This window comes from Chryseobacterium sp. CH25 (genome assembly GCF_004119455.1).
Taxonomy (GTDB): domain Bacteria; phylum Bacteroidota; class Bacteroidia; order Flavobacteriales; family Weeksellaceae; genus Chryseobacterium.
The window spans coordinates 1-172,891 of the sequence record NZ_NRQT01000010.1 but is presented as its reverse complement, the minus strand read 5'-3'; the positions used below and the strand labels follow the sequence as shown (position 1 = coordinate 172,891).

The window sequence follows — 172,891 nt, the reverse complement described above, 5'->3', positions numbered from 1 at the left end:
TTTCAATATTCCTATAGAGAAGCTGGGGGAATATGTTTAACCTGTCGTACAGAATATGCTTTTGAAGAGCAGGCTTACGGAAACATCAGTACTGCCTTTCCTGATCTGGGCGATCCCCCAACCTGGAAGCTTGATTTTGTACCCACTTCAGAAGGCTTTTACAGTTTCACAGAAAACCGTTATATTTACCAGTATAAAGATCACTTAGGAAATGCAAGAGTAAGCTTTTCTAAAGATAGCACAGGCGTTCTTGAAGTAACAGACACCAATAATTATTACCCATTTGGATTAAACCATATCAGTGAGTTTAAAGGTCTTTTGGGTGGGTATTTAAACTATAAGTATCAAGAACAAGAACTCCAGGAGACAGGATTCTATAGTTTTAAATGGAGAAATTACATGCCTGACGTGGGACGATTTTTAATATTGATCCGCTTGCTGAGAAATATTTATATAACTCTCCATATGCTTTTGCTGAGAATCGTGTAATTGATGGAAGGGAACTTGAAGGATTGGAATGGGTACCAAGTAGAAGCCCTGAAAATAAAACTGTTAATTTACATCTTACATACAAGCTTGTAAATAATACTGCCGGAGTTCTTTCTGATGCACAAATATCTGTTTTGGCAAGAGAGCGTGAGGCACAGACTGTATCCTCTTTTAATGGACCGGATAAAGAGGGAAATCAACTTAGTATTACGTTTAATCAAAGTGATAAAGCTACAATGATTTGGGAATATAATATTGGTTATGATAAGAATAATGTAGATGATTTTAAAGGGAAAAGTCAAGAGTTCTTTGATAATGCTACATATCGTACTGATGGAATGACTGATACCAATAATAATACACAAGTTAATAGAACTCAGATCAATATTTTTACTACAACAGGACTTAATGTAGATGAAAAAACAGGTCAATTAAATTTTGATAATAGAAATAGGTCTGCCGTAGCTAAAACTGGCACTCATGAAACAGGACATACATTAGGAATAAAACATAATGATAAAGCAACTTTAAAATCTCCTCCTGATGATTTAATGCGGGAAGGAAGTCCAGGGGTAAAAGTAACTCCAGAGCAAAGAACTAACGCTATAAATTTAGTAGAACAACAACAACCAAAAAAGAGATAATGAAGATATTTAGTATAATAATTTGTTTTTCCTTTGTTTTTATTGGCTGCTCCACAGTAAAGGTAACAGAGAAGTATGGCCTTGAAATGAAAATTGTAGAGAATGTTCGCTCGAAAGTTTTAATTAAAAAATTTAATGCAGAGGATAAAACAAAATCATTTTTAGATTTTACATCAGAATTTGACAATCTGATAACCGTTAAGAATGGAGATAGTATAGTTCTTAATGAAAAAAGTAAAACATTATCAATGTTAGGATATACAAATTCTTGTATCATTTTAAATAATAAAGATGTTACAATTATAATTGATAATAAGCAAACAATAAAATTAAATAAAGAAAAATTGCCTAGCTATAAGTTTATATATGTTGGAAAGAATAAAAATCATTATAAAATTGAATATACAAATAATGCAAAATCTTTTCTATAAAATAACTTCTTCCTTCGTTGGAGCGGCATGTCACTCGCACTATGAGTCGTCCTGATATTTTGAGATATTTGGCTATACCATTTGGTCATGGTTTTTTAATGGATAGAGGAAATATTAGTATTTCTAAAATTAGATAATAATAGAGGGTGCCGCAGTTAAGCACCCTCATTTTCGAAAGGATTATTTCACTTTTAAATTGAAATTAAATATTCCATTTTTAGAGCGGTAAATGGTCTTGCCATTTTTCTTCAATGATTTGGTAATGATTTTTGCAAGATTTTCACCATTTTTTTGAAAACTATCATTTTATAAGGAATTATAGGTTTAACAGAATAATGCTGCAAAATGAACCTGAACTAGTCATTTTATCAAGTTGGCGCCTACGGAGGATCCAAAAAGGCAGGAAATGGAAAATTATAGGAACTGATGTTGTAAATCCTATGGTCAGCGAAAAGATAGATGAAGCATTAGGTTTACCAAAGGGAGTTGGAGTTTTTATGGGTATATTAAATAGTCCAGGTAGCCCAGCAGGAACACCTGAAAATAAAGATAAAGGTTATATGGCTGCTCATAAAAAAGCCAATGAATTAGATCCGAGACATAAGGATCCTGGGAAGGAGTATAGTAGTGAACATATAAAGCAAAATATAAAAAATACTGATGGTAAAAAATTATATACTCAAGAGGAGCTTATTTACATCAATAATAAAACAAATGTAAGGACGTCTGTAGGACGTTTTAAAACCAATCCATAATGAAAAAAATAATTTTAATTTGTTTTTTGTCGTCTATTAATATATTTAGCCAGCAAGAAAATAAAATCAATATAATTGCAGAAGTTACTAAGATAGACTCTACTAAAGGTAGTTTTATAATTTATATAAATAGTAAATCAGGACAAGGTATATTTTCTATTCCTAAAGCTTGTAATAATCAAATTAACTACAAATTCAAAATAGAGAAAGACAAATCATATTCTTTTACATTAAAAAAGGAAATACATAAACATATGCCAGAAAACTTAACGAAAGAGTTGGTTGAAAAAGAATTAGTAGATGATAAAGTGGTTTGGACTAGTAAAATGAATAGTACCTTCTATGAAGATTGTACAAATATGTGTGGCTTATATATAGATAATGTGTATAAACATAAGCAAAGTAGAAATAGTAAAAAAGTGCATAAGAAAAAATATTAATAGTTTATAAACTCACTTGTCTAGCTTCTAGCTCGTTTGTTCACTATAAATAAAATAAAAACCATTGCTATTGCAGTGGTTTTATCATTTTTGCTGTAAGAAAACCATTATATTTACCAATATAAGGATCACTTAGGAAATATCAGGATAAGTTTTACCAAAAATAGCGTAGGCCTTCTTGAAGTAACAGATACCAATAATTATTACCCATTTGGATTAAACCACATTAGTGAGTTTAAAGGTCTTTTGGGTGGGTATTTAAATTACAAGTACAAAGGCAAAGAGTTGCAGGAGACGGGTATATATGATTATGGAGCGAGAATGTATATGCCGGATATTGGAAGATGGTCATCACCAGATCCTCTTTCGGAATTGGCTCCAAGCTGGGCTCCCTATAGATATGCTTATAATAATCCACTAAGATATATAGATCCTAAAGGTTTATTCGAGAGTAGAAAAGAAGCTAGACAGTATCGAAGAGAACATAATTTACACGGATCAATAAAGAGACAAAAAGATGGTAGCTATGCAATAAATGATAGGGATAATATGATATCTTATGCTAAGGGTAATGATTCTGATCTTACAGCTTCAGATACGCATGATAATGATGGGGTTGTTGAATCTGTTTTAGTTACTAAAGCTCCATATACTCAGAAAGATTCATTTGATCTTACGACAACAGACATCTCATTATTTGAAAATACTACATGGAAAGGGATGTCGACAGCTCAAAAAAGTAAAATTGTATGGGATGCTAAAAAATTTATTAAGACAACTACAGGGATAAAAATCCCTGGAAGTACGAGTAGTTGGTATAGAACAAAAATTCCAAAGGCAATGAAAGGAATCGGAGTTGCTGGAGGTGCTGTTGCAGGAGCTGTTATAATTTATGATGTGGTTGATAGTAAGCAAATAAAAGCGTCTAATATTTTAGATGCTGCTGTAACAGGGGTTAGTTTCGTTCCTGGATGGGGATGGGTTGTTGGAGGTGTTTTTTTGGTGCAGATATGATAACTAAAGGAGTTACAGGTCAATCAATAGGAGATCACTTGGACAATTATATTGAAGAAAATTATGATAAAGATGATGGAGCATTAATAGATTGGTCAAAGAAATGAGAAAGATAGAAGAAAATATTTTTTATAGAGTTTATATTGTTTATTTGAATAAAGATTATCCAGCTACATTTGTAAGTTGTTTATATCTCTCATTTATTTATATGTTTTTATTGGTGCCAATTTATGGTTTGTGTATTGATTTATTTAAAGGATTAGATAAAAATATTATAAAATTTTTATATATAATTTATATTGTAGCTTTTTTTGTTGTTATATTTAAAAAATATTATAATAAAGTAATATTAAATACTATATTAAATGGAAACAAGAATAATAAACAATATTTACCCACTTGGTGTTATTTTTTAATATTACCAGTAAGTATGATTTTTGGTATAGGTTTTTATATTTTAATATCTACACAGGTGGTACAGAGATTTAGTTTAGAAGGATATTTATATGATTTATTATAATTACCACTTGCCCCAGCTCCGCAAAGTCTCTTGACTTTGAGCAATCAAAAAATATAAAAAAATAAAAAAAGAACCTTTGCTCTTGCAAAGGTTCTTTTTTACACTCAACATATATTTAAAAACAAAATTTTATTCTTTAACTTTGTCTTTCTCAGTACTATGTCTTTCCTTAGTATTGAAATTCATACCCAACCAAAAAATAAAATCATGTCAATTACCAACGAAGATCAGTTAGCAGGAATGCAGAAAGTGAGTGAAGCGGTGGCTTATGCCCTGAAAGAGATGACGAAATATGCTCAGCCGGGAATGACTACAAAGGAACTCGATGAATATGGAGCTAAAATACTTGCCGATTTCGGAGCAAAGTCTGCCCCTTATCTTACTTATGGATTCCCCGGATGGACCTGCATAAGTGTAGACAATGAATTTTGCCATGGTATTCCTACCGATCATAGAGTTTTGAAAGAAGGCGATCTCATTAATATTGATGTTTCCGCTGAACTCAACGGATATTGGGCTGATAATGGCGGATCCTTTGTGATTGGGAAAGACATCAATCAACACCAGAAGCTGGTAAATGCATCCAAAGATATTCTTCAGAAAGCTATTGATAATATAAAAGGTGGTGTAAGAATATCAGACATTGGTTTTCTGATGGAAACTGAAGCAAAGAAAAGAGGTTTTAAAGTCATTAAGAATCTCGGGGGGCATGGAGTAGGAAGAAGTTTACATGAAGAACCGGATGAATTATTGAATTATAAAAACCGTTTTGATACCAGACGTTTTAAGAAAAACTCTGTAGTAGCTATTGAAACATTTATTTCCACTTCCTCAAATCTTGCTGTAGAATTAAAAGACGGCTGGACAATGGTAGGAAACAAAGGTGGTTATATGGCACAACACGAACATACCATTTTAATCACAGATGGAAAACCTGTTATTTTAACCCAAATGAATGAGATCTTGAATTAATAGATCATCATTTCCAAATGAATCTCAGCCATTAAATTTATTCAAACATGGTCAGTGAAAAGAACCTAAAGATCATCGAAAATTTCATTCATTTATTTGACAGCCAAATCTATCGGAAAAAAGAGGTGTTGATGGATATTGATCAGGTTCACCGTGACTTATTTTATATCAAAAAAGGAGTGGCCAGAATCTTTTACTATGATGAAAAAGCTCAGGATCATACCCATTGGATTAGTGCTGACCATAGCTTTATTGCGCTTTTTTCAAGCGTATTATCTGGAAAGGCCGTTCCATTTGGAATTGAAGTCATTGAAGACAAAAGTGAAATATTCAAATTACCTTACCGTCAGCTCCTTGAATTAAAATCAAGCAACCCAGAAATACAACAGTTCATGGAAGACTTGTTTGCAGAAAGTTTAATAACCATGGGCAGCCGACTGATGGACCTTCAGATTAAAACCACAGACCAGCGTTATGATGATTTTGTAGCTTCCCATCCGGATTGGCTTCAGAGAATCAATCTTGGATATATTGCAGGATATCTGGGAATGACACAGCAGCAACTGAGCAAAGTAAGAGCGCTGCAGAAATAATCCTTTTTTAATCCAGGTGAAAAGAAAAGCTAAACTTTAAGACTACTTTCGAACAAGTTTAGCGAATAAGGTATTGCTGTTAAACAAAATACGGCATACCATTTTTTTCACCAAAATAGAAACATAATGAAAAAAGGAACGTATCAATTACATGATGAAGCCAACTTTAATTTTCAACTGAACAGAACCTTAATGTGGGGGAATGGAGACCTGGAAGAAATCAAAACAATAGCATCCAGAATCAATACCACGGAAGATTGGGTAAGGGAAATGAGTATTCTGGCTAAAGAAGCAGAAGCCAACAGTCAGATTCCTAAAGCTATTGGATATTACAGAATGGCAGAATTTTTTGAAGCAGATGGAACCTCTGAAAAATCAAGACTGTATAACCAGTCAAAAACGCTATTTTATGATTACCACAAAACTATTTTTGAACAGGAGATCAAAAGGGATGAGGTAGAATATGAAAATAGTAAGTTACCCGTCTGGATCTGTCTTCCCAAAGAAGAAATAAAAGACACGGTTATTATTCATGGTGGAAATGATTCTTATATGGAAGAATTCTTACCTGTTGTTCAGCGTCTGGTATCCGAAGGAATTGCAGTGTACATTTTTGATGGCCCGGGGCAGGGTGGAGCTTTAAGAGAATTCGGTATTTATTATACTTATGAATGGGAAAAGCCTGTTACAGCTATTTTAGATGCATATCAGTTGGAAAATGTAACTCTCATTGGATTGTCTTTAGGCGGAATGCTGGCACCCAGAGCAGCAGCATTTGAAAATCGTATTCAGAGGGTAGTGGCATGGGGAATTATGCCCAGCTTTTACGATGTCATATTGACTAAAGTTCCCAATGAACTGAGAATATTGATGGATGCTGAAGACAAAGAAAAGGTAAATGAACTTGTTCAAAAGAAAATGGCGGTTGATCCTTTGGTAAAATGGGCTATGCAGCACGGAATGTTCAGTATGAATGTAGAAACTCCTTATGATTATATCAGGAAAGCTCAAAATTTCGAAATGGAAAGTATCGGGCCAAAAATTACCCAGGATTTTTTACTTCTAGGTTCCAATGAAGATCATTTTATTCCTGTTGAACTTTACAAAAGAGTGATTGATGCTTTACCCAATGTAAAGTCTCTTACCTATAAACTGTATACAAAGTATGATATGGCCGAGAATCATTGTAATCTGGGAAATACAGAACTTGTGTTGAATGATATCATTCACTGGATACTTCAGGCTAGAAATAGGTAATCGTTATCAAGACAGATAAAAGGAAGCCAGAAGCTGGAAACAGAAAGGTATTGAGTTCCGGACAATAGTTAAAAATCAGTAATAATCATCTAGATTTGTATTGATTAACGGTTCAATAATAACTTCTATCCTCCATCTTCTGGCTTCCTTTCTTTTTTGCTATATTTATAGAACCAAACTCATTCACAAAATTACCTGTCATGAAAAAAGTTCTTTTAGCCCTTCTGGGAATTCTTGTTATTCTTGCTGCTATTGTATTGATAAAAACGTATACATATCCTTTTAAGAAAAGCACCTCAGGAGCTGGAGAAGGATGGAAGCCTGTAAAAAATGATTCCGCAGTAGCAAGATTTTCCGGTGGAATAAAGATCCCTACCGTTTCTACAGGAAGTTTAGGAGAATTTAACTATACACCGTTTGAACAGTTTAAAGAATATCTGAAAACAACATATCCGTTAGTCTATCAAAACACAGAGAATGTTGAGGTAAATAAATACGGACTAGTATTCAGGCTGAAAGGAAGCAACCCAAAACTGGAACCTGTTTTATTTCTTTCTCATATGGATGTAGTTCCGCCCGGAGATGCTGATGTGAAAAATACCACAGAGAATATTTTCAGACCGGATGATAAACTGGCAGAACCAGTTGTAAAAGTTGCTGAGGACTGGGATTTTGCTCCTTTTTCAGGAACAGTAGCCAATGGAAGGATTTATGGTAGAGGAGCTATAGACATGAAAGGTATGCTTTTCTCTTTGATGGAAGCCATGAATAACCTGATTAAAACAAAACAGATTCCCCAACGTGATATCTATCTGGCTTTTGGTTTTGATGAAGAGGTAGGCGGACAGAAAGGAGCTATTCAGATTGCAGATTATTTTAAGAAAAAAGGACTGAAATTCGATGCCGTTTATGATGAAGGCGGACTGATTATGCGAAAAGGAAATGTAGCAGGAGTAGATGCCGATGTAGCAGTAGTAGGATGTGCTGAAAAAGGTTTCCTTTCAGCAAAAATAAAAGTAAAGGGACTTGGTGGGCATTCCTCAATGCCGCCTATGGAAAGTGCGATAGGAAAAGCTGCAGTGATCATGCAAAGGCTGGAAGATGATCAGATGAAGCCAGTGATAACTCCTTTAATCAAAGAGTTTTTTGATAACATTGGTGGTACTATGCCTTTTACAACCAGAATGGCTCTTGCTAATCAATGGCTTTTAAAACCAATTCTGATCTCACAGCTTACCAAAAATAATACAACCAATGCATTGGTACGTACTACAACTGCCTTAACCATGATGAAAGGAAGTGACGGGACTAATGTGCTTTCTCCGGAAGTTGAATTTGTAGTCAATTTCAGGCTCCTTCCCGGAAATACAGTGAAAGATGTTCGCGACCATATTGCAAAAGCTACAAAAGGGTTTGATGTAGAAGTAGAAGAAATAGATAATACAAGAGAAGCATCTGCCATCTCACCATCCAATACCAAAGCCTTTAAATTGATCGAGGCAGGAGTAAAAGAAATCTATCCCGAAGCCATTGTCTCGCCTTATCTTACGATGGCCGGAACTGATGCCGGTAAATATGAGATTGTAAGTAAAAACGTTTACAGATTTATGCCTATCAGAATCAACAGTGCAGAACAGCAAAGTATTCACAGTACAAACGAGTATCTCAGTATAGAAAATTACCTGAAGATGATCCATTATTTTGAGTTTATGATGAAGAACTATGATAAATAGTGATGTGGTTTGGGGTTCGTAGAGAATAGAAAAATCAATGGTGAATGGTCAATTCGCTTCGCTTGTTAATTTTGAAAGCAATAGCAATTCACTATTCACTTGCGAAGCAAAATTCACAATTGATATTTAACAGTCTCACATCTATTGTCAATTTTTTCTCTTGTCTGTTTAAAAAATATAATACGTCAAGTTTTGTCGCATTACGGTAATAGCTTTGTCATATCAAAATTACAGAGCTATGGAATTGCCACTTTACTTAAACTTTAATGACTTTGAAAACCATTATTACGATCACCTTGAAAAATGGTTTGAAGAATATCATAATGCCAGTGAAGCAGATTATCTGAAAGCGTTAGCCAATATGTACAGCCCTTATCTCTATTATAATTTTGCAGATGACAGTTTGCAGGCAGATGCAACCATTGAAATTAAAGACTGTTTCTTTCCTTATCATGAAAAGATTGGGATTTCTTTCTGTACAGGTTGCGAGAATGGAACATCACCTGGAAAAGGTATGAATCACGTTTTTGAATGGAAAACCATTTCTATGATGGAATATGCTCAACATATTCTGGATAAAATCAACCGTTACTGCTCAAAGAATAAAGAAGCCCTGAGTGGAAGCAAAAACATTCTGGATTATATTAATGATTATGAGATTGTAACTTCCAGAGAAGGTGCAGGATATTGTGTGAGCTATAACAGGCATCAGATGACTATTCCTTTTCTTAAAGCGTATCTTCCGTATTATGGACAGACTGTAGATATGGCGTTGTACAGGGATTTTATCTTTTCTATTGTACAGATTGCAGAATGTATTGATCAGAAATTAAAAACAATCCAGGCTTTTGAACATACCATCTATGCTCAGTCCAGAGCCGAAGCAAAATTCAGGGTGCAGATGAGCCGTCAGTTTCTGACGCTGTGCAACTAAAATTTTACACCACATTCATACTTAATTATATTGCGGAGAATTTTATATTTTCCAACAGAAATCCCAGCCATTTCCGGCTGGGATTTTTCATCTGTAGAAGGTTAATCAAGATGATCCTGATCTGTTGTTTCTTCCTTTTTATAAGGAATATTCCAGATGAGGTCAGCTGCAATATAATGAACTCCACCATGTTGAATACTTTTACTGTCTCTGATAAGATCATTCATATAACCAATATCTACAGTAAAAGGAGAATTGGGAATATTGAACATATAATAAGCGGCAAGACGTAATTCTCGATATCCAAAAGAATTCCAGTGCTGGTCATGTTCATTGAGATGACTGATCGAAAACAGGGCTTCAGCACTTAATGCCAGTTTCTGATTGTTCTTTGGAGATAAATTATAAGTTAATTGGCTTTTGATTCGGGTTCTCAACTGAAAATCTTCATCCACTTTATGAAAATCAGCATCAAAAAACTTTCTGAACTCCTGACGAACCGTATTTTTAAGCTTCATATTTTTTCCAAGATCAAAAGTATAGGCGTATCGTCCATAAATTCTGAATTCCTGTTCTATGCCTTCTTTATTATAAGGAGCTTCTTTTTCATATTCAGGCTGGCGTCGGAAGCTGATTGCATAACTGTATTGCTGATGAGGAGCAAAAGAATGATAAAACTCGTGATTCAATACAAAAATGGCCTGCTTAGCGAATAGATTATCATTATCAGGAGTGCTTTTACGCCCAATAGCAATATAGCTCATAGTTTGCTTCTTGCCCAAAGAATCCAGATTACGTTTCACTCCAAAAGCTGACCAGAATGCGGTATTGGCATCCCCTAACCCGGGTGGACTGATCTGTGCTTTTACCAGGTTTCCCAAACAACCTGTTATACTTAATATGATAAGGATTTTTTTGATACCAAACATCATGAAAACAGCTTTACTATTAATGTTAATCTCTGCGAAATCATAAGATTAGAAAAAGATATCAATGATACGCAGAGGATATATTTTGTCAAAACAAATGTATAAGGCTTTATGAACAGATTGTTTATTCAAAAATCTTAAATACTGTTTAAAAACATGACAAAATAAAGGCTTGATTTAGGAAAGATTTGGGAATGAAAATATTTATTGAGAAAGGGCTTAAACTTTATTCAATCCCAATCTTTTTCTCCGGACAGTCAATATAAATTTTATGATTCAAAAATATCTTATTCCCCAGCATTCCAGACATTCCAGAAAATTTCATCAGCATATATTGAGTTGAGGAAAACCCTTCTACATAGGTGACTTCACTCAGTGGAATGTTTTTATTTTTAAAACCGATGATATGCTGGGTTTTAGTGGTATAAGTCGTTAAAATAATAGGCCTTGACTGAGCTTTTTCTATCACCACTTTTGATTGCGGTAGCCTTAAATTTTCCCAGTTCTCTTTATTGGTCAGAAGTTCGTAAGCACTGGTGCCGGAATCATACAGAAATTTCTCATCTTTTCCCTCTAGACTGCCATGAATAATGATTTTTCTCTTTTTGAATTGAAAATCAATAAGGTTATTATTAAATTCATCCGGTGCTTTGGATAGATTAAAGACAATATAATTATCCTTGAAATTAATCAGTGTTTTTCTGGCTTCAAGAATATCAGCACCAAGAGTGCCAATGAGCTTTACAGGATTGTTTCCCGTTGAAGTTTCTCCTCTATTAGATACTTTAACCAGATTAGAAGTGATTTTAGTTTTTCCGATATAAAAAGACGTGGTCGCCCTTTCATTTTTGACAGAAATCCCTTTTAACTTTTGTATTGCTTTACTGTAAAGTTCCGTATAAACTGCTCCTGTGTCAAATTGGAGATAATAAGTGACGGTATCTTGAGGAAAGTGGATTGGGACAAGTAATGCATTTCTATCTTTTCCTGTCCATTTTATAGGAACAGTTCCGCTTTCATGATTTACTGTTAAATAGTTCTTTTCAGGCGTAAATTTACGGTCAAAATAAATGTATCCGCCAAGTCCTGTAATAATGAGTAAAATTAAAAAAGTCAGGATTATTCTCTTTATTATTTTCATGTTTATTTTTTGTGCAAGGTTCGGTAATCCTGTACAATTTTTACATAAAAACAATGCGACAATTTTACGACAGTTTTGTGTATTGGTTTATATGAAGTTGGTTTTCAGTTTGATACTTAAATTAGAGGTTTTATTCAAACTGATTCCATTTTTAATGATGATAAATAGTTTCAGACCTAAAAATGTGATTAAAGGAATGATGAAAAATGGAAATTTCAGAGATAATAACTTTTGAATGAACGGACTTATAATCATTAATATCGAAAAAATAACTGAAATAATAATCTGAATACAGATAATACTTTTTCCCAGTTCTCTGTTCTTCAGATCCTTTGTTTGATAGGTTAAAACAGCTGGAAAAATAATGCCGCCATAAGGAATAATAAGTCCAGCCAAAGCAGATAAATTGATCTTTTTTGCTCTTTGGATATCAGTCTCTTGTTTCGGAGTAATAATAAGATCTTCCGGCTGAATATTCAATGCCTGAGCAAGAGCTTTTAAGGTAAAACCCTTAAGGATATTTCCAGCTTCAACCCTCTGAACAGTCCGAAGAGAAAGCCCGGATCTTTCAGCAAGTTCATTTTGAGTCATATTCATTTTTTCCCTCAAAATTTTAACCTGATTTTCCATGATCTGATCTTTATAAGTGCATGCTAATTTAAAAAAAAGATAGTTCCTTCAATAAAAATATATTGAGGAAACAAACTTCAATCTTACAGTAGGATTAGATTGTGGATAACTTGCTAGTAAAATGTGGAAAAGTGATGTTGTTCAAATTCAAACAAAAAAAACTTAATACTGTTATAATATAAAAAACTGCGGTATTGAAAAACACCACAGTTAACTTGATTATAATGATTGATTTTGTAAGTAGCTTATTCTTATGCTCCTGTTCTGCACATAGCATCCCATGTAGTCCAGAAGTGGGCATTAATAGCTCCAATAGGTGGATTGGTACTGTCTGCAACAATTCCTACCATTGAAGCACAGTTGGAATTACAGCCTATTTCATTGTGGCTTCCTGCCTGAGGCGGAATCTGTCTCCATGTACCGGTTGAACCACTTAATAATTCCACTTTAATCTCGAAAATACCTGAAAGGTTAGGGGTTTGGATTTGCTTTGTTGGATTGTCACTTGAAATAGAATCGCTCCAGTTTCCCTGTGAAAATGTTACACGCCATTTGGTAATCATTTTAGAAGTATCATGTTGAGGGGAAAGATACACCCAGAACTGTGCTCCACCACCCAGTTGTAACTGGCCGGATGAATTTGCATTTACGCTTGTTGATGTCATAGTAAAATTGGTTTTTGTGATTGTTTTATAAACCAAAGTAACGAAGAACAAGGCAGATGCTATAGAGTATAAATAACCAATTATATAGTTGAGTAGAAATACTTAGATGAATGAGAGTGTTTAGAATTAATAAAAAAATGAGAATGTAGGGTGAGGTAGTGATATTTTTAAATGCAAAGCTTTACTATCATATTCTACAGATTTAGGGAGGGAGATGGAATCAACGTTGTAGATTCTTTCGTAATCCCAGCATCTTTGTCAAAAACGAAGTCGACTCTCTTCGCTTCTTTGAAAACATAAGGTCTTCACCATAAAACTTTGCGTCAAATTAATTCGCAGATTCATGATAATCAACTTTTTAAAAGCTGTAAAAACAAAAAAGTCTTAAGCATAAAACTTAAGACTTTTCTTTGCAGAAAGGAAGGGATTCGAACCCTCGATACAGTTACCCGTATACTACCTTTCCAGGGTAGCTCCTTCAACCACTCGGACACCTTTCTTTTTGAGATTGCAAAAATAGGATATTTTCTTTAATTACCAAATTTTTAATGCAATTTTTCAGCAGTAATTTCCCCGCAAAGGCTTTGGGTAAAGTTATCCGCGAAACTTCCTTGGTAATTTGGATTGTCAATTAAGTGCATAGCTTTGGTAATAGCTGTTTCTGCAGTCATATCTCTACCGCTGATCGCTCCGATTCTTGAGAAAATATTACTGTTCTCATATTTTCCGAACGAAATGCCGCCGGAAATACACTGGCTTACCACTACGATCTCTGTTCCGTTATTTCTGATCTCCTGAAGCGTTTCCTGAGTTTTTTCACTGCTGAAAATAGTTCCGGAACCGAAAACCTGAAGGATGAGTACCTTCATTTTAGGAATTTCCCTGAAGTGGCTTAGGTGCATTCCCGGAAAAATTCTCCAGAACAGCACATCTTCAGAAATATATTCGTCAACATGAAACTCCACACCTGGGTCACAACGGAAAAGATTGTCTTTGATAATATTTAAATGAACACCAGATTGCCCAAGAATAGGGTAGTTCGGACTTGCATAAGCATCAAAATACTCTGCAGAATACTTCAGTGTTCTGTTTCCTCTTAATAATTTATATTCAAAATAGATGGCTACTTCCTGAATAACGGCTTCATCATTTTCATACAGGCTTGCATAGTACAGACTCGTCAGAAGGTTTTCCTTGGCATCAGTTCTAAGATCTCCAATAGGCAACTGAGAACCGGTCATGATTACAGGTTTTCTTAAGCCTTTTAACATGAAACTTAGTGCTGAAGCAGTGTAAGACATGGTATCTGTTCCGTGAAGAATCAGAAATCCGTCATAATCATTGTAGTTCTCATGAATGTAATTGGCAATTACTCTCCATTCCGTAGGTCCCATGTCCGAAGAGTCCAGTGGTTTGGCAAAAGGATGTACGAAAACTTCACATTCCATAAGCCTCATTTCGGGCATCTTTTCGAAGATATTACCAAAATCAAAAGCACGCAGACTTCCGGTTTCATAATCTTTTTCCATACCGATAGTTCCGCCGGTATAGATGAGTAGGACTTTTCGCTTCATGTATTATTTTTAATTAAGAATTGAATCCGGTTAAGGATCATAGCCCAAAATTACGTTAATTTGCAAAGATTTGAAAATGAATGAAACGCTTATCGTAAAATTCTATCAGAGTAAGATGAATTCTAGGCGTTACATAAGGCTATTGAAAAAAATAACTAGATGCAGATGAAAGATTTAGCACAAACGTATGAATATTTAAAACAGTTTTTAACGGACGAAAGATTATCAAAAATTGAACACTTTTCTCAGGAAAGTTCAGATTTTGTGCTTCCTGTAGTAGAAGATATCTATCAGTTCAGGAATGCAGCAGCCATTGTACGTTCTGTAGAAGCCTGTGGTTTTCATAAAGTAGTGGCCTTGCAGGAAGAATATAGTTTTGAACCCAATCTTAGAGTAACCAAAGGAGCAGATACCTGGGTAGAAGTTGAAAAGCTTCCCCGAAATATGCAATCCTTTCAGGAAATTAAAGACAGAGGTTATAAAATTGTAGTAGTTTCACTGGAAAACAATGCTAAAATGCTGCCTGAATACGAAATTACAGAACCTATTGCTTTGGTATTTGGAACAGAAATGGAAGGGGTTTCTCAGGAAATTCTGGATTTTGCAGATGAAACGCTGGCGATTCCTATGTATGGCTTTACAAGAAGTTTTAATGTTTCTGTGGCTGCTTCTATCTGTATGTATGAGCTGAAGCAGAAGCTGATAAAATCAGGGATAGATTATAAATTAGATGAAGAAAAGCTATTAAGAATGAAAATTCTCTGGACGGTAAATTCCATAAGAAGCGGACAGCAGATCTTTGAGAAATATCTGAAAGAAAATAATATTGACTGGAAATAATCAATGAAGCATAGAAAAAGGAGGTCGTAAAAACCTCCTTTATTTTTTATAGATAGACTAAAAATTAATCAGTTATATCATATTGTAGTAATTCCATGCTGCTACAAATACACCTGCTGTTTCAGTTCTTAATCTCTGATTTCCTAATGAAACGGCTTTGATCTTCTGTTCAGCCAGAAATGCAATTTCCTTTTCAGAAAAATCTCCTTCAGGGCCAATTAAAAAAGTAATTTCTTCCATTGCAGGAATACTCTTAAGCTCCATTCTTTCTAAGTTTTCATGACAGTGTGCCACAAAAGTATTCTCAGAATTAATGTCTTTCAGAAAGTCAGAAAGTTTAATGGTGTCATTGATCACCGGAAAATGAAATCTTAAACTTTGTTTGGAAGCAGCAATAGCCTGTTTTCTAATCTTATCAATATTGATATTTTTACGTTCAGTTTTTTCTGTAGCAATAATACTTATCTCAGAGATGCCCATTTCTACCGCTTTTTCTACAAAAAATTCAATTCTGTCAATATTCTTTGTAGGAGCAATGGCAATGTGAAGTTTTGGAGTAAAGCCTGGAAGATCATTTTTAATTTCTGAAACTTCAATACCTGCTTTTTTTCCTTCTATAACCAGTTTTCCTGAAGCCAAAGCTCCTTTTCCATCAGTTACATGAATATCTTCACCTGCTTTCATTCGAAGAACCTTTACAATATGCTGCTGTTCCTCGTCGTTGATGATGACTGTATTGCCTGTTATTTCTCCGTAAAATAATTTCATATATCCTGAGTTAAGAATGCTACTCCCGTTTTAATGGTTGTGTAAATATCTGTATCACATTCACGGTAGCTGCACATATATATTTCTTCAATCCACTTATCATTAAGAAAGATTAGATTTAAATATTCCTGCTTTCTTAAGTTGTTTTTAATGGATAAATAATCTCCTTCTTTTGGAGTATAAGGAAAGCTGAAAACATTTTCTGAATTGATTGTTTCAAGAATTTCTTCTTTTACATCCTGAATATATCCTGTTTCAGAACTTATTGGAAAATCATCCATAGAGTCTTCCGGATTTTCAATTTTTCCGGTAATCGTTTCTAAAACCCAGTAATATTTTGAGTTCTTTTTGGAATGGGTTCCCAGTATTTTTTCTTCTAAGAGTATTTTCATAAATCGTATTTTGCGGTAGCAGAAGTTCTCAGATCAGTAAATTCCCCTCTCTCGAATTTCAGTTGTGCTACCATGGCAATCATAGCCGCATTATCGGTAGTATATTCAAATTTTGGAATGTAAATATTCCATCCTAATTTTTCTCTGTTGTTTTCCATGGCCTTTCTTAAAGCAGAATTGGCAGAAACTCCACCGGCAATAGCTAAATCTTTTACATTAAGATCCTTAGCAGCTTTTTCAAGCTTATTCATTAAGATTTCAATGATGCACTTCTGTACAGAAGCACAAAGATCATTTAGATTCTCTTTAATGAAGTCCGGATTTTTTCTGACTTCTTTCTGAATGAAATATAAAACAGAGGTTTTAATCCCGCTGAAAGAGTAGTCGTAGTTTTCCAGCTTCGGTTTATTGAATGTAAAAGCATCAGGATTCCCTTCTTTGGCAAGCCTGTCAATGATAGGCCCGGCAGGATAATCCAGATCGAAAATTTTTCCGATTTTATCAAACGCTTCTCCGGCGGCATCATCCGTAGTTTTCCCGATGATCTCCATATCAAAATAGTCTTTTACCAGTACAATCATGGTATGACCACCACTTACGGTAAGACATAAGAAAGGGAAAGTAGGCGGCACAGGATTTGCATCCTCGATGAAATGGGCCAGAATGTGAGCTTGAAGGTGGTTTACTTCAATTAACGGAACATTAAGACTCATAGCCAGAGATTTAGCAAATGATGTTCCCACAAGAAGTGATCCCAAAAGTCCGGGGCCGCGTGTAAATCCTATAGCAGAGATTGCATTTTGTTGTATATTTGCTTTGGTAAAAGATTTTTCAACAACGGGGATTATATTTTGTTGATGGGCTCGCGAAGCCAATTCAGGAACTACGCCTCCATATTCTTTATGGATAGCCTGGTTCGCAGCAATATTTGAAAGAATAGAATTCCCCTTGATGATAGCTGCTGAGGTGTCGTCGCAAGACGATTCAATACCTAAAATTATAGAGTCGCTCATAATAATGGCAAAGTTAGAGAATAATAACGAGAATGAGAATAAAAAATCAGTAGCTGAAAACCTAGGGGATCAGGTACAGAAGACTGTTGAAAATGTAGAAGGAAAGGTACGTGAAACAGTAAAAGAAGCATCTGAACTAGCTTCAGACGCTATTAATCATCCTGTAGAAACTGCTGAAGAGTTTGGTAAGCAGGCGATAAAAGATGTCACTAGTTACAGCTGGTGGGCAAAGCTTCTTCTTATTCTTTTTTGGTTAGGTATTGTTCTTATCGGAGGTGTCCTTATTACCATTAACTTGCCGGTTACTAAGCAATGGGCCGCAGATCAGGCTCTGAAGCTCGTAAATAACGACTTTAAATCCGGATTTTCTACGGAAAGTGTAGATGTGAACTATTTCGGAGATGTTACCATAAAAGGTTTAAAAGTAAAAGATTACAAAGGGCTGGATTTTATTCAGGCCCGTGAATTCCGTGCGGATTCAGACTGGATATCTCTTGCTGTGAATGCCATTTCAGGAAAAAGCAATTCTTTAAGCTTCAATTCTCTTACTCTGGTTAATGCAGACGTAAAGGTGATTACTTATAAAGGTGACAGTATTTCCAATTTTGTCCGGTTTACAGAACTGTTTGATGACGGAAAGAAAAGAGATCCTAAAAAACCTCCTTTTCAGCTTAATTCAAGAGTGCAGATTATCGATTCTAAAGTATCTATCGTTAACCAAAACTCTGAAGGAGATCACGGGAAGTGGCTTACCGCAACAAAATTTAATTTAAAAGCTCCTAATGTTAAGGTTGTAGGTCCTAATATTACAGCGCTTATTAATAATATGTCTTTTGTAACCTCCAGATGGGGGAAATCTCATATTGTAGATACCTTTTCAACCGAGCTGTCTTTAACCAAGCAGTTTCTTTCATTAAAAGACCTTACCTTAAATACAGATCACACTTTGCTTCAGGGAGATATTAAATTCAATCTTCATGATGGCTCATGGGCAGATTTTGCAGATAAGGTTCGCTGGGATATGAATATTAATCAGGGAAGCCAGGTCAGTGGATATGATATCAGCTATTTTGTAACCAACTGGGATAATATTAAACCGTTCAACCTTTCGGGGAAAATGACGGGACCTTTAAATAAATTCCATTTAGAGAACTTTCTGATCAGAAATCCAGATGTGAATATTGCCACCAAAACGATGAAGGTGGATAATCTGCTGAAAGGGCATTTCTCTATTGAAACCAAAGATCTTTCCACGGATTTTACTTATAAGGATCTGAAGGCGATGATGCCAACATTCATCTCCAGCAAGATGAAGAATTTTGCGGATGATTTCGGAAAACTGAAATATAATGGAACCGCTAAAGTAAATCCTGACCAAATCTATGTAGAGAATGGAAATCTAATGACGGGAATAGGACAGGCAAAAATTTCCAAACTTTCTTTAACGGGTTACAGTACGGCTATGCCAAAGTATTCAGGCCATCTTGATGTAAAAGATCTTAATACTTCTGTAATCACTAAGAATAAGTCAGTTGGCTTGATTTCCGGTAATTTTGACCTTAACGGGCAGAGTTTCGATGTGAATACCATGCGTCTTACGACCAAATCTCAGATTACCAGCATTGAAATTATGGATAAGGTCATCAATAATCTCTATTTAGACGGATTATTGGATCATAAAAAATATAACGGACTGATTACTGTAAATGATGAACAGGCTAAAGCAACTGTTAAAGGGTTAATAGATTTCAGTACTTCTAAAATTATGATGGATGTAAATGCTGATGTCACCCAGCTGAACATGAATTACTTTACCAATAAGCCCGGCAGCCAGATAGTAAGCGGCCAGGTAGAAGGTAAAATGTCTATGTCATCTATTAATGATCTTACCTTGGATGTTAATGCCAATAATATTTACTTTGCTACTGCTACACAGAAATACAATATTTCAGCAGCTAAATTAAAAACCTTTATTGAAGCGGGTGGGCGTGTTATTGATGTGGATGCACCCGGAGCAGCTACCGGGAAAATATCAGGTAAATATAACTTGGAGGACCTTGTAGGAATGGTTGAAAACGGAGTAGGAAGAATTCTTGTAGGGCCACCACCAAGAAAATTATACAGAGGTCAGAACTTTGCTATGAAATTTGATGTTCAGCAAGGTCTTGTTAACTATTTCCTGCCGGATCTGAAATTACCTAACGGAGCTGCAGTGGAAGGAGAATATGATGGAGATTCCAATAATCTTATTCTGAACCTTGATGCTACTGCTCTGAAGTATATAATGACCAAAGAAGAGGAAATTACTGATGCTGATAAGGCATTGGCCAGCTCCAATCCGGATTATCAGGTCAACAGCAGAAAGAATCTCAGCAAAGACAGTGCTATGGTAGACAGTGTTAAAGTAAGGATTAATACTGCAAACCTTGCTCAGCAGCTGTACGCAAGAATCAATAGGTTAGAGTATAATAAAAATATCATTAAAGATTTCGAACTTAAAGGGAATAACGAAAACGGAAATACCCTTCATCTTGCTACTGTTTTCAAGCATGGAAGCCCGGATGACGAGATCAATGAGAAGCTTAAAGAATATGCGATTAATGTAGATCAGTCTACCGATGCAGCCGGTGATTATGTTTTCAGATTTGAGCCTACTGAAGTTAAATTCAACGAAGTTTCCTGGGCAATTGACACCAGTCTGGAGCTTAATCATTCTATTACTTACAGGAAGGAGACCGGAGATTTTGATATCAGGAACTTAAGGGTTTATTCTGATAAGAGTGCTTTGTTTATTAAAGAAGCGCAGTTCAAATCAATCAAAGATTTTTATTTAGATGCAGATATCAGTGATTTCGCGATAGAAAAATTGCTGGAAATGCAGTCTGGTGGTAATGGTATGGATATAAAAGGTCTGGCTAACGGAAGTGTAAAGATCAAGATGGATAAAAGCACTTTACAGCCATTGGTAGATCTCAATATAGATGAAATTAAAATGAATGGGAATGATATGGGAGATATTTCCATTTCAGCAACCAATGGATTCTCACTGAATGTTTATGATATTGATGTAAAGGTTCATTCTGCAGGTGTATTAGGAAATAACAGCTTAAATCTTACCGGTACGGTTAATAACAATACAGCCTCTCCGGATATTGATCTGACGGCGGAAATGCGTGATTTTGATCTGTCATTTACCCAGCAGTTCGTTCAGACTATTTTTGGAAACCTCAGAGGTAAAGCAACAGGAGATCTTAAGATCAACGGGAAGCTTAATAACCTTGATTACAGTGGAGATATTGCTTTAAAGGATTTTGGACTGAAACTTCTGTTTACAGGGGTAGATTATTCATTTGATGATAATGTGATCCAGTTAAGTAAAGGACTTGCCATTCTCAACAATATTGAAGTACATGACGGAAGAACCAATTCTAAAGGAAATATTTCCGGAGCGATCAGGTTTGAAACCCTTTCTTCAATGGGTATTGATCTCATCATGAGAGCAGATAATCTTTTGGTATTAAATTCTACCCAGAAAGATTCAGATTTATTTTGGGGAAGAGTTTATGGGCAAGGGGATTTATACGTTTCTGGTCCTGTATCCGGTTTAAGTATAACTACTCCTAATATGAGGGCGTTGAATGGAAGTACATTTACTTTTAATTCAAGTTCCACTTCAAATGTTGAAGAATTTAAGATGCTGAGGTTCCTGAAAGAAGGAAAAGACGGATTGGTAACCCTGGAAGAAAAGAAAAAAACAGGAGCCAATATGAATATAGATTTCAATTTGGCAGTAGATAAAGGAACCACAGTAAATGTACTTATTGGAGATGATGTAGGGAGTATTACTGTAAAAGGAACGGCAGACCCACTGAGATTCCAGATGAACCGACAGGGAAATATTGCGATGAACGGAACTTACAAGGTAGATAACGGAACATTCGTTTCTAAAGCAATTCTTAATAAGACTTTCCAGATTCAGAAAAACAGCAGTATCAGATGGGATGGTGATGCTATGAAGCCGGCACTGGATATTACAGCCCATTATGTAAGAATGGTTTCCAATGCAGGGGAATACCTAAGTATGGGAAAACTTCAGCCTATAAGTATCCTGTTACAGGCCAATATTACTGAGTCTCTGATAGATCCTAAGGTAGAACTGAATGTGACGGCAATGGATGTTTCCAGCCAGGTGAGGGAAACATTAGCAGCCAAAATGAGCCAGGAAGGAGAAAAGGTTCTCCAGTTTGGTTCCGTTCTTTTGTTGAGTACCTTTAATGTATCCAATAGTGGTGGAGTAGAAGTGAACATGGGTAACGTTGCGGAATCACAAGGATATAATATGCTTCTGAAACAGCTTGGATCTGTTCTTAATACCATGAGTAATGAATTCCAGATTGACCTGAATTATGTGAAAGGTGATCAGAATTCAAATACAGCAGACAGAGCGAATGCAGGAGTTAGCGTGGCCCTTTCACCAAGGGTGAATATCAAGACTGGATTGGGTATTCCATTGTCCAAAACAGAAGCAAATGCTACCGGTGCACAGAACAATTATCTTTCGGGAGAAGGGTCTATAGAGTATGATTTATCTAAAAAGAATGATGGTACTCTGGTGGTAAGAGGGTATTCTAAACCTACGAACATCGGGATGATCAGTACAAACGGAACTGCTAATCAAGCCTATGGAGTAGGGGTTATGTGGAGTAAAAGCTTCAATTCTTTGTTTAAAAAGAAGAAAAAAGATAAAAAAGCATCTCCTGAGAAAACGGAAATAAAAACAGATTCTATAAAATCGAATGCTAAATAATTGGAATATTTTAATGATTTTTATCATCCGTGTTAATTATTGTTAATATTTGATATATATTTTTTAGTTAAATTATTTTTCGTAAATTTGCAAAAAATACATAGATTTTTTAAAGAAATTGTAATTTAACTAATATGAACTATCAACTGGACGAAATAGACAAGAAGATTCTTGATTTCTTAGTAGAAAACACAAGAATGCCTTTTACAGAAATTGCTAAGCAGATGGATGTTTCTGCTGGAACAATTCACGTAAGAGTGAAAAAGATGGAAGATGCAGGTATTATTTTGGGATCATCTCTAAGCATCGATTATGGTAAGCTGGATTATCACTTTACAGCTTTCATCGGAATCCTTCTGACAAAATCAAACCGTACTCAGGAAGTATTGAAAGAATTGTCAGTTATTCCTAACGTAATTGAAGCTAGCGTTATTTCTGGAAAATATAATATTTTCTGTAAAGTAAGAGCTAAGAATACGGATGATGCTAAAAGAATTATCTATCAAATTGACGACATTCAGGACGTAATGAGAACTGAAAGTATGATCTCTATGGAAGAATTCCTAAGCGATAAAAATAGATTGATTAACGCAATCTCTATTTAATTCAAATTTTAAGCGAATAACTATAAAAGAACTTATGAAATCTCTCATAAGTTCTTTATTTTTGTACCTATGGAAGAATACAGCTATTTTGACGAGGATCCGAAGAAAGGATGGGGATTTGTACTGGCATTTGCTGCCTTAATGTTGTTTACCGTAATGGGGCTGGGAATAGATGTTGATGAATATCTTCAGCATGAATACCTGGATATCCCGAGATGGTATTTTTATGTTATCTTTTCAATTGATGCATTAATGATGATAGGTCTGGTGCTGATGTTCTTTTATAAAAAAGTAGGCATTATTATGTTCCCAACTTTATTGGTGCTGCATTTCTTTATGCACAACTACTATCTGTCTACCTTTCTGTATACCGATGTTACCAATCTTTTCCTGTTTACAGGTTTTGGAATGCTGGCCATTATTCCTAAGTGGAAGTTTTTTAAATAAGGGTTTCTTGTATCTCTTATTTCTGCATAAAAATAGCTTTTAAACAGTGTTTAAAAGCTATTTTAGTTTCTGTAGTTCATATTGTTTGATTGCTTTCTGTTTTAAAGGATTTTTGCTCCATTCTTTCCATTCATTGGTATAAGGATCATAGCCACACTTTAAAGGTTTTGATATATCCAGGTTTTCCGGAGTATAATGGGACCGTTCTGTATAAGCCCTGCAATCTGTACAGATATACCTGAATTCGCAGTCTTTGCAGCCTTCTATGCTGTCTTTAGTAAGATTCCAGTATTTATTGAATCCAGGTTGGTTTAAAGCTTCCTCAAGGCTTATGTTCTGAATATTCCCAAAGCTCTCAGTCATTAAAGGACAGTTTTTAATATTTCCTTCAATATCTATACTGATCTTTTTATGAAGACAGGAATTATAGTTGAGGGCTTCCAGTACTTTAGGAAGATTGGTATTAAAGTACTTCATGTCTACCTTTCCGCAGGATGAAATTTTAATAGACTCTTTTACAAAGCTCAGACTGAATTTCAATTCATCTTTTGATTTGAAGGGTTTGTGAGGACATTCATAGAAAATAAGACTGTAAATTCTTTCTGTTACATCGTTCAGATTCTGGATGAATGACTGATCTATTTCTTTATGAAAAGGAGAAATGATTTCTATTCCTGAAAGAACCGATGAGGTAAAGATATGATCTATGCTGATGAGTTCCTCTAAGGTTAACAGGTTTTTGCTGTAGATTACCAGGTGTCTGATCTCAAGATCCTCTACAGCGTTTTTAAGCCTCTTTAAAAGGCTGATGTCTGCAATTTCGATAAAGAGGTTGTTAATTCTGTTAGGCTCACTATATTTATAGGATAAAGCCGGAAAATTCCGGTCCCAGTCATTCTCTGTAATAAATCCATATTCATACTCTAAAAGAATCTCTAAATATTCCTGAACAATGTTCTGAGATTCCTGATCATACATTTCCAGAATTTCTTCAATGGAATTTTTCTTCAGTTCTTCAATCAGGTCATAAAATTCTAAAGGAAAGAGTTCAGATGTATTTCTCTGAAGATCTGAAACCAGGATTCTGTGAGCTCCTTTTGTGATGAGAATAGTACTGAATAGATTAAAATATCTCATAGCAATCTTACCAGGAATTTATAAGGTTTTGATTTTGCATAGAAGTCAGTCTGATACTTTTCACTTGCTATGCCGGAATTTAAATTAGACTTCTCTCTTTCTCTGTTTTTCACAATCTCCATATAATTGTAGATAAGTGGAAGAGGATGTTGTTCTTTTGGAGTAAAATTCTTTTTCATAAATAATTGGCAATTTCTTTTTCCAATGAATAGTTGCAGATCACCGAATGTCCTAGAAATTGGCCTATCGCATTCACCTCTAAAAAATAAAATGTATCCTTACTCTTGATAAGGTCCAGTGAACCACAATTGAGATCCAGAGACAGCATCAGCAAATGAATTTTTTCTTCAATACTTTTAGGAAGCTGATAGGGTACATTTCTGTTAGGCCTTTTATGGTTGTACTTTCTGAAATCAACTTTGGTCTGCTCATCATTTTGCGAAAAAATAGCCGTAGACCAAACTTTTCCATTCAGATAAAAGCTCCTGATTTCGAAATCTTTTTCAATTTTTTCCTGAAAGAATGTGATAAAGAAATTCCCTTTCTGAGGTTCTTTCACTATGGAAGTATACATCATTCCCGTAGTGTCTTTGAAAATATTTTCTGCTCTGGGATTTCCACCAATAGTTTTGATGATGGTTTTATTGAACTCTACTTCGTCCGTATTATCAGCCAGAAAATAATCAGGAACATCTAAACCTACCTTTTTTGCCTGTTCCAATACCAGAAGTTTATTTAGGTCGCTATTGCTTTCTTTATTGATATGTTTTTTCGATTCTAAAGTTTTTCTCACATAATCTTCCAGCCAGTGCTGATATTCATTCATGTTGAGGTTAATAGATTCATTTTTGTAGTGCAGCCTTCTGAAATTTAAGCCGCCGTTTCTGTACCATATACTGTTTATTTCATCAAGGTAGAACCTGTTTCTATGGCTTACAAGAAAAAGTCTTTTTTGATCTGTCTTAATTTCAAAAACTTCATCTTCATGGACGCGAATGAATTTTTTGTTCATGGCCAGAAGATATTTAATGACTTCATTGGTTGTATTTTCTTTATTTTCAGAGATAATAAGGATCATTTTTGTTGCTTTTTAAGCTTATTGAAAAAATCTTTTGCAATCTTCATAGAGGTTTTCATTCTAGGAAATCCTATGGCTGCACGGTTTCTATCTATCCTTGCAGAATCGGCTGCATTTAAATTGGCCTCATCAAAACGCATGAATATTCCGTACATTGTAACACCATTATTGGCATATTGGTACTTATCTACCATTTCAATATAATCCCTTGGAGTACATTCTCCGGATTTTACATATTGCAGTAGTTCCGTTTTGAAATAATCATAGTACTTTGTATAAGCCATGTGGTTGAGCATAGTTCCCATAGACATCAACTGACTTTCTCTTCCCAGATGTCCTATTTTTTGCAGAGATGGATACCCATAATTTTTTAAGGTCCATATTAAAAGTTCTGCATTTTTTTTGTCATTCATTTCAACCGTTTCTTTGATATTCCTGTTGTGCTGGTCTCTGATAAAAGCAATACTGAAAGAATCCACCAAAACCTGATTAAGTCCTTTTCGCCACTGCTTAAATTTTTGGTCTACTTGTGCACGATTTATTCCATGTCTTTGATACAGTTCATAAAAATCGGGTTCAGGTTGCCAGTAGGGTCCAGTTAGGGCTAAAAGTTTATCCAGACTTTTTACACCACCAAAATTTTTATGGTATTTGTCGGCCATTTTGATATAGACTTCATATTCTGTAATTCTCTCATTCTGAACCGGTGGATATCGTCTGAATAATTTCCTGTATTGTTTTATAGTTGCCAGGGTATCTTTATGGATCCTGTGAATACTGTCTATCGTGTAAACTTTATTATAATAATCAATATAATTTAGTTCTCTGTTTTTACAGGAAAAGAAAAGAAAAATAAAAGTTAGCAATGAATATAAAAATAAGATGTAATTATGATGTTTCATGGTTGAACCGAGTGTTATTGTAAGCTAGTCAAAAGCGGAGTTCTATCAGTTTTATTGAAAAAAATAGAGGGTTAAACCCTCTATAATATTACAATCCTCCACAGTTATCACCTATATATAGTGTGTTTATTAGTACGCACTTATCATTATAAGTTTTTTTATCATAGCACGTTGCATTTTCTGAAATGTCGTAACTATTAGCTCCTTGAACTGCTTTTAAATCATTTCTGTTGATCTTTTTGTTTTCTAGAGAAGAGAAGTTTCTCTTCATTCCGACTAATTTTTTCATTTTTGATATTTTTTATTTATTAAATAATATAATCTGCCATACAATCCCTGGCATCGGGTGTTTCATTCTTATGCTTAATTTGTACTGTACACATACAATTTAAATACAGAATTTCATCAACGTTGATGCTTCAAAACTAAAAATAATCACATCACTTAATGGTGATAAAAGTTGTAATTTATTTGTAGATTTTATTACATATTTCTGTAATATGTATAGGGGTGTATGTTGATTTTATCCTGTTGAATTTTAGGGAGTTTTAATGAAAGTAAGGAAACTTTAAAATGATATAAATTATCATGTAAGAAGAAATGGAAAAAAAATAAATTGATGAAAATAGAAAGCAGTATTATTTTCTATTGTACATAAATGATGCACAAAATTAAATTTGTATGCACGCTCTTAAACGATGCAAAATTAAATGATTACAGAAGTAGTATTAATACATGAATAAACAAAAAATCATATTCTAAAGAGCTATGTGTGTAGTCTAAAAATACTATTAGATTGCCCACTTAGAATATTGAAGAATATTACAGCTTATTCAGAAAATACTCCCTGAAAGAATGTATCCAGAGCCATATTTTCGTCCAGTCCGAATTTCTTTTTCAGGCGGTATTTGGTCATTCTTACACTTTTAGGTTCTACATTCAACAGGTTGGCAATTTGTTTGGTATCCATTCCAAGGTAGATATAAGCACAGTATTTAAGATCCAGCGGGGTAAGCTTCTGTTTGGCTTTTTCATTAATATTTTTAAAGAAATCTGGATGTAATTCCTGGATAGTAAACCTGATCTTTTCAAAATCATTGTCTACGCGACTTTGTTCTTTTACAACCTGATTGATATTAATATCTGTATCAGAAAGTTGGGTCTGCAGTTGCTGAAGCACTTCATTTTTATGCTGAATATGAAGCTGGCTGGCCAAAACCTCGCTTTGAAGCTTCTGTTGCTGTAAAGTAAGAAGTTCCTGTTCCGCTTTTAATCTGGCCTGTTCTTCTTCCTGAAGTTTTACCAGCATTTCGGCTTCATGTTTTTCGGTATTCAGTTTCTTTTCTCTTTCTATAGAGTAACGCAGTTTATAATGATAGGAACGGAACATGAAAAATGCTCCCGTTAATCCTATAATTCCCAGTCCGATATACAGAAATTTTTCTTTTTTCAGGCTTAATGTTTTTTCTGTCAGCACTTTTAATTCAGCTTCTTTTTTCTGAGACTGAAACTGGGCTTCCAGTCTTTTTGCGGTTTCTGCCTGTCCTTCGTTATACAGAAGATTGCTGTATTCTGTTACTTTAGTCTGATAATCATAAGCCTTCTGGTAGTTCTTCTGCTTTACATACAGTTTGGAAAGATCAGTGACTACATTAATCATAACATGATAGTAAATAGGGTTCTGAGTCAGCAAAATCTGTTCTGCTTTTAAAAGATATTGCTCAGATAAGGCATCATTCTGGTCACGTGTGGCAAGACTGCTGAGAATTCCGAGTGCACCTGCCTGAACTCCCTGATTTAAGCTGGTATGTTGGGTAAGAGTAAGAATTTCATTGGCATTATTCTGAATTTCTTTACGAATTTCAGGGGTAATTACCGGGTAGCTAAGATAATAGTTAGCAAGATTTAATAAAGCTAAAGCATGGGCATGTGCTGAAACCTGTCCCGGAAACTGCTGATAAAGAGCAACAGCCTTTTTACACATCTCTATAACACTTTGTAAATCCTTTAAATTTTCGGTTTTTTCATAAGTGAAATAATAACAGACTGCCATCGCAGAATAAGCCGAGCTCAACATATTTTTATTTCCTGATTTCTGAGTCAGTTTCACCGCTTTCTGAGCATATAATGTAGAGTTTTTGGCATCATTCCATTCGGTGTGGATTCCGTAGAGAAGATAATTGAGTTTTGCATTCAGCAGAACTTCTGAGGGAAGTTTTTCAACTTGTGGAAGAGTCTTCTGAATAAGTTTTATAGTATTTTCGTATTCTCCCAGAGTATTGTTATAGTAGATATTCAGATAAGCGGCATATAATAAAGCTGTTTTATCATTTGTTTTCTGTGCCGCAGCATTAGCCGCATCTATAAGCCGTGGTACTTTTTCATATTGAGATTGATTCAGTTTTATAATTCCACTCTGAACCAGAGCCTTTACTTCTTCCGTATAATTTTGTTCACTTTTGGCCAGTTTTAATTGTTCCTGAACATATTTTTCAGCAGTAGGGTACTGATCACTTACTCTGTAATATTCTGTAAGTTCATTATAAACTTTAAACTTTTCCTCAGTAGAACTGTTGCTCTTCAATTGATTGGTAAGACCGTCAATGAATGTATTTTGAGCCGGACAAAGAATACAGATAAAGAATATAAAGTATAAAAAAGAGAACTGCAGTTTCATGAGGTGAAAGTACAAAAATTGCAGACAATCATCAATGATTCGTGTAAAAAAATGAAATTATAGAATGTTTTTAATGTGTTGTTATTTAGTTTGTTATGTGGTTTTGTAGACGTTTTGTAGTCATTCGTTTTTTGAGTTGAAGTTGTTTTGTAGTAACCCCAAAAATTGGAGTTATGTTTTTCTGTTGCAATTTTGAACCAGTAAAAAAATCAAAAATATTAATTAAAAAAAATTATCATGGACAACAAAACATTATCTATCGTATCATACATTACGATTTTCGGATGGTTAATTTCATTTATTGTAGGAAAGGAAAAAGCAGACCGCCTTTTAAGATATCATCTTAGGCAGTCTTTAGGATTGATTATTTTCTCCATTATTCTGTCAATTATTTTAAGGATTTTAATTTCAGTAACTCACATGGGTATCTTAAATATACTTGGAATTTTACCGCTGGTATTGATCATTATTGGAGCTATTAATGCTGCCAATGAAGTTGAAAAACCTTTACCTCTGATCGGAAAAATGGTTGAAGATAAATTCTCATTTATCGGCTAAAACTTTAAATGCTTACAGGTATGGAAGGCTTTAAACACGTAAAAAGAGAAGGAACAGAATATCAGGTAAAGCAGTATCTGTCATTACAGCACATCATAGTGATTGCATGGCTTCTGATTTCAATTGCTGTAATTATCAGCACCAGTTATCTGAAAACGGGAATTATTATGCTGATTTTTTCACTTTTACTGACAATTGTTTCCTTTATGCCACCCAAGGTTTGTTTCGATCCTGTATCAAAATGTCTTACGATTCTTAACAGAGGTTTAAACCGTCGGAAGTTTACTTATGACCTTAATGATTTTGAAGGATTTGAACTGCAAACTATGTATATAGGTTTTATTCCTTTAGGATGTTATTTATACGGAAGTTTTAAGAATGTAACCCATTTTAAGCGTCCAGTAATATCCCAATCCTTCAGTAAGAAAACGATGCAGGAAGTGGTTAATGAACTGGAAGATCTTAATGTAAAGCCCAATGCAACACCTATTTAAATTTTACTATCAGATTATGAAAAAAACATTGCTCATTGCAGGAATACTTGGTTTTAGCCTTACCCTGTCTTCCTGCGATAAACTGGAAAAGATTAAAGAAAAACTTTCTCAGAGTGGAAATAGTACACAGGTAAATCCTTTCAGTGTTAATTCAGGAGATGAAAACAGAGATATTGTTTCCTTTAATAATAAAGTGGTGAAAATGGATGAAGCTCAGGCAGAGTTCATTAAAAACTTTCAGGAATCATTGACTCAAATGGATGAATATGTGAAAAATGTATCCGCAAATCCACAATATTCAGGGATGTCTCCCATATTTACCCCTACTATTATGATGTGGGTTAACCAGGAGATTAAAGCTCCGGATGTACTGGGAAAAGAATATCAGATTCTTGTGGATAAAATGAAAGAGACAGCTACCAAGCTGCAGGCTCTGAAGAAAGATCTTGAAACTTATAAAACCGCAGAAGACTGGAAGGATGATAAAGGAAAGAAAATTACTGAAATCTCTGAAAAAGCTAATCAACTGATCCAGGAAAACCGGAAAGCTGCTAATGATCTGTTTTCCAAACTCTCTCCAAAAGCAGATAAGGCCGAAATGGAAGTTTTGAAAGGACATCCGTTGAAAGATCATATCATTCAGTCTAAGGAAGCCATGGAGTTTACTCAAAAGATTGTTGATGATTCTTATGATATTACAGATCTGGATGCTTACAAACAAAAATTCGCTCAGCAATATCAGCAGATGGAAAAACTGTACACAAGGAATGTTGATGAGACAATCCCATCCTCAGAAAAGCAGAAAGAAAGCAGTTATACAGCTCTTAATAATGCTTTAAATGATTTCCTCGGTAAAATGAGAATTGTTCAGAGGAGCCTGAATGAAAATAACAGTGATCTGAATCGTGATCTTGATGATCTTGAAAGTGAAGCCAATACTGTTCTTAGCCGCTACAATAATTTTGTAGACTGATGAATAAATAACAATCACAATATAATACTATGAAAAAAATAGCAGGTATCATCATGATCATCATAGGTTTCTGCCTGACAGTTATTGTAAAAATAGGTCCATCTAAAGAAACATCGTGGCTGTTCAGGTATGGTGAGTTGGTTCCATTACTTGTAGCTATAGCAATTATAATTCCCGGCTGGATCATGTATAATAAAAACAGGTAATCTGAAAATGATAAAATAGACTGGTCATAATCGTGAATATGGCTGGACTATTAATCAATATAAGCATTTGATGTAACAGGATAAGGGTAATTTTACCGCCCATTTTAAAAAGTGAAACGAAGTATGGATTTTAAGAAGTTGAAAGAACAGATAGAGACAGCTGCAAAGAATGCTTTTTTAGAAATGTATGAAAAGCATGGCACTGAAAATATTTACAGTTTTGCACTGTACAGTGATGAGGGAGCAATGACTGTTTGCCCTTCTTCCAATACACTGGAAACACTTAAGGGCATAGATAAAGATGATGAAGTGTACTATAAGTTTGAACCTGCTGAATGGACGTATGAAATGGAAGGAGCAGATCTGGAGTTTAATGAGATCTGTACTATTCTGAGAGCAGAACTTGCCAGACATGAAGATAAAAGTGAAGATGAATATGATAAATGGTTCATAGAATTTCAGGCTGAACTTTATACTATCTGTATCGAAGTGCTGGAAAAGCTTAAAAATGAGAACTTTTTTAAAAATATCATAGGGAAAGATATATTCTTGATTTTCACGGTTTCAGATTATGAATTTGAGAAGCAGGATCTGAAAAATATCATTGTCAGACTTAATGATAATGAATATAAAAGTGAATATCTGGATTGGATGGAAACCTGGGGCAATTAAATTAAGGATGAAGAATAAAAAACACATTTCATTATATAAAAATGAAGCGGAACAAAATAATTGTCTCAGACACATCCAATCATAACTTTTAAACAGAATCAGGTGATGGAAAATCTTAAAAAACTCAATATTGAATTTAAAAAATACCTGGAAGAAACCAGTGCTCAGCTTATAGAAGATCTGATTCATTTGTTGGACGGGGAAAACATCAGCTATGTTGATAATAAAGGGAAATCTGATGTTAAAGCATTCTATTTTGAGTATGAATATGAATATCTGGATATTGTATTCTGGGGCGTAGATCAAAAAGGTAAAATAATTACCAATACCATTTTTCTACCTACCAAAAAGAAGAGCAGTGCTGAAGAAAGTGGAGACTGGGATGCGCTGATTCCTGAAAAAATATGGAATATGGTTTCAGATTTTCAGGATCATTATGAAGGTGAGGATTTTGATGAGGTACTGGATGAATATGATGATGAAAAATATAAACTTTTTGAACAATGGTTTTTTGACTGCTGGAAGAAAGCGTCCGAATACACCAAGGTAAAAATGGATGCTTATTTTTCTATTCATGATACCTATTTCAGAACAGATTTAAATACCCTGAAAACCATCAATGAAGATGAAATTGCACAACGTTACCAACTATAAAGAGATTAATTTTTAATAACACCTCAATCTATTCTACAAACAACCTATTATGAATTCTTATAAATTTTACAAACAGGAAGGAAACCAGTACATTTTTAAAAACCAACCGGTGTTTATCACCATATTATGTCTCATCTTTTTAGTGATAGCAGGGTTGATTTTTAACAATGCAAGAACCGTAAGCCTCATTATGATTGCTGTAGTAGTACTTATCATCATTAATTTCTTTACCAAGAAGTTTATTATTGATATGGATCGGAAAACCATTACCGGAAAGCATACCATTTTTGTTCCGGCCAAAACTTATGAGATTAAGGATTTTACCAATTTTCATGTACTGGCAACAAAATATCTGGGCTTTATAACCACGAATGTAATTCTGTCTGTCTACTTTGAAGTGGACGGAAAAGAAAAGCATCTGACCATTGGACAGGCTCTAACACAAAGAGGAATCCAAAAGATGGTGAACGAAACAGAAGATATCATGAAAATTAATAATCCAGGTAATGACCATAACAGACCGCTATAAATTTGAAGAGAATGGAAGCGAAATAAGCCTGATGCCCAATTACAGCTTCCTACGTACTTTAACCTGGTGGTTGGCATTAGGAGTTATTGCTCTTGTAGCTATTATCTACTATTTTATGGATAAGATGTCTGGAGATCAGTTTAAAGTGGCCCTGATGATATGGGGAATTTATATGATTTATTTTCTCTTCGATCTGATTTTCAGGATTCCTGTAAAGTATATTTTTGATAAATCTGAGAAGTGTATTTACAAGAAATGGATTCTCTCCAAAAAGATCATGACCTTTGATGAAATGACTTATTTTATCAATGATGAATGGGGTGGATATTACTATTCCATTGGGAAGAAGAGAAATCAGTTTGTGAAAAACTATAGGATCAGCAACTATTTTTCTGGTTCAAAGAAATCCATGGAGAGGGAAGATGATTATATAAAAGAAATACTATGTCCCATTCTGATTGCTGTAGGAGCTCCGTTCAATGAACGGGAATAACAAAAACGATAAGTAGGGTAGAAGCTACAACCATGACAACTATATATGAAAACTCCAACATTGAATCACTCATTCAATAAAATACTGCGCGGGCTGTTTCGAAGAAACAGCCCGCGCAGTATTTTATTCTTTTTAAGTGGGTATTTGGTTCACACTAATTATATATCATTTGAAGTATAGCTAGATTATTGCTTTTTTACAACCTTTTGTGTATCAGAAGTGCCATCTTCAAAATAAAGCGTAATAAAATAAACACCTGAAGGATATTCTAACATATTAATTTGGGCTTCCTGCTTTTTTGCAAGAATTCGTCCTTCGGTATTGGACAAAATTATATTCTTTATTTTTTTCTCTGAGCTAATGAAAACTTTTTCTGATGTTGGATTAGGATACAATTTTACAAAATTTACACGGGCTTTAATATCGTGAGTTGCCAGGCTAGCAATGCAATCAGGATCATAGGTGTCTCCTGCAATAAGCCAGTTTTTTGTGGTAACAAGTAGGTTTCTATATGGTTGTGCTTCTGTACTATAGCTTGAACTAACATATCCCAAATTTTTACCACTAGGTGTTGTTGGATTGCTTGCCCAACCTTTTAATGTTTTACTGTAGTTTTCACAATTTAAACCAGCACTGTTAAATATTGTTCCTAAATTTACAGAGGGGTTTAGAACCCAGTTTTCAAGATTTTGATTGAAATTTGTTGCCTGATAAAACATACCCTCCATTGTGGTAACATTTGCGGTATTCCAACTTCCTATATTTCCATTAAAATGTGGCGCATATTGGAACATATTACCCATGTTGATGACATTAGATGTATCCCAGCTTCCTATATTTTGATTGAAATTGGTAGCACTAGAAAACATACAAGACATATTGATGACATTAGAAACATTCCAGTTTCCTATATTTTGATTAAAGGCATTTGCTGAGCAAAACATATAACTCATATTGGTAACACTTCCAGTATTCCAACTTCCAATGTTTCCATTAAATTTTTCTGCGTACAAAAACATCTCGCTCATATCAGTTACTTTCCCTGTATTCCAGTTTCCAATATTTTGGTTGAAATTTGTAGCGTAATAGAACATACTTTTCATAGTGGTTACATTAACAGTATTCCAGTTTCCAATATTTTGGTTGAAATTTTTAGCATTATAGAACATATAACTCATGTCTGCTACATTACCAGTATCCCACGTTGCCATGCTGGGAACATTTGTTAACCCATAGCATGCAAAAAACATTTGAAACATCTTGGTGACATTACTGAAATCCGGGGTATCGGTTGCTGTTATTGTTAAATTCTGACAATCGTGAAAAGAATCTGATAAATCAGACTTCCAGTTTACGTTTCCCCATTGAGTAATATCTAATATTTTTTTTGCATTATTACTTGATACCCCATTGAAATAAAACTTGAATGATGATGTTGGGGTAATGGTTACAGTATATATTCCTGCACTAGGAAATGTGACTGTTGTATTGCCTGAAATACCGCTTCCACTACCTGTTAATGATGGATTGGTAACACCCTGATAAGTATAAGTATATGTTCCATCCGTTGGAATGATAATTTGTTTTGAATTATCAAAATGAATATTGGTATTCCATTTTGTGATGATGGGTTGTGCGGAAATTAAACTTCCTATAAAAAGGAAGAATAATAGGATTTGAGTTTTCATAAATTTGGGTTTCTTAGTAATTTTTTTTAATTGTTCTAAAAACGCGGGCTGTTTCAAAGAAACAGCCCGCAGTTATTATGATGTGCTAATCATTAGTTAGCTAAAATTCTCTTTACAGCTTCTTTCACTGCTGCAGCATCAATTTTATACTTCTTCATTAATTCAGCAGGCGTTGCAGATTCTCCGAAAGTATCGTTTACCGCTACAAATTCCTGTCTTGTAGGTCTTCTTCTTGCAAGCATTCCCGCAACAGATTCACCTAAACCACCAAGGTAGTTGTGCTCTTCAGCCGTTACAATTTTACCTGTTTTTTCAACAGATTTTAAGATGATTTCTTCATCAAGAGGCTTAATCGTGTGGATGTTGATTACCTCACAAGAAATACCTTCTTTCTCAAGCTCGTCAGCAGCTACAAGAGATTCCCATACAAGGTGTCCTGTTGCAACAATAGTTACATCAGTACCTTCCTGAAGCATAATTCCTTTTCCGATTTCGAAAGGCATATCTTCAGGGATAAATACAGGAACAGTTGGTCTACCGAATCTTAAATATACAGGACCTTCGTGGTCAGCAATAGCAAGAGTAGCCGCTTTTGTCTGGTTGTAGTCACAAGGGTTGATTACAGTCATTCCAGGAAGCATTTTCATCATCCCGATATCTTCCAATACCTGGTGAGTAGCTCCATCCTCTCCTAATGTAAGACCTGCGTGAGATGCACAGATTTTTACATTCTTATTAGAGTAAGCAATAGACTGACGGATCTGATCATATACTCTTGAAGTAGAGAAGTTAGCAAAAGTTCCAGTGAAAGGAATTTTTCCAGTGATGCTAAGACCTGCAGCAAGCCCCATCATGTTTGCTTCTGCAATACCCACCTGGATGAATCTTTCAGGAGCTTTTTCAATGAATTTCTCCATTTTCAAAGATCCGATAAGGTCAGCACAAAGTGCTACTACATTAGGGTTTTTGTCAGCAAGCTCAGCTAATCCAGCTCCGAATCCTGAACGTGTGTCCTTTTTTTCTGTATATGTATATTTCATTTTTATTTTTATTAATCGAGATGTTAACAGATGGTTAGATATTAGTAGTCAGCAGGAGCTTCTAAATACAATTGTTTGAATGCAGTTTCCAATTGCTCATCATTAGGAGCTTTACCATGCCAAGCGTGAGATCCCATCATGAAATCTACTCCAGCACCCATTTCTGTGTGTAGGATAATCGCTACAGGTTTTCCTTTTCCAGTTTCAGCTTTTGCTCTTTCAAGGATACCAATTACAGCTTCAAGATCGTTACCGTTCTTTTCTTCTAAAACAATCCATCCGAAAGCTTCAAGTTTAGCATGAAGATTTCCAAGGCTTAATACATCATCTGTATCACCGTCAATTTGACGTCCGTTATAGTCAATAGTAGAAATAATGTTATCTACTTTTTTAGCAGCAGCAAACATCAGCGCTTCCCAGATCTGACCTTCCTGAAGTTCACCATCTCCGTGAAGAGAGTAAACTAGAGACTGATCTCCGTCCATTTTTTTACCTAAAGCAGCTCCTAACGCTACAGAAAGACCTTGTCCTAAAGAACCTGAAGCAATTCTGATTCCTGGAAGACCTTCGTGAGTAGTAGGGTGTCCCTGTAATCTTGAATCAAGCTTTCTGAAAGTACTTAGCTCATGTACTGGGAAGAAGTCGAATCTTGCCAAAGTAGAGTAGTACACAGGAGAAATGTGCCCGTTTGATAAATAAAAATGATCTTCATTTTTGCCTTCCATCGTAAAAGGAAGATGATAGTTCATCACCTTTCCGTAAAGTGCTGTAAAGTACTCTGTACAGCCTAAGCTTCCTCCCGGGTGTCCTGAATTTACAGCGTGAACCATTCTTAAAATGTCTCTTCTGATCTGTGTAGTAAGAGATTTTAACTCTTCGATACTTTTACTCATTATATCTGATTTATTTGCACGCGAATTTACAATTTTTTACCGGCTTATGGAAATGCAAAAATCCGGATATAAAAACCCGGATTTTGATTGATTTGAATATTTTCTCGCTTTTAACAGCCTTCGTTGATGTAAACAGTAATTTCTGTGACAATATTATTAACAAATTTAAATGTTAACTGGGTTCCGGCATCATAGTCCTCAATATTAAAATATCCTGCATCTTTAATACGCTTCCCGTTATCATCTACTTCCGGACGAACACTGAATATAGGATAATTTCTGTACGTATTAATCAGCTCATCTCTGGTACTTCCAACACCCATTCCGCTTTTGGTTCTGAATTTTTTACTGGTAGTTGTCATTCCTGCAATCGTAACAGCATCTGGTTTTGCTTCACCACCATACCCCTGGAAAACTTCAATATTGATAATCTCTCCATTGTATTTTACACTATTCTTTTGCTGTCCGTCAGAAATTTTGATTTTTGTCCCTGCTATTTTTTCTGCTTCACTTTTTTCCATGAAGATCTTGTAAGGCCCGATTCTTAAAGTAGACACTTCAAAATTTTCCTGTGCTGCCAAAGAACCAAACGTTAATACAAAGATGAAAAGTGAAATAATTTTTTTCATGGTTTTTTTATTTAATATAATATTGTTTTGTTTATAATTTTGATATTCCTTCTGATCTGTCAGAAGATGTTTGGAATTAAGATGAAAATAAAACTATTGTGTAAACTTATTCTCAATCAATTCACATCAATAGAAACGGGCTTCAGCTCGTTTAAAAATAAAAAATCTTATTCCAATGGCTTTAGCCAAAATCTAATTTTTTGTAGAATTAAACAACTCTCAAATATTGTTTATCCTTCACCATCCATAAACCAATGAAGGTCAGTAGCCCATTAAGAACAATCAGTTCCACACCAATCCTGTAATCCGTATAAGAAGTCACTGCAAAATTGATTAAATAAGTAAAGATAGGGGCTAGAATGGTTACCATAAGAATAGAGTACTTTTTGGAAATCTTGAACTTAGTGAAGATTCCGAAAGCAAACAGTCCTAATAGTGGGCCATACGTATATCCGGCAATTTCCATAATCAGGTAGACAATAGATTTGTCATTCAAAGCTTTGAATACCATAATTAGGATGAAAAATACCACAGTGAATGTTAAATGCACTTTCATACGAAGGCTTTTCTTCTCTTTTTCAGTTTTGGTTTTATCTTCGTTCAGGTTTAATAAATCTACGCAATATGAACTTGTTACCGCAGTTAAAGCCCCATCCGCAGAAGGGAATAATGCAGAGATCAATCCGATAATAAAAATCACGGAAATCATCATTGGGAAATGCCCATTAAGAGATAAAGCAGGGAAAAGATCATCACCCATTACATTCTTAATGTTTCCTGCAGCATCTTTGAACCCGAAAATATTGGTAATAGGATCTGTCCCTGTTGTTCCGTATTCCGCTCCATGCTGCAAAGCAAAAAGATAAAGTAATCCACCTAAGAATAAGAAAGCAAGATTAACCAATAACAGGGTTCCTGCAAAAGTCAACATGTTTTTCTTTGAATTTTTAAGGTTGTCTACAGAGATATTTTTCTGCATCATTTCCTGATCCAGTCCGGTCATGGCAATGGTAATGAAGATTCCCCCCAGAATGGTTTTAAGGAAAAACGTTTTGGAATTAGGATCAAAATTGATGAAATGAGTATAATTTTTCTGTTCTAAAATCGTATACGCTTCACCAAAAGAAAGGTTCAGATTGGATAAAATGTAGACAATACAAGCCACTAAACTGATAATCATAAAAGAAGTCTGTAATGTATCCGTAATCACAATGGTTTTTACCCCACCTTCAAAAGTATAGAGAAGAACCATCAGTAAAAGAACCATAGAAGTTACCCAAAACGGAACTCCTAGTCCTTCAAGAAGGAAGATTTGTAATACATTTACCACAAGATATAATCTGGCTGTAGCACCAATAGCTCTTGAAATAATAAAGAATATGGACCCGATTTTATGCGCTTCCACATTGAATCTTTTTCCCAAATAGGTATAAATGGAAGTAAGATTCATTTTATAATACAATGGTAAAAGGATGGCTGCCACAATAAAATACCCGATGAAGAAACCAATCACCATCATATAATATTCAAAACCACCATAAATATATTCGGAGCCGGTCATTTTTCCGACTGTTCCCGGAACTGAAATAAAGGTAACTCCACTTAAACTGGTGCCTATCATGCCAAATGCAACGAGCCACCATTTACTTTTTTATTACCGATAAAGAAGGACTGGTTGTCGGAATTTCGGCTGGTGAAATAAGAGATCACCAAAAGGCCGATGAAGTAGATAAAGACAAACAGCAGAAGTACAGTTCCTGGATTCATGCTTAGATTTTAAATTTTAGCAAATATATAAAAAAGAACCATCGTGAATCGTGAATTTTGTTTAGAGGCAATTTTTATGTAATTACTTTAGAAAAGTGACCTAAGCTTGGGGTGAAACTTATATTTTTAGAAAGGTTTGAAGCTGGGAGCGGGAAGCAGGAAATTATGAAGCTCATACAGACAATTATTCTCTATATTTTCATCATTTTAAACTTTTTAAATGATAACGAGCGGCAGAAAGCTTCATCAAATCGATTGAAAATCGATTCACTCTTAGCTCCCTTAAAAATATATCATCAAGCTAATGAAAACTTTGCGTTAAAAAAGCATCAGGTAATAAAAATAAAAACTTCTGTATAAAAAAACCTTCCAGATCTACTCTGAAAGGTTTGTATTGTAAGGGTGGAAGCAGTGATTAGTTCACCAAAACATCCTGCAATTCCTCACTCTTCTGGAAACTGGCTTTAGCAAAAGGACAAAGCGGAATAATTTTCTTTCCGTTCTTTCTTGCAAAATCTACAGCAGCCAAAAGCATTTCTTTACCTACTCCTTTTCCGTTGTAAGCTTCTTCCACCTCCGTGTGGTCTATAATAAATCTTTCTTCTCCTGCCCAGGTGTACGTCATCATTCCTGCGCGTCTTCCATCTATGAAAGCTTCAAAACTTCCGTGTTTGTCGTCGTTGTTTTGTTTTACTTCGATCATGTTTTATGAGAATTTAGTTAGTATTTCTATATCGTTGGTTAATATTTTATGTACAGGGCAGGCATCAGCAATCGTATGCAGTCTTTTTAACTGTTCATCATCCAGAACCCCTTCAAAACTGATCTCTCTTTGGAATACTGCTCTTTTGGTTAATGGATAGTTTTCAAGTTCTACTTCCACATGAATGTTTTCTACATCCCATTCTTTTCTTTCTATGTACATTCTTAGGGTTGCTGCTGTACAGCTTGCTAAAGAAGTAGCCAGAATTTCCATGGGATTGAAACCTTTATTCTGTCCGCCTTTATCTATAGGTTCATCGGTAATAATTTTATTTTCTCCCGCTGTTACCTCCGTGTAATATTTTGTTTTTCCTAAACTTGCTTTTACCGTTACTGCCATTATTTTCCAGTGTTGAATTTATAACTTAATGCACCTGATGGGCAATGATCTATCTGATTTTTTAATTCTTCAGGAGTTGCATTTTCTGCTTTTATCCAGGGTCTCTCTTTCGGATTATAGACCTTGGGAAGCATTTTTACACATACAGCCGAGTGGATACACTTCTGAGGCTGCCAGATGACAGTAATGTCGCCGTTAGGATATTCGTGTGTTTCCATATTAATTGTCTTTTAATGATTTTTCGATTCTTCTGTCCGGAATCAGCCATATAAGAGCCACTATATAATAAAAACCTATGGCAATATAAGGATAAAAAAATGAAGTAGCGATTCCCAGAATATAAAATATAATTGATATATTCTCTTTGTACTTTGAATGTATAGCCTCTTTCAGTGTTGAATTTTCACCTTCACACCGGATAATAACATTTTCCAGAATGCTGTAGGCGATCGCGCATAATACGAGGATAATTCCATAGGTTGCGACCGGATTTTCTGCAAAACCTGTATTGCCGATCCATTCGGTAGCAATAGGCATCATAGAGAGCCAGAATAACAGATGAAGGTTAGCCCAAAGAATACTTCCGTTTACCTTTTTTACTGCCTGAAACATATGATGATGGTTATTCCAGTAAATTCCTACATAAATGAAACTGAAAATATAGGCTAAAAATTTAGGCAGAAGAGGTTTGAGACTAGCCCAGCTGCTTCCTTCAGGTACTTTAAGTTCAAGAACCATGATCGTAATGATAATCGCCAGAACTCCATCACTGAAGGCTTCAAGTCTTCCTTTAGTCATTGGTTTTAATTATATTTTTAAAATTTTCAATCTTCGTTTTCAACTCACTCAGCATATCAGGATTAATAACTCCGCTTTCAAGATCAAAATTCTCATAGAACTTGGATAATGAAAACGTTTCTTTGATATCTGCAGCAAATTGAGGAAAGAATGTTTTAGCGGTATTCATTACATTTCCGCCACCATAGCCTCCCGGAGAAGTACTCATCAGAAGCATAGGCTTGTTCTGAAATACCTTCACATTAATCCTTGATGCCCAATCGAAAACGTTTTTGAATGCAGCACTGTAAGATCTGTTGTGTTCTGCAAGAGAACAGATGATCACATCACATTCTTCAATGAGCTTTAAAAAATGATGGGCTTCATCCGGAAATCCTTTCTTTTCAAGGTCTACAGAGAAAACAGGCATGGTGAAGTCATTCAAATCAATAAGATTGATCTCTTCATTTTGAAAATCTTTTAAAACAAACTTTACCAGTTCCCTGTTAATAGAAGTTGAAGAATTACTTCCTGCAAATGCTAATATTTTCATGGTTTCTTTATCTGATGAAATTATTTTCTGTTTAAAATTGCCTTCGGTAGGTGAACATATTCCTGGTCATCACCCGGAACCAAAGGGAATGCCTCATGATTCTGATCATTCCAGTTTATTTTGGCCTGATCGATCATTTCCTTGTCTGAATTCACGAAGTTCCAGAAAATAAAACGTTCCTCATCAAAAGGTTCGCCACCGAAAAGATATACTGTGCCGTTTTCACTCATATCAAACTCACAAAGCTTGGTATCTTTTGCGATCATAAGCTGTTTGGAGCCATATGAGTTACCATCTGTAGTCACTGTTCCATCCAGAACATACATCGCAGCTTCTCCATAAAGATCTTTTCCAATGCTGATTTTCTTAGCCTCTTTGGTTTTGATCTCGATGAAAAATAATTTACTGTGTACCGGAACAGGAGAGGTTTTACCAAATGCTTCTCCGGCAATTAATTTATACTGAATTCCATCTTCCTCCCAAACCGGAATTTCATCTGCTTCAATATGATGAAAAGTAGGTTCAGACTGTTCAAGATGTTTAGGAAGACCTACCCAGATCTGGAATCCGTGAAGTCTTTTATCGCTGTGTCTTAAATATTCCGGAGTTCTTTCAGAATGTACTACACCTTTTCCGGCAGTCATCCAGTTAACAGCTCCCGGTTTGATCTCAAGAGCGCTTCCGATACTGTCTCTGTGGAAAATAGAGCCTTCAAGCAGATAAGTCAACGTAGATAATCCGATATGCGGATGGGGTGGAACATCAAGGTTTTGATAATCCTTTAATTCCGAAGGTCCCATGTGGTCTATAAAAACGAAAGGCCCCACAGCTCTTTTTTCACGGAACGGCAGAAGTCTTCCTACCAGAAAATTTCCGATATCTGCTGATTTTTCCTCGATGATAAGTCCAATATTTGACATAATGATGTAATGCTTTTAATGTTTGTTTAAATAAATAGTGATGAAAATTTACAGTTTATCGTACCCGTCAAATTTTTCATCCACAATACGTTTCCACTCAGGATGCTTTTTGATATAAGCAAAAACATACGGACAGAACGGAAGAAGTTTTTTGCCGCTTTCTTCAATATAGTTCAGTGTTTTTTCCACTACCGCAGTGGCTGCTCCTGTTCCTCCAAGTTCAGGATCCGCTTCTGTGTGTATCAAAGCGATTTGGTGAGTCGTTTCGCGATAGTCAATGAAGGCATGATGTCCGTTCACTTCTATTTCAAATCTTTTGTCAGTTTTTACAAGAGGTATGTTTTCAAATTCCGGTTTCATAATTTTTTGTATTAAAAGTTTATTAAAGATCTCGGTTGGAAGAGATTAATATTCTTTGCTTTATAAAAGAAATGCAGTTGAGAAAACAAACCTTATAAGCTTCCAGAACCTATAAGGTTTATATCCTCAAACATTACTTAACTTAACATTAATCTTTAGACTCCAACCCGATATAATGATATATAAAGTTAGTAAAAAAGAGATGATTTAAGATTAAGGAAAATTTAATTCTATCCTTTTAATCTTCAAGATACCCGAATTTTCCGGTATTGAAATCCTCAAATGCCTGCATGATTTCCTCTCTGGTATTCATTACAAAAGGACCATGAGGGAAGATAGGCTCGTTAATTGGTTCTCCACTGATGATTAAAACAACTGAGTCTTCCTGTGCTTCGATAGTGAAGCTTTCTCCTTCGTTTTTAAACAGAGCAAAATGATCTGCTTTCACATGTTCTTCTTCATTGATGGTAATACTTCCTTCAATCACCAAAGCTGCTGTATTAAAGTGAGCAGGAAAATTAAATTCTGCTTTTCCACCTGCTTTAAGCTTGGCATTCATCATGTGAATAGGAGTGAAGGTAAATGCAGGACCTTTGTGCCCGTCAAATTCTCCGGCGATAACTTCTACATGTCCATTTTCTCCAAGGTCTGCTTTTTCCATTTTAGAATTTTCAATGGCCTGGTATTTTGGATTACTCATTTTATCTTTTGCAGGAAGGTTTACCCAAAGTTGTACCATCTGGAAAATTCCACCTTCTTTAGCCCATTCTGTTTCGTGATATTCTTTGTGTAGAACTCCTTTAGCAGCTGTCATCCACTGTACATCACCTTCTCCAATGATACCTCCGCCGCCTGCGCTGTCGTGATGTTCTACTTTTCCGTTATAGGCTATGGTTACTGTTTCAAAACCTCTGTGTGGATGAACTCCCACACCTCTTGGTCTTTCAGAACCATTGAAATGAAATTTTGAGTTATAATCAAGCATAATGAACGGATCCATTCTTTTCATATCCAAGCCATGTACGCCCGGAATAAAATTATGCACTCTAAAACCGTCACCTACAAAGTGTGCAGGTCTTGGAGATGCTACCATTTCTACTTTTTTAGTTGCCATAATATTGTTGATTTTATGTAAACAAAATTACCATACTTATAAGGCAGATGCATTGATCTGTGATAAGTTCGTATTGGAGTAGAAGGGTAGTGTGTAAAAATGAGAAGAAAATAGACGGAGCTTTAATTATTCTTCTTTGGACTTCATATTCTTTCCATCTGAAATGTGCAGCCTTCTAAACACGAATCCTGATAAGATCGTTAATATTCCTACTGTAAGGAAAGTATACCGGAAAGCATTATGCGTTTCGCCCTGGATGAGGTCTGAGTTTTCAAATATTTTTAAAACAATTAATCCAAAAGCAATCCCAAAACCGATGGCGAGCTGTTGGTTAACGGATATTAATGAATTACCACTGCTGGTCTGGAAATTCCGAAGATCCGCAATGGAAATCGTATTCATAGAAGTAAACTGAATAGAGTTGAAAAATCCCAATACCGCAATAATAGGAACAAACCAATATAATGAAGTGTGGATATCAGGAATCGCAAGCATACAGATCAAAGTTCCGATAATAAAAGTATTGACCATTAATGTTTGTCGATACCCATATTTATCCAGAATTTTAATAACGGATGATTTCCCGAATATTGCAGTTAGGGCCATGGGAGCAATAATCCATCCTGAAGTTACGGCAGACTGTTTATAAGCAATCTGGATCATCAGCGGAAGAAGTAAAGGAACAGAGCTGATCCCAAGTCTCGTGGCTAAGTTTCCTACAATTCCCACACGGAAAGTTCTTACCTGAAACAAGTTTAAAGGGAAAATAGGGTGTCCTTCTTTTTTAGCGTGTTTATAGTAATAGTACAGAAACAGAAATCCCATAATAAATACAATGAGAACTGGTGTTATATTCTGCATGTTTCCAAAAAGTTCTAAAGAAATAGAAAGTAGGAGAGATGCTGCGGCAAAGATTAAAAATCCTTTAAAGTCAAAATCTACATCATCAGATTTATAGTCGGGCATGAACTTTAATCCTAAAATAATTCCTAAGAAACCGATAGGAATATTAATCAGAAATATCCAGTGCCAGGAAAGATAATCTACCATATAACCTCCTACCAACGGCCCTAGAACAGGTCCGATGAGTGCAGGGATAATGGCAAAGTTCATCGCTTTCAGCAATTCATTTTTATCGAAGGTTTTAATGAGTGCTAATTTCCCAACGGGAGTCATCAAACTTCCGCCAACGCCCTGAATAACCCTTGAAATAACAAGATGGGTAAGGTTTTGGGATAATGAACAGAACAAAGAACCCAAACTGAATAATATCAACGAGAAAATAAATACTTTCTTGGTTCCGAAACGGTCTGCCAAAAATCCACTTGCAGGCATAAAAACGGCTAATGTCAATACATAGCTGATGATGGCATTCTGCATATTCAATGGAGATTCATGAAGATCCTTGGCAATAGATGGGAGAGAAGTATTCAGAATAGTTGAATCCAGCATTTGCATAAAAATAGCAGTAGCCAGAATCAAGGGGAGAATTTTCTTTATGGATGTCTGTTGAGGGCTTGTTTCTGTCATTTTGTATAGGCTGGAATATTCAAAAACATCCAGACTTATTTTATTTGAAGAAAAGTGCTTGCTTTAAGCAGTTTGATTCTTAGATGAAGAAATCCATATAAAATTAAAAAAGTCCTGCGATATATCACAGGACTTTTTAATTTATTTTTTAGTCTTTTCTACTCCTTTCCATTCGTCACCTGCTTTTCTATACTGGCTTAATGTGAAATTTTTGAAATCCTTTGTTTTGTATTCAATATTATCTGTATTCTGCTCGAAAGGCATGATGTAATAATATTCTATATCCGTTTTATCTGTTTTGTTTCCTTTTTTTACAGTAGGAACATATTTTGAAAACTTATAGCTTGGAAGATACTGTCTTAATCTTGTGTAGAATGATTTGTCATCTTTTTCACTAGGAATAATGTCTACAATATTAAGATCGTCCTTTTTCTTATCAACCCAAAGATAATAGGTCTTTTCTTCACCTAAATTTCTGTTGAAAGAGTTGAAGGCAAACAATTCTTTAGGAACCAGTTCTTTAATTTTTTCGGGATCAACCTTAGTGTAAAACTGTCCTTTTGACGGATCTACATATGTTTCAAGGTTGTACATTAATACAGAATTGTTCTCGAAATTTTTGTTTTTGAAGTATTGATTTAAAGATAGTTCTGCAGTAGCTCTAAGCTCTTTATCTCTTTTATCCAGTTTTTTTGTAGGATTCTGAGGGTTTACGTATTTTACAAATTCATACAGTACTACAGGCTTTATATCCTTAAGGTGAGGATAAGTCTTAAGTTGCTCAGCTTTTACCAGCCAGTAAAACTGTTGGTAATAATCATCCTTATCAGCATCTTTCACGCTTTTATAAGCTAAAGCAAGCTTTTTTGAGTTCAGATATTTGCCATATTTTCCCTGTCCAAAAGCAAAACTGATGGATAATAAGGCAAATAAAACAGTAAGGTTTCTTCTCATTTTTTATAATTGATATTTTCGTTTTCCAAATATAATTATTTATTAGATATTATTTTTGATTGTCAGTTAAATTATGCCATATTGTTGTTGTTAATTCAAAAAATAATCCCGTATTGCTACAGGATTAATAAATTATTACGAAAAAAGGGTATAAAGGGTATAATTTAATGATGATAACTGTCAGTAGTCAATTTTGCTTCGCCAGTGAATCGTGAATAAATTAAGTATTACGATAACTTTAAACCATGAACTTTAAACTTTGAACATTTAAATTAATCATTCACATTCACTCTACCGTTCAGTTTTCATCCCGCACCTCGTACCTCTAATATGATGTCTCATGCACCTTCACCGCTCTTCCACTTGGGTCGTTCATTTTTTTGAAAGCTTCGTCCCATTCTAGGGCGATAGGGGTGGAGCAGGCAACAGATGGAACAGATGGAACCGTTGCAGCTGCAGTTTCACTTGGGAAGTGCTCTTCAAAAATTGTTCTGTATCTGTATTCCTCTTTGTTTTGTGGAGTGTTTAACGGGAATCTGAATCTTGCGTTAGTCATCATCTCATCTGTAACTTCTTTCTCAGCTACTTCTTTTAAAGTATCAATCCATGAATATCCCACACCATCTGAGAACTGTTCTTTTTGTCTCCATGCAATAGAAGCAGGAAGAATATCTTCAAAAGCTTTTCTTAATACCCATTTTTCAATTTTCCCTTCAGATACGTTAATCATTTTATCTTGTGGGTTAAGGGTCATCGCGATATCCATAAACTCTTTGTCAAGGAAAGGAACTCTTCCTTCTATTCCCCAGCTCATTAATGCTTTGTTCGCTCTTAAACAGTCATACAGGTGAAGTTTTCCAAGTTTTCTTACCGTTTCATCGTGGAATTCTTTAGCATTTGGAGCTTTATGGAAATACAGGTAGCCACCGAACAGTTCATCAGAACCTTCTCCGGATAGAACCATTTTAATCCCCATGGATTTGATCACTCTTGCTAAAAGATACATTGGGGTGGAAGCTCTGATCGTTGTTACATCATAAGTTTCCAGGTGATAAATTACATCACGTATAGCATCCAGCCCTTCCTGAACTGTAAAGTTAACTTCATGATGAACAGATCCGATATGTTCTGCTGCTTTTTGTGCTGCCGCTAAGTCCGGAGATCCTACAAGACCTACAGCAAAACTGTGTAATCTTGGGTACCATGCTTCCTGAGTGTCTCCACTTTCAATTCTCTGTCTTGCAAATTTTGCTGTAATGGCTGAAATAACAGACGAGTCTAAACCACCGGAAAGTAATACGCCGTAAGGTACATCGCTCATCAGCTGTCTGTGAACAGCATCTTCTAGACCTTTTCTTAGCTTATCAATATCTGTTTTGTTGTCTTTTACATGGTCAAAACTTTCCCATTCTCTGCTATACCATTGCTGAAGATCACTTCCATCTTTGCTGTATACCAAATGTCCGGGTAAGAACGTTTCAATCTTTTTGCATATCCCTTCTAAGGCTTTTAATTCAGAGGCTACATAATAGTTTCCGTTTTTATCCCATCCCTGATACAGAGGGCAGATTCCCATATGGTCACGGGCAATCAGGTAGACTTCATTTTCAGTGTCGTATAATGCAAATGCGAAAATACCATTCAGTTTTTCCACAAAGTCTTTTCCATATTTTCTGTAAAGAGCCAGAATCACCTCACAATCAGATTGAGTCTGAAACTCATAATCAGGAAATTCTTCTTTTAATTCTCTGTGGTTGTAGATTTCACCGTTTACGGCTAATACTACTTTTCCGTCTTTTGTAAATAGAGGCTGCTTTCCGGAAGTTGGATCTACAATGGCAAGTCTTTCATGAGAGAAAACTACTTTTTCATCCTGAAACACTCCACTCCAATCCGGTCCTCTGTGACGGATCTTTTTTGACATTTCCAAAACCTGAGGTCTTAATAGCTCAGTTTTTTGCTTGGCATCGAATAAACATACAATTCCACACATAATTTTATTATTTATGAGACAAAAGTAAAAGGGATGTTTATAAATAACAATGAAAAATTAGTATAAGTTAATAATTTTAATTAAATAATTTATTTAAAAGAAAAATATTAACTATTTAGAAGGATTAATATGTTTTTGATTAATTTTTTTCGTTGGGCTCAAATTAGTGTATCCTCTATACAAAATAAAAATGACATATTTCTTAATATATGATAATTTATTATGCGAATTTTAGCCCTTACTTTGTGGCTCGAAATAATTTTTTTTCATCATTTGTGTTTTTACCTTCTTGCAATTCTCATGCAAGAAGGTTTTGTTTTTATAGGGTTCCAAGTAATGTTCCAGAAACATTCCATGAGCTGAAACTTGTTCCTTCTGTAGGTCCTTGCGGAATTTTTATCTGTATGGTGTGTTTTCCGGCTTTCAAATCTCCAAGAGGAATGAAATTAGGATTGGTAACTGTTCCCGGGCACCAGTTTGATCTGCTGAGGTCTGAGGATGAAAGCCCGTCCTGGAAGTTTCCTGAAGCCGGATTGTATAAACGATAGGAACCACAGTCTGTTCTCCAAGGCACAAATGAAAATGTAGAATTTCCATCTACAAAAATAGAATTGGCTTTCGGAACAAACTCATCTCCGTTTTCCCAACCACCGTGTCCTGTTGTGGTATATCTTAGCTGTGCGTTTTTCAGATCTTTATCTAAATTGAAAGTAACAAGAAGTCCTTTGTCCTGGTTGAACATTGTAGAATAGTCCTGTCCCGCCATTTCCATGATGTTTAAAGTATTGAATAAAGGAATAGCTGTATTGTTTTTATTTACTGTCTGGTCGCTTTTATGAATAGTAATATCAAGGCTTACTTTATGTCCGCCTTTATCATAGTTGCCAATAAAGGTACCTATCCAAAGCTCTTTTCCCGATAAGGAAGGTTTCAGTTCTGTAATGTCCTGTCGATAAGGAGTAACGGTCTGCCAGGTTTTTCCTTTAAGCTGAATATGATTGAATTTCTGTGTGCCAAAAGCGGTAAAGAATCTCATCATTTCCACGGCAGGGCTGTACTGTTCGGTAGCGGTTATTCCATAATACTGTTTTCCGTTTCCATTTTCGTAGAGTGGAAGTGTTTTAGCTCCTTTTTCCAATCCGTCGAAAAAAGACTTTTCTTTATCCTGTGGAATAAAAAAAACGGTTCCGGTTCTGTCATAGGCATCTCCATTGGACTGTTGTTTCAGTTCTACGAAAATATTTTCCCCTTCTGTGATATTGGGGAACTTTACTTTTTTAAGAATGATGGTTCCGTTGGCGTATCTTTTTATCTGATCGTCAGATTTTGAAGCATCAGAAAAGTTGATGATTTCGTTTTCAAAAACATTCAAAGTAGTAAATCTGCTTCTCCAAAGTAAATCTTTGTATCCCAGTTGATCTGTTGTCTGTATGTTTCCTTTTAAAATGTTTTCAATTCCGGTATTCTTTATCTTTTTAATGGATCCGGCTGTTATTAAAGAATTTTTATTTCTTTCCACTTCCAGAACTAACCCTAAATTTTGTCCCAAAGCAGATGGCCCGCCTTTTAAGCTCAGATCATTGGTGTACCAGATTTCAATGGTATTTGAATTGACTTTTGTAATTGCTTTTTTACAGGTATATCCTAAGATTTTTTTGTTTCATTGGTGAGTTCAAAATCCTGTTTTCCTACAGATTCAGTATCGGATGATGAAATAATTGAGCCCGGTTTTAAAAAAGCGTAAGAAACAATAGTATTGGATGGTCTTTCTACTTTAGTGATCTCATAAGGATAGCTGCTCCTCTGTTCTTTGATGGTGTTATTGAGGATGAAATTTTCTTTTTCATTGACCCAAACGATGGTAGAAGGCTGATCAGTTATTTTTTTTCCGTTATAAGAGCTGATGTATTGAATCTCATATGTCTGTGCAGAAAACAAACAGTATAAAAAAATCGCCAGAAAATTGAAAACAATTCTTTTTTGCATAAATAAATGAATTTGCTGTAAAGTTATTGTAAACTTTTTACAGCATCAAAACGGTTTAATCTATACAGTTAGTAGACAATATGTTTGAAATGTTACAAAAATTGTTACATTTTTTCAGAAAAGGGAAAATAAAAAAAAACTACTCCGGAAAATAGAGTAGTTTTTTATTTATTGATGTATTGTAGAGTGAATTAAGAAACTCTTTCAATCAATGCCATATAGAATCCGTCGTATCCCTCGCTAGGCATTACCTTTTCATCCTTAATCATTTTGAATCCAGGGTTGTTTTTAATGAATTCATCTACCTGAAGGTTGTTTTCAGAAGGTAGTATAGAACATGTAGCATACACCATTTTTCCTCCTTTTTTAAGCATTTTAGAATAATCCTGAAGAATCTGCTGTTGTTCTTTTTTGATTCTGTCAATGAAGTCCTGATCGATTTTCCACTTGCTGTCCGGGTTTCTTTTCAAAACTCCAAGACCTGAACATGGAGCGTCAATCAATAGCCTGTCTACTTTATCATGAAGACGCTTGATCACCTTGTTGTCAGAGATCATACGGGTTTCAATATTGTGAGCTCCGGCTCTTTTAGCACGACGCTTTAATTCTGCCAGTTTCCATTCGAAAATATCTAAAGCTACAATCTGACCTTTGTTTTGCATTAATGCTGCCAGGTGAAGTGTTTTTCCTCCAGCACCAGCACATGCGTCTACTACTCTCTGTCCTTCTTTTACATCAAGGAAATATCCGATCTTCTGAGAAGAAGCATCCTGAACTTCAAATAATCCTTCTTTAAAAGCTGTAGTAAGGAAAACATTCTTTTTCTCTTCCAACTGCACTGCATCAGGATAGTTTTTGATAGGAAAGGATACAACACCTTCGTCTGAAAGGTCAGAAATAAGTTCCTTTGTGGTAGTTTTTAAGGTGTTTGTTCTTAAAACAGTAGGAGCTTGCTCATTTAGTGCCAGCATTTCTCTTTCCCATTTAGCTCCCAATTCTTTTTCTAACGTTTCTGCTAACCAGTCCGGAATAGAATATTCTATTGCTTTTGTAGGAACGGTATTCTTTTTAAGCTTGGTAAGAATGTCGGCAATTTTGATTCCGTCAAACTCCTCAAACTTTTTATAATTGGTCTTACTCCAAAGAAGGTAAGCAATGATAAGTTTATAAATATTATTAGGTTTCACCCCTTCGCCCATATAATACTCAAGGCGTTTTTTCCAACGGATGATATTGTAGAAAATCTCAGAAACAACGGCTCTGTCCTGGCTTCCCCATTTTCTGTTTGCCTTTAAAAGTCTTTCAATAACTTTATCGGCATATTTGTTTTTTCAAAAAATGTCTCCTGTAAGGCATCGTGAATTCCGATCGCCAAGTTTCTGTGAATAAGTTCCATAAGTTTGCTTCGCTGTTTGAATCTGCAAAAATACGAATTAAAGTTGAGAGTTGAAGATTGTGTTGGAGAGTTTGGCTATTAGAGGGTTTTAGGGTTGGAGTGAATGGTGAATAGTCAATTTGCTGCGTTTGTTAATTTTTTAATGATAGAAATAAGTTTTAATACTGAATTTGTAAAGACTTATCTTAATATTCACATTTTTTAGTTGGTTAAGATACCTTTTTATTTAGTGACGAATGAGCCCTTGTTTTTGCTTAAATGAAAAATCTTTACAAATAAAATATCTATGTTTATCAATATCTTTCATTTTCTTTACATTTAGCTTAATTAATTTTATTTAATTCACTTGTTGGTGTAAAAACTAAGTCAGCTTATTATCTGCTATACTGGGTTTTACCTCTTGACTTCAACCTTGAAAAAGCCCTACCTTTGCAAAAAATTAAAATATGAGTGATACAGTACTTTGTCCGAAATGCAGCTCCGAGTTTACTTACCCGAGTGATAACATGATGGTATGTTCTCAGTGTTTCTACGAATGGAATCCTGAAGAAGCAGCTTCTGAAGCAGCAAACGAAGGGAAAATATTGGACTCTAACGGAAATGAACTTCAGGATGGAGATTCTGTAGTAGTAGTAAAAGATCTTCCTGTAAAAGGAGCACCAAAACCGGTAAAAGCTGGAACTAAAGTGAAAAATATCCGTTTAAGACCGGGAAGTGATCACAATATCGATTGTAAGATTGATGGTTTCGGAGCAATGGCTTTAAAGTCGGAATTTGTGAAGAAAGCATAATTACAATTCACTTTTGATATGGACCGAAGCCCATAAAAAAGGAAAAAATTGGACAGTGTAATCTTTCAAAGACTTAATTGCAAGATTGCTAATGTCCGTCTAAAAGGCAGAAAGAGAAATAACCAATAATTTCCTTATGCTGTGGAAATACAAATGTAAGAAAAAGTTTAATACCTGATTCTTATGTTTGTATTTTTTTTATTGATAAGTGTAAGGAAACGTATAAGTTATGTGTTTTTTATCGATGGCTTATGAAGGCTATGGAAGTTGGGATGATTAGGGCTGAAACATTAGGTGTTTTGCTGTTTCAGTTCTCTTCAATTTAAATGAATGAGATATTAACTGAATCATGTAGTTTATCATCAGTATACATCACCAGTTCCTTATTTCTTGTTTTAATTTTATTCCAGTAATAATTTCCTGCAAATCTACTTTCCAGAACTTCTGCTTCGATTCCGTTTTCAGATACTTTTATTCCCTTTGGATAATAGAAGAATTTTGAAAGCTGGAAGTCTGCCGCTTCGGCTTCACTGAAGATATTCACTTCACCAAATAATTTGGCAACATAAGAGTTGTAAGGATTTTTGTAGGTTTCTTCCGGACTGTCATTTTGAATGAGTCTTCCATTCTGCAGAATCACAATCTGATCCAGCCATGGCATGATATCCTGAAGTTCGTGGGTAGAAATAACCAGAGAAATCTGATGTTCCTTTACATATCGGAAAAGTCTTTCTCTAAGCTCAATCTTCCTTGGAAAATCAAGGTTACTGAATGGCTCATCAAGGACCAGTAGCTTAGGCATTACAGAAAGAGCTCTTGCAATAGCTACTCTTTGCTGCTGTCCGCCACTTAGATATTTAGGAAGTATATCAGCAAATTCCTGAAGTCCCACCACTTCAAGAAGTTCCATAACAGTTTCTCTTTTCTTTTTTAAATTAATATTAGAAATAAATTTACCTACATTTTCAGCCACAGTAGCATAAGGCATCAGGTCAAAATTCTGTGCTACAAACTTCATTTCAGCTTCACCCGGAACAAGGTTTCCTTTGGGACCTAACAGTTTGGTTCCGTTAAAAAGGATATCTCCGCTTTCCCAATCAAGAAGTCCATATACCAGGCTTAAAAGAGTAGATTTTCCGCAACCGCTTTCTCCAGCCAGAGCAATAATTTTATTAGCCTCAAATCTTAAATTAAGGTTTTGAAACAGCGGTTTTTCTTTAGTGTGAGAGAAGAATAAATTGTTTATTTCTAATAGCATATTACAAATGTAAGGTTTTTATGAAAACATAATTTTTTTTATTATATTAGCGGGAGTAATAAAAATAAATCAAAAATGAGAAAAAAACTGTTTTCGTTAGCTATTCCTGCTTTATTTGTTACTGCTGTAGTGGTTTCTTGTAAAAAAGATAAACCGCTTACCAGTGAAAGTAATGAAGTGACTACAACCAAGGATGGTAACCAGTACACTTTGGATACGCTAAACAGTAAGGTTGAATGGAAAGGATACAAAGTATTTAAATCTGAGAATACGAGCCACTTTGGAACGATTAAGTTTGAAAGTGGAGATGTAACAGTGAAGGATGGAAAACTGGAAAGCGGTAAATTTGTTGCTGATATGAATTCCCTGACTTCTGTAGACTTGAAAGACAGTCCGGATGATATGGGTAAATTAAACGGTCACCTGAAAAGTGGTGATTTCTTTGAAGTAGAAAAATTCCCAACAGCTTCTTATGAAATTACAAAGGTTACTCCTGCTACAGAAGGTGATTATAATACTCTTTTGGATGGTAATTTAACGATTAAAGGAATTACAAAGCCAGTTCAGTTTAAAGCTAACGTTTCTGTGAAAGACGGAGAGGTAAGTGTAGCTACTGAGCCTAAGGATATCAAAAGAGAAGAGTTTGGCGTGAAGTTCCAGGCTCCTGCTGAAAACGGTGTGATTAAAGATGAGGTAACCCTTCAGATCAACGTTAAAGCTTTGGAAAAGAAATAATTTTTTTATTTAAGTGAAATAAGTGATTGAAGTCTGCCTCCCGAAAAAGAGGCAGATTTTTTTATGATGGACTTATTATTCAACTTAAAAGTCGTATTTTTGCAAAACATTTTGAAAGGGTAAAATAATGATAGAAAAGATAGAAGAACTACTGATCGAAGTAAACGGCTTCAATGCTACCTCTAAGGAAGATATAGAAAGCTTCCGAATCAAGTACAACGGTAAAAAAGGGGTTCTGAATGATTTTTTTGAAAAATTTAAAGAAGTTCCTAACGACCAGAAGAAAGAATTCGGACAAAAGATCAATACTTTAAAACAGGCAGTTGCAGTTAAACTGGAGGATTTAAAAAATGCTTCTGCATCATCTGTTGTGCTAGAAAAAGAAGATCTTACGAGACCTGCTTTTCCTTTGGAATTGGGCTCCAGACACCCGATCAACCTGGTTAAAAACAGAATTATTGAAATCTTTAAATCTATTGGATTTGCTGTAGCAGACGGTCCTGAGATTGAAGATGACTGGCATAACTTTACCGCATTGAACCTTCCGGAATATCACCCGGCAAGAGATATGCAGGATACTTTCTTTATTGAGCAGAATCCGGATATTCTTTTGAGAACGCATACTTCTTCTGTACAGACCCGTTTTATGGAAGAAAACCAGCCGCCAATCAGAATTTTATCTCCGGGAAGAGTATTCAGAAATGAGGCTATTTCTTCACGTTCTCACTGTATCTTCCACCAGATTGAAGGATTATATATTGATGAGAATGTAAGCTTTGCAGATTTAAAGCAGACAATCCAGTTCTTTACAACTGAGCTTTTCGGAAAATCTAAAATCAGAATGAGACCTTCTTATTTCCCATTCACTGAGCCAAGTGCTGAGATTGATGTATATTGGGGATTAAACTCAGAAACTGACTACAGAATTACAAAAGGAACAGGTTGGTTAGAAATTATGGGTTGTGGTATGGTAGACCCTGCCGTATTAAAGAATGTAAATATTGATTCTGAGAAATATTCAGGATATGCATTCGGAATGGGTATTGAAAGAATTACAATGCTTCTTTACCAAATGAGCGATATCAGAATGTTCTTTGAAAATGATATAAGAACCTTGGAGCAATTCAAGTCATTATAATAAACAAACCTCCGGAGCTCCGGAGGTTTTTGTTTTTAATTACTGACCTAAGAAACAAAACGTAATTAAAAACAGATTTTATTGAAAAATTTACACGTGTCTTGTTTCTTATGCCCATACTTCAGATACGAAAAAATGAATGAAGTATTGACCTGACAGCCTCATTGCTGCTTCTATAATAAAGACAACCGGTATTCAATATATATTACATGAGTAAATAAAAAAGCCTGTAAAATTTACAGACTTGATATTTAAAAACGAGATGATCGTTATTTGCTAAACTTTAAAGGGTATTTTACGTTTTTATAATCGTCAATACTTGCTTTAAGTGAACCTACTGCTAATTCAGCTTTCAGAAGCATCGGTAAGTGGTTGGCATCATTGGAAACCCACATTGTTACTCCTTCTTTCTCCTTAAATACTCTTCCACTCTTTACAGATGGAATAATTTTTAAACAATTAATCGTACCGAATTTTGTTTTTAAGTTCTCAGTACCTGTCACTTTAAGCTGAAAAGGAAACATTTCATCATCAATCCATACATTCATGTTGATAACGGTTCCTACTTTTAATTCCTCAGGGTTTTTGCTTCTTAAATAATAAAAACACGAAAGCATATCCTGTACGCCTTTTACTGACTTAATTACTTTTGAACCATTGGCTGGTGTTTTCTTATCCGTTAAAATTAAAGTATTATTATCATGATTGAAAGCGGTTTCAAAATGTTGACGATAGCTTCCTTCACGTACGTTTCGAACATAGTAGCTCGGTAATCCGCTGGCGCTGTCAATAAAACTTTCATAGAGGTCTTCTACTTTGAAGAAAGCCTTTACAGCACCTGTAGTTTGCCCTGTACCTTTTACATACAGATGAGGAGCTCCTTTGTAGGTCGTCTTTTTAGTGGTAAGGTTAGCGGTTCCGGCATTTAGAAAGCCATAATGGATTCTAAGAGTGATGGATTCACCGTCTGCTATATTGTCTATTTGAGCAGAGCCTAAAAAGAATATAAATACTGCAAAAAGGTTTAAAATTTTCTTCATAATATGACATTTACAAAAACGTTGCCAAATTTAATATCTTAAATAATAGATATTTGACAAATCTCAGCTTTTTATTTAGAATCAATTAAATATGCTTCGCATTAAAATTAGTAAATTTGCAGTTACATGTATAATTAAATTATCTTAAATTATGATAACCACTGATATATTGATCATAGGTGCAGGGCCTACAGGGCTTTTCGCAGTTTTTGAAGCTGGTCTTTTAAAAATGAAGTGCCATATTATTGATGCACTTCCACAACCGGGAGGGCAATTGGCAGAACTTTACCCTAAGAAACCTATTTTTGATATCCCAGGGTATCCTTCAGTGAATGCTGGAGAATTAGTGGATAATTTGATGGAGCAGATCAAGCAGTTCCAACCTGGATTCACTTTAGGTGAAACCGCTGTTTCTTATACAAAGGTTGATGATGAGTGGTTTGAGGTGGTTACCAACAAAGGTACAGTTCACAGATGTAAAGCGATTGCTATTGCAGGTGGATTGGGAACTTTTGAGCCTAGAAAACCTACGTTCGAAAATGTAGCTGAGTATGAGGAAAAAGGTCTTGAATATTTTGTTAAAGAACCTGAGCACTTCAGAAATAAAAAAGTAGTAATTGCCGGAGGTGGAGATTCTGCCCTTGACTGGAGTATCTTCCTTTCTAATGTAGCAAGTGAAGTTACTTTGATCCACAGAAGAAATGAGTTCAGAGGAGCGTTGGATTCTGTAGAGAAAGTTCAGGATCTGAAAAACGAAGGGAAAATTAAATTAATTACTCCTGCTGAAGTTACCGGGATCAGAGGTGATGGAAAAGTAGAAGCTATCACTGTACAGAAAGATGGTGAAGATGCTTTTGAAATTGAAACAGATTACTTCATTCCATTATTCGGATTAACTCCAAAATTAGGAGAGATCGGAAACTGGGGATTAAATATTGAGAAGAATGCGATTGTGGTAAACAATGCTCTTGATTATCAGACGAACATCGACGGTATTTATGCAATCGGAGATATCAATACCTATCCTGGTAAATTAAAGCTGATTCTTTGTGGTTTCCACGAGGCTACTTTAATGTGTCAGAGTGTTTATAACAGACTGAATCCTGGTAAAAAATTCGTATTAAAATATACAACCGTAAGTGGTGTAGACGGATTTGACGGAAGTCGTAAAGAAGCAGAGAAGGCTGTTGTGAAAAAAATTGACTAATTTTGCAGAATTATGTCAGATATTAATATTAAAATCACCGACAGAGAAGGTGTAACCCACGATGTTATTGCTCCAACGGATATGTCCATGAACTTAATGGAAATTATCCGTTCTTATGAATTGGCTGAAGAAGGTACTATTGGTGTATGCGGCGGAATGGCAATGTGTGCATCATGCCAGGTTTATGTAATCAATGATCCTGGTCTGGAACCAATGGGAGATGAAGAAGATGCAATGCTTGCTGAAGCTTTCCATGTGAAAGACAACAGCCGATTGGGCTGCCAGCTGCATATTGCAGATGCTATGGAAGGCCTTGAAGTGGAAATTGCTCCTTATCCTTAGAAAATATTTTTTAATCTTAATAAGAAACCCGTTCGAGTTTTTCGAACGGGTTTTGTTTTTATGAGTTCTTGACTTTTACTTCTTAGCCGGCTGAAATTTCGGGTGTCCCACCTGCCATAATGCAAAAGCAAAAATATCTGAATATTCTTTGAAGACTACATCCAGGTCACTTGTGAAATGTCCGTTTTCGTAATTAACATACAATAAAACGGGTTTCTCAGAGGCTGTACTGTTTTGTAATACTGCTGCAAATTTTGCCGGTTCCCAAGGAGTAATTCTGGAATCATTCATTCCGGTACGGACAATCACTGCCGGATATTTTACTCCCTTTTTAACCTTGCTTTGTGCATCCATTTCGATCAGACTTTTAATATCCTCAGCTTTTTTTATACTTCCTATTTCCGGAATCTGATTATCTCCATTGGCTGAGTTTTGAGAACGAAGAGCATTAGTCATCCCCACTTCCGCGATAGCCACTGCAAATAGATCCGGCCTTTCCGTAATAGCTCTTCCGATAAGAACTCCTCCCATACTGACTCCGTTACCAATTAATTTTGAAGGAGAAGTGTATTTTTGGTCAACAAGATATTCTGAACAGGCAATGAAATCTTTCCATGTATTGGGTTTTTTAGCTTTCATTCCGTCTTTATGCCAGTTTTCACCTTTTTCTCCACCTCCTCTCACATGGGCAATAGCAACTACTACACCTTGCTCAAGCAGTACAGACAGCCTGTTAGAAAAACGTGGAGTAGAAGAGATTCCGTAGCCGCCATATCCGGTGATGTAAGCAGGAGTACTGCCATCCATTTTCATGTTTTTAGGATAGATAATAGAAAGAGGAACCATAGCACCGTCGTGACTTTTTACTTCCACTTCTTTTACATCATATGATGCATAATAATCCGGGTACTTGCTTTCCCCATTGAAATATTTACTTTTAACAACTTTCCCATCCTGAGGGGTGTATTCGTAGAATGTATTCGGGGTAAGCCAGTTGCTGTTATTGCACTGCAGATGATCGTTTTCACGGGAGTTAAGAGAAGCGGAACTGTTGACTCCGTCAGGTAACGGTACCTTTTTTATTGCTAATGTTTTAAGGTCAATCTGATATTTCTCCTGAGTAATACCATTGTTTAAAGCATAAAATAAATAATTTTTAGAATTGTGTATTGATTTGATTACAGCATTACCTTCCGGAACGATGATTTTAGCATTATCAAAGTCAGGGTTGGATAGGCTTGTAAGTCCTATTTTGTAATTCGGTGCATTTTTGTGACTAAGGAAAAATAACTGATCCCCTTTAATAAAGGTTTGAGTAATATCGTCTGAAGCTTTTACAAACTGTTTCCACGTAATTTTTTTATCCTTTAGAGCAGAATAAGGAGCATAGAATAGAGGACTTTCCGATTTGGTAGAACCTATATCGAGTAAGATATATTGATAATCTTCAGAAAACTCAACCATTGGAAATTGTTCCGTTAGTATATTAATTTCGGGATTTGCTTCCCTTGATGCCAGTACAATATCCTGATCAGAATGGGTTCCTATCTTGTGCAGCATTGCTTTCATTTCTTTCAGAAGCATATTGCTGTTGGGGTCTCCGGTGCTCATCTTGGTATAAATAATAGACTGACCATCCGGGGTAAACTCAAAGTTGAACTCGCTCCAGATAGGGCTTAGTGTGTCGTCAAGTATTTTTTTGTTTGTAAGTTTAAAATCTTAATCTCACAAATCTCACCACCGGATTGTGAAAATAATAATGCTATTTTATTGCCTTTCGAATCTATTGAAAAGTTAGTGATCTGGGCATTCTTTTTATACGTTTCGGGATCAAATATCAATGTCTCTTTTCCTGTAGAAATATCTCTGGTGTACAGCTTGGAAAGTTTCTCATTCTTTTTTGTTTTAAGATAGAAATAAAGATTTCCTTTTTGTTTTGCATAGCTGTAAGAATCACCTCCCATTTCCTGAACTTGCTTCATACGGTTATAAAGAGTCTCACGATTAGGAATTTTATCAATAATAGAGTGGCTGTAGTCTGATTCGGCCTTGAACCATGTTTTTACTTCCGGATTTTTCAGGTCTTCCAGCCATTGATAATTGTCTGTAATCTTTGTTCCAAAATAATCATCCGTTACAGGTTTTTCGGGAGTTTTTGGATAATTATATTGAGCGAAACTGATCTGGCTTAATAATAATGAGCCAGTTAAAAATATATTTTTCATGGTGTTATTTCTTTTGATAGTGATAAAGTTTTAATTACAAAAATACTAAACTATGTCTAAGAAATGATGATAGAAATTTAAATAGATATATAAAAAGAGGGAATACTCTAAAAATATTCCCTCTTTTTATAATTAAACTTCTTCTTTAGAAATCCACTTTCCAACAGTAGGAGCCTGATAGTTTCTCATTTTTTCAAGCAGATCATTTATATTGTCACTGATGAGAAGCATATCCCGGTTGACAGCCTTTAAAAAGCCTTTATTTACCATGTTTTCAACTAAATTAATCAGATCATTGTAGAACCCGTCAATATTCAAAATACCGATAGGTTTTTTGTGAAGACCAAGCTGTGCCCATGTAATCATTTCGAAGAACTCTTCCAAGGTTCCATAGCCGCCGGGAAGAACGATCACACCATCACAAAGATCACTCATTTTCGTTTTTCTCTCGTGCATGGTTTCTACGATAACCAATTCGGTAAGGTTTTTATGAGCAATTTCTTTGGTTTGTAAAAAATGGGGAAGAACGCCGGTTACTTTTCCGTTTTCACTTAGGGCTCCATTGGCTATTGTTCCCATCAAACCGGTTTCCGAGCCGCCATAAATAAGCTGAATGTCTTGCTTTGCTAAAGTCTGACCAAGTAAAAATGCCTGTTCTTCATAGATTTTATCTGTACCAAAACTTGAGCCGCAGAATACTGTAATACTTTTCATATTTAAATGTTTTTCCCATTAAAGCTAAATAAGTTAGTGAAATATTCAGAGATATATTGAAATGTTACGTTCTTTTAATCTGTGAGCTATTAATTATTTTTAATGGGTTAATATTGGATGTAATGATGTAAACTAAAAATATCCAAAATCAAAAGACTTTGGATATTTAATATCGTTGTTGTAATGTTCTATTTCTGAGGAATATTCGCTAAAATATCTTTCAGGAAGCTCCAGAATTTCTGAGCAGAAGGAATGTTAGCCTTCTCATCAGGAGAGTGAGCTCCTCTGATGGTAGGTCCGAAACTTACCATTTCCATTTCAGGATAGTTAGCTCCAATGATACCACATTCTAAACCTGCGTGACAAGCTACTACATGAGGTTTCTCATTGAACTTCTCTGTATAGATTTTCTCCATGATCTGTACAATTTCAGATCCAGGTCTTGGTTTCCATCCTGGGTATGAACCACTGAATACTACATTCATTCTAGCCAATTCTGCTACAGATTTCAATTGTTCTGCTGTAGAATATTTAGAAGAGTCTACTGAAGATCTGGTAAGGTTAAGAATCTTTAATTCTCCGCCTTTTAATTCTACTCTTGCAACGTTGTTAGAGGCTTCTACAAGATCTGCTACATCAGGACTCATTCTGTAAACGCCATTGTGAAGACCTTTTAAAGTAAGGATTACTTTTTTAGAATCTGCTTCTGAAATAGCTTTGTCAGAAGATGTAGAGTTTTCAATATTAATTTGAAGACCTGCTTCTACAGATGCAAATTCTTCTAAAATTTCTGCTTTAAGAACAGTAGCTTCCTGGATGAACTCCTGAGCATTTCTTACAGAGATGATAGCAACACCTTCTCTTGGAATCGCATTTCTTAATCCACCTCCGTCAATAGAGATCAGTTCTATATTTTGGTTTTCCAATCCTTTGTAAAGAAGTCTTCCAAGGATAATGTTTGCGTTTCCGAAACCTTTATGGATATCCATTCCTGAGTGTCCACCCTGTAAACCTTTCACCTCAATTCTTACAACCTGCCCTTTTGGAGCTTCTGTTGCATAGTTTTGAGTGATGGTAACGTCAACACCTCCGGCACAGCCTATGTCAATCTCATCATCTTCTTCTGTATCAAGGTTTAATAGGATTTCTCCGGTAAGCTGACCTGGTTTTAAACCGATAGCTCCTGTCATTCCTGTTTCTTCGTCAATCGTGAACAAAGCTTCCAATGCTGGGTGAGGAATATCTGAACTTTCAAGAATAGACATAATGGTAGCTACTCCTAAACCGTTATCAGCTCCTAAAGTAGTTCCTTTTGCTTTTACCCAATCCCCATCAATTTCCATTTTGATTCCTTCTGTTTCAAAATCGAAATTAACGTCATTGTTTTTCTGGCAAACCATATCCAAATGCGACTGAAGCACAATAGATTTACGGTTTTCCATTCCTGCAGTAGCAGGTTTTTTAATAATTACGTTTCCTACTTCATCTACAGTAGTTTCTAAGCCTAGATCTTCACCAAATCCTTTGATGAAAGCAATTACTTTTTCCTCTTTTTTAGATGGTCTTGGAACTGCATTTAATTTGGAGAAGTTTTTCCAGATTATCTGCGGTTCTATGTTAGATAATGCCATTGAAATTTATTTTTCTCAAATTTACAAAATAAAAAATGCTTCCGTGGAATACAGAAGCATTTTTATGAGGTATAAAAGAATGAATTAGCAAATTTTAGAATAAGCGTATTCATTTTTTGATTTTAACATCCACATTCTCCATAGATTGGGGTTGTAATAGTACTGCCGTCCGGTTTTTCAATCGTTAGGGTACCTTCAAAGAGTAAGGCTTCTTCACCTTTAATCTTTTTACCTTTTACGGAGATTTTATAACCTTCATTTTCTATTTCCTTGGTAAGCTCTTCGTCTACTTCCATATCACTTGAAGAGATCAGGTTCATAGCGAGTCTTTTACCATCCAGTTTCATATAAGCTGTTTTTCCGGCATCATCTGCATAGATGTATTTTTCAGCTTCAAAATCAGATTTGTTTCTCGCGAAATAGCATGAACATTCTTTGATTTCTTCAGGAAATGAAATGGTTTCAATCTGAATTTTTCCGGAAGGAATACTTGCCATAGCAGAATCTTTAGCAATATTTGAAGAATCTGCTGTTGTGTTTGCAGAAACAGTTTCTTTGTCCTTTTTACAGGCTACTAAAAGAAAGGCAGAAAATAAAATGATTAGGTATTTCATGTGTTTGTGGTTTTGAAATGTTAGCCTCTTGCTCTTTCAAGAAGGGTCATCATTAATAATGAAAGGATTACTAAACTTTCTTCCTCATCATCAATGTCGATCAATCTGTCTAATTGGAATCTTCTTCCGAAGAATGAAGGCATTTTTTTAAGTTTGAAGTATGCTTTTCCATCAATACCGGTAACTGTATAAGATGGATTAAGAAAATATCCTGTAAACATTCCGATGATTGGAAGCTCTCCTACGAAGCTGTCCCAGAATCTTACCCATGCACTGTCTTCCTGTACTTTGAATTTTGGCTGATCTTTAGAATCAAGGATATCATAACTTGCTTTCCAGATAGAACGCATTCCTTTTCTAGCCAATCTACCATAGTTTTTATTGTCTACAATATCATTTAAAGAATAAGAAGCATTGAAATCAATCCATTGGTTGGCTCTGATTCTGAAAAGTTCTTTTGATTTGCTTTCATCATTGAAAACGATAACGTCTTCTTTCAGTTTGAACATTTTCTGACGTACGTATGCTACGTAATTCCCATTTTTGTCAGTAATGTTGAAATCGCTGGATAGTGTCGAAATTTTAAACTTGAAATCCAGTGGGTAATTTAAGTTGTTAAGTACCATGTGTTAGTTTATTTTTTTTTCATATTTAATTGAGCCGCAAATATAGCTGTTTTTTTATAGTTACGGGGTATAATGGCCGAATTGGAGTTTAAAATATCATAATGAGACAATGTATTGTAAGAGTTGCAGGTAAGGGATTGGGGAAGGATAGATAATAGACATGAACTGCAAAAATATCAGGGGAAGTCTTTAAATTTTAAATGTGAATGGTGAATTTTGCTTCGCAAGTGAATAGTGAATTACTAAACTGTAATAACATTAAACTTTAAATATCAAATTGACAAGCGCAGCGAATTGACTATTGACCATTCACTTCATGTCCCATATTTCTAAATCTAAAAACTCCTCTTCAGGATAGATTATTTTCCTTAAATATTGCTTATTTTTGTAGCTATGGATTACCCGAGTAAAGTGTTGGCAAAGGCAGTTGATGAAATTTCAGGGTTGCCTGGGATCGGCAGAAAAACAGCTTTGAGATTGGCATTACATTTATTAAAGCAACCTAATTCCAGAGCGGTGAGCCTTGGAAATTCCCTGATTAATCTTGTCAATGAAATAAAATACTGTAAAGAATGTCATAATTTTTCTGATTTTGACATCTGTGAGATTTGCAGCAATGAAAAGAGAAGTGGTGAACTGATTTGCATTGTTGAAGATGTAAGAGACGTTATTGCCATTGAAAATACTGGGAAATACGGTGGGAAGTATCTTATATTGGGTGGTAAAATTTCTCCGATGGAAGGAGTAGGGCCAAGCCAGCTGAATATTCCTAGTATTGAAAGAAAACTGAATGAGGGCGGGGTAAAAGAATTTATTTTCGCACTGAGTGCTACAATGGAAGGCGATACCACTGCCTATTATATTTATAAAAAGTTTAAAAACTTTAATGTGAATTTTTCAAGCATTGCAAGAGGAATCTCAGTAGGGGATGAATTGGAATATGCAGATGAAATTTCACTCGGAAGATCTATTATCAACAGATTACCCTACAACGAAAAGGATTAATATGAAGCTGTCTATTATTATTGTTAATTACAATGTTACCCAATTGCTTAAAAGCTGTCTTTTATCTATTCAGCAATATGTAAAAGAAGTAGAATATGAGGTGATAGTAATAGATAATGCTTCTACAGACAACACATGGCGGGAACTCATCTCAGAGTTTCCAGAGGTACATTTTATTCCTTCAGATATAAACGGCGGTTTTTCAAAAGCTAATAATCAGGCGATACAGTGTGCAAAAGGAGAATATGTACTCCTACTAAATCCCGATACAGAATTGGAAGGCTTTTACATGAAGGATCTTTTAGATTTTTCAGATAGCCAACCAGATTTCGGATGCCTTGGAATACGGATGCATGATGCTGAGGGAGTTTTTCTTCCGGAAAGCAAACGTTCGGTTCCGGATATGTTCAATTCTTTTGAAAAGCTGTTTACTAATTTTAAGAAAAATAATTCCAAATCTTATTACAGAAATGATATTGATGAAGATGCTATAGCTGAAGTGGAAGTAATGACAGGAGCATTTTTATTGGTTAAAAAAGGGGTTTATGAAAAGATAGGGGGATTGGATGAAGCCTATTTCATGTATGGTGAGGATATTGATCTTTGCTACACTTTAATCAGAAATGGTTATAGAAATTATTACTATGGTAAGGCTTCTCTTCTTCATCATAAAGGAGAAAGCACAGTGAAGAATGATGTTTATCTGAACCGTTTCTATGGAGCAATGCAAATCTTTATTGATAAATACTACAAAGAATCAAAACCGATGCAGTATTCATTCCTGAAAGCAGGGCTGAAGCTTCGTCACCAGATTGAGAAGATTAAGCTGAAGTAATTGGGCTGGAAGCTGGAAGACATGGATGGGTGTAATACTTATGTCTGCTTTATAACTTTCTTACATAAATTAAATTGTAAAAATAGAGTATAATAAAAAAGCAACTCAAATTGAGTTGCTTTTTTATTGTATGTAGAAAAATAATCTTCTTATTTAGCTGGTGCAGCTGGTGTTGAAACCGGTGCAGTAGTAGTTGAAGAAGCCGGAGCAGATTGTTTTGCCGGAGCTTCTTTTTTAGCTGGTTGTTGCTGAGCTGGGGCCGCTTGTGACGGTTTACCAGTGATAACAACGCTTATAAGGATAAGAACGATGATAGTTCCGCCTAGAGTCCATGTTGCTTTTTCCATGAAATCATTGGTTCTCTGTACTCCAAACTGAGCAGAAGATGCCCCTCCGAACGTACTGGAAAGACCTCCACCTTTTGGGTTTTGAGCCATAACAACAATCACCAATAAAACACTGGCAATCATAATAAGAACCATCAATAGTGTAAATATAGTATCCATTAATTCTGATATCTTTTTGAATGGGCAAATTTAATCTTTTTTTACTGAACAACAAAAAAAGATGCTGGTAAATATGGCAGAATAACAAAAAAAATAAAAATCAAACAATGATTTTATACTTAAAACTGAGGTAGAGATAATATAGAAATATGGAAATGACTCCTTGGGGGATTAATTTTCCCGCAGATTTTGCAGATCACGCAGATTCATTGTAGTATCGATATTTTATTTATGAGTGATCGTAAATAAAAAAAGGCTATCCCAAATTGAGATAACCTTTTCTGTAAAATTGTTTTGTTTTTTATTTAAAATCAGAATCCTTGGCCTGATTAATCTGATAAGACTGTACAGCTAGGTTAATTTCCATTCCACCCATATTCTGGATAATTGTGAATGGAAGTTTTACTCCTGATACCTCTTTATAATCAGAGAAATTTGTAGGCATAGAACCTCCTTCTCCAACTTTTATCTCACCTGTCTTTAAACCTGTTTTTACGCTGTAGTAATAAGTCTGCTTTGGTCCTTTTACCACATAAGAATCTTCATTGTTATATTTTTCGATTCCTGCTAACTTAAATTCAGTTGATTTAGCAAAAGTAAGTTCCGGGAAAAGCTCCGGCTCTGCCATAGAAGCTTTCTGTTTGTCATTCAGAGGCATTTTTTGTCCCTGTGCTTCTGCATATCCGTCTTTACCATCAAAAACGATTTTTTGAAGAGTGTTGCCCATCATTTTCATCTCCATCATCATCTTTCCGCCTTTCCCCTGGATCAGTTTCATGGTCATATCCATTCCCTGAACCTTGGTTGTAGCATCAGCGGTAATAGAAGTCACTTTTTGAACTGCTGCTAAACCACCGATAGCATTGATATATTTATCTGCTACAGAGCCAATGGTTACATTTGCATCAACTTTTTGTGCTGTAGGTTTTGCAACCGGATTAGCTTCCTTATCAAAATATTTTACAGGGTATCCAAGTTTTTCAAGTCCTTCAGCAATATCAGAGGCCTTACCTGCAATGAAGATTCTGCTCTGGTTCGGAAGGATTGTAGCTTTTACCGCATTAGAAACGTCCGCAGCGGTAACTTTATCAATAGATTTTAAATAATTGGTGTAAAAATCAGCAGGAAGATCCTGAACTTTTTGATTCAATGCGAACTTAGCGATGGTTTCAGGTTTTTCTAAAGACATAATGAAAGAACCTTTCAGTTTAGCTTTAGCATTATCCAATTCCTCAGGTTTTACAGTGGAAATAGCATTAAGTTCGTTCATCATTTCCTTTACAGCTTTATCTGTAACCTCATTTCTTACGCTGGTCTCTGCTGAGAAATCGGGAGAATATTTACTGGCATTCATGCTTGAATAGGCTCCGTATGTAAACCCGTTCTTTTCTCTGAGGTTCATGAAAAGTCTTGCTTCACCGCCGCCGCCAAGAATATAATTGGCCATAGTAGCAGAGAAGTAGTGTGGATCTTTCATCTTAAGGTTGTTAAGGTTGCTTACAGACAGTACAGATTGTACAGCAGACGGTACATCAACCACATTGATTTCTGTTTTGGAAACATTAGATGCAGGTTCCAAAGCTGCAAACTTTGTATTTGATTTTTTCCAGCTTCCAAAGGCTTTCTCAACCAAAGGCTTGATCTGATCGAATTTTACATCTCCTACAATTACTAAATAAGCATTATCCGGAGAGTAGTATTTATTGTAAATATTCTGAACATCCGCCAGTTGAATTTTATTGATAGATTCAATAGTTTCAAATTCTCCTCTTGATGTATTTTTTCCATACATAAGAGCAGTAGATACTCTTTCAGCAATGGATGAAGCATTTTTTTCATCAGCTTTTAGGCCCTCAATAGTTCTCTCCTTGGCATTTTTAATTTCTTCAGCAGAGAATTTAGGATTAACGATGGCATCAGCCATTAAGCTTAATACTTCTGGGAAATACTTTGAAAGAGAATTTGAAGCAGCTCCATTAGAAGAGAAATTGATATTGGCTCCTAGAAAGTCTACTTTTTTATTAAATTCATCCTTGCTTAGGTTGGTAGTTCCGTTATCAAGCTGGCTGGCCATGATTTCGCTTACTCCAGCAATATTTCCTTCATGATAAGGTGGTCTGTCCATGGAAAGGGTTGTATTTACCCTTGGAAGTTTATTATTTTCAACCACCATTACGGTTAATCCGTTGCTCAGTTGAAATGTTTTTGGTTTAGCAATGTTGATGGCAGGAGTAGGTCCCGGTTTTGGCATTGCATTAAGGTCAATTTTTTGGGCAGAAAGCATTCCTGCAAATAAAAATGCCGCTGCTATATAAGTGAATTGCTTTTTCATGGGTAAATTATTTTTTCTCAGGAACGTAGTTGATAATGATTCTTTGGTTGGAATTCAGATATTTTTTAGCTGCATTTTGAATATCCTGTTTGGTGATAGATCTGTAGATATCAATCTCCTTATTGATAAGGTTTGTATTTCCCATCAATACGTGGTTAGTTGCTAAAGAAGCAGCAATCCCCTGAATGCTTGAATTCTGATTTACAAACTGGTTTTCAAACTGGTTCTGAATCTTCTGATAATCTTCATCAGAAATTAAAGTTGTCTGAAGTTTTTTAATCTCGGCATCAATATCTGTCTGTAATGTCTGCTTAGATGTCTGTCCCATTGGGATAGCAAAGAATGCAAAAATACTGTAGTCTTCTAACCCTTGATTGAAAGCAGCTACCTGAAGCGCTTTTTTATCCTGATCAACCAATTTCTTATACAAAACAGAAGACTTTCCATTGCTTAAATAAGAAGAAAGCATATCTAAAACATAAGCGTCTTTTTCTTTATTGGCTGGAGTTCTGTAAGCAAAAACATAAGCAGGAAGCTGAATGTTAGGGTCAGTGGCAGTAACCTCTTTTTCCTGAGTGATTGGAGCATCTTTAGGGAAATCTTTTGGATATACGGTTCCCTTTGGAATCCCTCCGTAATATTCTTCAATCCATTTTTTAGTCTGTTCAGGTTTAATATCTCCTGCAACCACTAAAGTAGCATTGTTCGGTACGTAGAACTTTTTATAAAATGCCTGAAATTCTTCAAGCTTAGCCGAGTTAAGATCTTCCATAGATCCGATAGTTGGCCAATTGTAAGGGTGATTGGTAAACAGATTTTTCTGGATTGTTGTGAAAAGATTTCCATAAGGCTGGTTATCCATTCTTAACCTTTTTTCCTCTTTTACCACTTCTCTCTGGGTGTCTACTCCAACCTGGTTAATAACCGCATGACGCATTCTTTCAGCCTCCATCCAAAGTCCAAGCTGTTCATTATTGGAAGGGAATGTTTCGTAGTAATACGTTCTGTCGTTAGTGGTATTGGCATTGTTTTGTCCTCCGTTTGAAGAAACAATTTTAAACCAATCTCCTCTTTTGATATTAGGAGTTCCTTCAAATAATAGGTGTTCAAAGAAGTGGGCAAAGCCGGTTCTTCCTTTTACCTCATCTTTTGCTCCTACATGATACATAACACCTGTAGTGACTACCGGAGCCGAATTATCCTGATGAAGAATTACGTGAAGACCATTGGGAAGATCATACTCTTCGAATTTAATTTGCTGTGCATTCAGCATGAGCCCGAAGAAAGCTACGGCAGCAGCCGAAAGAAGTCGCTTTTTCATAAAGTTAGAAATTGTTTATCAATAAGTAGGAAAAGTGAATTAAATGTTACAAAATAGAGCGAGAAGTTGAGAGAAGAAGGTTAATAGTGAATAGTGAATGGTCAATGGTCAATTCGCTTCGCTTGTCAATTTTATGAGCTGCAGCCACATTCACCATTCACGTTTAAATAAATTGAGAATAAGATCAATATTTCTTTCAGCATACCTCTCTACTTTTATAGACTGTAACCATTTACCATTCATTTGTGAAGCAAAAATTCACCATTCCCATTTCATAATTTGAATTCTCCTCTGAATACCTTAATTTTGTGTTCCCAAAATTTTTTGCAGTATGGATTATCTGAAAGGACTCAACGAATCACAATATGAAGCCGTTACCTCTTTACAAGGCCCTCTGATGGTGCTTGCAGGAGCAGGTTCCGGAAAAACACGTGTGCTTACCATGCGTATTGCCCACCTTATCCATAACGGAATAGACCCTTTCAATATCCTGGCACTTACCTTTACCAATAAAGCGGCCCGTGAAATGAAAGAGCGTATCGCAAAGGTAGTGGGAGACAGCAATGCAAGAAGTCTTTGGATGGGAACGTTTCACTCGGTTTTTGCGAGAATTTTAAGAATTGAAGCTCATTATCTGGGCTATCCTTCCAATTTTACCATTTATGACCAGCAGGATGCCCTGAATGTGATTAAAAAAGTATTGAAGGATATGAATATTGATGCCGATCTTTATAAACCAAAGAAAGTTCAGGCAAGAATTTCAACCTATAAAAACAACCTGATTACCGTTAAAGCATACTTCAACAATCCGGAATTAATGGAGGCTGATGAAAAAGCGAATATGAAATTTATCGGGCAGATCTATCAGAGGTATGTAGAGCAGTGTTTCAAAAACGGATCAATGGATTTTGATGATTTGTTATTAAAAACCAATGAATTACTGACGCGTTTCCCTGAAGTATTGGCGAAATACCAGGACAGATTCAGATACATCATGGTAGATGAGTACCAGGATACCAACCACTCTCAGTATCTTATTGTGAAAGCTTTAGCTTCCAAGTTTGAAAATATTTGTGTGGTAGGAGATGATGCTCAGTCTATTTACTCTTTCCGTGGGGCTAATATTTATAACATCCTGAATTTTAAAAAAGATTACCCGGATGCTATTACAGTATCATTGGAACAAAACTACCGTTCTACTCAAAATATTGTAAACGCTGCGAATGTTGTTATTGCTAAAAACTTACAGCAGTTTAAGAAAAATGTTTTCAGTGATAACGAAGAAGGAGATAAAATTAAAATTTATCGCTCTCTTTCTGATGCTGATGAAGCTAACTTCGTAGCCGGAAATATCTGGGAACTTCGCAATCGTGACCAAAGAAAATATAGTGATTTTGCTATTTTATACAGAACAAACTCTCAGACCAGAGCATTTGAAGATGCTTTGAGACGTAAAAATATTCCGTACAAAGTGTATGGTGGACTTTCATTCTACCAAAGAAAAGAAGTTAAAGATTTAATAGGTTATCTGCGTCTTTTAATCAATGAAAATGACTCGGAAGCCCTGATGAGAATCATCAACTATCCGGCTAGAGGTATTGGAGATACCACACAGAATAAATTGATCGTTTTTGCAGACGCTCAGAATCTTCCTGTAGCAAAAGTTCTTGATAATTTACCTATTTATGCTCCTCAATTAGGACTGAATAATGGGGTTTTAAACAAACTGAACGACTTCTGGTCCATGATTAAAGCATTCCAGGTGCTGCTGAAGACTGAAACGGCTTACAGCGTTGCCATGGAAGTAGCAAAACGAAGTGGGTTGATTAAGTTCTTAAAAGACGACCAGACTCCGGAAGGAATTTCAAGAGTGGAAAACGTGCAGGAATTGATGAACTCCATGCAAGGGTTTATTGAAGAACAGATGCAGCTGGAAGACGGAGACCCGAGTCTTTCTAATTTCCTTGAAAATATTGCCCTATCGGCAGATACTCAGGATAAGGATTTAGAAGATGATATGGTTTCTCTGATGACGATTCACCTTTCCAAAGGTCTGGAATTCCCTGTTGTTCACCTGGTAGGTCTTGAAGAAAATCTTTTCCCAAGTTTTATGAGTTCTGCAACCAGAGAAGATCTTGAAGAAGAGAGACGATTATTTTATGTGGCCTTAACCAGAGCTGAAAAGCAAGTGTTTTTCTCATATGCTGTTTCCCGTTTCCAATGGGGTAAAATTACTGATGCAGAACCATCAAGATTCCTGAGCGAGATTGATGATGAATATATTGAATTTCTTAATCCCGCAATGGAGAAGAGGTTTATCAATAATGCAGGGGTGAAATCCAATATTTTTGATGAACACCCATCTGAAATGAAATCTTTCAAGAAGGTAGAGAAAAAGACGCTTAACAGAGGTGAAGATAATTCAAAACCTGCACCGGAGGTAAGAAAACTGAAACCGGTAAGTACAGCCAAAATTATCAATCCAAGTGGAGCCTCTTCTCAGGATATTGAAGTGGGAGATAAAGTAAGACACGACCGTTTTGGAATAGGAGAGGTTGCTTTCTTAGACGGAACAGATCCTCAGAATATCAAAGCAAAAGTAGTATTCATACACGAAGGGGAGAAGAACCTGATTCTGAAATATGCTAAACTAACGAAGATTTAAGCTTAAAAAATAACTTTTACATAATATAAACGGATTCATTTTTTGAGTCCGTTTTTTTATGAAATATCTTCAACTTATTGGAAAAATAGTAATTTTAATAAGGGATAGAAAGAAACGATTATCATTTTTTACAAAAACAAAGTCTATTAATTTTGTAGACTAATAAATATGCTTTACATTTGCACCTGCAAAAAACATAAATGTTTAATCAAATTGATGGAATGATATGAGTAATAAAAAGACTATTTTTTCGGCCTCTGTTTTATTTTTCCTGGGCGTTTTTACCTATGGACAGGAAAAGGACAGTATCAAAACAAAAAAAGACAGCGTTAATACAAATAAAGTAGAAGAAGTGATTATCCTGGGCTCCAGAGCCGGGGCAAGATCGAAGGCAGACAGCCCGGTTCCTGTGGATGTATTCAATCTGAAGGAAGCTTCAGTAGTTCTTCCACAATCTAATATCGGACAAATCTTAAATGCGATCGCCCCTTCTTTTACCTCTACGATTCAAACCAATTCTGACGGAACAGATCATTTGGATCCAGCACAGTTAAGAGGCCTGGGACCAGATCAGGTTTTGGTATTGGTTAATGGAAAAAGAAGACATACCTCTGCACTGGTTAACGTCAACGGTACTCCTGGAAGAGGAACGGTAGGAACAGATTTGAATGCCATTCCTTCTTTCGCTTTAAACAGAATAGAAGTTTTAAGAGATGGAGCTGCCGCACAATATGGATCTGATGCTATCGCTGGGGTAATGAACCTTGAACTGAAAAGAGATACCGGTAAACTGGCTGGTCAGATCAGTTATGGTGGAAATTTAACGCCTACCGCTAATGACCACACCGGAAATTTTGATGGACAGAATATTCAATTAGACCTAAATTATGGTAATAAGATTGGAACAAAAGGCGGTTTTTTCAATATTACATGGTCTTCCCAATTCAGAAATCCTACTTATAGAGCCGGAACAGAATCAGGAACGCTTTATAATGCTTACAACGCCATTGAGCAACGGGCTTTGAAAGATGGAGTAAATCTCTCTTCTCTTTTTACTGATATTGGAAATACATCCAATTCACAGCAAATTATCAACTACATTCATCAGTATGCTCAGGGAGTCAATTATTTTACTCCTGGCCAATTAGCAGGTATCCAAGGTGCTAATACGATTCAGGATATAAAAGACGGAGCAGGGAATGTTATCCAGAAAGGACTTCAGTCTTTATTGAATTTTGATGTTACTGATCAGGAGCTTGCTTACAGAGGGCAGACAAGAAAAGATTTCAATATGCAGGTAGGACAGTCCAAGCTTAATAACCATCAGCTTTTCATTAATGCTGAGGTTCCTGTGAGTGATAACTGGAAGGTATATACTTTTGGCGGATATAGCTTAAGACATGGTGTTTCAGGAGGATTCTACAGAAGACCAAGAGAAAGCAGAACTTTTACAGGTTTGTATCCTAATGGCTATCTGCCACAGATAGGAACAGATATTCAGGATATTTCATTAGCTGCAGGAATCAAAGGAAAATGGGAGGGCTGGAATATTGATTTCAGTAATACTTTCGGACAGAATTCATTCACTTATAACATTCGTAATACAGGAAATACTTCTTTAAGATTTGCTTCCCCTAATGAGTTTGATGCAGGTGGATTAAGATTTACTCAAAATACCATCAATTTAGATTTCTCTAAGAAATATGATGTATTGGAAGGAATGAACGTAGCATTTGGTGGAGAACACCGTTTTGAAAACTTTAAAATGACAGCTGGGGAAGAGGCATCGTATACAACCTATGATGTTTTGGGAAATCCTTGGAACAATACTACCAAAAGACCTACAGACTTTTTGGGCAGCCTCTTCCGGGAGGTTCACAGGTATTCGGTGGATTTAAACCTGAAAACGCTGTGAATAAGAACAGACAGTCATTGGCGGCTTACGCAGATATAGAATTAAACTTTACCAACTGGTTGTTGGTGGATGCAGCGGCCAGATATGAAAATTATTCAGATTTCGGATCTACATTCAATTATAAATTAGCTTCAAGAATCAAAGTGGCTCCTAATTTCAATGTGAGATTTGCAGGGTCTACCGGATTCAGAGCACCATCTATTCATCAGATTTATTATAATGTAAGTTCTACCTTATTTACCGGTGGCCAACTTCTTGAAGTAGGAACATACAGCAATGATTCCCGATTGGCAGGACAGTTGAATATTCCAAAATTAAAACAGGAAACCTCAAAATCTGCAAGTTTAGGATTTACTTATAAAATTCCATCTGTGAATTTGACCTTCACTGCTGATGGATATTTTACTAAAATTGACAACAGAATTATTCTTACCGATCAATTCTTAAGAAAAGATGTTCCTGCTGATGCTCAGGTCGAATTTGATAAATTGAATGTGAATGCCGCTCAGTTTTTCACCAATGCCATTGATACGGAAACAAAGGGACTGGACATTGTTATTGCCCATAATGCAAGATTTTCAGGTATAAAATTAGATAATAACTTCGCCATCAACTTAAATCAAACTAAGCAGGTAGGAGAGATTCATTCAGCCGGATTATTAAAATCTCCGGCACTTGAAAAAGTTTATTTCTCTGAAAAATCAAGAGTGTATCTGGAAGAAGCTGTACCAAGAGTAAAAGCAAGTCTTTCCCACACGCTAACATGGAAAGGAGCAAGTTTCTACCTTAGAAATACCTATTTCGGAAAAGTAACCGGAGCAGATAATATTGATGTGAATGGTGATGGTATCCTTGATCCTAGAGAACACCAGACCATAGGAGATAAAATTATTACGGATATTTCAGCGGCCTATCAGTTTACAAAAAATGTAGGATTAACAATAGGAGTTAACAATTTGTTTGATATTTATCCTACCAAAAATTTACCCGCTTCAAGTAATAACGATCAGTTTATTTACTCGCGCTCCACTTCACAGTTTGGGCAGAACGGAAGATATGTTTTTACAAGACTTAATTTCAACTTTTAATCAAATTTTGTATCTATAAAAAACGGAACCGATTTTTTGGTTCCGTTTTTTACTTTAATGGTTTGTAAGATTAAGTATGATTGAGGCAGATTCCAAGCTGTTTATTCCCATGTTCTCAAATCATAAGCTGCTTCCCAAAAGTAATATTCCATTCTGGATGCAGTGATAAAGGCTTCTGCCATTTTTTTCTAATTTCTTCGGTGCTGTTCTCAGCCAATTGATCGCAGATAGAAATAGCCTGATCTACTGCCACTGAAAATTCTTCTCCTGCATAAGTAGCAATCCATTTTTCATAAGGATTGTTTACTGTATTCTGAATCTCATAAATATAATTTCCAACCTCACGATAAATCCAGAAGCATGGAAGGACTGCTGCAACGGCAACTTCCACAGATTCCAGTGCCGCGGTACTTCTCAGAAAGTGAATATAATGATGGCAGGCCGGTTGTAAAACTCCTTTATCAGTGAGCCCAAAATCTTTGAAATAGGATTCATGAAGAGCATTCTCTACTACGATAGCATTTTCAGCGAAACGCATAAAGGCAAGAACATCCTGAAGATCTGGTATCTTTGCTGCAATAATAGAAAGAGATCTTCCAAAATGTTCCAGGTATAAGGAGTCCTGAGCCATATAAAAGCGGAATTTTTCCTGTGGTAAACTGCCATGGGATAATTCTTTGATAAAAGGCATATCAAGGATAGACTGATAATGTTTTTCTATAGTATTCCAGGTTTGTTCAGACCATTTCATTTTTGATAAGTTTTTGTGGGTTAAAAAAGTGGTTCAGTGGCCCGTTTCCATGACCTGTCTGTACATCTGTTCCGTTTTCTATAGCCTCGTAGATATATTGCTGTCCAAGAGAAACAGCCTCATACAAGGTTTTACCCTGGGCAATATAGGTAGCGATGGCAGATGAAAGCGTACATCCTGAACCGTGGGTATTATTGGTATTAAATTTCAGTGTTTCGAAGGAATGAAAATTCTCCTGTTCATCATAAAAGAGAGAGGTAATTGTTGAAGTCTCCTGATGTCCGCCTTTAAGAAGAATAGTTTTACATCCCAGTTTTTTTATCCTGATTCCTGCAGTGTATAAATCTTCAAGTGTACCTACTTTCATATCTGCTAAAATGGCGGCTTCATCCATATTGGGAGTGATAACATCTGCAATAGGAAATAGCATTTCAATGAGTGCTGTGATGGTTTCTTCTTCAATCAAACGATGCCCGCTGGTGGCAACCATTACGGGATCAAAGACAATCGGTATTTTAGAGTACCCGGCTAATGTGGAAACAATGGTTTCTACCAGTTGAGGAGTATGAACCATTCCAATTTTTATAGCATCAGGAACTATGTCGTCAAGAATTGCTTTAATCTGATCTGCAACGGCTTCTAAAGGAATAGGATATATTTTTTGTACTCCTTGTGTGTTTTGCACGGGCAGAGCTGTTAATACTGAAGTCGAATAACATCCTAAAGCAGAAGTAGTCTTAATATCCGCCTGGATACCAGCTCCACCACTTCCATCGAAACCAGCAATCGTTAATACTGAAGGGTATTTGTACTTTTTCATTTTACAATTTCATTTTTTAATTCATAAGCAGCCTTTTGAGGATTGGTAGCGCTGCATATTTCAGAAACTACTGCCAGACAATCAGCTCCGGCATTAATGACTGACCTTGCATTTTCCAGATGAATGTTTCCTATTGCTACCAAAGGTTTTTCTGTAAGCTGCTTGATTTGAGAAATTCCTTCCAATCCCCATTCCGTAACAGTATCTGTTTTAGTTTTTGTTCTAAAAATAGGGCTTATTCCCAGATAGTCTGCTACTGCAGTTTGTTCATTGTTAATCTGCTCCAGATATTCTATTGAGTAACCGATCATTTTATCCCTGAGCAAAGGACGCTTTCTTAGATTTTGAGGTGTTTCATCACTGTTGCCCACATGTATTCCCGCTGAATTTACCTGTTCAGTAACGGTGATATTATCGTTAATAATAAGTGGAATGCCATATTTATTTGTGATTTCAATAAGCTGCATGGCTTTTTGAAGAAATGCTTCAGTGCTGTCTTTTTTTTCGCGAAGCTGTATAATATCTACACCACCTAATATAGCCTGCTCTGCAACTTCCAGAAAGTTTTTCCCCATACAGTCTGCTTCAGAAATCACCAGGTATAATGAGTAAGGGAAAGGATTTACATTCATGATTTTTCTATTTTTAAATGACTGATAAATTCTTCTTCGGTCATATTATATAGTTTATCAATCAAATTGACCTGAAGGCTACCAGGGCCCTTACTTTCGAGAACAGCAATTTCACCTGCAATTCCCAATAACGACATAGCCGCAGCCGTACCTGCTACTTTATCTTCTGCAACGGCGATGAATGCTCCGGTTAATGCACTTGCAGAACACCCAAGCCCTGTTACTTTGGTCATAAGAGCATGTCCGTTTTTGATGTGCATAGATTGATTTTGGCTAAGAATAATATCCGTTTCACCGGAGATACACACAATGGTATTGTATTGGTTCACCAGGATTTGTGCAGCTTCCACAGCATCAATACTTTTTGCAGTACTGTCTACTCCTTTGGTGACAGTTGTATTGATTTTGGCGAGAGCAATAATTTCAGAAGCATTTCCTCTGATTACTGTAGGCTGAAATTGTAACAGCTGGTGTAAAATCTGATCACGGAATGAAGTAGCTCCTGCTCCCACAGGATCCAGTACCCATGGTTTATGAATGGTATTTGCTGTTTCTGCGGCCATCAGCATAGACTCTGACCAATATTCATCCAGAGTGCCGATATTAACTACCACAGAATGGGCTATATTAATCATTTCCCGGATTTCTGATTTGGCATGAGCCATAATAGGAGAGGCTCCTGCAGCCAAAAGAGCATTGGCGGTATTGTTCATCACCACATAATTGGTAATATTATGAACAAGAGGAGATTGTTGTCTTACAAGCAGAACTTGTTGCCAGAGATTTTTTTCCATTGTTATTATTAAATATAAAAATAGCTTTAGGAAAAAATCCGGAACAAAAGACATAAGAAATCATGTCATTTTGCTTTTCCCTACGTCGGTGTAAGCCGTATCAGGTTCAAAGGGACTCTCTCAATTCTTTTCAGAATACCCCTAAAGCAAAACAAATGTATAAAAATTATCAGAGGAAGCAAAAGCCTTTAACAGATTTTGCAGAAAGCACATTATCTCTCCACTAGCTCTTTCACAGGTTCTCCATAATGGTCGATCTCTGTTTTGTTGATTTGTAGTAATTGATACCATTTTCTGAAAGCTCCTATGAATACAATCAGCATCAGGATCATTGCAGTTGCTGCCAATGCAGCCAGTAGATACTGCCCTTTAGGAATATAAATAGAAGTTACCTGAATATAACCGGCCCAGAAGGTAATTCCGGCCATAAAAACTCCGGGAACAGCTGAACATAATGCATATTTTCCTCTGTTCATTCTTATCAGCATTGTTGTACAGACAATAAGTCCACAGGCAGCCAATAACTGGTTACTGATTCCGAATAAAGGCCAGATGCTGTTTACATTTCCAGTATACACCAGATATCCCCAGGCGAAAGTGAAAAGAAGGCTGCTGATAATAATGCCGGGAATCCAGTTTTTATCGTTAAACTTTGGAACTACAGAACCCAGCATTTCCTGTAAAAAGAAGCGTCCAACCCTTGTTCCTGCATCAATTGCAGTAAGGATAAACACAGCCTCAAACATAATTGCAAAATTATACCAATAGGCAGTAAGCTGATCCATATAAGGGATTTTATTGAAAATATGGGCCATCCCAACAGCTAAAGATACCGCACCACCGGTTCTGCCATAAAGGTCAATTCCTATTTTCTGCGAATAATAATCTATATCTACTCCATGTAGAGAAGGGTGTGTTGCCAGAAATGAATCATAAGCTTCTTTAGGCGTATTGATGGCAAAATAATCACCCGGCATCAATGTACAAGCCGCAATAAGTGCCATCAATGCTACAAAACCTTCTACCAACATAGCTCCATATCCCACAAAAAGAATTTCTCTTTCTTTATTAAGCATTTTCGGAGTAGTACCCGTAGCAATCACAGCATGAAATCCGGAAATGGCTCCACAGGCAATGACAATAAAGATAAAAGGAAGTACTGGTCCGCCTATAATGGGTCCGCCACCATTTACAAAAGCTGTAATAGCGGGCATTTGTATTGTAGGATGGATAACAATTACACCAATAGCCAGCATAATAATGGTTCCTATTTTTAAGTAAGTGGAAAGATAATCTCTTGGAACTAAAAGCAACCATACCGGTAATACAGAAGCAATAAAACCGTACAATGGAATGGCAATAGAGATGGTTTTAATATCCCATGAAAATAAATTATTCATAGTAGGATTCTGCATCAGCCCGTGTCCACCGATAATCCCGGCAATCAAAAGAATCCCGCCTAAGATACTTGCAAACAGAACACTGTTCTTTTTATAGCGCATAATAAGTCCCATAATAATGGCAATTGGCATTGTAATGACAACCGTAAAAAGAGACCAAGCGGCTTCATGCATGGCATTGATACAGGCTAAAGATAAGCCAGCTAATGTAAGAACTAGGATAAAAAGGATAGCGAAGCCGGCTACGGTTCCGGTAGCTTTTCCAATTTCTTTTGAGGCAATGGTGGCAAGACTTTGGCCCTTATGTCTTACAGAAGCAAAGAGAACGACCATATCGTGAACTCCACCGCCTAATACACAACCTATTAAGATCCATAATGCACCGGGAAGATATCCGAACTGCGCTGCAAGAACAGGTCCTACTAATGGTCCAGCAGCAGCAATGGCCGCAAAATGATGTCCAAAGAGTACATTTTTATTAGTAGCAACATAATCTTTGCCATCAGCAAATTCTACCGCGGGGGTTACATTCTGATCATTAAGTCTGAGAACTTTATTGGCGATAAAAATACCATAGAAACGGTATGCTATCGCAAAAATAAGAACAGATGCAAATATAAGGGTAAGAGCATTGATATTGTTTAGGGAATCCATATTGCTTATTTCTTTGGTGAATAATTAATTAAAGTATTGTTTTTATTATGAATAATTTAAACAATAGCCAAGGTAATTAATTTTCAGATAAAAAATATTGATATGTATATTAAACTAGCAGATTTGTTATTCTTGTTTTATTTAAAATTTTGATTTATAATTGTTTGTATTTATTTAATCTTGAGGAATGTATATTATTTCTTCTGTGAGATAATGAAGTCCACCATTTGGTCCGTCATTTTATCCAGTGTACCTTTATCTGTAGTTGAAAAGCTATGAACTCCTTTATCAATAACTATTAGCGAAGTTTCAATATGGGCTCGTTTTAATTTTCTGTGTAATTTTTTTGATTGCTTTAATGGAACTATCTTATCCTGATTTCCCTGAACAATCAAGGTAGGAACACCGGTTGAAGTATACGTAACAGGGGAAATGGTTTTTAAATATTCAATTGCCCTGCCCTGATCTTTATTCAGATCATAGCCGGAAATTCCTTTTACAAGACCTTGTTGCAGATCAACAATCTTTTTTGAAATCATTTTCACCAGAGAAACCGGAATTGTTCCTAATCCGGTGTGGAAAAGTTGATTCAGATCTGCAGGGCCATAGTGATCGATGACATAATTAACCTTTGAAGAATAGGAAGAAAGCTCAGGGCTTCCAATAAAAGTATTATCAGGAGAATAAGCCGCCATTAAAGACAGGTGTGCTCCTGCAGAAGCTCCAAAAAGACCAATATTGTTAGTGTCAAAATTATATTTTTCGGCATTCTTTCTTACCCATCTTATTGCGTCCTTAGTATCTTCCAGTGGCAATGGAAAGTGGGTTCTCTCATTCAAAAGAGTATAATTGATGCTGATGACAGCATATTGCTTGACGGTTAGTTTTTTGATTGTGTTTTCAACATAATCATCTGCATGAATTTCTTTATCACCTTCTATCCAGCCGCCACCGTGAACATAGATTAATACAGGGATTTTTTCAGTAGAAGCATTTTTCGGCATATAAAGATCCAGCTTTAGAGAGTCTCCTTTTTTACTGGTTTTGTATACCATGTTTTCGGTAAGTGTAGTGATTTCAGGAAGCATTGTACTTTTTACATGCTTTTTCTGAGTAGGAGATTGTGAAAACGATTGTGAAAAAAATAAACTGGAAAAGCTTAAAAATAAAACAAAAAACAGGTTTGTGAAAAACCTGTTGATTGATATGTTGTTTATAGATAATTGCATAAGATTTTTTAAAGAAATAGATTACTTTACTAACTCTTCAAAAAGTTTACCAAAAGTAATATTCAGATCTTTAGATTTTCCCGGATGAGGTCTGGAAGTTTGTACAACTGCACTTCTTACAGCAGTCAGCCAGCGGAAACGTTCCGGCACATCAAGTAGAGCAATAGGTCCGCCATCCTTATCACCATTGGCTATTTTCTGAAAGCTTTCAAGATTTTGAATGATGTCATCATAATCCAGTTTGCTGTGCATCAGCTTGAATTTATCAGGACATAAATAAAATTCCACCCGGATGAATTTTTCTTTTTTAGAGAACATCACCAGTCCAATATTGAAAAACTCCTCTCTTTCAACTTTAGGTACCAAGCGTATTACCGCATATTCATATATTTTATCCTCTTGCATTTTTAGCTTCGTTTACAAAGATTTGCGAATTTTCTAATCGGGTTTTCAGGAACTGAAAATAAATCTCACGAATTTCATCAGGAGTTTCATCAGCATCGTTCCAATGCAACCAGTCTTCAGGAATAGCATTGACGATATTTCTGAAAAGTGTTTCATTCAATACTTCATGAGCGAATTTATCTGCTTCATCCAGCTTACTGGCTTTAGGAAGAAGAACATGATCTTTCACATATTTGAAAGGAGTCTTTGCTGCAGTATCAAAATTTTGCCATGAGTGGTGGAAATAGAAAGAAGCTCCATTATCAATAATCCAGAGTTCCTTATGCCACATCAGCATATTCGTATTCTTAAAAGTACGGTCAATATTGGTAATGAAAGCATCCAGCCATACCACTTTTGATGCCAGAAGAGGATCAACCTTTACTCCTGGATCATAGGTAATAGAACCGGATAGATAATGTAAACCGAGATTCAAACCTTCAGAATACTTTAATAAATCCTGTATTTCTTCATCTGCTTCCGTTCTTCCAAAATCTGCATCAAGATTGATAAAAACCAGCTCAGGAATCTTTAATCCCAAAGCCTCTGTAATCTTTCCTCCTAAAAACTCAGAGATCAGCATTTTAACTCCATGACCTGCGCCACGGAATTTTAAGACATATTTGAAATCATCATCAGCTTCTGCCAGAGCAGGAAGTGAGCCACCCTCTCTTAGTGGCAGAATGTAACGCATTACCGTTACCGTTCTTAAATTCTGCATAAAGCAAAATTAAGCTTATTTTTTAATAGTTTTTTTCATAAATTTCAATAAAATAAATTGTATTTGTTGATGAAGCTGATTATTAAAAAAAATATATCACTGGAAAACCCGGAAACGAGGAATTTTCTTGCAGATAGTTTTCATGTGGATAACACAGAAAAACGACCACTGGTCATCTTTGTTCATGGCTATAAAGGCTATAAAGATTGGGGAGCCTGGGATGTAATGGCTGAAAAATTTGCAGAAGCTGGATTTTTCTTTGTGAAGTTTAATTTTTCCCACAACGGAACAACAGTAGATGAACCTAACAATTTTGCTGATCTGGAAGCTTTCGGGAATAATAATTACACCAAGGAACTATCCGATTTGGGTGTTGTTATTGATCATTTTATTCAGGATCCATATGTAGATCAGGATAAAGTAGTTCTGATAGGACATAGCAGAGGAGGAGGGATCTCTATTATTAAAACTTTTGAAGACGAAAGAATTAACGGGTTGATTACTCTTGCCAGTGTAGATACATTGGATCGTTTTCCAACAGGTGACCTCTTTGAAAACTGGAAAAACGAAGGTGTTTACTATGCATTAAATGGTCGTACAAAACAGGAAATGCCTCATTATTATCAGTTTTATGAAGATTATGAAAAGAATATACATCGTTTTGATGTAGAAAGGGCTGCAGAAATGGCTAAAGCCTATATGTTGGTTGTTCACGGAACTGAGGATGAAGCAGTAGATGTAAAACATGCAGAACATCTTCATATTTTAAATCCAAACTCTGAGATTTTCCTCATTGAAGGAGGGAATCATACTTTTGGAGCAAAAGAACCTTGGGATGATTCTAATTTGCCGGCTGATTTGAACAGAGTAACAGAAAAATGTATTGACTTTTTAAATAGAAATCTAAAATAGAAGAGTATCCGGAAACATGATCCGCAAAGAAAGAATTTAAAATAAAGCGGTTGAAATCACGTTATACTATATCATCACTATACTAAATATTATTATGAAAAAATTGATTACGGGCGCACTGACGCTGTTGGTATTGGGAACTGTTGTTTCCTGTAAAAAAGAAACTAATACTCAATCTTCTGTAAGCACAGATACACTGGCTACCGTATTGCCAAAAGATTCTACTGTAACTCCAAAGACTGATTCTGCAACGGTTACAGCTGCTTCAACAAACGCTACTGTTGATATCATTACCAAAAATGAAGGAAAATACCCTCATGATGTTAAATTATTTGAAGATAAGAGCTTTGCAGAAAGGGTGAAAAAACTTGTAGGAAAAGAGTATGATGAAATGCTCAAAAATTTCAATGTAGAGAGCCCTATCGTATCTGATAACGGAATCTATAAAACTCATGGATGCAAACAGCATGATTGCCCGGGATATGCTACCTCTATCTATTATGATTCTAAAAATGATAACCTGAATGTTTCCATTGATAAAAACGGTAAAATATCAGAGTTTTTAGAAAAAGGAAAAATTGCAGTGTCAGAAACTCTGAAAAATAAATAAGAAAGCAAGTTTTAGTCAGTAATCTGTTGATATATTGATTTTTGGATTATTTTAATTTGATTTTTCATATATTAGTGATAAACTAATAGTATTGTTATGAAAAAATCAAATCTAAAAAACGCTCAGAAATTAAACAGAGATGCTCAAAAATTTATCGTTGGAAAGGGAACCCAATCATGCCCGCCAACCGGATGTTTTAATTATTATTTAAGTGACGGTGAAAGCAGATGCATTGTACCGCCATGTAATTCTGATTATGGCACCATAACGCAGGTAGACGGACGCAATAGATGTTGCTTTTAAAATACAGAAGGAGTGAAAATTTCACTCCTTTTTTTATTGAATTATTGCTTCAGTTATTACAGCATTCTTTTTTACTGATTTTAAAAGGCTCCTGAAGTTTTTCATGGTCATCATTTCACTTGTAGGAGTGAAAATGGTAGTCTTTTCACCTTTGTCCAGTGAAAATTCAGAATATGCTTTCAATGAATATATTTTTTTCATGGTTTTGATATCATAAATATCCATCATCGCAAAAGTTTCATTCTTTTTATAGTCATCCAGTTCACCTGCTGCACGATCTAAAGTGCTGCGAACCCTCATAGTATAAATATTGACCAGAAAATTAAAATCGGAGCTGTTTTTAAGGGTTTCAAGATCTTCCATTTCAGGTTCAAACGGAATATTGCTTTGAATAAGATTTTCTGCCTTTGCTGTTTTTAAATCATAAGTATTGCCATTACTTAAGCTCTGAAATAGTTGAAGAACTTCCTTATCCATCATTTCTCTGTGGTTAGAATCTACCCCGGTTTTGATGTTATTAATCAGCCATTTCTTATCTTTTGAAAATACAAGCGATTTGCTATACACCCCGTAATCTTTCCTAACAGGATAATAGCATGATTGTAAAGTGATTAAGAGAACAAAGAAGAAAATAAATTTTCTCATGAATACGTTCGGATTATTTAATTAAAATCTTCCAGGCTTCTTCAATTTTACTTTCAAGTAATAGTTTCTGTGCATCCAAATGAATATTTTCATCGGAATGATATTCTCCCGAAGGCAATATTTCAACATTCGCAAGCATTCCCAGATCATTTCCTGTAAATACTTTGCTGTATTTGATGGCATCTGGCAAAAGATCAAAACCAATTCCTTTTGTTACCAAAGGTTTTGGTACTTCAAAAAGGCTGTTTTCATTACTTCTTGAATACCAGTTGCTCCCTAAACGCGCTACCATATCCAGTTTTTGCTGGTCCAGATTTCCTGCCTCATTCAGATACTCTTCTCTGATATGGATCTTCTGAACTTCACAGATCACAAGATTTCCTGCTCCACCCTGATCGCCTAAAGATTTTACTTCTAAAACTTTACATTCAAAGTTTACAGGGCATTCTTCAATCAGTTTAGGTTGTACAAAATCGGCATCTTTCATGGTAAGACCTGATTTTATAAACTCATTAATACCTGTTTCATATTCTGTAGAAGCTAAAGAAATTTGCTGTACAATAGGGAAGTTTACGGTTCCGATTACTACTTCCGGTACTTCCAGCACATTTTCAAGGGTATGTTTCGTGGTATTGTCACGCACTCTCCTCGAAGGTGAAAAGATCAGAATCGGTGGAACCGTACTGAACATATTGAAAAAGCTGAATGGAGATAAATTACTGTTACCGTCTTTATCCACTGTAGAAGCTAATGCAATAGGGCGCGGAGAAACGGCCGTCTGCATAATGGTTTGAAGCTGTACAGAGGTTAGCTCGGAAGGTATTACTGTTTTCATAGTTTATTTGGGTACTTAAACTTAAGTATTCAATGTATGTTAAAAAAAGATGCTTCGGCTGCGCTCAGCATGACAAATCTAATACTAACTGTTATTTTACAGCATATTTCTAGCGATGTCATGCTGAGCGAAGTCGAAGCATCTAACGTTTATTTTTTATCTTAAAGTGTTGGGATAATTTTACCGGAAACTTCACCGAAGCCTACTCTCACACCATCTTTTTCAGCCCAAGCTTTCATGGTAACGGTATCATTATCTTCAATGAATTTTCTTTCTTCACCGTTGCTTAATGATAGAGGATTTTGACCTCTCCACGTTAATTCCATCATAGAACCGAACGATTTTGGATCACTCCCTGAAATGGTACCGCTGGCATACATATCACCAACTTCCACATTACATCCGTTGATGGTGTGGTGAGCTAATTGTTGAGCCATATTCCAGTACATGTATTTGTAGTTACTTTCACAAACCAGGTTTTGGTCTCCATTTTCTGGTTGAATGTAAACTTCAAGGTTGATATCGTAGTTTTTGTCTCCTTCAAATTTCAAATACTCTAAAACTTCAGGATCCTGTGCCTCAGAAGAAGTTCTGAATGGCTCCAAAGCTTCAAGTGTAACTACCCATGGAGAAATAGATGAACCGAAGTTTTTCGCAAGGAATGGCCCTAGTGGAGCATATTCCCAAGCCTGAATATCTCTAGCAGACCAGTCGTTGAATACTACCATCCCGAAGATAGCATCTTCAGCATCTTTAGTAGAAATACTTTCTCCCATCTCTGTATTTTTATTAACGATGAAAGCCATTTCCAGTTCAAAATCCAACTGTTTGCAAGGTCCAAAAACAGGCTTGTCTAAATCAGCAGGTTTCATCTGGCCTTTTGGACGGTTGATTTCTGTTCCTGAAACAACAATAGAGGAAGCTCTTCCGTGGTAACCTACCGGTAAATGTTTCCAGTTTGGTAATAAAGCGTTAGCAGGATCACGTAACATTTTTCCTACGTTGGTAGCGTGTTCAATACTGCTGTAAAAGTCTGTATAGTTTGGAATGTGAACCGGCATCATCATTTTTACCTTATCAAGGTCATAGAATGCCTCTTCAATGGTTTTCTGATCTTTTGATAATGCAGATCCTTCCTGTAATAGAGTCTGGATTTTGGTACGAACGGCGTTGGTAACAGGTTTACCCAATTCGATAAATTCGTTAATCGTATAGGCTTCAAAAACATTGTCGTCCAATCCTTCAATGTCTTCAAAATAGCCAAGATCGTAAAGGGTGGCAAGATCAATAACCTGATCTCCGATTCTTGTGCAGCATCCGATATATTCTTTGTTGAATACTGCTACCCCGAAAGGAATATTGTGTATAGAAAAATCCGAATTTGAGGAATAGTCTACAAATGATTTCATAAGTTTAGATTTTAGTTAGATTAAAATATCATCCTGAGAAACTTTCCCCGAAGATGTTTATTTTGCCTTTTTTGAGTAGGAAGCTTCATCAATCCATCGGTCTCTGGTATTAACATCGATGAGGTAGAGAATATTGTCCTGTTGGGTAAGCAGTAGTGTTTTGGTGACAGGCATCGGGATTTTTTTGCCTTCAAGTACATCTGCCCGTAAGGAAACGATGTTCTTTTTTCGGACAATATCACCGGTAAAAACATTGGAACTGCTTTCTCCGGTAGCTTTATCATCGAAAACCTCTACATAGGTTGCGCTGTTTCCTTTGATCACAATAAAATCTCTTTCCGTATGGTCTGCTTCATCTTTAATGAAAACAAACTTTTTGTTGTCGATATTTACCTTTTCAAGATTCTGATTGATACCTCTTCTTGCTTCAAGTCGGTCCAGAATTGCATTCAGTGATCCGTATTGTGCTTTTACACCTAAGGTTCCAAAGAATAAAATTCCAATTAAAAGTTTTCTCATTATGCTGTGTTTTATAAAAAAGTTTTGTCAGAACCTTGCATCCTGACAAAACTTAGTATTTTTGGTTGTAAAATTAAAGATTTCCTCTTCTTTCCTGTTCTCTTTCTAATGCTTCGAACAATGCTTTGAAGTTTCCGGCACCAAAACTCTGTGCACCGTGTCTTTCAATGATTTCGAAGAATAGAGTAGGACGGTCTTCTACAGGCTTCGTAAAAATCTGTAACAGATATCCTTCTTCATCATGATCAATAAGTATACCTAACTCCTGCAGTTTTTTAAGATCTTCATCAATATGACCAACTCTTTCAGGAACCATGTCGTAATAAGCCTCTGGTGGAGCAGAAAGGAACTCTACACCACGCTTTTTAAGCTCGGTTACAGTATGGATGATATCTTTTGTTGCTACAGCAATATGCTGTACTCCTTCTCCTTCGTAGAAGTCAAGATATTCTTCTACCTGAGATTTCTTTTTACCTTCTGCAGGCTCGTTGATCGGGAATTTTGCATAACCGTTTCCGTTTGACATTACTTTAGACATCAAGGCAGAATATTCTGTGTTGATCTGCTTGTCATCAAAAGAAAGGATGTTTACAAATCCCATCACTTTTTCATACCATTCTACGGTAGGAATCATTCTGTTCCAGTCTACGTTTCCTACACAGTGGTCTACATAGAGTAAACCAGCTTCTTCAGGCTTGTAATTGCTTTCCCACTTTTCATACCCAGGCATGAAAGCTCCGTTGTAATTTTTTCTTTCTATAAACATGTGAACAGTTTCTCCGTAGGTATAAATCCCGGACATTCTTACTTCACCTTGCTCATCAGTTAAAGTTACTGGCTCCAAATAAGGTTTTCCCCCTCTTTTAGTTGTTTCTTCAAATGCAGCATACGCGTCATCTACCCAAAGTGCCAAAATTTTTACTCCGTCACCATGTTTTTTTACGTGTTCGCTGATAGGCGAGTCAGATTTAAGTCCTGTAGTAAGTACCAATCTGATTTTTCCCTGTTGAAGCACATAAGATGCGCGGTCTCTCACTCCTGTTTCAGGACCCGCATATGCTACAGACTGAAAACCGAAAGCGGTTTTGTAATAATGGGCAGCCTGTTTTGCATTTCCTACATAAAACTCAATATAATCTGTACCGTTAATCGGTAAGAAATTTTCTGCTTGAGCAATTTTCTCGGCAAATGTAAGTGTTGACATATTTTCTCTTTTACTTTTATTTTATTGGTATGCAAATTACAAAATTCTTGGATATAGCGAAAATATTACGCCTGATTCATTGAATATATTTAACATAAAGTTCAAGAAGTGTTCACTTAAGTATATTTAAGTTTCTTAAGTTTAAAATAAGCTGCCTACATTTGTCATACAAAAAACAAGTGAGAGAAAAATATTTCGAACATGAAAGCCGCAGAGATAATCTGCGGCTTTCTTATTGTATTGTTATACGGTGGTTTCTATCTTTCTGTTAAGCATTCCTGCATCGGGATTGTAGTTGTCCCAGATTTTCCAGGTATTATCTATTTTCTTAAAAAAGTAAATCTGAGTACTGAGTTGATTCACAAAATGCTCTTCGCCGGTTTCTCCTACTTTGAATAGCAGATTCCAAAATTCCTGAGTTTCCAGTATTTTTTTATTCGGTTCATCGGTTACAATCTGAATATCAAAAACTTCATAATTAGATCTGTTATTTTTGGTTACCAGTTGGAATTCTTTGTCACAGAGTTCTTTACTGAACTGTGAAATTCTTTCTAAAAAAGGAGAATCATCAAATACCAGCTCTTTGAAAAGTTCTGTATTATGGTTGGGAAACTGTTTGCAGAACTCGAATGCTCTGGCACAATAGTTATATACCAACCTGGTCATAGATGACAGGTCATCCGTTTCATCCTGATCTTTCTTTTTATGCCTTATGGAAAGGATATAATCATTAAGATCTTTATAACCCAGAAAAATGCATATTTTATCCAAGGTTTTTAAGAACCTCAGATCACTATGAGTTTTATCCTGATAATCGTTTTCAAAAAAACGTTGCAGAGTAACATGGGAAATCGTAGTCCCGATTTCAAACTTTTTACCACCTTTAAGTTCTTCAGCTTCTGAAAGTTCGTCTTTAATGATTTCTGAAAGAATAATATAATGGCTTCTCTTCCATTCATTCACATTCCCCAAAACAGAATTCCTTACCTTCGAATGCTTTACAACTTCTTCTCGTATCGAATTATATATAGTCTTCAATTTCCTTGTTTTAAAAAGGTTTTTATCAAAAATACTGCCAAAATATTAAGGCTTTTTTATCTTTTACTCGTATAAGTTAAAGATATATTTTTAAAATCTAGATAAAAATTAAAGTTAAAATATATTACTGTTTGATTATCAGTGCTTAAACCTTTCAAAAGCGGCTCTTTCAAGCATCTCTCTGTCATCGGGATGAGCAATACTAATGAGCTCCTGTGCTCTCTGACGAAGGTTTTTGCCATACAGGTAAGCGGTTCCGTATTCTGTAACTACATAATGAATATGGCCTCTTGTGGTTACCACACCTGCACCTTGTTTCAGGAAAGGAACGATCCTTGAAACTCCTTTTTTTGTTCTTGCAGTGATTGCGATGATGGGTTTTCCATCTTCACTTAAAGCAGCACCACGCATGAAGTCCATTTGGCCACCGATACCACTGTATTGCAGGGTACCGATAGAGTCTGCACATACCTGTCCGGTAAGATCAATCTCAATAGCAGAATTGATGGCTACCAGTTTTTTGTTCTTCATAATATTGATCGGGAAGTTCACTTCACTTACGTCTCTGAAGGCAAATACGGTATTATCATCCACATAATCATACAGTTTTCTGGTGCCGAAACAGAAGCTGGTAATGGTTTTATTGTCGTTGTAGCCTTTATACTTGTTATTGATTACATCATTCTGAATAAGGTCTATCACACCATCACTCAGCATTTCCGTATGGATACCAAGGTCTTTATGGTTGTGTAAACATTGTAAAACAGCATCAGGAATCGTTCCGATACCCATTTGAAGGGTAGATCGGTCTTCAATAAGTTCAGCTACATTTTTTCCTACCAGCATTTCTTCAGGACCCACTTTTGAGCTGTAATCTACCGTATGAAGTTCTTCTTCATGCCAAACCAGTTTATGGATTCTGCTGATGTGAATCATTCCGTCTCCGTGCGTTCTCGGCATTCTTGGATTAACTACTGCTACGATGGTTTTCGCTGTATCTACAGCAGCTCTTGCAATATCCACTGAAGTTCCCAATGTACAGAAGCCATGTCTGTCCGGTGGAGAAACGGTTACCAGCGCAACATCTAAAGGAAGTATATTTTTTCTAAATAAAATAGGAATTTCACTTAAAAATACAGGAACAAAGTCTCCTCTGTCTGAGTTTACAGCATCACGAACCGGCGTAGATACGAATAAGGAATTGATAAAGAACTTGTCTTTGTACTCGGGTTTTGCAATTTCTATATTTCCCTGTTGGGTAATAGAAACCATCTCTACATGGTCTAATCTGTGGGCCTGTCTTGCCAGTTCGTCGATCAGATAATTGGGAGTACATGCGCTGCCGTGGAAAAATACACGGTTACCGCTTTTTACTGTATATATCGCTTCTTCTGCGCTGATGTAATTATTCATATTTTATCTTTTTATTATAAAATTCCTGACTAATTTCTATTTCATAAAATGCCTAACCTCTCTCAAAGATACCTTTAATATCTCTAATTATTTCAAATATGATAAAGGATATTAAAAGACTTTTATCATATTGATGGATCATATAAATTTAATAAAAATAAAGGATCAAATGATAACATCTGATCCTTCTATAGTTTTTTTTAAGGTGATAAGTATACTTAATTAGAAACTTCAGCTTCTGTTTTTTGTTTCATACTTCCGGTTTCGGAAAAACGTAAATGCCAGCTGAAAGCCTCTTCCAGTAAGTGAGGGGTGTGCCCTCCACGTTCACAGGCTCTGTCAAAATAAGACTGTAATTCTTCTCTGTAATCAGGATGAACACAGTTGTCAATAATCTTCTGAGCTCTTTCTCTAGGTGCTAAACCTCTTAAATCGGCCAAACCAACATCGGTAACTAAAATATCAACATCATGTTCTGTGTGATCTGTGTGAGAAACCATTGGTAATACGTGTGAAATATTGTTTCCTTTGGAAGCTGCCTGAGTTACAAAAATACTTAAGTAAGCATTTCTTGCGAAATCTCCGGAGCCACCAATTCCGTTCATAATTTTTGTTCCGCCGATATGAGTAGAGTTTACATTTCCATAAATATCAAATTCAATGGCTGTATTAATGGCAATTACTCCTAATCTTCTGATCAATCCTGGAGTATTGGAAATATTCTGAGGTCTTAAAACAAACTTGTCTTTATATTTTGAAAGGTTTCCTAAGACTCTTTCATAGCATTCCTGAGAAACGGTAATGGAAGATGCAGAGGCAAAACTTAGTTTACCGGAATCGATCAGATCAAAAGTACTGTCCTGAAGAACCTCGGAGAACATGGTTAAGTCATAGAAATTACTGTCTTTAAATCCAGTAAGCACAGCATTGGCTACTTTCCCGATTCCTGCCTGAAGAGGAAGTAATCTGTCGGTAAGACGTCCTAGCTGAACTTCATTTTCAAAGAAGGCAAGTAGGTGTTTGGCGATAGCTGTTGTTTTCTCATCCGGTTCTGCAATATCGGCAGGACTGTCTTTAAGATTGGTGAAAACAATGGCTTCAATTTTACTAGGATCTACAGGAATACTTTTTCTTCCGATTTTATTCCATGGAGCTACAATTGGAATGACATTTCTGTAAGGATAATCTTCAGCCTGATAAATATCGTGGATGCCATACACTTCTTCAGGAACTTCTGTATTGATTTCAATGATTACTTTTTTAGCCAAAGCAGCAAAGGTCACTGAATTTCCTACTGAAGTGGTGGGAACAATACTTCCGTCTCTTTCGATATAAGCAGCCTCAATAATGGCTACATCAATGCTCTGAAGATTTTTGGTGTGAAGAAATTCTGCACTTTCACTTAAATGCTGATCGATGAAAAGGATTTCACCTTTATTGATTTTGTTCCTTAAAGTAGGATCTACCTGAAACGGCATTCTTTTCTTTAAGACATTAGCTTCTGCCAGTTTCCCGTCTGTGCCGTGTCCCAGTGAAGCTCCGGTCATTAAAGTGACTTTAAGGTCTTCTGTTTTTCCTCTTTCTGCCAGTGCCGGCAAAATAGCTTTGCTGTCACCTGCTTTTGTAAAGCCGCTAGACCCTATGGTCATCCCGTCTTTAATCATTTTTACAGCGTTTTCAGCTGTAGTAACCTTTTCGTGTAGACTTTCTAATCTGATTCTTTCTAACATGTAATATTGATTTTTATTAAACCACCATTACTTAGGATGCGATATGAAAAATAATGATGGCCGTATATGTGAACCATACCTTACAAATTTACAAAAAAAGACGCTTTAAATAAAGGATTTAAAGCGTCTTTTGTATGTATTTACTAATAGTTTTTCTCAATGATAAGAAAGATATTCTATTGTTTTATTCCAACCAAGAAGTTTTGTAGGACGGATCTTCCACTTTTAAAGCTTCTTCTGTAATTTTTAACGGACGGAAAGGGTCTACCATTACGGCATATTCCTCGGTGAATTTTTTACCGATACTTCTTTCCATAGCTCCCGGGTGAGGTCCGTGAACAATTCCTCCTGGGTGAAGCGTGAAATCCATTAAGTCGATGTGGTTACGGCTCATGAAATCACCTTCTGTGTAGAATAATACCTCATCAGAATCAATATTGGAGTGATTGTATGGGGCAGGAATAGCCATTGGGTGGTAGTCATACATTCTTGCGCAGAATGAACATACTACAAAGTTATGAGCTTCAAAATTCTGGTGAACCGGTGGCGGTTGGTGAATTCTTCCTGTAATCGGTTCAAAGTTTTTGATATTAAATTTATAAGGATAGAAATATCCGTCCCAACCCACAACATCAAAAGGATGCGTTGCATAGATGAAATCGGTGATCTGGTTTTCTTTTTTTACTTTAATTAAGAATTCTCCTTTTTCATCCTTAGGTTCTTTGAAAACTGGAGCAATAATGTCTCTTTCGCAGAATGGGGAATGCTCCAATAACTGTCCGAATTCATTTCTGTATCTTTTCGGAGTGTAAATAGGAGAGTGGCTTTCCAGTACGAAGAATACTGTGTTTTCAGATTTTAATTCTACCTGATAAATAGTTCCTCTTGGAATAATAAGATAATCGCCGGTTACAAATTCAAGATCTCCCACAAATGTTTTTAAAACTCCGGTTCCTTCATGTACGAATAAAAGTTCGTCACATTCTGCATTTTTGTAGAAATAATCCATCGATTTTCTTGGCTTTGCCAATCCCATTTTCAGGTCATTATTCATCAAAAGAATCTTACGGCTGTCCATAAAATCGTCCTCAGGAGTTACATTCATTCCTTTGAACATTCTTGGCGTAATATTTTTCTCCACCGCAATTTTAGGAGTTACATCTTTCGGTTCTCCGATTGATTTGATCTGTGTAGGGCGGTGAATATGGTACAATAGAGAAGAGATACCATGAAAACCTTCCGTTCCGAAAAGCTGTTCATAGTAAAATTTATCTTCCGGAGATTTAAAGACGGTATGCCTTTTTTGTGGGATGTTTCCCGATAGATGATATCTCATTTTACTTTCATATGTAGTTTCTCAAATTTAATCATTTTTCATGAATTGGCTGAATCAAATATTTTTAGATAAGTTTTGTGTTTCAAAAATAATTGTTAGATTTGTCTAACAATTTTAATTTCATGAAGCGAATATTATTTTCTATTACTTTTTTATCCTCATATTGTTTTGCCCAGGAGACGGACAGTTTAAGTATAAATCAATATAAAAGCACAGATTCTGTAAAGGTTTCAAAAAAAGAGTTTAAGACAAGTAATATTGAGGATGTAGTGGTTACCGGAACCATAAAACCGATGAGCAGGTCTAAAAGCCCTGTGGCTGTTGAGATCTACAGCCAGAAATTTTCCAGAAAAATCCTACTCCAAGTATTTTTGAAGCCATCAGTATGGTGAATGGGGTAAAGCCACAATTGAACTGTTCTGTATGTAACACAGGAGATATCCATATTAATGGTCTGGAAGGACCTTATACAATGATTTTGATTGATGGAATGCCGATTGTAAGTTCCCTTTCTACCGTATATGGATTAAGTGGGATTCCTAATAGTCTGGTAGATAGGATAGAAGTGGTAAAAGGTCCTGCTTCTTCCATTTATGGGTCTGAAGCAATGGGTGGTGTTATCAATATCATCACAAAAAATGCTTTAACGGCACCTAAGCTGAGCGTAGATATGATGACAAGTTCATGGGCAGAGAATAACCTGGATCTTTCCACAAAGTTTAATATTGGAAAGAATGCTGCTTCATTATTAAGCTTAAATTATTTCAGTTTTCAGGAAAAGATAGACCAGAATAAAGATAATTTCACAGATACAACTTTACAAAGTAGAATTTCGATTTTTAATAAATGGAATTTTAAAAGAAAAGAAAACAGACAGGCCAGCTTTGCTGTAAGATATTTGTATGAAGACCGTTTTGGGGGCGAAATGCAGTGGAATAAATCTTTCCGTGGAAGTGATGAGGTGTACGGAGAAAGTATTTATACCAACAGAGCAGAGGTATTCGGATTGTATGAATGGCCGATGAAAGAACATATCGTAACACAGTTTTCTTATAATTATCATGACCAGAATTCATTTTATGGAGCGAATCCGTTCAATGCTTTACAGAAAGTTGCCTTTGTACAGACGTATTGGGACAGAAGTTTTGGAAAGCATGATATTACAGCCGGGGTAACTTTTAAAAGAACTTTTTATGATGATAATACTCCGGGAACACTGGCTTCCGATGGAGTAACCAATGCACCAATGAAGTCTCCGATCTGGGGTGTATTTGTCCAGGATCAGTGGGAGATCAATGATACGAATACCTTATTATTAGGATACCGTTATGATTATGATAAGGTGCACCATTCCGTACATTCTCCAAGATTCGCCTGGAAATTCTCTCCGAATCCGTATCACACGCTAAGATTCAATTTCGGAACAGGATTTAGAGTGGTGAATCTGTTTACAGAGGATCATGCTGCATTAACAGGTTCAAGAGAAGTTGTGGTGAAGTCTGATCTTTTACCTGAGAGATCAGTGAATGGAAATGTAAACTATATCTGGAAAATTCCTGTTGGAAACCGCATGGTGAATCTGGATGCATCTGCATTCTATACTTATTTCAGTAATAAAATTGTAGGTGATTTTGATTCTGACCCGAATAAAATTATTTACGACAATCTTCAGGGATACGGAATTTCCAGAGGGGCCTCATTGAATGTAGATTTTAGTTTCTCTTTCCCGTTAAGTGTGAACTTAGGAGTAACCTATTTGGATGTCTATCAGAAATATGATGACGCCAATCAAAAAACACAACAGCTTCATGCTCCAAAATGGAGTGGAACGTATAATCTAACCTATAAATTCCCAAGTAATTTAACGATAGATTTCACCGGACAGTTCTATGGACCAATGAGGTTACCTGTTTTACCGAATGATTACCGTCCGGAGTATTCTCCATTCTATTCTTTGGCGAATATTCAGGTTTCAAAGAGCTTCAAGTCCGGATTTGAAGTCTATTGCGGGGTGAAAAATTTATTCAATTTTACTCCTAAAGACCCTCTGATGAGGCCTTTTGACCCATTTGATAAACATGCTGATGATCCCATCAGTAATCCCAACCATTATACTTTCGATACAGCATATGGCTATGCACCAATGCAAGGCATCAGAGGGTTCCTGGGAGTGAAATATACACTGAGATGAGTACTTTTGCTTTATTTTTAATGTTTGTGCCCTGTCTTTGTCTGTCTCAGATGAAGACAGGGACTTTTTCTGAGGTGGAGCGTCTGCAGAAAGAATCTCCAAAACCAATGGTGATCCATCTTTATACAGACTGGTGCTCGGTTTGTAAGATTGAATCCTTCAAATTAAATAAGGATAAAGATCTGGTTGAAATGATGAATGACCGTTTTTATCTGATTAATTTTGAAGCTGAAAAAACCAGAGATAAAATTAATTTTCAAGGTCAGGAGTTTGAATATTTAGCCAATGGAAATTCTGGAATTCATGAGCTGGCGTTGGCATTGTCTAAAAATAAGGAACAGCCTGTTTATCCGTTGTGGATTTTCCTGGATAAAAACCGGAATTTAGTCTACTATCAGGAAGGGTTGCTTACACCTGGTAAAATGAAAGAAAAATTGTTGGAGATTTCGGCTTTGTAAGTTGTTGGAAAACGCAAAGGCACTAATTTTTTTTTGCTATGCGCCTTAGAGCACAATTTTATTTAAAATTCTTTGCGCCTTTGCGTTTTCCAACAAAATTAATATTCCCACAGATTGCACAGATCACGCAGATTTTTTATCTGTGAAATTTGTGCAATCTGTGGGAAAATCTTTTAATCTTTAGTTTCAGCATCAATCAAAACGGCCAGCTGTATGCATGGTTCATCAGATCTATTACTCCAAGCATGGTTTGTTCCTCTTTGGATAACAATATCTCCTGGTTTTAAGAGGGTTTCTCCTTCTTCCATAATCAGATGAAGTTCGCCGGAAAGAATGATAATATAATCTAATGTAGGAGTTTTATGCATCATCGGATGAGGTTCTCCTTTTTTGAATTCAACTCCTAAGTCTTTATCTGGTGGAACTACTACATACCGGAAATAGGTTCCGTTTTTGGGTGTTTGAGGAAATCCTGTGTTGGGAATTCTATTTTCATAGTCTAAACTTGCAGGCATTGTCTGAGTATTCCATACATCTGATATGATGAGTCCCGGGAAATGCTCTACTGCATTTTCCACCTGTTGATCTTCTACAATAACAGATTTTCCATCTTTAATTCCGGTTACGATTCGTCTTGGTATTTTGTTCATGGCTTTATGAATTTTTCATGAGAAGCTTATGACCTTGAGTCTGATTATTTTTAAGAATGGAGTGGGCTTTAAGAACCGTTTCCAAAGAAAGATCACCTATTATTTTATGTTGAGATGGGGCGATTACATCACTTTCAATAAGCTCTGCAATTTCCTCCAGACTATTTTTGTAGTAATCATACTGTTTTACCATGCTGTAGGTGTAATTGGAGATATTCATAATCAATGTTCCTTTGTTGAAGAGAATTTCATGAGCTTCTTTAGTGACAAGAGCGGTAACATCTACATAAGTTCCGTTGATTTTTAATACTTCAGCGGTTACTTCGGCCATATAGTTTCCAACCAAATCAATTCCAATATCAAATGGTTGATGTTGATTGGCTTTTAAAAGGTTTTCTATGAGATTTTCTTCCTTGTAATTGACAATCTGTTGTTCTTTCAAGCCTAAATTAATAAACATCTGTCTGTTTTCTTCACTGCCAACAGTAATGACAAAGTTTTCAACATGATGAGCCAATAAAATTTTGATTAAAAAAGAACCTACTCCTCCGGCAGCTCCGGTGATAAGAATTGTTTGTTCTTGTTGTAATTTCAGCCTTTTAAAGATTTGCAGAGAAGTTAATCCTGCTGAAGGAATAGAAGCAGCCTGTTCAAAGGATATATTTTTCGGTTTGAATGCAACAATAGCTTCCGGAACGGAAATATATTCAGCGTAAGTTCCATTACTTCCCATAGACCCGCTGCCACAGAATACTTCATCTCCAATGTTGAACTGAGTAACATCTGTTCCTTTTTCTACAACAACCCCAGATAATTCTCTTCCTAATATTGGTGAACTTATTAATTTTCTTTCCAGTTCATTTTCCAGCATCTGATAATCAATAGGGTTGAAACCACTTGCTTTGATCTGGATTAATACTTCATGAGATTTTGGCTGAGGTTTTTCAGTACAACCATTTTCGAGTTTAAAATCCTTATTTAAAATTACTGCTTTCATACTGTTAATTTGATAGACAAATGTAAAACGGGAATAGTTTATATTTGCTACTAGTTAACAATTGGTTACTAGTTACCTTGATGAAACTATTATGGCAAAAATTAAAGAAAATGGAACGGAAAGAGAAGCAACCTGTACAGAGGAACTATTTGCAATGCGTGACAGTCTTGATGTGTTAGGCGGAAAATGGAAGTTAATGATCCTACGATATCTGACAAACAGAACCGATCAGCAGATTCATTTTAAAAAGCTGGAACGTGGAATTGATGGAATTTCTGCAAAAATGCTGAGTAAAGAGCTAAAGGAGTTAGAAACAAACCTTCTGATTACAAGAACTATTCAGGATACAAAACCGATTACAGTTACTTATGCGGTTACAGAATACGGAAAATCTGTATTTCCGGTGACAGAGATACTTGTAAATTGGGGAATACTTCATAGAGAGAAAATTAAAGCTTCAATGGGTAAATAAAGCGGCTAATATTTTGTGAGAAATGCACGTTTTAAAATTTCACAAGATTCTATGCTTCTATGTGGTTTAATTTTTTTGAACCACATAGAAACATAGATTGTATACGTAAAATTAAATACATATCATTTTTATTTGTGCATTAGCGGTATTCAATTTCGCCTTAAAAGCATCCGTATAGCACAAAACCTTAGCGTCTTAGCGTTTTCAAACAAATTTTCAGCAGACTATTTCAGTAAAACAGCAATAATAGCCAATATCGCAGGCAATGCCTGAACAAAAAAGATCTTCTTTGTTGCAGAAATAGCTCCATAAACTCCAGCTATAGCTACACAACTTAAAAAGAACAATGCAATATTATCCTGCCATTGTGGATCTTTAATCAGAAAAGACCAAATAAGCCCGGCAGCCAGAAAACCATTATATAATCCCTGATTGGCAGCCAATCCTTTTGTGGGTTTGAACATTTCTGCAGGCAGGGCAGCTTTGAAAACTTCTTTTCCTTTGGTTTCCCATGCGAACATTTCCATCCAAAGAATATAGAGATGTTCAAGTGCAACAATGGCGATGAGGATTTTGGCAACGACTTCCATGATTTCATGTTTTTGTGATTGTAAAACTAAAAAAATAAAGTTAAGTTTGAGTATTCAATTCTAAAGATGGATAATTTCAAAGCACATTTAAATAAATTTATTACGGTAACAGACGAAGAGTATGTTTCTATTTTCTCATTCTTTGAAGTTTTGAAGGTGAAGAAGAAACAGGAACTGATGCTGGAAGGTGAAGTGTGCAGAAATATGTACTTTGTGGTGGAAGGTTGTCTGAGAAAATATTTTATTAATGAAAAAGGAGTAGAGCATACCACTCAGTTTGCTATTGAGAACTGGTGGATTACCGATACGTTTGCTTATGAAAGACAGCTGCAGACAGATTTTAATATTCAGTCTGTAGAAAAATCTACCATTCTTGTTATTGATTTTAAAAATCAGGAATTACTATTGGAGAAACATCCTGTGATGGAAAAGTACTTCAGGATTATTTATCAGAGAGCATACGCTGCTTCCGAAAGAAAACTCCGTTACCTGACTGAATATTCAAGAGAAGAATTGTATGTCCATTTCAGTACATTGTATCCCTGGTTTATTCAGAGAATTCCTCAATATCTTATTGCCTCATTTCTTGGTTTTACCCCGGAGTATTTAAGTGAAATTAAAGCAAAATTACGTTCTTAAACCAGTTTAAGTTTTTTACGGATTAGAAGTCGGAAATTTGTCATGTAATTAAAAGCAAATGCAATGACAGATACAAAGAATCAATTTCCGCAGTTATTTTTAAGGCTTGCTCTTGCAGTGACGATGCTTTCTGCTGTAGCCGACCGATTCGGATGGTGGAGCCCCGAAAATTCTTCATGGGGGAATATGAAAAGCTTTGAAGAATATACAAGATCATTAACTTTTTTTCTTCCTGAAGCTTTAAGCACATTTTCAGCGTATGCCGCTACATTTTTAGAAATTCTTTTTCCATTGATGCTGATTGTAGGTTTCAAAACTAGAATTGCAGCCTATGGAAGCAGTATTTTATTATTGATTTTCGCTGTATCCATGACTGTTGCATTAGGTTCTAAAGCTCCACTTAATTATTCAGTTTGGGTGGGAAGTGCAGCAGCTCTTTTACTGGCTGTTCAGCAACAATATTCTTTTAGTATAGATCAATTAACCAAAAAATAAATATAATGAGCACAAGATTTAACATGGCTACTACAGATGCCGCAGCTTATAAAGCAATGTTGGGATTAGAAGGGTATTTACAGAGTACTTCTTTAACCCATATTCAAAAAGAATTAATTAAAATCAGAGCTTCCCAGATCAACAAATGTGCTTTCTGTCTGGATATGCACACCAAAGATGCTCTTAAATATGGAGAAACAGCTCAAAGAATCTTCATTCTGGATGGATGGACTGAAGCTAAAGAATTTTTTACAGAAGAAGAGCAGGTGCTTTTGGCGATGACAGAAGAGATTACTTTAATCAGCCATAAAGGATTAACAGATGAGACCTATCAGAAAGCTAAATCATTTTTTGATGAAGCTCAGATTGCTCAGATCATTATGGCGATCATTACCATTAATGCATGGAACAGAATTGCAATAAGCACCCATCTTCCGATAGCAAAATAATGTTGAGAAGGATGCCGGGATAGGGAAGTAGGATGTTAATGAAGACTGTATAGCGGCTGAGTATTACCATAAAAAGAGCTTTTCAATATTGAAGAGCTCTTTTTGTATAATTTTGAATAGCAAAATTAGGAAGATACCGTGGGTATTAATTCTAAAACAAATCTTAATGGTTAGTGATTAAGTTTGTGTACGGAAGTACTTCTTCACTTTGTTATTCATAATCATTAAAAAATATATTTAATAGATGGCTACCGGGTTAACATTTACCTGAGTAGATCCTACATAGAGAGGTTGTCCTAGAACAAACAGGAATTCCCATACTTTTTGTTTTACTAATGGGCGGGTATCAATCAACTCTAAATTGTAGATTCCCTTTTTAGCCAGCATATATTGGTTGATGGGAAATTCTTCTTTACTTTTTGGATTCGGATAGACTTCAGAAGCCCAGGTATCTCCACCAAAAGCAACAATTCCTTGATCAGCCAGCCATTTTGCAGCATCCATTCCGATGCCTGGCTCAGTTTCCAGGAACTGTTTGTTGTCTTTACCAACCAGCTCTAGCCAACCAGTGTTGAAAAGAATAATATCTCCTTTTCTTAGTGTAAGACCTTGTTTTTTTAAAACAGATTTAATGTCTTCAACAGTAAATTCTGTTCCTCCAGGTACAATAGCTTTTCCATAATGAGCAACCATATCAAGGACTACACCTCTGGTAACAAATGGCGGTACTTTTTCAACACCCAGTTTTTTAACGCCTTCTACAGTTACAAAATCCGTTGCTTTATTTCCGTTATAGTAAATGTTATCAATACCAATGTGTCCGATACCGTTCAACTGGGTTCCAACTCCGGTCCATCCATTTACCAATTCATCATTAAATGTAAATTTATTTGGTCCAATACTTTTTCCACCCTGTTCTCCAGGTTGAATATTGTATAAATTGAAGCTTCTGTGTCTGAAAGCTGGTAAGTTTTTATCAATAGGAACAGCAAGAGCTAATGTTTTGCCTTGTTTTACCAATCCAAGTGCCTGTTTTACCACTTCCGGAGTTAATAAATTAGCCGCTCCGATTTCATCCTGTACTCCATAAGCAGAAGGATACCATGATTTATCCTCAGGATTAACAAGGGTTTGTGCGTTTAAAGCAATGCTGTTTATAGCTAATAGGGTTACTAACCCGAATATTTTAATCAGATTCTTTTTCATTTTTTTATGATTGATCGTTAAATAGAAAGGAAGTTGGAAGTTGGAAGTTGGAAGAGGGGAGTTGTTGATATCGTTTTACAACTGGCATTCCATTGATTGAAATGAGGCTTCCGGTTTTGCTTTTCCTGGGGTGAAAAGAAGGGAAGCTAGGAGAAGGAAGAGAACGTTTTTGAAGTTTTTCAATAACTGATATTTTATTGATTAGATTTAACAGACTGCAAGTTGATCATACACACTAGTGTTTTCAACTTCATATTTCCACTTTACAGTCTGATAAATCATTTGAATCAAAAGATTGAAAGTTCTTGATAACCTGACAGTACTTCCAACCTTCCGGCTTCCATCTCCCAGCTTTTATATTAAATCTCGCTTAAAGCAGCGTTGATGAAGGCTAATTCCTCCTGCGAAAGATTGATATCCATTGCTTTTGCATTGTCAATAGCCTGTTCTGCATTTCTGGCTCCTGCCAGTACTACTGTAATGGCTGGCTGTAAGGTAGTCCATCTTAATACCAATTGAGAAAGGCTTGCTCCTTTTTCCTGAGCAATAGGTTCAATTTTTTCCAGGAAAGTTTTTACTTTATTTAAATCAAATTGAGAGAAATACCCATTTCTGTGGTCATTGTCTTTTAATTTGTTATTCTTGAAATATTTACCTGTTAAAAGACCTCTTTCCATTGGGCTGTATACAATAATTCCTGAATTATTTTCTAAAGAGTAAGGAACGAGATCATTCTCAATAGAACGGTTCAGCATACTGTAAGAAACCTGGTTGCTTGCTAATTTTAAAGTTCTGTTGGCTTCCTCCATTTGGGCTACACTATAGTTACTTACTCCTGCAGCACGAACTTTTCCTTGTTGAATCAATAGTTCCATAGCTTCCATAGTTTCGTTGATGGCTGTTGTGCTGTCTGGCCAGTGAAGTTGTAGAAGATCAATATAATCTGTTCCTAGTCTTTTCAGGCTTTCTTCAACTTCTTTGATGATGTTTTCTTTAGAAGCTAATTTATAAACTGGAATTACTTTCCCTTCATCTTCAGCATCAAAGAAAAATTCTCCTTTTCCGTTGTTGCTTCCGTCCCATACCAAACCGAATTTTGTTAACAGCTGAATTTTTGAACGATCTTTTCCTTTAATAGCTTCACCAATCATTTCTTCACTTAATCCGAAACCGTAGAAAGGTGCCGTATCAATAGAAGTTACACCATGGTCCAGTGAAGCGTGAATAGAATTAATAGAATCCTGTTTCTCATTGCCACCCCACATATTACCACCAATAGCGAAAGCCCCGTGAGTGATGGTAGATAATTCTAATTCTGTATTTCCTAATTTTCTGTATTCCATTTTCTTGTTTTTAAAATTTGTTATTGTGCTAAACCATGAAAGTCGTAAAAGGTGTTGTAGGCACTTGGTAAACCACGCCGTCAAAAATTCAAAGAATTTTTGCCACCCCTCCGAGGGAGGGGAATTTTCAGTCCTTCAATTGAAATATTTGGGAAAATCGGAGATTTTCAAAACTTAAGTGTTCTTCTTAGCAGCCTGTATAATCACTTATTTTTACTTAAGTATTTAAAAGCTTTTGTGACTTTATGGTTAAAAATTTATTTCTTATTTAATTCTTTTAAAATTGCTTCTCCTACGCTTTTTGCAGACTGTGGATTCTGTCCCGTAATAACTCTTTGATCTGTTACCACATGATTCTGCCAAAGTCCTGATTTTTCAAATTTTGCCCCTCTTTCTTTTAATTTATTTTCCAGTAAGAAAGGAACAACATCTGTTAGCTTTACGGCAGATTCCTCTTCATTGGTGAAAGCATTGATCTTTTTTCCATCTACGAGGTATTTTCCGTTATTCAGCTTGATATTAACCAAACCTGCAGGACCGTGGCATACTCCTGCTACAATTCCTCCGTTTTCATAAATTACTGAAGCAATAGAAGCAAAATCTGTATTGTCTGCTAAATCCCACATCGCTCCATGGCCGCCTGCATAAAAGATGGTTGAGTATTCTTTTGGATTTACCTGTGATGGTGTTAAAGAATGATCAATCTTATTTTTGTATTCCTTATTTTCCCAGAACTCTTTGTTTACAGGATCCTTTAAATCAAATCCATCTACTGGCGGAGTTCCGCCTTTGGGGCTTACAAAATCAATTTCATATCCGGCATTGTGAAGAACTTCCCATGGGTGAGAAACTTCACCCAAATAGTATCCAGTATCTTCTCCTGTGCTTCCTTTCTTGTCATGGCTGGTGACAACGAACAATATTTTCTTTTTCATATCATTAGATTTTTGGTGTTGAGCCTTAATTAATCCTATGGTGAAAAGGCTGAGAAATAAAAGTGCTAATTTTTTCATTCTTAAAGGAGATTCGTGATATAAATCTGAGGAGCTTCCTGAAGTTTTTCATCAATCAAAGCTCCAAAGGCTTTAATATAAGGCTGCTCATTGTGTTGTGCCAATCCTTCTTCACTTTTCCAGATTTCATAGAATACAAAATGGTTTTTGTCTTCAATTCCCTGGTGAAGATTATATAATTCGCACGCTTCTTCTTTTCTTGTCTCTTTTACCATATTCTGAAGAACTTCCAGTACTTCTGCCTGATGTTCTTTTTTTGTTTTTATAATCGCTGTAAGATGAATTTTCATTATTAAATAAAATTTTCAATTGAGTTATAGATAGGGTTCCAATCCAGTTCTGTTCTGGCTTTCTCTGCGCTGCATCTGCTATTGGAGGCAAATCCAAAATAACCGCCTGTAGGGCCAAAATTGTCAACAGCATCCTGTATGCTTAAAGATTGAGCAGGTTCCAGATTATATTTTCTGCTGATGATTTCTGCAATGTTTTTTAGGGAAGAATAACCATTTTCGGCATAGTAAACAGATCCACCTTTTGCTTTTTCCAATGCAAGTACATACAGGTTGGCCAGGTCTTCAATATGTAAGTTAGACCAGATGTTTTCACCTTCACCGAAATAAACTCCATATCCTTTTTTCTGAGAAAAATTAACAAGGGCAGGGATTTGGATGCTGTCTTTTTTTATTCCTAAACCTTCTCCATAAACCATTGTGGGAACAATAACGATACTTCTTATGTCTTTGTTTACAGATTGCAGAACATAGTTGTTGATCATCACTCTTGATGCCATTTCAAGTCTTGGCTGCAAAGGGAAATCTTCTCTGAAGATAAAGTCACTTTTTTTACCATTCTCCTTTCCACCAAAAATCGCAGAACCTGAAGTGAATATAAACGTTTTATGACTTCCTTCCAGTGCTTTGATAAAATTATCTACAGCATAGGCGTCATCTGCGGAATCAGCATTATGAATAACAGCGTCAACATCAGAAACAGCTGCTTTTATAAGATCTTCATTGTGGATATTTCCTACGATAGTTTTGATTCCCAATGATTCCAGTTCGTGCACATGGGCTTCATTACGAACCAGTCCTGTAACTTCATAATTCCTGTCAAGGAGTTTTTTTGCGATCGTTCCGCCTATATAGCCGGTAATACCTGTGATCAGTACTTTTTTCATGATACCAATTCCGGTTTTAATTCTTTTTCAAATACGTTTTTCACATGGTCTCTGTAAAGCTTCATATCACGCTCTACATTAGCATTCTTTTCTACATCATGGAAGTGGAAGCTTTCCATTTTTTCCAGTGATACGAAAGCGTTCATTCTGTGGAAGCCAAATAAAGGACCTTCGTCTACACTTTTCTCATCAAAGAATTCTCCGGGAAGCGTAAAAGCAGTTGCTGGGGCATTCCAACTCGTTGTCAGCATATATTTTCTTCCGCCAAGCATTCCTCCGGTTCCGTAATTGATCTCAGGATTTGCTGCATTTCTTCCATCACTCATATAAATACCTTTTGCGTGACCAGCAGTGAACACTTCATCGATATATTTTTTCAATCCGTTTGGAAGCTGGAACCACCAGATCGGAGTGTGGTAAATGATGTAATCTGCCCAAACGAATTTTTCTACTTCTTCATGTTTGTCATAATGTTCACTTACATTGGTGATTTTTATTTCTACATGATCAAATTCTTTAAGAGCGGCTATTGTATTTTCTGCGATGGTTTGATTATATTTTCCTCCAGAATGTCCGAAATTCTGTCCTCCGTTAATGATGAGTATTTTTTTCATTTTTTTATGATTGTTTAAATTTTACTCTGCAAAGTTACCATGGACTATTGTATAATAAAAATAATATAAATTATAGTGATGTATCAGAATAATTATAATTTGATTTGTATGAATGATCAATGGTGAATTCGTTTCGCCTGTCAATTTTTGTGGCCAGCAATAATTCACTGCCAAGGCAAATTGACAATTGACTTTACGAAGTAAAAATTCACGATCAATAATTTTCTTTTTATGGTAAAATGTCATGCTGAATATGATCTGAAAATTCCTTTTTGTCGTGTAAATTTGATTAACAAATTGATAGGAAATGATACAGATAGCGATTTTCAGTGATGTGCATGGGAACCTTCCGGCATTGGAAGTAGTGTTGAAGGATATTGAGAAGAGAGGAATTCACCAGATGTTCTGTCTGGGAGATCTTGTAGACTTTGCTCCTTGGGGAAATGAAGTGATAGAAAAGATAAAAAATTTGAATATTCCCTGCCTGTTAGGAAATCATGATGAAAGAATTGCTTTTGATCTGCCTGTTATTCCTTTATCTAAACATTCTGAAGAAGAAACGAAAGCAAGGTTCACTGCGATTGATCATTCTAAAAAACATATTACAGAAGAGAACAAAAAGTTTCTTTCCGAGCTTCCTTTTTATTTGAAGTTAAACTATAAAATAGGAAACAAACATTGGAATATCCAGTTGGTACATTCCAGTTTGGAAAGTAATGATACTTATTTATATGAATCCGAAAATGATGAGGTTTTTATGAAAATGCTGGAGCGTTCAAATGCTGATCTGATTGTGATGGGGCATACTCACTTGTCGTTTACAAAGCAGTTTGAAAATAATAAGTGGGTTGTTAATTGCGGTTCTGTAGGCCGTTCCAAAGAAGAAAACCGATTGGCATCTTATCTTGTACTTACCTTAGATGATGAAAAGATCATTCCTGAAATTGTACAGCTGGGCTATCCACTTGAAGAAACTGCCCGCCAGATCGAAGAAAGTGAGATTCCGGATTACTATGCTGCTTTTTTAAGAAATGAAAAAGTATCAATGCTTTAATTTTTCGTAAATATATCATCCATATTAAACCGATATCTTGAAAGTATTGAATTATATTAAATTGTTTTGGTTGTACTAATTAGAGCTGGTTTTTAATTGTAATTGTTTGATTTTTAGTATTTTGTTTTTATTCGAACTTTGATTTGTAGGTATTCGAACTCATTTTTTTATTAAAATCAGTTCGAATGTTTTTATTCGGACATTTTTGAAGATTCTCTGGAAGATATTTGTATCAAATTAAAATCTAGAAATCATGAAAAAGTCAAGTCTTTTTATTCTTTTATTAGTATCCGTATTTTGTATGGCACAATTACACAAGGGGAAAATAGATACCCTGCTTATTCCGGAAATTGGGGGAATAAAACAAGCCATAGACATTAAAACAGATGATTCCGGGAAACCCATACTGCTCTTTTTATCAGGAGGCCCTGGAAGCTCTATGAGAAAAAATGCTGATTCTTTTACAAAGCTTTTAAAAAGTAAATTTACTATTGTTCAGTGGGATCAGAGAGATGCAGGAAAAACCTTGGAGCTAAATCCTTCTCCAGTTCAGCCCTCAGTGGAGTTGATGGGAAAAGATACTTATCAGGTTATCAATTTCCTGAGAAAAGAATTAAAACAGGAAAAGGTATATTTGTTGGGAAGCTCGTGGGGAAATGCTTTAGGATTCTATATTGTTAGAAATCACCCAGAACTTTTACATGCTTATTTTGCAGTAAACCCTGTTGTAAGCCAGTTAGAAAGTGAGAAAGAATTGCTTCAGATTTTAAAAGATCATTTCAAGGCAGATCCTATTGCTTCTAAAGAATTAGCAAGCGTACATATTCCGTTCAAAGTAGATGAAGATCTGTTTTATTTAAGAAAGTGGCTTTTTTATAAAGACGGAAAACAATATGTGACTGGAGAAGATTTCAAAAAAGGATTCCTTCAATGGTCAAAAACCTGGTCACCAGCCTGGAATGAAGTAATGAATATTGATCTTCCTAAGACTTTAAAAAAAGTGGATTGTCCTATTTACTTCTTTGTCGGTAAAAACGATGTTCAAACTTCTACGAGAATTACCACCGATTATTTCAAAAAAGTAAAAGCACCTAAAAAGGATCTGTTTTTATTTGAAAATTCAGGACATCAGATTCATAAAGATGAAGCGGAAAAATTTCAAAACACAATACTTCAGGTAGTAAAATAACCTGAAAAAAGATAAAAGGAAGGAAGCTGGAAGAAGTACCGGGCAAATTATTTATAGTTGTTATTTGATTAAATAATTTAAAAAATCAATAAACAAGGTTACAATTACTATATAAGGCTGATTAACTTCCCTCTTCCAGCTTCAGGCTTCCTGACTTTATTGAAAAATGAATTAGTATTATAATTATTTTGTAATTTTGTATCAGAATATTAATAAATAAGTCATGGTCAATTTAGAATGGTATCGTACGTTTAAGGCGATCTATAAAACCGGGACATTGACAGGTGCAGCTGATGCCTTATTCATTTCACAGCCCGGAGTGAGTTTACATTTAAGCTCACTGGAAGCTTATGTTGGATATAAATTATTCGACAGAACCGGTAGAAAAATGATTCCTACAGAGAGAGGAAAAGTATTATTCAATGCCGTAGCAGAACCGCTTACTAAATTGGAAGATGTAGAGAAGAATTTTCAGAAATCTACTGAAAAACATACACCGACCATTAGTGTGGGAATGTGTTTTGAAACTTTTCAGACCACATTAGAGCAATATGTTTCTTCATTACCTTTTAATCTGATTATCAGCTTTGGGGAATATCCTGAAATGCTGGATCAGCTTGATAAAGGTATTCTGGATCTTATTATTACTCCCAAAAAGGATCTTCGCCTAATATAGAACATGAAGCATTTTCTTCGGAGCAAATTATTCTGGTGGGTGGAAAAGATGTAGATACGGAAGCTTTCAAAAAGGTTTTGAAAACAAAAGATGCAGAACAGATTGAAGCGTGGCTGAAAAATGAAAAATGGTACGGAACCACCGGAGATATGGAACATCTTTTTCAGTATTGGACTTTGAATTTTGGTCACAAACCGAATTTCCGTCCGAATTATATTGTTCCCAATTTAAACTCAATTATCCGTTGTCTGAAAGGAGGAACCGGACTAGCAGTTGTTCCGGATTTCTTATGTAAAAATGAAATCGAAAGCGGAGAAGTTAAGCTGATCTGGGAAGGAAAGAAAAAGTTGGAAAACACCCTATATTTCGGATGCAGAAAAAACACCAATTATCAAACAGAAATAGAGCATATTAAAGGACTATTCCGTAAGGTGATGGGTAAGTAAAACCATATCCCGCATCTGTAAACCGTTTTCATAAATCGGGGATGGGTAATTTTCAATAAAGAAATCTTTACGTATTCCTGTTTTTATGAAACCGTTTTTCTCATAAAATCTGATCTGCTGAAAACCTGTATCTGAAGTTCCAACACTTAGGACCTTATAATGGTTGTTATGGGCAATTTCTTTGGCTTTATTTATTAAAATGCTGCCGATTCCTTTACTTCTATAGCTTTCAATCACTGCAATGTTTTTGATTTCCAGTTCAGTATCACTATTTTTATATAAAGCCATAACGGCAATGTTTTCGGTACCGTCATGCAGCAGATAAATATCACATTTGAAAATATACTGATTGATGGCTTCAGTGGTTTCATCTGCCAGTAATAATAGTTCGTAAGGGATTTCTGAATCCTTTTCAATTGTATTAAAAGTATACTGTTCAATCTTTAAACTCATGTAAATAATTGTATAACCAACCAGGTTTGTTGGGACATTTATACAAAAGTAGGGAAAATAGAGATTGGAAGCTAATAGGAGAGATCTGTGATTTTTTTGTTGGAAAGCGCAAGGGCGCAAAGAGTATAAGGAAATTATACTGTTTTTACGGCGCAAGAAAATCGAAGATTTTCAGCAATGTGAAGCTACTGATATTTTGCCACGAATGCACGAATAAATAGTTTATATACTACCAAAAGCCTATATATCTATGTGGTAAGAAAAATAAAACTACATAGGTACATAGATCATATACGTAAAATTAATCACGAATCATTTTTATCCGTGCATTCGTGGCCTTAAATAAGCGGTATACAATTTTATCGAAGATAAAATCCTTGCGCCTTATAACATATTCAAAGGAAAAATTCTTAGCGCCTTAGCGTTATTCCAACATAACCGTAAACACAGACTAAATAACATTTTTTAACAAAAAACAGTAAAATTGGTAAGTCAGAGTTCCGTTTTTTTATTGCAAATTTGTTTAATCACTTTATATTAATCATTAAAATAAAGATTTATGCAAAAGAAAACCTATACAGGACAACCTGTAGTGACTTTAAATAATGGCGTAGATATTCCTGCTTTAGGCTTTGGAGTATGGCAGATGGAAGACCTTAAAGAATGCGAAAATGCTGTTGTCAAAGCTATCCAAACTGGATACAGAATGATTGATACAGCGGCTATTTATCAAAATGAAACAGCTGTAGGGGCAGCGGTAAAAAATAGTGGAGTAGACAGAGATGAATTATTTATCACCTCTAAAGTCTGGGTTCAGGATCATGGATATGAAAAAGCAAAAAGTGCATTTCAGAGAACATTGAACAGATTGCAGATGGATTATTTGGATATGTATCTTATCCACTGGCCGTATGGCGATTTTATCGGAACATGGAAGGCTTTGGAAGAACTGTATCAGGAAGGTAAAATTAAAGCCATTGGGGTCTGCAACTTCACAATCGAAAAGCTTGAAGAGTTAAAAGCAAATTCAACAATTCTCCCGGTTATCAACCAGATTGAGCTGCATCCTGTATTCCAACAAAAAGAGTTGCAGGTGTATGATAGAGATAATAATATTGTAACACAGCCCTGGAGCCCGCTTGGAAACGGAAATGTAAACCTTTTAAACAATGCTGATCTGAAGGCAATTGCAGATAAATATGGTAAAACAGTAGCTCAGGTAATTTTAAGATGGCATTTACAGGAAGGTTTTGTAGTGATTCCAAAATCTGTAACTCCATCAAGAATTGAAGAAAACTTTAATGTATTTGATTTTGAACTCACGGAAGACGAAATGAACACTGTTCGTTCTTTAGATACAGGGAATAGACTATTCTTTGATCCGAAAGATCCGGAATGGGAACAGAAAATGCTTAAGTCTGTAGCAGATATTTAAGCTTAATTAAAATTATATTTCCCGCAGATTTCACAAATTTCACAGATCAAAAATCTGCGTGATCTGTGAAATCTGTGGGATTTTTATTTTCTGCTCTGGGTGTGAGGAATGTCATACTCTGCTGAAAGTGAGGTATTCTTATTTTTTGTACCTTTTTATTTAAATATTTTTTTATGCTTTGGCCGGAAACAATCAGTAAAAAACTAGGGGTTAAATATCCTGTTATTCAGGCTCCGATGTTTGGAGTGAGTACCGTACAGATGGTTGCAGCAGCAGCTCGTGCAGAATGTCTGGGATCTTTGGCATTAGCTGATCTTTCAGCCGATGAATCTATTGAATTAATCAGAAATACAAGAAAACTAACGGACAGGTCTTTTGTTGCTAATATTTTTGTACATCACATTCCTGAAATAACAGATCCTTTAAAAAATAAATTTGTTACAACCAGACTATTTTTAGAACAGCTGGCGAAGGATAATGGCATTGATGTAAGCCTTCCTGATCTGGAAGATCTTAAAGTGAGATCCTACCATGAGTTGGTAGATGCAGTTATAGAAGAAAACTGTAAAATCTTAAGCTTTACTTTTGGAAATCTTGACGATCAAAGTATTCAGAAACTGAAAGAAAACGGAGTAACACTTATTGGTACCTGTACATCTGTAAATGAAGCGCTGATCTTGGAAAAATCAGGAATTGATATCATTTGTGTACAAGGAACAGAGGCAGGTGGTCACAGGGGAACTTTTGATCCGGACGATGTTCTACAGATTGGCGGGTTATCTTTATTATCCCAGGTATATGACCATGTGAGGGTTCCTTTGATCTATGCAGGCGGAATTTATAATCGCAAAACTTTACAGGCTGTAAAAGAGTTGGGAGCACAGGGATTTCAGGTGGGGAACCTTTTATTGGCCTCTCAGGAAAGTGCTTTAGAGCCTTTTGAAAAAGAAAGACTTAAAAAAGTAAGAGAGGATGAGATTATATTGACGAAAAGCTTTTCAGGAAGATATGCAAGAGGAGTTAGAAATAAATATATTGAAGCCGTTGAAGATTCTGAATATATTTTACCTTATCCTTATCAGAATAAACTGACCAATGCTTTACGTAAAGCGGCAAAACTTAAGCAGAATACAGATTTTGTAGGGATCTGGGTAGGTCAGTCTATTCATCAGTATAGTGAATACTCTACAGAAGAAATTTTGAAAAATCTGATTAAGGAATGTGAAAGATAGATCAGTATGTTTTCCATTTGACTGTAATTTTATATTTTCGTAACTCAGTATCATTCTGATGTACCGGAAAGCTTCTTTTATTGAATTTCTTTCAGGAATATCTTTTATGATTCTATATAAAAACTAAACTATAGAAAAAATGAAATTTTCAGAAGGAATTCAGAGATCACTTCCGTTCGGCTATCTGTTTCTTGTCGTAATGGGGATATTAAAAGAAAGTGTCTTCTACTATCAGATAGGCATTAATATTCTAAAATACTCCACAATTATGGACATTCTTATAAGTCCTATTGCTACTTTAACGTCGCATCCGGTTATATTAATTGCTCTTATTGTCATCATTGTATTCTCATTTGCCTTTCCCTCTTTTTTATCAAAACAGAGTAATCAAAATAAGAAATGGGCGCAGAAAATGGCAGCTCTTAAAGATCATGAAAATATGAGCAAGGAGGCTGTTGAGAATCATTTTACCAATATGTTTGTAAGATTTACAGCCATGATGTTATTGTCTTTCTTTGTAGGAATAGGATGGGGAGAAGGAATGGGATTAACAAAAAAGATAAAAGAGAAGAGTCTTAAATATGACTATACATTAAATAGCGGTGATGAAAATCCTGAGCAGATATACTTAATAGGATCAAACAGTATGTATTATATTTATCTGGTAAAAGGAAATAATACAATAAAAATTGCTCCGGTAGGATCTATCAAAAGTATTGAGCTTACCCACAACAGAAAATTGAATAATTAATAACACATAACAGATAGAAATAACATCTAATAAAAAAGCTTCAGAAATATAATCTGAAGCTTTTTATTTATTTTGTTAAATCCAGTCCGCCAAAGTTTCCGGAACTCATCATCAGATAAACACCATCTGTTTTATCTAATGTATTCCAGTACGCGTGAAGATCTTCAGCATTGGTGAAAACCCTTAGATTTCCATTTTTAAATTTTTCTTTAATGAACTCTGGAGAGATAGGCTCCATTCTTTTGATTTTTAAAGCATCTTCAGAATAGAAAACGATAGCCTCATCCAATCCGTCCATAGCGTGGTCATACTGCTCTAAAAAGGCAGGATTTAAGCTGGAATAAGTATGCAGTTCAAGGAAACCATATTTCTTTTCATTTTTAAACTGCTCCTTAAATGCTTTTACAGCAGCCTTCACCTTGCTTGGTGCATGGGCAAAGTCTTTATACAATGTCCCTTTATCATCTCTTTCTACCTTTTCCAGACGTTTGGAAGCTCCTTTAAAGCTCATGATAGCTTCATAGAAGTCTTCATCCATAATTCCCAGCTGCTGGCAGATATGTCTTGCTCCTTCCATATTCAGCAGGTTGTGGGCTCCAAAAACAGAAAGTGGAACATCTCCCATTTCGGTTTTTAAATACACTTTCCCGTTATTGATTTCATATTCAGGAGTTTTATAAGGGATTTTTCTGAAGTAATTTTCAGCATTTTCCACTACTTTTACTACTTCCGGATCTTCTTCATTGTACACTAAAACACCGCCGGGAGTAATGCTTGCTACAAATTTTCTGAATTGTTCAATATAATCATCAAATGTCTTGAAAACATTGATGTGATCCCAAGCAATTCCGCTCATTAAAGCAATATTCGGTTGATATAATAAAAATTTGGAACGAAGATCAATAGGAGAAGAAAGATATTCGTCACCTTCCAGTACCATAAAATCGTTATCCTGAGTAAGTTTCACCATACAGTCGAAACCTTCCAATTGGGCTCCCACCATGAAGTCCACATCTTTCTGATGGAAATTCAGAACGTGAAGGATCATAGAAGTAATGGTTGTTTTCCCGTGCGATCCGGCAATAACCACTCTTGTTTTATTTTTAGACTGCTCGTAAAGAAATTCCGGGTAAGAATATATTTTTAACCCCAGTTCTTTTGCTTTTGCCAGCTCAGGATTATCCTGGTGAGCATGCATTCCAAGGATCACAGCATCAATATCCGATGTGATTTTTTCCGGGAACCAACCCATTTCCTGAGGCAATATTCCCTTTTTCTCCAATCTGGATTTTGATGGCTCAAAAATAGCATCATCTGAACCGGTAACCTGATATCCTTTATCTTTTAATGCGATGGCAAGATTGTGCATGGCGCTTCCGCCAATAGCAATGAAGTGGGTTTTCAATTGTATTTACTGTTTTTTAACATTAGTATTAATGATCTGCTGGAAAGCATCAAGAATATTATTCCAGTTCGTCTGATAATTGGGAATAATCATACTTGCATCCGATTTACTGCCTTCGTTAGGACCTTTTTTGATATTAATCGAAGTAGAAATATTATCGTATAATTTCTTGCGATCTTCCTGTATTCTTCTGAAATTATTCTGAGAAAGAACCTGATCCAGTTTCTTCAGATCTTCATTTGAAATTTTAAAGTCCTGTTTGTATTTTTTTCCCTGGCCTTCAAAAGAGTAATGTACATTATTTCCTTTAATCAGCAAATTTTCATATACAGGAGCAAAGCCACCACTTTTCGAATAACTGATATCGAAATCCGAATATACTTTTTGGCTGTTGCACGAAACTAATACTATGAGGGCGAATAAAATTCCGATTATTCTGTTCATATTTTAATTATTTGAGTCCTTTTGTTCTAATTTTTTAGCTTTAAGTTCTTCATCATAATTGTGTAATACATTGAAGTCTTCTGTCTGCTCAATGGCAGTCATAATCTTCAATAAAATTTCCGGTGCTTTTTCATTATCATAATCAATATCCAGAGGAGCCTTAAATTCCATGGTAGGTTTTACACCGGTTACCTTTACACGGAGTCCTTTTTTATCAAAAGCCCTTCTGAATCCGTTAATTTTGATCGGGATTACAATTGGGCGCTGGTTTTTAACCAATTTGGCAGTACCTCTTCGTCCCTGGGCAAAGGCAGATGTGGTTCCTTGAGGGAAGGTGGCTACCCAGCCATTGTCCAGTGCTTTCATGATATTGTCTACCTCAGTCATGTCTACCATTCTGTTGACATTTTTTCCTTCTGCTCTCCAGGTTCTTTTTACGGTTACAGCCCCTGCAATTTTGAAGATTTTAGGAAGAATACCTTTATTCATGGTCTCTTCTGCTGCTACATAGTAAAAATCAATCTTTGGATTCAACAGATAGATAGGATTTTTAATTGTATTTAAATATCCATTATTTACGGCACAGAAAGCATGGTACATTGCAGCTACATCTGCAAAATAAGTTTGATGGTTAGATACAAACAATACATTGGAGTCCGGCAGATCTACAAGGTGCTCTGTTCCGGTAATTTTTAACTTATTAAAGCCGTTGAACCTTCTGTAGGATACAACTCCTAAAATAAAAATAATAAACCTTTTTAAAAAATAAGGTGTTCCGAATGCATCGGTGAAAATATTTTTTTTCGCCATTTTTCAATTAAACACGGTAGTGCAAAGTTACATTTTTTTCAGCAACTGGCTGAATTCACTTAATATCATTGCTGTAGCACCCCAGATAATATATCCGTTGAAATTGATGACAGGAACTTCACTTCCGCCGGCACTTGGAAGTGCCATAATTTCAGGGGTATCCGACAGATTTAAAAAAGAAGTGATTGGAAACTCAATAGTCTCCACAGCTTCAGTCTGCTGAAGAACGAAGAGCGGGTTCTTTTTAGTATACGAAATATAAGGATATACGTAAAAATTACTTGGCGGTATGTAGATAGGAGACATTTCTCTGATAATTCTTATATAATGCTTATCAATCCCAATTTCTTCGGAGGTCTCACGAACTGCAGTCTCAGCAAAATCGCGATCCATCTCTTCACGCTTTCCGCCAGGCAATGAGATCTGCCCACTGTGTCTGTCGTGCTCATTGATGGTTCTTTGGATCAGAGGAAAATACCATTCGTTATCCTTCAGATACAATACGATATTTACTGCTGCAAATTTGGGATTTTTTGCAAGTACTTCATCATAGGTAAAAACGGGACGGTAGGGAGGTGAGAATACTCCATGGGCGGGTTCACCGGGAAGCTCTACACTTTTTATTTTCCTTAATAAATCTTTTCCAAAATTTTCCATAGCTCAAATTTAACAATATATTCCTGAAGAAATAAAGGCCTTAACATTAATTAACCAATGGGAGCCGTCAATAGTCAATTTTGCTTCGCAAGTGAATGGTGAATACTTGTTCCTTATAAAAATTGACTGGCGAAGCGAATTGACCATTCATCATTCATATTCGGTATACTGTATTTCTACGTAACTGAAATCCGTGATGCTGAAAATACCAAAAATGGTGAGCTTTGAAACCAAAAATGGTGACTTTTATAATTTACACTTTGATGGTGGTTTCTCACTTGCCTATAGCGTATACCTTTGTCTTACTATTAACCAATTAATTTTTACTAAGATGAAAAATTTACTTACAGGTGTGTTTACACTAATCGCCATGAGTTTCGGTTTCGCACAAGCTAATATTGATGTGACAACCCAAATTGGAAACCTGAACGTAGCAACTGTAGACCAGACAGGTCTTCTGAACATGAATTCTCTAACACAGAATGGGAACCGTAATACTGCAGATATTGATCAGGTAGGTATCATCAATATGAATACTGCCGTGAGTAATGGAAACAGAAACTCGATAGATGTAGATCAAATCGGTATCGGAAACTCAAATAATGTGAGCCAGACAGGTAATAGAAATGATGCTTCAACCTGGCAGCTTGGTCTTTTCAATTCAACTCAACAAATTCAACTTGGAAGAAGAAATGAAGCTTCTTCAGTACAGATTGGGGTAGGTAACGGTGTATTCCAATATCAGGATGGAAGAAGAAACGATGCTTCTGCTGTTCAGGTAGGTAGTGGTAACATGGCTTATCAGGTTCAGATAGGTAGACGAAATGAAGCTGATGGTCTTCAGATTGGTGCAAACAATATGCTTATCCAATATCAGGCAGGTAATGATAACGTTGCTAACCATACTCAGGTAGGTAGCAGTAATATTGCAGCTGCTGCTCAGATTGGTGATGATAATACCGCTGTAGGATTACAGGTAGGTAGTGCCAACCAATTATATCAAGTTCAATTAGGAGATTCTAACACTGCAATTGATCTTCAGTTGGGTAATGGTAACTTCAGCTGGGTAACTCAGGTAGGTGACGCCCATTTCCACCTAGGTACTCAGATAGGTAATGGAAACTCTATGGTTATCAACCAATCAAACTAATCCCTTTTTACTACTGTAATCTTTAAAATTGAAAGGAGAAGCTAAAGATTGTTGGTTTCTCCTTTTCTTCTAAAAGGTAAATGTTATCCGGAAATGAGGATTTAAAATCAAAATTCTAAAGGGATATTTTTTTCATTCGCTTAGTCTAGTTTTTAATTTAAATATCAATGCCATGTTTAATTTGAGATGGAGTGTTTTAGCACTTTGTATGGTATTGCCACTGCAGGCTCAGGAAATTGACTGGGATAAGGTCAACAGTAATACAATCTTAAATCTTATTACCAGACAGAATATGGAGATGAATGCCGGTTACTCTAATATTATTCAGATGGGTGACTATAATAATGCAGAACTTTCTCTTAATAACAAAACTATTATTACTGTAAAGCAACTTGGAGACTATAACGCTCTTTATTTTATCAATTCATTCACAGATAAGGAAACCAAGGCTGCTATTATTACGCAAGGAAGTAATAATATCATTGATGTTACGGGAAGCAACAGTATTTCAGATGGCATTCAGATCAATGTAAAGGGAGATAACAGAACTATTTTCATGAGAAATTATTAAATCACAAATGATGAAACCTTTATCTATCCTGAGTTTGAATACTTTTTTTGTCTTCCTGTCTATCATGACTTATGGGCAGGAGGATAAAAAAGTAACAGCAAGAATAGAGAGCACTACACTGGAAAATCAGATCAGAATAAAGGCTGTAGTGATTAATAATACAGCCGTCTATAAAGAACTGAACTATCTTTTAATATCTATAAAAAAAGGAAATGGGGGAAATCTTTCCAACAACCAGCAAAACGGTAAGTTTTCTGTAAATCCCAACCAGGTAAAGGTATTATCAGAAATCAGTGTAAACCTGGAACCAAAAGATGCTTTGAAAGCTTTCCTTTATATCAGAGATGAAGAATCCAAAGCTTTGGTAGCAAAAGACAGTCTTGAACTCAATAGTAACCTTTTTAAAAAGAATACAGCCAAGGCAGAGGATGATGCTGTTTATGAACTCAAAGGGCTTACCATTGATGAAACTAAAACCAAAGTTGGAAAAGACTTTTATGATATGTTTTATATCCAGTATAGTCAGCTTCCGGACAAAAGCAGCAGTGCAGTCACTATTTCTGAACTTCCTCTTCGCGGAACAAGCGGCCAGATCAATATTCAGATGGATGATAAAATTATCTACAGTTTTCTGACCAATCCGGGAGAAGATTATTTAAAAGAACAATTAGCTGCCAGTTTAAAATATATCAAGGAATTTGCAGCAAAGAAAAACCTTATAAAAAATGAATTTATCTATTAAAAACGTCCGCTATGAAAACGTTAATTATTATTTTGATTTTTATTGCGGGTATTTTCCAAGGGAAATCTCAGCAACTCGTTTACAAGCCGATTAACCCTGCATTTGGTGGAGACACTTTTAACTACCAGTGGCTTTTAAGCTCAGCCAATGCACAGAATCCATTTGATGAAAAAAATGATTATACTGATCTGCTTGACCGTATGAATTCTCTTGATAGTTTCACTCAGAGTTTAAATAGACAAATCCTCAGTGAACTTTCAAGAAAACTGTTTGAAGACCAGTTTGGCGATGGAAATATACAACCGGGTAATTATCTTTTTGGATCACTTTACCTTCAGGTTACCAATACCAATCAGGGACTTTTAATTAATATTTTGGATACCGGTACAGGCGATCAGTCCGAGATCGTAATTCCAAAATAATATAGAAACTTAAAACCAAACTTATCATGAGAACTTACACTTACACCAGAATCTTTTTCTGTAGTTTTCTGCTATGTGTCTTACAGGCTTGTAGTTCAATATTCGGCTTACCTTCGGATCCCGAAAAGCCAACGATGGGAGAGGTAACTGCTTCCACGGCAGAACTGAAAAAACTTCCTCTACCTAAAGAGAAAATAGTGGTAGGAGTCTATAAATTCAGAGACCAGACCGGTCAGTATAAACCTTCTGAAAATGGTAACAACTGGAGCACTGCGGTGCCACAGGGAACCACTACCATCCTTATCAAAGCTCTTGAAGACAGCCGTTGGTTCATTCCTATTGAAAGGGAAAATATAGCTAACCTGCTCAACGAAAGACAGATTATCCGTTCCACACGTCAGGAATATATAAAAGATGCTGATAAAAACGCACAATCACTTCCTCCGCTTCTATATGCCGGAATTCTTCTGGAAGGAGGAGTAATTTCCTACGACAGTAACATCCTTACAGGCGGTCTTGGCGCCCGTTACTTTGGAATTGGGGCATCTACACAGTATCGTCAGGACAGAATTACCATTTATCTTCGAGCCGTTTCCACTCTTAACGGAGAAATCCTTAAAACGGTATATACATCCAAAACCATTCTTTCAACCAGTGTAAACGGTAGTTTTTTCAGATATATCGATACAGAAAGACTACTGGAAGCTGAAGTGGGCCTTACCCAAAACGAACCCGTTCAGTTAGCGGTAACCGAAGCCATCGAAAAAGCTGTGAAATCCCTTATTGTTGAAGGAATTCAGGATAAAATATGGGGGAAATCTATAGATGATACAGCAGGTTATCAGGCATTAATCAAGGAATATAATAATGAACAGGAAAATAATACCGGAAGAGCAATAGGAAACAGATATCCTGACAATTACAGACAGAAAGTTTCCGTATTTGCAAATGTAGAGGCTCAGAAGGTGAAAGATGACTATGTAAACCCTAAAATGAATATAGGTGGGAAAGTGGGAATTAAATATTTTCTCACTCCTAACCTTAATGTTGAGCTAAGTGGAAACTATTTTACCCTTGAAAATGAAAATATTGTAAAAAGAAATTACTTCGGTCCTGAAGTTAATCTGGAATATCTTCTTTTTCCGAAATACAGATTCAGCCCATACGTTTATGGTGGAGTAGGTGCATTCTACTCTAAGTATAAACCTCAATACAAAGCACAGGTTGGGGGCGGACTTGAATATATGATTAACCGTAATTTTTCAGTGAGAGCTTCTGCGCAATATGATCTTGGTTTTAAAGACGATTGGGAAGGGCTTGTTAACGGAAAAAGAAAAGATCAGGCTTTACGCTTTGGATTAGGAATCAACTTTTACTTTGGAAACAAATAAAAACACGAATTATGAAAACTTTAATCAAAACACTCAGCATATTCATTCTAATTTTTTGTCTGTTTTCATGTAATGAAGACCTTGTAGAACAGGCTCAGACAGGAATATTAAAAGGAAAAGTAGTAAAAAGAGGCAGTAATGTGCCCCTGGCTAATGTGAAAATCTTCACTAACCCTACAACACAAACCGTTTTCAGTGGTACTGACGGTTCTTTTGAAATTGCGGCTATGCCGATAGGTAACTATTCTGTAAAAGCAGAACTTTCAGGATACATTACCAGTTTTCAGTCTGTTAATATGCAGAATCAAAATCAATTGGTAACAGTGGTATTTGAAATGGATGATGATACTTCACTGAATTCTCCGCCTACCACACCGCAGCTTCTGAGCCCTATAGATAATGCCGTTAACCAGCCATTAAGTGTTGAGCTTACCTGGAGTGCAACAGATCCGGATACAGCAGACGTATTAAAATATAGTTTAACAATTAAAAATAATCTTGACACTAATGTGATACAGGTTAATGATTTGAAAGTAAATCATTATACACTTTCAAATCTAAAGTTTGGTGTAAGTTACTTCTGGCAGGTGTCTGTTTCGGACGACATTCACCAGCCAGTTTTAAGCCAGACCGGTAAGTTCACTACCAATACGGTTCCTGCCAACAGATATCACTATACGAGAAAACTGAATGGTAACTTTGTCATCATGTCCAGTGATGAACTGGGTAACAGCTTTCAGTTCACAGACTCATCCTATAACAGCTGGCGGCCAAGGAAAAATAATAATGCAGGCCTCATTGCTTTTCTCCGAACAGAAGGAGGTAGTACCCATATTTACACTGCAAATCCTGATGGTTCTAATCCTTTTAAAGTAACAACAGTAGCTGTAGCCGGATTTAACAACTATGAAATGGATTTTGCCTGGAGTACGAACGGTAAGGAAATTATCTATTCAAATTTCAACAAGCTGTATAGGATCAATAAAGATGGAAGTGGCCTTACTCTGGTATATACCACTCCGGACGGAAGTTTGATTTCGGAATGTGACTGGAGTTATGACGGAAGTAAAATCGCATTGAAAACCAATGACTATAACGGATATAATACAAATATTTATATCATAGATATGATGGGAAATGTTCTTAAAACAGTATTGTCCGGATCCGTAGGAGCCAGTGGAGGTTTAAATTTCTCCGTAGACGGACAGCTTCTTCTGTTTACCCGAGATATATCAGACTATCAGGATGGAAGTGGAAATTACCGTCAGTTGGATTCTCATATCTTCATTTATAACCTGGCAAATAATGCTGTAACTGATATTTCTTCTGAGAGCGAAAAAGCTATGGGTACCAATGATCTGGATCCAAGATTCTCGCCTAATAATGCTCAGGTGATCTTTATGAATACTTCTAATGATAATATTTCACAGCGAAATGTAATGGTCATAGATCTGAACAGCAGTATGACAGATCTTTCACGATCCGCACTTTTCAGTAATGGCGAAATGCCGGACTATGAGTAGGAGAAGAGAGACTGTACTTTAAAATAAAGAAAAGTCAATAGTGAATTTTGCTTCACAAGTGAATAGGAAATTTTTCATGGTATACAAAAATTGACGTGTGAAGCGAATTGAATATTCACTATTGACTTTTAATGTTCTATATTAATAATCAGTTATTTGCCGAACTTTTTATTAACAGGAATTTGGGATCAGGCAAAGAAAAATCCAGACCGTAAGGTCTGGATTTTCTAGGTTAATTGTTTGGTGGCCAATCAGTCTACAATATGATTTTCAATAGCATATTTTACGACTCCCGCTGTATTTTTTACGTTGAGTTTCAAAAGAATTTTTTTTCTGTGTGTTTCTACCGTATTGATGCTTATAAAGAGTTTTTCACATATATCTTTGCTGCTGAATCCGTCACAAATCAGTTTTAAAATTTCCATTTCACGACGGGTAAGAGGTTCTCTGATGTGAAAATTTCGTTTTTCCTGTTCATTACTGATGAAGCTGATCATTCTTTCTTTAGCGTTATCACAAATATAAATTTCGTTCAACAGTAATGCATTGATGGCTTTTATAAATTCATCGTATCTGCAGTTTTTATCCAGATAGCTTTTGATTCCTTTATTGAAAAGCTTTCTGATGTCAATGACGTCATAACAGTTACCTAGGATAATAATTTTGATCTGATGATGCTCTGTGATGATACCTTCCACAGATTTACATATCTCTGTAAGCATGAGTATATTAGAACTCATAACGAGCATTTCAGGGGGTTCATCTCTTAGTTGGTTGGAGAGATTTTCTAAAGAATTGCAGATATTGATAGAGTTAAAAATTTTACTCTGCATTAATAATTTTGATAACCCTTCAGTGTATAACATAGGTTCATCGAAAATGGTTAATCTTGGTTTCATCATGGTTGGTTTTATTTATATAAAAATATGAAAAAAACTTAACATTATGAATAAAATTGACAAATAATTTTAATTTTATATGAATATTATTGTAATAAAATGTTATTTTTGTTGATTATTTGTTAAATAAATCTCTTTTTGTTGAATTTTGACTGCGTTATTTAGAGTTATTGTCGTTGATTGTCTAATAATACAGGCGTTTTAGGATGTTGTTTTAGATTTATTTTTTTTATTTAACTAACACAGTGGGGAAATGTTTTACAGTAAAATTAACAGAATTGGCAATAAAGCAAAACTCATTGGCTTTGTGATGAAGTTCTTTTGCTTTTTCTATCATAGATTCTTCAGAAACTGTAACGGTGGGGTATAAAGTTACTTCTGTGAAATGACCACTTCCATTAGCTGTTTCTTCCATAATTCCAGTAGCTTCATCAATATATTCTGTTACAATAACACCTGCCTCAGAACAGAAATGGAGATACCACAGCATGTGGCAGGAAGAAAGCGAAGACAGAAACAGGTCTTCAGGATTATGTTTTGTTTTATCTCCCCGGAAAGCCGGATCAGATGAACTTTCAATAGCAGTCTTATTTTCAACTGAAATAGTATGACTTCTTTCGTAATTTCTATAACTGCTGGTTCCTGTTCCTTTGTTTCCTGTCCATTGGATCGTAGTTTTGTAATGATGTTTCTTGTTCATTTGTAATTATTTTGAGTCAAAAGATATCTTATAAATTTTACTGAGTCCATTTTCGCCTTCATTTATGTATTGCTGGAAATCAGAAATTCCATTGAATTTTCTGGGCGGTAAATTTGTTCTTCGGCTCGTAAAATATAAAGTTTTATTTTTTTCATCATAGAAAGGGCAATACTCCATAAACTTGGTATTGATATTTGTTCCCAGGTTTTCGGCTTTTTGCCAGTTTCCGTCAGATGATTTTTTTGAAATATAAAGATCTCCACTTCCCAGGCCTCCTTTTTCATTGTATTTCGTGTAGATGATAAAATTTTCTTTAGGAGAAATATAAGCGTTGAATTCATACCCGCTGCTGTTAATATTTTCGTTCAGTAATTGAGGGGCAGCATAGGCTTTGCCATCCCATTTACAGAAATAAATATCATCTTTTCCCATTCCATTAGGAGACTCCATAGTAAAGTACAGATTATTGTTATGGGAAAGGCTGGGGTAAAATTCATTCAGTTCCGAGTTAACGGGTTTTCCCATGTTAACAGGTTCAGACCATTTTGAAGACTCGGTGTTTCTTTCAACGTACCAAATATCAAAATCTTTCTTTTGCTGTTGATCTCGGTGTAGCGGACGGTCTGAGGCAAAATAGAGGCGTTTTCCGTCAGAGGAAAGAAAAGGTTCCATGTAAGAAAAAGAATCATTGAAAGATGCTAACTGTGGCTCATTCCAGCTTCCTTTATTCTTTTTGATGAAGGCAATTTGTGATATTTCCTGATTAGGGCTTTGTATAGTAAAATAAGCTTCATTTCCGTCTTTTGATAAGGTTAGATCTCTTGTGTTGAGGAATTGATTAAGATCTTTATTGAAGAGGCTTATTTCTGAGGTATTTTGAACTGAAAATAATCCTGTAACTAGAAAAAAGAGAATTCCGGATATTCCTTTCATGGTGCTGGTATTAGAGTGTTACACTTTTTCTTTCTAATCAGTATTCAATAAAAAAAGTATCTGCCAAAATTAAGCAAATACTTTTAAAAAATATGATCTGGATTATATTTACTCCTTAATCAGTTTTTCAGTGATAATTTTTCCGTTTTCAAAAGTAACTTTAGCAAAATAGATTCCTTTAGGTATGTCTGAAAAAGAAGACCCGGAGTTTTTTATGGTTCTTACAAGCTTTCCATCGGCAGTAGATATTTCAATTTTGCTCACTTTTTCTTTAGATTGATAAATCAGGTTTTGTTTTACAGGATTTTCAAAAGAAACAGCAGGACTCGCTTTTGCCATATCTATTGTAGACAAACTACCATTTGAAAGCAGATATTTTACAATGTATCCGTTTCCTCTTATCATGATATTATTAGTATTAATAAACATTTCCTCTACGTCAGAATCTGTTTGTAAATAATCATTAAAAAGAGGATCTACTAAACCGCTTTGAGAAATTTTTGAAATTAAATTAATTGAATTGCCTGCACCTCCAACATAGTAAGAACCTCCTTTTTCGGTAATACTTTGAATCCATGCGCCTCCATTCAATCCGGAATTTGCATCTACATTGTAATTAAATGTGTTATCAAAAGTTCCATCCTGATTTAGTCTATGAAGTTTATCATCTGAACTTAGCGCGAAAAGAATTTTATTGTTACTATCCACAAATACGGCATTAGTACCACCATAACCATAGCCATTAGCATCCACAAATGATAATACACCATTATTTCCAAAGTTCGTTATGGGTTGCCCATCCAGATTAAATTTTTGAATAAATCCGCTGTTACTGTTAAAACAGATGATATTAGATTGATTGTCTATTCGTACAAATGTTCTGCCGGGAGGAGTTCCTTTTGTAGCTGTATAACCATTGTTACCGAAAGTGGTATCTAAACTTCCATTAGTATTAAGTCTGAAAATGACATGCTGATGCTGAACATTTTGAATGTATTTAATAGCATGAACAAGTATTTTGTCATTCTGCAGAATAATTCCATAAGAAGTATAGTTTTGATCAGGAACTAAAGAGGGCACTGTTACAGTACCGTTGGTTCCAAAAGTGAGGTCTGGCAGGCCATTTGGAAGTATCCTTGATATAGCTACTGATTCTGTATTGGTGAAACCAAAAACTATCAATTTTCCATCTGATTGAATTTTAACTTCATTGAGGTAACTGTTGTTAGGTAATTGAACAGTTCCGTTTACTCCAAAATTTGTATCTACAGTCCCATTGGGTGTAAGCTTTGATACATATGACCCTGTTACATTAAGAGGAGAAGAAGAGATGCTTGTATTATAGGAGAAATAAATTTCACCACCAGGATTTTGGGCCATTGACCAGGTAAGGTTTCCTGGCATTGGATATTTTCCATTGGTAGCAAAACTTGGATCTTTAGAAATAATCTGTGCAAAAGCAGTCTGTACTGCAAAAAGCAATACTAGAAATAAATTTTTTGTCATTGTATTTTTGAATTTTAAATTGGAAATAAAAGTACCTGCCTGCTTTGGATGAATACTTTTTATTCCGATATGGTTATTATTAATTTTTTATCAATTTTTTAGTTGTTTCCTTTCCATTGGTGAATCTAACCTTTATGGTATAAATTCCAGTCGGAAGTCTTTACTTCACCATTTATTCCAAAAGTGGTATCTACTGCTTCATTGGTGTTTAATTTGGATAAAATAACTTCAGTAGTTGCATTTTCGTAAAGACTTCCGTCTGAATGTTGAACAGTATTAGTGTAGTAGGAATTAGAAGCTTCAGTAATAGTATACTTTCCGTTAGAAGAGAAGCTATTGTCATAAGATATAATTTGAGCAGAAATGCTCTGAGCTACCAAAGTAGCCAGTAATAGATTTTTTTTCATTCTGTTTGAGTTCTATGTGTTTTTTTGCAAATATAATAAAAAACCTTCAGTTCAACTGAAGGTTTAAAATTTTGTCTTAATTAGAGAATTCTATCAATTCTTCTTTTTTAGAATTGTAAATTCTGTATTCTAAATATTTAAAAGAATCTCTTGGTACAATGGTTACCCATTTTTTGTACTTCATGAACCATTTCATCTGGATACTTTTAAGGAAGCCTTTCGTTAAGTAAGCTTCTACAAATGGGTGTACATGCAGGTAGACTTTTCCTTTTTCTTTCTGCAGAATGTTTCTTAGAGTTTCACCCATTCTTTCCACGATCACAATTGGAGCTACAATTTCTCCGTCTTTGTTCGGGTTTTCTTCTTTGGTTTCAATCTGTTTTTCCGGACGGTTTCTTTGTCTGGTAATCTGGATGAGACCGAATTTACTTGGAGGAAGAATTTTGTGGCGTGCTTTATCACGCTTCATTTCCTCTTTAAGGTGTTCATAGAGCTCTCTTCTGTGCTCTGAATTTGGCATGTCGATAAAATCGATCACAATGATACCGCCCATATCGCGGAGGCGAAGCTGTCTGGCAATCTCAGTAGCTGCCATTTTGTTCACTTTAAGAGCGTGTTCTTTATTGACAGCGGTTCCGGTTGTAATATTGTTACCGGAGTTAACGTCTACGACGTGAAGGGCTTCTGTATGTTCAATAACAAGATAAGCACCTTTGGAGCTTGGTATGTTGACATGTTTTCCGAAGCTCTGTTTAAGCTGTTTTTCAACATTGTAATATTCCAGAAGTGGAATATGAGAATCATAAAACTGGACAATATTTTTCTTTTCAGGCGCAATTACTTCAACGTAATTGGTCATTTCATTCACCATTTGCTCATCATCGCAGATGATATTCACGAAATCCTGATTAAAATTGTCTCTTAAAATAGCTGAAGCTTTGTCTTCTTCGCTTAAAACTTTAGACGGAACTTTGTTTTTCTGGATATTTTTAAAAGTACTTTCCCACTTCTGAATCAACTGATTCATATCATTATGAAGGTCGGCTACCTTTTTTCCTTCGGCTACGGTTCTGATAATAACTCCAAAACCTTCAGGCTTAATGCTGTCAATCAGAGTTCTTAATCTTTCCTTTTCTTCAAAACTTTTAATTTTTTTAGAAATGGAAACCTTATTGTCGAATGGAATTAAAACCAAAAAACGTCCTGTCAGTGAAACCTGGGTAGAAATTCTGGGACCTTTTGTAGATATAGGTTCCTTGGTAATTTGTAAAAGGACCAGATCGTCCTTAGCAATAACTTTGTCTACCGTTCCGTTTTTATCTATTTCGGGCTGTATCTCGAAATTTTTTAAGCTTGAAGAGTTTTGTTTTTTAGAGATCGTATCTTTTAAAAACTTTCTGTATGTAAGGTATTGTGGTCCTAAATCCTGATAATGCAGGAATGCATCCTTGTCATATCCTATATTTACGAATGCGGCATTAAGGTTAGGGGCCAGCTTTTTTACTCTTCCTATAAACAGATCTCCAACTATAAAATCGCTTTTGTCCTCTTGCTCATGAAGTTCACATAGTCTTCCGTCTTCCAGCAGTGCAATCTTTGTAAGATCATCTTCATGCGAAACTATTAGTTCTTTCTTCATTTTGTTATCAGATAAAAATTGTTAAGATTTTAGGAAATTGGTATTGTTCTAGATTAATTCATCTATTAAATATAAGGATTTAGAATGAAAACCATTATATTTTTGTTAAAATAATATTTGAAACCATCCGTTTTCCGCGGAATCTTATAGTTGCAAACAAAAATATAGTCGGTGAACTTTAAAAATTTAAAACCACCAACTATATTATTATATTGTAAATCTCGAGAAAAAGAGATTATTTTTTCTTATGTCTGTTCGCTCTTCTTCTTTTCTTTCTTTTGTGAGTCGCAACCTTGTGTCTTTTTCTTTTCTTTCCGCTTGGCATAATTTTAATTTTTTAGTAACTAGTTAATATTCAGTTAATGTTCTTATTTTACTGCAACTTTCGTTTTTACTTTCTCAACAAAAGATTTTGAAGGTTTGAAAGCAGGAATGTTATGAGCAGGAATCTCAATCGCAGTGTTTTTAGAAATATTTCTTCCTGTTTTAGCAGCTCTTGTTTTAATGATAAAAGATCCAAAACCTCTCAGATAAACGTTATCCCCATTATACATAGAAGTTCTGATCTCCTGCATAAAAGCTTCTACAACTTTCTGTGTTTCATTCTTTTCTGTTCCCAACTTATTTGAGATGGTGTTTACCAATTCTGCCTTTGTCATTTCCTTATTTTAATTTTAAATTTTAGGTGTGCAAATTTAGTTAAAAAAATTGAATACTAGCAAATTAGTGGCAAAATATTTTTGTTCAAATAGTTGAGCTATTAATGTATATGCTATGTTAACGCTGGCTAGAGATAATTTAACGATAAAATAATATTACAGTATTATAATGGAAAATTATCAATAATGATGTAAAAATAGAACGTATAACAATCAACCTGACAGAGCTTTCTGTTATGTGTTCCATCTCTCATAATCAATTACATACTTGAATTATAGTACCCGTTTTCCACACAAAAACGGATAAGATGAAGTTTCGTCTTTAATCCCAATTTCTCCGTAAGACGGTTGATATAGGTGTCAATTGTTCTTGTACTCAGGTTCAGTTTTTCTGCAATTTCTTTATTACTGAAACCTTCGTAACAGAATCTCATCAGCTGTATCTCGGCCGGAGAAAGCTCTTCCTGTCCCTTCTTCTGCCTGTCCATATATTCCTGTACGGCAAGCGGCTGTTGTTCCCATTCTTTGGAATAAGCTTGATAATCAAACTCATCAGAAGCAATATTACCTTTAATAATATCTTTAATAATAGTACTGTTCTTCTGACAGTAATATATATTAGGAATTTTCGACAGAATCTCAGCCATATCTTCCTGGTAAGTCCCGGAGTAAGTGATAATAGGTGTTTCTGTATTGTTTTTCCTTATATATTTAATCGCTTCAATTCCACTCAATACCGGCATAAACAGCTCAATAATGAATACATCTTCCTGTCTTCTGTAGATCCTGTTCACCAGCTCGTGGCCATTGTTACAGTCGTTCAACAGCATATAGAAAGGGTTCTCCATCAAGGTTTTGATCATTATTTTTTTAAAATAAAAATCGCTGTCTGCTATAGAAAAACGCACGGTATTAGATAATATTTTACTCATTCTTAATATCGATTTGGCAAATGATATTTAAAATTCAGAGGCCTAATTTATGAAAAACTTATTAAAGAGAAAATTAATATTAATTTAAACCGGGATTTCACGAAATCCGGGCAGGGAAAATACGTATTGTGCATAAAATTTTTTTTTATACTTTCACAGGCCAAACAAATCGCAAACATATGTCTTCTAACAGGGAAAAAAATTGAACAAATCTGACGTCAGAATGGGCATTTGGAAGTTTATACTTTCTTTTGCCGTTTTGTCTATGGTATCCTTTAGTTGTTTGTACCTCTTCTTTAAGAGCTATGATATACAACGTGAAGGGATAAGTCGCGAAGCTGAAGCTTACAAGGAATTAATGCGCAGAAGTGATCTGCTGAAGAGTAGTGTAGATGATATTTACGAAAAAATGACTCAGCTTGATATGAACAAGGTGCAAAATGATGCATTTCTAAGAACCAGTATTATGGATAACGTGGGAAGTGTTAAAAGTATTATGGGGAAAGACAGTACTCAAAGCTTTAAGCACTACGCTGCATTAATGAAGCAGATAGGACCTATGATTACTCTGAAAACTAATATTATTGGAGTAGAATACAAGAAGAAAACAGTTCTCAGAGATCTTGATGAATGTATGGGAAAAGTAAGCAGGGCCAATAATGAGCTTAGAAAAGATCCCACAAGAAATTTCACAGGAGGTAGAAGAAGATAAAAAATAAAGATATGCAAGGACAAATTACACTATCTAAAAAGGAAAGGCATTATCAGTTTTTTATTTAATACTGATGCTTATCACTGCCATGTTATTTCTGGGAGTTATCTTTTTAAAAGGATTTGAATCTCCGTTTTCTGATGAAGATGTGAGAGGAATTCAGAATCTTGAACAAAAGTCTGAATTTGAACAGCACCAAAAAATTATTATTCCGATCATGGACAGTACGTATACCATGATTACGAAGCTTACCGATGAAGCTCCGCAGCCTTTTGTGGAAAATAATATCTTTGTAGGGGTTAATGATCTTAATGACTACTTTAAACGTCGTGATAATATTATTGATACCCGAAAAGATGCCTACCCACAAATTGCTAAATTTTACAAAATGTACTACGAAGATAAAAAGGTAATTTCAACCACTTCGGAAGACATCAAGAGATTTGAAAAGCAGGTAGAGGAGTGCAGAATAGGATTTAAAGATAAACAGGATAAGATTTATCAACGTCAGAGTGAGTTGAAGGCACGTACCCAATAAACTAACAATGAATTTAGGAACTTTAAATAAAACACATCACAATTATTAACTATGAATTATTTTCAAAAGAACAAGAAGAACATTATTATCGGTGTTATTGCAACGTTGCTCATTGCGGCACTTGTTGCACTATGGCTGCAGAAAAAAGTGATCCATTCTGCGGATGATATTGTTGCAGTAGTTTACCCATCTACATTGTCAGTAGGAGATACTCTTTTATTTGAAGATAAAACCCAGTTTGCTAAAACCAAAAGATGGAATTTTGCAGACGGTACAACTTCTGATAAAAACAGCGGGATCCACTTCTATAATAAACCTGGCTACTATCAGGTAAGCTTGATTGTTGACAACAAGTACACAAAATCATTCCCGGTTATGGTGACTGCAAGAAGCATCAAACAGCCGAAAGACAGTGTAAAGTCTAAAACAACAATAGAAGCTCAGACACAGGCAATGCAAAATGAAAACGTACAGTTCCGTGCTGTTTCCAACGCTGCGCAATTTGCGTGGAAGTTTGGAGAAACGGGAAATACCGATGCTAAAGAGAAATTAGCGATCTATGCTTATAAAAAACCGGGAGACTATGTGGTAACCCTGTATACAGAAGAAAGTCAGGAGCCTATCTACCACCGTATCAAAATCCTTCCAGCTTATAACTCTTTGGAACAGGAAGAAGTATCTGTAGAAGATTCTTATGCGAAAGTTGATAACGATTTCAAATATCACTTACAGCAGATTGCGAACGGAAACAGTTTCAACATGCATTACAATTACCTGTTAAAAACATATCTGTGTAACAATGAAAACACAGTGGTAAAAGTAAATGATAGTAAAGTAAATAACTTCTACATGTACTGTGCAGGTCTTCAGTTTGATAAGAATACTGTGATCCAGACTGTAAAGGTGAATTTAGATGATACACAGAACTGTGTAACCAAAGTAGATATAAACCAAAGCAAATAATACCGTCCGGTTTTCCGGATGTGCCAATCATAAAAAGATAAAATAGGATGAAAAATAAATTTCCTCTAGCAGCATATTATATAGGATTATCAGTATTGTTGACGAGTTGCCAGGTAAAGCTGCCGTCAAAAAAGACCCCTGAGCCTTCTCAATATGGCCAGGTAGATAATTCAACAGTTGTCAACGGTTATCCTAAAAAATCCGTTCCATGGATCGTTATTTCAGACAGATCAAGAAATACGGCTTATTTGGATAAAGATGATGAAAAATCATATAAAGAAGTAAAATTCCTGGAACCTTTAATGGTTCTGAAACATAGAGACGGAATGGTAAAGGTTGCGGAATATGTTCCGGATGCCTTAATGAAAAAAGTCTCCTCAAAATCCATTAAAACCTACGGCTGGATCCATGAATCTGACCTGCTTTTATGGAATCACTCTCTGAAAAATGAAAGAACAGGATATCCTGTAAGAGTTGCAGTAGTACCTAATAACAGTGAGGTTATCAGAAATGCTGAAAGATACTATAAGAATGACTCTATCATGGTGTTCAATTCTCCAAGTCTTATTGAAACTGCCAATGTTAAGATCCCTAACGGGCAGATGGTATATGTGTACAAGCAGGCTGAAAATAACAAAAGGTTCCTGGTAGGTAAAAAACCGTCTGTTGATATTGACAGTATTGGTAAAGGGCTTTACGGATGGGTAAGCTCCAACGTAATTTCTGCATGGGGTGAGCGTTCAGCCATCAAACTTAAAAATACAACAGGGATTACAGATACTGAGTTGGGAGTACGTGAAGGATATCCGGGAGCGTCAGGATCAGATGCTGAAAATAAAACAGCTATTCTTCTTACCGACGTAAACAAGAGAAAACCTCTGGAAAATATCTTCCCGGTAACCCTGGCTTTAAATGAAACTCCAACCCCGGATTCCAAAACCAAATATTTCACCAATATCCTTGATTACAGTAAAAACTACGTATTTAATGTATTGGGAGAACCTATCTATTTCGACCGTTATAAAGAAATTACAGATAGAGATAAAAACATCAATATTGTTTTTGCACTGGATATAAGTGCCGGAAATGCACCTTATGCTCCTATTGTAAAATCTTTATTACAGGACCTTCAGCTTAGATTTGAGAAACCATCGTATTTCAATAACGTAAAATATGGGGTAGTTCTATATAAAAACAACCCTTGTGGTAACAACACAGCGGTTTCCAACCTAAGTTCTGATTACAGTAAGATTACAACGTTTATCGATCAGAAAACGAATGAAATGAACTGTGCCAGCAATAATGGCTACCAACCGGTAGGAGAGGCTCTTTCTGCCGCAGGAAACCTTCTTTCCAATGTTCCGGATGAAACCAATATTGTAGTCACTGTAGGTACTTCTGCTAACCAAAGCGGAAACATGTACAGTGTAATTGGTTCCCTTACTCAGGCTCAGGCAAGACTAATTATGTTCCAGACCAGCGCAAGATCTTCAGATACTTATAATGATTTTGTACTAATGGCTGAAAATGTGGTAACGAATACTGCTAAAAATATTGCTGAGCTTAAAAAGCAAAAGATTATTAACCAGTCTGATGTTCTTACCAAGAATAATTTCAGCCTTGTAGAAGGTGATGAAGGATTCTTCTCTTTAGCTTACCCTAAACAGAGTATGTCTCAGGGATTTGTAATCTTCCCTAAAAAAGGAGATGTAGCTACTCCGGGATTCCTTAAAAAATCAGTAGATAGCCTTATTGCACAGGTTACTGTAGATAATCAGAGTGTAGATAAGTCATTGAATGAATATTTCCACTCTTCAGTAGGAGCAGGGAAAACAGATGTAGATTTAAAGTATAAATATCTGTATCCGGGACTTACTAACCCTGTTTCTGCGGGAATTGCTGCACAGCTGATTAACTACGGAAATCCATTCCTTGTAAAAGGATATTTACCAAAAGAACTGAAAGAAATTACACCAAGTGTAGAAAAAGGAATCCTTATTTCTGAATCAGAATATGATAATCTTAAAGCTTTCTATTCTGAAGTATACAGAAATACAGAACCGGATAAACCAGGCTTCAGCCAGTCAAAAGCAATTAAGGAATATGTTAGATTGTTGAAGAAATACAATCCAACAATCAAATTCTTAGATAAAGGAGACCTGTATGAATTGCCAATGTCTTACGCTATCGGAATGAGTACCGGATTCGATCTTTCTGAAGAAGAAATACTGGCTAAATTCAAACTGAAAGGATGGAAGAAGTCAAAAATAGTTCGTAATGAAACGGTAAGAACTTATTTCCATCACTATAAGGATTTAGCAGAAAGAATGCTGAACCACAGAAATAATCCGGCAGTGAAAATTCAACAGAACGGGCAGACGTTCTATTGGTTGAACGAGTTCTTTACTCCAACCATGGCTCCAACAGAAGCCCCGGAATATACTAAACATTAATTGTTAGTTTTATCATCATAAAAAAGCAGAAGTAATCTTACTTCTGCTTTTTTTATTGAACAATACGTTGTCGAATACCTTCATACTATTTTGATGACGGAATATTCTTCCTGATTTCTGATGCGGGATTTTAATTAAAAATCTTTCATTTTTGAATTGATAAGGACTTTTATTTCTCGATTAAGTGTAAAAGTGTATTTTTTCTTTCATTGGGGATAAAGTTTAAAATGCTTTATTGGTGGTTGTTATGAGGTGGGGTATAAATCCATTGTCGTAGAATTACTACAAAAAGTCGTAGAACTACTACAATTTCTCAAATTTATGGTGAAAAGTTTTTTTTAGAGAAAAAGACCTTCTATATTTGCTAAACAATCACTGAATCACAAAATATTACTAACGGTTAAAATTTACAAATCATGGCAGAAAGAAATTCGAGAGGAATCTTAAAATTCAACAACGGAGAAGGTCAGAAATTACTAAAAATGAACTACAGCGTATCAAGATCAACAGATGTATCAGGACGTGTAGCATCAGACCCTTCTAACGCACTAATCAAAGTTACAGTAGAAGCTACTGAAAAATCAGATATCTTAGAAAGTTTACTGAACGGAAAATATAAGCCTACAGTAGGAGAAATTACTTTCAACAAATCTCACGAAGAAGGAACATTAATCACTTTGAACTGGCAGAACGGTTACGTTATCCAGCACCAGGTAGAATTTGATGCTGTAGACAGCAACAGTATGTTCATTAGTTTCGTAGTGAGTGCTGAAACCATCAGCTATGGTAATTCTGAATATGCCGGACTTTGGCCAACAAGCTAAAATTGTTACACATTATCAACATTCATAAAAAAAGACTGTCCATGTTAAAGACGGTCTTTTTTTGCCTGACAGAAATTTTTTTATGTTGATTAATTTTTCATATCTCATTGATATGATGACTATTTTGTAAAATATTGCTATCTTTAATACTAAACTAAACACAAAGCATATGAAAACCGAAACAAAGACAAAGGGTTCTTCTTTCCGTCCATCACAAAATGCTGATGGGGTATCTGAAAACCACCATGCAGGGATCAACCGGTTGGTAAAACTTTCACTGGTTGTGGAGGGAAAGATTATTAAGTATTACAAACATTTCACACTTAAGCAAAAAGCAGATCACCATCACGAATTCAGCCTTACTCTTGCCCATGATGCATTGGGAGACAGACAGAGTCATACCCTTGAGGAGGCTAATAAGTTTTTGGGGAAACGTCTTACCGCTATTATTTCCTATAAAGATATTGATAACAGTCCCGAAAGAAACTTCGTTGGACTCATTACCAAAGTAGGGTTCAGTCAGGAAAAGATGAGCCTTGGAAATATCGTGCTTTCAGGATATAGCCCAACAATTCTGTTGGATGGAGCTCCGCACATCCAGAGTTTTGGTGGCGGCCAGCCTGTTAATATGGGAATCATTGCCGAAGAAGTAATTAAACAGGGAATTGATAAAGGACGTTTTGATATCAGAGTGGATACCAACGATTATTCTCAGATTATCTACAGCAGCCAATACAACGAAACGCATTATAACTATCTTGCAAGAATGGCAGAAGCCTATGGAGAACAGTTTTACTATGACGGCGAAGTTCTTCACTTCGGAAAACTTCCACCTCAGAACAAGCCTATAAAGCTTACTTACGGAAGCAATGCTGATGATATCAGGGTAGAACTGAAAGCAGTCCATACAAAACCACAATACTACGGTTATAACAGCAGTAAAAATGAAAAGCTGACTTCCGGTGAAACTCCGGTTAACCATTTGGGAGATCTGGCTAAAACAGCATATGGCCATAACGATAAAATCTATAAAACACCTGCACTTCAGGTAGCACCTATTAAGGCATCTACCCATCTGGATGTGGAACATTCTCAGAGAAGTACTGCAGGAAGTGAAGCCGTAAGTGTATTCTCAGTTTCAGGTTCTACAACAGTACCATTCCTACACCCGGGATGTGTAGTAGACATTCACATGAGAAAACCGGACAGTAACGAAACCTCTTATTTTACCAAAGTTATGGTTACCGAAGCTGTTCACGAAATTGATACCATCGGACATTATAAAGGAAGTTTTGAATCTATAGCTGCAGATACAGGATTTTTACCAAAACCTGAATTTACAGTTCCTGTAGCACAGCCTCAGATTGCCACCGTAATTGCCAATGCAGACCCGGAAGGACAGGGAAGAGTGCAGGTAAGATTTGACTGGCAGATGAATGATACCACTCACTTTGTAAGAGTGATGAGTCCTGATGCAGGAGGAACAGATCAGATCACTCAAAACCGTGGATATGTAGCCATTCCGGAAGTTGGAGACCAGGTAATGGTCAACTTTGTGCACAGTCACCCGGACCGTCCGTTTGTAATGGGGGGAATGTTCCATGGTGGAATTGGCCTTGGAGGAGGTGCAGACAACCGTGTAAAATCTATCCAGACAAGAAGCGGACACAGAATTGTCTTTACAGAAGATGAAAGTATCATTATTACGGATAAAAGCGGTAATGAAATTCACCTGGATACTACCGGAAGCAATATCAATATCACCGCTCCGGAAACCATGACCCTGAATTGTAAGAATATGAACATCAATGTAGGTGAAAATATGACGACAACAGTGGGAATGAATAAATCTGACAGCATAGGACTGAACAATACTGAAAGCGTAGGAGCTATGAAACTTACCTCAGTCATTGGAAATGCAAGTACGTTTATTACCGGAAAACTTACGGAGATTATTGAAGGAGATGTACACAGCGAAACAAAAAAAGGACGTAATGAAGTTTCTGAAAAAGAAATGAATATTACATCCAATGCCTCTATCAATAAACACGCACAGCAGGAAGTACAGAATAACAGTGGTGAGAAATCTAAAGCCCATTAGCAATGAGCCGCACAAGAATTGTAAAGGGTACTTACAATAAAATCACTGAAGAAGATCACAATATGTACTCACAGGAGAGCATTGTCTCCCGTGCCCTTAAATGGTTTACTGAAAAAGGTGAGGCTAAAGGAGTGAGCTTCAATGAACCTGATTCTCCGCCATTAGAACAGCTTATACAGTTGATTGTACAATTTCGTCCCAATAAAAATTGGAAAGGTGAGTTTGGTTTTGACTGGGTAAGATTAGACGATACTAAACTTTTTAATGATAATTCATTTAAAGATGTAGTTGCTTATCAATATTTTGATTCAACATATAAAAAATTAGTAGATAATTCTCAATCTACTTACGTTAACAAATATGATGGGGTTTTTAAGGCTGATGAAACAATGTTTAATACTTTAAAAAGAGAGTATAAACCTTTTTCTATACCTTGGAAAACCCATAAAGATAAAGCTGGAAAAGAAGTAGCAGAAGAATATTATGTCCCATGGCTTTCTCTGAAGAAAGATAAAGAAGCAAAAATAACTTTCTTTGCGGAGATTAAAGATGAAGCAGATTATCTGGAATTTACAAAGTCTGATTATTTCACATTTACTCCTAATAAAATTGAAATTAAAGGGAAGAAAAAAGTCTCTTTGAATGATTTTGAAGTAATTATTAAATGCATTAAAGAGTTTACTGCAGATCAGACAATAGAGTTAAAAGCCTTTAAGGATGATAAGGGAACAACTGTAGAAGCAATCGTTGGAAGGGTAAACGTCTGGGCTAATGATGCAACAAAACATAAGAAGAAGGATGTTGTTTTTGTTGAAATAAGAACACCAGCTATATCATCAAAAAAAGAAGAAAAGCCAAATGCTACTCTTGAGAAAAGCCGAATTAATCAATATCTTGAACAGGCTTATATCCAACTTTCTGATTCTTCTATTATTGTGGAGTTAGATCTTACCGCTGAAAAAGACTTTAATAATTTTATTACGAATAGTGAGATAGATTCTGGTAAATCTAGTGGAGGTAAGTCGTTAGTTAGCTATTTAAAAAATAAATTAGAGAAAACATATCCAGGTAAATATAATAAGCATTTTAAAGCCTTTTATTTTGATGAAAATGGCTATAATCCAGCTGGAGGGAATGTATCAGGGTATTCATCTCCTGGAGCTGATTATGTTGTTGTATTCAAAAGTAAAAATGACCAGACTGCAGCTCATGAATTTCTGCATGCAATGAATTTACCTCATACTTTCACCAATAAAAAAACTACATCAGATGCGTTGTTTACATATGAGTTTAAGAAAACTGACAATCTTTTAGATTATTCACATCGTTTAGGCTCGGGCAACAACAGTAATAGGTGTTCATTATTTTATTGGGAATGGAAACAGGCTAACAATTCAATTAAGTAGTATGAAAAAAATGATTCTAATGGTATTGATTAATGCATTTATACAATGCCAGTCTCAAAAAAATAATAAAATGATACCAACAATTGATAGATCTTTAGAGAAATTCGATGTGGAATACTTTGAGAAAAATTCTACAAGAGGAACATTTGTAAAAAACATTGATAATGATATAATTATTGAAGACAGACAGTCATTTGGATACATAAGACAACAATATGATAATAATAGTGTGTTTAATAAGAATATTCTATTTTATAGAAGCGGGAATATAAAAGAAAAAGGGATTGCCTTTAATGAAGGTTCACCCATAGGTATCTGGTATTATTTTGATGAGTCAGGTAAGCTTGTTAAAGAAGAAAATACAGATGAAGGGTATAATTTCACCCCTGAAAAGGTAGTGGGATATTGCGAAAAGAATAAGATTGAGCTTCCGAAGGGATATCATGAATCGGGTTTTTATACTCAGGTAAGAAAAGAAACTCTTAATGGTAAAAAAGTATGGGTAATAAAATATCTTATTCCGGGAGGAGATATACAAAAATTAGTTTTAGATGGTCAGACAGGTAAAGAGTTGGAGAAAAAAGTAGTTCCGTTTGTAAGCAGCTAGTGAATATTTTCAAAAAAAATATGAAAAAGGTGATGTTTTTTCTAATTTTAGTACTTGTTATTTCTTGTAAGTCGCAGAATAGAAAAGATATGTTACCCACAGTTGATAATAAATTTGAAAAATTTGATATTGAAAATTTTCAAAAAATTCAAAAAATGAAATCTTAATTCTTGATATGGGAGATGATTTGTCCATTCAGGATAATTTTCAACCATCAGGTGCTATATACAGAGAACGTAGTTTTAATCGTAATTCATTCTTACATACTAATAAGTTTTTTTACGATAATGGATATATAAAAAAGAAGGGGAGGCTTTTCAATGAAGGATCTTCTATTGGTGTCTGGTACTATTTTGATGAATCTGGTAAGCTTGTCAAGGAAGAAAATACAGATGAAGGGTATGGTTTTACCCCTGAAAAGTTAGTGAGATATTGCGAAAAGAATAAGATTGAGCTTCCGAAGGGATATCATGAATCGGGTTTTTATACTCAGGTAAGAAAAGAAACCCTTAATGGTAAAAAAGTATGGGTAATAAAATATCTTATCCCTGGTGGAGATATACAAAGGGTAGTTTTAGATGGTCAGACAGGTAAAGAGTTGGAGAAAAAAAAAGTTCCGTTTGTAAGCAGTTAATTAAGCTTTTATATCAAAACTGAATTGAATACAATTCATAAAAATAAATAATAAAAATGCTATTTTAGTAGTATCTTTTTATCCGGAAATATAAAAACAGTAAACAGTAGCTAAGGAAAATTTTAATATCATTAAGCCATGAGTAGAACGAGAATTGTAAAGGGAACGTATACTAAAATTTCTGAGGGAGAGCATAATATGTATGCCAAAGAAAGTATTATTACTTCTGCCGGAGAGACCGTAACCGAAACTGGGGTGGGAAAAGGAGTGAGATATGGAGATCCCAAAGATTCCCCTAAAAGAGAAGGGCGAATTATTGATATTCTTATGTTTGTCGCCGGAACTACAGACCCTGGAAATACTGAAGGAACAAAACATAAGGCCAATACAAGCTATTGGAAATATATTGATGAAAAGACCAAGCAAGAAACAAAGGAAAGTTTAAATAATTTATGGAACAGAATCAAGGAACTTAAACCTCAATTTAATGATTTAAATATTGAAGGAGATTTTTTCAGTTGGTCTGGTGATAATGACACCAAGGAAAGAATCAAAGCTTCCGAGAGATTATTTGATCTGTTGTTAAGAATGTATCCTGGCTGGAAAAATCAGGAAGTACATTTGCACCTCATTGGTCATTCACATGGAGGTAATGTCATTAATCAGTTTACAGAGCTTATCTCCAGTAAGGACATGATTGCAAAATCCAGTATTTTGAAACCTCGTAAGATTACAGAATTTCCTAAAGAATGGAAGGTTAAAAGTATCACGTATTTATCAACTCCTTTTTTCCAGAAGAAACATCAGTTGAATCATGGAAAATTACATAAAGAATGTAAGATCATTAATGTTCATAATGAGTATGATCTGACCCAACAATTGATTGCAGACTTCAGTTTGACTAATTTAGAAGGCTTATTGAAGTCTTTTGAAATAGAGAAGTTTAAAAAGGGTATAGAGACATTGAAAAGTGTAGATAAAGATATTATTCTAACTTATCTTAAGGGAATAGGTCTTCCCAGCAGCCATAAGAAAAGAGCAGTTCCGGCTTGGAAAGAAATGGCAAAAGCTTTTTTGGGAATGAATATGATTACGAAAGAGTTTATCAACTATATTAATTCTTTAAAAATTGAAAATTCTAACCTGCAAAAAGAAAAAGATTCTTTTGTTAGCCTTTTAAATAGTCTTCTACGATGGACCTATGATGTGTATAATAATTACAATGCTGGTATAGCAAAAGGGCATGATAAAGTAACATGGGCACAAAATTTAAATCTGACACAGGGACTGAGCGTTTTAAATACTTTGTTTGACATTAAAAGCAGTCCAAAGGATAGTTATCTCTTAAGCTTATTAGCAGGTTTATTTGGAGAAAATAAAGGAATCACTGATAGTATTGATGAAACATCCTGGACGCCCAAAAAACAAACCAAAGCGCTGTCCATTATAGATGTACCTATTTTTGAAAGCGATCCCTATAATTCCAGAAATAAAAGAAAAGAATTTGATGGTTTTTTAAAAGGAGCACAAGGTGCAGTACACGCCAGGGAGCTGGAAGATTTGCTGATGAGGTTATTTAGCCAGTTTATTAAACCTTCTATGTTGGCTTTGGTAGTAATCACAATTGATCAGGTACTTGAGCCTTTGGTTTTTGGAAAATTAGATACCGAAATTACAAAGCTGAGAAAGAATTTGGAAGTATATTCGAAATTTGTAGGTAAATATCATGCTTATTTGGTGACTTCAAAAGATGAAGAGGCATTTGCCAAAGAGATTATGAAAGCACCGGGATCTCTTTCCTATTTAGCTATGGCATCCCATAGTTTAAGCCATACCCAATTATGGAAAAAAGTGGAAGATAGTTTAAAAGACGTATTCAGTTCAGGAAAAAATCCAGGATATAGAAAGAAAGTATGAAAAATATAACGCAAGTCATTGGCAAAACGCTACTCGTTTTTTTACTGTCAAATTTAATGGTAATTGTTTATTTTATATATATTTATAGTAGTATCATTGAATCTGTTAATGTAGAACTCATTGTAAAAATAATAAAGCAGTTTGGTTTGATTATAAGTATCCCCACAACTATTTTATTTGTTCTTATGGATATGATTTTCATAAAAATAATTAAAAATAACTGGACATTATATTTAATCCGGATTATTGCTTTTTTAGGATTACTTTATATAATGTGTCTGATTTTTTCTGTTTATATTATAACCAGTGCTTTAATAGATAATCCTTTGGCTAAATAAATTTTACGGACAAAGTTTTATTGATCAATAAAAATAAAAAATGAAAAAAATATCATCATCCATTGTTATATTCATTCTCTTGTTCAATGCTAATTTATATTCACAGAATGTTAATAAAAACAATTTTACATCTCTGATACAGGAAGAAGTGGGGGATCTGAATAATGATAAACGCAATGACAGGATTATGGTAGAAATGGATATAACTGATAAGACGCAACCATCGAGATTGCAAATATTTCTCTCACAACCCAATAAGAAACTTCAACTGGTCGTTTCTTCTACGAAACTTATTGAGGGGCAATACCCTAGCCGTAAAAATGGGGAATATAGTGGCAATAATGTTCCGGACTTTTTTATTGAAAATGGAAAATTAATAATGCTCACTGATATTGATCACAGGAAAAGCAGCTATGAATTCAGGCTGAATAAAAATAATTTTGAATTGGTGAAAATATCACGGGTAAAATGGGATGGAAAAGATACCACATTTGAAACGAAAATTGACTTAATAGCCAAAACGAAAATTGAGTATGAACAGGTGACAGGTTCTGAGAAACTCTTAAACAAAAAGAAAAAAGAGATTAAAATCAATGCTTTGCCAAAAATACAGGATTTAAGCTTTTCTGATTTGGAAAAGTTTTAAAACTTCGGGGCTGATCTGTGTTTTGTATTTACTTCGGGAAACCATTGGAGTGGTATTTTTATTCTTAACTGGCCCTCATTTTTTGTTCACAAAAGTGGCTGAAAATGTCATTTTAAAGATTCTGATAGCCATCATTGCGACAGTTATCCTGTATTGTATTTACCATGCTTTTTTCTGGGGTTGATAAGACGATCCTTTGGCAAAATAAAGCTGATAAAATCAATATAGCACTCTATAAATATCAGATGGATAGAAAAAGAATAAACTTTCAGGGAATTTCCTGCTGAAATATAGTGTTATTACGGATTCCTTTACAATAGAAATATTGATTATATTGTATCGCTCATTAGAAGAATCTGTATTCTTCACAAACAAAAACCATGTTATCAAATTAAACCTTAATGAACACAATCACAGATCACATTAAATACTTTTCAAAACTCTCTGCTGTATTTATCTTCAGTCTATTTAAGATTTATGCCATAGGAATTCTTTCAACAGTCATTACTTTCTCTCTGGGAATCTATATTATGGCCGAAAGTTTAGGCTCATCATTAGGGCACAGTGGAGCCCTTGCCTTCCTGATGGTAACTGTGATGGCTAAGCCTTTATCTGCAGGACTTTTCTATCTGTTAATGATTGCTGCACCGTTTTGTATTGGAATTTTCTCAACAAAATACGGGATGTCAAGAATTATCAGCAGACTTGTTCATGATCATTCCAAAACCATTTTGGTTCCCTTTATTGATAAAGTGGTAGGTAAAATTAAAAACAATGAGCCGATGGTTGTCCGTAATAGTACAGATTATGCTTTGGCAAAAGTGAGACTGGTGAATGAATTCAAAAACAGCTCAGAAAATAAAATTCTTAAGCGTGTTTTAGGGTATGCTCTAAATAAAGTAAAATTTGACGAACTGAATTTAGGAGATGAAAATGTAGACTTTTATGACATCATCAAAACCACACTGATTGAAAAATTACATGAACTGGCAGAACCTTCAGCCATGATTTTTTATATCTATATTGGCCTTCAGTGGGTAAGCCTTATTCTTCTGTATTTTCTGGATATATAAAAGGAAATTAAGCTTTGTGAAAAGATATACGGGATTTTATCACCTGTTTAAAAAAGACGAAAAGATAAAAAAAGACGGTTATTACTTCTCTAATTGAAGAATTAACTATCTTTATCACATTTAGAATAAAATATTTAATTTTAGCAGAATAAAAGAACCCCTTTTTAATTTCTGAATTATCAGCCATAAAAAGTATAGGTTCTGAAAAGCAAAACATCAAATCATCTGGAACAATAGTAAACAGAACGCAAATATTAATATAAGAAAAATTATAAATGGGAGTACTAGTAACCAACGAAACAGTAAAACAGCTATTTCATATTGCTCAGTCGATAGCGAGGGAAAACTATAATGGTACGTATGGCGGTCCACATATTCTGCAGGCCCTTATGCATAAAGATATTGGTCTTAATGAATTTTTAAAAAGTATAGATAAAGATCCCGGCTATTTCTATGAATGGGCAGATGTGCGTATTGAAGAATATCCTAAAACCAGCCACCTTCCCGATGAAGTAGGGCAGGATGAAGCTGTAGATACCCTTATAGAAGAAGCAGATGATATCCGTTTAAAATTAGGACTTGATGAGATTACTCCCATCTGTATCCTTACTGCTATTGTAAAACCTCAGGTAGTATTCTCTCTTCAGCAATTGAAGTCATTACCGTTAAGAGAACATGAAATTTTCAACCTGTACAGAAAAGATACACCGTTTACCGTCTCTGAAAATGGAGACTTTGCATCATTATTCTCCAATGGATCAGACTTTGCGGATTCATCTCTACCATCCATTAAAAGTTATTGTGTAGACAGAACAGCACAGGCCAGAAAAGGAGATCTTGAAAACATCATCGGTAGAGATAAAGAATTGAGAATGCTCGTAGAGATCCTTTGCCGAAGAAGCAAACCGAATGTAATTATCATTGGAGAACCGGGAGTTGGAAAAACTGCTCTTGTAGAAGGATTTGCCATTGAAATTACAAAAGGAAACGTTCCGGAAATGCTTAAAAACGGAACCCTTTTAGAACTGGATACAGGAGCATTATTAGCTGGAACCTCTTATAAAGGAGAAATAGAAGACCGTCTTAAAAAAGTAATCAATGAATGCAAGAAAATTGAAAAAGCCATTCTTTTCATTGATGAAATTCATACTCTTTTAGATCCGAAAGGAAGCATCGGAAACGTAGCTAATCTTCTGAAGCCTGAACTGGCCAGAGGTGAAATTACCGTTATCGGTGCAACCACTCAGGAAGAATACAGAAAAATTATTGAACCGGAACAGGCTTTCAACCGTCGTTTTGAAGTATTAACGGTGAATGAACCGGATGAAAAGACTTGCGTAAAGATGATTGACGTTCTTCTTGAAGGCTATAAAAAACACCACGGCATTGAAGTGGAAAAAACTGCTCTTCCGGAATGTGTACGTTTAGCCAAAAGATATGCGAAAGGTAAAAAATTACCGGATGCTGCGATTGATTTGTTAGACAGAACTATGGCTGCCATCAAAATGTTGGACGAACTTTCTGAAAAAGAACTGGACAGCTGGAAAGAAAGCTACGACGCTATTTTAAAAGAAGAATTCATTGATAATAAAGATAAGGCAGATGAACTGATCTGGACTTATAATTTATTGAGAGACAAAATAAGCCCTATTTTATGGGGATCATTAAGTGAGCAGCCTGCTTTGGATAACTCTATGCCGGTAGATCAGATCCAGAAGATCATTGAAGATACTTATGCAGAGCTTTTACAGCACGCAGCTAAAAAAAGAGAAAAAGTAGACCGTTTAGAATTGGCTGCTGTGATGGCCGCTAAAACCAATATTCCAATCGGGAAGATTCAGGCACAGGAAAAAGAAAAGCTACTGAACATGGAATCTCTTCTACTGAACAGAGTAGTAGGTCAGGATCATGCATTAAAAATCCTTTCCGATGCTATTGTTGAAAACCGAAGTGGATTAAACAAACCAGGGCAGCCAATTGGATCCTTCTTCCTTTTAGGACCTACAGGAACCGGAAAAACAGAGCTTGCTAAATCAATGGCAGAACTGTTGTTCAACGATGAGAAGGCAATGGTTCGTTTTGATATGTCGGAATTTAAAGAAGAACATTCGGCAGCTTTACTATATGGAGCGCCTCCGGGATATGTAGGATACGAAGAAGGAGGGATGCTGGTTAATAAGATCAGACAACAGCCATATACTGTGGTTTTATTTGATGAAATTGAGAAAGCTCACCATTCTGTGTTTGACGTATTTCTTCAAATTATGGACGAAGGAAAAGTACATGATAAACTTGGAAAAGAAGGCGATTTCAGTAATGCTCTGATCTTATTCACATCCAATATTGGAAGTGAAGAGATTGTAAAACAGTTTGAAGAAGGAAAAGTTCCGGAATCATCCTCACTGATGCAGATTATGTCTAATTCAGGAAGGTTCAGACCGGAGTTCTTAGCCAGAATTACAGAAATCATTCCTTTTGCACCAATTACAGAATCTATTGCAGAAAGAATCTTTAATATTCAGTTGAAATCACTCCATACTTCATTAACAAGATTGGGAATTGCTTTAAAGATCACAGATGAAGCGGTGAAAAACCTTGCTCTTGGTGGATTCAGCAGTAAATATGGAGCCAGACAGATTTCCGGAGTAATCCGTGCACAGCTGGCAAGACCTATTTCTAAAATGATCGTAAGAGAAGAAGTAAAATCCGGACAGACAATTCATGTAGACTGGAATAAAGAAGAAGAGAAATTAAGCTGGAAAGTAGATTAAATTATAAAGTAAAAAGGCTGAATGATAAATTTACTCTTTAGCCTTTTTATTTGTTGTTATAAATACATTAGAGATGAAAACAATTGTCAGAAATATCTTTACAGGGATAATGCTTTTGGGGACTGTTGCCATGGTGAACGGGCAGTTTCTTGCTGCATCAGATACTTCAGAAAGCAGTGTGAGAAAATATCAGGGAATCATAAATTCAAACAAAGATCTTGTTGAATTTATTGAACAGCTTCTTCTACAGAAAGGGCTTCCTAAGCATTTAAGAAACTTAGCCCTGATTGAATCCCATTTTGACAAAAATATTACTTCCGGTGCCGGAGCAGTAGGAGTATGGCAGCTGATGACAGCACATGCCAACCAGTATGGGCTTGCAGAACATCAGCGTACAGATGTGTATAAAAGTACAAAAACAGCAGTTATTTCTCTTGCCAATTTGTATAAAAAATACAATAACTGGGTAACGGTAGTGGCCGCATACAACTGTGGTGAAGGAAATGTCGCCAAGGCTATGCAGGCTGCAGGTTCCAGTCAGTACCATGAATTCTACAGATTCCTTCCTGCTGAAACAATCAATCACGTTAAAAAATATCTGAATGCCTGTTATGCAACGGGGGAACTTCAGAGCGTGCTGAACAACTATAATTCCGCAAGAATTAATAAAGTATTCTTTGAAGATGGAAATAGAAAAATACCTAATGAAACATTATCAGAAACAGAAATTAACGCCGGGTTTAATCTCAGTGTAATTGCCGATGAACTTGATGTGGAGGTAGGTAAAATTCTTGCCTGGAACCCAGGGATTACAGAAGAGTTACAGAAAAAAGGAGAAAGTTCTTTTTATCTGCCAACAGATCTGATGCCTGATTTCCTTCTCAGAAAGCACAAGATCCTTACCAGATCAATAAAAGAAAGTAGTGGAGCGGGTGCTGGGGTACAACCTTAGGCCCATCCGGAAAATTTATAATAGCCAGACCACTTAGGTCTGGCTATTTTTTTGATTTGTTTAATCTGTTTAGCATTTAAGAAGGAGATAAAAACCAGGGATATTTCATGGATTCATTACAGAGAATACAGATCCTCGTAAAATACACCTAATTTTTAAAGTCTTTTAGCCAGAAATTTGAGCATTTTATTTTCTCATTTTATGATTTTAAGTAAAAGTTAAGGTGTGTTAATTTTTTCTTAAAAAATATTAATATTTCTCATTTGTGTGGAAAATGTTCCTTTTGTTCAGTGTTTTATAAGTTTAAAAAAATCTTTACTGTAGAGCGTTTAAGTAGAGTTATTAAATCTAATATCGTAGAATTACTACAAAAAGTCGTAGAACTACTACAATTTTTCACATTTATAGTTAAAAGTTTTTTTCCGAAAAAAGACCCTCTATATTTGCTACACAATCACCGAATCACAAAATATTATTAACGATTAAAATTTACAAATCATGGCAGAAAGAAATTCGAGAGGAATCTTAAAATTCAACAACGGAGAAGGTCAGAAATTATTAAAACTGAACTACAGCGTATCAAGATCAACAGACGTATCAGGACGTGTAGCATCAGATCCTTCTAACGCACTAATCAAAGTTACAGTAGAAGCTACTGAAAAATCAGACATCCTTGAAAGCTTACTGAACGGAAAATATAAGCCAACAGTAGGAGAAATTGTTTTCAACAAATCTCACGAAGAAGGAACATTAATCACTTTGAAATGGGAAAACGGATACGTTATCCAACACGAAGTAGACTTCGATGCAATTGACAGCAACAGTATGCTGATCAGCTTCGTAATCAGTGCTGAAACTATCGACTACGGTACTTCTCAGTACGCTGGACTGTGGCCTTCTGCAGGTAAATAAGCCTATTCATCATCTTAGTAAAAATAAAATTGGTACAGGACAGTGCGCTCGAAAGAGTATGCTGTCCTGTTTTTTCATAAGGACATCTTAATTTTATGAATAAAGCTTTTAACAAGCCTATTTTGTAGATATAACCTTATATTTTTTGATTCTGTTGCTGAATAATCAGCAGTTTATTTAATTTTTAACTTAAACACAAACACTATGTTTCAGGATGACAAGACAATTAAAGTAGATAGCCCAAAAACTGATATGAAAGGCAGCAAAGAGCAGTTGAAAAATGTAAAAGAAAATGTTGCTAAGAAAGCAGAAGAAAAGTTGAGTAAAACGGGCAGTAAAGTGAAGAAAGCCGTAGAAGTAGGACAACAGGGCATGAGCACTGTACAGGGAGCGAATATGTTTATGAACCAAACTTTTGTTCCGAACAATCCCTCTATTATTGAAAATAAAGTGTGGGCCAAGCAGCCTACCTCAAAAATACATAATGCTGAAGCCATACCTCAAAGTATTATCGCCGGAATTAACCGTGTGGTAAAACTGGATGTAGTTATTGAAGGGCAAATCATCAAGCATTTTAAACATTTTAAGTTGGTACAGAGTGCTGCTAAACATCATGAATTTAGCCTTACATTGGCTCATGACACATTGGGAAGTGCTGAAAACCATAATCTTCAGGAAACACAGAATTTCCTTGGAAAAAGAATAACTGTAGTTTTCAAATATAAAGATATTTTACAAGGGGCAGAACGTAATTTTGTGGGAGTAGTTACCGAAGTAGGTTTCAGCCAGGAAAAAGGAAGCCTTGGAAATATTGTTCTTAAAGGATACAGCCCTACAGTACTTTTGGATGCTGCACCTCACATTCAGAGTTTTGGAGGAAGTCAGCCAATCAGCTTGAACAGTATTGCTTATCACGTTATCAGTGAAGGGTTGGGACAGAATAAATTTGATTTCAGAGTAGATGCCCAGCATGGAAATGTTTCCTACAGCTCACAATATGAAGAAACACACTATAATTATTTGGCGAGAATGGCAGAAGCTTATGGTGAACAGTTTTATTATGATGGTGAAGTATTGCATTTTGGAAAACTTCCGCCTCAGGAAAAACCAGTAAAACTTACGTATGGAAGCAGTGTAAGTGATATTGCAATCAAAATGAAAGCTCAGCACGTAAGTCCTTCCTTCTATGGCTACAACAGCAGCAAGAATGAGAAAATGAAAGGGGGAAGCTCAAAGATCAGCCATACCTCAGATATTGCAAGGCGTGCCTACGAAATATCAGAAAAAACATTTACTACACCATCTTTAAGAGTAGCTCCTATAAAAGCTACATCTTTTATGGATATTGATGCTTCTCAAAAAGGAACTGCCGGAAGTAAGGCTTCAGAAGTTTTTATCACTTCGGGAACTACCACTGTTCCTTTTTTATATCCGGGATGTACTGCAGATATTGAAATGCGTAAATCGGAAAGTAGTGAGACCTCTTATTTCACCAAACTGATGATTATCGAAGTTACCCATGAGGTAGATGCCAGAGGATATTATGATGGTAAATTTGAAGCTATTGCTGCAGATACAGGCTTTATTCCACGTCCGGAATTTGAAACCCCAAGAGCAGAAGCTCAGTTTGCAAAAGTAGTATCCAATACAGATCCTCAAAATCAGGGAAGGGTTCAGGTTCAGTTTGACTGGCAAAGTGGACCGGATATTACAGAATTTATCCGTGTGATGTCTCCAGATGCCGGAAGCAGCGATAAAGTAAGTAAAAACCGTGGATTCATGTCTATTCCTGAAGTAGGAGATCAGGTCATCATCAACTTTGTACATCAGCATCCAGACCGCCCGTTTGTAATGGGGGGAATGTTCCATGGGGGGATTGGTGCCGGTGGTGGAGCGGGGAATAATGTGATGAGTTTTAGCGGGAGAAGTGGTGCTGAATTGAAATACGACAACGGAGCCGGGTCTATGAACCTTAAAGATCAAGGTGGCGCTCATATGTTCTTTGACGGGTCTGGAAATGCTGAGACTAATGCTAATAATAACAAGACGGTCACTGTAGGAAATGACAATACAAAACATGTTAAAAATAATAATACTACAAATGTGGGCTGTAAACATACTACAGATGTAGGAGAGGGGCAAAGTGTATTAACAATGGGCAAAGATGGTGTTATTGATTTAAATGGAGCTCAAAAAGTAACACTGAAAGTAGGAAATAGTTATATAGAAATAACAAGTGAAAGTATAAAACTACAAAGTAGTAATGTTACCGTAAGTGGCTCTTCAAGTGTAACGATTGATAATTCAAGTGATACAGGATGCTCTTTGACTAATATATCAGCCAATCCAAGCAATATTTCCATCACTGCAACAAAAGTAGAAATTAATTAAATGAAATTTATAAAATATAAAATAAATAAGGGAGATACATTAGAATCAATTGCTGGAAAATATGAAATTTCAATAGAGGATCTGAAGTCCTTTCATAATTCTCACTGTGGTTTTGCAAGCATGATAATTTCAGATAAACTACCTATTCAGTTAGAATATTTAGTTATCAACCCAATTACGTATAAAGAAGCTATTAATAAAACGGATAACCCTGAAGAATTGAATTTTAATCAAAATGTAAGATATCGTTGTGAACAACTAAATATTAGCAGAGTAAATAATGAGACAATTACTCTTTCAGCTAGTACTTATTCTGAGTTTTTAGTCCAGAAAATGGATTATACAGATGTGTTTAATGTTGCTTTAACAGACTTTAATTTCACTGTAGATCCTATTATATATGAAAAAGGGTTTTTATTTGCTCAAAAATTAGAGAAATTAAGATTTCCAATAACTTTTAATATCTCGGAAACAGGTTTCATGAATAAAATCTTTAACCATGATGAAATAGAGAAAAAGTGGATTAAATTTCGTGATTTTAGTTTGGCTAATGATGATGTTTATAAACAGCTTTCTTCACAAGCTCCAAAACAGGCTGAAGATATTATTATAACTGGAAATAAAGAGTTTATGGAAATAAAGAGTTTATGTAGAACTATGGATAAAAATTTGTTTTTTCACATTTTCTTCAGAGCATATCAAGGAGGTAATTTAAAGGATTATGAATTAAATCAATTTTCTCAGTTATTTCCAAATGTAGATTTAACAACAGATGTTGTTAGATCTGTTGTTACTGAGGATGATAATTTTGTTACTTATCGTCTTGTAGGAACATTAAATAGAAAAGGATTATCTGAAGAGGGTCTCAAGGAAATGTATGATAAAATATATAAACCTTCTATTAATTACAGTTATACAGAATTTGATTTCGTATATCGCATAACTTATACAATAGATAAGAGTTTTAATTTTGTTACAGATGCAAAAGCATCAATAGCTGAAAAAGTTAAAAATAATTTTGAGGTGATTACAGAATATAAAATTAAAAAAGTAGAACTCTAATATATTTAAGATCTTCTTTGAAAACTATGGATAGCAAAGAGAATAGTAACTATATTAAAATATAGAAAGAATTTTTAACACCATATAAACATTAATTTATTTTATATAAAAGCATGAGTAAAAATGAAGTAACATTATCAACCTTTAATAGTAAATATACTTTTTGGGCAACATTAATCACAATATTTATTTTATTTCCTATAGCAATATTATTAATTAAAACTTTAGATATTAAATATACTGTGAATCAAACACAGTTAATCATTGCTGTACTAAGTATAGTTTTTGGTTTTTTAATTATTGTAATGAAAAGTACCATGCAAAAAATTTCTTTTATAAAATCTGAGAATAATTTTTATTTGAAAGATGATAAAGGAAATGAAGTTCATTTACCAGATAATACAACTTATAATATTTATAATTATAACTCAAGAAAGGCTTTTATGTTAAGAGTTACTACACAATCAGGGACAAGATACTTTTTGTCACCAGATATGAATATGAAGCCTAATATTGAAGTTTTTTTTGGACAGTTTTTAAAAAAAGCTTCAAGTAAAGATTTTTATGTAAAAGCATTTCCAATTGTAATTTGCTTTGCTTATGTTATTATAAGTATTGTTTTAGTTTTGTATGTATAGAGACGATTGGTAAGCTTATTTATTAGTTTAATTTTAATTTCTATGTTATGTCAGTTTCGTTTATTCCACAAGATAAAGTTTATGCAGTTTGTACTTATCAATTAAGTCCTTCTCCACAGAAATTCTCTTACAGCAGGGAAAAGCCAAGTGTTTTTTATCAGAATGCAGACCAGCCGGTTTTAACAGTTGATGATAAGAACCTAATGGAAGAATTTAAGTGTAAATCTCCTGCCAATATGATAGGCTCTTTATTAGCATTTGGAGCTGGGCTTGTTTTGTTTGCTACTGGGCCAATTGGTTGGGTGATTGCGGGTGCAATTGCAGTTGTTGCTATTGGTGTTACCATAGCAATTGTTACTCATAAATGTACTGATCCCTTAAAGGGTGGTAATTGGTTTTTAGCTCATAATAGTGTTAAAATTAATGGATCTTCAGCTATTACAAGATCATCAATATTAAAGTGTGGTAATAGTGGAATTCTGACACCTTTTTTTGATAAGGCAGCAGCAGAAGATGCCGCAAGCTCTATAGCTATTAAAAACGGATTTGAATTAGGAATAAATATTGTTGCTTCTGCTGGAGCTGGATATTATTTACCTGCTTCTTTTTCTGGTTGGGGGGCCGCTTCTATTGGTGGCAGAGTTTGGCTAGCTGGTGGCAGATTTATTGCGGGATATGGAGCTTTTAGTATTCTTAATTTTGGATTTAGAGGAATGATAAGAGGAATAAATGAAAATTTGGGAGATGTGAAAGATAATACGACATACGACCAAATGAATAACCATAAAGAGAATGTTACAGATAATAAAACAGGTAAAATTGAAGAACAGGATATAGACGGAAATACTTTGTGGGGTAAACCTTCAAAGCCTGATGATCTTGTACAGGATTTTGGTGATATTATTGAAGTGAAAAAGGAAGGGCCTTGGTATAAAATCTCTTCATATAAAAAGAAGAGTGTTATGGGGAAAATTACAACTGTAATTACAACAACACGAATTCATAATAGCAATAAAGCATTACTACAACAACTTGAAAATTTAGATGGTCTTAATCGTCAGCAATTAAGAGCTAATCCCTTAGCTCAACAATTATTAGCTGAACTGAACAGTGGTAAATATCCTGAATGGAAAAATGCCTCTACCCATTATAATAGTGGACGTATGAATCCAAGTATGGTAGATGATGGAAAGAATTTAATGACAGAAAATACAAAATCCAGTTTGAACAATGTAAATTCCAGCTATAAACAAGGAATATTATTTCTTATTCCATTTATTGGGACTATGTTTTCCGAAGCAGCAAGGGTCGATATAGCACAAGGTATGGCTGCTGATTTAGCGGCGGAACCTAACGGAAGTAGTTTAGTTGCCGGCACTCCTGTAGATTAAGGTTATTTATTAAACTTATTGTAACAATTTCTCAGGACATAAATATAATATTTAGAGAGATGGGGATAGAGTACTGATGATCAAACAAAAATTGTCAACTTATTAGGAATTGCTTATTTTGATGAGAAAAATGATCTAAAAGACAGACTCTTAAGGAAAGAAGTACGCAAAATGGGTAACCCATACAGTGAAAGGAATTTAAAAATCCTGGATTCCCTGGAGCAATATCAAAAAAAATAAATTCATTATCCTAAACAGCAAGAAGAATTACAATAATCTATTCAATCAATCATCAACAAAATGAAACCGTTGCAGGCCATTTTATTTATTCTGGGAATTGCAGGTGTAATAATGACCCTTTTAATGACAGGCTTTTTTATATTACATTGATCATAGATAAAAGAATTAGCTAATAACATGAAAGTTATATTGTACATTGCGTTTATGGTTTCATTTGGGTGGCTGCTTTTCAGGTTGCCGGTACTGTATCCTAAAAACAAAGCTTTACGTATTACGGGATTGGGAATTATTGCCGGTTTTCTATTTCTTATTGTTGCTTCCATTTGTTTTTTATTATATGCTGCTAAAGTTGATCGCGGAATTTTGGTCTACGAAAAACAGCTTTTTAGTATTGGTCTGGGAATTATTTCCCTGTTCTTCTACAGTTTCTTTGTTTTGTTATTTACAGAAGTGATTTTAGATAACATACTCATTAGATTTCATCAGACACATAACGTACAGAATTTGGATAAGAACCCTGTAAAATTTGTAATCCATAATGCAGGCAAAATAAAAGCAGGATTCAAACTATTTTTTCTGATGGGCGGATTTCTTGTGTATTATGGAGTATGTTTTGGAGCTTAACATATAGGAATGGGAAGAAGAGAATTCATATTAAAAAATGTTCTGCCATTTCATGCAGGCTGGACATTATTGGTTATCATTCCAACAATGGCTTTATATGGAACCCTGTATTATTTTTTATTTGATTTCAGTGTTTCTCTGATGACGATTTTTACCCTGTTGTATTTCGGAAGCTGCTATTTAATCCTGAAGGCGATTTCTGTAAAAATGACCATCTGGTTTGATGACCATTATCTTTATCTGAAAAAGAATAATAACAGATATGTAAAATACCTTAAGACTGATATTATTGGATTCTATTCATATGATTATGAAACAAAAAGCCCACAATTACGGAATTCAAAAATATATTTCAAAATTTGTCTGAAAAATAAACAGAATATTGATCTGCATGATGTAGAGTACAGAAGTCGATATGATGAAGACAAAGGAACCGAATTGAGAAGGTTTCTGAAAAAAGCTCAAAAAGAATTGCAATTCTCACCAATGAAGAGGAAAAATAAATTTCAGAACATATATTGGTATTCCAATGGACATCAAGTGCAAAATAATATTGACCATATGAATCATGACAAATTAATAAATCCAGTAAATAAATGATAAGGTTTTGATGATTTTTAAAAGGTCATGAAGAGAGTTTTGTAATATAATATTTCTCTTTAGTGTGTAATAATTAATATTTTATTATTGTTTTTAAATTATAGTTAAAATATTTATTAATAGTATGTTGTGGGATGTTTTAACTCCATTGTCGTAGAATTACTACATAAAATCGTAGAACTACTACAATTTTTCAGATTTCCATTCAAAAGCTTTTTTTTCAACTTGAGGGCCTTTATCTTTGTCCTATAATTATTGAATCACAAATATTATTAACGATTAAAATTTACAATCATGGCAGAAAGAAACTCAAGAGGAATCTTAAAATTCAACAACGGAGAAGGTCAGAAATTATTAAAACTGAACTACAGTGTATCAAGATCAACAGACGTATCAGGACGTGTAGCATCAGACCCTTCTAACGCATTAATTAAAGTTACAGTAGAAGCTACTGAAAAATCAGACATCCTTGAAAGCTTATTGAACGGAAAATATAAGCCAACAGTAGGAGAAATTGTTTTCAACAAATCTCACGAAGAAGGAACTCTAATCACTTTGAAATGGGAAAACGGATACGTTATCCAACACGAAGTAGACTTCGATGCAATTGACAGCAACAGTATGCTGATCAGCTTCGTAATTAGTGCTGAAACTATCGACTACGGTACTTCTCAGTACGCAGGTCTTTGGCCATCTGCTGGTAAATAATCCGGCACAACAAAACTTAAAAAAACTAATGGAACAGTATGCTCACAGAGTGTACTGTTCTGTTTTTTATCAAACTACTGAAAACGATACATAATCCCTGTAAAACCAGTATCTAAAAGGGAAAAGTCATTATTACACCACAAGCCAATAGTGAATTTCCACACCTCGCACCCCGTAACCCACATCTCGTAACCCGCACCCCGAATCCCATCCCCAAAACTAGCAACTTATCTTCCTATTTTCTTATATTTGTTCATTATAGATAATATGGACGCAACACAAGATAAAAGGCTGTTTCTCATCGATGCTTATGCGATGATTTTCAGAGGATATTACGCACTGATCAGAAATCCGAGACTAACCAGTACAGGGTTAGACACTTCTGCCATTTTTGGCTTTACCAACTCTTTGATCGAATTGATCCGAAGAGAAAAACCAACGCATTTGGCTGTTGTTTTTGATGTAGGAAGAGCAAGCGTAAGAACCGATGATTTCGCAGACTATAAAGCTAACAGAAGTGAAACTCCTGAAGCCATTAAAATTGCTGTTCCATACATTCACAGGATTCTGGAAGGAATGCATATTCCGATACTTGGGGTTGAAGGGTATGAAGCAGATGATGTGATTGGTACCATTGCCTGCAAAGCAGAAAAAGAAGGTTATACCACGTTCATGGTAACACCGGATAAAGATTTTGCACAGCTGGTTACAGATAAAATCAAGATATATAAACCGGGATTAAAAGGCGGAGATATAGAAATTCTGGGGGTAGATGAAGTGAAAGCCAAATATGAGATTGAAGATCCTAAACAGGTTATTGATTATCTGGCTATGATGGGAGATGCTGTAGATAATATCCCGGGATTGGAAGGAGTAGGAGAGAAAACTGCTATGAAATTCCTTAAAGAATTCGGAAGCATCGAAAACCTATTGGCGAATACCGATAAGCTGAAAGGAAAGCTGAAAGAAAAAGTAGAAGCCTCTGCAGAACGCGGAATTCTATCAAAAAAACTAGCGACTATTATTTGTGATGCTCCTGTTGAGTTTCATCAGGAACAATATGATCTTGAAACCCCGGATTTTGAAAAAGTAAAAGAAGTCTTTGAAGAAATTGAATTCAGAAGATTATACGAAAACCTTTACAGAGCATTTGCTCCGGCAGCTACAGAAACTGCCGTAGTAAGTGAAGTGGAAGTGAAACAGGCCGCTCCGGCAGGAACAGAAGTAAAAGGACAGGCCATGCAGCTTGATCTTTTTGCCAATTTTGAAGAGCTGGATCAGGCAACTTCTACAAAATCATCCATTGAACATAACGATCATTTGTATCAGTTCATAGACAATCCAAAAGCTCAGAAAAAACTGGTAGACAATCTACTGAAGCAGAGTGCAGTTTGTTTTGATACAGAAACCACTTCTTTGAATGAGCTGGAAGCAGAGTTGGTAGGGATGAGTTTCTCCTATAAAAAAGGATTAGCCTATTATATCCCTTTATCTGAAAACAGAGAAGAAGTATTGCAAACGCTTGAGATCTTCAGACCGTTTTTTGAGAAAGAAGATCTGCTGAAAATCGCTCACAATCTAAAATTCGATTATAAAATATTAAAGCAATACGACATCACCGTAAAAGGAGCGATGTTCGATACCATGATTGCCCATTACCTGCTGAATCCTGACGGAAGACACGGAATGGACTATCTTTCTGAGGTATACCTGAATTATAAACCCGTTTCCATTGAAACCATTATTGGAAAGAAAGGGAAAAAACAGGGAACATTCAGGGATGCAGACCTTAGAACCCAGACCGATTATGCTGCGGAAGATGCAGACGTAACGTTCCAGTTGTATGAACTCTTTGCTCCACAGCTGAAAAAGGAGAATCTGGAAGAGCTTTTTTCAATATTGAAATGCCGCTGATGGAAGTTCTGGCGAAAATGGAACTTACCGGAATTTCTTTAGATGAAAAATGGCTGGCACAGGAAAGCGTTGATCTTGAAAATGACCTGAGAGACTTAGAAAAAACAATTTTTGAACTTTCAGAAGAAGAATTCAATATGAATTCACCTAAACAGTTAGGGGAAATTCTGTTTGAAAAAATGCAGCTTGATCCGAAAGCCAAAAAGACCAAGACAGGACAGTATGCTACCTCGGAAGACGTCCTTCAAAAGCTGGCTTCAAAGCACGAGATCATCAAACATATTCTGGAATATAGAACCTATCAGAAATTAAAATCAACCTATGTAGATGCATTGCCATCACAGATTGATAAATTAGATAACAGAGTACACACCAATTTCTCTCAAACTACAGCGGCTACAGGACGTCTGGCAAGTGTGAACCCGAACCTGCAGAATATTCCGATCAGAACATTGAGAGGACAGCAGATTCGTGGAGCCTTTGTTTCCGGAGAAGGAAAGAAGATTATTTCTGCCGATTATTCACAGATTGAACTTCGTCTGATCGCTGAAATTTCAGGAGAAGACAATATGATTAAAGCATTCCAGGACGGTGAAGATATTCACGCATCCACTGCGGCAAAACTCTTTAAAGTTCCTTTGGCTGAGGTTTCAAAAACCCAGAGAAGTCAGGCTAAAACGGTAAACTTCGGAATAATTTATGGACAAGGGGCTTTTGCTTTAGCTGAACAAACCGGATTATCCCGTTCAGAAGCTAAACAGATGATTGAAGCCTATTTTGAAACCTATCCGAAACTGAAGGAATATATGGCAGAACAGGTGAACAAAGCCCGCCAGATGGGATATGTTGAAACCATTCTGGGAAGAAAGCGCCACTTAAAAGATATTAATTCCAATAATTTCGTAGTAAGAGGTCACGCAGAAAGAAACGCGGTAAATGCTCCGGTACAGGGAAGTGCAGCTGATATCGTGAAAATCGCTATGATTAAAATAGACCGTGAACTGGAAGAACAGCAGTTAAAAACAAAAATGTTACTTCAGGTACATGACGAATTGGTATTTGAAGCTCCGGCAGATGAAATTGATGCTGCTTCAAAACTCATTAAAACTGAAATGGAAAATGCCCTGAAAACGCAGGTTCCGTTATTGGTGGAAATCGGAGTAGGAGATAACTGGCTGGAAGCCCATTAATAGATTAAACTTACTTGAATAATAAACAAAACTTCCGCTTACGGGCGGAAGTTTTTATTTTTTAATGGTGAAGATTATTTTTAATAAGTCTGATAATCGCTAAATCATCTGTTGGCTTCATTCCATATTGATGCTCAAGTATTTTTATTTTTTTGCTGAGCATTTCTTCAGAAGTATCATTTTGAGGAGCTGTCATCAGGTATTCAACGCAGTTTATACTTTCAGAACCAGTTTTCTTCACTTTGGCAAAACTGAGAATTCCATCAGTGGCAATTGAAATATCATCTAAATGTTCAAAAAATATCTTTTGAGTTTGAGAAAGATACCAATCTTCAAAATTTGCATTAAGGTGATAAGCGAAATAGTCTGGTTTATTATCCCTGTCAAACTCTGTAATTCTTCCATTGATACAAATAACCCCGTCACCAAGAGATAAAATAACTCCTTTGTTTTCATAAGCATCATAAAGTAAGATAATAAGGGTGGTTAGTAGCTCTTTCTCATCCAGCATCAGATGTTTTTTTAGGAATGTTATTTCGTTAAACAATCCTTTTATAATTGCTTTAAGCTGCTCATCAAGGCTATATTGAACATCTTTTTTATACCATTCTTTATAACCTGTTTCGATGATAATTTTACGCAAGATTTTACTCACTAATGTAGAAGCAAAATGACTTTCCATAGCAGTAGAGCAACCATCCATTACAGCACATATTGTTTTATTGGAATTTATTTTTTTGATAATAAGATGATCTTCACAATGATTAGTATGGTAATCACCTATTTTTAAGGAGGAATATATATTCATGAACGAGCGGAAAGGTATTGCTTTTTAATTAGAAAAACAATTCCCTGTCAATCACCTTTTTTGCAATGGCTATGATGTATTAATTCGAGAAAAAGTTTTTATTTTAAATAAGAAACCTGGCCATAATAGAAATATACAGCCAGGTTTTTTAAATTTTTATGATGCTATTTAAACGTCAAACTCAATCTCACCAATATAATACAGCTTGTTTTCCTCTCCATCCACAGAAACAGGATTAGGAATTACAAATCTGCTGGCAAAAACAATAGCGTTTACCGGAGTATCCAGGCTCAGTTCATTAAGCTTTTGTTCAAGAATAGGAAGCCATTCGTCTGCATAAGAATATTCCGAGAATTTTTCAACCAGCCCTAATCTTTCATCTTCAAAACCATATTCTATAAAGTCATCATCAAACCATTTGATGTCCTGAGACTCTGCAAATTTTGAAACATACTGATTGTCATTTTCTTCTTCCAGATAATAATTTTCATCCTCTTCTACAAAAGCATAAAATTCTTCTTCATTCTTAAAATACCCCAGCCAGAAGTGAGAAATTTCTTTGTCCATAATGTATTGTTTGTTGTATTATTTACTATAATTATTTAGAATGAGCACTTCTCCGATGATTAATTTCTATCAAACTTCGTACGCTCATTTACCGTTTGAAAAAATAGATGTAAGATTTACTTTTCCATTTGAAAGTGTAATATTACAAAAGTTTTCTGTTACATCTGTTTTTTAGTAACAGTAGACAAAGTCTGGGCATCAAAAATAGTTCCGTAAAACTTTTTATTGTAAATTTATTCTATCATTAAATCTTGAAAATGGAATTTCTACAGGACCATTATGTGGTTAAGAATGAGTTATTACTGATCTTTATTTCCGTAGTCCTCGGATTACTGATTGGTGCTGAACGGGAATACCGCAACAAATCTGCAGGCTTACGTACTTTTATTCTGGTTTGCTTCGGAGCCTGTCTGTTTACGATCCTTTCCATCAAAATAGGGGTTGCCAATCCTGATCGTCTGGCAGCCAATATTATCACCGGAATCGGTTTTTTGGGAGCCGGAGTAATATTTAAAGGAGAAAATAAGATTGAAGGTATCACTACAGCTACTACCATTTGGGCAACAGCCTCAATAGGAATGGCGGTAGGTTCAGGGTATGTGTACTTTTCCCTTCTGGGAACAGCTTTAGTGCTTATTATTCTTAGTGCATTAACCTATCTGCAAAGCTTTATAGATAATTATAACAAGATTCGAGAATATAAAGTCGGGGTAACAAATTCAGCAGATCTGAAACATTGCGAAGAACTCTTTAAAAAACATCGTTTGAAGTATGTTTTAATCAAACAGCAATATACACAGGGAAATATTACCGCTACATGGAGGCTGACAGGCAAGAATACCCATCATGAAGGATTAATAAAAGATCTGGTGGAAGATTCAACAATTATAGCTTATCAGTTTTAGAATAAAGCAAAAAAATAAAGGCCGAAGCCTTTATTTTTATTTTTTCTTGAATATATACAAATCCTTGTTAGGTCCGTCAATCTCTTTTCCTTCCATATCCAGTTGGATCAGCATATTTTCACCCACTTTATATTTGTAGTTTGCTGTTTTCCCTTTTAAAGTGATAACACTTCCTGTTGCATCCCATGTAAAAGTACCTTTATCTTCATTCTTTGACTTTCTTTCAAGATATTCTTCAGTAATGCTGAATGTTTTATCCGTGTTCAAAGTTAAAGAAGTCTTGATTCCCGGGCAATCTGCACATGGAACTGTTGCTTCATAAGTACCGTTCCAATCCAAAGCATTTTCAGAGGTATCTCCCTGTGCACTGGTTGTTGTATGAGCTGTACTGTCTGCTGCCGTTGACTGAACAGTTGCCGCAGAATCTGTTGCAGAAGTTTTGGAATCTACAGTCTCTTTTTTAGAACAAGAAGCAAGAAATAAAGCCGCTCCAATTCCAAGGATAAGTGTTTTGTTTTTCATCGTAATAATTAATTTAAGTATGTTTTTAAACTGACAGATTTTAATCAAAAACTGAGCCAAGAGGATGGAGAGAGTGTAAGAGGGTTTGAGAGTGGGAGAGAAAGAGAGAAGTCAATAGTGAATGGTCAATTCGTTTCGCTTGTCAATTTTTTGTAGACGTTGAATTCACCATTCATTTGCGAAGCAAAATTCACCATTGATATTTTTACCCTCGTTTTATGAGGACTATTCCTATTTTTCTTCGTAAATTCGGGCAAAATTTTGATTATGACAAAAAAGATACTTTTATCCGTATTTCTTTTGCCTGCTGCAATGGCATTTGCACAACAATATGGTGGAATGTGGATTCCTACAGAACTGAATGAAAAGGAAATGAAGGATTTGGGAATGAAAATCTCTGCAAAAGATATTTTCAATCCTCAGAAACCGAGCATAAAGGATGCTGTGGTGCAGTTTAACGGCGGATGTACTGCAGAAATCATCTCTCCAAAGGGATTGTTACTGACTAACCACCACTGTGGGTTTGGCCAGATTCAGGCACATTCTACAGTTCAGAATGACCTTCTTTCAAACGGTTTCTGGGCTAAGAATATGAACGGTGAACTTCCAAATCCGGGAGTAAAAGTAGATTTTATCGTAGATATAAAAGATGTTAGTTTCCAGATTTTAGAAGGAACCGATCATCTTACAGAACCTGAACTTACTAAAAAGATCAACAACAATATTGAGGTTTATAAAAACTCTCAGAAAATTGAATCTTTCCAATCAATCATGATAAAGCCAATGTACTATGGAAACAAGTATTATGCTTACACGATTGAAACTTATAAAGATATCCGTCTTGTAGGAGCACCCCCTCAAAGCATCGGGAAATTCGGAAGTGATACAGACAACTGGGTTTGGCCTAGACATACCGGAGACTTCTCAATGTTCAGAATCTATGCAGATAAAGATAACAAACCTGCAGAATATTCAAAAGATAACGTTCCTTATACTCCGAAACACTATTTACCGGTTTCCATCAAAGATAAGAATGAGAACGATTTCACATTTGTATTCGGATTCCCGGGAAGAACTACAGAATATCTTCCGGCAGTAGCAGTAGAAAAGATCATGAATGAAATTGATCCTGCAAGAATTGCTGTACGTGACGTTGCTTTAAAAACATTAGATGAAAAGATGCGTGTAGATAACGAAACACGTATTAAATATGCTTCCAAATATGCATCAGTAGCCAATTACTGGAAAAAATGGATTGGTGAAGTAGAAGGATTGAAGAAATCCAATGCTGTTGAGAAAAAAGTAATGTATGAAGGATCTTTAGTTTCTAAAAATCCTGAAGTAAAAACCACTTTAGATCAGCTGAATAAGCTTTACAACGAGCAGGCTCCTTATGCACTGAACAATGCATATTACACAGAAGTAGTAAGAAATGCTGAGACTTTGAAGCTTGCAGGAGATTATTATGATTTTGTAGCTGCTGTAGAAGCTGGAAGAATGGATGAGAAGGAGCTTACGAAACTGAAAACAAAACTTACTTCTTTCTATAAAGACTATAGCGCAGAACTAGATGCTAAAGTAACAGCAAAATTACTGGCTTTATATACCAACAAAACTGCTCCACAGTTTTTACCGGCAGGATTCAATAAATATAAGGATGAAAATGCAAACATCCCTGTTGTTGAAGATATGTCTAAAAACTCTATTATTACAGGAAGAACAGCTGTAAACGGAGGAACACTGACTGCAGATATTGATAAAGCATTCTCTAATCAGGACAAGTTGATTAAAACTTTGAAAAAAGATCCTATCTACCAGCTTTACGTTTCTATGAAAGAGACTTATATGAAAGCAGCAGATCCACAATACTCTTCTCTTCAGGCAAAAATTGATGCATTGCAGAAGAAGTTTATGGCTCAGCAGATGGAGACAGACAAAGACAGAAAATTCTTCCCGGATGCTAACTCGACACTTCGTGTAACGTATGGTAAAGTTAAAGGTTCCGCTCCAAGAGATGCTGTTTCTTATGGATACCAGACTCACCTTGCCGGAGTAATGGAGAAATATATTCCTGGAGATTATGAATTTGATGTTCCTAAGAAACTGATTGAACTTTACAACAAGAAAGATTTCGGAATCTATAAAGATAAAACTGGAGATGTGCCTGTAGGATTTACAGCTACTAACCACACAACAGGTGGTAACTCTGGAAGCCCGGCTCTTGATGCGAACGGAAACCTGATAGGTCTTAACTTCGACAGACAGTGGGAAGGAACGATGAGTGATATTAACTACGATCCACGTTTCAGCAGAAACATCATGGTAGATACAAAATATATCCTTTTCGTCGTTGAGAAATTTGCAGATGCTAAATGGCTTGTTGATGAAATGAAAGTGATAAAATAATTTTAAAAGTTATACCTTTAAAGAATCTATTCAAATCTATTTTGAATAGATTCTTTTTATTTTTAGGATGAAGGATCAGCTCATTAATCTATTTACTGCTTTTGAAACAGTTCAATTCGGAAAATCTTTTCCGCTGGACTACTGTTTACCTGTTTATCATTGTGTTTCTGATGAAAATCTTCCGCATATCAAGCATGTGATCCAGTATAAGAATATCAGGCAGTTTGAAGAGGATATAGACTGTTTTTCAAAACATTTTCAGTGGGTAAACTGGCAGGAATTTAAAGATTTTACTTCCGGGAGTTTCAAACCTAAAAAAAAGATAGCTCTGCTTACTTTTGATGATGGTTTCAGAGAGTTTTATGATATTGTTGCCCCAATTCTGGAGCGTAAAGGAATCTATGCCTGCAATTTTATAAATCCGGCTTTTATTGATAATAAAGAGATCATGTTCAGATGCAAAGCTAGTTTGCTTATAGAGGATCTGAAAATAGAAAAATCTATAGACCCTGAAATCTATCGTATTCTTTCTCTCGATAGCCAAGCGGCAAAAGAAACATTGAAAAAGGAAATTCTGAAAATTACCTATCAGAAAAAAGATATTCTGGATGTACTGGCTGAAAAGCTTAACGTTGATTTTCAATCTTATTTACAGGAGCATAAACCTTATTTGAGCACTGAACAATTGAGAAATCTTACCAGCAGAGGTTTTGGCATATCATCTCACAGTTGGGATCATCCGAAATTTGGAGCTTTGTCTTTAGAACAGCAGATGGAATCTATCCATAAAACTTTCGCTTATTTAAAGGAAAATGGTTTCCTGTATGACACTTTTGCATTTCCTTTCACGGATTTTGGGGTGAAAAATGATTTCTTTGAAGAGCTTTTTAAAAATAAAGAAATATACTGCAGCTTCGGAGCCGCAGGAATTAAGCTGGACAGTGTAAAAAAGAATTTTCAGAGAATTCCAATGGAAATGGGTGAAAGTGCAGAAAGAATACTGAAAAAAGAAATCGCTTATTTCAGACTGAAAAAGCTGATGAATAAAAATACGATTGTGAGAAAATGATACAGCTGAAGATATTCAATAAACAGGAACTGGAAAAATTTGTATCATCCGGTGAATTTAAACAGTATGATTTTCTTCCTATCACAGAACATCGTGCCCTTTCCCATATCCATAATCCAAAAGCTACTAGTGAGCAGACGCTTTTAATTCTTGCTTTCTATGAAGGAAGATTGGCCGGATATATGGGATGTCTTCCCGATTATTTTGATATTGAAGGAACCAAAATAAGATTTGCCTGGCTGAGTACATTGTATGTAAGCGATGAATTCAGAGGTAAAAAAGTTGCTAAAGCCCTTCTGCAAAAAGCTTTGGATGAATATGATAATAAGGTTATCATGGCAGAATTTACAAAAGAAGCTGAGATCTTTTTTAATCATATAGGAAGCGTAGAGAACATTTTTCCTAAAAATGGAAAACGGTATTATTTCAGAGCAGATACAGCAACTGTTTTTCCGGAAAAAAGAATGGATAAAAACATTTACCCCTCTTTTACACCTTGTAGATAGTACAGCGAATGCCCTGATCGGAATAAAGAATATCAGGACAGGGAAACCGGATTTCAGATTTGAAGTTTTGGATAAAATGGATGTTGATATCAAAAACCTTGTTTCCTCATTTAATAGCCAGCGAACTGCAGATGAAATCAGCTATTTTATAGAAAATCCCTGGATTCTGGAAGGTAGAAAAAGAGATGAAAACTATTTCTTTTCCAGCTATGCTGAGGTGTTTAAATATAAGTGGGTTAAAATTTATAATGAACAGGGGAATCTGGAGACTGCATCACTATTGCTTTTACGGGATGGACATCTTAGAGTTCCTTATGTTTTTTCAACTGAAAGTTCAGACCTAAAAAGGTTTATTCAGTTTTTAAATATTTTCATCATTCAAAACAGAATAAAAATGATGACTGTTTACAATGAAACACTGAATCAGAAAATAAAAGAATCTGCATTATTATCCAGCATCTATGAGAAGGATTTCAAACGGGACTACCTTTTCCGTAAAGAACTACTGCTAAGTCTTCCAAAGAATTTCAATCCTCAGTTACAGGATGGAGATGGAGACTGTATGATGACATAAGCAAATCAAGCATCACTTATAGAATTAAAAAGCCGCTCAAAATCATTATTGAGCGGCTTTTTTATTTTAGTGTCCGAAAATATCTTGCAGACTTACTTCAGTAAATGTTCCCATTTTACTTACAGCTTCCATATCCAGGTTTTCCTTTTTACCGATAATGGCTGTATTAAAGTTCACAGATTGAATTTCCGACTGATAAAACTGTCTGATGTCTTCAAACTTCAATGCCTGGATCTGTTCAAAAATATCTTTTCTGAAATCATGGTCAATTCCAAGCTTCTTTAACCTCAAAGTATTGAAAAATATATTGTTTCGGGTTACTCTGGTGGATGCAATCTGCTTTAATGCTGCATTTCTGGCATTTTCAAACTGAATGGTAACCTCAGGAAGTTCACTCATCAGTTCGTTCATAGTGTCTACTGCAATCATCAGCTTATCTGGTTGTGTTCCGATATAAGTGGTAATATAATCAGGATGATTCAGCTCTGCACTGGCTGCATAAGAAACATATGCAGAATAGGCTAAACTTTTGCTCTCACGAATCTCCTGAAAAACAATAGAAGACAATCCTCTTCCAAAATATTCATTAAAAACATTAACCTTTCCAAAATAAGCCGGATTCACCATATTTCCCTTTCCAACCTTGCTCATCTCCATCTGAACCATGTCATAATTGATAAAGTATACATTTCCGCCGGTAGCTGGTTCAGGATATTGTTTCGGCTCAGGAATCTGAAGGCTTTCCGTTTCAGTATATTCACCAATATATCCTTTGAAGGCTTCAAAATCTTTTCCATAAAAGAAAATCTGGTAAGGATATTTGAACAGCTTTTTCATTCTGTCAGTGAATACCTCTGCTTGGCTGCTTTCAAGCTCTTCCTTAGTGATAACATCTGTAAAACGGGAAGTATTTCCTAGTTTTGTATAAGTAGTAAGTGCTGTCATGATACGGTTTTTATCCTTTTTAACAGCCTGACGGTTTTCCAGCACAGTTCCTACAAATTGATTGTAGATTTCCTGATTTGGCTGTACACGGTACATCCATTGCTGTAGAAGGGCAATTCCCTTTTCAATATTCTCCTCTAAACCACTTAGTGAAATCAGCAACTGATTATTGGTTGTTTTAAAATCATTGCTGACTCCGATTTTGAAAAATTCCTTTTTCAGATCCTCAGGAGAAAGCTCATCGGTACCTAAATACTGAAGCAGTTGAGTGGAAATTCCCAGTTCACGGTCATTATCACTTCCAAAAGGGAAAATAAAATGAACCTGGGCAATATCATTGTATTTATTCTTTACAAAACTTAATTTCTTTCCTTTGATCTCATCAGTTGCGATTTCCTTTTGATAATCAATGAATTCAGGTTTAATATCTTCTGTTTTATCGGATAAGATTTCCTTTAAAAACTCAGATTGTGCATCACGGTTAATCTTGACAGGTGTAATTCCTGGATTATCCACTCTTAGTAACTTATCATTAATGCCTTTTTCTTTATTAATAACAACATAATTATTCTTAAAGAAATCATTAGCGAAACGGATAATATCTTCCTTGGTGAAGCTTGCATATTCATCCATCTCATTCAGTTCCTGTTCCCAGCTTCTTCCTTTTATATAGATATCGTATAGAGTAGTGGCAAGGCCTTCCGCAGTTTCAAGACCTTTCATTCTCTGAAGTTTGAAGTCATTAATAATGGCAGGAAGCATCCAATCTGGGAAATCACCTTTTTTAATAAGCTCAATTTCTTCCAGAACCATAGCTGTTGCCTCTTGCAGGGTTTGAGTTTCTTTCGGAACCGCAACAATAGAAAAATAGCCATATTGCTTTAATCCTACGGAGAAAGCCTGTGCCCAAAGCATTTTTTGGGTCTGGTTGATATGAAGATCCAATAAACCGGCCTCACCTCTGTTACTCAGAATATTCACAACAATATCAGCAAGCATTGCTTCCCTTGTTCCATAACTATCCGTTCTCCAGGCCAATTGAACACGTGGAGTAGTAGGACTTTTCACCGTTCTCTCAACAATTTCTGTAATAGGCTGCTCAATAATAGGAGTTTTTTTAGGAAGCTCTCTATAAGGAAGAGTACCAAAATACTGGTCTACTAATTGAATAGTCGCTTCAAAATCAAAATCCCCAACCAATACCATAGCATAGTTATTTGGAACATAGTATTCATCAAAATACTTATGAATAGCCTTCATAGAAGGGGTTTTCAAATGCTCAGGCCTGCCCAGTGTAGTTTGCTGCCCGTTAGGATGGGTCGGGAAAAGCGCGGACATCAATTCATAGTTCACCAGTCTCGAATCATTATCCTGAGCCCTGTTGAATTCCTCATATACAGACTCCAGTTCCGTATGAAAAAGACGCAGAACAATCTCAGAAAATCTTTCCTTTTCTATTTTCAGCCACTTTTCCAGTTCATTATTCGGAACATTGTTTTTATACACTGTTTCATCAAACCAGGTATGGGCATTGGTTCCCGTAGCACCTAATGAAGAAATAGCTTTGTCATACTCATTGGCAATCGCATACTGGCTTGCTTCCTGAGATACTTCGTCAATCTTTTTATAGATGTCTTTTTTCTTTTCAGGATCCTGTTCTGCTTTATGCTTTTCATACAGTGCAGAGATCTGGTCCAGAAGGTCCTTTTCTTTTTCCCAATTCTGAGTTCCTATTTTAGAAGTTCCTTTAAACATCATGTGCTCAAGATAATGAGCAAGTCCGGTATTATCTGCAGGATCATTATTACTGCCAGTTCTTACCGGAATAAAAGTCTGAATCCTTGGGGCATCAAAGTTTTGAGCAAGGAAAACCTTCAGACCGTTCTTCAATGTGTAGCTTCTTACGTTATTCTTATCGTGGGTTACTGTAGTATATTCGTAGTGGTTAGCATCTGTATGAACCGTTTCTTTATATTTTCTGTCTGTCATATATGAATTCATTTCATCCCTAATATAGTAAGAATGTAATACAAATGTAAGCAATCAAAAAAATGTACCCCGATTTTTATGACTATTGCATCTATTATCATAGTTGAACAGATGAATCAGGCAGAAGAATATCTTATATAGCAGAGGGCAAGAGCATTTTTTCAGGAGCTTTATCCCGCTATCCACTCATACTCCTCACGCCTTTGCTCCCCACCGCTCCAACCCTCAAACTTGCAAGCACTCTGTTGCGGGGTAACCGTTCCTATCGGGGCTAGGGTAGAGGACCAGATTTATAAATGATGAGCAATGAGTAATAGGTAATAGGTAATAGGTAATAAGGTGGAGTTAATTAATAGTATTAACAATTATCCCTAAGGAACGACCTCCATCATTCCCCTCCTCTGGAGGGGTGTCAAAAATTCAAAGAATTTTTGACAGGGTGGTAATCTCCTGGCATCAACCATTTCTATTCATCTCATCTATATTCATCTGTGTAAATCTGTGCCATCTGTGGGAAAATAAAAAAACTTCCCTTTAATCATTTTTATAATCTATTCTAGAATCTTTCATAATAATCCTTCTACTTATATATTATATAGTCTCTTTATTTCCCATCACTC

163 protein-coding genes, 1 tRNA gene, 8 pseudogenes and 1 riboswitch are annotated in these 172,891 nt (G+C 35.5%); of the genes and pseudogenes, 84 read left to right on the top strand and 88 right to left on the bottom strand.

Features of this window, described 5'->3' with window-relative positions; translation table 11 throughout:
* From BOQ64_RS23240 to BOQ64_RS19535, 12 genes and pseudogenes are all read left to right on the top strand, one after another.
* Positions 1 to 489 (top strand): annotated as a pseudogene (locus tag BOQ64_RS23240) (hypothetical protein); the annotation flags it as partial.
* 23 nt (positions 490 to 512) lie between these two features.
* Complete coding sequence (locus BOQ64_RS23235) at positions 513 to 1,133, top strand: hypothetical protein (protein WP_129058949.1); 621 nt, start codon at positions 513 to 515, stop codon at positions 1,131 to 1,133.
* Entirely contained in the window at positions 1,133 to 1,564 is a 432-nt protein-coding gene (locus BOQ64_RS19580) for a hypothetical protein (RefSeq protein ID WP_129058950.1), read from the top strand. Before BOQ64_RS23235 ends, BOQ64_RS19580 begins: the two co-directional genes overlap by 1 nt.
* 335 nt (positions 1,565 to 1,899) lie before the next feature.
* Positions 1,900 to 2,319, top strand: a complete 420-nt coding sequence (locus BOQ64_RS19575) for a hypothetical protein (protein WP_129058951.1) — start codon at positions 1,900 to 1,902, stop codon at positions 2,317 to 2,319.
* Positions 2,319 to 2,759, top strand: a complete 441-nt coding sequence (locus tag BOQ64_RS19570; protein WP_129058952.1) for a hypothetical protein — start codon at positions 2,319 to 2,321, stop codon at positions 2,757 to 2,759. Before BOQ64_RS19575 ends, BOQ64_RS19570 begins: the two co-directional genes overlap by 1 nt.
* 111 nt (positions 2,760 to 2,870) lie before the next feature.
* Positions 2,871 to 3,773, top strand: coding sequence for an RHS repeat-associated core domain-containing protein (locus BOQ64_RS19565; protein ID WP_129058953.1), 903 nt, complete (start codon positions 2,871 to 2,873; stop codon positions 3,771 to 3,773).
* Positions 3,774 to 3,876: 103 nt separating this feature from the next.
* Complete coding sequence (locus BOQ64_RS19560) at positions 3,877 to 4,293, top strand: hypothetical protein (RefSeq protein WP_129059797.1); 417 nt, start codon at positions 3,877 to 3,879, stop codon at positions 4,291 to 4,293.
* Positions 4,294 to 4,500: 207 nt separating this feature from the next.
* A complete protein-coding gene (gene map, locus BOQ64_RS19555) occupies positions 4,501 to 5,265 on the top strand; it encodes a type I methionyl aminopeptidase (protein WP_129058954.1) in 765 nt (254 codons plus the stop codon).
* A 47-nt stretch (positions 5,266 to 5,312) separates the two neighbouring features.
* Positions 5,313 to 5,858, top strand: coding sequence for a Crp/Fnr family transcriptional regulator (locus tag BOQ64_RS19550; protein WP_129058955.1), 546 nt, complete (start codon positions 5,313 to 5,315; stop codon positions 5,856 to 5,858).
* A gap of 126 nt (positions 5,859 to 5,984) precedes the next feature.
* On the top strand, positions 5,985 to 7,115 hold the full coding sequence (locus tag BOQ64_RS19545; RefSeq protein WP_129058956.1) for an alpha/beta hydrolase: 1,131 nt from the start codon (positions 5,985 to 5,987) through the stop codon (positions 7,113 to 7,115).
* Positions 7,116 to 7,315: 200 nt separating this feature from the next.
* On the top strand, positions 7,316 to 8,848 hold the full coding sequence (locus BOQ64_RS19540) for a M20/M25/M40 family metallo-hydrolase (protein WP_129059795.1): 1,533 nt from the start codon (positions 7,316 to 7,318) through the stop codon (positions 8,846 to 8,848).
* Positions 8,849 to 9,086: 238 nt separating this feature from the next.
* Positions 9,087 to 9,782, top strand: a complete 696-nt coding sequence (locus BOQ64_RS19535) for a hypothetical protein (RefSeq protein ID WP_129058958.1) — start codon at positions 9,087 to 9,089, stop codon at positions 9,780 to 9,782.
* Positions 9,783 to 9,883: 101 nt separating this feature from the next.
* Here the strand turns inward: BOQ64_RS19535 and BOQ64_RS19530 are convergent, their stop codons facing one another.
* From BOQ64_RS19530 to BOQ64_RS19505, 6 genes are all read right to left on the bottom strand, one after another.
* Positions 9,884 to 10,714, bottom strand: coding sequence for a DUF2490 domain-containing protein (locus BOQ64_RS19530; protein ID WP_129058959.1), 831 nt, complete (start codon positions 10,712 to 10,714; stop codon positions 9,884 to 9,886).
* Between the two features lie 223 nt (positions 10,715 to 10,937).
* Positions 10,938 to 11,852 carry a hypothetical protein gene (locus BOQ64_RS19525; RefSeq protein ID WP_129058960.1) on the bottom strand — a complete coding sequence of 305 codons (915 nt, stop codon included), beginning with the start codon at positions 11,850 to 11,852 and terminating at the stop codon, positions 10,938 to 10,940.
* An 87-nt stretch (positions 11,853 to 11,939) separates the two neighbouring features.
* The gene (locus BOQ64_RS19520; RefSeq protein WP_129058961.1) at positions 11,940 to 12,482 is read right to left on the bottom strand and encodes a helix-turn-helix domain-containing protein; all 543 of its coding nucleotides are present in this window, start codon (positions 12,480 to 12,482) and stop codon (positions 11,940 to 11,942) included.
* 251 nt (positions 12,483 to 12,733) lie between these two features.
* A complete protein-coding gene (locus BOQ64_RS19515; protein WP_129058962.1) occupies positions 12,734 to 13,147 on the bottom strand; it encodes a hypothetical protein in 414 nt (137 codons plus the stop codon).
* A gap of 413 nt (positions 13,148 to 13,560) precedes the next feature.
* A tRNA-Ser gene (locus BOQ64_RS19510) sits at positions 13,561 to 13,647 on the bottom strand.
* A 45-nt stretch (positions 13,648 to 13,692) separates the two neighbouring features.
* A complete protein-coding gene (locus BOQ64_RS19505; protein ID WP_129058963.1) occupies positions 13,693 to 14,721 on the bottom strand; it encodes an asparaginase in 1,029 nt (342 codons plus the stop codon).
* 159 nt (positions 14,722 to 14,880) lie between these two features.
* Here BOQ64_RS19505 and BOQ64_RS19500 point away from each other — a divergent pair, with 159 nt between their 5' ends.
* The gene (locus BOQ64_RS19500) at positions 14,881 to 15,561 is read left to right on the top strand and encodes a TrmH family RNA methyltransferase (protein WP_129058964.1); all 681 of its coding nucleotides are present in this window, start codon (positions 14,881 to 14,883) and stop codon (positions 15,559 to 15,561) included.
* 72 nt (positions 15,562 to 15,633) lie between these two features.
* On the opposite strand, the gene BOQ64_RS19495 is transcribed toward BOQ64_RS19500, so the two are convergent.
* Genes BOQ64_RS19495 through tsaD form a run of 3 tightly spaced genes read right to left on the bottom strand, consistent with a single transcriptional unit; the run spans position 15,634 to position 17,734 of the window.
* Entirely contained in the window at positions 15,634 to 16,329 is a 696-nt protein-coding gene (locus tag BOQ64_RS19495; protein WP_129058965.1) for an RsmE family RNA methyltransferase, read from the bottom strand.
* A complete protein-coding gene (locus BOQ64_RS19490) occupies positions 16,326 to 16,721 on the bottom strand; it encodes a hypothetical protein (RefSeq protein WP_129058966.1) in 396 nt (131 codons plus the stop codon). Before BOQ64_RS19490 ends, BOQ64_RS19495 begins: the two co-directional genes overlap by 4 nt.
* Positions 16,718 to 17,734, bottom strand: a complete 1,017-nt coding sequence (gene tsaD / locus BOQ64_RS19485) for a tRNA (adenosine(37)-N6)-threonylcarbamoyltransferase complex transferase subunit TsaD (protein ID WP_129058967.1) — start codon at positions 17,732 to 17,734, stop codon at positions 16,718 to 16,720. Before tsaD ends, BOQ64_RS19490 begins: the two co-directional genes overlap by 4 nt.
* A gap of 4 nt (positions 17,735 to 17,738) precedes the next feature.
* Between tsaD and BOQ64_RS19480 the strand changes: the two genes are divergently transcribed.
* The 3 genes from BOQ64_RS19480 to BOQ64_RS19470 all read left to right on the top strand — a co-directional run bounded on the left by BOQ64_RS19480 (position 17,739) and on the right by BOQ64_RS19470 (position 23,593).
* On the top strand, positions 17,739 to 22,541 hold the full coding sequence (locus tag BOQ64_RS19480) for a translocation/assembly module TamB (RefSeq protein WP_129058968.1): 4,803 nt from the start codon (positions 17,739 to 17,741) through the stop codon (positions 22,539 to 22,541).
* 134 nt (positions 22,542 to 22,675) lie between these two features.
* The gene (locus BOQ64_RS19475; protein ID WP_045493567.1) at positions 22,676 to 23,146 is read left to right on the top strand and encodes an Lrp/AsnC family transcriptional regulator; all 471 of its coding nucleotides are present in this window, start codon (positions 22,676 to 22,678) and stop codon (positions 23,144 to 23,146) included.
* 69 nt (positions 23,147 to 23,215) lie between these two features.
* Positions 23,216 to 23,593, top strand: a complete 378-nt coding sequence (locus tag BOQ64_RS19470; protein ID WP_123859214.1) for a hypothetical protein — start codon at positions 23,216 to 23,218, stop codon at positions 23,591 to 23,593.
* A 57-nt stretch (positions 23,594 to 23,650) separates the two neighbouring features.
* Here BOQ64_RS19470 and gwsS read toward each other — a convergent pair whose 3' ends face one another.
* From gwsS to BOQ64_RS19440, 6 genes are all read right to left on the bottom strand, one after another.
* Positions 23,651 to 24,730 carry a grasp-with-spasm system SPASM domain peptide maturase gene (gene gwsS / locus BOQ64_RS19465; protein WP_129058969.1) on the bottom strand — a complete coding sequence of 360 codons (1,080 nt, stop codon included), beginning with the start codon at positions 24,728 to 24,730 and terminating at the stop codon, positions 23,651 to 23,653.
* A complete protein-coding gene (locus tag BOQ64_RS19460; RefSeq protein WP_129058970.1) occupies positions 24,727 to 24,909 on the bottom strand; it encodes a hypothetical protein in 183 nt (60 codons plus the stop codon). Before BOQ64_RS19460 ends, gwsS begins: the two co-directional genes overlap by 4 nt.
* Positions 24,906 to 25,808 carry a grasp-with-spasm system ATP-grasp peptide maturase gene (gene gwsG / locus BOQ64_RS19455; RefSeq protein WP_129058971.1) on the bottom strand — a complete coding sequence of 301 codons (903 nt, stop codon included), beginning with the start codon at positions 25,806 to 25,808 and terminating at the stop codon, positions 24,906 to 24,908. Before gwsG ends, BOQ64_RS19460 begins: the two co-directional genes overlap by 4 nt.
* Positions 25,805 to 26,710, bottom strand: a complete 906-nt coding sequence (locus BOQ64_RS19450; RefSeq protein ID WP_129058972.1) for a hypothetical protein — start codon at positions 26,708 to 26,710, stop codon at positions 25,805 to 25,807. Before BOQ64_RS19450 ends, gwsG begins: the two co-directional genes overlap by 4 nt.
* A gap of 88 nt (positions 26,711 to 26,798) precedes the next feature.
* Positions 26,799 to 26,999 (bottom strand): TIGR04139 family peptide modification target, encoded by a 201-nt coding sequence (locus BOQ64_RS19445; protein WP_129058973.1) that lies wholly within the window; start codon positions 26,997 to 26,999, stop codon positions 26,799 to 26,801.
* 540 nt (positions 27,000 to 27,539) lie between these two features.
* Positions 27,540 to 29,387 (bottom strand): helix-turn-helix transcriptional regulator, encoded by a 1,848-nt coding sequence (locus tag BOQ64_RS19440; protein ID WP_129058974.1) that lies wholly within the window; start codon positions 29,385 to 29,387, stop codon positions 27,540 to 27,542.
* A 237-nt stretch (positions 29,388 to 29,624) separates the two neighbouring features.
* Between BOQ64_RS19440 and BOQ64_RS19435 the strand changes: the two genes are divergently transcribed.
* The 8 genes from BOQ64_RS19435 to BOQ64_RS19405 all read left to right on the top strand — a co-directional run bounded on the left by BOQ64_RS19435 (position 29,625) and on the right by BOQ64_RS19405 (position 33,966).
* The gene (locus BOQ64_RS19435) at positions 29,625 to 29,945 is read left to right on the top strand and encodes a DUF4870 domain-containing protein (RefSeq protein WP_129058975.1); all 321 of its coding nucleotides are present in this window, start codon (positions 29,625 to 29,627) and stop codon (positions 29,943 to 29,945) included.
* 20 nt (positions 29,946 to 29,965) lie between these two features.
* The gene (locus BOQ64_RS19430; RefSeq protein ID WP_129058976.1) at positions 29,966 to 30,439 is read left to right on the top strand and encodes a hypothetical protein; all 474 of its coding nucleotides are present in this window, start codon (positions 29,966 to 29,968) and stop codon (positions 30,437 to 30,439) included.
* Positions 30,440 to 30,455: 16 nt separating this feature from the next.
* Entirely contained in the window at positions 30,456 to 31,412 is a 957-nt protein-coding gene (locus tag BOQ64_RS19425) for a DUF3829 domain-containing protein (protein WP_129058977.1), read from the top strand.
* A 29-nt stretch (positions 31,413 to 31,441) separates the two neighbouring features.
* On the top strand, positions 31,442 to 31,618 hold the full coding sequence (locus BOQ64_RS23230; RefSeq protein ID WP_164975852.1) for a hypothetical protein: 177 nt from the start codon (positions 31,442 to 31,444) through the stop codon (positions 31,616 to 31,618).
* A 123-nt stretch (positions 31,619 to 31,741) separates the two neighbouring features.
* Entirely contained in the window at positions 31,742 to 32,290 is a 549-nt protein-coding gene (locus BOQ64_RS19420) for a DUF4303 domain-containing protein (RefSeq protein ID WP_129059084.1), read from the top strand.
* Between the two features lie 105 nt (positions 32,291 to 32,395).
* Positions 32,396 to 32,944 (top strand): hypothetical protein, encoded by a 549-nt coding sequence (locus tag BOQ64_RS19415; RefSeq protein WP_129058978.1) that lies wholly within the window; start codon positions 32,396 to 32,398, stop codon positions 32,942 to 32,944.
* 49 nt (positions 32,945 to 32,993) lie between these two features.
* Positions 32,994 to 33,473, top strand: coding sequence for a hypothetical protein (locus BOQ64_RS19410; protein WP_129058979.1), 480 nt, complete (start codon positions 32,994 to 32,996; stop codon positions 33,471 to 33,473).
* Complete coding sequence (locus BOQ64_RS19405; protein ID WP_228448486.1) at positions 33,451 to 33,966, top strand: hypothetical protein; 516 nt, start codon at positions 33,451 to 33,453, stop codon at positions 33,964 to 33,966. The genes BOQ64_RS19410 and BOQ64_RS19405 overlap by 23 nt, the downstream gene beginning before the upstream one ends.
* A 185-nt stretch (positions 33,967 to 34,151) precedes the next feature.
* Here the strand turns inward: BOQ64_RS19405 and BOQ64_RS19400 are convergent, their stop codons facing one another.
* The 19 genes and pseudogenes from BOQ64_RS19400 to BOQ64_RS19315 form a co-directional block, all read right to left on the bottom strand.
* Complete coding sequence (locus BOQ64_RS19400; RefSeq protein ID WP_129058980.1) at positions 34,152 to 35,654, bottom strand: BspA family leucine-rich repeat surface protein; 1,503 nt, start codon at positions 35,652 to 35,654, stop codon at positions 34,152 to 34,154.
* Between the two features lie 92 nt (positions 35,655 to 35,746).
* Positions 35,747 to 36,694: a transketolase family protein gene (locus BOQ64_RS19395; RefSeq protein ID WP_129058981.1), complete on the bottom strand. Its 948-nt coding sequence runs from the start codon at positions 36,692 to 36,694 to the stop codon at positions 35,747 to 35,749.
* Between the two features lie 41 nt (positions 36,695 to 36,735).
* Entirely contained in the window at positions 36,736 to 37,590 is an 855-nt protein-coding gene (locus BOQ64_RS19390) for a transketolase (RefSeq protein ID WP_262708779.1), read from the bottom strand.
* 107 nt (positions 37,591 to 37,697) lie between these two features.
* Positions 37,698 to 38,216, bottom strand: coding sequence for a hypothetical protein (locus BOQ64_RS19385; protein WP_129058983.1), 519 nt, complete (start codon positions 38,214 to 38,216; stop codon positions 37,698 to 37,700).
* Between the two features lie 208 nt (positions 38,217 to 38,424).
* Positions 38,425 to 39,983: pseudogene (locus BOQ64_RS19380) on the bottom strand (sodium:solute symporter).
* A 415-nt stretch (positions 39,984 to 40,398) separates the two neighbouring features.
* Positions 40,399 to 40,686: a GNAT family N-acetyltransferase gene (locus BOQ64_RS19375; protein ID WP_185147089.1), complete on the bottom strand. Its 288-nt coding sequence runs from the start codon at positions 40,684 to 40,686 to the stop codon at positions 40,399 to 40,401.
* 3 nt (positions 40,687 to 40,689) lie between these two features.
* On the bottom strand, positions 40,690 to 41,085 hold the full coding sequence (locus BOQ64_RS19370; protein WP_129058984.1) for an OsmC family protein: 396 nt from the start codon (positions 41,083 to 41,085) through the stop codon (positions 40,690 to 40,692).
* Entirely contained in the window at positions 41,085 to 41,303 is a 219-nt protein-coding gene (locus BOQ64_RS19365; protein WP_129058985.1) for a (4Fe-4S)-binding protein, read from the bottom strand. Before BOQ64_RS19365 ends, BOQ64_RS19370 begins: the two co-directional genes overlap by 1 nt.
* Before the next feature lies 1 nt (position 41,304).
* Entirely contained in the window at positions 41,305 to 41,883 is a 579-nt protein-coding gene (locus BOQ64_RS19360) for a TMEM175 family protein (RefSeq protein WP_129058986.1), read from the bottom strand.
* Positions 41,876 to 42,415, bottom strand: coding sequence for an NADPH-dependent FMN reductase (locus tag BOQ64_RS19355; protein ID WP_129058987.1), 540 nt, complete (start codon positions 42,413 to 42,415; stop codon positions 41,876 to 41,878). Before BOQ64_RS19355 ends, BOQ64_RS19360 begins: the two co-directional genes overlap by 8 nt.
* Positions 42,416 to 42,435: 20 nt before the next feature.
* Positions 42,436 to 43,335 carry a pirin family protein gene (locus BOQ64_RS19350; RefSeq protein ID WP_129058988.1) on the bottom strand — a complete coding sequence of 300 codons (900 nt, stop codon included), beginning with the start codon at positions 43,333 to 43,335 and terminating at the stop codon, positions 42,436 to 42,438.
* Positions 43,336 to 43,383: 48 nt separating this feature from the next.
* Positions 43,384 to 43,695 (bottom strand): GNAT family N-acetyltransferase, encoded by a 312-nt coding sequence (locus tag BOQ64_RS19345; RefSeq protein WP_129058989.1) that lies wholly within the window; start codon positions 43,693 to 43,695, stop codon positions 43,384 to 43,386.
* A gap of 238 nt (positions 43,696 to 43,933) precedes the next feature.
* Positions 43,934 to 44,809, bottom strand: a complete 876-nt coding sequence (locus BOQ64_RS19340) for a pirin family protein (protein WP_129058990.1) — start codon at positions 44,807 to 44,809, stop codon at positions 43,934 to 43,936.
* A gap of 126 nt (positions 44,810 to 44,935) precedes the next feature.
* Positions 44,936 to 46,339 carry an MFS transporter gene (locus tag BOQ64_RS19335; RefSeq protein ID WP_129058991.1) on the bottom strand — a complete coding sequence of 468 codons (1,404 nt, stop codon included), beginning with the start codon at positions 46,337 to 46,339 and terminating at the stop codon, positions 44,936 to 44,938.
* A gap of 141 nt (positions 46,340 to 46,480) precedes the next feature.
* The gene (locus tag BOQ64_RS19330) at positions 46,481 to 47,293 is read right to left on the bottom strand and encodes a hypothetical protein (RefSeq protein WP_129058992.1); all 813 of its coding nucleotides are present in this window, start codon (positions 47,291 to 47,293) and stop codon (positions 46,481 to 46,483) included.
* A gap of 325 nt (positions 47,294 to 47,618) precedes the next feature.
* The gene (gene asnB, locus BOQ64_RS19325) at positions 47,619 to 49,286 is read right to left on the bottom strand and encodes an asparagine synthase B (protein WP_129058993.1); all 1,668 of its coding nucleotides are present in this window, start codon (positions 49,284 to 49,286) and stop codon (positions 47,619 to 47,621) included.
* A gap of 319 nt (positions 49,287 to 49,605) precedes the next feature.
* On the bottom strand, positions 49,606 to 50,028 hold the full coding sequence (locus tag BOQ64_RS24955) for a peptide-N-glycosidase F-related protein (RefSeq protein WP_410494861.1): 423 nt from the start codon (positions 50,026 to 50,028) through the stop codon (positions 49,606 to 49,608).
* A gap of 156 nt (positions 50,029 to 50,184) precedes the next feature.
* Positions 50,185 to 51,272, bottom strand: a pseudogene (locus tag BOQ64_RS24950) (GLPGLI family protein); the annotation flags it as partial.
* Positions 51,273 to 51,463: 191 nt separating this feature from the next.
* Positions 51,464 to 52,668 (bottom strand): annotated as a pseudogene (locus BOQ64_RS19315) (RsmB/NOP family class I SAM-dependent RNA methyltransferase).
* A 446-nt stretch (positions 52,669 to 53,114) separates the two neighbouring features.
* On the opposite strand from BOQ64_RS19315, the gene BOQ64_RS19310 reads away from it, so the two are divergent.
* Positions 53,115 to 53,459: a zinc ribbon domain-containing protein YjdM gene (locus BOQ64_RS19310; RefSeq protein ID WP_027373877.1), complete on the top strand. Its 345-nt coding sequence runs from the start codon at positions 53,115 to 53,117 to the stop codon at positions 53,457 to 53,459.
* A 322-nt stretch (positions 53,460 to 53,781) separates the two neighbouring features.
* Here BOQ64_RS19310 and BOQ64_RS19305 read toward each other — a convergent pair whose 3' ends face one another.
* The gene (locus BOQ64_RS19305) at positions 53,782 to 54,717 is read right to left on the bottom strand and encodes a sulfate/molybdate ABC transporter ATP-binding protein (protein WP_129058994.1); all 936 of its coding nucleotides are present in this window, start codon (positions 54,715 to 54,717) and stop codon (positions 53,782 to 53,784) included.
* A 75-nt stretch (positions 54,718 to 54,792) separates the two neighbouring features.
* Here BOQ64_RS19305 and BOQ64_RS19300 point away from each other — a divergent pair, with 75 nt between their 5' ends.
* On the top strand, positions 54,793 to 55,452 hold the full coding sequence (locus BOQ64_RS19300) for a YceI family protein (RefSeq protein WP_129058995.1): 660 nt from the start codon (positions 54,793 to 54,795) through the stop codon (positions 55,450 to 55,452).
* Positions 55,453 to 55,579: 127 nt separating this feature from the next.
* Positions 55,580 to 56,590, top strand: coding sequence for a phenylalanine--tRNA ligase subunit alpha (gene pheS, locus BOQ64_RS19295; protein ID WP_129058996.1), 1,011 nt, complete (start codon positions 55,580 to 55,582; stop codon positions 56,588 to 56,590).
* 269 nt (positions 56,591 to 56,859) lie between these two features.
* On the opposite strand, the gene BOQ64_RS19290 is transcribed toward pheS, so the two are convergent.
* The gene (locus tag BOQ64_RS19290) at positions 56,860 to 57,630 is read right to left on the bottom strand and encodes a DUF3108 domain-containing protein (protein WP_129058997.1); all 771 of its coding nucleotides are present in this window, start codon (positions 57,628 to 57,630) and stop codon (positions 56,860 to 56,862) included.
* Positions 57,631 to 57,781: 151 nt separating this feature from the next.
* Between BOQ64_RS19290 and BOQ64_RS19285 the strand changes: the two genes are divergently transcribed.
* Together BOQ64_RS19285 and BOQ64_RS19280 are read left to right on the top strand one after the other, a co-directional pair.
* Positions 57,782 to 58,837 carry an NAD(P)/FAD-dependent oxidoreductase gene (locus BOQ64_RS19285; protein WP_129058998.1) on the top strand — a complete coding sequence of 352 codons (1,056 nt, stop codon included), beginning with the start codon at positions 57,782 to 57,784 and terminating at the stop codon, positions 58,835 to 58,837.
* Between the two features lie 12 nt (positions 58,838 to 58,849).
* The gene (locus BOQ64_RS19280) at positions 58,850 to 59,179 is read left to right on the top strand and encodes a 2Fe-2S iron-sulfur cluster-binding protein (protein ID WP_045493683.1); all 330 of its coding nucleotides are present in this window, start codon (positions 58,850 to 58,852) and stop codon (positions 59,177 to 59,179) included.
* Positions 59,180 to 59,254: 75 nt separating this feature from the next.
* On the opposite strand, the gene BOQ64_RS24205 is transcribed toward BOQ64_RS19280, so the two are convergent.
* The 6 genes and pseudogenes from BOQ64_RS24205 to BOQ64_RS19255 form a co-directional block, all read right to left on the bottom strand.
* Positions 59,255 to 59,986 (bottom strand): prolyl oligopeptidase family serine peptidase, encoded by a 732-nt coding sequence (locus BOQ64_RS24205; RefSeq protein ID WP_228448488.1) that lies wholly within the window; start codon positions 59,984 to 59,986, stop codon positions 59,255 to 59,257.
* A 192-nt stretch (positions 59,987 to 60,178) separates the two neighbouring features.
* Positions 60,179 to 61,404: pseudogene (locus BOQ64_RS24200) on the bottom strand (S9 family peptidase); the annotation flags it as partial.
* Positions 61,405 to 61,536: 132 nt separating this feature from the next.
* The gene (locus tag BOQ64_RS19270) at positions 61,537 to 62,118 is read right to left on the bottom strand and encodes a TIGR00730 family Rossman fold protein (protein ID WP_129058999.1); all 582 of its coding nucleotides are present in this window, start codon (positions 62,116 to 62,118) and stop codon (positions 61,537 to 61,539) included.
* A gap of 188 nt (positions 62,119 to 62,306) precedes the next feature.
* On the bottom strand, positions 62,307 to 63,749 hold the full coding sequence (locus tag BOQ64_RS19265; protein ID WP_129059000.1) for an aminoacyl-histidine dipeptidase: 1,443 nt from the start codon (positions 63,747 to 63,749) through the stop codon (positions 62,307 to 62,309).
* Positions 63,750 to 63,871: 122 nt separating this feature from the next.
* Positions 63,872 to 64,363: a hypothetical protein gene (locus tag BOQ64_RS19260; protein WP_129059001.1), complete on the bottom strand. Its 492-nt coding sequence runs from the start codon at positions 64,361 to 64,363 to the stop codon at positions 63,872 to 63,874.
* A 20-nt stretch (positions 64,364 to 64,383) separates the two neighbouring features.
* Complete coding sequence (locus BOQ64_RS19255; protein WP_129059002.1) at positions 64,384 to 64,989, bottom strand: hypothetical protein; 606 nt, start codon at positions 64,987 to 64,989, stop codon at positions 64,384 to 64,386.
* 393 nt (positions 64,990 to 65,382) lie between these two features.
* On the opposite strand from BOQ64_RS19255, the gene recR reads away from it, so the two are divergent.
* Both recR and BOQ64_RS19245 read left to right on the top strand, forming a co-directional pair.
* Positions 65,383 to 65,994, top strand: coding sequence for a recombination mediator RecR (gene recR / locus BOQ64_RS19250; RefSeq protein WP_129059003.1), 612 nt, complete (start codon positions 65,383 to 65,385; stop codon positions 65,992 to 65,994).
* Complete coding sequence (locus tag BOQ64_RS19245) at positions 65,990 to 66,829, top strand: glycosyltransferase family 2 protein (RefSeq protein WP_129059087.1); 840 nt, start codon at positions 65,990 to 65,992, stop codon at positions 66,827 to 66,829. Before recR ends, BOQ64_RS19245 begins: the two co-directional genes overlap by 5 nt.
* Before the next feature lie 149 nt (positions 66,830 to 66,978).
* Here BOQ64_RS19245 and secG read toward each other — a convergent pair whose 3' ends face one another.
* The 3 genes from secG to BOQ64_RS19230 all read right to left on the bottom strand — a co-directional run bounded on the left by secG (position 66,979) and on the right by BOQ64_RS19230 (position 70,988).
* Positions 66,979 to 67,335, bottom strand: a complete 357-nt coding sequence (gene secG, locus BOQ64_RS19240; RefSeq protein ID WP_129059004.1) for a preprotein translocase subunit SecG — start codon at positions 67,333 to 67,335, stop codon at positions 66,979 to 66,981.
* A 301-nt stretch (positions 67,336 to 67,636) separates the two neighbouring features.
* Positions 67,637 to 69,667, bottom strand: a complete 2,031-nt coding sequence (locus tag BOQ64_RS19235; protein WP_129059005.1) for a M16 family metallopeptidase — start codon at positions 69,665 to 69,667, stop codon at positions 67,637 to 67,639.
* 7 nt (positions 69,668 to 69,674) lie between these two features.
* Entirely contained in the window at positions 69,675 to 70,988 is a 1,314-nt protein-coding gene (locus BOQ64_RS19230) for a M16 family metallopeptidase (protein WP_129059006.1), read from the bottom strand.
* Positions 70,989 to 71,319: 331 nt separating this feature from the next.
* Between BOQ64_RS19230 and BOQ64_RS19225 the strand changes: the two genes are divergently transcribed.
* Positions 71,320 to 73,653, top strand: coding sequence for an ATP-dependent helicase (locus BOQ64_RS19225; protein WP_129059007.1), 2,334 nt, complete (start codon positions 71,320 to 71,322; stop codon positions 73,651 to 73,653).
* Positions 73,654 to 73,879: 226 nt separating this feature from the next.
* A pseudogene (locus BOQ64_RS24945) lies at positions 73,880 to 76,656 on the top strand (TonB-dependent receptor plug domain-containing protein).
* Between the two features lie 115 nt (positions 76,657 to 76,771).
* Here BOQ64_RS24945 and BOQ64_RS19215 read toward each other — a convergent pair.
* The 8 genes from BOQ64_RS19215 to BOQ64_RS19180 form a co-directional block, all read right to left on the bottom strand.
* Positions 76,772 to 77,407 (bottom strand): TenA family protein, encoded by a 636-nt coding sequence (locus tag BOQ64_RS19215; RefSeq protein ID WP_317127669.1) that lies wholly within the window; start codon positions 77,405 to 77,407, stop codon positions 76,772 to 76,774.
* The gene (thiD, locus tag BOQ64_RS19210) at positions 77,394 to 78,227 is read right to left on the bottom strand and encodes a bifunctional hydroxymethylpyrimidine kinase/phosphomethylpyrimidine kinase (RefSeq protein WP_129059009.1); all 834 of its coding nucleotides are present in this window, start codon (positions 78,225 to 78,227) and stop codon (positions 77,394 to 77,396) included. Before thiD ends, BOQ64_RS19215 begins: the two co-directional genes overlap by 14 nt.
* Complete coding sequence (thiE, locus tag BOQ64_RS19205) at positions 78,224 to 78,859, bottom strand: thiamine phosphate synthase (RefSeq protein WP_129059010.1); 636 nt, start codon at positions 78,857 to 78,859, stop codon at positions 78,224 to 78,226. Before thiE ends, thiD begins: the two co-directional genes overlap by 4 nt.
* Positions 78,856 to 79,653, bottom strand: a complete 798-nt coding sequence (thiM, locus tag BOQ64_RS19200; RefSeq protein WP_185147088.1) for a hydroxyethylthiazole kinase — start codon at positions 79,651 to 79,653, stop codon at positions 78,856 to 78,858. Before thiM ends, thiE begins: the two co-directional genes overlap by 4 nt.
* 60 nt (positions 79,654 to 79,713) lie before the next feature.
* Positions 79,714 to 79,806, bottom strand: a riboswitch (TPP riboswitch).
* 59 nt (positions 79,807 to 79,865) lie between these two features.
* Positions 79,866 to 81,707 (bottom strand): carbon starvation protein A, encoded by a 1,842-nt coding sequence (locus BOQ64_RS19195; RefSeq protein ID WP_185147087.1) that lies wholly within the window; start codon positions 81,705 to 81,707, stop codon positions 79,866 to 79,868.
* A gap of 194 nt (positions 81,708 to 81,901) precedes the next feature.
* A complete protein-coding gene (locus tag BOQ64_RS19190) occupies positions 81,902 to 82,795 on the bottom strand; it encodes an alpha/beta hydrolase fold domain-containing protein (RefSeq protein WP_410494483.1) in 894 nt (297 codons plus the stop codon).
* Between the two features lie 162 nt (positions 82,796 to 82,957).
* Positions 82,958 to 83,341: a DUF3037 domain-containing protein gene (locus tag BOQ64_RS19185; RefSeq protein WP_129059012.1), complete on the bottom strand. Its 384-nt coding sequence runs from the start codon at positions 83,339 to 83,341 to the stop codon at positions 82,958 to 82,960.
* Positions 83,328 to 84,101 (bottom strand): HipA family kinase, encoded by a 774-nt coding sequence (locus tag BOQ64_RS19180; RefSeq protein ID WP_129059013.1) that lies wholly within the window; start codon positions 84,099 to 84,101, stop codon positions 83,328 to 83,330. Before BOQ64_RS19180 ends, BOQ64_RS19185 begins: the two co-directional genes overlap by 14 nt.
* A gap of 69 nt (positions 84,102 to 84,170) precedes the next feature.
* Here BOQ64_RS19180 and BOQ64_RS19175 point away from each other — a divergent pair, with 69 nt between their 5' ends.
* The 3 genes from BOQ64_RS19175 (at position 84,171) to BOQ64_RS19165 (ending at position 85,926) form a co-directional block, all read left to right on the top strand.
* Positions 84,171 to 85,013, top strand: coding sequence for an alpha/beta hydrolase family protein (locus BOQ64_RS19175; RefSeq protein WP_129059014.1), 843 nt, complete (start codon positions 84,171 to 84,173; stop codon positions 85,011 to 85,013).
* Positions 85,014 to 85,107: 94 nt separating this feature from the next.
* Positions 85,108 to 85,623, top strand: coding sequence for a hypothetical protein (locus BOQ64_RS19170; protein ID WP_129059015.1), 516 nt, complete (start codon positions 85,108 to 85,110; stop codon positions 85,621 to 85,623).
* A 96-nt stretch (positions 85,624 to 85,719) separates the two neighbouring features.
* Positions 85,720 to 85,926 (top strand): hypothetical protein, encoded by a 207-nt coding sequence (locus BOQ64_RS19165; protein WP_129059016.1) that lies wholly within the window; start codon positions 85,720 to 85,722, stop codon positions 85,924 to 85,926.
* A gap of 33 nt (positions 85,927 to 85,959) precedes the next feature.
* Here the strand turns inward: BOQ64_RS19165 and BOQ64_RS19160 are convergent, their stop codons facing one another.
* The 9 genes from BOQ64_RS19160 to BOQ64_RS19120 form a co-directional block, all read right to left on the bottom strand.
* Complete coding sequence (locus tag BOQ64_RS19160; RefSeq protein ID WP_129059017.1) at positions 85,960 to 86,571, bottom strand: hypothetical protein; 612 nt, start codon at positions 86,569 to 86,571, stop codon at positions 85,960 to 85,962.
* A 13-nt stretch (positions 86,572 to 86,584) separates the two neighbouring features.
* Complete coding sequence (locus tag BOQ64_RS19155; protein WP_129059018.1) at positions 86,585 to 87,406, bottom strand: flavin reductase family protein; 822 nt, start codon at positions 87,404 to 87,406, stop codon at positions 86,585 to 86,587.
* Between the two features lie 161 nt (positions 87,407 to 87,567).
* Positions 87,568 to 88,815 (bottom strand): fumarylacetoacetase, encoded by a 1,248-nt coding sequence (gene fahA, locus BOQ64_RS19150; RefSeq protein WP_129059019.1) that lies wholly within the window; start codon positions 88,813 to 88,815, stop codon positions 87,568 to 87,570.
* Positions 88,816 to 88,872: 57 nt separating this feature from the next.
* The gene (locus tag BOQ64_RS19145; RefSeq protein WP_129059020.1) at positions 88,873 to 89,334 is read right to left on the bottom strand and encodes a hypothetical protein; all 462 of its coding nucleotides are present in this window, start codon (positions 89,332 to 89,334) and stop codon (positions 88,873 to 88,875) included.
* Positions 89,335 to 89,407: 73 nt separating this feature from the next.
* Positions 89,408 to 90,538, bottom strand: coding sequence for a 4-hydroxyphenylpyruvate dioxygenase (hppD, locus tag BOQ64_RS19140; protein WP_129059021.1), 1,131 nt, complete (start codon positions 90,536 to 90,538; stop codon positions 89,408 to 89,410).
* Between the two features lie 243 nt (positions 90,539 to 90,781).
* On the bottom strand, positions 90,782 to 91,576 hold the full coding sequence (locus BOQ64_RS19135; protein ID WP_129059022.1) for a hypothetical protein: 795 nt from the start codon (positions 91,574 to 91,576) through the stop codon (positions 90,782 to 90,784).
* A 138-nt stretch (positions 91,577 to 91,714) separates the two neighbouring features.
* Entirely contained in the window at positions 91,715 to 92,989 is a 1,275-nt protein-coding gene (locus tag BOQ64_RS19130; RefSeq protein WP_129059023.1) for an acetyl-CoA hydrolase/transferase family protein, read from the bottom strand.
* A 218-nt stretch (positions 92,990 to 93,207) separates the two neighbouring features.
* A complete protein-coding gene (locus BOQ64_RS19125; RefSeq protein WP_129059024.1) occupies positions 93,208 to 94,719 on the bottom strand; it encodes a succinate CoA transferase in 1,512 nt (503 codons plus the stop codon).
* Between the two features lie 184 nt (positions 94,720 to 94,903).
* Positions 94,904 to 96,055 carry a homogentisate 1,2-dioxygenase gene (locus BOQ64_RS19120; RefSeq protein WP_129059025.1) on the bottom strand — a complete coding sequence of 384 codons (1,152 nt, stop codon included), beginning with the start codon at positions 96,053 to 96,055 and terminating at the stop codon, positions 94,904 to 94,906.
* Positions 96,056 to 96,177: 122 nt separating this feature from the next.
* On the opposite strand from BOQ64_RS19120, the pseudogene BOQ64_RS19115 reads away from it, so the two are divergent.
* Positions 96,178 to 98,246, top strand: a pseudogene (locus BOQ64_RS19115) (TonB-dependent receptor plug domain-containing protein).
* Complete coding sequence (locus BOQ64_RS19110) at positions 98,243 to 98,704, top strand: thiol:disulfide interchange protein (protein ID WP_129059026.1); 462 nt, start codon at positions 98,243 to 98,245, stop codon at positions 98,702 to 98,704. The pseudogene BOQ64_RS19115 and the gene BOQ64_RS19110 overlap by 4 nt, the downstream one beginning before the upstream one ends.
* Before the next feature lie 173 nt (positions 98,705 to 98,877).
* On the opposite strand, the gene BOQ64_RS19105 is transcribed toward BOQ64_RS19110, so the two are convergent.
* Positions 98,878 to 99,354 (bottom strand): cupin domain-containing protein, encoded by a 477-nt coding sequence (locus tag BOQ64_RS19105; RefSeq protein WP_129059027.1) that lies wholly within the window; start codon positions 99,352 to 99,354, stop codon positions 98,878 to 98,880.
* 4 nt (positions 99,355 to 99,358) lie between these two features.
* Positions 99,359 to 100,351 (bottom strand): NADP-dependent oxidoreductase, encoded by a 993-nt coding sequence (locus tag BOQ64_RS19100; RefSeq protein WP_129059028.1) that lies wholly within the window; start codon positions 100,349 to 100,351, stop codon positions 99,359 to 99,361.
* Between the two features lie 91 nt (positions 100,352 to 100,442).
* Between BOQ64_RS19100 and BOQ64_RS19095 the strand changes: the two genes are divergently transcribed.
* Positions 100,443 to 100,823 (top strand): winged helix-turn-helix transcriptional regulator, encoded by a 381-nt coding sequence (locus BOQ64_RS19095; protein WP_129059029.1) that lies wholly within the window; start codon positions 100,443 to 100,445, stop codon positions 100,821 to 100,823.
* A 224-nt stretch (positions 100,824 to 101,047) separates the two neighbouring features.
* On the opposite strand, the gene BOQ64_RS19090 is transcribed toward BOQ64_RS19095, so the two are convergent.
* Positions 101,048 to 101,413 (bottom strand): DUF1304 domain-containing protein, encoded by a 366-nt coding sequence (locus BOQ64_RS19090; RefSeq protein ID WP_129059030.1) that lies wholly within the window; start codon positions 101,411 to 101,413, stop codon positions 101,048 to 101,050.
* Between the two features lie 66 nt (positions 101,414 to 101,479).
* Here BOQ64_RS19090 and BOQ64_RS19085 point away from each other — a divergent pair, with 66 nt between their 5' ends.
* The 3 genes from BOQ64_RS19085 (at position 101,480) to BOQ64_RS19075 (ending at position 102,996) form a co-directional block, all read left to right on the top strand.
* Positions 101,480 to 102,052 carry a Crp/Fnr family transcriptional regulator gene (locus BOQ64_RS19085; protein ID WP_129059031.1) on the top strand — a complete coding sequence of 191 codons (573 nt, stop codon included), beginning with the start codon at positions 101,480 to 101,482 and terminating at the stop codon, positions 102,050 to 102,052.
* 63 nt (positions 102,053 to 102,115) lie between these two features.
* Positions 102,116 to 102,547, top strand: coding sequence for a DoxX family protein (locus BOQ64_RS19080; RefSeq protein ID WP_164975851.1), 432 nt, complete (start codon positions 102,116 to 102,118; stop codon positions 102,545 to 102,547).
* Between the two features lie 5 nt (positions 102,548 to 102,552).
* Positions 102,553 to 102,996, top strand: coding sequence for a carboxymuconolactone decarboxylase family protein (locus tag BOQ64_RS19075; protein WP_129059032.1), 444 nt, complete (start codon positions 102,553 to 102,555; stop codon positions 102,994 to 102,996).
* Positions 102,997 to 103,233: 237 nt separating this feature from the next.
* Here BOQ64_RS19075 and BOQ64_RS19070 read toward each other — a convergent pair whose 3' ends face one another.
* The 6 genes from BOQ64_RS19070 to BOQ64_RS19045 form a co-directional block, all read right to left on the bottom strand.
* The gene (locus BOQ64_RS19070; RefSeq protein WP_129059033.1) at positions 103,234 to 104,202 is read right to left on the bottom strand and encodes a cyclase family protein; all 969 of its coding nucleotides are present in this window, start codon (positions 104,200 to 104,202) and stop codon (positions 103,234 to 103,236) included.
* A 359-nt stretch (positions 104,203 to 104,561) separates the two neighbouring features.
* On the bottom strand, positions 104,562 to 105,545 hold the full coding sequence (locus BOQ64_RS19065) for an aldo/keto reductase (RefSeq protein ID WP_129059034.1): 984 nt from the start codon (positions 105,543 to 105,545) through the stop codon (positions 104,562 to 104,564).
* Positions 105,546 to 105,802: 257 nt separating this feature from the next.
* Positions 105,803 to 106,480: a type 1 glutamine amidotransferase domain-containing protein gene (locus tag BOQ64_RS19060; protein WP_129059035.1), complete on the bottom strand. Its 678-nt coding sequence runs from the start codon at positions 106,478 to 106,480 to the stop codon at positions 105,803 to 105,805.
* Positions 106,481 to 106,560: 80 nt separating this feature from the next.
* A complete protein-coding gene (locus tag BOQ64_RS19055) occupies positions 106,561 to 106,848 on the bottom strand; it encodes a putative quinol monooxygenase (RefSeq protein WP_129059036.1) in 288 nt (95 codons plus the stop codon).
* 2 nt (positions 106,849 to 106,850) lie between these two features.
* Positions 106,851 to 107,735 carry an NAD-dependent epimerase/dehydratase family protein gene (locus BOQ64_RS19050; RefSeq protein ID WP_129059037.1) on the bottom strand — a complete coding sequence of 295 codons (885 nt, stop codon included), beginning with the start codon at positions 107,733 to 107,735 and terminating at the stop codon, positions 106,851 to 106,853.
* On the bottom strand, positions 107,732 to 108,349 hold the full coding sequence (locus BOQ64_RS19045; protein ID WP_129059038.1) for an NAD(P)H-dependent oxidoreductase: 618 nt from the start codon (positions 108,347 to 108,349) through the stop codon (positions 107,732 to 107,734). The genes BOQ64_RS19050 and BOQ64_RS19045 overlap by 4 nt, the downstream gene beginning before the upstream one ends.
* Before the next feature lie 307 nt (positions 108,350 to 108,656).
* Here BOQ64_RS19045 and BOQ64_RS19040 point away from each other — a divergent pair, with 307 nt between their 5' ends.
* The 3 genes and pseudogenes from BOQ64_RS19040 to BOQ64_RS19030 all read left to right on the top strand — a co-directional run bounded on the left by BOQ64_RS19040 (position 108,657) and on the right by BOQ64_RS19030 (position 111,714).
* A complete protein-coding gene (locus BOQ64_RS19040; RefSeq protein WP_129059039.1) occupies positions 108,657 to 109,403 on the top strand; it encodes a metallophosphoesterase family protein in 747 nt (248 codons plus the stop codon).
* Between the two features lie 253 nt (positions 109,404 to 109,656).
* A complete protein-coding gene (locus tag BOQ64_RS19035) occupies positions 109,657 to 110,592 on the top strand; it encodes an alpha/beta fold hydrolase (protein WP_129059040.1) in 936 nt (311 codons plus the stop codon).
* A 223-nt stretch (positions 110,593 to 110,815) separates the two neighbouring features.
* Positions 110,816 to 111,714: pseudogene (locus tag BOQ64_RS19030) on the top strand (LysR family transcriptional regulator).
* On the opposite strand, the gene BOQ64_RS19025 reads toward BOQ64_RS19030, so the two are convergent.
* The gene (locus tag BOQ64_RS19025; protein WP_129059041.1) at positions 111,688 to 112,167 is read right to left on the bottom strand and encodes a GNAT family N-acetyltransferase; all 480 of its coding nucleotides are present in this window, start codon (positions 112,165 to 112,167) and stop codon (positions 111,688 to 111,690) included. The pseudogene BOQ64_RS19030 and the gene BOQ64_RS19025 overlap by 27 nt on opposite strands.
* Before the next feature lie 559 nt (positions 112,168 to 112,726).
* Between BOQ64_RS19025 and BOQ64_RS19020 the strand changes: the two genes are divergently transcribed.
* The 3 genes from BOQ64_RS19020 (at position 112,727) to BOQ64_RS19010 (ending at position 115,585) form a co-directional block, all read left to right on the top strand.
* The gene (locus tag BOQ64_RS19020; RefSeq protein ID WP_129059042.1) at positions 112,727 to 113,602 is read left to right on the top strand and encodes an aldo/keto reductase; all 876 of its coding nucleotides are present in this window, start codon (positions 112,727 to 112,729) and stop codon (positions 113,600 to 113,602) included.
* Positions 113,603 to 113,775: 173 nt separating this feature from the next.
* Positions 113,776 to 114,834 carry an NAD(P)H-dependent flavin oxidoreductase gene (locus BOQ64_RS19015; RefSeq protein WP_129059043.1) on the top strand — a complete coding sequence of 353 codons (1,059 nt, stop codon included), beginning with the start codon at positions 113,776 to 113,778 and terminating at the stop codon, positions 114,832 to 114,834.
* A gap of 139 nt (positions 114,835 to 114,973) precedes the next feature.
* Positions 114,974 to 115,585, top strand: a complete 612-nt coding sequence (locus BOQ64_RS19010; RefSeq protein WP_129059044.1) for a hypothetical protein — start codon at positions 114,974 to 114,976, stop codon at positions 115,583 to 115,585.
* A 67-nt stretch (positions 115,586 to 115,652) separates the two neighbouring features.
* Here the strand turns inward: BOQ64_RS19010 and BOQ64_RS19005 are convergent, their stop codons facing one another.
* Genes BOQ64_RS19005 through BOQ64_RS18990 form a run of 4 tightly spaced genes read right to left on the bottom strand, consistent with a single transcriptional unit; the run spans position 115,653 to position 118,901 of the window.
* On the bottom strand, positions 115,653 to 116,990 hold the full coding sequence (locus BOQ64_RS19005; protein WP_129059045.1) for a UDP-N-acetylmuramate--L-alanine ligase: 1,338 nt from the start codon (positions 116,988 to 116,990) through the stop codon (positions 115,653 to 115,655).
* Positions 116,991 to 116,996: 6 nt separating this feature from the next.
* Positions 116,997 to 117,434: a hypothetical protein gene (locus BOQ64_RS19000; protein ID WP_129059046.1), complete on the bottom strand. Its 438-nt coding sequence runs from the start codon at positions 117,432 to 117,434 to the stop codon at positions 116,997 to 116,999.
* A gap of 3 nt (positions 117,435 to 117,437) precedes the next feature.
* Entirely contained in the window at positions 117,438 to 118,244 is an 807-nt protein-coding gene (locus BOQ64_RS18995) for a lysophospholipid acyltransferase family protein (protein ID WP_048503148.1), read from the bottom strand.
* A gap of 27 nt (positions 118,245 to 118,271) precedes the next feature.
* On the bottom strand, positions 118,272 to 118,901 hold the full coding sequence (locus BOQ64_RS18990; protein ID WP_129059047.1) for an NUDIX hydrolase: 630 nt from the start codon (positions 118,899 to 118,901) through the stop codon (positions 118,272 to 118,274).
* 214 nt (positions 118,902 to 119,115) lie between these two features.
* Here BOQ64_RS18990 and BOQ64_RS18985 point away from each other — a divergent pair, with 214 nt between their 5' ends.
* The 6 genes from BOQ64_RS18985 (at position 119,116) to BOQ64_RS18960 (ending at position 124,700) form a co-directional block, all read left to right on the top strand.
* The gene (locus tag BOQ64_RS18985; protein ID WP_228448481.1) at positions 119,116 to 120,051 is read left to right on the top strand and encodes a hypothetical protein; all 936 of its coding nucleotides are present in this window, start codon (positions 119,116 to 119,118) and stop codon (positions 120,049 to 120,051) included.
* A 172-nt stretch (positions 120,052 to 120,223) separates the two neighbouring features.
* On the top strand, positions 120,224 to 120,622 hold the full coding sequence (locus BOQ64_RS18980; RefSeq protein ID WP_129059048.1) for a hypothetical protein: 399 nt from the start codon (positions 120,224 to 120,226) through the stop codon (positions 120,620 to 120,622).
* 7 nt (positions 120,623 to 120,629) lie between these two features.
* Entirely contained in the window at positions 120,630 to 121,364 is a 735-nt protein-coding gene (locus BOQ64_RS18975; protein ID WP_228448480.1) for a curli production assembly/transport protein CsgE, read from the top strand.
* Positions 121,365 to 121,375: 11 nt separating this feature from the next.
* A complete protein-coding gene (locus BOQ64_RS18970) occupies positions 121,376 to 121,786 on the top strand; it encodes a curli production assembly/transport component CsgF (RefSeq protein WP_129059049.1) in 411 nt (136 codons plus the stop codon).
* A 26-nt stretch (positions 121,787 to 121,812) separates the two neighbouring features.
* Positions 121,813 to 123,177, top strand: coding sequence for a CsgG/HfaB family protein (locus BOQ64_RS18965; protein WP_129059050.1), 1,365 nt, complete (start codon positions 121,813 to 121,815; stop codon positions 123,175 to 123,177).
* A gap of 11 nt (positions 123,178 to 123,188) precedes the next feature.
* Positions 123,189 to 124,700, top strand: coding sequence for a carboxypeptidase-like regulatory domain-containing protein (locus BOQ64_RS18960; protein ID WP_129059051.1), 1,512 nt, complete (start codon positions 123,189 to 123,191; stop codon positions 124,698 to 124,700).
* A gap of 251 nt (positions 124,701 to 124,951) precedes the next feature.
* On the opposite strand, the gene BOQ64_RS18955 is transcribed toward BOQ64_RS18960, so the two are convergent.
* The 8 genes from BOQ64_RS18955 to BOQ64_RS18920 all read right to left on the bottom strand — a co-directional run bounded on the left by BOQ64_RS18955 (position 124,952) and on the right by BOQ64_RS18920 (position 132,375).
* A complete protein-coding gene (locus BOQ64_RS18955) occupies positions 124,952 to 125,602 on the bottom strand; it encodes a response regulator transcription factor (protein ID WP_228448479.1) in 651 nt (216 codons plus the stop codon).
* 226 nt (positions 125,603 to 125,828) lie between these two features.
* Positions 125,829 to 126,299: an OsmC family protein gene (locus BOQ64_RS18950; RefSeq protein WP_129059052.1), complete on the bottom strand. Its 471-nt coding sequence runs from the start codon at positions 126,297 to 126,299 to the stop codon at positions 125,829 to 125,831.
* 6 nt (positions 126,300 to 126,305) lie between these two features.
* Positions 126,306 to 127,232, bottom strand: a complete 927-nt coding sequence (locus BOQ64_RS18945) for a TolB family protein (protein ID WP_129059053.1) — start codon at positions 127,230 to 127,232, stop codon at positions 126,306 to 126,308.
* Positions 127,233 to 127,340: 108 nt separating this feature from the next.
* On the bottom strand, positions 127,341 to 128,738 hold the full coding sequence (locus BOQ64_RS18940) for a T9SS type A sorting domain-containing protein (RefSeq protein WP_129059054.1): 1,398 nt from the start codon (positions 128,736 to 128,738) through the stop codon (positions 127,341 to 127,343).
* A 125-nt stretch (positions 128,739 to 128,863) separates the two neighbouring features.
* Positions 128,864 to 129,145 carry a hypothetical protein gene (locus BOQ64_RS18935; RefSeq protein ID WP_129059055.1) on the bottom strand — a complete coding sequence of 94 codons (282 nt, stop codon included), beginning with the start codon at positions 129,143 to 129,145 and terminating at the stop codon, positions 128,864 to 128,866.
* Between the two features lie 76 nt (positions 129,146 to 129,221).
* The gene (locus BOQ64_RS18930; RefSeq protein ID WP_129059056.1) at positions 129,222 to 130,784 is read right to left on the bottom strand and encodes a ribonuclease E/G; all 1,563 of its coding nucleotides are present in this window, start codon (positions 130,782 to 130,784) and stop codon (positions 129,222 to 129,224) included.
* Positions 130,785 to 131,152: 368 nt separating this feature from the next.
* Complete coding sequence (locus BOQ64_RS18925) at positions 131,153 to 131,443, bottom strand: HU family DNA-binding protein (RefSeq protein WP_002984212.1); 291 nt, start codon at positions 131,441 to 131,443, stop codon at positions 131,153 to 131,155.
* Between the two features lie 260 nt (positions 131,444 to 131,703).
* On the bottom strand, positions 131,704 to 132,375 hold the full coding sequence (locus tag BOQ64_RS18920) for a response regulator transcription factor (protein ID WP_129059057.1): 672 nt from the start codon (positions 132,373 to 132,375) through the stop codon (positions 131,704 to 131,706).
* A 202-nt stretch (positions 132,376 to 132,577) separates the two neighbouring features.
* On the opposite strand from BOQ64_RS18920, the gene tssO reads away from it, so the two are divergent.
* The 25 genes from tssO to BOQ64_RS24935 all read left to right on the top strand — a co-directional run bounded on the left by tssO (position 132,578) and on the right by BOQ64_RS24935 (position 161,980).
* The gene (gene tssO, locus BOQ64_RS18915; protein ID WP_228448478.1) at positions 132,578 to 133,087 is read left to right on the top strand and encodes a type VI secretion system TssO; all 510 of its coding nucleotides are present in this window, start codon (positions 132,578 to 132,580) and stop codon (positions 133,085 to 133,087) included.
* A 73-nt stretch (positions 133,088 to 133,160) separates the two neighbouring features.
* Positions 133,161 to 133,625 (top strand): type VI secretion system transmembrane protein TssO, encoded by a 465-nt coding sequence (locus BOQ64_RS18910; RefSeq protein WP_262708778.1) that lies wholly within the window; start codon positions 133,161 to 133,163, stop codon positions 133,623 to 133,625.
* Between the two features lie 51 nt (positions 133,626 to 133,676).
* Positions 133,677 to 134,588 (top strand): PKD domain-containing protein, encoded by a 912-nt coding sequence (locus tag BOQ64_RS18905; RefSeq protein ID WP_129059059.1) that lies wholly within the window; start codon positions 133,677 to 133,679, stop codon positions 134,586 to 134,588.
* Between the two features lie 47 nt (positions 134,589 to 134,635).
* A complete protein-coding gene (gene tssR, locus BOQ64_RS18900) occupies positions 134,636 to 137,041 on the top strand; it encodes a type VI secretion system protein TssR domain-containing protein (protein WP_129059060.1) in 2,406 nt (801 codons plus the stop codon).
* Between the two features lie 416 nt (positions 137,042 to 137,457).
* Positions 137,458 to 137,865 (top strand): type VI secretion system tube protein TssD, encoded by a 408-nt coding sequence (gene tssD, locus BOQ64_RS18895; RefSeq protein WP_129059061.1) that lies wholly within the window; start codon positions 137,458 to 137,460, stop codon positions 137,863 to 137,865.
* Between the two features lie 169 nt (positions 137,866 to 138,034).
* On the top strand, positions 138,035 to 139,966 hold the full coding sequence (locus BOQ64_RS18890; protein WP_129059062.1) for a type VI secretion system Vgr family protein: 1,932 nt from the start codon (positions 138,035 to 138,037) through the stop codon (positions 139,964 to 139,966).
* Between the two features lie 2 nt (positions 139,967 to 139,968).
* On the top strand, positions 139,969 to 141,372 hold the full coding sequence (locus BOQ64_RS18885; protein ID WP_129059063.1) for a hypothetical protein: 1,404 nt from the start codon (positions 139,969 to 139,971) through the stop codon (positions 141,370 to 141,372).
* A 70-nt stretch (positions 141,373 to 141,442) separates the two neighbouring features.
* Entirely contained in the window at positions 141,443 to 141,979 is a 537-nt protein-coding gene (locus BOQ64_RS18880; protein ID WP_129059064.1) for a hypothetical protein, read from the top strand.
* A gap of 175 nt (positions 141,980 to 142,154) precedes the next feature.
* Positions 142,155 to 142,613 (top strand): hypothetical protein, encoded by a 459-nt coding sequence (locus BOQ64_RS18875; protein ID WP_228448477.1) that lies wholly within the window; start codon positions 142,155 to 142,157, stop codon positions 142,611 to 142,613.
* Positions 142,614 to 142,751: 138 nt separating this feature from the next.
* A complete protein-coding gene (locus tag BOQ64_RS18870) occupies positions 142,752 to 144,530 on the top strand; it encodes a hypothetical protein (protein WP_129059065.1) in 1,779 nt (592 codons plus the stop codon).
* A complete protein-coding gene (locus BOQ64_RS18865) occupies positions 144,527 to 144,868 on the top strand; it encodes a hypothetical protein (RefSeq protein ID WP_129059066.1) in 342 nt (113 codons plus the stop codon). Before BOQ64_RS18870 ends, BOQ64_RS18865 begins: the two co-directional genes overlap by 4 nt.
* Before the next feature lie 40 nt (positions 144,869 to 144,908).
* Entirely contained in the window at positions 144,909 to 145,514 is a 606-nt protein-coding gene (locus BOQ64_RS18860) for a hypothetical protein (protein ID WP_129059067.1), read from the top strand.
* Between the two features lie 401 nt (positions 145,515 to 145,915).
* Positions 145,916 to 146,587 carry a hypothetical protein gene (locus tag BOQ64_RS18855; RefSeq protein WP_129059068.1) on the top strand — a complete coding sequence of 224 codons (672 nt, stop codon included), beginning with the start codon at positions 145,916 to 145,918 and terminating at the stop codon, positions 146,585 to 146,587.
* A gap of 275 nt (positions 146,588 to 146,862) precedes the next feature.
* Entirely contained in the window at positions 146,863 to 149,358 is a 2,496-nt protein-coding gene (locus BOQ64_RS18850; RefSeq protein WP_129059069.1) for an ATP-dependent Clp protease ATP-binding subunit, read from the top strand.
* 73 nt (positions 149,359 to 149,431) lie between these two features.
* The gene (locus BOQ64_RS18845; RefSeq protein WP_129059070.1) at positions 149,432 to 150,310 is read left to right on the top strand and encodes a lytic transglycosylase domain-containing protein; all 879 of its coding nucleotides are present in this window, start codon (positions 149,432 to 149,434) and stop codon (positions 150,308 to 150,310) included.
* Positions 150,311 to 150,808: 498 nt separating this feature from the next.
* On the top strand, positions 150,809 to 151,222 hold the full coding sequence (tssD, locus tag BOQ64_RS18840; RefSeq protein ID WP_068939439.1) for a type VI secretion system tube protein TssD: 414 nt from the start codon (positions 150,809 to 150,811) through the stop codon (positions 151,220 to 151,222).
* Between the two features lie 204 nt (positions 151,223 to 151,426).
* Complete coding sequence (locus BOQ64_RS18835) at positions 151,427 to 153,613, top strand: type VI secretion system Vgr family protein (RefSeq protein WP_129059071.1); 2,187 nt, start codon at positions 151,427 to 151,429, stop codon at positions 153,611 to 153,613.
* Positions 153,614 to 154,675 (top strand): LysM peptidoglycan-binding domain-containing protein, encoded by a 1,062-nt coding sequence (locus tag BOQ64_RS18830; RefSeq protein ID WP_129059072.1) that lies wholly within the window; start codon positions 153,614 to 153,616, stop codon positions 154,673 to 154,675.
* Positions 154,676 to 154,788: 113 nt separating this feature from the next.
* The gene (locus BOQ64_RS18825) at positions 154,789 to 155,313 is read left to right on the top strand and encodes a hypothetical protein (RefSeq protein ID WP_129059073.1); all 525 of its coding nucleotides are present in this window, start codon (positions 154,789 to 154,791) and stop codon (positions 155,311 to 155,313) included.
* A gap of 47 nt (positions 155,314 to 155,360) precedes the next feature.
* Entirely contained in the window at positions 155,361 to 156,704 is a 1,344-nt protein-coding gene (locus BOQ64_RS18820) for a hypothetical protein (protein WP_129059074.1), read from the top strand.
* Positions 156,705 to 157,121: 417 nt separating this feature from the next.
* Positions 157,122 to 157,568 (top strand): hypothetical protein, encoded by a 447-nt coding sequence (locus BOQ64_RS18815; RefSeq protein ID WP_129059075.1) that lies wholly within the window; start codon positions 157,122 to 157,124, stop codon positions 157,566 to 157,568.
* Positions 157,569 to 157,577: 9 nt separating this feature from the next.
* Positions 157,578 to 158,168: a hypothetical protein gene (locus BOQ64_RS18810; protein WP_129059076.1), complete on the top strand. Its 591-nt coding sequence runs from the start codon at positions 157,578 to 157,580 to the stop codon at positions 158,166 to 158,168.
* Positions 158,169 to 158,462: 294 nt separating this feature from the next.
* Positions 158,463 to 158,876: a type VI secretion system tube protein TssD gene (tssD, locus tag BOQ64_RS18805; protein ID WP_068939439.1), complete on the top strand. Its 414-nt coding sequence runs from the start codon at positions 158,463 to 158,465 to the stop codon at positions 158,874 to 158,876.
* A 267-nt stretch (positions 158,877 to 159,143) separates the two neighbouring features.
* Positions 159,144 to 160,790 carry a 5'-3' exonuclease H3TH domain-containing protein gene (locus BOQ64_RS24940; protein ID WP_410494484.1) on the top strand — a complete coding sequence of 549 codons (1,647 nt, stop codon included), beginning with the start codon at positions 159,144 to 159,146 and terminating at the stop codon, positions 160,788 to 160,790.
* Positions 160,790 to 161,980 (top strand): DNA polymerase, encoded by a 1,191-nt coding sequence (locus tag BOQ64_RS24935; RefSeq protein ID WP_410494485.1) that lies wholly within the window; start codon positions 160,790 to 160,792, stop codon positions 161,978 to 161,980. Before BOQ64_RS24940 ends, BOQ64_RS24935 begins: the two co-directional genes overlap by 1 nt.
* 61 nt (positions 161,981 to 162,041) lie before the next feature.
* Here BOQ64_RS24935 and BOQ64_RS18795 read toward each other — a convergent pair whose 3' ends face one another.
* Together BOQ64_RS18795 and BOQ64_RS18790 are read right to left on the bottom strand one after the other, a co-directional pair.
* Positions 162,042 to 162,788, bottom strand: a complete 747-nt coding sequence (locus BOQ64_RS18795) for a protein phosphatase 2C domain-containing protein (protein WP_129059077.1) — start codon at positions 162,786 to 162,788, stop codon at positions 162,042 to 162,044.
* 168 nt (positions 162,789 to 162,956) lie between these two features.
* Complete coding sequence (locus BOQ64_RS18790; RefSeq protein WP_129059078.1) at positions 162,957 to 163,355, bottom strand: immunity 22 family protein; 399 nt, start codon at positions 163,353 to 163,355, stop codon at positions 162,957 to 162,959.
* 257 nt (positions 163,356 to 163,612) lie between these two features.
* Here BOQ64_RS18790 and BOQ64_RS18785 point away from each other — a divergent pair, with 257 nt between their 5' ends.
* Positions 163,613 to 164,260: an MgtC/SapB family protein gene (locus tag BOQ64_RS18785; protein WP_129059079.1), complete on the top strand. Its 648-nt coding sequence runs from the start codon at positions 163,613 to 163,615 to the stop codon at positions 164,258 to 164,260.
* A gap of 36 nt (positions 164,261 to 164,296) precedes the next feature.
* Here the strand turns inward: BOQ64_RS18785 and BOQ64_RS18780 are convergent, their stop codons facing one another.
* Positions 164,297 to 164,782 carry a copper resistance protein NlpE gene (locus BOQ64_RS18780; protein WP_129059080.1) on the bottom strand — a complete coding sequence of 162 codons (486 nt, stop codon included), beginning with the start codon at positions 164,780 to 164,782 and terminating at the stop codon, positions 164,297 to 164,299.
* 267 nt (positions 164,783 to 165,049) lie between these two features.
* Here BOQ64_RS18780 and BOQ64_RS18775 point away from each other — a divergent pair, with 267 nt between their 5' ends.
* The 4 genes from BOQ64_RS18775 (at position 165,050) to BOQ64_RS24180 (ending at position 169,337) form a co-directional block, all read left to right on the top strand.
* Entirely contained in the window at positions 165,050 to 167,188 is a 2,139-nt protein-coding gene (locus BOQ64_RS18775; RefSeq protein ID WP_129059081.1) for a S46 family peptidase, read from the top strand.
* A 67-nt stretch (positions 167,189 to 167,255) separates the two neighbouring features.
* Positions 167,256 to 168,257 (top strand): polysaccharide deacetylase family protein, encoded by a 1,002-nt coding sequence (locus tag BOQ64_RS18770; protein ID WP_129059082.1) that lies wholly within the window; start codon positions 167,256 to 167,258, stop codon positions 168,255 to 168,257.
* Positions 168,254 to 168,763, top strand: a complete 510-nt coding sequence (locus BOQ64_RS24185; RefSeq protein WP_228448475.1) for a GNAT family N-acetyltransferase — start codon at positions 168,254 to 168,256, stop codon at positions 168,761 to 168,763. The genes BOQ64_RS18770 and BOQ64_RS24185 overlap by 4 nt, the downstream gene beginning before the upstream one ends.
* Entirely contained in the window at positions 168,666 to 169,337 is a 672-nt protein-coding gene (locus tag BOQ64_RS24180; RefSeq protein WP_228448473.1) for a hypothetical protein, read from the top strand. Before BOQ64_RS24185 ends, BOQ64_RS24180 begins: the two co-directional genes overlap by 98 nt.
* A gap of 66 nt (positions 169,338 to 169,403) precedes the next feature.
* Here the strand turns inward: BOQ64_RS24180 and BOQ64_RS18760 are convergent, their stop codons facing one another.
* Positions 169,404 to 172,271 carry a M16 family metallopeptidase gene (locus tag BOQ64_RS18760; protein WP_129059083.1) on the bottom strand — a complete coding sequence of 956 codons (2,868 nt, stop codon included), beginning with the start codon at positions 172,269 to 172,271 and terminating at the stop codon, positions 169,404 to 169,406.
* Positions 172,272 to 172,891: the final 620 nt, after the last annotated feature.

Bases quoted from the DNA above. Each gene is read 5' to 3' on its own strand.
- BOQ64_RS19580 (WP_129058950.1), top strand. From the start codon at position 1,133: ATGAAGATATTTAGTATAATAATTTGTTTTTCCTTTGTTTTTATTGGC.
- BOQ64_RS19575 (WP_129058951.1), top strand. From the start codon at position 1,900: ATGCTGCAAAATGAACCTGAACTAGTCATTTTATCAAGTTGGCGCCTA.
- BOQ64_RS19570 (WP_129058952.1), top strand. From the start codon at position 2,319: ATGAAAAAAATAATTTTAATTTGTTTTTTGTCGTCTATTAATATATTT.
- BOQ64_RS19560 (WP_129059797.1), top strand. From the start codon at position 3,877: ATGAGAAAGATAGAAGAAAATATTTTTTATAGAGTTTATATTGTTTAT.
- map (WP_129058954.1), top strand. From the start codon at position 4,501: ATGTCAATTACCAACGAAGATCAGTTAGCAGGAATGCAGAAAGTGAGT.
- BOQ64_RS19550 (WP_129058955.1), top strand. From the start codon at position 5,313: ATGGTCAGTGAAAAGAACCTAAAGATCATCGAAAATTTCATTCATTTA.
- BOQ64_RS19545 (WP_129058956.1), top strand. From the start codon at position 5,985: ATGAAAAAAGGAACGTATCAATTACATGATGAAGCCAACTTTAATTTT.
- BOQ64_RS19540 (WP_129059795.1), top strand. From the start codon at position 7,316: ATGAAAAAAGTTCTTTTAGCCCTTCTGGGAATTCTTGTTATTCTTGCT.
- BOQ64_RS19535 (WP_129058958.1), top strand. From the start codon at position 9,087: ATGGAATTGCCACTTTACTTAAACTTTAATGACTTTGAAAACCATTAT.
- BOQ64_RS19530 (WP_129058959.1), bottom strand. From the start codon at position 10,714: ATGATGTTTGGTATCAAAAAAATCCTTATCATATTAAGTATAACAGGT.
- BOQ64_RS19525 (WP_129058960.1), bottom strand. From the start codon at position 11,852: ATGAAAATAATAAAGAGAATAATCCTGACTTTTTTAATTTTACTCATT.
- BOQ64_RS19520 (WP_129058961.1), bottom strand. From the start codon at position 12,482: ATGGAAAATCAGGTTAAAATTTTGAGGGAAAAAATGAATATGACTCAA.
- BOQ64_RS19515 (WP_129058962.1), bottom strand. From the start codon at position 13,147: ATGACATCAACAAGCGTAAATGCAAATTCATCCGGCCAGTTACAACTG.
- BOQ64_RS19505 (WP_129058963.1), bottom strand. From the start codon at position 14,721: ATGAAGCGAAAAGTCCTACTCATCTATACCGGCGGAACTATCGGTATG.
- BOQ64_RS19500 (WP_129058964.1), top strand. From the start codon at position 14,881: ATGCAGATGAAAGATTTAGCACAAACGTATGAATATTTAAAACAGTTT.
- BOQ64_RS19495 (WP_129058965.1), bottom strand. From the start codon at position 16,329: ATGAAATTATTTTACGGAGAAATAACAGGCAATACAGTCATCATCAAC.
- BOQ64_RS19490 (WP_129058966.1), bottom strand. From the start codon at position 16,721: ATGAAAATACTCTTAGAAGAAAAAATACTGGGAACCCATTCCAAAAAG.
- tsaD (WP_129058967.1), bottom strand. From the start codon at position 17,734: ATGAGCGACTCTATAATTTTAGGTATTGAATCGTCTTGCGACGACACC.
- BOQ64_RS19480 (WP_129058968.1), top strand. From the start codon at position 17,739: ATGGCAAAGTTAGAGAATAATAACGAGAATGAGAATAAAAAATCAGTA.
- BOQ64_RS19475 (WP_045493567.1), top strand. From the start codon at position 22,676: ATGAACTATCAACTGGACGAAATAGACAAGAAGATTCTTGATTTCTTA.
- BOQ64_RS19470 (WP_123859214.1), top strand. From the start codon at position 23,216: ATGGAAGAATACAGCTATTTTGACGAGGATCCGAAGAAAGGATGGGGA.
- gwsS (WP_129058969.1), bottom strand. From the start codon at position 24,730: ATGAGATATTTTAATCTATTCAGTACTATTCTCATCACAAAAGGAGCT.
- BOQ64_RS19460 (WP_129058970.1), bottom strand. From the start codon at position 24,909: ATGAAAAAGAATTTTACTCCAAAAGAACAACATCCTCTTCCACTTATC.
- gwsG (WP_129058971.1), bottom strand. From the start codon at position 25,808: ATGATCCTTATTATCTCTGAAAATAAAGAAAATACAACCAATGAAGTC.
- BOQ64_RS19450 (WP_129058972.1), bottom strand. From the start codon at position 26,710: ATGAAACATCATAATTACATCTTATTTTTATATTCATTGCTAACTTTT.
- BOQ64_RS19445 (WP_129058973.1), bottom strand. From the start codon at position 26,999: ATGAAAAAATTAGTCGGAATGAAGAGAAACTTCTCTTCTCTAGAAAAC.
- BOQ64_RS19440 (WP_129058974.1), bottom strand. From the start codon at position 29,387: ATGAAACTGCAGTTCTCTTTTTTATACTTTATATTCTTTATCTGTATT.
- BOQ64_RS19435 (WP_129058975.1), top strand. From the start codon at position 29,625: ATGGACAACAAAACATTATCTATCGTATCATACATTACGATTTTCGGA.
- BOQ64_RS19430 (WP_129058976.1), top strand. From the start codon at position 29,966: ATGGAAGGCTTTAAACACGTAAAAAGAGAAGGAACAGAATATCAGGTA.
- BOQ64_RS19425 (WP_129058977.1), top strand. From the start codon at position 30,456: ATGAAAAAAACATTGCTCATTGCAGGAATACTTGGTTTTAGCCTTACC.
- BOQ64_RS23230 (WP_164975852.1), top strand. From the start codon at position 31,442: ATGAAAAAAATAGCAGGTATCATCATGATCATCATAGGTTTCTGCCTG.
- BOQ64_RS19420 (WP_129059084.1), top strand. From the start codon at position 31,742: ATGGATTTTAAGAAGTTGAAAGAACAGATAGAGACAGCTGCAAAGAAT.
- BOQ64_RS19415 (WP_129058978.1), top strand. From the start codon at position 32,396: ATGGAAAATCTTAAAAAACTCAATATTGAATTTAAAAAATACCTGGAA.
- BOQ64_RS19410 (WP_129058979.1), top strand. From the start codon at position 32,994: ATGAATTCTTATAAATTTTACAAACAGGAAGGAAACCAGTACATTTTT.
- BOQ64_RS19405 (WP_228448486.1), top strand. From the start codon at position 33,451: ATGACCATAACAGACCGCTATAAATTTGAAGAGAATGGAAGCGAAATA.
- BOQ64_RS19400 (WP_129058980.1), bottom strand. From the start codon at position 35,654: ATGAAAACTCAAATCCTATTATTCTTCCTTTTTATAGGAAGTTTAATT.
- BOQ64_RS19395 (WP_129058981.1), bottom strand. From the start codon at position 36,694: ATGAAATATACATATACAGAAAAAAAGGACACACGTTCAGGATTCGGA.
- BOQ64_RS19385 (WP_129058983.1), bottom strand. From the start codon at position 38,216: ATGAAAAAAATTATTTCACTTTTCATCTTTGTATTAACGTTTGGTTCT.
- BOQ64_RS19375 (WP_185147089.1), bottom strand. From the start codon at position 40,686: ATGATCGAAGTAAAACAAAACAACGACGACAAACACGGAAGTTTTGAA.
- BOQ64_RS19370 (WP_129058984.1), bottom strand. From the start codon at position 41,085: ATGGCAGTAACGGTAAAAGCAAGTTTAGGAAAAACAAAATATTACACG.
- BOQ64_RS19365 (WP_129058985.1), bottom strand. From the start codon at position 41,303: ATGGAAACACACGAATATCCTAACGGCGACATTACTGTCATCTGGCAG.
- BOQ64_RS19360 (WP_129058986.1), bottom strand. From the start codon at position 41,883: ATGACTAAAGGAAGACTTGAAGCCTTCAGTGATGGAGTTCTGGCGATT.
- BOQ64_RS19355 (WP_129058987.1), bottom strand. From the start codon at position 42,415: ATGAAAATATTAGCATTTGCAGGAAGTAATTCTTCAACTTCTATTAAC.
- BOQ64_RS19350 (WP_129058988.1), bottom strand. From the start codon at position 43,335: ATGTCAAATATTGGACTTATCATCGAGGAAAAATCAGCAGATATCGGA.
- BOQ64_RS19345 (WP_129058989.1), bottom strand. From the start codon at position 43,695: ATGAAACCGGAATTTGAAAACATACCTCTTGTAAAAACTGACAAAAGA.
- BOQ64_RS19340 (WP_129058990.1), bottom strand. From the start codon at position 44,809: ATGGCAACTAAAAAAGTAGAAATGGTAGCATCTCCAAGACCTGCACAC.
- BOQ64_RS19335 (WP_129058991.1), bottom strand. From the start codon at position 46,339: ATGACAGAAACAAGCCCTCAACAGACATCCATAAAGAAAATTCTCCCC.
- BOQ64_RS19330 (WP_129058992.1), bottom strand. From the start codon at position 47,293: ATGAGAAGAAACCTTACTGTTTTATTTGCCTTATTATCCATCAGTTTT.
- asnB (WP_129058993.1), bottom strand. From the start codon at position 49,286: ATGTGTGGAATTGTATGTTTATTCGATGCCAAGCAAAAAACTGAGCTA.
- BOQ64_RS24955 (WP_410494861.1), bottom strand. From the start codon at position 50,028: ATGTTCAACCAGGACAAAGGACTTCTTGTTACTTTCAATTTAGATAAA.
- BOQ64_RS19310 (WP_027373877.1), top strand. From the start codon at position 53,115: ATGAGTGATACAGTACTTTGTCCGAAATGCAGCTCCGAGTTTACTTAC.
- BOQ64_RS19305 (WP_129058994.1), bottom strand. From the start codon at position 54,717: ATGCTATTAGAAATAAACAATTTATTCTTCTCTCACACTAAAGAAAAA.
- BOQ64_RS19300 (WP_129058995.1), top strand. From the start codon at position 54,793: ATGAGAAAAAAACTGTTTTCGTTAGCTATTCCTGCTTTATTTGTTACT.
- pheS (WP_129058996.1), top strand. From the start codon at position 55,580: ATGATAGAAAAGATAGAAGAACTACTGATCGAAGTAAACGGCTTCAAT.
- BOQ64_RS19290 (WP_129058997.1), bottom strand. From the start codon at position 57,630: ATGAAGAAAATTTTAAACCTTTTTGCAGTATTTATATTCTTTTTAGGC.
- BOQ64_RS19285 (WP_129058998.1), top strand. From the start codon at position 57,782: ATGATAACCACTGATATATTGATCATAGGTGCAGGGCCTACAGGGCTT.
- BOQ64_RS19280 (WP_045493683.1), top strand. From the start codon at position 58,850: ATGTCAGATATTAATATTAAAATCACCGACAGAGAAGGTGTAACCCAC.
- BOQ64_RS24205 (WP_228448488.1), bottom strand. From the start codon at position 59,986: ATGGATGGCAGTACTCCTGCTTACATCACCGGATATGGCGGCTACGGA.
- BOQ64_RS19270 (WP_129058999.1), bottom strand. From the start codon at position 62,118: ATGAAAAGTATTACAGTATTCTGCGGCTCAAGTTTTGGTACAGATAAA.
- BOQ64_RS19265 (WP_129059000.1), bottom strand. From the start codon at position 63,749: ATGGCATTATCTAACATAGAACCGCAGATAATCTGGAAAAACTTCTCC.
- BOQ64_RS19260 (WP_129059001.1), bottom strand. From the start codon at position 64,363: ATGAAATACCTAATCATTTTATTTTCTGCCTTTCTTTTAGTAGCCTGT.
- BOQ64_RS19255 (WP_129059002.1), bottom strand. From the start codon at position 64,989: ATGGTACTTAACAACTTAAATTACCCACTGGATTTCAAGTTTAAAATT.
- recR (WP_129059003.1), top strand. From the start codon at position 65,383: ATGGATTACCCGAGTAAAGTGTTGGCAAAGGCAGTTGATGAAATTTCA.
- secG (WP_129059004.1), bottom strand. From the start codon at position 67,335: ATGGATACTATATTTACACTATTGATGGTTCTTATTATGATTGCCAGT.
- BOQ64_RS19235 (WP_129059005.1), bottom strand. From the start codon at position 69,667: ATGAAAAAGCAATTCACTTATATAGCAGCGGCATTTTTATTTGCAGGA.
- BOQ64_RS19230 (WP_129059006.1), bottom strand. From the start codon at position 70,988: ATGAAAAAGCGACTTCTTTCGGCTGCTGCCGTAGCTTTCTTCGGGCTC.
- BOQ64_RS19225 (WP_129059007.1), top strand. From the start codon at position 71,320: ATGGATTATCTGAAAGGACTCAACGAATCACAATATGAAGCCGTTACC.
- BOQ64_RS19215 (WP_317127669.1), bottom strand. From the start codon at position 77,407: ATGAAATGGTCTGAACAAACCTGGAATACTATAGAAAAACATTATCAG.
- thiD (WP_129059009.1), bottom strand. From the start codon at position 78,227: ATGAAAAAGTACAAATACCCTTCAGTATTAACGATTGCTGGTTTCGAT.
- thiE (WP_129059010.1), bottom strand. From the start codon at position 78,859: ATGAATGTAAATCCTTTCCCTTACTCATTATACCTGGTGATTTCTGAA.
- thiM (WP_185147088.1), bottom strand. From the start codon at position 79,653: ATGGAAAAAAATCTCTGGCAACAAGTTCTGCTTGTAAGACAACAATCT.
- BOQ64_RS19195 (WP_185147087.1), bottom strand. From the start codon at position 81,707: ATGGATTCCCTAAACAATATCAATGCTCTTACCCTTATATTTGCATCT.
- BOQ64_RS19190 (WP_410494483.1), bottom strand. From the start codon at position 82,795: ATGCTTCCTGAAATCACTACACTTACCGAAAACATGGTATACAAAACC.
- BOQ64_RS19185 (WP_129059012.1), bottom strand. From the start codon at position 83,341: ATGCAAGAGGATAAAATATATGAATATGCGGTAATACGCTTGGTACCT.
- BOQ64_RS19180 (WP_129059013.1), bottom strand. From the start codon at position 84,101: ATGCAGAATTTAAGAACGGTAACGGTAATGCGTTACATTCTGCCACTA.
- BOQ64_RS19175 (WP_129059014.1), top strand. From the start codon at position 84,171: ATGAAGCTGATTATTAAAAAAAATATATCACTGGAAAACCCGGAAACG.
- BOQ64_RS19170 (WP_129059015.1), top strand. From the start codon at position 85,108: ATGAAAAAATTGATTACGGGCGCACTGACGCTGTTGGTATTGGGAACT.
- BOQ64_RS19165 (WP_129059016.1), top strand. From the start codon at position 85,720: ATGAAAAAATCAAATCTAAAAAACGCTCAGAAATTAAACAGAGATGCT.
- BOQ64_RS19160 (WP_129059017.1), bottom strand. From the start codon at position 86,571: ATGAGAAAATTTATTTTCTTCTTTGTTCTCTTAATCACTTTACAATCA.
- BOQ64_RS19155 (WP_129059018.1), bottom strand. From the start codon at position 87,406: ATGAAAACAGTAATACCTTCCGAGCTAACCTCTGTACAGCTTCAAACC.
- fahA (WP_129059019.1), bottom strand. From the start codon at position 88,815: ATGAAATCATTTGTAGACTATTCCTCAAATTCGGATTTTTCTATACAC.
- BOQ64_RS19145 (WP_129059020.1), bottom strand. From the start codon at position 89,334: ATGAGAAAACTTTTAATTGGAATTTTATTCTTTGGAACCTTAGGTGTA.
- hppD (WP_129059021.1), bottom strand. From the start codon at position 90,538: ATGTCAACACTTACATTTGCCGAGAAAATTGCTCAAGCAGAAAATTTC.
- BOQ64_RS19130 (WP_129059023.1), bottom strand. From the start codon at position 92,989: ATGAATAATTACATCAGCGCAGAAGAAGCGATATATACAGTAAAAAGC.
- BOQ64_RS19125 (WP_129059024.1), bottom strand. From the start codon at position 94,719: ATGTTAGAAAGAATCAGATTAGAAAGTCTACACGAAAAGGTTACTACA.
- BOQ64_RS19120 (WP_129059025.1), bottom strand. From the start codon at position 96,055: ATGAGATATCATCTATCGGGAAACATCCCACAAAAAAGGCATACCGTC.
- BOQ64_RS19110 (WP_129059026.1), top strand. From the start codon at position 98,243: ATGAGTACTTTTGCTTTATTTTTAATGTTTGTGCCCTGTCTTTGTCTG.
- BOQ64_RS19105 (WP_129059027.1), bottom strand. From the start codon at position 99,354: ATGAACAAAATACCAAGACGAATCGTAACCGGAATTAAAGATGGAAAA.
- BOQ64_RS19100 (WP_129059028.1), bottom strand. From the start codon at position 100,351: ATGAAAGCAGTAATTTTAAATAAGGATTTTAAACTCGAAAATGGTTGT.
- BOQ64_RS19095 (WP_129059029.1), top strand. From the start codon at position 100,443: ATGGCAAAAATTAAAGAAAATGGAACGGAAAGAGAAGCAACCTGTACA.
- BOQ64_RS19090 (WP_129059030.1), bottom strand. From the start codon at position 101,413: ATGGAAGTCGTTGCCAAAATCCTCATCGCCATTGTTGCACTTGAACAT.
- BOQ64_RS19085 (WP_129059031.1), top strand. From the start codon at position 101,480: ATGGATAATTTCAAAGCACATTTAAATAAATTTATTACGGTAACAGAC.
- BOQ64_RS19080 (WP_164975851.1), top strand. From the start codon at position 102,116: ATGACAGATACAAAGAATCAATTTCCGCAGTTATTTTTAAGGCTTGCT.
- BOQ64_RS19075 (WP_129059032.1), top strand. From the start codon at position 102,553: ATGAGCACAAGATTTAACATGGCTACTACAGATGCCGCAGCTTATAAA.
- BOQ64_RS19070 (WP_129059033.1), bottom strand. From the start codon at position 104,202: ATGAAAAAGAATCTGATTAAAATATTCGGGTTAGTAACCCTATTAGCT.
- BOQ64_RS19065 (WP_129059034.1), bottom strand. From the start codon at position 105,545: ATGGAATACAGAAAATTAGGAAATACAGAATTAGAATTATCTACCATC.
- BOQ64_RS19060 (WP_129059035.1), bottom strand. From the start codon at position 106,480: ATGAAAAAGAAAATATTGTTCGTTGTCACCAGCCATGACAAGAAAGGA.
- BOQ64_RS19055 (WP_129059036.1), bottom strand. From the start codon at position 106,848: ATGAAAATTCATCTTACAGCGATTATAAAAACAAAAAAAGAACATCAG.
- BOQ64_RS19050 (WP_129059037.1), bottom strand. From the start codon at position 107,735: ATGAAAAAAGTACTGATCACAGGTATTACCGGCTATATAGGCGGAACG.
- BOQ64_RS19045 (WP_129059038.1), bottom strand. From the start codon at position 108,349: ATGAAAAAAATACTCATCATTAACGGAGGACAGAATTTCGGACATTCT.
- BOQ64_RS19040 (WP_129059039.1), top strand. From the start codon at position 108,657: ATGATACAGATAGCGATTTTCAGTGATGTGCATGGGAACCTTCCGGCA.
- BOQ64_RS19035 (WP_129059040.1), top strand. From the start codon at position 109,657: ATGAAAAAGTCAAGTCTTTTTATTCTTTTATTAGTATCCGTATTTTGT.
- BOQ64_RS19025 (WP_129059041.1), bottom strand. From the start codon at position 112,167: ATGAGTTTAAAGATTGAACAGTATACTTTTAATACAATTGAAAAGGAT.
- BOQ64_RS19020 (WP_129059042.1), top strand. From the start codon at position 112,727: ATGCAAAAGAAAACCTATACAGGACAACCTGTAGTGACTTTAAATAAT.
- BOQ64_RS19015 (WP_129059043.1), top strand. From the start codon at position 113,776: ATGCTTTGGCCGGAAACAATCAGTAAAAAACTAGGGGTTAAATATCCT.
- BOQ64_RS19010 (WP_129059044.1), top strand. From the start codon at position 114,974: ATGAAATTTTCAGAAGGAATTCAGAGATCACTTCCGTTCGGCTATCTG.
- BOQ64_RS19000 (WP_129059046.1), bottom strand. From the start codon at position 117,434: ATGAACAGAATAATCGGAATTTTATTCGCCCTCATAGTATTAGTTTCG.
- BOQ64_RS18995 (WP_048503148.1), bottom strand. From the start codon at position 118,244: ATGGCGAAAAAAAATATTTTCACCGATGCATTCGGAACACCTTATTTT.
- BOQ64_RS18990 (WP_129059047.1), bottom strand. From the start codon at position 118,901: ATGGAAAATTTTGGAAAAGATTTATTAAGGAAAATAAAAAGTGTAGAG.
- BOQ64_RS18985 (WP_228448481.1), top strand. From the start codon at position 119,116: ATGGTGAGCTTTGAAACCAAAAATGGTGACTTTTATAATTTACACTTT.
- BOQ64_RS18980 (WP_129059048.1), top strand. From the start codon at position 120,224: ATGTTTAATTTGAGATGGAGTGTTTTAGCACTTTGTATGGTATTGCCA.
- BOQ64_RS18975 (WP_228448480.1), top strand. From the start codon at position 120,630: ATGATGAAACCTTTATCTATCCTGAGTTTGAATACTTTTTTTGTCTTC.
- BOQ64_RS18970 (WP_129059049.1), top strand. From the start codon at position 121,376: ATGAAAACGTTAATTATTATTTTGATTTTTATTGCGGGTATTTTCCAA.
- BOQ64_RS18965 (WP_129059050.1), top strand. From the start codon at position 121,813: ATGAGAACTTACACTTACACCAGAATCTTTTTCTGTAGTTTTCTGCTA.
- BOQ64_RS18960 (WP_129059051.1), top strand. From the start codon at position 123,189: ATGAAAACTTTAATCAAAACACTCAGCATATTCATTCTAATTTTTTGT.
- BOQ64_RS18955 (WP_228448479.1), bottom strand. From the start codon at position 125,602: ATGATGAAACCAAGATTAACCATTTTCGATGAACCTATGTTATACACT.
- BOQ64_RS18950 (WP_129059052.1), bottom strand. From the start codon at position 126,299: ATGAACAAGAAACATCATTACAAAACTACGATCCAATGGACAGGAAAC.
- BOQ64_RS18945 (WP_129059053.1), bottom strand. From the start codon at position 127,232: ATGAAAGGAATATCCGGAATTCTCTTTTTTCTAGTTACAGGATTATTT.
- BOQ64_RS18940 (WP_129059054.1), bottom strand. From the start codon at position 128,738: ATGACAAAAAATTTATTTCTAGTATTGCTTTTTGCAGTACAGACTGCT.
- BOQ64_RS18935 (WP_129059055.1), bottom strand. From the start codon at position 129,145: ATGAAAAAAAATCTATTACTGGCTACTTTGGTAGCTCAGAGCATTTCT.
- BOQ64_RS18930 (WP_129059056.1), bottom strand. From the start codon at position 130,784: ATGAAGAAAGAACTAATAGTTTCGCATGAAGATGATCTTACAAAGATT.
- BOQ64_RS18925 (WP_002984212.1), bottom strand. From the start codon at position 131,443: ATGACAAAGGCAGAATTGGTAAACACCATCTCAAATAAGTTGGGAACA.
- BOQ64_RS18920 (WP_129059057.1), bottom strand. From the start codon at position 132,375: ATGAGTAAAATATTATCTAATACCGTGCGTTTTTCTATAGCAGACAGC.
- BOQ64_RS18910 (WP_262708778.1), top strand. From the start codon at position 133,161: ATGCTTATCACTGCCATGTTATTTCTGGGAGTTATCTTTTTAAAAGGA.
- BOQ64_RS18905 (WP_129059059.1), top strand. From the start codon at position 133,677: ATGAATTATTTTCAAAAGAACAAGAAGAACATTATTATCGGTGTTATT.
- tssR (WP_129059060.1), top strand. From the start codon at position 134,636: ATGAAAAATAAATTTCCTCTAGCAGCATATTATATAGGATTATCAGTA.
- tssD (WP_129059061.1), top strand. From the start codon at position 137,458: ATGGCAGAAAGAAATTCGAGAGGAATCTTAAAATTCAACAACGGAGAA.
- BOQ64_RS18890 (WP_129059062.1), top strand. From the start codon at position 138,035: ATGAAAACCGAAACAAAGACAAAGGGTTCTTCTTTCCGTCCATCACAA.
- BOQ64_RS18885 (WP_129059063.1), top strand. From the start codon at position 139,969: ATGAGCCGCACAAGAATTGTAAAGGGTACTTACAATAAAATCACTGAA.
- BOQ64_RS18880 (WP_129059064.1), top strand. From the start codon at position 141,443: ATGATACCAACAATTGATAGATCTTTAGAGAAATTCGATGTGGAATAC.
- BOQ64_RS18875 (WP_228448477.1), top strand. From the start codon at position 142,155: ATGGGAGATGATTTGTCCATTCAGGATAATTTTCAACCATCAGGTGCT.
- BOQ64_RS18870 (WP_129059065.1), top strand. From the start codon at position 142,752: ATGAGTAGAACGAGAATTGTAAAGGGAACGTATACTAAAATTTCTGAG.
- BOQ64_RS18865 (WP_129059066.1), top strand. From the start codon at position 144,527: ATGAAAAATATAACGCAAGTCATTGGCAAAACGCTACTCGTTTTTTTA.
- BOQ64_RS18860 (WP_129059067.1), top strand. From the start codon at position 144,909: ATGAAAAAAATATCATCATCCATTGTTATATTCATTCTCTTGTTCAAT.
- BOQ64_RS18855 (WP_129059068.1), top strand. From the start codon at position 145,916: ATGAACACAATCACAGATCACATTAAATACTTTTCAAAACTCTCTGCT.
- BOQ64_RS18850 (WP_129059069.1), top strand. From the start codon at position 146,863: ATGGGAGTACTAGTAACCAACGAAACAGTAAAACAGCTATTTCATATT.
- BOQ64_RS18845 (WP_129059070.1), top strand. From the start codon at position 149,432: ATGAAAACAATTGTCAGAAATATCTTTACAGGGATAATGCTTTTGGGG.
- tssD (WP_068939439.1), top strand. From the start codon at position 150,809: ATGGCAGAAAGAAATTCGAGAGGAATCTTAAAATTCAACAACGGAGAA.
- BOQ64_RS18835 (WP_129059071.1), top strand. From the start codon at position 151,427: ATGTTTCAGGATGACAAGACAATTAAAGTAGATAGCCCAAAAACTGAT.
- BOQ64_RS18830 (WP_129059072.1), top strand. From the start codon at position 153,614: ATGAAATTTATAAAATATAAAATAAATAAGGGAGATACATTAGAATCA.
- BOQ64_RS18825 (WP_129059073.1), top strand. From the start codon at position 154,789: ATGAGTAAAAATGAAGTAACATTATCAACCTTTAATAGTAAATATACT.
- BOQ64_RS18820 (WP_129059074.1), top strand. From the start codon at position 155,361: ATGTCAGTTTCGTTTATTCCACAAGATAAAGTTTATGCAGTTTGTACT.
- BOQ64_RS18815 (WP_129059075.1), top strand. From the start codon at position 157,122: ATGAAAGTTATATTGTACATTGCGTTTATGGTTTCATTTGGGTGGCTG.
- BOQ64_RS18810 (WP_129059076.1), top strand. From the start codon at position 157,578: ATGGGAAGAAGAGAATTCATATTAAAAAATGTTCTGCCATTTCATGCA.
- tssD (WP_068939439.1), top strand. From the start codon at position 158,463: ATGGCAGAAAGAAACTCAAGAGGAATCTTAAAATTCAACAACGGAGAA.
- BOQ64_RS24940 (WP_410494484.1), top strand. From the start codon at position 159,144: ATGGACGCAACACAAGATAAAAGGCTGTTTCTCATCGATGCTTATGCG.
- BOQ64_RS24935 (WP_410494485.1), top strand. From the start codon at position 160,790: ATGGAAGTTCTGGCGAAAATGGAACTTACCGGAATTTCTTTAGATGAA.
- BOQ64_RS18795 (WP_129059077.1), bottom strand. From the start codon at position 162,788: ATGAATATATATTCCTCCTTAAAAATAGGTGATTACCATACTAATCAT.
- BOQ64_RS18790 (WP_129059078.1), bottom strand. From the start codon at position 163,355: ATGGACAAAGAAATTTCTCACTTCTGGCTGGGGTATTTTAAGAATGAA.
- BOQ64_RS18785 (WP_129059079.1), top strand. From the start codon at position 163,613: ATGGAATTTCTACAGGACCATTATGTGGTTAAGAATGAGTTATTACTG.
- BOQ64_RS18780 (WP_129059080.1), bottom strand. From the start codon at position 164,782: ATGAAAAACAAAACACTTATCCTTGGAATTGGAGCGGCTTTATTTCTT.
- BOQ64_RS18775 (WP_129059081.1), top strand. From the start codon at position 165,050: ATGACAAAAAAGATACTTTTATCCGTATTTCTTTTGCCTGCTGCAATG.
- BOQ64_RS18770 (WP_129059082.1), top strand. From the start codon at position 167,256: ATGAAGGATCAGCTCATTAATCTATTTACTGCTTTTGAAACAGTTCAA.
- BOQ64_RS24185 (WP_228448475.1), top strand. From the start codon at position 168,254: ATGATACAGCTGAAGATATTCAATAAACAGGAACTGGAAAAATTTGTA.
- BOQ64_RS24180 (WP_228448473.1), top strand. From the start codon at position 168,666: ATGGAAAACGGTATTATTTCAGAGCAGATACAGCAACTGTTTTTCCGG.
- BOQ64_RS18760 (WP_129059083.1), bottom strand. From the start codon at position 172,271: ATGACAGACAGAAAATATAAAGAAACGGTTCATACAGATGCTAACCAC.